Source organism: Nocardia huaxiensis (assembly GCF_013744875.1).
Classification (GTDB): Bacteria; Actinomycetota; Actinomycetes; order Mycobacteriales; family Mycobacteriaceae; genus Nocardia; species Nocardia huaxiensis.
On the sequence record NZ_CP059399.1, the window covers coordinates 5,105,396 to 5,336,081 of the forward strand.

195 protein-coding genes, 2 tRNA genes and 1 pseudogene (2 of these 198 cut by a window edge) are annotated in these 230,686 nt (G+C 68.0%); 114 read left to right on the forward strand and 84 right to left on the reverse strand.

The window, feature by feature from the left end; all coding sequences use genetic code 11:
- A protein-coding gene (locus H0264_RS23015; protein WP_181579464.1) for a 1-acyl-sn-glycerol-3-phosphate acyltransferase crosses the window boundary here: on the reverse strand, window positions 1-3 show its beginning. 873 nt of this gene lie to the left of the window's left edge; only the first 3 of its 876 coding nucleotides appear in the window; its start codon is at window positions 1-3; its stop codon lies off the left edge, out of view.
- Between the two features lie 63 nt (window positions 4-66).
- Between H0264_RS23015 and H0264_RS23020 the strand changes: the two genes are divergently transcribed.
- The gene (locus H0264_RS23020) at window positions 67-1,452 is read left to right on the forward strand and encodes an FAD-dependent oxidoreductase (RefSeq protein WP_181579465.1); all 1,386 of its coding nucleotides are present in this window, start codon (window positions 67-69) and stop codon (window positions 1,450-1,452) included.
- Here the strand turns inward: H0264_RS23020 and H0264_RS23025 are convergent.
- Both H0264_RS23025 and H0264_RS23030 read right to left on the reverse strand, forming a co-directional pair.
- On the reverse strand, window positions 1,434-1,967 hold the full coding sequence (locus H0264_RS23025; RefSeq protein ID WP_181579466.1) for a dihydrofolate reductase family protein: 534 nt from the start codon (window positions 1,965-1,967) through the stop codon (window positions 1,434-1,436). The two genes, H0264_RS23020 and H0264_RS23025, sit on opposite strands and share 19 nt — an antisense overlap.
- A 1-nt stretch (window position 1,968) precedes the next feature.
- Window positions 1,969-2,892: a helix-turn-helix domain-containing protein gene (locus H0264_RS23030; protein ID WP_231085574.1), complete on the reverse strand. Its 924-nt coding sequence runs from the start codon at window positions 2,890-2,892 to the stop codon at window positions 1,969-1,971.
- Between the two features lie 125 nt (window positions 2,893-3,017).
- On the opposite strand from H0264_RS23030, the gene H0264_RS23035 reads away from it, so the two are divergent.
- A complete protein-coding gene (locus tag H0264_RS23035) occupies window positions 3,018-3,767 on the forward strand; it encodes an MBL fold metallo-hydrolase (protein WP_181579467.1) in 750 nt (249 codons plus the stop codon).
- A gap of 36 nt (window positions 3,768-3,803) precedes the next feature.
- Here the strand turns inward: H0264_RS23035 and H0264_RS23040 are convergent, their stop codons facing one another.
- Window positions 3,804-4,319 (reverse strand): L,D-transpeptidase, encoded by a 516-nt coding sequence (locus H0264_RS23040; RefSeq protein WP_181579468.1) that lies wholly within the window; start codon window positions 4,317-4,319, stop codon window positions 3,804-3,806.
- 221 nt (window positions 4,320-4,540) lie between these two features.
- On the opposite strand from H0264_RS23040, the gene H0264_RS23045 reads away from it, so the two are divergent.
- A complete protein-coding gene (locus tag H0264_RS23045; protein WP_181579469.1) occupies window positions 4,541-4,978 on the forward strand; it encodes a hypothetical protein in 438 nt (145 codons plus the stop codon).
- A gap of 48 nt (window positions 4,979-5,026) precedes the next feature.
- Window positions 5,027-5,494, forward strand: a complete 468-nt coding sequence (locus H0264_RS23050) for a nitroreductase/quinone reductase family protein (RefSeq protein WP_181579470.1) — start codon at window positions 5,027-5,029, stop codon at window positions 5,492-5,494.
- On the opposite strand, the gene H0264_RS23055 is transcribed toward H0264_RS23050, so the two are convergent.
- On the reverse strand, window positions 5,451-5,981 hold the full coding sequence (locus tag H0264_RS23055) for a hypothetical protein (RefSeq protein WP_181579471.1): 531 nt from the start codon (window positions 5,979-5,981) through the stop codon (window positions 5,451-5,453). The genes H0264_RS23050 and H0264_RS23055 overlap by 44 nt on opposite strands.
- A gap of 153 nt (window positions 5,982-6,134) precedes the next feature.
- Between H0264_RS23055 and H0264_RS23060 the strand changes: the two genes are divergently transcribed.
- The 8 genes from H0264_RS23060 to H0264_RS23095 all read left to right on the forward strand — a co-directional run bounded on the left by H0264_RS23060 (window position 6,135) and on the right by H0264_RS23095 (window position 13,228).
- The gene (locus H0264_RS23060) at window positions 6,135-7,301 is read left to right on the forward strand and encodes a sensor histidine kinase (protein WP_181579472.1); all 1,167 of its coding nucleotides are present in this window, start codon (window positions 6,135-6,137) and stop codon (window positions 7,299-7,301) included.
- Window positions 7,298-7,957 carry a response regulator transcription factor gene (locus H0264_RS23065; RefSeq protein WP_181579473.1) on the forward strand — a complete coding sequence of 220 codons (660 nt, stop codon included), beginning with the start codon at window positions 7,298-7,300 and terminating at the stop codon, window positions 7,955-7,957. The genes H0264_RS23060 and H0264_RS23065 overlap by 4 nt, the downstream gene beginning before the upstream one ends.
- 126 nt (window positions 7,958-8,083) lie before the next feature.
- Window positions 8,084-8,638, forward strand: coding sequence for a DUF6817 domain-containing protein (locus H0264_RS23070; RefSeq protein ID WP_181579474.1), 555 nt, complete (start codon window positions 8,084-8,086; stop codon window positions 8,636-8,638).
- Between the two features lie 3 nt (window positions 8,639-8,641).
- Entirely contained in the window at window positions 8,642-9,373 is a 732-nt protein-coding gene (locus tag H0264_RS23075; protein WP_231085569.1) for an alpha/beta fold hydrolase, read from the forward strand.
- A gap of 82 nt (window positions 9,374-9,455) precedes the next feature.
- On the forward strand, window positions 9,456-10,469 hold the full coding sequence (locus tag H0264_RS23080) for a hypothetical protein (protein ID WP_181579475.1): 1,014 nt from the start codon (window positions 9,456-9,458) through the stop codon (window positions 10,467-10,469).
- A 97-nt stretch (window positions 10,470-10,566) separates the two neighbouring features.
- Window positions 10,567-11,541: a 4Fe-4S binding protein gene (locus H0264_RS23085; RefSeq protein ID WP_181579476.1), complete on the forward strand. Its 975-nt coding sequence runs from the start codon at window positions 10,567-10,569 to the stop codon at window positions 11,539-11,541.
- Window positions 11,538-12,635, forward strand: coding sequence for a 4Fe-4S binding protein (locus H0264_RS23090; protein WP_181579477.1), 1,098 nt, complete (start codon window positions 11,538-11,540; stop codon window positions 12,633-12,635). The genes H0264_RS23085 and H0264_RS23090 overlap by 4 nt, the downstream gene beginning before the upstream one ends.
- Entirely contained in the window at window positions 12,632-13,228 is a 597-nt protein-coding gene (locus tag H0264_RS23095; protein WP_181579478.1) for a cupin domain-containing protein, read from the forward strand. Before H0264_RS23090 ends, H0264_RS23095 begins: the two co-directional genes overlap by 4 nt.
- A gap of 13 nt (window positions 13,229-13,241) precedes the next feature.
- On the opposite strand, the gene H0264_RS23100 is transcribed toward H0264_RS23095, so the two are convergent.
- The 3 genes from H0264_RS23100 to H0264_RS23110 form a co-directional block, all read right to left on the reverse strand.
- Window positions 13,242-14,090 carry a M23 family metallopeptidase gene (locus H0264_RS23100; RefSeq protein ID WP_181579479.1) on the reverse strand — a complete coding sequence of 283 codons (849 nt, stop codon included), beginning with the start codon at window positions 14,088-14,090 and terminating at the stop codon, window positions 13,242-13,244.
- A gap of 154 nt (window positions 14,091-14,244) precedes the next feature.
- Window positions 14,245-14,628: a hypothetical protein gene (locus H0264_RS23105; RefSeq protein WP_181579480.1), complete on the reverse strand. Its 384-nt coding sequence runs from the start codon at window positions 14,626-14,628 to the stop codon at window positions 14,245-14,247.
- A 34-nt stretch (window positions 14,629-14,662) separates the two neighbouring features.
- Entirely contained in the window at window positions 14,663-15,772 is a 1,110-nt protein-coding gene (locus H0264_RS23110) for a serine hydrolase domain-containing protein (protein WP_276313985.1), read from the reverse strand.
- A 201-nt stretch (window positions 15,773-15,973) separates the two neighbouring features.
- On the opposite strand from H0264_RS23110, the gene H0264_RS23115 reads away from it, so the two are divergent.
- Both H0264_RS23115 and mug read left to right on the forward strand, forming a co-directional pair.
- Window positions 15,974-16,852 carry a sigma-70 family RNA polymerase sigma factor gene (locus H0264_RS23115; protein ID WP_181579481.1) on the forward strand — a complete coding sequence of 293 codons (879 nt, stop codon included), beginning with the start codon at window positions 15,974-15,976 and terminating at the stop codon, window positions 16,850-16,852.
- Between the two features lie 21 nt (window positions 16,853-16,873).
- Window positions 16,874-17,437 (forward strand): G/U mismatch-specific DNA glycosylase, encoded by a 564-nt coding sequence (gene mug / locus H0264_RS23120; protein ID WP_181579482.1) that lies wholly within the window; start codon window positions 16,874-16,876, stop codon window positions 17,435-17,437.
- A 4-nt stretch (window positions 17,438-17,441) separates the two neighbouring features.
- Here the strand turns inward: mug and H0264_RS23125 are convergent, their stop codons facing one another.
- The gene (locus tag H0264_RS23125; RefSeq protein ID WP_181579483.1) at window positions 17,442-18,731 is read right to left on the reverse strand and encodes a DUF2786 domain-containing protein; all 1,290 of its coding nucleotides are present in this window, start codon (window positions 18,729-18,731) and stop codon (window positions 17,442-17,444) included.
- A gap of 124 nt (window positions 18,732-18,855) precedes the next feature.
- Here H0264_RS23125 and H0264_RS23130 point away from each other — a divergent pair, with 124 nt between their 5' ends.
- On the forward strand, window positions 18,856-20,010 hold the full coding sequence (locus H0264_RS23130; protein ID WP_181579484.1) for a serine hydrolase domain-containing protein: 1,155 nt from the start codon (window positions 18,856-18,858) through the stop codon (window positions 20,008-20,010).
- On the opposite strand, the gene H0264_RS23135 is transcribed toward H0264_RS23130, so the two are convergent.
- A complete protein-coding gene (locus H0264_RS23135; RefSeq protein ID WP_181579485.1) occupies window positions 20,011-28,278 on the reverse strand; it encodes a non-ribosomal peptide synthetase in 8,268 nt (2,755 codons plus the stop codon).
- Window positions 28,278-45,215, reverse strand: coding sequence for a non-ribosomal peptide synthetase (locus H0264_RS23140; protein ID WP_181579486.1), 16,938 nt, complete (start codon window positions 45,213-45,215; stop codon window positions 28,278-28,280). Before H0264_RS23140 ends, H0264_RS23135 begins: the two co-directional genes overlap by 1 nt.
- Window positions 45,216-45,523: 308 nt before the next feature.
- On the opposite strand from H0264_RS23140, the gene H0264_RS23145 reads away from it, so the two are divergent.
- The 5 genes from H0264_RS23145 to H0264_RS23165 all read left to right on the forward strand — a co-directional run bounded on the left by H0264_RS23145 (window position 45,524) and on the right by H0264_RS23165 (window position 51,914).
- Entirely contained in the window at window positions 45,524-47,185 is a 1,662-nt protein-coding gene (locus H0264_RS23145) for a long-chain-fatty-acid--CoA ligase (protein WP_181579487.1), read from the forward strand.
- Window positions 47,182-49,281, forward strand: coding sequence for an acyl-CoA dehydrogenase family protein (locus H0264_RS23150; protein ID WP_181579488.1), 2,100 nt, complete (start codon window positions 47,182-47,184; stop codon window positions 49,279-49,281). Before H0264_RS23145 ends, H0264_RS23150 begins: the two co-directional genes overlap by 4 nt.
- A 3-nt stretch (window positions 49,282-49,284) precedes the next feature.
- A complete protein-coding gene (locus tag H0264_RS23155) occupies window positions 49,285-49,542 on the forward strand; it encodes an acyl carrier protein (RefSeq protein ID WP_181579489.1) in 258 nt (85 codons plus the stop codon).
- A gap of 45 nt (window positions 49,543-49,587) precedes the next feature.
- On the forward strand, window positions 49,588-50,628 hold the full coding sequence (locus tag H0264_RS23160) for a helix-turn-helix transcriptional regulator (RefSeq protein WP_181579490.1): 1,041 nt from the start codon (window positions 49,588-49,590) through the stop codon (window positions 50,626-50,628).
- Between the two features lie 77 nt (window positions 50,629-50,705).
- Window positions 50,706-51,914 (forward strand): cytochrome P450, encoded by a 1,209-nt coding sequence (locus H0264_RS23165; RefSeq protein ID WP_181579491.1) that lies wholly within the window; start codon window positions 50,706-50,708, stop codon window positions 51,912-51,914.
- Here H0264_RS23165 and H0264_RS23170 read toward each other — a convergent pair.
- Together H0264_RS23170 and soxR are read right to left on the reverse strand one after the other, a co-directional pair.
- Entirely contained in the window at window positions 51,883-52,818 is a 936-nt protein-coding gene (locus H0264_RS23170; protein WP_220139820.1) for a CPBP family intramembrane glutamic endopeptidase, read from the reverse strand. The two genes, H0264_RS23165 and H0264_RS23170, sit on opposite strands and share 32 nt — an antisense overlap.
- A gap of 70 nt (window positions 52,819-52,888) precedes the next feature.
- A complete protein-coding gene (soxR, locus tag H0264_RS23175) occupies window positions 52,889-53,353 on the reverse strand; it encodes a redox-sensitive transcriptional activator SoxR (protein ID WP_181579492.1) in 465 nt (154 codons plus the stop codon).
- A 49-nt stretch (window positions 53,354-53,402) separates the two neighbouring features.
- Here soxR and H0264_RS23180 point away from each other — a divergent pair, with 49 nt between their 5' ends.
- The 3 genes from H0264_RS23180 to H0264_RS23190 all read left to right on the forward strand — a co-directional run bounded on the left by H0264_RS23180 (window position 53,403) and on the right by H0264_RS23190 (window position 56,812).
- Window positions 53,403-54,839: an MFS transporter gene (locus tag H0264_RS23180; RefSeq protein WP_244975918.1), complete on the forward strand. Its 1,437-nt coding sequence runs from the start codon at window positions 53,403-53,405 to the stop codon at window positions 54,837-54,839.
- 55 nt (window positions 54,840-54,894) lie between these two features.
- Complete coding sequence (locus H0264_RS23185; protein ID WP_181579494.1) at window positions 54,895-56,163, forward strand: saccharopine dehydrogenase family protein; 1,269 nt, start codon at window positions 54,895-54,897, stop codon at window positions 56,161-56,163.
- A 148-nt stretch (window positions 56,164-56,311) separates the two neighbouring features.
- Complete coding sequence (locus H0264_RS23190; protein WP_244975919.1) at window positions 56,312-56,812, forward strand: hypothetical protein; 501 nt, start codon at window positions 56,312-56,314, stop codon at window positions 56,810-56,812.
- A 263-nt stretch (window positions 56,813-57,075) separates the two neighbouring features.
- Here H0264_RS23190 and H0264_RS23195 read toward each other — a convergent pair whose 3' ends face one another.
- Both H0264_RS23195 and H0264_RS23200 read right to left on the reverse strand, forming a co-directional pair.
- The gene (locus tag H0264_RS23195) at window positions 57,076-58,845 is read right to left on the reverse strand and encodes an acyl-CoA dehydrogenase (RefSeq protein ID WP_181579495.1); all 1,770 of its coding nucleotides are present in this window, start codon (window positions 58,843-58,845) and stop codon (window positions 57,076-57,078) included.
- 117 nt (window positions 58,846-58,962) lie between these two features.
- Window positions 58,963-60,219, reverse strand: coding sequence for a cytochrome P450 (locus H0264_RS23200; protein WP_231085556.1), 1,257 nt, complete (start codon window positions 60,217-60,219; stop codon window positions 58,963-58,965).
- Between the two features lie 467 nt (window positions 60,220-60,686).
- Here H0264_RS23200 and H0264_RS23205 point away from each other — a divergent pair, with 467 nt between their 5' ends.
- Window positions 60,687-61,946 (forward strand): cytochrome P450, encoded by a 1,260-nt coding sequence (locus tag H0264_RS23205; RefSeq protein WP_231085555.1) that lies wholly within the window; start codon window positions 60,687-60,689, stop codon window positions 61,944-61,946.
- 55 nt (window positions 61,947-62,001) lie between these two features.
- Here H0264_RS23205 and H0264_RS23210 read toward each other — a convergent pair whose 3' ends face one another.
- Complete coding sequence (locus H0264_RS23210; protein WP_181579496.1) at window positions 62,002-64,626, reverse strand: DUF4132 domain-containing protein; 2,625 nt, start codon at window positions 64,624-64,626, stop codon at window positions 62,002-62,004.
- 229 nt (window positions 64,627-64,855) lie between these two features.
- Between H0264_RS23210 and H0264_RS23215 the strand changes: the two genes are divergently transcribed.
- From H0264_RS23215 to H0264_RS23230, 4 genes are all read left to right on the forward strand, one after another.
- Window positions 64,856-65,305 (forward strand): helix-turn-helix domain-containing protein, encoded by a 450-nt coding sequence (locus H0264_RS23215; protein WP_181579497.1) that lies wholly within the window; start codon window positions 64,856-64,858, stop codon window positions 65,303-65,305.
- Window positions 65,306-65,479: 174 nt separating this feature from the next.
- Window positions 65,480-65,635, forward strand: coding sequence for a lariocidin/triculamin family lasso peptide core domain (locus H0264_RS23220; protein ID WP_181579498.1), 156 nt, complete (start codon window positions 65,480-65,482; stop codon window positions 65,633-65,635).
- A 54-nt stretch (window positions 65,636-65,689) separates the two neighbouring features.
- Entirely contained in the window at window positions 65,690-66,961 is a 1,272-nt protein-coding gene (locus tag H0264_RS23225) for an asparagine synthase-related protein (protein ID WP_181579499.1), read from the forward strand.
- 16 nt (window positions 66,962-66,977) lie between these two features.
- Window positions 66,978-68,732, forward strand: a complete 1,755-nt coding sequence (locus tag H0264_RS23230) for an ABC transporter ATP-binding protein (protein WP_181579500.1) — start codon at window positions 66,978-66,980, stop codon at window positions 68,730-68,732.
- A 15-nt stretch (window positions 68,733-68,747) separates the two neighbouring features.
- On the opposite strand, the gene H0264_RS23235 is transcribed toward H0264_RS23230, so the two are convergent.
- Window positions 68,748-68,832, reverse strand: a tRNA-Leu gene (locus tag H0264_RS23235).
- A 69-nt stretch (window positions 68,833-68,901) separates the two neighbouring features.
- Complete coding sequence (locus H0264_RS23240) at window positions 68,902-69,213, reverse strand: hypothetical protein (RefSeq protein ID WP_231085551.1); 312 nt, start codon at window positions 69,211-69,213, stop codon at window positions 68,902-68,904.
- Between the two features lie 173 nt (window positions 69,214-69,386).
- Between H0264_RS23240 and H0264_RS23245 the strand changes: the two genes are divergently transcribed.
- The gene (locus H0264_RS23245; protein ID WP_181579501.1) at window positions 69,387-71,675 is read left to right on the forward strand and encodes an ATP-binding cassette domain-containing protein; all 2,289 of its coding nucleotides are present in this window, start codon (window positions 69,387-69,389) and stop codon (window positions 71,673-71,675) included.
- Here the strand turns inward: H0264_RS23245 and H0264_RS23250 are convergent.
- From H0264_RS23250 to H0264_RS23265, 4 genes are all read right to left on the reverse strand, one after another.
- Window positions 71,663-72,385 carry a hypothetical protein gene (locus H0264_RS23250; protein WP_181579502.1) on the reverse strand — a complete coding sequence of 241 codons (723 nt, stop codon included), beginning with the start codon at window positions 72,383-72,385 and terminating at the stop codon, window positions 71,663-71,665. The genes H0264_RS23245 and H0264_RS23250 overlap by 13 nt on opposite strands.
- A 3-nt stretch (window positions 72,386-72,388) precedes the next feature.
- Complete coding sequence (locus H0264_RS23255; protein ID WP_181579503.1) at window positions 72,389-72,883, reverse strand: phosphoglycerate mutase family protein; 495 nt, start codon at window positions 72,881-72,883, stop codon at window positions 72,389-72,391.
- A 67-nt stretch (window positions 72,884-72,950) separates the two neighbouring features.
- The gene (locus tag H0264_RS23260) at window positions 72,951-73,757 is read right to left on the reverse strand and encodes an SDR family oxidoreductase (protein ID WP_181579504.1); all 807 of its coding nucleotides are present in this window, start codon (window positions 73,755-73,757) and stop codon (window positions 72,951-72,953) included.
- Between the two features lie 134 nt (window positions 73,758-73,891).
- Window positions 73,892-74,758, reverse strand: coding sequence for a tetratricopeptide repeat protein (locus H0264_RS23265; RefSeq protein ID WP_181579505.1), 867 nt, complete (start codon window positions 74,756-74,758; stop codon window positions 73,892-73,894).
- Window positions 74,759-75,008: 250 nt separating this feature from the next.
- Here H0264_RS23265 and mihF point away from each other — a divergent pair, with 250 nt between their 5' ends.
- The 3 genes from mihF (at window position 75,009) to H0264_RS23280 (ending at window position 76,275) form a co-directional block, all read left to right on the forward strand.
- Entirely contained in the window at window positions 75,009-75,323 is a 315-nt protein-coding gene (gene mihF / locus H0264_RS23270) for an integration host factor, actinobacterial type (protein WP_181579506.1), read from the forward strand.
- A gap of 137 nt (window positions 75,324-75,460) precedes the next feature.
- Window positions 75,461-75,545, forward strand: a tRNA-Leu gene (locus H0264_RS23275).
- A 94-nt stretch (window positions 75,546-75,639) separates the two neighbouring features.
- Window positions 75,640-76,275 (forward strand): Uma2 family endonuclease, encoded by a 636-nt coding sequence (locus H0264_RS23280; protein ID WP_181579507.1) that lies wholly within the window; start codon window positions 75,640-75,642, stop codon window positions 76,273-76,275.
- Between the two features lie 77 nt (window positions 76,276-76,352).
- Here the strand turns inward: H0264_RS23280 and H0264_RS23285 are convergent, their stop codons facing one another.
- Window positions 76,353-76,529 carry a hypothetical protein gene (locus H0264_RS23285; protein WP_181579508.1) on the reverse strand — a complete coding sequence of 59 codons (177 nt, stop codon included), beginning with the start codon at window positions 76,527-76,529 and terminating at the stop codon, window positions 76,353-76,355.
- A 38-nt stretch (window positions 76,530-76,567) separates the two neighbouring features.
- Here H0264_RS23285 and H0264_RS39350 point away from each other — a divergent pair, with 38 nt between their 5' ends.
- Genes H0264_RS39350 through H0264_RS23300 form a run of 3 tightly spaced genes read left to right on the forward strand, consistent with a single transcriptional unit; the run spans window position 76,568 to window position 77,894 of the window.
- The gene (locus H0264_RS39350) at window positions 76,568-77,392 is read left to right on the forward strand and encodes a Scr1 family TA system antitoxin-like transcriptional regulator (protein WP_420831984.1); all 825 of its coding nucleotides are present in this window, start codon (window positions 76,568-76,570) and stop codon (window positions 77,390-77,392) included.
- 17 nt (window positions 77,393-77,409) lie between these two features.
- Window positions 77,410-77,673: an Rpn family recombination-promoting nuclease/putative transposase gene (locus tag H0264_RS23295; RefSeq protein ID WP_181579510.1), complete on the forward strand. Its 264-nt coding sequence runs from the start codon at window positions 77,410-77,412 to the stop codon at window positions 77,671-77,673.
- Window positions 77,670-77,894, forward strand: coding sequence for a hypothetical protein (locus H0264_RS23300; protein WP_181579511.1), 225 nt, complete (start codon window positions 77,670-77,672; stop codon window positions 77,892-77,894). The genes H0264_RS23295 and H0264_RS23300 overlap by 4 nt, the downstream gene beginning before the upstream one ends.
- A gap of 123 nt (window positions 77,895-78,017) precedes the next feature.
- Here the strand turns inward: H0264_RS23300 and H0264_RS23305 are convergent, their stop codons facing one another.
- Window positions 78,018-78,584, reverse strand: coding sequence for a TetR/AcrR family transcriptional regulator (locus tag H0264_RS23305; RefSeq protein ID WP_181579512.1), 567 nt, complete (start codon window positions 78,582-78,584; stop codon window positions 78,018-78,020).
- A 125-nt stretch (window positions 78,585-78,709) separates the two neighbouring features.
- Between H0264_RS23305 and H0264_RS23310 the strand changes: the two genes are divergently transcribed.
- Window positions 78,710-79,195 carry a DUF4383 domain-containing protein gene (locus H0264_RS23310; protein WP_181579513.1) on the forward strand — a complete coding sequence of 162 codons (486 nt, stop codon included), beginning with the start codon at window positions 78,710-78,712 and terminating at the stop codon, window positions 79,193-79,195.
- Window positions 79,196-79,222: 27 nt separating this feature from the next.
- Here H0264_RS23310 and H0264_RS23315 read toward each other — a convergent pair whose 3' ends face one another.
- A complete protein-coding gene (locus tag H0264_RS23315; protein WP_181579514.1) occupies window positions 79,223-79,891 on the reverse strand; it encodes a TetR/AcrR family transcriptional regulator in 669 nt (222 codons plus the stop codon).
- A 117-nt stretch (window positions 79,892-80,008) separates the two neighbouring features.
- Here H0264_RS23315 and H0264_RS23320 point away from each other — a divergent pair, with 117 nt between their 5' ends.
- From H0264_RS23320 to H0264_RS23335, 4 genes are all read left to right on the forward strand, one after another.
- Window positions 80,009-80,548 (forward strand): dihydrofolate reductase family protein, encoded by a 540-nt coding sequence (locus H0264_RS23320; RefSeq protein ID WP_181579515.1) that lies wholly within the window; start codon window positions 80,009-80,011, stop codon window positions 80,546-80,548.
- Window positions 80,549-81,116: 568 nt separating this feature from the next.
- A complete protein-coding gene (locus H0264_RS23325) occupies window positions 81,117-82,910 on the forward strand; it encodes a hypothetical protein (RefSeq protein ID WP_244975920.1) in 1,794 nt (597 codons plus the stop codon).
- On the forward strand, window positions 82,907-84,721 hold the full coding sequence (locus H0264_RS23330; protein WP_181579516.1) for a hypothetical protein: 1,815 nt from the start codon (window positions 82,907-82,909) through the stop codon (window positions 84,719-84,721). The genes H0264_RS23325 and H0264_RS23330 overlap by 4 nt, the downstream gene beginning before the upstream one ends.
- Window positions 84,722-84,892: 171 nt before the next feature.
- Window positions 84,893-86,299: a serine hydrolase domain-containing protein gene (locus H0264_RS23335; RefSeq protein WP_181579517.1), complete on the forward strand. Its 1,407-nt coding sequence runs from the start codon at window positions 84,893-84,895 to the stop codon at window positions 86,297-86,299.
- 18 nt (window positions 86,300-86,317) lie between these two features.
- Here H0264_RS23335 and H0264_RS23340 read toward each other — a convergent pair whose 3' ends face one another.
- The 6 genes from H0264_RS23340 to H0264_RS23365 form a co-directional block, all read right to left on the reverse strand.
- On the reverse strand, window positions 86,318-87,451 hold the full coding sequence (locus H0264_RS23340) for an NAD(P)-binding domain-containing protein (protein WP_181579518.1): 1,134 nt from the start codon (window positions 87,449-87,451) through the stop codon (window positions 86,318-86,320).
- Window positions 87,452-87,464: 13 nt separating this feature from the next.
- Window positions 87,465-89,168: a right-handed parallel beta-helix repeat-containing protein gene (locus H0264_RS23345; protein ID WP_181579519.1), complete on the reverse strand. Its 1,704-nt coding sequence runs from the start codon at window positions 89,166-89,168 to the stop codon at window positions 87,465-87,467.
- 17 nt (window positions 89,169-89,185) lie between these two features.
- Window positions 89,186-90,355 (reverse strand): FG-GAP repeat domain-containing protein, encoded by a 1,170-nt coding sequence (locus tag H0264_RS23350; RefSeq protein WP_181579520.1) that lies wholly within the window; start codon window positions 90,353-90,355, stop codon window positions 89,186-89,188.
- Window positions 90,356-90,650: 295 nt separating this feature from the next.
- Entirely contained in the window at window positions 90,651-91,361 is a 711-nt protein-coding gene (locus H0264_RS23355) for a TetR/AcrR family transcriptional regulator (RefSeq protein WP_220139821.1), read from the reverse strand.
- A gap of 104 nt (window positions 91,362-91,465) precedes the next feature.
- Window positions 91,466-92,332, reverse strand: coding sequence for an MBL fold metallo-hydrolase (locus H0264_RS23360; RefSeq protein ID WP_181579521.1), 867 nt, complete (start codon window positions 92,330-92,332; stop codon window positions 91,466-91,468).
- Between the two features lie 31 nt (window positions 92,333-92,363).
- Complete coding sequence (locus H0264_RS23365; protein ID WP_181579522.1) at window positions 92,364-92,747, reverse strand: hypothetical protein; 384 nt, start codon at window positions 92,745-92,747, stop codon at window positions 92,364-92,366.
- Between the two features lie 193 nt (window positions 92,748-92,940).
- On the opposite strand from H0264_RS23365, the gene H0264_RS23370 reads away from it, so the two are divergent.
- The gene (locus tag H0264_RS23370; protein ID WP_181585771.1) at window positions 92,941-93,318 is read left to right on the forward strand and encodes a winged helix-turn-helix transcriptional regulator; all 378 of its coding nucleotides are present in this window, start codon (window positions 92,941-92,943) and stop codon (window positions 93,316-93,318) included.
- A 45-nt stretch (window positions 93,319-93,363) separates the two neighbouring features.
- Here the strand turns inward: H0264_RS23370 and H0264_RS23375 are convergent, their stop codons facing one another.
- The 4 genes from H0264_RS23375 to H0264_RS23390 all read right to left on the reverse strand — a co-directional run bounded on the left by H0264_RS23375 (window position 93,364) and on the right by H0264_RS23390 (window position 96,861).
- On the reverse strand, window positions 93,364-94,365 hold the full coding sequence (locus H0264_RS23375) for a YdcF family protein (RefSeq protein ID WP_181579523.1): 1,002 nt from the start codon (window positions 94,363-94,365) through the stop codon (window positions 93,364-93,366).
- A 144-nt stretch (window positions 94,366-94,509) separates the two neighbouring features.
- Complete coding sequence (locus H0264_RS23380) at window positions 94,510-95,013, reverse strand: hypothetical protein (RefSeq protein WP_181579524.1); 504 nt, start codon at window positions 95,011-95,013, stop codon at window positions 94,510-94,512.
- A gap of 175 nt (window positions 95,014-95,188) precedes the next feature.
- Window positions 95,189-96,403 carry a serine hydrolase domain-containing protein gene (locus H0264_RS23385; RefSeq protein ID WP_181579525.1) on the reverse strand — a complete coding sequence of 405 codons (1,215 nt, stop codon included), beginning with the start codon at window positions 96,401-96,403 and terminating at the stop codon, window positions 95,189-95,191.
- Between the two features lie 104 nt (window positions 96,404-96,507).
- Window positions 96,508-96,861 carry a hypothetical protein gene (locus tag H0264_RS23390; RefSeq protein ID WP_181579526.1) on the reverse strand — a complete coding sequence of 118 codons (354 nt, stop codon included), beginning with the start codon at window positions 96,859-96,861 and terminating at the stop codon, window positions 96,508-96,510.
- Window positions 96,862-97,078: 217 nt separating this feature from the next.
- On the opposite strand from H0264_RS23390, the gene trpM reads away from it, so the two are divergent.
- The 5 genes from trpM (at window position 97,079) to H0264_RS23410 (ending at window position 101,005) form a co-directional block, all read left to right on the forward strand.
- Window positions 97,079-97,243 carry a tryptophan biosynthesis modulator TrpM gene (gene trpM, locus H0264_RS39355; RefSeq protein WP_369125101.1) on the forward strand — a complete coding sequence of 55 codons (165 nt, stop codon included), beginning with the start codon at window positions 97,079-97,081 and terminating at the stop codon, window positions 97,241-97,243.
- A 115-nt stretch (window positions 97,244-97,358) separates the two neighbouring features.
- The gene (gene trpB, locus H0264_RS23395; RefSeq protein WP_181579527.1) at window positions 97,359-98,609 is read left to right on the forward strand and encodes a tryptophan synthase subunit beta; all 1,251 of its coding nucleotides are present in this window, start codon (window positions 97,359-97,361) and stop codon (window positions 98,607-98,609) included.
- Window positions 98,606-99,415, forward strand: coding sequence for a tryptophan synthase subunit alpha (gene trpA, locus H0264_RS23400; RefSeq protein WP_181579528.1), 810 nt, complete (start codon window positions 98,606-98,608; stop codon window positions 99,413-99,415). Before trpB ends, trpA begins: the two co-directional genes overlap by 4 nt.
- Before the next feature lie 505 nt (window positions 99,416-99,920).
- Window positions 99,921-100,796 carry a helix-turn-helix domain-containing protein gene (locus H0264_RS23405; RefSeq protein ID WP_181579529.1) on the forward strand — a complete coding sequence of 292 codons (876 nt, stop codon included), beginning with the start codon at window positions 99,921-99,923 and terminating at the stop codon, window positions 100,794-100,796.
- Window positions 100,793-101,005, forward strand: a complete 213-nt coding sequence (locus tag H0264_RS23410; RefSeq protein WP_181579530.1) for a DUF397 domain-containing protein — start codon at window positions 100,793-100,795, stop codon at window positions 101,003-101,005. The genes H0264_RS23405 and H0264_RS23410 overlap by 4 nt, the downstream gene beginning before the upstream one ends.
- A gap of 1 nt (window position 101,006) precedes the next feature.
- Here the strand turns inward: H0264_RS23410 and H0264_RS23415 are convergent, their stop codons facing one another.
- Window positions 101,007-101,501, reverse strand: coding sequence for a DUF6326 family protein (locus tag H0264_RS23415; protein ID WP_181579531.1), 495 nt, complete (start codon window positions 101,499-101,501; stop codon window positions 101,007-101,009).
- 159 nt (window positions 101,502-101,660) lie between these two features.
- Here H0264_RS23415 and H0264_RS23420 point away from each other — a divergent pair, with 159 nt between their 5' ends.
- The 5 genes from H0264_RS23420 to H0264_RS23440 all read left to right on the forward strand — a co-directional run bounded on the left by H0264_RS23420 (window position 101,661) and on the right by H0264_RS23440 (window position 107,537).
- Window positions 101,661-102,800, forward strand: coding sequence for a sensor histidine kinase (locus tag H0264_RS23420; RefSeq protein WP_181579532.1), 1,140 nt, complete (start codon window positions 101,661-101,663; stop codon window positions 102,798-102,800).
- Window positions 102,797-103,453 (forward strand): response regulator, encoded by a 657-nt coding sequence (locus tag H0264_RS23425; protein ID WP_181579533.1) that lies wholly within the window; start codon window positions 102,797-102,799, stop codon window positions 103,451-103,453. Before H0264_RS23420 ends, H0264_RS23425 begins: the two co-directional genes overlap by 4 nt.
- 142 nt (window positions 103,454-103,595) lie before the next feature.
- Window positions 103,596-104,252 (forward strand): response regulator, encoded by a 657-nt coding sequence (locus H0264_RS23430; RefSeq protein ID WP_231085531.1) that lies wholly within the window; start codon window positions 103,596-103,598, stop codon window positions 104,250-104,252.
- Window positions 104,249-105,343, forward strand: a complete 1,095-nt coding sequence (locus H0264_RS23435; RefSeq protein ID WP_244975922.1) for a sensor histidine kinase — start codon at window positions 104,249-104,251, stop codon at window positions 105,341-105,343. Before H0264_RS23430 ends, H0264_RS23435 begins: the two co-directional genes overlap by 4 nt.
- Window positions 105,344-105,776: 433 nt before the next feature.
- Entirely contained in the window at window positions 105,777-107,537 is a 1,761-nt protein-coding gene (locus H0264_RS23440; RefSeq protein WP_181579536.1) for an ABC transporter ATP-binding protein, read from the forward strand.
- 100 nt (window positions 107,538-107,637) lie between these two features.
- Here the strand turns inward: H0264_RS23440 and H0264_RS23445 are convergent, their stop codons facing one another.
- The 4 genes from H0264_RS23445 to H0264_RS23460 all read right to left on the reverse strand — a co-directional run bounded on the left by H0264_RS23445 (window position 107,638) and on the right by H0264_RS23460 (window position 111,750).
- Window positions 107,638-108,306: an MspA family porin gene (locus H0264_RS23445; protein WP_181579537.1), complete on the reverse strand. Its 669-nt coding sequence runs from the start codon at window positions 108,304-108,306 to the stop codon at window positions 107,638-107,640.
- A gap of 61 nt (window positions 108,307-108,367) precedes the next feature.
- Window positions 108,368-109,036 carry an MspA family porin gene (locus tag H0264_RS23450; protein ID WP_181579538.1) on the reverse strand — a complete coding sequence of 223 codons (669 nt, stop codon included), beginning with the start codon at window positions 109,034-109,036 and terminating at the stop codon, window positions 108,368-108,370.
- A gap of 192 nt (window positions 109,037-109,228) precedes the next feature.
- Complete coding sequence (locus H0264_RS23455) at window positions 109,229-110,449, reverse strand: DUF418 domain-containing protein (protein WP_181579539.1); 1,221 nt, start codon at window positions 110,447-110,449, stop codon at window positions 109,229-109,231.
- Between the two features lie 98 nt (window positions 110,450-110,547).
- Window positions 110,548-111,750 carry a DUF418 domain-containing protein gene (locus H0264_RS23460; RefSeq protein ID WP_181579540.1) on the reverse strand — a complete coding sequence of 401 codons (1,203 nt, stop codon included), beginning with the start codon at window positions 111,748-111,750 and terminating at the stop codon, window positions 110,548-110,550.
- Window positions 111,751-112,022: 272 nt separating this feature from the next.
- On the opposite strand from H0264_RS23460, the gene H0264_RS23465 reads away from it, so the two are divergent.
- The 4 genes from H0264_RS23465 (at window position 112,023) to H0264_RS23480 (ending at window position 114,981) form a co-directional block, all read left to right on the forward strand.
- A complete protein-coding gene (locus H0264_RS23465) occupies window positions 112,023-112,247 on the forward strand; it encodes a hypothetical protein (RefSeq protein WP_181579541.1) in 225 nt (74 codons plus the stop codon).
- Window positions 112,248-112,383: 136 nt separating this feature from the next.
- Window positions 112,384-113,094, forward strand: coding sequence for a response regulator (locus tag H0264_RS23470; protein WP_181579542.1), 711 nt, complete (start codon window positions 112,384-112,386; stop codon window positions 113,092-113,094).
- Window positions 113,094-114,185: a sensor histidine kinase gene (locus tag H0264_RS23475; RefSeq protein WP_181579543.1), complete on the forward strand. Its 1,092-nt coding sequence runs from the start codon at window positions 113,094-113,096 to the stop codon at window positions 114,183-114,185. Before H0264_RS23470 ends, H0264_RS23475 begins: the two co-directional genes overlap by 1 nt.
- A 166-nt stretch (window positions 114,186-114,351) precedes the next feature.
- Window positions 114,352-114,981 carry an MspA family porin gene (locus H0264_RS23480; RefSeq protein ID WP_244975923.1) on the forward strand — a complete coding sequence of 210 codons (630 nt, stop codon included), beginning with the start codon at window positions 114,352-114,354 and terminating at the stop codon, window positions 114,979-114,981.
- Between the two features lie 61 nt (window positions 114,982-115,042).
- Here the strand turns inward: H0264_RS23480 and H0264_RS23485 are convergent, their stop codons facing one another.
- Complete coding sequence (locus H0264_RS23485; protein ID WP_181579544.1) at window positions 115,043-115,801, reverse strand: histidine phosphatase family protein; 759 nt, start codon at window positions 115,799-115,801, stop codon at window positions 115,043-115,045.
- Window positions 115,802-116,062: 261 nt separating this feature from the next.
- Between H0264_RS23485 and H0264_RS23490 the strand changes: the two genes are divergently transcribed.
- Window positions 116,063-116,764 (forward strand): HalD/BesD family halogenase, encoded by a 702-nt coding sequence (locus H0264_RS23490; RefSeq protein ID WP_181579545.1) that lies wholly within the window; start codon window positions 116,063-116,065, stop codon window positions 116,762-116,764.
- 462 nt (window positions 116,765-117,226) lie between these two features.
- Here H0264_RS23490 and H0264_RS23495 read toward each other — a convergent pair whose 3' ends face one another.
- Window positions 117,227-118,633, reverse strand: coding sequence for a pyridoxal phosphate-dependent decarboxylase family protein (locus H0264_RS23495; RefSeq protein WP_220139824.1), 1,407 nt, complete (start codon window positions 118,631-118,633; stop codon window positions 117,227-117,229).
- A gap of 327 nt (window positions 118,634-118,960) precedes the next feature.
- On the opposite strand from H0264_RS23495, the gene H0264_RS23500 reads away from it, so the two are divergent.
- Window positions 118,961-119,845, forward strand: coding sequence for an SPFH domain-containing protein (locus H0264_RS23500; RefSeq protein ID WP_220139825.1), 885 nt, complete (start codon window positions 118,961-118,963; stop codon window positions 119,843-119,845).
- 105 nt (window positions 119,846-119,950) lie between these two features.
- Here the strand turns inward: H0264_RS23500 and H0264_RS23505 are convergent, their stop codons facing one another.
- Both H0264_RS23505 and H0264_RS23510 read right to left on the reverse strand, forming a co-directional pair.
- Window positions 119,951-120,292, reverse strand: coding sequence for a PQQ-binding-like beta-propeller repeat protein (locus H0264_RS23505; protein ID WP_181579547.1), 342 nt, complete (start codon window positions 120,290-120,292; stop codon window positions 119,951-119,953).
- A 46-nt stretch (window positions 120,293-120,338) separates the two neighbouring features.
- The gene (locus H0264_RS23510; protein WP_181579548.1) at window positions 120,339-120,677 is read right to left on the reverse strand and encodes a hypothetical protein; all 339 of its coding nucleotides are present in this window, start codon (window positions 120,675-120,677) and stop codon (window positions 120,339-120,341) included.
- Window positions 120,678-121,180: 503 nt separating this feature from the next.
- Here H0264_RS23510 and H0264_RS23515 point away from each other — a divergent pair.
- The 3 genes from H0264_RS23515 (at window position 121,181) to H0264_RS23525 (ending at window position 127,060) form a co-directional block, all read left to right on the forward strand.
- Window positions 121,181-122,920 (forward strand): N-acyl-D-amino-acid deacylase family protein, encoded by a 1,740-nt coding sequence (locus H0264_RS23515; RefSeq protein WP_181585774.1) that lies wholly within the window; start codon window positions 121,181-121,183, stop codon window positions 122,918-122,920.
- Window positions 122,921-122,989: 69 nt separating this feature from the next.
- Window positions 122,990-126,292, forward strand: a complete 3,303-nt coding sequence (locus H0264_RS23520) for an ATP-binding protein (protein ID WP_181579549.1) — start codon at window positions 122,990-122,992, stop codon at window positions 126,290-126,292.
- Window positions 126,293-126,412: 120 nt separating this feature from the next.
- Complete coding sequence (locus tag H0264_RS23525) at window positions 126,413-127,060, forward strand: MBL fold metallo-hydrolase (protein ID WP_181579550.1); 648 nt, start codon at window positions 126,413-126,415, stop codon at window positions 127,058-127,060.
- 79 nt (window positions 127,061-127,139) lie between these two features.
- Here H0264_RS23525 and H0264_RS23530 read toward each other — a convergent pair whose 3' ends face one another.
- From H0264_RS23530 to H0264_RS23540, 3 genes are all read right to left on the reverse strand, one after another.
- Window positions 127,140-127,709, reverse strand: coding sequence for a hypothetical protein (locus tag H0264_RS23530; protein ID WP_181579551.1), 570 nt, complete (start codon window positions 127,707-127,709; stop codon window positions 127,140-127,142).
- A gap of 10 nt (window positions 127,710-127,719) precedes the next feature.
- Window positions 127,720-128,721 (reverse strand): fascin domain-containing protein, encoded by a 1,002-nt coding sequence (locus tag H0264_RS23535; RefSeq protein WP_181579552.1) that lies wholly within the window; start codon window positions 128,719-128,721, stop codon window positions 127,720-127,722.
- A gap of 147 nt (window positions 128,722-128,868) precedes the next feature.
- Window positions 128,869-130,110, reverse strand: a complete 1,242-nt coding sequence (locus tag H0264_RS23540; RefSeq protein WP_181579553.1) for a cytochrome P450 — start codon at window positions 130,108-130,110, stop codon at window positions 128,869-128,871.
- Between the two features lie 240 nt (window positions 130,111-130,350).
- Here H0264_RS23540 and H0264_RS23545 point away from each other — a divergent pair, with 240 nt between their 5' ends.
- Complete coding sequence (locus H0264_RS23545) at window positions 130,351-130,917, forward strand: TetR/AcrR family transcriptional regulator (RefSeq protein WP_181585775.1); 567 nt, start codon at window positions 130,351-130,353, stop codon at window positions 130,915-130,917.
- Between the two features lie 8 nt (window positions 130,918-130,925).
- On the opposite strand, the gene H0264_RS23550 is transcribed toward H0264_RS23545, so the two are convergent.
- The gene (locus H0264_RS23550) at window positions 130,926-131,606 is read right to left on the reverse strand and encodes a TetR/AcrR family transcriptional regulator C-terminal domain-containing protein (protein WP_181579554.1); all 681 of its coding nucleotides are present in this window, start codon (window positions 131,604-131,606) and stop codon (window positions 130,926-130,928) included.
- Window positions 131,607-131,713: 107 nt separating this feature from the next.
- On the opposite strand from H0264_RS23550, the gene H0264_RS23555 reads away from it, so the two are divergent.
- Genes H0264_RS23555 through H0264_RS23565 form a run of 3 tightly spaced genes read left to right on the forward strand, consistent with a single transcriptional unit; the run spans window position 131,714 to window position 133,935 of the window.
- A complete protein-coding gene (locus tag H0264_RS23555) occupies window positions 131,714-132,202 on the forward strand; it encodes a nitroreductase family deazaflavin-dependent oxidoreductase (RefSeq protein WP_181579555.1) in 489 nt (162 codons plus the stop codon).
- Between the two features lie 6 nt (window positions 132,203-132,208).
- Entirely contained in the window at window positions 132,209-133,177 is a 969-nt protein-coding gene (locus tag H0264_RS23560) for an ATP-binding cassette domain-containing protein (RefSeq protein ID WP_181579556.1), read from the forward strand.
- Window positions 133,174-133,935, forward strand: a complete 762-nt coding sequence (locus H0264_RS23565) for an ABC transporter permease (RefSeq protein WP_181579557.1) — start codon at window positions 133,174-133,176, stop codon at window positions 133,933-133,935. The genes H0264_RS23560 and H0264_RS23565 overlap by 4 nt, the downstream gene beginning before the upstream one ends.
- A 49-nt stretch (window positions 133,936-133,984) precedes the next feature.
- Here H0264_RS23565 and H0264_RS23570 read toward each other — a convergent pair whose 3' ends face one another.
- Window positions 133,985-134,356 (reverse strand): hypothetical protein, encoded by a 372-nt coding sequence (locus H0264_RS23570; RefSeq protein WP_181579558.1) that lies wholly within the window; start codon window positions 134,354-134,356, stop codon window positions 133,985-133,987.
- Between the two features lie 171 nt (window positions 134,357-134,527).
- Here H0264_RS23570 and H0264_RS23575 point away from each other — a divergent pair, with 171 nt between their 5' ends.
- Entirely contained in the window at window positions 134,528-134,857 is a 330-nt protein-coding gene (locus H0264_RS23575; protein WP_181579559.1) for an ArsR/SmtB family transcription factor, read from the forward strand.
- Here the strand turns inward: H0264_RS23575 and H0264_RS23580 are convergent.
- Window positions 134,854-136,419: an FAD-dependent monooxygenase gene (locus tag H0264_RS23580; protein WP_181579560.1), complete on the reverse strand. Its 1,566-nt coding sequence runs from the start codon at window positions 136,417-136,419 to the stop codon at window positions 134,854-134,856. The genes H0264_RS23575 and H0264_RS23580 overlap by 4 nt on opposite strands.
- A gap of 124 nt (window positions 136,420-136,543) precedes the next feature.
- The gene (locus tag H0264_RS23585; protein ID WP_181579561.1) at window positions 136,544-137,113 is read right to left on the reverse strand and encodes an NUDIX hydrolase; all 570 of its coding nucleotides are present in this window, start codon (window positions 137,111-137,113) and stop codon (window positions 136,544-136,546) included.
- A gap of 51 nt (window positions 137,114-137,164) precedes the next feature.
- On the opposite strand from H0264_RS23585, the gene H0264_RS23590 reads away from it, so the two are divergent.
- From H0264_RS23590 to H0264_RS23600, 3 genes are all read left to right on the forward strand, one after another.
- Window positions 137,165-137,338: a hypothetical protein gene (locus H0264_RS23590; protein WP_181579562.1), complete on the forward strand. Its 174-nt coding sequence runs from the start codon at window positions 137,165-137,167 to the stop codon at window positions 137,336-137,338.
- Between the two features lie 58 nt (window positions 137,339-137,396).
- Window positions 137,397-138,410 (forward strand): YdcF family protein, encoded by a 1,014-nt coding sequence (locus H0264_RS23595; protein ID WP_181579563.1) that lies wholly within the window; start codon window positions 137,397-137,399, stop codon window positions 138,408-138,410.
- A 141-nt stretch (window positions 138,411-138,551) separates the two neighbouring features.
- Window positions 138,552-139,982, forward strand: coding sequence for an amino acid permease (locus H0264_RS23600; RefSeq protein WP_181579564.1), 1,431 nt, complete (start codon window positions 138,552-138,554; stop codon window positions 139,980-139,982).
- Here H0264_RS23600 and H0264_RS23605 read toward each other — a convergent pair.
- Window positions 139,909-140,835, reverse strand: coding sequence for an EamA family transporter (locus H0264_RS23605; RefSeq protein WP_181579565.1), 927 nt, complete (start codon window positions 140,833-140,835; stop codon window positions 139,909-139,911). The two genes, H0264_RS23600 and H0264_RS23605, sit on opposite strands and share 74 nt — an antisense overlap.
- Before the next feature lie 251 nt (window positions 140,836-141,086).
- Between H0264_RS23605 and H0264_RS23610 the strand changes: the two genes are divergently transcribed.
- Window positions 141,087-141,596, forward strand: a complete 510-nt coding sequence (locus H0264_RS23610) for an Lrp/AsnC family transcriptional regulator (RefSeq protein WP_181579566.1) — start codon at window positions 141,087-141,089, stop codon at window positions 141,594-141,596.
- Between the two features lie 44 nt (window positions 141,597-141,640).
- On the opposite strand, the gene ald is transcribed toward H0264_RS23610, so the two are convergent.
- Complete coding sequence (gene ald, locus H0264_RS23615; RefSeq protein WP_181579567.1) at window positions 141,641-142,747, reverse strand: alanine dehydrogenase; 1,107 nt, start codon at window positions 142,745-142,747, stop codon at window positions 141,641-141,643.
- A 183-nt stretch (window positions 142,748-142,930) separates the two neighbouring features.
- On the opposite strand from ald, the gene H0264_RS23620 reads away from it, so the two are divergent.
- Entirely contained in the window at window positions 142,931-143,191 is a 261-nt protein-coding gene (locus H0264_RS23620) for a hypothetical protein (RefSeq protein ID WP_181579568.1), read from the forward strand.
- On the forward strand, window positions 143,191-144,306 hold the full coding sequence (locus tag H0264_RS23625) for a hypothetical protein (protein WP_181579569.1): 1,116 nt from the start codon (window positions 143,191-143,193) through the stop codon (window positions 144,304-144,306). The genes H0264_RS23620 and H0264_RS23625 overlap by 1 nt, the downstream gene beginning before the upstream one ends.
- A gap of 13 nt (window positions 144,307-144,319) precedes the next feature.
- On the opposite strand, the gene H0264_RS23630 is transcribed toward H0264_RS23625, so the two are convergent.
- Entirely contained in the window at window positions 144,320-144,625 is a 306-nt protein-coding gene (locus H0264_RS23630; protein ID WP_181579570.1) for a hypothetical protein, read from the reverse strand.
- 340 nt (window positions 144,626-144,965) lie between these two features.
- Here H0264_RS23630 and H0264_RS23635 point away from each other — a divergent pair, with 340 nt between their 5' ends.
- A complete protein-coding gene (locus H0264_RS23635; RefSeq protein ID WP_181579571.1) occupies window positions 144,966-145,877 on the forward strand; it encodes a helix-turn-helix domain-containing protein in 912 nt (303 codons plus the stop codon).
- 4 nt (window positions 145,878-145,881) lie between these two features.
- Window positions 145,882-146,076 (forward strand): DUF397 domain-containing protein, encoded by a 195-nt coding sequence (locus tag H0264_RS23640; protein ID WP_338040160.1) that lies wholly within the window; start codon window positions 145,882-145,884, stop codon window positions 146,074-146,076.
- 59 nt (window positions 146,077-146,135) lie between these two features.
- Here H0264_RS23640 and H0264_RS23645 read toward each other — a convergent pair whose 3' ends face one another.
- On the reverse strand, window positions 146,136-147,266 hold the full coding sequence (locus H0264_RS23645; RefSeq protein WP_181579573.1) for a glycosyltransferase: 1,131 nt from the start codon (window positions 147,264-147,266) through the stop codon (window positions 146,136-146,138).
- A 234-nt stretch (window positions 147,267-147,500) separates the two neighbouring features.
- On the opposite strand from H0264_RS23645, the gene H0264_RS23650 reads away from it, so the two are divergent.
- Together H0264_RS23650 and H0264_RS23655 are read left to right on the forward strand one after the other, a co-directional pair.
- Window positions 147,501-147,722, forward strand: coding sequence for a hypothetical protein (locus H0264_RS23650; RefSeq protein ID WP_181579574.1), 222 nt, complete (start codon window positions 147,501-147,503; stop codon window positions 147,720-147,722).
- 5 nt (window positions 147,723-147,727) lie between these two features.
- The gene (locus H0264_RS23655; RefSeq protein WP_181579575.1) at window positions 147,728-148,951 is read left to right on the forward strand and encodes a hypothetical protein; all 1,224 of its coding nucleotides are present in this window, start codon (window positions 147,728-147,730) and stop codon (window positions 148,949-148,951) included.
- Window positions 148,952-149,012: 61 nt separating this feature from the next.
- On the opposite strand, the gene H0264_RS23660 is transcribed toward H0264_RS23655, so the two are convergent.
- Window positions 149,013-149,873 carry an NAD(P)-dependent oxidoreductase gene (locus H0264_RS23660; protein ID WP_181585776.1) on the reverse strand — a complete coding sequence of 287 codons (861 nt, stop codon included), beginning with the start codon at window positions 149,871-149,873 and terminating at the stop codon, window positions 149,013-149,015.
- Between the two features lie 649 nt (window positions 149,874-150,522).
- On the opposite strand from H0264_RS23660, the gene H0264_RS23665 reads away from it, so the two are divergent.
- The gene (locus H0264_RS23665) at window positions 150,523-151,731 is read left to right on the forward strand and encodes an FAD-dependent oxidoreductase (RefSeq protein WP_220139826.1); all 1,209 of its coding nucleotides are present in this window, start codon (window positions 150,523-150,525) and stop codon (window positions 151,729-151,731) included.
- Window positions 151,732-151,777: 46 nt separating this feature from the next.
- On the opposite strand, the gene H0264_RS23670 is transcribed toward H0264_RS23665, so the two are convergent.
- Window positions 151,778-155,437, reverse strand: coding sequence for a hypothetical protein (locus H0264_RS23670; protein ID WP_181579576.1), 3,660 nt, complete (start codon window positions 155,435-155,437; stop codon window positions 151,778-151,780).
- Window positions 155,438-155,446: 9 nt separating this feature from the next.
- Window positions 155,447-160,165: a hypothetical protein gene (locus H0264_RS23675; protein WP_181579577.1), complete on the reverse strand. Its 4,719-nt coding sequence runs from the start codon at window positions 160,163-160,165 to the stop codon at window positions 155,447-155,449.
- Window positions 160,166-160,307: 142 nt separating this feature from the next.
- Here H0264_RS23675 and H0264_RS23680 point away from each other — a divergent pair, with 142 nt between their 5' ends.
- Window positions 160,308-161,231: an IclR family transcriptional regulator gene (locus H0264_RS23680; protein WP_181579578.1), complete on the forward strand. Its 924-nt coding sequence runs from the start codon at window positions 160,308-160,310 to the stop codon at window positions 161,229-161,231.
- A 165-nt stretch (window positions 161,232-161,396) separates the two neighbouring features.
- Entirely contained in the window at window positions 161,397-161,756 is a 360-nt protein-coding gene (locus H0264_RS23685) for a winged helix-turn-helix transcriptional regulator (RefSeq protein WP_276514509.1), read from the forward strand.
- 300 nt (window positions 161,757-162,056) lie between these two features.
- Here the strand turns inward: H0264_RS23685 and H0264_RS23690 are convergent, their stop codons facing one another.
- Complete coding sequence (locus H0264_RS23690; RefSeq protein WP_181579579.1) at window positions 162,057-163,103, reverse strand: LURP-one-related family protein; 1,047 nt, start codon at window positions 163,101-163,103, stop codon at window positions 162,057-162,059.
- Between the two features lie 178 nt (window positions 163,104-163,281).
- On the opposite strand from H0264_RS23690, the gene H0264_RS23695 reads away from it, so the two are divergent.
- From H0264_RS23695 to H0264_RS23705, 3 genes are all read left to right on the forward strand, one after another.
- Window positions 163,282-164,499 carry a hypothetical protein gene (locus H0264_RS23695; RefSeq protein ID WP_181579580.1) on the forward strand — a complete coding sequence of 406 codons (1,218 nt, stop codon included), beginning with the start codon at window positions 163,282-163,284 and terminating at the stop codon, window positions 164,497-164,499.
- 126 nt (window positions 164,500-164,625) lie between these two features.
- Entirely contained in the window at window positions 164,626-165,975 is a 1,350-nt protein-coding gene (locus H0264_RS23700; RefSeq protein ID WP_181579581.1) for a M20/M25/M40 family metallo-hydrolase, read from the forward strand.
- Between the two features lie 18 nt (window positions 165,976-165,993).
- Window positions 165,994-166,521: a YbhB/YbcL family Raf kinase inhibitor-like protein gene (locus H0264_RS23705; protein ID WP_181579582.1), complete on the forward strand. Its 528-nt coding sequence runs from the start codon at window positions 165,994-165,996 to the stop codon at window positions 166,519-166,521.
- A 4-nt stretch (window positions 166,522-166,525) separates the two neighbouring features.
- On the opposite strand, the gene H0264_RS23710 is transcribed toward H0264_RS23705, so the two are convergent.
- Both H0264_RS23710 and H0264_RS23715 read right to left on the reverse strand, forming a co-directional pair.
- A complete protein-coding gene (locus H0264_RS23710) occupies window positions 166,526-167,836 on the reverse strand; it encodes a GDSL-type esterase/lipase family protein (protein ID WP_231085493.1) in 1,311 nt (436 codons plus the stop codon).
- 169 nt (window positions 167,837-168,005) lie between these two features.
- On the reverse strand, window positions 168,006-168,563 hold the full coding sequence (locus tag H0264_RS23715; protein ID WP_181579583.1) for a TetR/AcrR family transcriptional regulator: 558 nt from the start codon (window positions 168,561-168,563) through the stop codon (window positions 168,006-168,008).
- Between the two features lie 119 nt (window positions 168,564-168,682).
- On the opposite strand from H0264_RS23715, the gene H0264_RS23720 reads away from it, so the two are divergent.
- Window positions 168,683-169,987 (forward strand): phthiocerol/phthiodiolone dimycocerosyl transferase family protein, encoded by a 1,305-nt coding sequence (locus H0264_RS23720; protein WP_181579584.1) that lies wholly within the window; start codon window positions 168,683-168,685, stop codon window positions 169,985-169,987.
- Between the two features lie 59 nt (window positions 169,988-170,046).
- Here the strand turns inward: H0264_RS23720 and H0264_RS23725 are convergent, their stop codons facing one another.
- Window positions 170,047-171,876, reverse strand: coding sequence for an AMP-dependent synthetase/ligase (locus H0264_RS23725; protein WP_181579585.1), 1,830 nt, complete (start codon window positions 171,874-171,876; stop codon window positions 170,047-170,049).
- A 390-nt stretch (window positions 171,877-172,266) separates the two neighbouring features.
- Here H0264_RS23725 and H0264_RS23730 point away from each other — a divergent pair, with 390 nt between their 5' ends.
- On the forward strand, window positions 172,267-173,058 hold the full coding sequence (locus H0264_RS23730) for a GTP cyclohydrolase II (RefSeq protein WP_231085491.1): 792 nt from the start codon (window positions 172,267-172,269) through the stop codon (window positions 173,056-173,058).
- Here H0264_RS23730 and H0264_RS23735 read toward each other — a convergent pair.
- The 3 genes from H0264_RS23735 to H0264_RS23745 form a co-directional block, all read right to left on the reverse strand.
- Window positions 173,046-173,924 carry a GTP cyclohydrolase II gene (locus tag H0264_RS23735; protein WP_181579586.1) on the reverse strand — a complete coding sequence of 293 codons (879 nt, stop codon included), beginning with the start codon at window positions 173,922-173,924 and terminating at the stop codon, window positions 173,046-173,048. The genes H0264_RS23730 and H0264_RS23735 overlap by 13 nt on opposite strands.
- 183 nt (window positions 173,925-174,107) lie before the next feature.
- On the reverse strand, window positions 174,108-175,082 hold the full coding sequence (locus H0264_RS23740) for a GTP cyclohydrolase II (RefSeq protein ID WP_231086960.1): 975 nt from the start codon (window positions 175,080-175,082) through the stop codon (window positions 174,108-174,110).
- A 123-nt stretch (window positions 175,083-175,205) separates the two neighbouring features.
- Window positions 175,206-176,675 (reverse strand): carbohydrate kinase family protein, encoded by a 1,470-nt coding sequence (locus H0264_RS23745; protein ID WP_220139827.1) that lies wholly within the window; start codon window positions 176,673-176,675, stop codon window positions 175,206-175,208.
- A 469-nt stretch (window positions 176,676-177,144) separates the two neighbouring features.
- Here H0264_RS23745 and H0264_RS23750 point away from each other — a divergent pair, with 469 nt between their 5' ends.
- The gene (locus H0264_RS23750; RefSeq protein WP_181579589.1) at window positions 177,145-177,423 is read left to right on the forward strand and encodes a hypothetical protein; all 279 of its coding nucleotides are present in this window, start codon (window positions 177,145-177,147) and stop codon (window positions 177,421-177,423) included.
- Between the two features lie 237 nt (window positions 177,424-177,660).
- Complete coding sequence (locus tag H0264_RS23755) at window positions 177,661-178,077, forward strand: hypothetical protein (protein ID WP_181579590.1); 417 nt, start codon at window positions 177,661-177,663, stop codon at window positions 178,075-178,077.
- Window positions 178,078-178,096: 19 nt separating this feature from the next.
- On the opposite strand, the gene H0264_RS23760 is transcribed toward H0264_RS23755, so the two are convergent.
- From H0264_RS23760 to H0264_RS23775, 4 genes are all read right to left on the reverse strand, one after another.
- Window positions 178,097-179,557 carry a carbohydrate kinase family protein gene (locus H0264_RS23760; protein WP_181579591.1) on the reverse strand — a complete coding sequence of 487 codons (1,461 nt, stop codon included), beginning with the start codon at window positions 179,555-179,557 and terminating at the stop codon, window positions 178,097-178,099.
- 78 nt (window positions 179,558-179,635) lie between these two features.
- Complete coding sequence (locus tag H0264_RS23765; RefSeq protein ID WP_181585781.1) at window positions 179,636-180,715, reverse strand: quinone-dependent dihydroorotate dehydrogenase; 1,080 nt, start codon at window positions 180,713-180,715, stop codon at window positions 179,636-179,638.
- Between the two features lie 35 nt (window positions 180,716-180,750).
- On the reverse strand, window positions 180,751-181,020 hold the full coding sequence (locus H0264_RS23770) for a DUF5703 family protein (protein WP_181579592.1): 270 nt from the start codon (window positions 181,018-181,020) through the stop codon (window positions 180,751-180,753).
- On the reverse strand, window positions 181,020-182,030 hold the full coding sequence (locus H0264_RS23775) for a YncE family protein (RefSeq protein ID WP_181579593.1): 1,011 nt from the start codon (window positions 182,028-182,030) through the stop codon (window positions 181,020-181,022). The genes H0264_RS23770 and H0264_RS23775 overlap by 1 nt, the downstream gene beginning before the upstream one ends.
- Before the next feature lie 207 nt (window positions 182,031-182,237).
- Between H0264_RS23775 and H0264_RS23780 the strand changes: the two genes are divergently transcribed.
- From H0264_RS23780 to H0264_RS23790, 3 genes are all read left to right on the forward strand, one after another.
- On the forward strand, window positions 182,238-182,606 hold the full coding sequence (locus H0264_RS23780) for a hypothetical protein (RefSeq protein ID WP_181579594.1): 369 nt from the start codon (window positions 182,238-182,240) through the stop codon (window positions 182,604-182,606).
- Window positions 182,607-182,861: 255 nt separating this feature from the next.
- The gene (locus tag H0264_RS23785) at window positions 182,862-183,404 is read left to right on the forward strand and encodes a WKL family lipoprotein (RefSeq protein WP_181579595.1); all 543 of its coding nucleotides are present in this window, start codon (window positions 182,862-182,864) and stop codon (window positions 183,402-183,404) included.
- Complete coding sequence (locus tag H0264_RS23790; protein ID WP_181579596.1) at window positions 183,404-185,509, forward strand: MMPL family transporter; 2,106 nt, start codon at window positions 183,404-183,406, stop codon at window positions 185,507-185,509. The genes H0264_RS23785 and H0264_RS23790 overlap by 1 nt, the downstream gene beginning before the upstream one ends.
- 13 nt (window positions 185,510-185,522) lie before the next feature.
- Here the strand turns inward: H0264_RS23790 and H0264_RS23795 are convergent, their stop codons facing one another.
- The 4 genes from H0264_RS23795 to H0264_RS23810 all read right to left on the reverse strand — a co-directional run bounded on the left by H0264_RS23795 (window position 185,523) and on the right by H0264_RS23810 (window position 189,629).
- Window positions 185,523-186,368, reverse strand: coding sequence for a heme ABC transporter ATP-binding protein (locus H0264_RS23795; RefSeq protein ID WP_181579597.1), 846 nt, complete (start codon window positions 186,366-186,368; stop codon window positions 185,523-185,525).
- Window positions 186,365-187,456 (reverse strand): FecCD family ABC transporter permease, encoded by a 1,092-nt coding sequence (locus H0264_RS23800; protein ID WP_181585782.1) that lies wholly within the window; start codon window positions 187,454-187,456, stop codon window positions 186,365-186,367. The genes H0264_RS23795 and H0264_RS23800 overlap by 4 nt, the downstream gene beginning before the upstream one ends.
- Window positions 187,457-187,500: 44 nt before the next feature.
- Window positions 187,501-188,541 carry a heme/hemin ABC transporter substrate-binding protein gene (locus H0264_RS23805; protein WP_181579598.1) on the reverse strand — a complete coding sequence of 347 codons (1,041 nt, stop codon included), beginning with the start codon at window positions 188,539-188,541 and terminating at the stop codon, window positions 187,501-187,503.
- Between the two features lie 128 nt (window positions 188,542-188,669).
- The gene (locus H0264_RS23810) at window positions 188,670-189,629 is read right to left on the reverse strand and encodes an aldo/keto reductase (protein WP_181585783.1); all 960 of its coding nucleotides are present in this window, start codon (window positions 189,627-189,629) and stop codon (window positions 188,670-188,672) included.
- A gap of 305 nt (window positions 189,630-189,934) precedes the next feature.
- On the opposite strand from H0264_RS23810, the gene H0264_RS23815 reads away from it, so the two are divergent.
- From H0264_RS23815 to mshC, 5 genes are all read left to right on the forward strand, one after another.
- A complete protein-coding gene (locus tag H0264_RS23815) occupies window positions 189,935-190,870 on the forward strand; it encodes an undecaprenyl-diphosphate phosphatase (RefSeq protein WP_181585784.1) in 936 nt (311 codons plus the stop codon).
- A gap of 16 nt (window positions 190,871-190,886) precedes the next feature.
- A complete protein-coding gene (locus H0264_RS23820) occupies window positions 190,887-191,621 on the forward strand; it encodes a histidine phosphatase family protein (protein ID WP_181579599.1) in 735 nt (244 codons plus the stop codon).
- A gap of 30 nt (window positions 191,622-191,651) precedes the next feature.
- The gene (locus H0264_RS23825) at window positions 191,652-192,236 is read left to right on the forward strand and encodes a DUF3090 domain-containing protein (RefSeq protein ID WP_181579600.1); all 585 of its coding nucleotides are present in this window, start codon (window positions 191,652-191,654) and stop codon (window positions 192,234-192,236) included.
- Between the two features lie 3 nt (window positions 192,237-192,239).
- Window positions 192,240-193,019, forward strand: a complete 780-nt coding sequence (locus H0264_RS23830) for an SCO1664 family protein (RefSeq protein ID WP_276514510.1) — start codon at window positions 192,240-192,242, stop codon at window positions 193,017-193,019.
- Window positions 193,020-193,194: 175 nt separating this feature from the next.
- Window positions 193,195-194,433 carry a cysteine--1-D-myo-inosityl 2-amino-2-deoxy-alpha-D-glucopyranoside ligase gene (mshC, locus tag H0264_RS23835; protein ID WP_181579601.1) on the forward strand — a complete coding sequence of 413 codons (1,239 nt, stop codon included), beginning with the start codon at window positions 193,195-193,197 and terminating at the stop codon, window positions 194,431-194,433.
- A gap of 154 nt (window positions 194,434-194,587) precedes the next feature.
- Here the strand turns inward: mshC and H0264_RS23840 are convergent, their stop codons facing one another.
- Window positions 194,588-196,738 (reverse strand): alpha/beta fold hydrolase, encoded by a 2,151-nt coding sequence (locus H0264_RS23840; protein WP_181579602.1) that lies wholly within the window; start codon window positions 196,736-196,738, stop codon window positions 194,588-194,590.
- Entirely contained in the window at window positions 196,735-197,814 is a 1,080-nt protein-coding gene (locus H0264_RS23845) for a class I SAM-dependent methyltransferase (protein WP_181579603.1), read from the reverse strand. Before H0264_RS23845 ends, H0264_RS23840 begins: the two co-directional genes overlap by 4 nt.
- 260 nt (window positions 197,815-198,074) lie before the next feature.
- Between H0264_RS23845 and H0264_RS23850 the strand changes: the two genes are divergently transcribed.
- The 3 genes from H0264_RS23850 (at window position 198,075) to H0264_RS23860 (ending at window position 202,569) form a co-directional block, all read left to right on the forward strand.
- Window positions 198,075-198,656, forward strand: coding sequence for a TetR/AcrR family transcriptional regulator (locus H0264_RS23850; RefSeq protein ID WP_181579604.1), 582 nt, complete (start codon window positions 198,075-198,077; stop codon window positions 198,654-198,656).
- A 113-nt stretch (window positions 198,657-198,769) separates the two neighbouring features.
- The gene (locus H0264_RS23855; protein WP_181579605.1) at window positions 198,770-201,889 is read left to right on the forward strand and encodes a helix-turn-helix transcriptional regulator; all 3,120 of its coding nucleotides are present in this window, start codon (window positions 198,770-198,772) and stop codon (window positions 201,887-201,889) included.
- A 113-nt stretch (window positions 201,890-202,002) separates the two neighbouring features.
- A complete protein-coding gene (locus H0264_RS23860) occupies window positions 202,003-202,569 on the forward strand; it encodes an adenylate kinase family protein (protein WP_181579606.1) in 567 nt (188 codons plus the stop codon).
- Window positions 202,570-202,605: 36 nt separating this feature from the next.
- On the opposite strand, the gene H0264_RS23865 is transcribed toward H0264_RS23860, so the two are convergent.
- Window positions 202,606-202,986, reverse strand: coding sequence for a MerR family transcriptional regulator (locus tag H0264_RS23865; protein WP_181579607.1), 381 nt, complete (start codon window positions 202,984-202,986; stop codon window positions 202,606-202,608).
- A 50-nt stretch (window positions 202,987-203,036) separates the two neighbouring features.
- Here H0264_RS23865 and H0264_RS23870 point away from each other — a divergent pair, with 50 nt between their 5' ends.
- From H0264_RS23870 to H0264_RS23885, 4 genes are all read left to right on the forward strand, one after another.
- Complete coding sequence (locus tag H0264_RS23870) at window positions 203,037-204,134, forward strand: alkene reductase (RefSeq protein ID WP_181579608.1); 1,098 nt, start codon at window positions 203,037-203,039, stop codon at window positions 204,132-204,134.
- A gap of 185 nt (window positions 204,135-204,319) precedes the next feature.
- Window positions 204,320-207,271: a type II toxin-antitoxin system Rv0910 family toxin gene (locus tag H0264_RS23875; protein WP_181585786.1), complete on the forward strand. Its 2,952-nt coding sequence runs from the start codon at window positions 204,320-204,322 to the stop codon at window positions 207,269-207,271.
- 142 nt (window positions 207,272-207,413) lie between these two features.
- On the forward strand, window positions 207,414-208,313 hold the full coding sequence (locus H0264_RS23880; RefSeq protein ID WP_181579609.1) for an alpha/beta fold hydrolase: 900 nt from the start codon (window positions 207,414-207,416) through the stop codon (window positions 208,311-208,313).
- 655 nt (window positions 208,314-208,968) lie between these two features.
- On the forward strand, window positions 208,969-209,313 hold the full coding sequence (locus tag H0264_RS23885; protein WP_181579275.1) for a hypothetical protein: 345 nt from the start codon (window positions 208,969-208,971) through the stop codon (window positions 209,311-209,313).
- A gap of 325 nt (window positions 209,314-209,638) precedes the next feature.
- Here the strand turns inward: H0264_RS23885 and H0264_RS23890 are convergent, their stop codons facing one another.
- The 3 genes from H0264_RS23890 to fadD11 form a co-directional block, all read right to left on the reverse strand.
- Complete coding sequence (locus H0264_RS23890; protein ID WP_181579610.1) at window positions 209,639-210,301, reverse strand: enoyl-CoA hydratase-related protein; 663 nt, start codon at window positions 210,299-210,301, stop codon at window positions 209,639-209,641.
- A 21-nt stretch (window positions 210,302-210,322) separates the two neighbouring features.
- Window positions 210,323-210,922: a TetR family transcriptional regulator gene (locus H0264_RS23895; RefSeq protein ID WP_181579611.1), complete on the reverse strand. Its 600-nt coding sequence runs from the start codon at window positions 210,920-210,922 to the stop codon at window positions 210,323-210,325.
- Between the two features lie 141 nt (window positions 210,923-211,063).
- Entirely contained in the window at window positions 211,064-212,875 is a 1,812-nt protein-coding gene (fadD11, locus tag H0264_RS23900) for a fatty acid--CoA ligase FadD11 (RefSeq protein ID WP_181579612.1), read from the reverse strand.
- 243 nt (window positions 212,876-213,118) lie between these two features.
- On the opposite strand from fadD11, the gene H0264_RS23905 reads away from it, so the two are divergent.
- The 4 genes from H0264_RS23905 (at window position 213,119) to H0264_RS23920 (ending at window position 217,533) form a co-directional block, all read left to right on the forward strand.
- Window positions 213,119-214,456 (forward strand): MFS transporter, encoded by a 1,338-nt coding sequence (locus tag H0264_RS23905; protein WP_181585787.1) that lies wholly within the window; start codon window positions 213,119-213,121, stop codon window positions 214,454-214,456.
- Between the two features lie 81 nt (window positions 214,457-214,537).
- The gene (locus tag H0264_RS23910) at window positions 214,538-215,197 is read left to right on the forward strand and encodes a response regulator transcription factor (RefSeq protein ID WP_181579613.1); all 660 of its coding nucleotides are present in this window, start codon (window positions 214,538-214,540) and stop codon (window positions 215,195-215,197) included.
- Entirely contained in the window at window positions 215,198-216,592 is a 1,395-nt protein-coding gene (locus H0264_RS39065; RefSeq protein ID WP_181579614.1) for a sensor histidine kinase, read from the forward strand.
- Entirely contained in the window at window positions 216,589-217,533 is a 945-nt protein-coding gene (locus tag H0264_RS23920) for a TAXI family TRAP transporter solute-binding subunit (protein ID WP_181579615.1), read from the forward strand. The genes H0264_RS39065 and H0264_RS23920 overlap by 4 nt, the downstream gene beginning before the upstream one ends.
- Before the next feature lie 79 nt (window positions 217,534-217,612).
- Here H0264_RS23920 and H0264_RS23925 read toward each other — a convergent pair whose 3' ends face one another.
- Window positions 217,613-217,993 carry a VOC family protein gene (locus H0264_RS23925; protein WP_181579616.1) on the reverse strand — a complete coding sequence of 127 codons (381 nt, stop codon included), beginning with the start codon at window positions 217,991-217,993 and terminating at the stop codon, window positions 217,613-217,615.
- Between the two features lie 539 nt (window positions 217,994-218,532).
- Here H0264_RS23925 and H0264_RS39360 point away from each other — a divergent pair.
- Window positions 218,533-218,940, forward strand: coding sequence for an endonuclease VII domain-containing protein (locus tag H0264_RS39360; RefSeq protein WP_420832105.1), 408 nt, complete (start codon window positions 218,533-218,535; stop codon window positions 218,938-218,940).
- Window positions 218,941-219,215: 275 nt separating this feature from the next.
- Here the strand turns inward: H0264_RS39360 and H0264_RS23935 are convergent.
- Window positions 219,216-219,758 (reverse strand): annotated as a pseudogene (locus H0264_RS23935) (FAD-dependent monooxygenase); the annotation flags it as partial.
- Between the two features lie 133 nt (window positions 219,759-219,891).
- Between H0264_RS23935 and H0264_RS23940 the strand changes: the two are divergent.
- Together H0264_RS23940 and H0264_RS23945 are read left to right on the forward strand one after the other, a co-directional pair.
- Window positions 219,892-220,725: a cytochrome P450 gene (locus H0264_RS23940; protein WP_181579619.1), complete on the forward strand. Its 834-nt coding sequence runs from the start codon at window positions 219,892-219,894 to the stop codon at window positions 220,723-220,725.
- 164 nt (window positions 220,726-220,889) lie between these two features.
- Entirely contained in the window at window positions 220,890-221,486 is a 597-nt protein-coding gene (locus H0264_RS23945) for an SMI1/KNR4 family protein (protein WP_181579620.1), read from the forward strand.
- Window positions 221,487-221,495: 9 nt separating this feature from the next.
- On the opposite strand, the gene H0264_RS23950 is transcribed toward H0264_RS23945, so the two are convergent.
- The 3 genes from H0264_RS23950 to H0264_RS23960 all read right to left on the reverse strand — a co-directional run bounded on the left by H0264_RS23950 (window position 221,496) and on the right by H0264_RS23960 (window position 224,799).
- On the reverse strand, window positions 221,496-221,924 hold the full coding sequence (locus H0264_RS23950) for a CBS domain-containing protein (protein ID WP_181579621.1): 429 nt from the start codon (window positions 221,922-221,924) through the stop codon (window positions 221,496-221,498).
- Window positions 221,925-222,014: 90 nt separating this feature from the next.
- Window positions 222,015-223,391, reverse strand: a complete 1,377-nt coding sequence (locus H0264_RS23955; protein WP_181579622.1) for a dihydrolipoyl dehydrogenase family protein — start codon at window positions 223,389-223,391, stop codon at window positions 222,015-222,017.
- A gap of 112 nt (window positions 223,392-223,503) precedes the next feature.
- The gene (locus tag H0264_RS23960) at window positions 223,504-224,799 is read right to left on the reverse strand and encodes an FHA domain-containing protein (RefSeq protein ID WP_181579623.1); all 1,296 of its coding nucleotides are present in this window, start codon (window positions 224,797-224,799) and stop codon (window positions 223,504-223,506) included.
- Between the two features lie 333 nt (window positions 224,800-225,132).
- On the opposite strand from H0264_RS23960, the gene H0264_RS23965 reads away from it, so the two are divergent.
- From H0264_RS23965 to nuoF, 7 genes are all read left to right on the forward strand, one after another.
- Complete coding sequence (locus tag H0264_RS23965) at window positions 225,133-225,552, forward strand: Rv3143 family two-component system response regulator (protein WP_181579624.1); 420 nt, start codon at window positions 225,133-225,135, stop codon at window positions 225,550-225,552.
- Window positions 225,553-225,863: 311 nt separating this feature from the next.
- The gene (locus H0264_RS23970) at window positions 225,864-226,244 is read left to right on the forward strand and encodes an NADH-quinone oxidoreductase subunit A (protein ID WP_181579625.1); all 381 of its coding nucleotides are present in this window, start codon (window positions 225,864-225,866) and stop codon (window positions 226,242-226,244) included.
- Window positions 226,245-226,318: 74 nt separating this feature from the next.
- Complete coding sequence (locus H0264_RS23975; RefSeq protein ID WP_181579626.1) at window positions 226,319-226,873, forward strand: NuoB/complex I 20 kDa subunit family protein; 555 nt, start codon at window positions 226,319-226,321, stop codon at window positions 226,871-226,873.
- Window positions 226,870-227,682, forward strand: a complete 813-nt coding sequence (locus tag H0264_RS23980; RefSeq protein WP_181579627.1) for an NADH-quinone oxidoreductase subunit C — start codon at window positions 226,870-226,872, stop codon at window positions 227,680-227,682. Before H0264_RS23975 ends, H0264_RS23980 begins: the two co-directional genes overlap by 4 nt.
- Window positions 227,682-229,004, forward strand: coding sequence for an NADH dehydrogenase (quinone) subunit D (gene nuoD, locus H0264_RS23985; protein ID WP_181579628.1), 1,323 nt, complete (start codon window positions 227,682-227,684; stop codon window positions 229,002-229,004). The genes H0264_RS23980 and nuoD overlap by 1 nt, the downstream gene beginning before the upstream one ends.
- Entirely contained in the window at window positions 229,001-229,693 is a 693-nt protein-coding gene (nuoE, locus tag H0264_RS23990) for an NADH-quinone oxidoreductase subunit NuoE (RefSeq protein ID WP_181579629.1), read from the forward strand. Before nuoD ends, nuoE begins: the two co-directional genes overlap by 4 nt.
- Window positions 229,690-230,686, forward strand: partial view of an NADH-quinone oxidoreductase subunit NuoF gene (gene nuoF / locus H0264_RS23995; RefSeq protein ID WP_181579630.1) — the 5' portion only. 341 nt of this gene lie beyond the right edge of the window; 997 of the gene's 1,338 nt are visible here — the first part of the coding sequence; the start codon lies at window positions 229,690-229,692; the stop codon falls past the right edge of the window. The genes nuoE and nuoF overlap by 4 nt, the downstream gene beginning before the upstream one ends.

Consider the following 230,686-nt stretch of genomic DNA (forward strand, 5'->3'; position numbering starts at 1 on the left):
CATGGCTCACGCCATACCCGGCCTGCGTGCGGCCACACGCGGGCCGCGCGTCGTAACGTGGGCCGCATGACCGAACGCGTGGTGATCATCGGAGCGGATGCGACCGGAATGGCGGCGGCGTCACAGGCGCGCAGGCTGAGAAACGCCGCGGAACTCGAGATCGTGGTGTTCGAACGCGGGCACTTCACCTCGTATTCGGCGTGCGGCATTCCGTACTGGGTGGGTGGCCACGTGGACTCCCGCGACGATCTCATCGCGCGCACGCCGGAGGAACACCGGGCCCGCGACATCGATCTGCGCTTGCGCACCGAGGTGGCGGAGATCGATATCGACGGGCGGCGGGTGCGGGCGCGGGATCTGGAGACCGGCGACGAATCCTGGTGGGACTACGACAAACTCGTCTTCGGCACCGGAGCGACGCCGATCCGGCCGCCGCTGCCGGGCATCGACGCGGCCGGCGTGCACGGGGTGCAGACCCTCGATGACGGGCAGGCCCTCATCGACAGCCTGAACTCGATTCCCGGCCGCCGCGCGGTCGTGGTGGGCGCGGGCTACATCGGCGTCGAGATGGCCGAAGCCCTGATCAATCGCGGCTACGAGGTCACCATGGTGACCCGCAGCCCGCAGCCCATGTCGACGCTGGATCCGGATATGGGTGAGCTCATCCGGAAAGCCATGGAGGGCATGGGGATTCAGGTCGTCACCGACGCCGAGGTGACCGCCATCCGCACCGGCGCGGACGGGCGGGCGAATGCGGTCGCCACCGCGGACGCCGAATACCCCGCCGACATAGTGGTTCTCGGCATCGGCGTGCGCCCCGCCACCGAGTTGGCCCGCGCCGCCGGTCTGCCGCTCGGCCCGCACGACGGGCTGCTGACCGACCTCGCCATGCGGGTGCGCGGCCACGAGAACATCTGGGCGGGAGGCGATTGCGTCGAGGTCCTCGATCTCGTCTCCGGATCCCTGCGCCACATTCCGCTGGGCACGCACGCCAACAAGCACGGCCAGATCATCGGCTCCGGCGTGGGCGGCGACTATGCCACCTTCCCGGGCGTCGTGGGCACCGCGGTCAGCAAGGTGTGCGATCTCGAGGTCGCCCGGACCGGTCTGCTGGAGCAGGACGCGCGCGCCGTCGGCCTCCAGTACGTCACCGTGGTCATCGAATCCACCAGCCGCTCCGGCTATTACCCCGGCGCGGCCCCCATGGCGGTGAAGATGCTCGCCGAGCGCCGCAGCGGGCGGCTGCTCGGCGTGCAGATCGTGGGCCGGGAGGGCGCGGGCAAGCGCATCGATGTCGCCGCCGTCGCCCTCACCGCCCGCATGACCGTCGAGCAGATGGTCGCCCTCGATCTCGGCTACGCGCCGCCGTTCTCACCGGTGTGGGATCCGGTGCTGGTGGCCGCCCGCAAAGCGGTCGGCGTGGTGCGACGGGATCAGCGCACGACCGAGTAACGGACACAGGCGAAGTCGCCATTGTGGGCGACCTCTTCGGTCTTCAGTTCGAGGTGGCGCGGGAGCAGCGGTGCGCCCGCGCCCAGGGTGACCGGCGCGATGGACACGACGATCTCGTCCAGCAGGCCGTGGTCGGCGAACTGGCCGACCAGCTCGCCGCCACCCATGAGCCAGATGTCCTTGCCGCCGGCGGCTTCGGCCATCTGCTTGTGCACCACATCCACCGGATCGGCGGTCAGGCGGACGTCGCGGTTGTCGGTGAACTCGGGGAACTCGCGATGAGTGAAGACCCAGCTGGGCATGGTGAAAGGCCAAGGGCCCTTGTCATGGTCGATGACCCACCGGTACGTGCTCGCGCCCATGGCGATGGCGCCCACATTGGCGGTGAAGTGGTTGAGGCCGAGCGGGCCGTCCGGATCGGAGTGCCGCGACAGCAGCCAGTCGAGGTTGTGATCGGCCGTGGCGAGGAAGCCGTCCAGGCTGACGGCGGTGTGGAAGACGGTCTTGAAGGTCATGTCAGTTCCTCTTACGTAGCCAGTCGATGGGATCACCGGCGCCGAGTTCGATTGCGGTGCCGGGGTATTCGGTGTGCAGCCAGTAGCGGACGAGATGTCTGCGATGCGCGGAGTAACTCAGCACATGTGCGATGACGCTGCCGAGCACGAAGCTCTCGGGCGGATCACACAGGGCGTCGATGAGGGTGTCGTCCCAGCCGCCGCGCTGGTCGATCTCCCGGATGGTGTCGAGCCAGCGCGCGGTCACCCGGTCGTGGCGGCGCACCAGATCGTCGATGGCGCCGGATTGCGCGCCCGGCAGGTCCTCGCCGTCGATGGCGGCGAGCCACACTTCCTTCGATTCGATCAGGTGCTCCAGCACCGTGGCGATGGATTCCTCCGTGCCACGGAAGGTCTCGACCGTGAAATCCGGAATCCGGACGCGACGGTACTGCTCCTCGCTGAGTTTGCTTGCTGCGCTCAGCAGTTCGCGGGTGTCCTCGATATCGTGGTGCACCAGCAGGGTGGTGGGATCCATCCCGGTCTTTCCTTTCGGTGCGTTCTCCACCCACAGCGACATGGGCGGATGAAAGTGGATGCCATTGCCTGCCGATAGCCAGCGGCGGCGTCTGTCCCGCGTGGTGGCGCTGGGCGGATGCCCGAACGCCCTGCTGAACGCGCGGCTGAAACCCTCCACCGAGTCGTATCCGGCCGCGAACGCCACCTCGGTCACCGACTCACCGGTCGACAATTCCCAGGCCGCGCGTTCCAGCAGGACACGCCGCTTGAGTGCGACCGGTGACTCACCGGTGCCGCGCGAGAACTGCCGGGTGAAATGGAAGGGGGACACGTACGCGTCCGCCGCCATCTCATCGAGGCTGGTGTTCTCCTCGCGTAGTACGGCATCGAGGAGTTCTCGCAGCCGATCTCGTCCGTTCTTGGGCACACGAACAGTTTGCCAAGTGCGCTGCCGGGCTCGCTTGACGGTTCTTGCTCACTGCCCGCGTGATGCGCGGATGATGCTCCGGGCCATAGAGTCGGGAAAACTCGCAACGGGAGGCAAGGCTCGAGATGCGCATCGAACAGGTATCGGACTCGGTGTACGCGGTCCGCGGCACGAACGTGAACTGGGCTCTGGTGAGCGACGGTTCGGGGGTGACCGTGATCGACGCCGGCTATCCGGCCGACTCCGGAGATCTGCTGAAGTCGGTGCGCGAGATCGGGCATCAGCTCTCGGATGTGGCCGCGGTGCTGCTCACCCACGCGCACCTCGATCACATGGGCGGGATTCCGGCCCTGGTCGAGGCGACGGGCGTGCCGGTGTACACCGGTGCGGCCGAGGTTCCGCACGCGCGACGGGAATTCCTCCAGCAGATCACGCCGCTGGAGATGGTGCAGCAGCTCGGCAGCCTGCGCGGGGCGCGATGGGTGTTCCAGACGCTGCGCGCGGTGACCTGGCATATCGGAATGAAGATTCCGTCGGCCACCTCCACCGACGCGCAAACCCTCGCCCAGCTGCCCGGCGGGCTGGTGGCCATCCCGACGCCGGGGCACACCGTCGGGCACACCTCGTTCCTGATGCCCGCCGAGGGCGTGCTGTTCAGTGGCGACACCCTGGTCAGCGGGCATCCCATCGCCCCGCACGCGGGACCGCAGGTGCTGCCGACCGTGTTCAACCACGACGAGCAGGCCACCCGCGCGGCCGCGCGGTCACTGGCGGCCTACGACGCCGAGGTGCTCGTGCCCGGACACGGCGACCCGGTGCGCGAGAAGGTGTCGGTGCTGGCGAATTCGCTCCTGCAGGACCGTGACTCGCACTGACCGCACACCCGCTCGCGGAAGGTCAAGCGGTGCGGATCAATTCACGACCTGCACGATATCGCCCGGATTCAGGTGATAGAAGGTGCGTTCGGCGCCCACCGGGGTCATGCGGATGCAGCCGTGCGACTGTTCCTCGGTGGGACCGATGTGGGTGGCGATATCGCCATTGAAGAACACGGCCCACTTCATGGGCACGTGATGCAGGGTGCTCCAGTGGTCCTCGCGTTTGAACGCGACCCGGAAGGTGCCGGGCGGCGTCTCGTACCCGGGCCGGCCGTGCGACATGACATCCGGGCCGTAGGTGACCTTGCCGTCCTCCATCAGCCACATCTCATTGGTGGACAGCCGCAGGCAGAGCCGGGTTTCTGCGGAACAGGGGGCGAACACCGGCACCGCCGGGCTCGGAATCAGCGGGGGTACGCCCGGAATATCGGGACCGCCCGGCCAGAGTGGGTCGGCCTGCGCCGGAATCGCGGTGAGGATTCCGGCTACCGCCAGACCGGCCACCGCCGCCCACCGTGCCAACCCGCGACGTGCATGTTTGCTGCCCATGACGCATCCAGCCTCTCGCATCGGCACAGGCTCGGATCGCCGAGTCGCATGCCACCAATCGAAGGGAACCGTCGGTTTCGCCACACTCCGGAGACAATCAATGATACTGTCCGCCACGGTTTTCCGCGCTCAATCCGGCATCGCGTCGGATTCCGGGGCGGGCCTGCGGTGTTGAGCCGGCGATAATCCGGCTGTTAGCGGGGTCGATCATGGTTCGGGTCATGATTTCTCGTGCGATGGCAGTGATCGGATTCAGCGTGTCGGTGGCGGCGGCCGCGGTGACAGGAGCGGCGGGCGGCGCCGGAGCGGATTCGGCGGTGCACTGGCAGAAGTGGCAGACACCCAGCGGGAACATCGCGTGCAAGAACCTGAACGAAGGGGTCATCTGCGAGATTCGCGAATACAGTTTCGCCGCGCCGGAATGGACCGGGACCCAGTGCCGGGGCAAGAACCTCGGCGTGCGGCTGACGGCGAACGATCGCGAGGTCATCTGCCTGATGGACACCCTGTTCGAACCGAATCTGCCCGTGCTGCAGTACAACCAATTCTGGCTGAGCACCGACAACAGCACCGAATGCCTGCCGAGTGCGGCCGAGCTGCGGTGCAGTCGCGGTGCGCACGCGTTCACCCTGTCCAAGGAGCAATACCGGATCGGGTGACCGGCGGGCGTGACATGATGGCCTCGGGTCGAGTCGAAAGGCCACGTCATGTCGCGTGAATCCCGCCGCACACCCTTCCTGCCGCCGCGCTGGTTCATTCACTTCTTCTGGCGGGCGCATCGCGCGCTGTATGGGGTCACGCGCGGCCGGATCGGGTTGTCGCGCCCCAAGGATCGGACGCACTGGGGGACCATGCGGCTCACCACCGTCGGACGCCGGAGCGGGCGGGAACGCAGTGTCATGCTCGGCTACTTCGAGGACGGGCCGAATCTGGTCACCCTCGCCATGAACGGGTGGGGTGCGGGTGAACCGGCCTGGTGGCTCAACCTGCAGGCGCAGCCTTCAGCGACGGTGGAGGTCTCGGGGAGTCGCACGCAGGGGGTGCGCGGGCGGGCCGCTTCGGGCGAGGAGCGGGTGCGGCTGTGGGAGCGGTGGCGCGAGATCGACCGGGATCTCGACGCGTACGCGGCGCTCAGGCCGGCCGAGACGGCTGTCGTGATTCTGGAACCGCGCTGAGCGCCAGCGCGCGATGACATTGCAGGGCGGCCAGCACCGCGAACCCGGCCGCCAGGCCGGCGGCGGCGATCCTGAGGTACTGGCCGGTCACGAATTCTGTTGCGGCTCGATCGATTTCGTCGGCGGTGTGCTGGGCTCTGTCGTCGAACAGGATCGAGGCGCGGGGCCACAGGTAGAGGATCGACAGCAGGAACTGGCCGCTCAGCAGTGCGGCCAGTGAACAACCCAGCCAGCGGCGGCCGATCCGATACCGGAGCGCGGCTGCGAGCGCGATGAGTGCGGACAGGGTCATGACACCGCCGAGTGGGCGCATGACATCGCCCACTGCGATCACGCTCATGAACTGCTCGGTCAGCACCAGCGATTCGGGGATGTCGCGGAAGATGTTCGGATAGAGCAGCCAGGTTTCGGCCACGGTCGCCGAGAATACGAAGAAGGCGACCGTGGCGTAGCCGCCGAGAATGATCGCGGGGATTCGATACGTCATGGGTGGGACGGTAGTGCGGCCCGTTCGGTCGGACATCCGGCTGTGAGCAGCGGTGATGTCGTAGCTGGGGGACTGGGGAGTACGTCGGGAAGCGACGGGCGCCATCGCCTTCGGCAGCATGCCGCCTCCGGAACGGCTTCGTATCATGGCGCTATGGCGGCGCGCGGGCGAGGGCTGGGCGGGATCGGATCCCGGCCAGCGGATCTGCTGCTGGGTGGGGTGCTCGCCGCGGCCATCGCCCTGATCATCGCGCTCGGGCAGGGCGGGCATCGGAGCCCGGATGTGTTCGCGTATCTGTTCGCGGCCGGGTTCGGGGCATCGATGCTGGTGCGCAGGCGATTTCCGGTGCTCGTCGTGGTCGTGACGGTGGCGGGCATCTTCGGCTATTACGCCCTGCGGTACCCGCCCATCGGGGTGGCGGTGCCGCTGGCGGGGGCGCTGTTCGCCGCCGCTGACGCGGGCCAGATGTGGTGGGCCGTGGGAGCGGCCGCGCTCGTTTACGCTGTGGCGCTCTGGTATCGGCTCAACGACGGTGAATCGGCCGCCTATCTCGTTGGCTACGAGGGTGTTTCGAACGTCGCCTTGATCGTGACCGCCCTGGCCCTGGGTTTCGCGGTGCGGTCGCGGCGGTTGCGGACGCTGGAGCAGGCCGAAATCGGCCGTCTCACAAGCGAACAGGTGGCCCGGCAGGCCGAACTGCGGTTGCGGACCGAACGGGAGCGCTTGTCGCGAGATCTGCACGATACGGTCGGGCATCTCATGGCCTTGATCTCGGTGCAGGCCGGGGTGGCGGCCGAGGCGATCGGGCGCGACGATGCCGCCGTGCGCACGGCCGTGGGACATATCCGCGACACCAGCCGACGGTCGCTGCGGGACGTGCGGGCCATGGTCCGAATGCTGCGTGACGAAGGCGTGGATGCGCGAAAAGTATTGCGCCTGGCCGAAGTTCCCGCGCTGGCGGCCGACACTCGCGGGGCCGGGGTCGCGGTGACGTTCGAGCCCGGATCCGCTCTCGAGCGCGAACTTCCGCCGCAGGTGGACGCCACCGCGTACCGGCTGGTGCAGGAGGCGCTGACCAATGTGGTCCGGCATGCGCACGCCACCGAGGCGCGGGTCGTCGCCGACATCGCGGACGGCGCGCTGCACCTGGCCGTGATCGACAATGGCAGAGCGGAACCCGGTTCGAACGGGGACTGCGGCCATGGCCTGGCCGGAATGCGGGAGCGGGTCCGGCTATTGGGCGGCACGCTCACCACGGGGCCCGCCGGGACATCGGGCTTTGCTGTCAGAGCGCGTATTCCGCTCGAGGCGGTCCAATGATTCGCATCGTGGTCGTGGACGACCAGGAGCTGGTTCGGACCGGTCTGCGCACCCTGGCCGAACACGACGGCGATATCGCGGTCGTCGCGGAGGCCGACAATGGCGCGAACGGTCTTGCGGTCGTACGGCATTCGATACCCGATGTGGTGCTCATGGACATCCGCATGCCGGGGGTCGACGGGATCGAGGCCACCCGGCAGATCGTCGGTGATCCCGCGCTCCAGGACGTTCGTGTGGTGATGCTGACGACCTTCGACGAGGACGAGGACATTCTCGGTGCGATTCGGGCGGGCGCGTCCGGATATCTGCTCAAAGATCTGAGCCCGCAACAACTCCGGACCGCCATCCGGACGGTCGCCCACGGTGACGCGCTGCTCGCGCCCGCGGTCACGCGCACACTGCTGGATCGGGTGGCCCGGGAATCCGGTGGCGTCCGGCCCGAGCTCATCGCCGATCTCACCCCGCGCGAACGCCAGGTGCTGACCCGAGTCGGTTTGGGGGAGAACAACTCCGAGATCGGCGCCAGCCTGCACATCAGCCCGGCGACCGCCCGGACCTACGTCAGCCGGTTACTGGGCACCTTGCGGGCGCGCGATCGGGCGCAGCTGGTCGTGCTCGCCTATGAATCCGGTCTCGTCCGGCCGGGCGGGGATTGACCCGGTCACCGGATAGCGCGGAAGATCAGGGTGGGCCCACTGGCGGCAACCTGTCCCGCTGCTCCGCATTCCGAATGTCGCGGAGCCCCCGGACGGGTGTCGACCATACTCCGAGAGGAACCCGGCATGTCCCGAACCCGAACCAGTTCTGTCGACCGCGAACAGATCGACACCTTCCTGCGCGAGCACGGCGCGGACCGCATCCCGCATCCTGGCGGCACCCTGCTGGCGCATCTGCATCGAGTCGCCGACCTGTTGCGGGAGTGGGGTGCCGACCTCGATGTGCAATACGCGGGACTGTGTCACGCCGTGTACGGCACTGACGGTTTCGATCGAGCACTGCTCGATATCACCGAACGCGAGACAGTGGTCGAATTGCTCGGCGCGCGAGCCGAATCGATCATCTACTGCTACAGCAGCTGCGACAGAGGCGCGGTGTACCCGCGCCTGGGGACCGGGCCGCGGGTCTTCACCGATCGTTTCACCGGCCGCGAATTCGAGCCCGCCGACGACACCCTGCGCGCGTTCCTGGAGATCACCGTCGCGAACGAACTCGACGTCATGACCCACAATGCCGAGCTGGCCGTGCAGCATGGGGCCGCGCTGTACGAACTGTTCGGCCGCGTCCGCGACCAGCTCTCGGACGCCGCATGGCAGGCGTGCCGAAAGCAGTTGGGGTAAGCCGTGGAGACGCTCACGATTCACCGGGCCGGGCAGGGCCCGGCGGTGATGCTCGTGCACGGTGGCGCCGGACCGACGACGACCTGGCGTGGGCTGGAATCGCTGGCCGCGCGCTGGACGCTGCTGTACGTCTACCGGCGCGGCTTCGGCGCGGGTCCGCTGCCGCCGCACGGTCACCAGGACTTCGAGGTCGACGCGGACGATCTCGAAGTCCTCTGCAAGGAGTATCGGCCGCACGTGGTCGCGCACTCCTACGGCGTGCTCGGCACCCTCCTCGCGACTGCCCGGGTGCCCGAATGCGTGCGCTCGCTGACCCTGATCGAACCGCCCCTGTACTTCCTGGCCCCCGATGACCCCGACGTCGCACGACTGCAACAGGTGGGGGATGCGGTGCTCACCGAGGGGCTCGCCACGGATCCGGCGATACTGCGCGAATTCCTCACCCTCTCCGGAGCGCCTGCCGCCGGACCCGGCGGGGCATCCGAGGCCGCGGTGCGCCGTGCGCTGGGTGGCCGCCTGCCCGGCGAGGCCCGCCCGGACCTGAAGATTGTGCGTGCGGCCGGAATTCCCGCGCTGGTCGCGTCCGGCGGACACCATCCCGCCCTGGAACGCATCTGCGACCGGCTCGCCGCCGAACTCGCAGCGCAGCGGCTGCTCGCGCGCGGTGCGGGTCATTTCGTCCCGGCGGCACCGGGTTTCGCGGCCGCGCTCGAGGAGTTCCTCGGCACCCGGTGACGCGACGGCGGCCTTATGCTGTGCGACGAGGCCGCTCGGGAGTTCCGATCCGCCTGTGCGTCAAGGAGATCAGGAGACATCGATGTCACCGGGTAACGGTCGGCCGGAGGACCTGTGGTCGCAGGTCACCGACGTGTTCGAACCGATCGCGGACGACTACGAACCGCCCCGCGCCGGACGCGCGCCGGCGCGGGGACGGTCGCAGGGGCAGCGCTACGCGCTGATCGGCCTGGTGGTGGCCGTCGTGCTGGCGCTGGGCGTCGGCGCGTTCCTCACCGCCCGCCACTTCATCGGACCGGTCGATCCCGAAACCACTGCGCGGCAGACGGTTACCGAGACCACCACCCCCGCCGCGGTGACCACCACCCCGTCCGGACCGACCACGCCGCCGGCCGCCGGCGCCGCACTATCCTCGGTGCTCGCCTGGATCAAGGCCGGCACCCCGGTAGACGCCGCCAACTTCCACACCGCGACCAGCGGCAACACCGTCAACGATCTCGGATCGGCGGTAGCCTTCACCAGCCCGTCCGGCAAGATCCGCTGCATGACCCCCACCGCGGGCACCAGCGTCCGGCAGGGCCTGACCTGCATGGCCGACCTCGACAACCCGCCCTCCCGCCCGGCGAACGCCCGCGGCAACTGGGTCCCCGGCTGGATCGACTTCCCCGGCGCCACCCTCGGCGTCGGCCACGTCCAAGGCGACCCCGGCCCCTTCCTGCTGGGCGACGGCCCCACCCTGAACTACGGCAGCCGCCTCACCTTCGACAACTACGACTGCCGCATGGACAAGGCCGGCCTGTTCTGCCTCAACCAATCCGAAAGCTCCGCAATGCAACTCAGCAGCGCGGGCCCCACCCCCTTCGGCTGCCTGTCGGAATACACCTCCACCGAATACGGCCTCTGGTACTCCTGCAACACCCCCGTCCCCACGACCACCACGAAATCCACCCGCAGCGAACAACCCACCACCACCGCGGTCGCCGCGGTCGTGGGCCAGCCCTGCACGAAGGAAGGTCAGCGCGGTCGCGCCGCCAATGGCACGGCCCTGATCTGCGAGGCAGCCGGCGGCTCCGGTCTGCGCTGGTTCGTCGAGTAGCCGGGCACGCTGTCCGGCCCGGCATCCGACGGGCGAATTTCGCAGGGGCCGATGAATTTTCGGGACGCGAACCGTCTGTAGTCGTGGAGGTGCCGGTATGAGCGGAATCGTGGATGCGGCGGAGCTTCGGGAACTGTGTCTGGCGGCGGGGGCCGATGATGTCGGCTTCGCTGCGCTGGAGACGCCTGGGCTGGAGGGGGAGGTGGAGTATGTGCGGGAGGCGCTGCCCAGCACGCGGTCATTGATCGCGGTGTGTGTGCGGGTGGGGCGGGAGAACTTTCGGAGCCGGGCTGCCAGCAGTGTGAATACCGAGATCGATACGGCCATCCCGGTGCTGGATCGGATCGGGCACAAGATCAGTATTGCGCTGCAGGACCGGGGGTTTCGGGCGTTGTATCCGTCGGTGACGTTTCCGGTGGAGGCGCAGCGGCTGCCGAGCCGGGGGTGGACTGTGTCGCACAAGCCGGTGGCGGTGGCCGCGGGGTTGGGGCACATGGGGATTCATCGGTGTGTGATTCATCCGCGGTTCGGGAGCTTCATCGGGCTGGGGACCGTGTTGACCGAGGCGGTGATCACGCCGTATTCCCAACCGCTGGAGTGGAATCCGTGTTTGGGGTGCTATCTGTGTGTGGCCGCCTGTCCGGTGGGGGCGATCCACAATGACGGGAGTTTCGACTTCAACAGCTGCTATGCGCATACCTACAACCAGTTCGTGAACAACTTCGCGGACTGGGTCGAAACCATGGCGGACAGTGCGGATCTTGACGACTACAACGCGCGGATGAGTCCTCGGGAGACCACGCAGCAGTCGCGGCGGCAGTATCGGTCCGGGTACTGCGTGGCAGTGTGCCCGGCCGGGTCGGAGGTCATCGGGCCGTATCTGGATGATCGGAAGAAGCATCTGCAGCAGGTGTTGCGACCACTACAGCGCAAGCCGGAGAACGTATACGTGAGTCCGGGCTCCAATGCGGAAAACCATGTGCAGAAGATGTTCCGGGCGAAGACCGTGCGGCATGTGGACAGCGGGATCATGCCGCCGGACGGCATCGACGCGGCTCCGGAGGCGCGATGAACGACAGTGAGCGGCTGTGGAATCGGCTGCATGTGCCGGTGGAACGCGGGTCGGCCCAGCGGCCCCATCCCACCGTCGAGGCCGCGCGGAGACGAGCCACGGCGGAACCCGTTGCGCTCGACGCCGATTGGCTGCGGGAGCTGTGCCTGCGCGAGGGGCTCGATGATGTGGGGTTCGTGGCTGTGTCCACGCCCGGTCTGGAAGAGGAGCGGGACTATGTGCTCGAAGCCCTGCCGGGGACCCGCTCGCTGATCGGATTCTGTCTGCGGACCAGTCGCGACAATCTGCAGAGCCGGTCCATCAGCGCGGCCAATCGTGATGTCGCGACCACGCAGGAACTGGGGCATGAGGCGGCGCGGCGGATCTGCCTGGAACTGCAGCGGCACGGGGTGCGGGCGCTGTATCCGGCGGCCGGGTTTCCCGCCGAGATCCATCGCTTCCCCAATCGCAGCTGGGTGGTGTCGCACAAGCTGGTGGCGGTCGCGGCCGGGCTGGGCCGGATGGGATTGCATCGCAATGTGATTCACCCGAGGTTCGGCACCTTCATCACCCTCGGCACGATTCTGCTGGATCGTGAGATCACCGCGTACTCGCAGCCGGTCGCCTCGAATCCGTGTATCGACTGCGGGCTGTGCGTCACCACCTGTCCGGTGGGCGCCATTCACGCCGACGGCGGATTCGACTTCGATGCCTGCTACACCCACAACAACCACCATGAACTGTCGAATTTCGCGGGCTGGGTGGAGGAGGTGGTCGACAGTGCCGATGCCGCCGACTATCGGCGGCGGGTCACCCCGACCGAGACGCTGGCGATCTGGCAGAGCCTGTCGTTCGAACCGCAGTTCCGGGCCGGATACTGTGTCGCGGTGTGCCCGGCGGGCAGCGATGTGCTCGGCCGCTACCTCGACGATCCGCAGGGACATGCGCGCGATGTGGTGCAGCCGCTCATGCGCAAACCGGAGTACGTCTACGTCGACCCGGATTCCGCGGCGGCGGAGCATGTGCGGAAGCGATTTCCGCACAAGACGATTCGACCGGCACGTCAGGTGACAGTGCCCGAACCCGAGATCGATCCCCGGCCGGAGCGGCAATGACGACCACCAGCGAACTGCGACGCGATCTGCCCATCTTCGAGATCTACACCGGAGCGAACGGGGATCGGATCGAACTGCATCCGTGGTTCTTCGTGGCGGGGAAGCAGTACCTGGGGCTGACCCGAATCCTGCCGCCCGGCACCGGAAAAGGGCCCGCGCACGTGCACACCGGCATCACCCAGTACTCGTTCCTGCTCGCGGGTCCGTCGGCGCGGTACCGGCGCGGCCTGCGCGCGGGCACCCTGAAAACCGGTGACGCTCTGGTCATTCCGCCGGGTGCGGCGCACGTCGATCCGTACAACGACACCGATGAGCCGGTCGTCGTGCGGACGGTCTATACGCCGGGCCCGGTGTGGCTCATGTCCTACGGCAAGACCCTCGGCCAGGCCGTGCGCGATGGAAACGTCAACGCCCAGCACGAATTACGTCCAGCGCACCTGCTGTTGATGCTCGGCACACCGGGTTCGGTGACCTTCGCCGCGAGAGTTCCCCTCGCACTCCAGCGTCGGGTCATGCTCCCGCTGGCCACCCGGATCGCCCGCCGCCGCGGCTACGCACCGGCTGCGGGCCTGCGCGGGCACATCTTCCGGTGAACCCGCTCGCCGGTCAGACGTCGGCTCCCCAATGCTGCTCCAGGAGAACGCCTCTGCTGGCCAGCCAGGCCATCGGATCGACCTTCTGCCCGGCCGGATTCCAGATTTCGAGATGCAGGTGCGGGCCGGTGGACCAGCCGCGATTGCCCACTGTCGCAATCACTTCACCGGCCTGCACATACTGTCCCGGCGCCACATAGAAGTCGTTGACGTGACCGTAGACGGCGATGGTCCCGTCGTCCTGCTGCACCCGCACCCACTGCCCGAACCCGGACGCGGGCCCGGCGTCGATCACCGTGCCGCTGAACGCCGATCGGATGGGTGTGCCGAGTGCGTCGGCGATATCGACGCCGTAGTGGAACGACCCCCAGCGGGCGCCGAACTCGGAACTGATCTCGCCACCCACCGGCATCACGACCGGCGGTGCGACCGGGGCCGGGGCCGCGGGCTGCACCACGGGCGCGAGCGTCTCTTGCAGATTCTTCAGCGCCTGCTCCGCCTGCGCGAGCGGACCCGCGATCTCCGCGGGCAGCCCGGCCAATCCGAACGGCGCCGCCACCGGCGCGGGCGAATCCACCACGGGCGCAGCCTCTTCGACGACCTCCGTCACCGGCTCGACGTCGGTCTCGGCACTACTGTCCTGGCCATCGGACGGCAGCGGCGCGGCATAGGCGACGGCGGGCGTGAGCTGAGCGGTGGCGGCCAGCAGCGCGCCGGTGGCCACCGCCGTCCCCGCGACCGCCCGCACGCGCGGGGCGACAGCGGATTTCGCGCGATGGGAGTACGAGCGCGGCTCGGATTCGGCATCACCGAGGAGTTCGTGAACGGACAGGGAACCGGAGGTCGGTCGATGAAGCGGCACGGCGTGTCCTAGCGTTCGGTCGGCGCTCCCTGCCTCCACCTCTGCGGCTGCGGTAACGATCGGGCCTACGCCGGTGTGGAGACAGTACTCCTCGAACCGCCCTCCGCGTGACAGTTCTGAAATCTTCGATCTTCAGTCTGTCCGGCGGCCGTGCTCAGGAGGCGTCGAGGACGCTCGCGGGCACACCGTAGGGAAGGAACCGGACCCGCCGACGCTCATCGGTATTGTCGCGGTGGGCGCGCAAGGCCTCGAGCTCGTTCGGGAAGACCTGATCGACCCGGGCGGTGCCATCGTCGTCCACGGTGTAGATGGCCCATACGCCGCTGCCGGTTTCGCCGGTGGTCTCGGCCTCCGGTTTCGGTGCGCGCGGGCGCTCGGGCTGGACGAACTGGCCCACCAGGGACGCCAGCGTGTTGATGGCCGAACGGTCGAGGTACTGCCCGGCCTTCCCGAAGAGCTCGCGGAATTCGTCGCCGGCCTCCCGCATCGCGCGCTCGAAATCTTCCGGGTCGATCCCGAAGGGCCCGTTGGTTGCCATGGGCAAACTCCTGCAAACTGATTCGACGGTGTGTTCACCAGTCTCCCCGCGCGACCGGGAGTTCGCCACGTGCGACCCGATGCAGCGCGGCGGCCAGGCGGGCGTTCTCGGGGGCGGTGAAGGCGAAGGCGGCCCGGCGGCGGGTGTAGCCGTAGGTGAGGGTGGTGTGCGGATCGGCGAAACCGTCGGAGCCCGCGGAGCCGGTGTGACCGAAGGCCCGAACGCCGAGGAAGCGGTGGACGAGGGCCTTGGCCTCGAAACCCAGGGCGTAGGGGGCATTGTCGCCACGGACGAGATCGGTTCCGGTGGAATGGATTCGGGTGATGGTGTCGATCGTTTCGGGGGTCAGCAGCGGTGGGCGTCCGTCGAACCCGGTGATTGCCGCCGCGTACATGGCCGCCAGACCGCGTGCGCTGCCGACGCCACCGCCGGAAGCTTGGCCGGTGCGGCGCACCCGGGTGTCGTTGGGGATCGTCATGACGTCGGCCGGGGTGAACCCCGGGGCGGAAAGATTGTAGGCGATCCCCGGAATGCTCTGCGGGGCAGGAGAATTCGCGGCGAAGGCCGATTCCGTCTCGGCGGTGGACCGCCAGGGGAGGATCGGCAGATAGCGGTGATCCAGCTGTTCGGGCAGGCCCAGATACACATCCAGGTCGTACGGCGCGCGAATACGCTGCTCGAACAGGTGCTGAATGGTGCTGCCGGTGATGGCGCGCACCACTTCGCCGACGATCGCGTAGGTGACGAATCCGCCGTAGCCCTGCGAGAGACCCGGCGCGAAGACCGGACGCCGGCCCGCCAGGCGCTCGGCGATGATCCGGTCGTCGGCGAGCTCGGCCATCGTGAACCCGTCCTCCGCGCCGATGACGCCGGAGCGGTGGGTGAGCACCTCGCGAACAGTGATGTGCCGCTTGCCCGCGGCCGCGAACGCGGGCCAGAAGTCGGCGACCGGGCGATCGATGTCGAGCACCCCGTCCTGGATCAGCAGGGCCACCACCAAACCCGCGGCGCCCTTGGTGGAGCTGTGCAGCCCGGTGAGCGTCGTGCCGGTGACCTCGGCCCCGGCCCACAGATCCACCACCAGCCGCCCCCGCACATACGCGGCGAGCTGCGCGCCGGATTCGCCGTTCTCCTCGGCCAGCACGGCGGCGAATTCCGTTCACACATCCTCGAATCCGTCGGCGACGGTGCCGTTCACGTCGATCGTGGTCACAGCGGTGTTCCTCTCTCGTATGGGGATGGTGTTCCGCTGCTCTGACGTACGGCGGCGAGAAAACGTGACCGGGTCACACTCGCGGGTCCGGAATCGTCATACCTGCGGACATCTCGATCGAGGAGGTTTTTCGTGCACGATGACCGGTACCTGGCCGAGCGGTTCGAAGCGCACCGCACGCATCTGCGCGCGGTCGCCCACCGCATGCTGGGCTCGCTCACCGACGCCGACGACGCCGTGCAGGAGGCATGGCTGCGGCTGGCCCGCACCGACTCCGGCGAGATCGGCAATCTGGGCGGCTGGCTCACCACCGTGGTCGGGCGGGTCTGTCTGGACATGCTGCGCTCGCGCAAGGTCCGCCACGAGCAGCCCCTGGAGGACGGGCAGCTGCCCGATCCGATCGTCGCCCCCGAGTCCACCACGGACCCGGAACAGCAAGCGCTGCTGGCGGATTCGATCGGCCTGGGCTTGCTCATCGTGCTCGAATCGCTCAGCCCGGCCGAGCGGCTGGCCTTCGTCCTGCACGATATGTTCGCCATGCCCTACGAGCAGATCGCGCCCATTGTGGACCGCACCCCGCAGACCGCGCGGAAACTGGCCAGCCAGGCCCGTCGCCGCGTCCAGGGTGACGTGCCGCCGCCACGACCCGACCGCACCCGGCAGCGCCGCGTCGTGGACGCCTTCCTGGCCGCGGCCCGCGAGGGCGATTTCGAGGCGCTGCTGACGATCCTCGATCCGGAGGTGGTGCTGCGCGCCGACTCCGGAACCCTGCGGCTGATTCGCGGCGCGGACGCGGTCGCGGGCATGGCGGCCACCTTCCAGCGCATGGCCACGCTGTGCTGGGTGCACCCGGCCGTGGTCAACGGCACGGCGGGCCTGGTGAATACCCTTGACGGCGACCCGTTCTCGATCATGAGCTTCGTCATCGCCGATGACCGGATCACCGCCATCGAGATCTTCTCCGACCGCGCTCGCCTGAGCCGATTCGACCTGGCCGCGGTTGTCGGGTGAGCCCCGGGGCAGACTGGGGGCATGGGTTCTGGTTCGACGGCTCGGCCTTCGCCCGCGGATCTGGCTGCGGCGCAGGACCGGACGATACCCGATGTGATCGGGCCGGGATTGCGGGTGCTGTTCTGCGGCATCAACCCGGGGTTGTACTCCGGTGCGACGGGCCGGCATTTCGCGCGACCGGGCAACCGGTTCTGGCCGGCTCTGCACCGTTCCGGATTCACGCCCCGCCAGTTGCGGGCCGAGGAGCAGGAGGAACTGCTCGGCCTGGGGCTCGGAATCACCAATGTCGTGGCGCGCACCACCGCCAAGGCCGACGAGTTGAGCGCGGCGGAACTGCGGGCCGGCGGGCGTGAACTCGTCGACCGGGTGGACCGGTATCGGCCGCGCGTGCTGGCCGTGCTCGGCATCGGCGCCTACCGGACCGCCTTCGGCAGGCCGAAGGCCACCATCGGTCCGCAGCCCGAGCGCATCGGCGACACCGCGCTGTGGGTGCTGCCCAATCCCAGCGGGCTCAATGCGCACTACACGCTCGACGCACTGGCCGCGGAATTCCGCGTACTGCGCGCGGCGGTCGCTGACGGCTGACGGATCAGTGCAGGTGCGCGCGATCCGCGGCGGCGCGTCCGGCATCCCAGCCCTCGGCGCTGCGAATGCTGATGCCGCGGTTGCGCGAGTGCGGGAACAGGGTGTCGAAGGCGTTGTCGACCGCGACCTGGTGGGAGGCCAGCACCGGCAGCAGCTGTTCGGGCTCAGGGGATTCGGCGATGGCCGCGGCGGTGGCCGCCTCGAGGCGTTCGCCGATGCGGGTGGCATAGGCGACCAGGAACGCCTTGCGGAACATCCGGGCTTCGTCGCCGCGGGTTTCCCGGTTGGCGATCATCGCCCGGGTGGCCTGCACCAGCAGCGACGTGGACAGTAGCGCGATCGCGTCCAGATCGGCGTCGTCCCCGACAATGGTGACGAATCCCCAGGCGGAGGCGAAGATGGCGCGACTGCGGTTGGCGCGGGCGACCACATCGATCAGCAGCGCCTTCGCATCCGTATAGGGCGTGTCGAGCCAGATCCGGTGCGCGCCGGGCAGATCCAGCGTCGTGGTCGCGGCCTCCAGCAGCGCGCGATCGAGTGCGTACTTGGTGATCAGCTCCTGCGCCTTGGCCGAAAGCGCTTCGGCCTCTTCGGGATACGAAGTCGACTCGGCCTTGGCCAGCAGGCCGCGGACCCGCCCCAGCGTCTTCTCGTCGACCTGATGGTGCGCCACGGGATGTGCCGGGGCGGTGCCGGGCAGCGGTCTGATGAGCTCGAGCTTCGGCAGCACAAGCAGCAGCGCGAGGGCCTCGATGACGGTGGCGAGGGCTTCCTCGGTGGTCAGCAGATGCTTCGACGCCCACTGGGCCAGATGCGGTGTCGGCTGCGACCACCAGATGTCCGCGGCGAGTTCATCCAGCTGCGCGAGCCAGGTCTGGTCGACGGTGGCGGGCGGGAACGGCCGGGCGTAGGCGGCAATCCTGTCGATGAGATAGCCGACGGCGAAGGCATCGGTCCGGCGCTGCGCGATCTGGTGGATATCGGCGGGCAGCCAGCCATTGCCGAAGGTGGCTTCGACAATCCGTGTGCTCGCCGCGTCGGCGGCCCGCGGCACCTCGTCGAGGGACAGTGTGGCGAGCTGGGCCGCACAGCGCTGGGCGACAGCCGAATCGCCACGCGGAGTCTTGCCGCGCGCGCCCTGTTGCGCCGACTCCAGCGCCGCCCTCGCGACGGCCGCGGTGATCTCATCCAGGGTCGGTGGTGGCGCGCCGGGCGCACCGAGGCGCTCCCAGTAGCCGGAGTCGCCCTGCGCGGCGCGCTTGGCGGCCCGGTGTTTGCGATTCGGCTTACCCATGATCACCGACCATATTTCACTCCCGGCCCAGGGCCGGGCCGAGGGTATCGCTCGGGGAATTCCCGGGGTGCGGGCGCGACCTGCGGGCGATGTGCGATGTGGACAGGCCGTGCGAGCCTGCGGTATGACTTCGATGTTGAGGGCTCGGCGAATGCTGGTGGGCGTGGTGGCGCTGGCGGGCGCGCTCACCGCATGCAGCTCGGGAGCGGATGTGACCGAACGCCAAATCATTTCCGACGCCGGCCGCGCCGAAGTACGGCGGGCCTTGGACGACGTGGTCGCGGCCGGGTACGCGGGTGTGCAGGTGGTGGTGACCGAGCACGGCCGGAACTGGACCGCGTCGGCGGGCACCGCGAATATCGAGACCGGCGCGGGCTTCCCCGAGGACGCCCGGGTGCGGATAGGCAGCAATACCAAGCCCTTCGTCGCCACGGCGATCCTGCAACTGGTCTCCGAAGGCAAGGTCGACCTGGATGCCCCCGTCGACCGGTATCTGCCCGGGGTGATCCAGGGCGACGGCATCGACGGCACCCGGATCGCGGTGCGAAACATCCTGCAGCACACCAGCGGACTGCCCGAGTACCTGGAACTGCCGGAGCTGAACTTCGACGATGTGGACACGGCGCTGCGGCAGCGCTTCGATGCCGCCGCGATGGTCCGCAATGCCGTCTCCACCATGCCGGGCCATTTCCCGCCCGGGGAGAAGGCCGAATACAGCAATACCAACTATCTGGTCGCCGGCCTGCTGATCGAGAAGGTCACCGGCAATCCCTACGGTGACGAGCTCACGCGCCGGATCAGCGAACCGCTCGGCCTGCACGCCACCTATGTGCCCGCCTGGGACGAGACCGATCTGCGCACGCCGCACCCACAGGGCTACGAGGTGATCGACGGCGTGCGCACCGATATCACGCGTTTCCCCACCTCGCTCGCGGGCCCGGCCGGAGCCATGGTGTCCACCGGTGCTGAACTGAACCGCTTCTTCACCGCGCTGCTGTCCGGAAAGCTGCTGCCTCCAGCGCAATTGGCGCAGATGCAGCGGGACACCCGCCCGCTCAGCAACCGCCCGGCGGGGATCGACTACGGGCTCGGGCTGGCCGAACTCGCCGTACCGTGCGCGAAAGAGGTCTGGGGCCATGGCGGTTCGATTCCCGGCTTCAAAACCTTCAACGGCGTCACCGCCGATGGACGCGCGGTGAGCGTGGTCGCCAACGAGCGCACCGCGGACGACACCACGGTGCAGCACGTCTTCGATACGGCGGTGTGCGCCGCGAGCTGATCACTCGGACAGGATCGCGCCGATCACCGCCAGGGCCGCGTCGCCGGTCATCTCCCAGTGCGTGGCCGGCACCGGGTGGGTGCGGACGGCCCCGTCCACCACGGGCTGCCAGGATCGAGAACCATGGTGCGGTACCGATGCGCCGGCCGCGGCGAAGTAGACGAGGTCACCTTCGAAGACCGCGCCGGTGTAGTCGCCCGCCAATCGCATCGATTGCTGTGTTGCGGTGAGGATTCGGTCGATTCTGTCGCGCGGCATGGATGCGAACAGTGGTGATCCCTCGAGGAGTTCCGCCAGCTGCGCCCAGTCCAGCTCGGCATGGTCACCGACCGCTCCCGGACCGAGCATGCCGTGCAGCACCTCGGCCGAGACGGTCGCGACCGCCGGGGGACCGTCGGGTGCGGCTGCCGGGTGCACGCTGTCCATGAGCGCCAGCAGCGCCACCTTCTCGCCCTCGGCCTGCAGTCGTGTCGCAATGGCGTGGGCGAGAATGCCGCCCAGCGACCAGCCGAGCAGATGGTAGGGGCCGCTGCGCTGGACCGACCGCATCTCCTCGACATAGCGCCCGGCCCACGCGGCGATGGAATCGGGCAGGTCCTCGCCCGCGAGGGCGGGCGATTGCAGGCCGTAGATCGGGCGATCGTCGCGCAGGTGCGTGGACAGGCGGGCGAACGACCAGGCCAGGCCGCCCACGGGGTGAATGCAGAACAGGGGTTCGGCCGTGCCCGCCGTGCGCAGCGGCAAGAGCACCCGGAAGGCGTCGGCGCCGCCTGGCGCGCCGGATCGCAGCACCGAATCGATCAGTGCGGCAAAGCTTTCCACCCGCGGATGCGCGAACAGCTCGGCGACGCGCAGTTCGACACCCCAGGACCGCTGCACCTGGTTGATCACCTGCACCGCCAGCAGGGAATGCCCGCCGAGGGCGAAGAAGTCGTCGTCCAGGCCGATCCGGTCGAGCTGAAGGACCTCGCCGAAGATCCGCGCCACCGCCTGCTCGAATACCGTTGCGGGTTCCCGGAATTCGCCGCTGAGCAGGACCGGTTCCGGGAGCGCTTCGCGGTCGAGCTTGCCATTGGCGGTCAGGGTGAAGGACTCGACCGGCACGATGGCCGCCGGAACCAGGTAGTCGGGGAGCTGCTCGCCGAGGTGGCGGCGCAGGCTCGCCACCCGGTCCAGCAGGCCCGGATCATTGGTGTAGGTGATGGCGGATGAATCCGCCGCCCCGCGATGGACATCGGTCAGGATCTCCGCGTCGCCGTCGAGGTAGACGATCTCGAACCTCCCTGCCTCCGGGGACCAGGTCGGTACCGCAGTGTAGCCGAATTCCGCTCCCAGCGCACACATCTGCTCGGGGGTCGTGGCCTCTGCGTCCGCAATCTCGGCCAGGGCGTCGGTGACCTGATCGAGCCGTCCGATGGCCGCATGAACAGCGACGTCCGGCAGGATCAGGGCGTGCGGGATGCCGGTCACCCGGACACCGCGTGGGCGGTCCGCACCCAATAGCGCTGCCACCGAGTCGATTCCGGCATAGCGTGCCGATTCCACCCCGGCGAGTGACCGGGCCGCCACGGGGGCCTTGCGCAGCACCGCTTCATAACGGTACCGGGTCAGCTCATTGTCCGCGCCGGCGTGTTTGAGCTGGATATCGACCGCGCCGATGCCGGGCAGCTCCCGCGCGAGCGCGGCGAAGAACTCGGGTGCGACCAGAAGTTCCCGCTCCGCCAGCACATCTCGCCGCACCAGCGGACCGAGCCGGGACATCGAGTTCTCGCCGCCGGAGCGCGCGAGCTGCACGCCGGTGGCGAACGGCCCGAGCAGGGCCTGATTGCGGATATCGCCGAGGAACAGCGCGCCGCCGGGAACGAGCAGCCGCAACGCCTTCTCGATGACGTCGATGAGGTAGGCGGCGCTGGGGAAGTACTGCGCCACCGAATTCAGGACGACCGTGTCGAAATGGCCGGGCGGCAGGCCATCGATCACATCGGCCGGTTGCGCGCGCAGGCGCACGCGCTCGGTCCAGGGCTGACCGAGCTGCGCCAGCTGCGCGCCCAGCACCTCGATGGTGGCGGCGGAAAGGTCTGTGCCCCAATATTCTTCGCACTCCGGCCCGAGCTGGGACAGCAGCAGTCCCGAGCCCACGCCCAGTTCGAGGATGCGGCTCGGGCGCAGCGCGCGAATCCGCTCCACGGTCACCTCGCGCCACTGCCGAATCTGGTCCAGGGGCAGCTCGGCACCGGTGTAGCTGCTGTTCCAGCCGCTGAAGTCGGATCCGAACCCGCTGTCCGGCAGCCGATCCGCGTCCTCGCGCCCGTAGTGGTCGTCGTACATGGTGCGCCAGTGGTCGACGATATCGGCCGCACCGGCGTCGGCGGCATCCGTCCGAACCGCCGGATCGAACCGCACATACGCGACGAGTTGTTCGATGCCCCCGGTTTCCGAGCCCGCGCGGGCCAGCACGGCCGCCTCCGCCACGGCGGGATGCGCCCGCACCACGGACTCGACCTCCCCGGGTTCGATGCGGAAGCCGCGAATCTTGACCTGATCGTCTGTGCGACCGAGGAATTCGAGCACCCCGGCGCGATTCCACCGGCCGCGATCACCGGTGCGGTACAGCCGCCGCCCGCTGCCGAACGGGTCGGCGACGAAGCGCGCGGCCGTGACGCCCGGACGCCGGTGATAGCCCCGGGTGACCTGCACGCCCGCCACGTACAGCTCACCGGGCACCCCCGCCGGGACCGGACGAAGGGAGGAATCCAGCAGGTACACAGCGCTTCCCGGCAAGGCGGTGCCGATCGGCACCGTGCCGTCGGCGGCGGCCTCGCGCACCTCGTATTCGGTCACCATGACGGTGGTCTCGGCCGGGCCGTAGCCGTCGACGACGCGGACGGCGGGTTGCCGGGCCAGCAATCGCCGCACCAGCGCCTGCGGCAGACTGTCGCCGCCGAGGGTGAGCTGGGCGAGCACACCGAGATCGCGGCCGGGCGTGGATTCCAGATGGTCGAGCAGCGCCGAGAGCAGCGGCGGGGTCAGGAATGCCTTGGTGACACCGGCCTGCGGGATCAGCCGGGCCAATTCCGTGACGTCGGAACGTTGTTCGCCGGCCAGCACCAAGGTCGCGCCGCCCGCCAGGGCGGGCCACAGCTCGTACACCGAGGCGTCGAAGGAGATGGAGGAGTGCACGAGGACGCGGTCGCGCGGGGTGATGGGCCAGCCCTGGGTGAGCAGGTTCGCGAGGTTACGGTGGCTCACCGCAACACCTTTGGGCGTCCCGGTCGATCCCGAGGTGTAGATGAGATACGCCAGATCATCCAGGCCGGGCGCACGCCCGGACCGCTGTCCGGCGCCGGGCGCGGCCGGCTCGTCGAGAAATATCACGGGCGCGGAGTGCGGCGGCAGCAGCGGCGCTGTCGCGCGATCGGTCAGGACCGCGATCGGGTCCGCATCGGCGAGCATGAAGCTCACGCGCTCGGCCGGATAGTGCGGATCCACCGGCACGTACGCGCCACCCGCCCGCATGACGCCCAGCGCGGCGATGACGAAATCCACCGATCGCGGCAGGACGACGGCCACGACCGCGTCGGGCCCGATGCCTGTGCGGCCCAATGCCTCCGCGATACCGGCGGCCCGCCGATCCAGCTCCGCATAGGTCAGCTCACCCGCTGGGGAGGCCACGGCGATCGCGTCGGGAGTCCGGTGCGCCCAGCCCGCTACCGCTGCCACGAGGGTGGTGTCCGAGGCGGCGTGCCGCGAGCCGGCGGTCGCCTCGGCCAGGCGTGCGTGCTCGGCGGCGTCGAGCAGGTCCAGCGCGTCGATCCGCAGCGTGGGTTCGGCGGTGACCGCCGCGAGCAGGCGTAGATATCGATCGACGGTGGCGGCGACGGTCGCCTCCTCGAACAGGTCCGTCGCGTACTCGACGAATCCGTTCCACTCGGCGGCGGCGGGATCGTCGGCGATATTGAACGCCAGGTCGAAACGGGCGGCACCGGTGGTCACCGGCATCGCGGACAGTTCAGCGCCCGGCACCGCGACATCGGGCAGGGCGGTGTTCTGGAACGCCAGGCCCACCTGGAACAGCGGATGATGCGCGGTGCTGCGGGCCGGATTGAGCATCTCGACCAGCAGCTCGAACGGCGCGTCCTGATTCTCGTAGGCGGCCAGGGCTTTCGACCGCACCTGTGCCAGATGGTCGGCGAAACCGCCCACCGGATCGATCCGCACCCGCAGCACCCAGGTATTGACGAAGAAGCCGACGAGATCGTGCAAAGCCTCATCGGTCCGGTTCGCGATCGGCACCCCGATCGTAATATCGTGCCCGGCACCGAGTTTCGCCATGAGCACGGCCAAACCCGTTTGCAGCACCATGGCCGGCGTGGTGCCGGTCCCGGCCGCCAGCCGTTCGACGGCGGCCCGCAGGTGCGAGCCCACGGTGAAGGTGAGGATCTCACCGGCATAGCTCGCCGCCTGCGGACGCGGACGATCGGAGGGCAGGGCGGCCAGATCGGGAAGATCCGCCAATTCCGCACGCCAGTAGTCGAATTGACGCTGCAGCAGCGGTGCCGGATCTTTTTCGGTGCCCAGTTGCGCACGCTGCCACAGGGTGTAATCCGCGTACTGGACCGCGAGGGGTTCCCAGTCCGGTGCGGCTCCGGCCACCCGGGCGCGGTAAGCCTCGGTCAAATCGCGCACCAGCGGCGCCAGCGACCACCCGTCGCCCGCGATATGGTGCGTCACCCAGACCACCACGTACTCCCGCGCCCCGCCGCGCAGGATCGCGGCCCGCATGGGAATCTCGGTGGCCAACTCGAAGGGCTGGCGCGCGAGCCCGGTCACCAGCGCGGCGAGCTCGGGCTCGGTGCCGAAATCGGCTGTCCGCAACGGTATCTCGACCTCGTCCGCGGGGCGCACGACCTGCACCGGTGAGCCGTCCACCTCCGCGAACACGGTGCGCAGGCTTTCGTGCCGGGCCACCACATCGCCGATGGCCGCCGCCAGCGCGGCGGGGTCGACGCTGCCGGTGAGCCGGACCACCATCGGCATGTTGTAGGTCGCCGACGGCCCTTCGAAGCGATGCACGAACCACAGTCGCCGCTGACTGAACGACAGGGGCACCGCCGCCGGTCGCGCCATCGGGCGCACCGGTTCCCGCGCCGCGCCGCCATCGTCGAGACGAACCGCCAGTTCGCGGACCGTCGGCGCGTCGAAGACGGTGCGGATCGGCACCTCCACGCCCATCCGGGAACGAATCCGGGTGATCAGCCGGGTCGCGAGCAGGGAATGCCCACCGAGAGCGAAGAATCCGTCGTCGATACCGACCCGCTCGACGGACAGTACCTCGGCGAACAATCCGGCCAGTACCCGCTCACGCTCGTCGCGCGGAGCCAGATACGCGGTGCCCGCATCGAACTCCGGCACCGGCAGCGCCGTGCGATCCAATTTCCCGTTCGGGGTCAATGGGAAGGCGTCGAGGACCAGCAGCGCGGCGGGCACCATGTAGTCCGGCAACCGCCGCGCCAGCCAGCGCCGCACCGCACCCACATCCAGCCCGGCGGCGGGATCGCCGGGCACCAGGTAGCCGATCAGCCTGCCCTCGGCCGCCCGCGCCAGCACCTCCGCCTGCGCCACACCCGGATGCGCGGCCAGGGCCGCCCGCACTTCGCCGAGTTCGATCCGGAAGCCGCGGATCTTCACCTGATCGTCTGCGCGGCCGAGGTATTCGAGCACACCCGTCGCAGTCCAGCGCACGAGATCACCCGTGCGGTACATGCGCCCCGCGCCGACGCGATCGAACGGATCGGCCACGAACCGGGACGCGGTGAGCCCCGGGCGATTCCGGTAGCCGCGCGTGACATGCGCACCCGCCGCATACAGTTCGCCGGTGACGCCGATCGGAACCGGGTGCAGACGTCCATCCAGGACGTACACGCGGGTATTGGGCAGTGGCGCACCGATCGGCACCGCCGCTGCGCCCGAGTCGGCGTCCGCCTCGGCCGCGGTGACGAAAACTGTTGTCTCCGTGGGGCCGTACCCGTTGCGCACCCGCGCGTCGGGAGCCGCCTCCGTCAAGGCTCGCACGGTGGCCACCGGCAGTTCCGAGCCGCCCACGACCAGTGTGCGCAGCGAGACGAGCGGCCGGTCGGGCAGTGCCGCCGCATGCTCGACGAGGGCATCGAGCAGCAGCGGCGTGCAGGCCATGCGCCGCACCCGATGCTCGCGAATGAGCCGGGCGACCTCGCCGACATCGGTGCGGTGCGCCCTGGCCAGCACCAGCGTCCCGCCCGACGCCAAGGTCGTCCAGTGCTCCCAGGTGGAGATGTCGAACGATACGGAGGTTTGTGCGAGAACCGGCGTCCCCGCCTCGAGTTCCGACTCTCCGGCGACGAGATGCACGATATTGCGGTGGTCGACGGCAACGCCTTTCGGTGTCCCGGTCGACCCCGAGGTGTAGATCACCCAGGCCAGATGTCGCGGGCGCAGCGGGGTGATCCGGTCGGCATCGGTCGGATCCGGACCGTCGTCTGCCCCGAGTTCCTCGACCGTCAGCACCCGGGCGGTGGTCGCGGGCAGCGCGGGCGCGGTCGTGTGATCGGTGAGCACCGCCGCGGGGGCCGCGTCGGCGAAGAGCACCGCCAGGCGTTGCGTGGGCTGGGTCGGGTCGATCGGCAGGTAGGCGGCCCCGGCCTTGAGGGCGCCGAGCATGGCGACGATCAGTTCCGCCGACCGCTCGGTGGCGACCGCGACCACGTCATCGGGCCCCACGCCGTACGAGATCAGTTTTCGTGCAACAGCATTGGCGCGTGCGTTCAGCTCCCGATAGGTCAATCGCGTATCACCGGCGAGCAGGGCCGCGGTTTCGGGCACCCGCCGAACCCGGTCCTCGAACAACCGCACGAGCGTCGTCTCGGGCACCGGCAGCGCGGTCCGATTCCAGTCCAGCAGCACCCGCTGCTGTTCGCCGGGGACGAACACATCGACCGCACCCACCGCGACCGCCGGGTCGGCGGCAATGGCCGTCAACACTCGCAGGTATCGCTCGACAATCGTCCGCACCGTCGCGCGATCGAACAGGTCGGTGGCGAATTCGACGAATCCCGTCCACCCCGGTTCCGGGCCGTCGGTGACGGTGAACCCCAGATCGAACCGCGACACCCCCGTGGTGAGCGAGAGCGGTTCGATGCTCCCCTCCGGCAGGGCGATATCGGGTAATGCATTGTTCTGGAAGGTGAACGCGACCTGGAACAGCGGATGGTGGGCCGCCGACCGATCCGGATTGAGCAGCTCCACCAGCCGCTCGAACGGCGCGTCCTGATGGGTGTAGGCGGCCAGCGCCTTGCCCCGCACCTGACCGAGCAGATCGACGAACGGCTGCTCCGGGGTGATGGCCAGGCGCAGCACCCAGGTATTGACGAAGAACCCGACCAGCTCGTGCAGCTCTTCGTCGGTCCGGCCCGCAATCGGGATGCCGATCGGGATGTCGTGTCCCGCACCGATATCGGCCAGCAGCACCCCCAGGGCCGCCTGCAGCGCCATGGCCGGTGTGCAGCGGGTGGCCAGCGCGAGTTCGGTGATCGCGGTCCGGGTTTCGGCGTCGATGCTGAACGGCACCGTGTCGCCCCGGAAGCTCGCCGACGCCGGCCGGGGGCGATCGGTGGGCAGGTCGGTCAGTGCGGGCAGCCCCGCCAGTTCGCCGCGCCAGTAGTCGAACTGTTCGGCCAGCAGGCTGCCGGGGTCGTCCGGGTCGCCGAGTAGATCCCGCTGCCACAGAGCGTAATCCGCGTACTGCACGGGCAGCGGCGGCCAGTCCGGTGCGGACCCGCGCACCCGCGCGGAGTAGGCGGTGACCAGATCCCGCACCAGCGGCGCGATCGACCAGCCGTCGGCGGCGATGTGGTGCATGAGCAACAACAGGACGTACTCGTCGTGCCCGCAGCGGAAGATGGTGGCCCGCACGGGAATTTCGGTGGCCAGATCGAATGGATGCCGGGCAGCCTGCCTGAGTGCGGCCGGGAGGTCCGGGGCATCGATATCGGCGATGTGCACCGGTACCCGGGCCTGATCCAGCACGAGTTGCGCTGGGACACCGTCGGTCTCGGTGAAGACCGTGCGCAGGCTCTCGTGCCGGTCCACGACATCGGCAATGGCCCGGCGCAGCGCCGGAACCCGCACCGCGCCCGTGAGCCGCACGGCGACCGGCACATTGTAGGTCGCCGAGGGGCCCTCGAAACAGTGCACGAACCACAGCCGCTGCTGGGCATACGACAAGGGGATCATCACGCCTCCCGATTCCTGTTCATGCGGCGCAGCGCGGGCCGCTGCCGCGCCCTGCTCGCCGCCGCGCATCGCTGCGCGACCTCGGCCACCGTGGGGCCCTCGAAGATTTCCCGCACCGGAAGCTCGGCGCCGAGCTCGGTGCGGATCCGGCTGACCAGCCGGGTGGCCAGGAGTGAATGGCCGCCCAGCACGAAGAAGTCGTCGTCGACGCCGACCCGGTCCACGCCGAGGATCTCGGCGAACAACCCGGCCAGCAGCCGCTCCCGGTCATCGCGCGGCTCGCGATAGGCCACGCCCGCACCGGGTTCCGGTTCCGGCAGTGCGTGGCGGTCGAGCTTGCCGTTGGCGAGCACGGGCAGGGCGTCGAGTACGACGATCGCCGCGGGCACCAGGTATTGCGGGAGCCGGCCGAGCAGGAAGCGGCGCAGCTGCGCCGCTTCGGTCCCCTCGGCCCAGGACGGCGTCACCACATAGGCGACCAGCTGCGGCCCGGCCGAACCCGAGGCGCGGGCCAGCACCACGGCCTGCGTGACCGCGGGGTGGGTGGCCAGCACGGCTTCGATCTCACCCGGCTCGATGCGCAGACCGCGGATCTTCACCTGGTCGTCGGCGCGGCCGAGGAACTCGAGCGTGCCGTCGCGGGTCCAGCGCGCCAGATCGCCGCTGCGATACAGCCGCCCGCCCGTGCCGGTGAACGGGTTCGCGACGAAATGCGCGGCCGTCAGGCCGGGCTTGCCCCAGTAGCCCTGTGCCACACCCGATCCGCCGATGTACAGCTCGCCCGTGACGCCGAGGGGCGCCCGGCGCATCCGCTCGTCCAGGACGTAGAGAGCGGTGCCGGTGGCAGGCGAACCCAGTGGCGGCACACCGGAATTCACGGTGAGCGGCCCCGACAGCGTCGCGGTGACGGTGGTTTCGGTGGGACCGTAGGCATTGAGCAGCACCTGCCGCGCCGCGAACCGGTCCACGACCTCGACGGGGCACGGTTCACCACCCACGATCACGGTGGCGTCGGCGGGCAACTGCCCGGGCAGCATCGCCAGGGCCGAGGGGGTCACATTGAGGTAATCGACCCGGTGCCGTGCCACGAAGTCGGTGAATCCCGGTCCGGGCAGGGCCTGTTCGTCATCGGGCACCACCGCGGTCGCACCGGTGAGCAGCGCGGTCCACAGGTTCACCACCGAGACGTCGAACGACAGCGCGGCCCACTGGAGAATCCGGCTGTGCGCGGTGACACCGGCCCGCGCGACATGTGCGGCCACCGTATCCGGGATACCGGCATGGGTGACCGCGACGCCCTTGGGTCTGCCGGTGGTTCCCGAGGTGTACAGCACGTACGCGACCTGCCGGGGGTCGGGGAAGGGCAGACGGACGATCGGGCGGTGCGCGAGATCCGGTGCGGTCACGTCGAGCACGGGGTGATCGGGTGCCAGTGCGCGCATGCGCTCCAGCAGCGCGGCGGTAGTGAGCACCGCTGTGGCGCCGGAATCGGTGAGCAGCAGGCGAATTCGCTCGTCGGGATGGCCCGGATCGATCGGCACGTATGCCGCGCCGGACTGGAGCACCGCGACCACGGCGGTCACCGCGTCGGCGGTGCGGGGGAGTGCGATCGCCACCACGGCGCCGGCGCTGATGCCCGCCTCGGCCAGTGCGCCGGCCAGTCGAGCCGCTGCTTCGTCCAGCTCGCGATAGGACCATTCCCGGTCGTCGGCGAGCACCGCCGTTGCCTCCGGCGTCTGCCGCACCCGGTCCGCGAACAGCTCCGGAAGCGAAGGGCACGAAGGGGTTTCGCGTCCGGCGGTGGTATTGCCGAGGTGATCGAGCACCGCGTATTCCCGTGCGTCGAGCACGTCCACGCACACCAGCGGACGCGCGGGCTCGGCGCAGGCCGTGGCCAGCACCCGCAGGTACTTGTCGATCAGTGCGGCCACGCTGGATCGGTCGAACAGGTCCGTCGCGTACTCGACCGACCCGTGCCACGGCGCACCGGTCGGTGCGTCGAAGATGTCGAAGGCCAGATCGAATCGGGCGGCGGCGATCTCCAATGGCACCGGATCGACGCGGACACCCGATATGTCGAAGCTGGGCGCCAGGGTGTTGTGGAAGGCCAGCGACACCTGGAACAACGGGTGGTGCGCGGGCGAGCGCACCGGGTCCAGTAGCTCCACCAGCAATTCGAACGGTGCGTCCTGATGGGTGTAGGCGGCCAGCGCCTTACCGCGCACCTGCGCCAGCAACTCGGTGAACGATTCGCGCCGGTCGATCGCGACCCGCAGCACCCAGGTGTTGACGAAGAAGCCGACCAGGTCGTCGAGTGCCTCGTCGGTGCGCCCGGCGATCGGGGAGCCGATCGAAATATCGTCTCCCGCACCGATTTCGGCGAGCAGCACGGCCAGGCCGGCCTGCAGCACCATGGCGGGCGTGGCGCCCGAATCCCGGGCCACCCGCTCGATCGCGGTGCGCAGCGGTGCGTCGATGGTCAAGCCGACCCGGTCGCCGCGGTAGCTCGCGACCGGCGGACGCGGCCGATCGGTGGGCAGCCGCAGCAGTTCCGGGAGCCCTTCGAGTTCCTTTCGCCAGTAATCGAATTGGGTGCTGAGGCGACTGCCGGGATCGTCGGCCGAGCCCAGCAGCTCGTGCTGCCAGATCGCGTAGTCGCTGTAGCGCACCGGCAGCGGCGTCCACTCCGGAGCGCCGTCGCCGCTGCGAGCGGCATAGGCGCGCAGGAGATCCCGCACCAGCGGAGTGGCCGACCAGCCGTCGGCGGCGATGTGGTGGATCACCAGCGCCACGACATAGGACTGCGGCCCGCCGCGCACGATCAGAGCGCGCACCGGAATCTCGTTCGCCAGGTCGAACCGGTGGGCGGCGAATTCGGTGAGCACCGTGGCCATTTCGTCCTCGGTGCCGACCGGGACGAGCGACAGCGGCACCTCGGCGCGGCTCATCGGCAGTACCCGCTGGATCGGCGCGCCATCGACCTCCTCGAACACCGTCCGCAGCGTCTCGTGCCGCTCCACCACATCGGTGAGCGCGCCGCGCAGCGCCTCCACCTGCACCGGACCGGTCAACCGGACAGCCATGGGCAGGTTGTAGGTCGCCGACGGTCCTTGGAACCGCTGGATGAACCAGAGCCGGCGCTGCCCGTGCGACAGCGGGCGCGGCGCGGTGCGCGCGGCCGGGCGCAGCGGGGGCCGCACGGCGTCGCCGGAGTCCAGCCGCTCGGCCAGTGCGGCCACCGTGCGGGCCTCGAACACCGTCTGGATCGGAACCTCCACGCCGAGCTCGGCGCGCATGCGGCTGACCAATCGGGTGGCGAGCAGCGAATGCCCGCCCAGAGCGAAGAAGTCGTCGTCGATGCCGACCGGGTCCGCGCCGAGCAGCTGCTGGAACAGACCCGCCAGCACCTGCTCGGGCGCGGTGCGCGGAGCCCGGAAGCGCACGCCCGCGGTGAATTCCGGTTCCGGAAGCGCGAGCCGGTCCAGTTTGCCGCTCGGAGTGGTGGGGAATCGCGGCAGCACGAGCACGGCCGCGGGCACCATGAACTCGGGCACCCGCTCGGCGGCGAAACGGCGCAACTGCTCCGGCTCAGGAGCGGGCATGGTGGCATCGGGGACCACGTAGCCGATGAGCCGCGGGCCGCCCGCGCCGTCGCGGACCACCGCCACCGCGGCGCTCACGCCCGGATGCGCCAGCAGCGCCGCTTCGACCTCCTCGAGTTCCACCCGGAAACCCCGGATCTTGACCTGATGGTCGGCGCGGCCCGCGTAGTCGAGTTCCCACGCGCCCGCCACGCCGGGCACGAGCCGGCCGAGGTCGCCGGTGCGGTACATGCGCCGTCCGGGCACGAACGGATCGGCCACGAAACGCTCCGCGGTCCGGCCCGGATCGCGGTGGTAGCCGCGGGCCAGTTGGCAACCGCTGACATAGATTTCACCGATCGCGCCCGGCGCGGTGCGCGACAGGTCGGTATCGAGCAGGTACACCCCGGCTCCGGGCACCGGCCGGCCGAGCGGGATGCGCTGGGTGTCGGCCACCTCGGTCATCAGAACATCGCCGGCGACCTCGGACGAACCGTAGGAGTTCACCACCGTCGCCCACGGCGACACCCGGCGCAGCGCGGAGACGGTGGCCGCGTCCAGGGCCTCGCCGCTGGTGATCCAGCGCCGCAGGCGACGTAGCCGCTCGGGCGCGGAATCGGCCAGCGCCGCGGCGAAACTCGGGACCGCCAGGAACTGGTCGGCGCGATGCGCGCGGATGAGTTCGGCCAGTGCGACACCGTCCTTCGCCTCGCGATCGTCGGCCACGACGACCCGGGCGCCGGCGATCAGTCCGCCGAGCAGTTCGGTGGTGCCGTCGATGAAGCTTGCCGAACTCTTGGCCACCCGGATCTGCCCGTCCCACCGTTCGGCGGCCCAGGCGAGGCGATTGGCCAGTGCCGCATGGGTGCCCGCGACACCCTTGGGCGTACCGGTGGATCCGGAGGTGTACACCAGATACGACAGCGAGCCCGGCAGCGGCGGCGCGAGTTCACCGGCCGGGGTCGTCGGCAGATCCTCCAGGCACGCCAGCGGTGTGGTGACCGCGGGCAGGCGCTGTGCGGTCGCGCGATCGGTCAGCAGTATCACCGGCCGGGCGTGGCCGATCATGAACTCGATGCGGTCGGGCGGATAGGACGGGTCGAGGGGCAGGTAGGCGCTGCCGGCGTACAGCACGGCGAGCAGTGCGATCGGAAGCTCCGCCGAACGGGGCAGTGCGACAGCGACGATCGCATCGCGCCCGGCCCCGCGTGCGGCCAGCGCCCCGGCGAGGGTGCGCGCGCGATCGGCCACCTCGCCGTAGGTCAGCTGGGTGGTGCCGGAGACCAGCGCGACCGCGTCGGGGGTGCGGCGCACCTGCTCCTCGAACAGGCTCACCACGGTGGTCTCCGCGCTGGTCGCCGGGGCGAGACCGTCCCAATCCGTGTGCAGGCGTTGCAGTTCCGCGTCCTCGAGGAGATTCACCGCCGACAGCGCCAGTCCGGGATCGGTCGTGACGCGGCGCAGCAGGGTCAGATAGCGATCGACGAGCGCCCGCACGGTATCGGCGTCGAACAGGTCGGTGGCGTATTCGACATAGCCGTGCCACTGCTCGGGATCGTCGATGATGTTGAACCACAAATCGAAACGCGCCGTGCCGGTGGCCACCGGCAGCAGGGTGACCGCCGCACCCGGGAATCCGATATCCGGGACGGCATTGTTCTGGAAGGCGAACGACACCTGGAACAGCGGATTGTAGGCCGCCGACCGGACCGGATTGAGCAGCTCCACCATGCGCTCGAACGGGGCATCCTGATTGGCGTAGGCCGCCAGCGCCTTCCGGCGCACCTGCGCGAGCACCGCCGCGAAGGAGTCGTCCGGCGCGAGGCCGACGCGCAGAATCCAGGTATTGACGAAGAAGCCGACCAGCTCGTCCAGCGCCGCGTCCGTGCGGCCCGCGATCGGCGAGCCGATCGGAATATCGCGGCCCGCACCGAGTTTCGACAGCAGGACCGCCAGCGCCGCCTGCAGCACCATGGCGGGCGTCGCCCCGGAGTGCTCGGCCAGCGCGCGCACGGCCGCCCGCAGGTCGGCGTCGATCGTGAGTTCCAGGGTGTCGCCGCGATGGCTGGCCACCGGCGGCCGCGGCCGGTCCGTGGGCAGCGCGAGCAGGTCGGGGAGCCCGGTCAGTTCATTGCGCCAGTAGTCGAGCTGCCGGGCCAGCAGGCTCGTGGCATCGTTCTCGGCGCCGAGCAGCTCCTGCTGCCACAGGGTGTAATCCACATACTGCACCGGCAATTCGGGCAGCGGGGTGGCCTGGCCCGCCAATCGCGCGGCATACGCGTCGACGAGATCACGCACCAGCGGACCGAACGACCAGCCGTCACCGGCGATGTGATGCATCAGCAGCACCAGTGTGGTCTCGGTGTCGCCGCGCCGGAAGATGCTCGCGCGCAAGGGAATCTCGTGCGCGAGATCGAAGGGGTGGCGGACCGCCGCGGCCACGGCGGCCGCGGGATCGCCGACCTCGGCCACCTGCACCGGTACCTCCACACCGGCTGCCGGTAGCACCAGCTGAACCGGAATGCCGTCCGTCTCACCGAATATCGTGCGCAGGCTCTCGTGCCGGCAGACCACATCCTGCACGGCCCCGGCCAATGCGCCGGGGTCGACCGAGCCGGTCAGGCGCACCACCATCGGCATGTTGTAGGTGGCCGACGGCCCCTCGAAGCGGTGGATGAACCACAGCCGGCGCTGCGCGAACGACAGCGGGACGGCCGCCGGTCGCGGCACGGGCCGCAAGGGGATTCGCACCAGCGCGGTGTCATCGAGCCGTTCGGCGAGCTCGCGCACCGTGGTGGCCTCGAACACCGTCCGGATCGGCACCTCGACGCCCAGCGCCGAGCGAATCCGGCTCACCAGGCGCGTGGCCAGCAGGGAATGTCCGCCGAGCGCGAAGAACCCGTCGTCGATACCGACCCGATCCAGGCCGAGCACCTCGGCGAACAGTTCTGTCAGCGTTCGCTCGCGGTCGGTGCGCGGCGCGAGGTAGGCCGCGCCCGCCTCGAAGTCCGGTGCGGGCAGCGCCGCCCGATCGAGCTTGCCATTGGGCGTCAGAGGGAATCGGTCCACGACCACGATGGCGGCGGGAACCATGAACTCGGGCAGCCGCTCGGCCACGAAACGCCGCACCTGCGCGAGCCGTTCCACCGCACCGGGGTCACTGGCGTAGGCGCCGGGGGAGCGGTCGGCCGTCCCGGCGAACAGATCGCCCAGGCATACGGTGTCGGCGTCGGGGCCGGTGAAGACCACGTCCATGGCCCCCGGCACGGTGGACCAGGTGACCAGCGCGGTGTACCCGCACCGCGCGGCCAGGGCGTGCAGCTCTTCGGGGGTCAGGGCGTCCGGTGTCGAAGCCGCTGCGGCGGAACGGATCTCGGCGAGATCGGCCGCGGTGTCCAGTGCGCGTGCGGCGGCCACGTCCGGTGCGAGACCGGCGTGCGGGACGGCCGCGAAACGCACAGTCTCCGGCCGGACTTCGGTGAGATGGCGCTCCATTGCCGTATGGCCGGAGTAGTCGATCCGCTCGACCCCGGCCAGGGAGCGCACCGCGACCGGACCCTTGCGGAGCACGACTTCGTAGCGGTAGCAGGTCAATTCATTGATCGAGGCCCCGCGCTTGAGGCGGATGTCGACCGCGGCGATGTCCGCGCTCCGCTGGGCCAGCGCCGTGAAGAACTCCGGGGCGAGCAGAAGCTCCTTGTCCACCAGCATGTCCCGGCGCAGCAGGGCACGCAACGCGTCGAGATCCGAAGGCGCGGTGGGATCCTGCAAGCGCACGCCGGTGACGAACTCGCGCAGCAGCGCGTGATTGCGGATATCGCCGAGATACAGGCTGCCGCCGGGTTTCAGCAGGCGCATGGCCTGATCGATGACATCGACCAGATACGCGGCATTGGGGAAGTACTGGACCACGGAGTTCACCACGATGGTGTCGAAGTGGTTCTCCGGCAGCCCCTCGGTCTCGTCGGCGGCCCGCACCAGCAGTTCCACCCGATCCGCCCAGTCCCCGGCGCCGGCCAGCCGCCGCCGCAGGTTGGCGATGGTCGCTCCGGAAAAGTCCGTGCCCCAGTAGGTTTCGCATTCGGGGGCGAGCCGGGCCAGCAGCAGTCCGGAGCCGACGCCGATCTCGAGCACCCGGCGGGGCGCGAGGGCGCGAATCCGGTCCACGACCGCCGACTGCCACTCCAGCATCTGTGCGAGCGGAATCGGCTCTCCGGTATAGCTGCTGTTCCAGCCGCTGAAATCGGAGCCCAGCGCGAGCTCGCCCTGATCCGGGACATAGACCTCGGAGCCGGTGTAGAGATCGTCGTAGACCTGATGCCACTGCGCGACCAGATCGGCGTCGGGTTCGGCCTCGCGCCGCAGGGCCGCTTCCGGGTCGAAGACCACGTAGCCGACGAGCTGTTTCCCCGCATCGGCGGCCGTGCCGGTCCGGGCCACCACGGCGGCCTGCGCGACCGCCGGATGCGCGCGCAGCACCGCTTCGACCTCGCCCGGTTCGATCCGGAAGCCGCGCACCTTCACCTGATCGTCGACCCGGCCGACGTACTCGATGGCCCCGGCGGCCGTCCAGCGCACCAGATCACCGGAGCGATACATGCGGCTTCCCCTGTCCCCGAAGGGATTCGCGACGAAGCGGCCGGCTGTCAGGCCGGGCCGCCCGCGGTAGCCGCGGGTCACGCCGTCGCCGCTGATCCACAGCTCCCCGACGACACCCACCGGCACCGGTCGCAGGCCCTGGTCGAGCACGAAGACGCGCACATTGCCCAGGGGCATACCGATCGGCACGTCGTCGTCATGGCCGTGCCCGGGGTGCGGGTAGCTGGTGGCGAAGGTGGTCGTTTCGGTCGGGCCATAGACGTGCACCAGCCGTGTCCGTGGTGCGGCGGTCACCGCGCGCCCGAAGATCCGCGCCGAGACGCCCTCACCGCCGGTCCATACTTCCCGCAGTGCGGCAAGGGTTTCCGGGGACTGCTCGACCAGCATGTTGAACAGCACGGTGGTCAGGAACAGGGCGGTGACCCGGTGGGTGCGCACCTGCTCGGCGATGGTGTCGATTCCGGTGCGCCCGGGCGGCGCGACGACGACCGTGCCGCCGCGAACCAGCGGAACCCAGATTTCGTAGGTGGAGGCATCGAAGGACACCGAGGACTGCATGAGCACCCGGTGATGCGCGTCCGACCATGCCGTTCCCGCAACGAGATTCACGATATTGCGGTGGCTGACGGCGACCGCCTTGGGCAGACCGGTGGAGCCGGAGGTGTAGACGAGATAGGCCAGATGCTGCGGGCGCGTGCCGGACGAAGCGGGAGCCGCGGCGGTGTCCGCGGATTCCGCATCGAGGAGAACGCGTGGAATCCGGTTGCCGGGCAGTACATCCGGAGTGTCGGTGACGGCGTCGGTGAGGATCAGCACGGGCCGGGCATCGGCGAGGATGTAGCCGTTGCGGTCACTCGGATACGCCGGATCGATGGCCAGATAGCAGCCGCCCGCCTTGAGCACCGCGAGCAGCGCGACGATCAGCTCGGGCGAGCGCGGCAGCGCCACCGCCGCGACGGTGTCCGGGCCGAGACCGTGGGCCATCAGGCGCGCGGCCAGCGTCTCGGCCCGCTGGTCCAGCTCGCGATAAGTCAGCCGCCGCGTGCCGGATTCGAGGGCGACGGCATCCGGGGTCCGGCGCACCTGCCGGGCGAACAGCTCTGGCACGGTCACCGCCGGCACGGCCGAACCGCCCGCATTCCAGTCGATGAGCATGCGCTCGCGCTCGGCGTCGTCGAGCAGTTCGATACCGCCGACCCGCGTCCTCGGTTCGGCCAGCACCTGATCGAGCACGCGATGGAATCGGGCGATCAACTGCTCGACGGTCGCGCGGTCGAACAGATCGGTGGCGTATTCGACGAACCCGGCGTAGCCGCCCGAATCATCCAGGGCGTCACCGAGACTGAAGAACAGATCGAAGCGCGCGGTGCCGGTCGGCGCCGGCAGCACCTCCACCTCGAGTTCGGGGAACGGCGAGGCGGGCAGTGCGGTGTTCTGCAGGGCGAACGCCACCTGGAACAGTGAATGGTGCGCGGTGGACCGCAGCGGATTGAGCAGTTCCACCAGCCGCTCGAACGGCGCGTCCTGATGGGCGTAGGCGGCCAGCGCCTTGTCCCGGACCCCGGCGAGCACCTCCTCGAAACCGGCGTCGGCCGTCACCCGCGCGCGCAGCACCCAGGTGTTGACGAAGAAGCCCACCAGTTCGTCGAGGGCGGCGTCGGTGCGCCCGGCGATCGGCGCGCCGATCGGAATATCTTGTCCGGCCCCGAGTTTGAACAGCAGCACGGCCAGCACCGACTGCAACACCATGGACGGGGTGGTCCCGGTGTCGCGGGCCAGCTCGTGGATCGCGCGCCGCTGCCGGGCATCCAGGTGCAGGGGCGCGAGATCGCCACGGTAGCTGGCGATCTGGGGCCGGGACCGGTCGGCGGGCAGGGTGATGAGTTCGGGCAGATCATGCAGTTCGGCCCGCCAGTAGGCGATCTGACGTGCCAGCAGACTGTCCGGATCGTCCTCGGATCCGAGCAATTGCTGTTGCCACAGTGTGTAATCGGCGTACTGCACGGGCAGGGGCCGCCAGTCCGGCGCGCCGTCGGCGCAGCGCGCGCGGTAGGCGCGGCCGAGATCGCCGATGAGCGGCGCGAACGACCAGCCGTCACCGGCGATGTGATGGACGAGCAGCATCAGGACGTGCTCGTCGCCGCCGGATCGCAGCAGGGTGGCGCGGATCGGGAGTTCTGCGGACAGATCGAAGCGGTAGCGCGCGCTATCGGCAAGCGCGGCAGCGAGATCGGCGGCATCGTGTACCGGGATGCGGACCGGCGCCGCTTCCGGGCCCAGCACGACCTGCACCGCCGAACCGTCGATCTCGCGGAACACGGTGCGCAGGCTCTCGTGCCGCGCGATCACATCGGCCAGGGCTCGGCCGAGCGCGTCCACGTGCAGCGTGCCCCGCAGCCGCACGGCGATGGCCATGTTGTAGGTGGCCGAAGCGCCCTCGTAGCGGTGGATGAACCACAGGCGCTGCTGCGCATACGACAGCGGGAGCCGATCCGGGCGGCGCATCGGCCGCAGGTCGGGCCGGGCCGCGGCCTCGCCGTGCAAGCGCTGGGCCAGCCCGGCCACGGTGGGTGCGTCGAAGACCGCGCGAATGGGCACCTCGACGTGCAGCGCGTCGCGGATCGCGCTGACCAGGCGGGTGGCCAGCAGCGAATGCCCGCCCAGGGCGAAGAAGTCGTCCTCGGTCCCGACCCGTTCGACGCCCAGCAGCTTCTCGAACAGGCCCGCGAGCACCCGCTCCCGCTCGGTACGGGGCGCACGATAATCTCCGGTGGCGAACTGCGGTTCCGGCAGCGCGGATCGGTCCAGCTTGCCATTGGGGGTCAGCGGCAACCGGTCCAGCGCCACGATGGCGGCGGGAACCATGAAGGCGGGCAGGCGTTCCGCGAGGCGCTGCCGCACCCGGGCCACGTCCACCGGACCGGCCGAGGTGATGTAGCCCAGCAGTCCCGCGCCGCCGGGCCGCACGGTCACCACGGCCTGGGCCACCTCGGGGTCGGCGGCCAATGCGGCCTGCACCTCACCGATTTCGATGCGGTAGCCGCGAATCTTGACCTGATCGTCGGCGCGGCCCAGATAGTGCAGCACGCCGTCGGCCCGCCTGCGCACCACATCGCCGGTGCGGTACATGCGCCCGCCGTCGACCGGATCGGCGAGGAATCTGGTCGCGGTCAGTCCCGCGCGGCCGAAGTATCCGCGCCCGACCTGGCCGCCGGCCACATACAGTTCACCGGGCACCCCGATCGGCACCGGGCGCAGCCGCGAATCCAGCACGTGCACACGCACATTCGGCAGCGGCAGGCCGATCGGCACCGGGCCGGACACCGGCTCGCCGGTGGTGGTGAACGCGGTCACCACCACGGTGGTCTCGGTCGGGCCGTAACCGTTGACGAGCCGCAGGCCCGGCGCGTGGGCGCGGGCGCGGTCGACGAGGTCACCGGTGAACGGCTCACCCATGAGCACGAGTTGATCCGGGGCGGGCGCGGTGTCGCCGGTGAGCTCGGCGAAGGCCGAGGGGACGGTGCTGAGGATGCCGCCGGTCAGGGGTGTGTGCTCGAGAACGGCGAGCACGTCGTCGAGGATTTCCACGCAGCCGCCCGCGGCGAGCGTGCCGAAGATCTCGAAGACCGAGACGTCGAAGGCGGTTGACGTGGTGGCCCGCATCGGCCCGGAATCCGGCTGTCCCGCCAGGGATTTCGCGGCCAGCACGTGATGCGCCAGGTTCGCATGGCTGATGGCCACACCCTTGGGGACGCCCGTCGATCCGGAGGTGTAGATGAGATAGGCGAGGTTGTGCGGTCGCGGCGGGACCGGAGCGGCGCCGGTCTCGAGGTGTTCGAGGTGTGCGAGCAGCAGGGTGGGCGCCTCGCAGTCGGGCAGGCTCGACGCCGTACGGTCGTCGGTGAGGACCGCGACCGGGTCGGCGTCGGTGAGCATGAACGCCAGGCGTTCTCGCGGATAGCCCGGATCGATCGGGAGGTAGGCCGCGCCCGCGCGCAGAACGGCCAGCAGGGCCACCACGAGGTCGGCCGTGCGCGGCAGCGCGACCGCGACGATCCGCTCCGGGCCGGCACCGTGCGCGGCCAGAGCGCGTGCGACGGCATTCGCGCGACGGTCCAGCTCACGGTAGGTCAGCCGGGTCTGTCCCGAGACGACCGCGGTCGCGTCGGGGGAGCGCCGCACCTGCTCGGTGAGCCGATCCAGCAGTGTCCGTTGCGGATCGACGGTGAGTGCCGGTCCGCTGCCGAGTGCGCGCAATTGCCGCAGCTGCGCGGCGTCGACCAGGGGGAACCCGTCGAGTGGCCGATCCGGAGCCGCGGTCACGGCGGTCAGCAGTCTCAGGTAGCGGTCGACGAGCGTGATGACCGTCGTGCGATCGAAAAGATCCGTCGCGTACTCGACGAAACCGTCCCACGGCTGCTCTGCCGGACTGTCGATAATATTGAAGCCCAAGTCGATTCGCGCCGTCCCGGTGGTGACCGGCATCGGCGTGGCCGCGATCCCCGGCAGCGTCAGCGTCGGCGTCGCGGTGTTCTGGAATGCGAGGCCCACCTGGAACAGTGGGTGATGGGTCGTCGAGCGGCGCGGTGCCAGCAGCTCCACCAGCCGCTCGAACGGCAGGTCCTGATGGGCGTACGCCGCGAGGGCTTTGCCGCGCACCTGGGCGAGCAGCTCGGCGAAGGTGCAGCCCGGCGTCACCCGGACCCGCAGTACCCAGGTATTGACCAGACAGCCCACAAGCTCCTCGAGTGCCGCGTCGGTACGGCCCGCGATCGGCGACCCGATCGGAATATCGTGGCCCGCACCATGTTCGGACAGCAGGACGGCCAGCGCCGCCTGCAACACCATGGCCGGTGTGGCCCCCGACCGGGCGGCCATTTGCTGCACGGCCTGCCGGGTTCCGGCGGCAATGGTGACCGGCACGGTGTCGCCGCGGTAACTGGCCACCGGCGGGCGCGCCCGATCGGCGGGCAGGGTGATCAGCTCCGGGAGCTCGGCGAGTTCGTCGCGCCAGTAGGCGAATTGGCGTGCCAGCAGGCTGTTCGGATCGTCGGCCGCACCGAGGAGTTCGTCCTGCCACAGGGTGTAGTCGGCGTACTGGATCGGCACGGGATTCCACTGCGGTGCGGCGCCGTGCGCTCGTGCGGCGTAGCTCTCGGCGAGATCGCGCAGCAAGGGGGCCAATGACCAACCGTCGCAGGCGATGTGGTGGATCACCAGGACCAGAGTGTGGTCGCGGTCCGAACGCCGGAGCAGGGTGGCAGACAGCGGGGAATCCGACTCGGGATCCACGGGGCTCGCGGACAGCTCCGCCGCCGCCCGCTCCAGCGCCGCATCCGACTCGACGGTGCGGATCTCGACCGGCACCGGCGCGGGCTCGGCGACGAATTGCTCGGGCACACCGTCGGATTCGACGATGCGGGTGCGCAGCGCCTCGTGCCGGGCCACGGTGTCGGTGAGCGCGGCGGTCAGCGCCGCGGTATCGAGCTCGCCGACCAGACGGACGGCGGTCGGCACATTGTAGATCGCCGACGGTCCGGCCAGCCGGTGCACGAACCACAGGCGGCGTTGCGCGAACGAAGCGGGGATCCGCTCCGGTCTGGGCATCGGGCGGGGGACCGGCCGGACGGGCATCGCGGTGTCGCAGGCGCGGGCCAGGGTGGCGACCGTGGGCGCGTCGAACACGGCGCGAATCGACAGTTCGATACTCCATTCGGCCCGCAACCGACCGACCAGACGCGTTGCCAGCAGCGAGTTTCCGCCCAGGGCGAAGAAGTCGTCGTCGATGCCCACCCGGTCCGCGCCGAGCAGCACGGCGAACAGCTCGGCCAGCGCCGCCTCTCGCTCCGACCCGGGCGCCCGATACTGGGTTCCGGCGTCGAAGGCCGGGCTCGGCAGGGCCGCGCGGTCCAGCTTTCCATTGACGGTCAGCGGGAACCGCGGCACGACCGTCACCGCCGCGGGCACCATGTAGTCCGGAACCCGGCCGGCCAGCCAGCGCCGGATCCGTGCACCGTCGAGCTCCGCCCCGTCGGCCGCGACGATATATCCGAGCAGTTGCCGATCACCGGAATGCGGTGCGGGCCGGGTGATCACGGTGGCCTGCGCGACATCCGGATGGCCCGCGAGGGCGGCGCGCACCTCGTCCGGCTCGATCCGGAATCCCCGGATCTTGACCTGGTCGTCGGCGCGGCCCAGATACTCGAGCGCGCCGAAACCATTGCGCCGGGCCACATCTCCGGTGCGATACATCCGCGCGCCGGGGTCGGACGCGAAGGGGTCGGCGACGAATCGCGTCGCGGTGAGGCCGGGCTTACCGCGATAACCGCGCGTGACCTGCGAGCCCGACACATAGAGTTCCCCGGCGACGCCGGCGGGTACCGGGCGCAACCAGGCATCCAGCACATGCAGGCGCAGATCCCCGATCGGCTCACCGATGGGGCTGCGCCCCAGCGCCCGGTTCTCCTCGGTCAGTGCGAGTTTCGTCGTGTGCACGGTGGTCTCGGTGATGCCGTACATATTGACGATCAGGGGATCGGAGTCCGGGTCGTCCGAATACCAGTTCTCGAGCCGTGCGGTGTCCACCGCCTCCCCGCCCAGCACCACCGCCCGCAGCCGTGACCTGCGCTCGGGCCCGGCGGCCCGCGCGGCCGCGAGTTCGTAGAAGGCCGAAGGTGTTTGGCTGAGAATCGTCACGCCCTGATCAGTGACCACACGCCACAGCGCATCGGGTGAGCGCACCGTGTCGGGCGCGACGGCGACCACGGTGCCGCCGTGCACCAGCGCACCCCAGATCTCCCACACCGAGAAATCGAAGGCGTGCGAATGGCACCACGCCCACACGTCCTCGGGGCCAGGCCGGAAATCCGGAGCCGTCGCGGCGAAGAGTGCCGCGACATTGCGGTGGGTGACGAGCACACCCTTCGGCCTGCCGGTCGATCCGGAGGTGTAGATGAGGTAGGCCCCGTGTCCGGCCGACAGCGCTGCGTCGCGCTCGACCGGATTGTCCACGCGGGGAACGCATTCGGCGACATCGACCGTCGGTCCGGCGAAGCTGGTCAACTGCTGCCCGGTCTCGGCGTCGGTGATCAGCACCCGCGGTGCGGCATCGGCCAGCTGGTAGGCCACCCGGTCACCGGGGTAGGCCGGATCGATCGGCAGATAGGCGCCGCCCGCCTTCAGCACACCCAGCAGCGCCACGATCAGGTCGAGGGAGCGTGGAAGCGCCACCGCCACCACGGTTTCCGGGCCGACACCGTGGGCAGACAGGCGCTCGGCCACGCCATTGGCGCGTGCGTCGAGGTCGCGATAGGTCAGCACGGTAGCGCCGAGACGGGCCGCGATCCGATCCGGAGCGGTCCGGGCATGGCGTTCGACCGCGGCGACGATCAGCGGTTCGGTTCCGGGTTCACCGGTGGGAGGCGTGTTCGACGCGGCGACCACCACGATAGGTGCGACATCCACTGTGCCGATGGCGGTTTCGAGGTCGGTGGCGGCGGCATCGAGATGTCTGGACACCGACTCGAGATACCCGGCGAGATCGTCGGGACCGTAGTGCGCCGGGTCGGCGGTGAGCCGGATCGCGCCCGCCTCCAGGGTGTCCCTGTCGTGATCGATGTGCAGTGCGAGCGGTTCGCTGTCACCGGCCGAGACCATGTGGAACTCGACCGCCGCACCGTCGAGCCGGGGACCGGGGTACTGCCCGATATTCACCGTCGGGCCGAAGACGGGGGCGGATTCGCCTGCCCCGGACCGCAATCGCGCGATGGCGGGCAGGCCGAAGCGTCCGTGCCGCAGGCAGCCGAACATGGTGGACTGCACCTGCTTACCGAGTTCGGCGAAACTCGCAGCACCGTCGAGCCGCACCGGAATCGGCACCAGATCCGCCAGCAGGGCCGGAGTGCCACGCAGTGCGCCGGAGCGATTGGACACCGGGATCTGCAACCACACCGTGCGCTGTCCGGTGTAGCGTCCGGCCACCGCGGCCGCGACGCCGATGAGCACGAACGACAACCCGATGCCGTGCCGGCGCGCCTGCCGCTCCAGACCTGCCAGGGTGTCCGGGCCGAGTTCGCCGCGCAGCCGCAACCGGTTCGAATCACGGTGGGGGCCAGGGTTTCCCGGCAGTGCGGTGGGTGTCTCGAAGCGGCCGATCCAGTCGCCCCAGAACTCGGCGTCCCGGGCGCGGTCACCCTCGCGGTACCGCCGATCCGCTGCCACCAGCTCACCGAGGCGCGCGAACCCGCTGGGCTCCGGCGACCTGCCCGAGGTCAGCGCGGCGTAGATGTCGAGCACCCGCTGGAACCACAGCGTCACCCCGCCACCGTCGATCACCAGGTGGTGAAAGCACATCGCCAGGAAATACCGATCCTCGGCGATACGCAGGATGGCCACGCGAAAGAGCGTGTCCCGCACCAGATCGAAGGCGCGGTCGCACTCGTCCCGCAGATAGGCCAGCGCCGCTTCCACCGGATCGGCCGTGTTCCGCAGGTCCACCACGACCGGTGTGGCCGAGGCGGTTTCGCGCGCAGTGAGCAGGGGCCCGTCGGCGCCCGGCACGATGTGCACGCTGAGTGACTCGGTCTCCGCGACTGCCTTAGCCACCGAGTCACTCAGCGCGTCCGATGCTACAGCATCGTGGATGTCCAAGTAACTCACAATATTTCGGGCGGTCGCGGAGGCGATCTCCTGCGCCATCCAGAGCTCGGCCTGCGCCGAGGTCGGCTCGTACACGCCAGCGCCGTCGATCGACCGCATTCCAGAACCTCACAAGCAGCGAATTGACACGGTGATTCGTCCGAACCGGCCGGGAAGTCCGCCGATCGAGCGAATCCGCGGCGCCGGACGGAATCTTCGGAGACATCGTCATCGGTTGGTGCGGCGCCACACGAGATCGGCGCCGCATCGCCGCGGGCCGCCAGGCTAACACGACCGGAGCACGCATGCGCACATCCGAAAACCCCGGGAGGCAAGAAGATTCGCCAATTGTTTGCGGTAAGTGAACGTTGGACGATTCCAGTCGGCCCGCTGTACATTGGCCCCGTCGACAGGGTCAAAGGGGCGCGATGAGTAGTTTCACGGATCGGCTGTTAGCGACAGGGCAGCAGTCGAAGGCAGCATTCATTTCTTCGAGTGGTGCGCGGGTGTTCACCAGCAAGACGTGGATCGATGTCCACGCGGAGGCGCGCGGGGCCGCGGCGGTGCTGCGCGAGCGGGGCATCGGCCCCGGGCAGGTGGTGGCCGTGCTGGCCGGATCGCCCGCCGAGGTCGCGCCGATCGTGCAGGCGATCTGGCTGCGCGGAGCCGCCGTCACCATGCTTCACCAGCCAACTCCCCGAACGGATCTGGTCGAGTGGATGGCCGGGACGGTGCGTACCATCGCCATGATCCAGGCGGGTCTGGTGGTCGTCGGCGCACCGTTCGAGGCGGCGTCCGCGCACCTGAGCGCGGCGGGCGTCAGCCATGTCGCGACCGCCGAATTGGTCGCCGGCGGTGGCGATCCGGAGGCCGGTGATTCCTGTATCCGGCACGGCGCGGAACATGATTTGGCACTGCTGCAATTGACGAGCGGTTCAACAGGAATTCCCAAGGCAATTCCCATTACCCACGAATCGCTGTATCAGAACTTGCGGAATACTGAACCGTTGCTTGATACCGGGCGGGCCGACACGGTAATGGTCAGCTGGCTTCCGCTGTTTCACGATATGGGCATGGTCGGATTTCTCAGTTCATCGATGACACTGGGCTATTCCTTGGTCAAGGCGACGCCGTCGGATTTCATGTCGGCACCCCGGGTCTGGGCCGAAATGCTGTCCGACCATGCCGGAACGCATACGGCCGCGCCCAATTTCGCCTACGACATTCTCGCCCGCACCCTGCAACGCGCCGAGGACGGCGCCTACGACCTCTCGTCGGTGCGCTGCATGCTCAATGGCGCCGAACCGGTGAGCCCGGCGACCATGCACCGGGTCGGCGCCGAAGGCCGCCGCTTCGGGCTCCCGGCCGGTGCGGGTTCACCATGCTATGGCATGGCTGAGGCGACCCTGGTCGTCTCGTGCAGCGCTCCCGGGCGCGGCACGGTGGTCGATCGCATCGACCCGGACGCCCTGGAGAACTCGCGGCGCGCGGTGCCCGACGCGACACCCGGAAATAGGGCGCTGCCCACCCTGGGCCGGATCATCGACGGCATCGAAGCGAAAATTGTGGGGGCACAGGGCAAGACGCTCGGCGTCCGGGAAGTCGGCGACCTTCATCTGCGCGGGGTATCGATTACGAAGAACTACATCACCGTCGACGGCATCCAGCCGGCGCTCGATAATGCGGGCTGGCTCGACACCGGCGATCGCGCGTATTTCACCGAGGACGGCCAACTGGTCGTGTGCGGTCGCAGCAAGGACCTCATCATCATCGGCGGCCGCAATATCTTTCCCACCGATATCGAACGCTCGCTGAGCACCCTGCCCACCGCCCGCGCGGGCGGCATCGCAGCGGTGCCCATCCAAAAAGACAATGGCGCAGAAGGATTCGCGGTGCTGCTGGAATCGGCCGACCATTCCGACAGCGCCGCGCGCACCGCCCTGGAGAACGCCGCGCGCGAGCGCGTCATCGCGACGATCGACGCGCGGCCCCTGCTGGTCATGGTGCTGCCGCCGGGAGCGCTGCCGAAAACCTCCTCGGGCAAGATCCGCCGCCTCGAGGCCGCCAAGCTCGTGCCGGAGCTGCTGTGATCACCGAAGGCGAGACCATGCCGCACACCCCACTCGACGCCGACGAAACCCTCGACGCCGCACGCAGATTCCGCGATCAGCTCGAAACCCGCGGCGTGGGCGCGGTGGTCGCGGGCGTGTTCGCCGAGTTTCGGCGGGCGATCAGCGAACAGCTGCTGGGCGCGACCGCCAACGCCACCGTCGCCCTGGATGCCGAACTCACCGGCGGGCTCTTCGGCACCACCGTCACGGCGGCCCTCAGCGAGCGGACCGGGCGACGCCGGGTGAGCGGTCACGCGCACCGGATTCCCGGGACGCCCGACTGCGAGGCTATCCACCTGGCCGTCACCGATGCCGAACGCACCACCCTGATCACCATCGGCACCGATGAGCCCGGTCTCCGGCTGACCCCGGTGGAAACCGGCGGTCTCGCCGAATTCCCGCTCATGGATGCGGTATTCGACAACTGCGGCTACACCGAGGGCCCGGCCTTCGAAGCGAACCGCCGACCGGAGTGGCTGACCGCCCTCATCGACCACACCCGCCTCGTGCTGTGCGGGGTGGCGCTGGACTGTGTGGACCGCATGGTGCGCGAAACCCTGGATCACAGCGTGCGCCGGCCGATGGGCGGCGCCCGGCTCATCGATCAGCAGGCCGTCCGGCATCGGCTCGGCGATATCGCGGGGCGGCGGCAGGTGCTCGACACCGTCGCCCGGCGGCGGCCCGGGCCGGTCTCGGCCGCGCACCTCGCGCTGCTCACCACCGCCCTGCTGCCCGAAGCGATGAACGACTGCGCGCAGTTCCACGGTGGCCGCGGAATTCTGTGGCAGTACCCGATCGCCGCGCACTACCACCGGGCGCTCGGGCTCACCGCGCTCATCGGCAGACGGGATCTGCTTGTGCGCCAGATTGTTTCGGAGCGCTACGCCGAACCCGACAGCACCTGCGACCCCGAACTCGAGCAGTTCCGCGCCTATGTGCGCGGATTCGTCGACACCGAGATCGCCCCGGACCATCGCGAGTGGGAGGACGACGGTGAACTGCCCCGTTCGGTGTTCGAGGGCCTCGCCCGCGCCGGACTGACCGGCATCATGATTCCGGCCGAATTCGGCGGGGCCGGAGCGACGCTGCGGCACACGCAGGTGCTCACCGAGGAGTTCCTGCGCTACCCGACCATGTCGGTGCTCACCAGCCTGGCCGTGCAGTCGCACACCGTGCTGCCGCTGCTGGCGAAGCTGGGCACCCCCGAGCAGCGCACGCGGTACCTGACCCCGTCCCTGGCGGGCGAGCTCATCTCGGGCATCGCCATCACCGATCCGGCGGGGGGATCGGATCTGGTGCGCTCAGTCCAGCTCACCGCCCGCCGCGACGGCGACGACTGGATTCTGGACGGCGAGAAGCTCTTGATCACCAACAGCCCGATCGCCGACTTCCTCGTGGTGCTGGCCCGCACGGACCCGGCCCGCGGACCCCTCGGCATGACGCTGTTCGTCGTGGACACCACCACACCCGGCTTCGAGGTCGCGGCCACCCTGGACAAGGCGGCCCTGCGGTCCTCGCCGACCGGCTGGTTGCGATTCACCGACTGCCGCGTGCCCGATGCTGCCGTACTCGGCGCGGTCGGCGACGGCTACCGGCAGGTTTCGGCCATGCTCGCCCAGGAGCGACTGCTCGCCGCGGCCTGTTCGGCGGCGATTGCCCGCCAATGCCTTTCGACCGCCTGGCGACTGCACGGCAACCGACTGTCGGCGGTGCCGGACTCGGCCGCTGAGGATCTCGCGCAGACCGCCGTCGTGTCGGCCTTCGTCAGCGACCTGGTGGCACGCCACCGCACCGGCGACCTCGACGACGGCGAAGTCGCACTGGCGAAATACACCGCCCCCGACCTCGCCCAGCGCGTGATCCGCCACTGCGCCGCCCTCACCGACGGCGGCGCGTTCCCCGACGACGACTACCTCACCGCGTCCCACGCCGACATCCGAGTCCCGGCGCTCGGGGCCGGCAGCTCGGAAACCATGCGCGAGATGTACACCGCCCGGCTGCTCGTCGGCCGCGGCCTGCGCACCCCCCACCCCACGCCCGAATTCGATGCGGGCCCGCAACACAGAAGGAACTGAACCATGGAAACCGACAACAAATCCGAAGCGGCCCTGCGCGTCCTCCGCGAGGCCCTCGACAGCATGCTCAGCCCCCAGGAACGCCAGCAAATCGACCTCAGCGCAATCGATCCGGACACCTCCCTGCGCTCCCTACCCCTGGACTCGATGACCATGATCGAACTGCTGGACCGCCTCAACAGCGCGTTCGCCTCGAACCTGCAACCCGACCACCTCTACACCTCCACGACGGTGGGGGACGTCATCCGCGCGATGGACTGACGAACGCGGCTGGCCGCCGCCGGTTCCGGCTGCGACACTTGATCTGTGACCAGTCGCGTTCGCGAACGCACACTCGAACGGTTGGTTCGGGTGGCGGCGGCCGATCTCGGGACGGCCGAGCTGATCGACGAGGCCGGGGCCCTGCTGGCCGCGGCGCTACCCCACGATGCGGGGTGCTGGCACACCACGGACCCCGGCAGCATGATCGAAACCGGCTATCGGGCGCACCATATGCCGCCCCCGGATGCGGCGGTGGCCCGATTCGCCTATCTGCCCGACGACTACAACTCCTTCGCCCGGCTGGCCGCCGGGAGGCCGCACAGCGGTGTGCTCAGCGAGCTCACCGGCGGGCAGCTCAGTCGCAGCGTTCGATATCGAGAACTACTGCGTCCCAACAACATCACCGGTGAACTACGCATCGCGTTGCTCGCCGGCGGCGACTGCTGGGGCAATGTCTCGCTGTTTCGGGAGTCCCCGCGCGACTTCACCCCGGACGAACGAGACTTCGCCGACCAGCTCTCCGGTGTGCTCGGCGGCGGGCTGCGCCAGGCCGGGGTGCGGGCGCGGTGCGCACCGGACAGCGAAACCCGGTGGCCGGGCGTGCTCGTACTCGACGGGGCGGGGGAGATCGCGACCATGTCCGAGCCCGCCCGCTCGTGGCTGGCCGAACTCGGTGCGCGCGAAGGCGAGGCGCTGCCGTTCGCACTGATCGCCCTGGCCGAGCGAGCCCGGACCGACCGCGACGCCTGGGCGCGGGTGCGGGCCGACGGCGGCCGCTGGATCTCGCTGCACGCCTCCGCCACCGGCGACCAGGTGGCATTCGTGCTGCAGGAGGCCCATCCTGGCGCCATCGCGCCGCTGCTGTACGCGGCGTTCGCCTTCACCACCCGGGAACGTGAGATCGCCGACCTCGTCGTCCAAGGCTGCAGCACCGCTGCGATCGCCGAACGACTGTTCATCTCACCATTGACCGTCCAAACCGATCTGACCTCGATCTTCGCCAAGACCGGCCGGCGCAGCAGGCGACAGCTCACCGGGCTTCTCACCGGTGCTCCGGACGCCGGAAATACGAGAAATCTGGGATAGGCCACGGCACCCGCGTTTCGTAGCGTCGCAGGGACAGGTCCGCAGTGGGCGGGTCCACGGGTGGGAGGCCGAGTCCGATGACTGTAGAAGCGAATACCAGCGGCGGCGTCGCCGTATTGAACGTGCTCGATCCGGCCTTCCGGCCGGACTCGCCGGAGGTGATCGCCGCCCGCGCCGCGAACTGGTACGCCCGCACGCCGATCGGCTTCGCGATCCTGCGGCATCGGCAGGCCGTCGACTTCCTGGCCGACCGGCGGTTCCGCTGGGGCGGAGTCGAATCCCTTGCCGCACAGGGCATTACCGGTGGTCCGGCGGTCGAATGGATCGGATCGGTGCTGCCGAGCATCGAGGGAGCCGACCACGCACGCCTGCGGCGGCTGGTGAGCCGGGCATTCACCCGCGCGGCGGTGGACCGGCTGCGGCCGGTCATGCGCGCGGTCGCCGAGGAGCTGGCCGAACCGCTCGCGCGGGCCGGGGAATGCGAGTTCATGTCCGCCTTCGCCGACCGGTACCCCGCGCGAATCCTGGCCGAGCTGCTGGGCATTCCGCCCGAACAGCGCGAGAATTTCCGCCGCCTGCCCCAGGAGATCGGGCTGATCTTCACCGTCTCGGCGGCCGCGCATCTGGATCGCATCGAGACCGCCATCCACACCCTGAACGACGGCATCGACGCACTGCTGGAACAGCGCCGCCGCACACCCGGCGACGACCTGCTCACCGAACTCCTCGCCGCCGAGGACGCGGGCGACCGGCTGTCGCCCGTCGAACTGCGAAATATGGTGAGCGCGCTGCTCTTCGCCGGTCAGGACACCACCCGCCAACAGCTCGGACTGGCCGTGCAGCTGTTCGCGGACCATCTCGGCCAGTGGCGCATGCTGGCCGCTGATCCCGCCCTCGCGCCGCGCGCGGTCGAGGAAATCATGCGGGTCGCCCCGGGCGTCAACACCATCTGGCGGGTCTGCGACGAGACCGTCGACTTCGAAGACCTCACCATTCCGGCGGGCAGCTTCGTCAATATCCTCTCCAATGCCGCGCATACCGACCCCGCCGCCTTCGGAGAGGCCGAATTCGACATCACCGCAGCACGATCCGCCGCCCAGCTCACCTTCGGCGGCGGCATCCACTACTGCCTCGGCGCACCCCTGGCCCGCGCCGAAATCGCCGAAGCCCTGCCGATTCTGGCCCGTACGCTGCCGCATCCCGTCGCGGCCGGGCCCGCGCTGCCCGGCCCCACCCTCGGCCCCACCGGACCGCTCACCCTGCCGCTGCGGTTCCTCGCACCGTGACGGGACGGCGCAAATCCGGCCCGCCGAACGGATCGTCTTCCGCAGGTCCACGGCGTCGCCGGGGGAGCCCGCCCGGCCGTAGCCGGCCGGTGGCGACGATCCAGGCCGCCACGACACCGAGCGGCACGGCCATCACGACGGTGACCATGGTGTCTCCCAGCTGCTCGGCGAGCAGCAGGCCGACGAGCAGTGAGAGCACCATATTGTTCCCGGCGTGGGCGAGGCTCGCCGCCCAGATGGTGCGGGCGCGCAGGTACAGCCAGGCCAGAATGACTTCCTGGAACAGGAACGACAGGGTCCAGATCGCCAGGCCCGCAACAATATTGCCGAAGTGGATGTAGCCGAGAAGGGCCAGCGGATAGTGCCAGAGGGCCCACACCAGCCCGGTGGCCGTCACCGATGCCAGCGGGCGGTCGGGGAACAATCGCAGGCGCAGGTATCCGGTCCAGCCGAACTCCTCGCCCCAGTAGACCGGTGTCAGCACGACCACCACCACGAGTAGCGCGGGGACGGTCACGGCCAGTGGCGGCCACGAATCCGGCTCGGAGGCAGCCGAATCCGGCCGCCACAGTCCCATCGCCGCGGCCACACCCACGCTGGCGGCGACGAGCAGCAGCGGACCCCACCACGCCAGCAGATAGGTACGCCAACTCGCCCGCCACCGCGGCGCGAGCCCGGCATCGGCGAAACCCTCGCCCGTCACCCAGCGCCGGACGACCACCGCCGCAACGGCCGGGGCGAACGCCATCGGCAACTGCACCACCGGATTGATCACCGACCAGCCGCACCACACGATCGCCACCGCCAACCACAGCCACGACGCCCCGAACGCGATCGCCAGAAACACCGCCACCCCGAGCGGATTCGCGATGACGCTGTGCCGCTGTTCTTCTCGACCATTCATACCAGCCGATTCCAGCGGATCGGGGCCGTACGAGCAGCGGTGCGGGCACCCGAATCCGGGGTGTGGGGGACTACACCGCCCCGGTGCCGGGGTCCAGCAGGATCCGCGGGCCGGAACCCTCCGCGGCGAGGGCGTCGCTCGGGTTCAGCAGGTAGCAGCGGCGCAGGGACAGGCAGCCGCAGCCGATGCACCCGGTGAGTTCCCGCTGCAGGTGCTCGATTTCGCGGCGGCGCGCCTCGAGATGGTCGCTCCAGCGCCGGGAGATGCGATCCCAATCGCGTTTGCCGGGCATGCGGTCCTCGGGCAGGGTCGCGAAGACCTCCGCGACCTCCGCCAGCGGAATGCCCAGACGCTTGGCGAACAGGATCAGCGAGAGCCGGCGCAGCACATGGCGGGGATAGCGGCGCTGATTGCCCGCGGTGCGGGTGGAGGCGATCAGACCCTGGTCCTCGTAGAAGCGGACCGCGGAGGTCGCGACGCCCGCACGGTGGGCGAGTTCGCCGATGGTCAGCAGATCGGTCGGTGCCTGTCCCATGCCGTCCATCTTGACTTCAACAGAACTTGAAGTTCTAGCGTGTCGAGCTGTGACTGTTCCCTCATCGAAATCCTCAGCGGCGCAGGCCGATGTGACCGCCGCCGGTACCGGCGACGCCACGGGCAGCTGGTCCGAGCTGTTCGCGCCGCGACACGCGGCGGCCGTGTCGATCCTGGCCGGCGGCGTCGCGCTCTACGCCATGAACCTGTACTTCACCGCGGCGCTCATGCCCTCGATCGTCGACGACATCGGCGGCGAACGGTACTACGCGTGGGTGGCCACCGGATTCCTCATGGCCGCCGTCATCGCCTCCATGCTGGTCAGCCGATTCCTCGGCGCATGGGGTGCGGCCACGGCCTACCTCACCGGATTCCTGGTGTTCGCGGCGGGCGCGGGCATCAACGCGGTGAGCCCCACCATGGAGGTGCTCATCGTGGGGCGCGTGATCCAGGGCTTCGGTGGCGGACTGCTCGCCGGGCTCGGCTACGCCGTCATCAGAACGGCACTGCCGCAACGGCTCTGGGGTCGCGCGGCCGGACTCGTCTCCGCCATGTGGGGCGTGGGGACGCTGATCGGACCCGCGCTGGGCGGGGTCTTCGCCGAACTCGGGGCCTGGCGGTGGGCCTACGGGTTACTGCTCGGCATCGCGCTGGTGCTGGCCGCCCTCACCCGGCGGGCCCTGCCGCGCGGCGGCACCACGGCCGAACGAACGCCCGTCCCCGTGCTCGGACTGGTTTCGCTGACGCTGGCAGCGGCCGCGTTCAGCGTCAGTTCCGCTGTGGCGCCCGGTATTTCGACAGCCATCGCGCTGGCGGCGGGCATCGTCCTCCTGGCCGCGTTCCTGACGATCGAGGTGCGCGCAACGGTGAGCGTGCTGCCGAAATTCACCTACACCCGCGGAAACTCCCTCAAATGGGTCTACCTCACCGTGGCCGCCCTGTGCGCGGGCGTGATGGTGGAGAACTTCGTGCCGCTGTTCGGCCAGCGGCTGGGTGGTCTGAGCCCCGTCGTGGCGGGCCTGCTCGGTGCGGCCCTGTCCGTGGGCTGGGTTGTCGCCCAGGTCTTCAGCGTCAACCTGGGACCCGGCCACGCCCGCCGCGCCATCCGGACATCCCCGTTGCTGCTCACCGCCGGACTGGCCGCCTATGGCCTGCTGCAGACCGGCCGAGCCCCCGGCATCGTCGTAATGCTGTGGGCAGCAGTGCTTTTCCTCGCCGGAATGGGCATCGGCCTGGCCTTCCCGCACCTGAGCGTCGCAGCCATGAGCAGCACGGCCGACCCCGCCGAAGGCGCGAAAGCCGCGGCGGCCCTCAACACCACCCAGCTCATCGCCTACGCCGTATCCTCCGCCCTCGCGGGCACCCTCATGCGCCTGGGCGACACCTCGCCGGTCTCCTCGGCGCGCTTCATGATCCTGGGCGTCGCCGTGCTCACCGCCGCGGGCATGGCCACCGCACTGCTCGCCACGCGCCGCGCGGGACGTTAGGCTCAAGGCGTCTCAGACAATCTGCGCTGCTGGGGTTTCGAGGATGGGTGACACGATGACAGGCACACAGGACCGGGAACTCGATATCGTCGTCTTCGGGGCGACCGGATTCACCGGCGGGCTCACCACCGAATACCTGGCCGAACACGCCCCCGCCGGACTGCGCGTCGGCCTGGCCGGACGCAACCCGGCCAAGCTGGCCGAGGTCCGAACGCGCCTCGGTGGCCGGGCAGGCGCGTGGCCCCTCCTCGTCGCCGACACCACCGACCCGGAATCCCTTGCGGCCCTGGCCCGCCGGACCAAGGTCGTGATCACCACCGTCGGCCCCTACACCGAATACGGGATGCCGCTGGTCCAGGCCTGCGTGGAAGCCGGCACCGATTACTGCGACCTCACCGGCGAACCGCAGTTCGCGCGCCGCAGCGCCGACGCCTTCCACAAGCAGGCCACCGACACCGGCGCCCGCATCGTGCACAGCTGCGGATTCGATTCCATCCCTTCGGATTTGAGCGTGCACGCCCTCTACGAGCAGGCCGTCGCCGACGGCGCGGGCGAGCTCACCGACACCACCCTGGTGCTGCGCTCGCTGTTCGGCGGCGCCAGCGGCGGCACCCTGGCCTCCGGATTCGCCGCCGCCCGGGAAATGACCATCGACCCCGATGTCGCGCGCATCATGGCCGACCCCTACGCATTGAGCCCGCAGCGCGCCCAGGAACCCGAGCGCGGAGCCGTGCGCGACGGCCACGCCACCCGCGCCTCGGCGATCGACCCGTCACTGCGCCGCGGCTGGGCCACCACCTTCTTCATGGGCCCCTACAACACGCGAATCGTGCGGCGCAGCAACGCTATGCGCGACTGGGCCTACGGCCGCGAATTCCGCTACCGGGAAATGCAGCTGCTGCCGCTGGGCCCGTTGTCCCCGGTCGTCTCGACCGCGGTCGCCACCGGCATCAACGTCACCCTGGGCCTGCTGCCCGCGCTGCGTCTGGTCCCCACCTCAGTCGTCGACCTGGCCCGCCGTCTGATGCCCCTGCGCCCCGGCATGGGACCGACCCGCGCCATGCGCGAACGCGGCTTCTTCCGGCTCGAAACCTTCACCACCACAACGACCGGACGCCGCTACAGCGTGCGCTTCGCCATGCAGGGCGACCCGGGTTACGCCGCCACCTCCTGCATGCTCGGCGAATCCGGCATCACCCTGGCACTCGGCGCGGGCCTGTCCCCGCACGGCGGCGTCCTCACCCCCGCGGTGGCCATGGGCACCGCCCTCACCGAACGACTGCGTGCCGCCGGAGCGACCATAGAAATCCTCAGGACGCCATGACGGGACCGGCCGAAGGGGAGTCGCGCGCAGGCAATCTTCGGGAGTAGTTGTCGCACTGGGAGTTTCCAGCGTTAGCGACTGCGATGCCCCCAAAAGTGGGGTTGATTGCTTGCGCTAATGATCGCTGGCCCGCCGCCGACGCACAGGCATGAGCACAACACACAGCCCCGCCCGCACGTCGTCGATGCTCCTGCGCGCCGGCCTGGTCGCCGCCTCGGCCGCGGCCGCCCTGGTCGGCGTCACCGTCCCCGCCACCGCCCTCCCCAGTGATCAGGCCACCATCTTCTCCACCACGGTCACGCGCATTCCCGGCCCCAGCTGCGCCGCCATCATCAACGCCACGGTCGTACCCCAGCAGCAGTCCGGCCAGTTCGGCATCCGAGTCCGCATCACCCAGGACGGCGAATTCTGCAGCCGGTACCGCGTAGCCGTGCGCTGGCGCAACCTCGACACCGGATACAGCGACGGCCAGTCCCACCAGGTCAACGAGCGCGGCGAGATCCAACAGGCCCCCGACGGCGTCATCACCGGCTTCGGCATGGCCCCGGGCGCCGGTCGCGTGGAAGCGTCGATCGTCACCCTGTACGACGACGGCTCGCAGCGAGAGCTCGAACACATCAGCGGCACAGCGAGTTTCACCCTCGGCTGACCGCTCCACCCGGTCTCGCCCGCCCGTACGGCCCTCGCACCAGCGCGAAGGTGTACCTGATCGCGAATCGTGCGGTACCGAAGCGTGGTAGAGCCGGCAGCGAATCCGGTAGCCGAGACGGCGGCAGATGGCACAGCCGCGCGCCGAAGCCCGAGTGCGGCGTTCCCGCTCCTTGCCCGCCCTCATGTCAACCATCGTGCGGCAGCGGCGGTTCGGTCGCCGCTGCCGCGTATCCACTACTTATCCGCCGCTTACCGGCCCGGTCAGGCGCCCGCGGCCTGGCAGCGGGCGTTCCAGGCGGTGGGCAGGTCGTCGGAAAGCACTGGTGCGCCGAGGACTGCATCGTCGAAGCCGAATGCGTCCAACAGGTTCGGGACGTAGTCGGCGAGGGTGGCGATGGCTTGGCGGAGCTGCTGTTGGATCGTGCGGATCGCGTCGATGTCGAGCAGGTGATGGGTGAGGTACCAGGTGGCGTGCTGGTTGAGGTAGGTCAGGGCGAACACGTCACGGACAGCGGCGATTTCGGGGTGGTGGGGAGCGATCTGGTGGAGCAGTTGCAGGGCCTCCTCGGCACAGTAGGCTTCGGCGAGGGCGAGGGCGTCGGGGATGATCGCCAGCCGGGACTCGAGCTCGGGTGAGGTCAGGTAGTGCTGGGCCTCCCGCACGATCGTGAGCGTGCGGGCATTGAACAGCGCCATGCGGTCGCCGAGGTCGGCCGGGTCGTGGATACCGGCCTCGGGCGGCTGCTTCCCGGCGAGGTGTTTGGCCAGGACGCGGCCGGCCACGGAACCCAGGACGTGGCAGTCGCCCTCACCGGTGATGGCGGCATGGCAGACACCGATGTAGTCGGCGACGCGGTTGGCGCTGAACATGCCCTGGGCGGCCATTTTCAAGCGGCTGTTGGTAACCGTCTGCAGGGCGTGCGGCTGAATGTAGTGCTTGGCCAGCATGACCGAGACGACGGTGTCGCGCTCGGTGAGATCGCTGCCCGCCAGTGAGGTCTTGACCGCATTGCCGTAGATCGTGCGGGCAATGGTCCCGGCCAGGTCGGTGAGCAGCGTGTCGCGCACGTGCGGGATCTCGGCCATGAGCGGGGTGTCGACGGGGGTGAGCGGCACGGTCCGCTTGGCGGCGTAGCGCAGTGCGATATAGAGGGACGCGCGGGCGGTGGCGTTCAGACAGGACGAGAGAGCAAGCCGGCCGACGGTGAGCTGGCTGATGGCCGAGGCGAATCCGCGCCTGCGGCTGCTCTCGTCCTTCCACGTCAGCACGCCGTCGTCGTCGATGGTGGCCAGATCATTGCTCAGCCAGGCATCGCGTTCGACCCGCAGGCCGTCGAAGGCGATGACCGAGTTGTCCATGATCACCAGCGGCTGGTGGTCGAGCTGGGTGATGCTCACCCCCGGTGCGGGTTCGCCGTCGGTGCCGCGTAGTCGTGCCGTGAACAGGTGCACCCCTTGATCGACACCGGCCGAGTCGATGAAGCGGGCGCCGACGACACAGACCCGCGACACCGGAATGCCCACGCTGGGCATGAATTTGCGTGCCCGCGGGTTGGGAGTGTTGATCACGAACCCGTCGCCGTCCCAGGTCGCGGTGGTCTGCATGAACTGGATATTGGAGCCGCAGCCGTACTCGGTCAGCAGCATGACGCCGATGGCGGCGCCGTCATCGAGATCGTGCAGATACGGTGCGGCGGAATCGGAATCGGTGAGGGTGGCCAGGCTGCCGGAGGCCAGGTTGTAGTGGCCGGAGATCAGCGGGATGAGATCGGTCGCCAGCACCGCCGACCAGTCGAACACCGCGAACAGCGCGGGCAGATCGGTCGCGATGTCACGCGTGCTGCCGATCTCCTTGACCAGGTACCGCAAATGGTCGTAGGCGTTCTGCCGCCGCTGTTCCTGGCTCTGCTTCTCGGTGACGAAGTAGTCCGGGTTGGTCAGTACCTGCTGTAACTTCTGGTGAAAGTCGTTGCTGCCGTGGCGAAGTACGTCTGCCAGCGATGTTTCCCGGGGGTACCCGTGCGTATCCATTACCGCCTCCTACTCATTGGCGAACCCGCCGAAGGGATGCTCGGCGAGTGTTGATTGTGTTGTCACGGAAGAGGTCTCGTAGCCGATGGGTGACGGCCGACGAGTGTCGCTGGTGTCCTACAGCGCGGGAAACGCGTGCGGAGCGGGCCGGAAAACCACGGGCAACTCCGTCAGCGCGCGATGGAACGGGCCGGGGCGCCAAACCAGATCCGATTCGGCGACAGCCAGTTTCACCTCCGGGAGGAAATCCAGAAGCTGATCGATGACATCCTGTGCGAGCAGGACCCCGTACGGCCGCGCATGCGCGGGACACGCGTGATCGCCGGAGCTGAACGCCAGGTTCCACCCGTTGTCGAGGGAATTGCCCGGCGCCAGTTCCGGATCGGTATTGCAGGCAGCCATGCTGATCACCACCGGCTGATGCGCGGGCAACCACACGCCGTCGACCAGCGTGGGCTGCCGCGGATAGGTGATGCAGTAGTTCGCCATCGGCGGGTCGGTGGCCAGCCGCTCGTCGAGGGCATTCCTGGTCGGCAGCGACATTCCGTGCTCGGTGCTGGTGAAGCGCGGGTCGGTCATGATCAGAAGCAAGGTGTTGGCGATCAGGTTCACCGGCGGTTCGACACCCGCGGCGAACAACAGCACGAGCTGATGCACCATCTCCTCGTCGGTGAGGCCGGCCGGATGCTGGACCAGGCGCGTGACGACATCGTCCGCGGGCTGCTCGCGCTTGAGCGCCGTCAGATCGAGCAGGGCCTCGCCCATCTGCGCGTTCACCGTCGCGGTGTCCACACCGTCGAACATGGCTGCGCTGGCGGCCGCGACCCGGGCTCCGATCTCCGGTGGGCAGCCGAGGATCTGGCAGAACACCGAGAAGACCATCGGCAGGGCGTACTGGCTCAGCAGATCGGCATGCCCGTCCTCGCAGAACGCGTTGACCACGTCGACGGCCGAATGTTCCACCATCGAGCGCACCGCGTTCAGGTTGATCCCGGCCAGAGCGTCGGTCAATGTTCTGCGGTAGCGGGCATGTTCGGCGCCGCTGGTGCGAATCGCATTGGGCCGGTACTCGATCATCGGCATGATCGGGATCCCAGGCGGCGCGGTCCGCTGCCAGATGCTCGGATCGGCCGGAAAGTGACTGGAGTCGTTGAGAATACGCACCGCGGTCGCGTATTTGATCACCAACGTGGCGGGCACCCCGGGCCAGATGTCGACCGGCACCAGCGACCCGTAGGACGTGCGCATACGACGGTAGTGCCCGTGTGGATCCGCGGCGAATTCCGCACTGTACAGGGGGATTCGAGGACCGATCTCCTCGATCGACGAAATCGAGCTGGAGCTGGCACCCTGACGCGCGTCGTGCGGATACACCTTTGTCTCCTTGAAATCGGCTGCGGCAGAATGTTACCCAAGACATAGCGGTATGTGCGCTCCGGAGGTGAACGCTGACCGGGTAGCGGCCGATAACCGCTGCTGCGCAACCCTTCCGGTGAGTCGGACGCTCGCTGCCGCTCGATGACGTCGGGCGAATCGCAGGCCAACCCGCTCTCCGGGTCCGCGCTGTGCGATCTCGGCCATGCGGGGTGCACAATCCGAGATCGCGGAGTACTCTCATCCCGTGACCGAATTGCGTTACAGCAAACCAGTTTTGGGGCTCGTGTACGCTACCGGCAAATCGGGTGGAGGGGTGTGCCCGCTCAGGGGCGGGCATGGATCTGGCAACCGCGCTCGATGAGCGTTTGCCATGAAGCAGCCAACCACCCCTGAACGGCACATTTGGTGAAAGATTCCGCTGCCCCGCAGCGTTCGTGCCCTCACCACATCCGGGAGCCCCGTTCATGACGTCCGCCGCACCCTCCGACACCGCACCTGCGGAAACGCGCGTGCACGACAACCGAACCCGAGAGACGGCCGGCGGGATGCCGCACGCTCCGGCCTTCCCCGCCGACCCCCGCCGGGCCTACGACGACCTGCGCCGCCTGCACCCCTCCCTGGTCACTGTGGAAGTGGCGGAGGGAATTCCGGCGACCCTGGTCATCGGCTACCGGGCGGCGCTGCGGATCCTCAGCGATCCCGACCACTTCCCGTCCGACCCGCGCGCCTGGCAATCCGCCGCGCCCGCGCGCCGCCCCATCCTGCCGATCCTGGAATGGTTCCTGATCGACACCGAAACCAGCAGGCCGCAGCATCTTTCGTCCCGCGCCGCGCACACCGCCGGACTGAACGCCATCGACCTGCATCACCTGCGGCGCGTCGTCGAATCCACCGCGGTCGTGCTGATCAACAACTTCTGCGAAGCCGGCGCCGCGGATCTGCTCACCCAGTACGCCATCCCACTCACCGTGCACGTGATCAACACCCTGCTCGGGCTGCCCCCGGACATCAGCGACCGCATGATCACCGCCATGGCCGAACTGCGTGAGCCCGCCGCCGCCACGCCCCCGGAGCTGCACCACCAGCACCTGCGCGGCGCGATCACCGAAGTGGTGGCCGCCAAACGCGCCAGACCGGCCGGCGACCTGATCTCCGCGCTGACCACCCACCCCGCCGGTCTGACCGATGCCGAGATCACCGCACAGATCGAGGTGTCCTACGCCCGCGGCACCGAGCCCACCTGGAACCTCATCGCGAACACACTGCTGCTCATGATGACCGACCAGCGCTTCCACGGCCTGTTCATCAGCGGCTCCCTCTCCACCCGCGACGCCATCGACGAGGTCCTGTTCACCGACCCGCCCCTGGCCGGCTCCTGCGCGCGCTTCCCACGCCAACCCCAGGTCATCGACGGCGTGCTGTTACCCGCCGACCATCCCGTGATCATCAGCTCCACCGCCGGCAACAACGACCCCGAACTCGGCGGACACCGAGTCGGCAACCGCGCACACCTCGCCTGGGGCGCCGGCCCGCACTCCTGCCCGGCCCAATCAACGGTCCTGCTGATCGTCCAGGAAGCCCTCGACCAACTCCTCGACGCCCTCCCCGACATCCAACTGGCCATCCCCGCCGACCGAATCCGCTGGCGCCCCGGCGCTTTCCACCGCGCACCAGAAGCGGTGCCGGTCACCTTCCCGCCCGCCCCGCCCCTGTCGATTCCGTAGCGAATCGTGCCCTTCTCCGGCGTCGACCGGGGCGGTGCGCGCCTTCCCGGTGCGCTCAGCCGGCGCGAAGTGCCTCCAATTCGCGAACCAGCTCCGAGGCGGTGACGGGATCGAGGGCGTTCGGATCGGTGTCGATCAGGTCGACGCCTGTGACGATGTGGGCCGAATACCGCATCAGATCGCGCCATTCGAGGCTCGGCGAAATCCGCAGCTGGATGGAACCGCCGGTGCGCAGCGGCCGCACCATGCGGTCGATGGCGCCGTCGGAGGATGCTCGTATCCACCCTCGGTGCGCCAGTGCCAGCAACCGGCCCGGTGAGGTTTCGAGACCATGGTATTCGCTCAGGTCCGTCGCGAACGAGGAGGAGTCCGGTGTCCAGAATGTCCGGTCGAGCTGTGAAAACGGCTGCAGCACGGCGTATTCCGTGAAGATCGTCGCCCACCCGGCGACGGCGGCGCCCAGCTGCAGCGGATGGGCGATGCCGATCTCGGCGTCGTCGGCTAGGTCGAGAACATCGTCCTCGACGTCGGCGAAGGTGAGATCTTCCGCGATTCGGAAGGACTGTCGCAGGGTGCCGTCGCTGCCGTAGGCGCCCCACACCAGTCGCCGGGCGAGCTGGCGCAGCATCGGATGGTCGACGAACAGCTCGCGGTGCGCGAGCGGCGACCAGCGCCGACTCTCGACCATGGCCTGCTCCAGGCGGCGAATCTGTTCCCGGGCAACCTTCTTCGCGCCCACACGCAATGCGGTGAACTGATCATAGGAGGCGGTGGCGACGGCCCGGTCGTCCTGCGCGGTGGGTTTGGGCAGAGTCTTGCGGCGCGGGCCCGCGGCCCAGGATCCGTCGGCTGCGCGGCGGCCGTCGAAGACAACGGGTTCGAGGCGTTCATCGAGATCGATGACGAACCCGCGCGATCCGTAGTCAAGGATGAGCCGGCCATCCTTGCCCAGACCGAAACTCGGGATCGCGCGATCGGCCAGTTCGTCCGTCGTCAGGTGGCGCTGCTCGGCGACGGCATCGAGCTTGGCGCGCACGGCCTTCCGGAATCCGCGCTGTCTCGTGCGCGAGGCGATGTCGCGCAGGTGCCCGAGCGCTGCCGGTGTGCCGATATCGGCCAGCACGTCGAGACCGGTGACCGCACGGGCCGCCGCCGACTGCCGCGGCCATTGCAGGATCAGCGGGACCAGCAGCCGCGCGGCCTCGTCGTCACCGAACAAGCCCACAGCGCGCAATGTCCAGATTCCGCCCGCCGGGTATTCGGCGAACACCCAGGACTGGAACAGGCCCCAGGCGAAGCCGGCCAGCGACATCGGATCGAGAAAGGCCGAAAGCTGCTCGATCGCGGTGGGATCCGGGTTGCGTCTGGCCAGCACAGCGCACACGACTTCCACGGCCGACGGTGGCAGGGCTCGCGCGGTATCGCTCGTCAGCAATGGCGGTAACACCGGCAGCAGCAACCAGGGCGGCACCGCTGCCGGTTTCCGGCGCGGCCGCAACAACTCCGGCAACTCCGCCGATTCGACAATCGGCGGATCGGGTAGCCGCACACCGAATTCCGCCGCCAGGTCCGGGTGCTGCCAGGCATGTATCCGCAGTAGCGTGTCCACCGCCGAAGACCGCACGGCCTCGGTCGACAACAACCGCATGCGCCGGCGCGGGAAACGGTGTGCCGCGGCCATCGCCGCCGTCGGAACTCCGTATCGGTCCAGGTTTTGCAGCAGCAGCCGGAACGCTTCGTCGGTGGGCAGATGCGACAGAATGTCGGCCAAGTCGCACGTTCGCTCCCGCGTCCAGTGGGTGACGTGATCCACGAAGCCCACGGCGGCAATCGTTTCCGCCGCCGCGGGGCCGACGCGAGAGGCCACGCCAAGGTATTCCGCCGTGGTCACACCAGCACGATTACCGGGCCGCAAACCCGCGATGAAGGCTTTCAGCTGGGGCGCGGTCGTGACGGCTGTAGCGAGGAGCGCGTACAGGGTGTGAACCCAGTAGTCGTCGGCCACCGGTGCGCCGATATCGGCAGTGACCCAGGACTGTTCGGTCGGAGCCAGGTAGCTCGAGGCTATGCGGACCGGCAGTGTCCCGGTGGCCGAGCGTATTTCGCCGAGCCGCGCGACAGCGTCGCGGTAGTCGTCGTCGGTGGCGGCGACCAGGTGCTCGCGTGCCCGCTGCAAGGCCGCCATCGAATAGAAGTGGTAGAAGTGCCGGCCGACCGACCACGGTGTCAGGTCGTACCCGCGGCCACCCGGTACGTCGCGGTACGAGCGAGTCATCGTGGTCGCGATGAGTGCGGCCTCGGCGGCGAACACCACACCGTGCCGGGCCACCCACGCGTCGACCGTCATGGACCAGAAGTCGGCCCTGCCGGTACGCCCTCGGCACTCGGTCACGACCGCCAGCGCAGCCGCCCCGAGCGGCGTCGCCGATGCCGAACCGGCCAACGCGGCCGTCCCCGACTCGACCGAGGCCGTCGGCCATGAGGCCGCCAGCGCATGATGCAACGAATCCCGTTCGGCCGCAATCACAGTGTCATACAGTTCGACGGCGCTCGGATCGGGCGTGAAGGGTCGATACGGTGGAAACCCGCGCACCGGAAGCGCCACCCCACGCCAGGCCGCGGGAACCTCCCAGACCTCCTCGTCGAGATCGCCACGCTCATGCACAGTCCTACTGGCCACCGGTCCCCCTCGGGTTCTACGAAACTCCCGGTATTCAAGCAAACGAGACCGACACCCGACCCAGCCGAATAGGTTGATCGGCCGATGCCGGGGATCTCTCGCGGGGCCAGTGTGGGTGGGGACCGGTACCGGCCCGATCCGATAGGGGTGCAATGATTCTCGCCGCCGGGCGGCCCGTCGGACGGCTCGCGCTCGACCGGCGGCCGGGGGACCTGTTGTGAGCAGGCGTATGAGCGATTTGACGCCGCATGCTTCCGCGCGGCACAGATTCGGCGCGGAGGTGCGCAGGCGACGGATTCAGCGGGGGATGTCGCAGGCCGAGTTGGGGCGCAGGATTCTGCACAGTGCTTCGACGGTCGCCAAAGTCGAGACCGCGCAGCGGTGGCCGAGCCGGGACTTCGCCGAGCACAGCGATTCGGTTCTCGAGACCGGCGGGGAACTCGTGCGGCTGTGGCATCAGGCGCAGCTGGAGCGCACCGGTCAGCAGGCCGGTCCGCCGCGGTCGGGGGTGGAGCGGCATCTGGTGGAGAACCATCCGGAGATCGAACCGTTCACCGAGCTGCTGTCCAGGCTGGTCGTGATCTGGATGGACCTGCGCGGCACCGAAACCTGGCCCGGCGTCCGGGCTCTGATCATCGCCCGGCTCGATGCTGCCCTGTGCTTCGAGCCGGAGTATTAACAGGAATTCGAAAAGGTCCAAATCGTGTACAGCACTGCGTTTTTGGACAGAGATCGCTGTCCGTTTCGGGATATTGCAGCGGGCCGGTGAGCCACGTTGAATCGATTGCGGAAGCGAAATCCGTTCACTTCCTGCGAAAGTCCGCACAATTGATTGCACGAATTGGAGACAGAAATGGCGAAGAAGAGCTGCCCCGGCGACGGCTGCTACGGCAAGGGCGTCAAGGGTGAGGATGACGGCGGGGAATTCAACCCTGAATTCTGGCAGCCGGACACCATCCGGATCCTGCTCGAGGATCTCGACCGAATGCTGGCCTGCGCCAGCGTGTAACAAGATCGGGTAGGCGGTCCGCAGGGCCGTCGCCCCCGAATCGGGAGCAGTAGCGTGTCGAAGGACAGAATTTCTCGGAGCAGGCTGGCGCTGTGGTTCGCCTGGCCGGCGATCACGGGCGAATTCGGCCCGGCCGAACCATTCGAGAACGGTAGGGACCTGGTGATCGAGCCGCCATGGCCCGAGCCGGACGATTCGATCCACGACCTTCGTGGAGAATTCATCCAGTCTGTCCGGCGCGCGGTCGGGGACAGTGCGGGAATCGCCGTGCAATTGTCCGGCGGGCTCGATTCCCTCGCTGTTCTCGCCACGGTGATCGCGGAATTCGGTGCGGAACGCCGCATTTCCGCGATCACGATCGAGATGATCGATGACCGCGGGCGATCGAACGTGCCGATCGTCACCGGCCTGCTCGAGGCGCTCGCGGCACCCTGCGAGCTGTACACCGCCGACCTGGCGCGCACACCCGCCGGACGGCCGGAATGGGATGCGGCGGGGCCTCGGCTCGACGCGCTGCCCGAAGCCAACCGGGTGGCCGTCGAGCTGGCGCACGCCGCCGGTGCCACGGTGCTGCTCAGTGGTGACGGCGCGGACGAACTGCTCGGCAGCCCGCAGTTTCTGACGCCCGACCTCTTCGGCAGGGGAGAAGGGCGGCATCTGCCGCGCTACTGGGGAGGCCACCGGGGACAACACCATTCGGTCGCCACGCTCGAATTGCTCGCGCTCGCAGCGGATCAGATGTCCCCGCGCCGCCGCGCCATGCTCTATCTCGCGTGCGCGTGGCCCGACCTGTGCACGCGAAGAACGCACGAATTCCTGACCGCCGGCTACCGCGGTGCGGTCGACGAGTGGACAACCGCCTGGGTCCGCTCCCTGATCGACCTGCACGCGACGAATCATGCCGCATTCGGCCCGATGGAAGCCTGGAGCGACCTCTATCCACATCAGCGTTTGCGGACGCCGGGACTCATTCCCAAGCGCGACCCCTTTCTCGATCCGGAATTCGTAGAGCGAGCGATGCGGCTGCCATTGCGGCGCCGGTACGACCCCGCCTGCCCGCACCGCTACTGGCGCCGAAAGTCCCAGGTACTCAAACTCATTCCGGCGCGGCTCCGGCCGTCCCTGCCGACGACCAAACAGATATTCAGTCGCGCGATCCTGAACCGCATCGACAGACCATTCGTCGCCGAGAACCTGATCGAGAGCGGCATCCTCGAACCGGATCACTCCAAGCGCGCATCGAACGCCCTGATCGCATTGCGCGTCATGGAAGTCGAACAGTGGCTGACCGAAGCCCTGGAGCGCGGTTACCGCGTCACCGACTGAATCCACGAGGAGAACAATGCCCCCGATATCGGATCGCGGCGGGATCGGCCTGCGCCGCATGCTCTTCTGGGCACGAGGAGATCGCCGGCGCTTCCTCGCGGCGGCGTCCTGCGCACTGCTCGGCGCCGCCTGCGGACTGATCCAGCCCATCATCGTCACCAGAACCGTCGAACGCGCTGCGGCCCATGCCACGATCGTGCTGCCACTCGCGCTGCTCACCGCGCTGTTCCTGCTCCAGGCCGCGCTCAAAGCCTATTCGACCTACACCTTGGATCAGGCCGGCGAGAGCATCGTCCTGCGGCTGCGCGGCCGGCTGATCGATCACCTACTGCGCCTTCATATTTCGGTCTTCGGCGAACAACGGGTGGGTGACCTCATCTCGCGCGCCACGACGGACACCACGCTGCTGCGGGACGCGATCGCGTACCAGGCCGTCGGAGCGGTCGTCAATTGCGTCGTCGTCGTGGGCGGCGTGACCATGATGGTCGTCCTCGATCCGCTGCTCGCCGCTGTCGTGCTCGTCGTGGTGGTCACCTCGATGAGCGTGGTCGGATCCGTGCTCCCGCGCATCCGGCACTGCGTCGAGGCCGCGCAGGACGCGATCGGCCACCTCGCCTCGGAATTGGAGCGCGTCCTCAGCGGCATTCGCACGGTGCGGATCCACAATCGGGAACCCCGGGAATCGGAATCATTGCGGCGCACCGCACAGCGCATCTACGACCACAATCTGCGGGCCGCCCGGGTGGGAGCCGTGGTGTCGCCGGCCCTCGATCTGGGCGCGCGGGGATCTTTCATCCTGGTGATCATCGTCGGCCTGGCCCGGGTGTCCTCGGGCGCGATGACGATCGGCGATCTGGTCGCCTTCCTGCTGTACGTGGGCTATGTTTCCGGCCCGGCGTCGGGGCTGCTCGACATCGCCCGCGCGGTGCAGACCGGTCTGGCGGCGCTGCGGCGCGTCGAGGGGATACTCGTACTCCCGGCCGAGCGGGATGGCGAGCGTGAGGATTCGCCCGAAACCGGCCGAAATGGCTTGGTGGTGCAGGACATCCGGTTCCGCTATGGCGACCGCACGATCCTCGAGGATGTGTCGATCCGGTTGCCGCACAACAGCTATACCGCCCTGGTCGGCCCGTCCGGCGCCGGGAAATCGACCATGGTCGATCTGCTGACGCGCTTCCGCGAGCCGGAGGCCGGCGAAATACTGCTCGACGGCCGCAGCGCGGCCCGCGGCTACACCCTGGCGCAATGGCGGGCCAAGGTCGGGCTGGTCGACCAGGGCAACAGCCTGATGTACGGCACGCTCCGAGAGAACATCACCTACGGCGTCGACACGGTCGACGAGACGGCACTGCACCAGGTCATCGACATCACCGGCCTGACTTCGATGCTCGACCGCCTGCCCGACGGGCTCGACACGCAGCTCGGCGAACACGGCGCCGCGCTCTCCGGCGGCGAGCAACAGCGAGTCGCCATAGCCCGCGCATTGCTCACGCGCCCCGAGATCCTGATCCTCGACGAGCCGACGTCGCACCTGGACGCCGCCAACGAAGCCCTCCTCGTGCGAACCCTGCGCCGGATCTCGGCCCACTGCATCGTGCTGGTGATCGCGCACCGGCCGGCAACGGTCCGGCACGCCGATCGAGTGGCCGTCCTGGACGAGAGCAGAATCGCCGCCCTCGGCGACTACGAAGAAGTCCGACATCTCTTGGGGCCCAATACATCCCCATTGCCCAACGGTCGGCGTGAACGCTCCCGAGCCGAAATCCGCTGAGGTCTGTACCGAAAGTGTCCGGAGGGGGACTTGAACCCCCACGCCCTAATACGGGCACTAGCACCTCAAGCTAGCGCGTCTGCCATTCCGCCACCCGGACCGGTGATGCCCGATTACCTTAGCGGAGGGGTCGCTGGGAGGGAAATCGGGCTGGGGGCTGGGGGTTTCGCTACTTGATGATGCCGGTCTGGTTGAAGGACTTGAGGGGTTTGTCGGCGTTGGCGGGGAGCTGGCAGAGGCCGTTGACCGAGAGGATCGTGAAATCGACTGCGGTGCCCGCGGGTTCGGCGTCGGAGCCGGATTCCTGCTTGATGAACTTGGTGATGGTCATGCGCCTGTCGTCGGCACCCTGGTTGAGGTATTCGGAGCAGGTGGTGTCGCCGCCCTTGTTGAGGGCGCGGGCGACATCGGTGCAGCCGGAGATCAGAGTGACGGTGAAAGCCGCGGCGGCCACGGGGGCCATCCAGCGCAGGATCGGCATGTGGGGTCCTTCGGGTGCGGGCGGCGGGGGAGGGAGTGCCGCGATCGACCGCAACTGTAGAGGGCCGCCATCGCTCGGCAATCCTGGCTCAACCCTGAGATCGTGGTGAATTGATGTGAGTTGCATCACAATTCACCGCACGTTTCGGGGGGTATTGATGGCATGGTGGGGGCATGTCTGTTGCCTTCGGCGAAACCATTCGAGTGCTCGGTGCTCGCGAGCACAACCTTCGCAACATTTCCGTCGAGATCCCCAAGAACAAAATCACCGTGTTCACGGGGGTGTCGGGGTCGGGGAAGTCGTCCATCGTGTTCGACACCATCGCCGTGGAATCGCAGCGGCAGCTGTACGCCACCTTTCCCGCGTTCATTCTGAACTTTCTGCCGCGGTATGAGCGGCCGCATGCCGAGGCCATCGAGAATCTGACCGCGCCGGTGATCATCGACCAGCAGCCGGTGGGCGGCGGGCCGCGGTCGACGGTCGGGACCATGACCGACATCTACTCCATGATCCGGGCCATGTTCGCGCGGTTCGGTTCGCCGTCAACGGGATTGGTGTACGACTACTCGTTCAACACGCCGCAGGGCATGTGCCCGGCGTGCGACGGGCTCGGGGTGGCGGTCCACGTCGATCCCGACAAACTCGTGGATCGATCGAAATCGCTGAACGAAGGCGCGATTCTGTTGCCCGGATATGCGGTGGGCAGCGGAGATTGGCAGCTGTACGGGAATTCGGGGCGCTTCGACCCGGACAAGAAGCTCGCCGACTACACCGATGCGGAATGGCATGATCTGCTGCACGGCACCGGCGGCAAAGTGGAACTGACTTTCGCCAAGGGGAGCTGGAAGGCCAATTACGAAGGGCTGGCGGACAAATTCACGCGGTCACGGGTGAAACGCGATACCTCGGGGCTGTCGGAGAAGACGCGGGAGCAGATTCAGAAGTTCCTCACCGAGGGGATCTGCACGGCCTGCAATGGTGCACGGCTCAACGAACAGGCCCTCGCCACGAAGATCAATGGACGCAATATCGCCGAGTGGACGGCCCTGCAGATCACCGATCTGCTGGAGGTGCTGGGGGAGATCACCGATCCGGCCGCGCTCGGGCTGGCCGAGGCCACCAGGATCGCGCTCGGACGGGTCGCCGATATCGGGCTCGGGTACCTGAGCCTGGACCGGGCCACCTCGACGCTGTCCGGCGGTGAAGGGCAGCGGCTGAAGATGATCAAGCATTTGGGCAGCACGCTGGTGGGGATGACCTACATCTTCGACGAGCCCAGCGTCGGCCTGCACCCGCGCGATGTCGGGCGGCTCAACCGGATGCTGGAAGCCCTGCGCGACAAGGGCAATACGGTGCTCGTGGTCGAACACGATCCGGATGTCATCCAGATCGCCGACCACATCGTGGATGTCGGGCCGCGCGCCGGAGTACACGGCGGCGAGGTGGTGTTCACCGGCAGCTTCGGCGAGCTCTGTCAGGCAGACACTTTGACCGGGCAGGGCCTGCGGCGCAGCTTCACGGTCAAAGAGGCATTCCGTGCCGGAACGGGCGAGCTGCGCGTGGACAATGCCATCGCACACAACCTCAAGGACGTGTCGGTCGGCATCCCGACCGGCATCCTCACCGCCGTCACCGGCGTCGCGGGCTCGGGCAAATCCAGTCTCATCCGCGACGAATTCCTGTCCCGCTACCCGGATTCCGTCTTCGTCGACCAATCGGCAATCGCTGCCAGTTCGCGCTCCACGCCGGCCACCTACCTCGGGCTCATGGACGGCATCCGCAAACTCTTCGCCAAGGAGACCGGCAAACCGGCGGGCCTGTTCAGCTTCAACTCCGACGGCGCGTGCAAGGAATGCGAGGGCCGCGGCGTCATCATCACCGAGGTCGCCTACATGGACCCGGTCACCACCCACTGCGAATCCTGTGACGGCCGGCGCTTCTCCGATGAGGTGCTCGCACTCACCCTGCGCGGCAAGTCGATTGCCGACGTGCTGGAGATGTCGGCGGAGGAAGCCGTCGAGTTCTTCCCGGAAAGGGCATTGAATGCCAAGTTGCGCACCATGATCGAAGTCGGCCTCGACTACCTCAGCCTCGGCCAGGCCATGAGCACCCTCTCCGGCGGCGAACGCCAGCGCATCAAACTCGCCACCCAACTGCAGAACACCGGCAGCGTCTACGTCCTCGACGAACCCACCACCGGCCTGCACATGTCCGACGTCGACACCCTGCTGACCCTCATGGACCGCCTCGTCGAACGCGGCAACACCGTCATCGTCATCGAACACAACCTCGACGTGGTCGCCCACGCCGACTGGGTCATCGACCTCGGCCCCGACGGCGGCAAGAACGGCGGCGAGATCGTCTTCACCGGCACCCCCGCCGAACTCCTCGCCGATCGGGACTCACTGACGGGTGAATACCTGCGGCGGTACAAGAACGGCTCGGGCCTTCACCAAAAATAGGAGACGACGCCGAGCCCCCGCTCGCGGGCGAGCATCATCACCGTGCCCCAGTCCCTCATCAGGTCGGTGAAGGTCTCGAACTCCCGCATGCGGGGTTCGTATTCGTAACGCAGGTGCGGGTCGATGTACGGGTGCAGATCGTCCAGGCGGGGCGATAACCGCGTCCACACGTCGGCCAGAACCTCGGCGGCGGCGGGCGAGTAGGACGAGATCAGCGGCTCCTCCTGGATGACCGCTGTGGCGGGGCTCCACTGCTGTGCCGCAGCAGGATCGGTCGTCACCAACCGTTCACAGACGCCGTCGAGAAATGTTTGTGCGTCCTGCATGAATGGTTCGTCGAAGTTGTCGTCGTACTCGTGGGGGGCGGGGCATACCTGATGCGTGCAGGCTCCGTGCGAGTACGCCGATCGGCCGAGGTACCAGCAGCAATCCCGAGTTCGGCTCCATACGGATTCGAACTCCCGGAGCCAGTTGTAGCCGTCGGCGCGGAAGTCGTACTTCGCGATCCAGCCGTCGACGTGCCACCGCAATCGATCAGGGTCGGTCTCGCGCCACTGCACGGCCTGTGAGTTCATCAGGAGTTGGTCGGCCGCAAAGTAGTCGAAGCGGTCCTGTGGCCGCCGCGGCTGCGGGAGAGTCGGGCGAATCAATTCGATCTCCCGTGCGAAGCGCGGCCAGTCGGCGATATAGACGGCCAGGTACAGGCCCATGGTTCACCTTCCTGGAAGGGGGAGCCGGCGGATTTCGCAGAAGCGGGGGATGAATCGGTCCGTTTCCGGCACGCCGGTCAGGCGGCACAGTGCGGCGATGAGCAATCCGTGTGTGATCCAGATGGTTTCGCGGGGCGGGTCGGCCAGCACGGCCTCCGCCGCCGCGAGCGCCGTGGCGGAGAGCCTGCGCTCATCGATCATGCGCCGCACGGTCTGCCGGTCGGAGGTCTGGTCGACCTCGTTCAACGCCGGGTATTCCGTCATTGTCACCAATCCGGCGGCCAGCGCGGTCTCGCGTGTGCGCGCCATTCCTGAGACCGCCACCTCGATTGCTGCGCAATCGATTCCGTGTTCCTGTCGCAGGGTCTGCCCCATCAGGGCGGCCTGTTGCCGGCCGAACTCCATCAGCCTCGCGTCCGCCGCGCCGAACGCGGGCGTACCGAGATTGTGCCGATTATTGGCCTCGGAAAGCCCATGCCGTACAACGAGAACCGCCATGCCGCATCTTGACACGCGAATGCCTGACGAATCGACAGGATTTCGCGGCGTCGGCGAGGCGCCCCGATCAGTCGGGGGTGCGCGCGCCGATCTCGTCCGCGTGCGCGATCCGGCCCACGATCAGGCGGTTGAGCCAGGCGGGCGAGAAGGACATGGCGGTGTTGAGGACCTTGGTCTGCAAGCCCACGAGGACGTGCGGCTGTGCCAGAGTCCGCTTGTGCGACACCGTATTCCACACTTCGGCGGCGACATCCTCCGGGCTGATGTGCACGCCCAGCGTCTGCGCGCTCTTCGAGCCCCGATTCACCTCGTTCATCATGGCGGTGGAGACGAACAGCGGGAGTACGTCGTGGACCGCGACGTCCAGGTCCCGCCATTCCAGATCGAGCGCTTCGGTGAGACTGCGCACCGCCGCCTTGGACGCGCCGTAGGCGGCCAGGCCCGGTTGACCGTAGAGCGCCGAGGCGGAGGCCATGTTCACGACATGACTGCCCGGGGTGCGACGCAGATGCGGCAGGGCGGCATGGCAGCCATTGAGCACGCCCTTCACGTTCACATCGATGATGCGATGCTGATCGGTCAGCGGGATCTCCCCGAACGCGCCGGAGGCGAGAATGCCCGCATTGTTCACCAGCGCATCCAATCGTCCTGTGCGGCTGGTGAATTCGGCCAGCGCCGGGGTCCACTGCCCGGGATCGGTGACATCGAGGCGTCCCGCGATCGCGCGTTCACCGAGACTGTTCGCGACGGCTTCGGCGGCGGGCAGATCGATGTCGTACACGCCGACAGCCCATCCTTCGGCGGCAAATCGCTCGGCGATGGCGCGGCCGATGCCCGCACCCGCCCCGGTGATGAAAACTGCGCGCGGCGTCATTGCTCGCTCCTTCGGTCCCTGGTCGACAACTCATCGTCTCCGATGAAGCAAACCGCTTCAGCTCGGGGATGCGAACCTGTGCGGTGGCGGCGACGCCGAGAGTCAAGGATTCGGCCGGAGGTGCCGCGAAACCCTCAGCCGCCGTGGGCCGAACGGCTCAGCAGCGCGGCATTCGCTTCCGATTCCGCCGCCGAGGCCGCGCGCCACACCCGCGCCTCGCTGGTGTGGCCGCGACGGTCCAGGACCGCGGCCAGCCCCGCCATCGCACGCACGTCACCGTGGTCGGCGGCGGTGCGCCACCAGTATTCGGCATCGGCCAGCTCGCCCTGCCGGAAGCGCACCACCGCGAGGTCGTAGGCCGCGCCGAGATGCCCGAAACCCGCTGCCTGCGACCATAATTGGCAAGCCTGCGTCATATCCCCGCGATTGTGCATGGCCACGCCGAGGTCGTAGAGCGCGTCCCGATAGCGGCTGGCATCCGGATCCGGCTCCGGCGCCACTGGAGTGAGCGCGGTGCTCACCTCGACCACCAGCTCCCCGAAATCCGCCGGCCCGATCCCGGTGCTGCAGTGCAGCACCGTGCACGTGCGTTCGCGCGTGATGAGCATCCCGTAGTTGCCCGCCCAGGAGACCACCGCCTCCGATTCGTCCACCCACACCGGGGTCAGCGTGATGGCGGCGTCGGGTCCGGCCGGGCACACCTGTAGGTCGATGCCGCCGGACATGGCATCGCTCCACACATCGACACCGCGCATGCGCCGTCCGCCGAACGACACGTGCCCGCCGTCCACGGCCAGCCCGATGCCGATCCCGCGCACGCTCGCCGGGGGCGCGGCCGTTCGCAGCCGCAGCGAGACCGTGGTGGGGGAGATGCCCACGACCATCGAGTGCATCGGATACACCTTGGCCCCGTTCCAGGTCACGGGTTCGGCGCTGTCGTACCGGTCGGCGAGGGTGATCTCCGCTTCCGGCCACTCGACGTACTGATACCGCCCCGTCATCTGCCCCGCCTTTTCCGGTGCCACGTGTCGTTTGCGGCCCACCGTAGTCCTCTCGGCGGCCGGTGAACCCCGTATTTGCCAGGTGTTTCGCCCAGCAAACATCTGGTCGTCCGACCTGCGTCAAGCGGCCTTCCGGGCCCGGTAGCTCGACCTATCCGGCAGGTCCGGCCGGTGTGTCGTACCGGATGTCGGCTCGGTGTCATGTTGAATGACGCCGAACTACCAGCGAACGAGTGAAAGGTAAGGACATATGGCTCTGCCCACCATGACCCCCGAACAACGCTCCGAGGCGCTGGCCAAGGCCGCCGCGGTGCGCAAGGCCCGCTCGGAATTGATCGCGCAGGTCAAGAAGGGTTCGGTCTCTCTGGCCGAGGTTCTCAAGCGGGCTGACAAGGAAGACCTGGTCAAGAAGACGAAGGTGGCCGCAGTCATCAAGGCGCTTCCGGGCATCGGCCCTGTCAAGGCGGCCAAGCTGATGGACGAGGCGGAGATCCCCGCCGACCGCCGCATCGGCGGCCTGGGTTCCCGGCAGCGCGCCGCGCTGCTGGAGGCGTTGACCCACTGACGCCGGGGGGTCGCCGGCCGGGCCGAATCAGAGCCCGGCGGCAACCTTCCCCGTCACGATGTCGCTCAGCAAACGCGCCCGAAACGGGCCGATTTGGTCCACACGGTGTCATCCGATAACCTTGCTGAGCACCACCGGTCCGGGTGGCGGAATGGCAGACGCGCTAGCTTGAGGTGCTAGTGCCCGTATTAGGGCGTGGGGGTTCAAGTCCCCCTCCGGACACAACAGGGCGTGAATCTCTTTCCAGTAGAAGGAGATTCACGCTTTTCTTATATGCTCGACCGAGTAGTTGTTCCGCATACCGAAGGACCCCGCCGTGTCGGAAGCGTTCGACTGGTCTTCGCCCAAGACTTACAGCCAGGTCGTCGACATCGACGACTACCTGGCCATGCCGGAAGACCTCTCCCGCACCGTTGAGGTCAAAGACGGGATGATCGTCTTCTGCGAGTCGCCCTCACCCAATCACAACGCCATCTCCCGCAACATCGAACGCGCCCTCGCCGACGGCGAGATGAAGCGGGCTGTGCGGGAGCCGTGTCTTCGAGTCAACCGCGACATCGACATGCTGGTGTCGGAGGTCCCGTTCCACTACAAGCGACCCGACGCGATCGTCTATCGCTGTATAGACGAGCCACGTTCACGCTGGAAGACCAAACCCGTCATCGCCGATACGATTCTGGTGGTCGAGGTGGTGTCACCGACGACCGTCACGGCCGACACCATCGACAAACGTGCCGAGTATGCCCGCTACGGCATTCAGCACTACTGGATTGTCCGTATGGCGAACGACGACGGTCCGGCGATTTCCATCGAAATGCTCGCACTCGATTCCGACGGTCGATATGCCTCCAACGGGTTCCGCAATCGCACCGACCACCTCACCGCGATCGACACCATCACACCATTCCCGATCGTCCTCAGCTGGGAACAGCTCGACGAGGGAATCGACTGACTTAGGAGGCTCGGGTTTACGTCCCCGGGCGCCGGACACTTTGGAAGAGCCTCTCTTGAATTCAAGGGAGGCTCTTTTCACTGTGTCTCCGGTCGGCCCGCGTGAGTCTCGGTGCTCATCTGCTCGAGGTACTCGGCGGCGCCGCGGATGCGCGGGCATGGTGGGGTGCAGGTTGCGTGGAGTTTCACGATGCCTTGTGCTCGGCGGACACCGTCGACGTAGGAGTCTTCGCAGTAGTCGTTGATCCAGTTCATGGGGCTCCCTCGAATCGTCGGGTGGGCCACGCTGCCCGATGTCGCCCTCTGTGCCATCGGCCGACGCGTCCCGCTGCGGGTACGTAGAGGCACCCTTGCCCGTCGATGTGGGTGAGTCGGAGAAACCGGGCGTCACCTCCTCGGGAAGTTCCGACATATCCCCATATGGACAGCGCGGTGAGTGTTGTTACGAGTGCGATCAGTGCAGGGAGGCCAACGGGTTCACCATTGCCGCTGCCGCCAAGCTTGTGGATCTTTCGGCTTCGGCACTACAGCGGGTCGAGGCGGGACAGACGCAGAAGGTGCGTAAACAGGACGTGCGTGCGCTCTGCGAGGTGTATGGCGTCGGCGCCGAGGAGCTCGGTGCCGCAACAGATTTGGCGACTCTGGCCCGTACTCAGAGTTGGTACCACGCGTATGGGGGCCTGTACTCCGAGGCGTTCAACATGTACACCGGACTCGAAGCTGCGGCACGACGTCTTGTCACCTATCACGAGCACATTCCCGGGCTGTTGCAGACCGCGGACTACGCGCGAGCGGTGATCAGTGCCTTTCCAGGTTTCACCGGTGCCGCCGACGTCGATCGGCGGGTCGAGCATCGAATGCGACGCCAGGCCATCGTCACTCGCAAGACGCACCCCGTCGCCTTGGAGGTGTTGCTCCACGAGTCCGCGTTGCGGCGGGTGATCCGCCCGCCTTTCACTCTGAGCTACCCGATCAACAGCACGCTCCCAGCGAGGTGTAGGGGTTCAAGTCTCCCTCCGGACACTGTGGAAAGAGCCTCTCCCGAATTCAGGAGAGGCTCTTTCTCTTGCGCCTCCGGTCATTTCGCGCGGGTTCTCTGCGTGTCGCAGAGGATTTGAGAGTACGTTGCCAGCTCGTGGCCGACTCTCCGTCGAATCCGCATGACGCCTATTTCAGGCAGGTGCTATTCCAACCGGTCAACGCCGTGGGTGAGTTGCGGGCGGTGCTGCCGGAAGCGGTTGCGGTGCGGGTGGATTGGGATGGGCTGGACTTGCAGCCGGGAAGTTACGTGCCCGAGGAGCTGCAGTCGAGGTTCAGCGATGTGTTGGTGAAACCAGCGGTGCTGATCTGGGGCCTGTTGTCGACGAATTGGGTCCCCAGGCCAAGGAGGTCATCGTGACGATCGCGGATCAGCTGCGAGCCGAAGGTGAGGCGCGAGGTGAGGCGCGGGGTGAGGCGCGGGCGCGGATCGAGATGGTGCTCGAGCTTCTTGCCACGAAGTTCGGGCCGTTGCCGGCGTGGGTTTCGAGTCTCGTTCGGGGCGGGGACGCGGAGCAGCTGCGGATCTGGGCAGGGCGGGTGATCCGGGCCGAGAGGCTCGACGACGTGTTTCAGCGGTAAAGCACCACCCGCTGCCGCCAGCGTCGATCGGCGGGTCGAGCATCGAATGCGACGGCAGGCCATTCGTCGCCCGCAAGACACACTCCGTCGCCTTGGAGGTGTTGCCGCCGTTGGAGCTGGGTGTCAGTTCGTTCGTGTGAGTGCGTGTTCCAAGGCTGCGGCCACCTGGTCGAGGGGCTCGGTGGTGTCTTCGGCGCGGCACAGGACGAGAGCGCCTTCCATTCCGGCGATGAGCAGGGTGGCCAGGTTGGTGGCGGTGTCGTCGTCGAAGCCGTTGCGTTGCAGGCATTCCCGGAACGGGGTGCGCCAGCGGCGGAAGATGTCGCGGGTCAGAGTGTGTAGCGCGGGTTCGTCCGGTCCCGCGCCGAGGGTGATGGCGGCGACGGTGCAGCCGGGGGGCTGCTCGCCGCCGGTCATGACGAACTTGGTGGCGGCGAGGATGGCGTGCATGGCCGGTACCGGGTCCTGGGTCGCGCAGACCGCGGCGATGGCCGGGGAGACCATGCTGTCGACGGAGGCGAGGACCTCGGTGGCGACCTCGGCCTTTCCGCCGGGGAAGTGGTGGTAGATGACGCCGCGGTTGGCTCCGGCGGCTTCGGCGATCTCCCGGATGCCGGTCCCGGCGTAACCGCGGCCCCGGAACAGCAGGGCGGCCTGGGCGATCATGCGCTGGCGTGTATCGCGTGCCACGGGTGCGTGCCTCTCCCAACCTTGACTATGTCGATCGGCATAGACGATACTCGCCGCATTCTATGTCGATCGACATAGTGGGACGCGGTGACCAGCAGGCCGCCGCGCAGGGAAGGAATAGTCCGATGGTCAGCTCTGTACGTGCCGCGGTGCCGCGTTATCTCGCCCAGGTGTGGCGTTCCCCGGGACAGATCCTGCTGCTGGTCCTGTCGGTGTGGTTCGTCAGCAACGGCCCCGTCGCGTTCGCGATGAACCCGAGCTTGTCCTTCGGTGCCCGCATGCATTCGTGCACGGTCATGGTGTTCGGGTTCATTCCGGTCACCGTCAATGGGTGGCACGCGCTGTTCCACTTCGTCACCGGCATCGCCGGACTGTTCGCCGCCCGCACCGCGCGTTCGGCATTGTGGTACGGAATCGGTTGCGGCTGGTTCTATCTCATTGCCGCCGGACTGGGTCTGGCCGGTGGCGACAACGTGCTCGGGTTCATGGCCGTGGACACCTTCGGCAACTGGATTCACGCCGCCGAGGGCGGACTGGCTCTCACTGCGGCGGCCCTGACCACCGCCGTCACTCCGGCACCGCTGGCACGCCACAACCCCCGCCTGAAGTAGGAGCAGTGCCAGTCGGGGCCGTACGTCTCAGCTGCCTGCCGCGGCGGTCGGTGGGCGGTAGGCGGCGAGGAACACTTCGACGCCGGCATCGGCGTAGTGATCCAATTCGGCGTCGCTGAAACGGGTTTCGTCACCGCAGAACATCACCTTGTTGACCGGAACGGACACGACCAGCCAGGTGAAGTGATTCGCCGCCAACTCCGGCTCGCGGGTCTGCAGCAGGCCGCGTTCGGTGAGCTGGGCGAAGCATGACGCCAGCATTGCGTGGACCCGTTCGGGACCGGCCTCGAAATAGGCGCGGCCCAGCTGAGGGAACCGGCCGGCTTCGGCGATGACCAAGCGCCGGACCCGCAGTTGGGCGGGCCGGGTCAGCAGGTGGACGAATCGGTGGGCGACCGTACGCAGTGTGGTCTCGACGTCGTCGGTGGTGGCGAGCTCGCCGATGGCTTCGCGGAAGACCTGGTCGATCCCGCCGAGGCGGTCGAACACGATCTGCTCGAACAGCTGGTCCTTGCTGCCGAATCGCTTGTAGATCGTCTGTTTGGACGAGCCGGCGACTTTGGCGATCTCGTCGGTCTTCGCGCCGAGGTAGCCGTCGCGCAGGAAGACCTCCATCGCGGCTTCCATGATCCGGCGGCGTGCTTGTTCGGCGGCGCTGCCCGCCACGAGATCGGGCGCGGTATCGGCCGGGGTCATCGAGCCTCCTGATGTCGAATTCGCGGATCTGTTGACACCTTCCCGAGGGTACCGTACCGTTCAGTTCACCCGGAACCGTACTGTACGGTACACCCTCATTCGAGTCGAGGACCCGCTATGCGCAAGATCATTTCCAGCCTGTTCGTCTCCGCCGACGGCGTCGCCGAAGCCCCCGAAGCCTGGCACTTCCCCTACTTCAACGACGAGATGGGCGCCGCGATCGGTGCGGGCATGGGCGCCTCCGATGCGATGCTGCTCGGCCGTGTCCAGTACGAGGAGTTCGCCGCACACTGGCCCACCAGCGACGACGAGTTCGCCGGCTTCATGAACAATCAGAAGAAATACGTCGTCACCACCACCCTCGTCGAGGCCACCTGGAACAACACCGAGATCATCACCGGCGACATCGAGGCCGAGCTGACCGCGCTGAAAGCCTCCGCGGGCGGTGACATCGCCATCACCGGCAGCCTCACCCTCGTGCAGTCCCTGCTCCGCGCCGGACTGCTCGACCAGCTCCAACTGTTCGTCCACCCCGTCGTGCTGGGCAAGGGCGCCCGCTGGTTCGACAAGCTCGACGACACGGTCGGCCTGGAACTGGCCTCGGCCGAGGTGTTCAGCACCGGTGTCATCAACCAGATCTACACCCCGGCGAAATAGCCTCCACCACAACCGAACCCAGTCAGGGGCGCAAGAGGGCCGGTGCCCGGGCAACACATCTCAGGCAACGAGAACCGGGCAGCGATCTCGTCCAGGGGCCGCCAGGACGGCGGGGCCGTTGGTGTCCAGGTGCGCGCGGGCGCGGTCGGCGCGCGGACTGGCGAGTCGCACCAGCCACGGTAGCCGCTCATGCCCTGGACTTTTGTCGACGAAGAATCTCTCGAATTCTTGAATGTCTATACGAACCGGAGTCCAGCGCTACTGTAATCCGCGTGCATTGATATTTTCTGACAATTGGACGCGAATGCGAATCGGACCGGCGTGCGCGGTGTAAACCGTGCGATCGTTCGGCTCGCCGCGGTCGTTATGTCAGCGTCCAGCGGTGTGTGTTCGCCATCACATGGCCGATCTCGGTGGTCGTCCATCGGTGATCGGTCGAGGAAAAATGGGCCGGGTGCTGCCGGGAATTGACGGGTGAGCTAACCCCCGGCATATGCACAAAAGGGTTGCACAAAATACGTTTGATTGACATGCCGTACCCCCGCTGATTTTTGACAGTATCCCGTCCATGAGAAAGAAGCGGTGGGCGCAAAGTGGCGCCCTCTCTCGCTGCCGACCGCGGCCGCGCAGCTATCGCCTGGTGCTCGCCCTGTCGGTCGCGCTGTGTGCGGCGATGCTCGGCGACCCCGCCATCGGGCACTCCGATCCGGAACCGGTCAGCGCGGCGACCGACCGGCAGGAGCAGACGCTGTGGACGCGCGACGGCATCGTGGTGTCCCACGTGAGTTACCTGCTGCCGCTGCCGGCGAGCGCCGCACCGCATCCGGCGGCCTGCGACCGGGTCGGATATCTGCGGTATCGCCCGGCTGACGGGCCCGCTGATTCCGCTCGGGCCGACCACATCGTGGTGCAGGAACAGGGGCTCGGCGGCGGCGCGGTGAACTCGGACAGCGTGGCCGCCAATACGGTGCGGTCGGCGCGGTCGATGGGGCAGCACATCGAGTTCTGGGCGCTGTCGCGCCGAAGTGCCTGCCTGGATGAGACATTCGGGTTCGACTACGCGCTGCGCAGCGGCGACTATCTGGACGCGGTCGACTACTACTTCAACGGCAAGGTGCTCGACGGGCAGCGATTCGACGGATTCAAGTCCAATGATCAGCTGGCGGTCCTGGACGCCATGGGCATGGAACGCGTGCTGTGGGATCAGCTCGAGGTCATGCGCTACGAGGTCCCGGAACGGGCTGTGCGGCAACAGAAGTACGTGTGCACCGGGATCTCGCTGGGCGGACTGGTCACCGGGTTCTTCGCGGACTGGGATTTCGGGGCGGCGGGCTTCGGGGCGGACCAGTGTGCCGCGTTCGCCGCGCAGGACAGCATGGCCTCCTCGGATCCGGTAGCGCTGCAGAGCATTCCGGTTCTGCGGGAGATCGCCGACGCCGTGGTCACCCCACTCGACGGGGTCTTCCAAACCGGGTTCCGTGCGGGTGTGCTGCCGCGCACCTTCGGGCCGGTCCCGGTACTCGGGACGAGAACGTTCTTCCTGCTGCGGTTGGCGGGACTGGCCGCGCACCTGGATCCCGACGGCGAGAGCAGGCTGCTCGCGCATCTGCCCCACGACCTCGAACTCGACGCCACACTGAACTTCCTGGCCGCACCGACCTGGTCCGGGTTCGCGACGAATGGGGCCGACGGGTCCGGCAGCATCCGCGACTTCCGATTCACCAATACGGCGCTGCTGGGCATGCTGATCGACAACAACTCCGTGAACTTCACGCTGTTCCAGCAGGGCGTCGGCGCACTCGATGGCGGACCGGTGATGGCCAAGTCGTTCCCGACTCCCGGTGAGGTGGCGCAGATTCCGCTGTTCGGCTCGTTCCTGCGCATGAGCGCGGGCACCCAGCAGCGCGTGTTCCCCACCGACCGGAACGCCCTCTACACCTGGCGCAACTACGACAATGTGCGCGGAATCCCTTTCACCGCACCGAATCACGAGGTCGCCGACATCCGCGACGCGGCGCGCCAACTCGCCACCGGCGCCCCGTACGCCTATTGGGAGACCTACTTCCCGCTGCGTCTGGTGATCGATATCGCCGCGGGTTACGGCGGATCCCGCACCGGCGAACTGGCGGCATTGCGCGGCCGGTCGCTGGCCCGCACGAAGCCCTACTTCGTCGCCTTCGCCGGAGACAGCATGGTGCAGACCGGTATCGGGACGTTCTTCCCCGCCCCGGCCACCGCACAGGTGGTCACGCTGCCGGGCTACAACCACATCGACACGATCGGCGCGGCCGCGGTGCAGAACGACGGGCAGCCCGACTACAGCGGTCATCAGCTGGCTCTGTTCGTGAGGAGCCTGGGATGAGAAGGGCCGCACGTACTTTCGTGCTCGTGCTGGCCGTGCTGTGCGGGTCGGCGGTGCTGGCCGTCCCCGCGCCGGCGGCCCCGGCCCTCGGCGGGCCCGATCGCGTGGAGACCCAGCCGCTCACCGGTGATCCGGGCCTGGGCGACGATATCGAGGCCACCGTGGTGCGCCTGCACTATCCCAGCCCGTTCTCGACGATGGCGCATCCGGAAGCGTGCGACTGGATCAGCTTCATCCGCTACCGCGCCAAGCACGGTCCCGCCGACAGCGCCGACGCCGATGCGGTGTTCAGTGTGCAGCCGGGCACCTACTCCGGTGCGGCGAGCATGAATATCCAAGCGCCGCAGGTGATTCGGAAGGCCGCCGAGAAGGGCAAGTTCGTCGAGTACATCTCCCTGGAGCGCCGCGCCAACTGTGCCGAGGACCGCACCGGCTGGGACGCCGCCCAGCGCGCCGGGGACTACCGGGTGGCCGCGGACTACTACTTCCGGGGCGGGCAGGTCGAGGGTCGCACCTACCGCTATCAGGGTTCGCAGGATCTCGCCTTCCTCGGCGAGTATGGCCTGGCGCTGACCCTCGACGACTGGCGCGTGGTGATCGAGCATCTGCTGCCCGATCCGGCGCAGCGCACCAAGAGTTTCTGCGGCGGTCACTCGCTGGGTGCGTTCCTCACCGGCCCGATGATGGCCTGGAACTTCGCCGGGGACCCCGGCGTCTCCGACGCGTCCGGGTTCAATCTGTGCGGCGGCGGCATCGTCCCGGAGGACGGTTTCGCCATGACCGATCCGGCGGGTCTGTCCGGCACCGGTCTTATCGACCAATTCGCTTCGGCCGCAGGCGGTCTGCTCAAGAACGCGGTCAACCTGCTGTTACAGAACGGCCTGGGCACCGCGCAGTGGCCGGTGCTGTCCGCCTCCGAGATCATGAACGCCTACCAGCTTGCCGGTATGGCCGCCGACCAGGACCCGAACGGTGACAGTGAGCTCGCCGCCCTGGTCCCGGCGGATCTGCGCGCCGAGCCGTGGATGCGCCTGATGTACGGCAAGGACTACCTGGACCTGTTCACCGGCGCGAACCTGCCCCGCGACTACAAGCTGACCAACACCTCGGCCCTGGGCATGCTCTTCGACCAGAACTCCGCCGAATACGTCATGCAGGCCGGACTGGGCTTCTACGACTGCGCGACCACCGGCAAAACGTATCCGGTTCCGAATGGCCTGGCCTCGGTCCCGATCCTGGGTCCGACCCTGTTCATCATTCCGCTGCGAGTCGGCTACGGCCAGAACTACGTCCCCACCGACCACAACACCCGCTGCGGCTGGCGCAATTACGACCAGGTCTGGCCGAGCAGTATCGACGGACCGGACCTCGGGCGCGGCACACCCACCGACAGCGACCATGAGGTCACCGACATCCGCCAGTTCGCCCACGCCATGAATCCCGGCTGGCAGCCCGTCGACTTCTTCGAGCAGTACACCCCGCTGCGCCTGATCACCGACATGATCTTCGCCATGGGCCTGGGCCGCGACGGCGACCTGTCGAATATGCAGTACCGCACCGGCGGCATCCTGAATTTCCTGCTGCACGGCGACCGCTGGCAGTCCACCCCCGCCGGCCGCCGCAACCTCACCCTCCTCGCGGGTGACTCGCCGTTGCAGAACGCCGGATACGCGGGACTGCTGCCCTACAACGCGAAACTCATTGCGGGATACCGTCACTACGACATCGTCACCGCCGCCGAAACCCAGAACAGCGGCGTCCCCGAGTTGGCCAGCACCTATATCGCCAACTTCCTGATCGCCCCCGCGTAACCCCACGCGCGGAGGGAAGCAGGAGCCGCCCGGACTTCCTCCCGGGCGGCTCCTGCACTGCGGAGGCGTCGAGATCCACATCCGTTGGGACTTCGCCCTTTTCGATGACGGGCCAAGGCTCTCGGAACACCTGCCGAAAAGGAGCATTCAATGGCTGCGAAGTTCACTGCGATGAGACGAACAGTGGTGATCGCCGCGGTCGCCGCGACCCTGGCGGGCGTCGCACCCGAGGTGGTCGGTGACGCCGAGCCCCTCGGCGCGCCCGCGAGCCCCGACGACAAACGCTGCGCCGAGCCCGTCTCGAACACGGTCACCGACCGCGAGGATCCCGAAGCGGCCGGCTTCGATCCGGCGGCGTTGAGTGCCGCAATGGATTTCGGCGCCGCCCGGGGCGCCATCGCCCTGCAGGTGTATCGGCACGGCTGTCTGATCAGCGATCGCAGCACTGCCCGGAATGTGCCGATGCCGCTGGCCAGTGGGACGAAGGGCATTCTCGCGTGTGCGGTCGGGCGCGCGATCACGTTGGGCCACTTCGGACTCGACGACCCGATCGGGAACTTCTTTCCCGATGCCGACCCCGCGCATGCCGCGATCACCGTGCGGCAGATCCTGACCCAAACCACGGGTCTGCACTTCGGCTGGACCAACGACTTGGCCGGTTATGGCGTCGATCCGGTGCGTCAGAGCCTGAACCTGCCGATCGAACACACTCCGGGCACGAAGTTCCAATACGCGCAGGGCGTGCTGACCGTGCTCGCGAAGATCGTCGAAATCACCAGCGGGCTCGACTTCCAGGACTTCGTGCAACGCGAACTGATGGGGCCGCTGGGTATCGAGCGCCAGCACTGGCTGTGGTTGCGAGATCGTGCCGGGAACACCGTGGTGTCGGGTGGGCTGGCCATGCGCCCGGACGATTTCGCGCGGTACGGCCGGCTCATGCTGCAGAACGGCGTGTGGCAGGGCCGAACCCTCCTCGACCCCGACTTTGTGCGCCAGGCCGCCGCACCCACGGCCGCGAACGGCGGCTACGGCTTTCTGCTGTGGACCAATGTCGGTGACACGCACTGGGGTTCGTTTCCCGGTCCGCGGGCGCGCGTCCACGAACACCCGATCCTGCCGGGGTCTCCCCGCGACGCCTTCGCGTTCTCCGGTGCGCTGGGTCAGCTCGCGGTCGTCATCCCCAGCCTCGACATGGTGATCGTCCGGCATGGAATCCCGGTCCGAATCAACCCGCGCGACCTCAGCGCGAACCTCACCGGGACCGGCAATCCCGACAATCAAGAACTCGTCCGCCGGATCACCGCCGCGGTGACCGATGTTCCCCCCGCCACGCCCGACGACCCGTACCGCTACGACGACAGCACCGGACCGGTGGTCAGCAGCATCGAGGACCTCACCTATTGGGCCGATGCCGGGAACCTGGTCGGCACGTTGCTCGGCACGGGAGCCTATGCCGGAGACTGCAATATCGTCTCCTGCGACGGCTCGCTGATATCGACCGATGTTTTCAACTGGTTCATCGACGCGGCCGGTCAACTCGCGCTGGTTGCGGGCGGGCTCGGCAACGGCCCACGCTGAACCACCCTTCGGCGCGGATCAGGTGTGAGCGTCTTCGCCCGACCATGTCCACACCGCGCGAATCGGTCCGTCGAGCAGGCTGCGGCCCAGCGCGGTGAGTTCGAATTCGGGTGCGGGCGTTGTGGTTCCGCTGCCGCGACGGACGACCAGTCCCTGTGCCACGAGGCGGCCCAGGGTGCCGGTGAGCGCCGTGTCGCTGATGCCGGGCAACTCGTGCTTGATCGCGGCCCGGCGGCGCGCGCCATTGTCGAGCGCCGTCAGAGCGGAAAGGTCCCATCGGCGGGTGAGCACGCCTCGCACGGTGCGGAGCAGGGAATCGACGCTACTCCGGTCTGTTTCGTCGAGGGTCGCCGATTCGTTCCTTCGGTCCGTGAGTTGGGCTTTCAAACGTGCCGAGGGTTGCCATCGGGCGGCGAGGCCGTCGACATCGGTCCAGGTGCGCATTGCCGTCGGGGAGCGCCGCTGCGGTACGGCCAGTTTCAGTGCTCGCTTGAGCCCGGCCCGGTCGAGATCGCCCATATAGGCGGGTGTTCCGGGTTGCTGCCGCCAGGATGTCGCCAATCCGCCCGCATCCACGGGATCGAATCCGAGATCGTCGACCAGGTGCATGATGACGTGCTTCTCCGGGTCTTCGGGCCCCGCCACGGGTACCGCGATGCGCCCGCTGCTGCGTGGGCGACGCCCGGCGCGTTCCAGGGCGAAGGGATGGAGAGTATTGAAGGCCTTGAAGGTGCGTCTGGCCAGGGTGGCCGCGACCCACATGGTGTCGGCGACGTCGGCGTCGAGTCCGGCCAGCGGGCCGTCGCGTTCCGGGCGGTAGTTCCCCGCGTCGATTACCGAAGGCCCGTCGGGGTCGCGGAAAACGGTGCGGGCCAATGCCGGGATCGCGCGGTAGGGCACGGCCAGAAAGATCAGGTCGACCTCGTGGGCCAGCTCTTCGGCGCTGGTCGCGACGACCCCGGGCTCGCCGGCGAACTCGCCGGCGAGGGCCGAGGGGGTTCCGGAGTTGGCGATCCGGGTCGGGTAGCGTGCGCGGGCCAGCTTGCGTGCGAGGGTGCCGCCTACGGCCCCCGCCCCGAGCACGCCGATGCGGGGGCGAGGACTGCCGAGTGCGCGCGGAGGTTGTCCACGCCGGCCAGACGCGTCCGACATCGATGGCTTCCGGTCAGCAGTTCGGTCGCGGCGGTGCGGTCAGCTGCGCACCCGTATCCATGCCGGCCCGGGTGAACGTGCCGGATTGTGTTCCCCACCAATTGTTTCCGGCGCTGACCGGGATGCCGGTGATGTCGACGCCGTCGCTGGAGGCCACACAGTTGCCTCCGGTGCTGCCGAGCGCGCCGCCGCCGAAGTCGACGACGGGCTCGGCGATGGTTCCGTCGCTACTGGCGCGGATCGCCGCGCCGGCGGCGCCGGTGATGGTGCTGTTCTCCATCCGGCCGTGCAGGGTGGCGAGATTGCCGACATTGAGGATATTGAGGCCGTTGGCCGCGGCACCGGCGATCGTGGTGTCGCGGATGTCGAAGCTCATGCGCGCCCGCGCGGGCTGCGGCCCGTCGGGGACGTAGGTGACGACGGCGAGCCCATCGGCCGAGCAGTCGCGCAGGTCGCTGTTCCGCACGGTCAGCTCGGTGGCCGAGTCTCGGCCGAATCCGGTGGTGACCAGGCAGCTGCCGAGGTTGGCCGGCACGATCGGGTTGAGCATCGCGGCGGGAAAGTGCGACCGCGACGCCCGGACGCCGTCGAGGGTCAGCGCATGTGCGGCGGCGTCGGGGCTGAGGTTGTAGCTTTCGATCACATCGCCGGTGACATCGTCGAAACTGCTGTCGGTCACGATGACCTCGCTGGTGGGTGAGCCGCTGGTGGTGACGTATTCCAGCCCGTTGGCCGAGAAATTTCCGCTGCCGTGGCGGAAGGTGTTGCGGTCGATCCGCACGCTCATGTGCGAGCGGTCGACCGGGTTGATGAACACGCCTTCACTGTCGGCGAACAGATTCGTCGGCTGGTTACCGGCCAGGGCGATGCCGGTCTGCGTATTGCCGGTCAAGGTCGCGGTGAGCGAGGAGTCGTCCTTGCTCTGCAAGCCCATGGCCAGCACGGACAGTTTGGCCAGGCCGATATTGATATTGCTCACCGTATTGTCGGACAGTTCGGCGGTGACGACGCTGGAACCGAAGGTGCGCACATCGATACCGTCGCCGCACCCGGTGTCGTGTACCCGGTTCGCGGTGATCCGCGCGCTGCCCGACGATCCGGGGTAGTCGAGCATGACCGCCGCGAAACCATTGTTGAGGATGACGAAATCGGGCAGTTTCGGCAGTGTCTTCCGGACGGCGATCGCGGCCGGAATCTGGAACGGCCCGATCATGAAGCCGTCGTGGCAGAGCCGATTGGTGCCGGAGATGTCATTGCCCTCGACCACGACATCGGTGGCGTCGAGACCGTAGATACCGGCCCGCGTCGCGCCGTCGAGGACGAGGTTGCGGACTGCGGTTCCCGGCGCGAGTCGGACCACGTCACCGGCGATATTCGTGGTGTTGGTCAAGCGCGGCGACGGTGCGCCCGGTGGCAGGGCGGTGACCGGCGCGCCGCCGCCGATCAACTGCTGCCCCGGTTTGAGAACGATCCCGCCGTCCAGTGGCGGCAGGTCGGCGGGGGCGGGGTCGATGATGATGATGTCGCCGGGACCGGACACACGTTCGACCGTGCCGAGGGAATCGAACGGCCGCTCCGCGGATCCGTCACCGGCTCCCGCCCCGGCCCGGACATGCCAGGTGCCGGGTTCGGCGGGTTGGGCTGCGACGGTGGACCATCCCGGCACCAGAAGCGAGAGCGTGACGGTTGCGGTCGTGACGAAAGTGCTTGTGCGCATGGGGATTTCTTTCCGGTCTAGTGCGGAGTCGTGTTCAGGTAGACCGTCATGACTCCGACCCTGGGCACGGCGATGTCGAGCCGGCCGTCGCGGTTGAAGTCGGCCAGCACCGGGGTCTGGGCGAGCGGGGGTCCCGGGAGTTCCAGGACCTGGGTGGGCTGGTCGGTGCCGTTGCCGAGGTAGATGCGCATGGGGCTGAGCACTTCCAGGACACGGCTGGCGACGAAGTCCTCCCGGCCGTCGTTGTTGAGATCGCCGACGGCGCCGGCCACCGGCCCGACACCGAGGTAGCGGTTGCTCGAGGGCAGCAGGCCGGTGCTGAATCCGCCCTTGCCGTCGGCGAGAGCGCTGGTGAGCGAGAAGCTGAACGAGCCCAGCGACAGCACGTCGTCATACGGATCGTCGTCGAGTTTGATGGCCTGGACGTCCTCGGGGATCAATCCGCTGAGCAGCACGGTGCCCGATACGGTGAACCGCCCGTGCCCGTCGCCGCGCAGTGCGATGACCGTGCCCAGGGCCGAGTCGAGCACATAGAAATCCTGGTTCGCGTCGCCGTCCAGATCGGCCAGGGTGGTCGTGCCGATGACGGTCGAGGGCATCGGGCTGATCGGGCCGCCGGTGAAATGGCCGAGGCCGTCGTTGAGCAGGGTCCGCATGGACAGGATGCCCGCCGAGGCGACGTCGAGATCGCCGTCATTGTCGACGTCGGCCAGTACCGCCTGCAACTGCCCGGCAAGCAGCAGCGGGTAGAGGTCCGGTCCGCGGAAGGTGCCGTCGCCGTTGCCGAAGAACACGAAGATGTTGAACTCGCCGGTCGCGACGATGTCCTGATTGCCGTCATGGTTGAGATCACCGGCGGCGACCGCCTGGGCGCTCGGCGCGCCGAGAATCAGTCGCGGCCACTGGAATTGGCCGGTCCCGTCGTTGAGGAACAGGTTCAAGCCGATGTCGACGCCCCAGTCGCGGGCTTCCACCAGATCGGGTGCGCCGTCGTTGTTGAAGTCGGCCGCGACCATATTGACCGCCGCGGGCCCCGGGCCCGCCACGTCGAAGGACGGAATGATCTGCGGGGCAGCGAAAGTCGGCACGACCGACGGCTGCGGGTCGGCGGTCGCGGGTGGGGGCTGCATCCATCCGGCAGCCACTGTCACGATGCCCGCTGCCGCGAGCCCAACCGAACGTTTCATGGGGTTGTGCCTCTCCCTCGCCCGCGCGCCTCGTTGCGTGCGTGGCCATGGCGCACAGCGACATTCGCCGAGGTGGGGGTCCCCGCCGTGGGTGGCGGCAAGTAAAGTACTCCGGAGTATGTCATTATGCGGTACGTCACTATAGCGAGGATCTCTCGACTTGGATAGATGTAACTTCCAGACACACTTTGAGGGTCGGGTATAGCCTGGCGAATTTTCGGCGATCGGGCATCCGGCCGGGCCGGAACCCGGACCGTCGTCGGTCAGCGCCCACCTGCCGGCGGGCGTCCGCCTGTCATTGGGAGATGCCCAGCCCCGCGGCGATCCAGGCGCGCAGTCGCGGCACCAATCCGACGAGATCGGGCGTGCGCTCGGTGTCGAGGGCGTCGGAGGCCAGCTGCCGCACGGCATAGACCAGCCCCAGGTACACCTCCAGCGGGTGCTCGGCAACGTGCGCCGGGTCGCGCTGGACCAGCGCCAGGTGCTCGGACCGGATCAACTCGGCGAAGCGGCGCAACGCGATCCGGCGCTGTTCCCGCCCGAAGCGGCCCTCGTTGTACAGCTCCAGCTGGAACGCGCGAGCGACCACCGGATCCTGCTGCAACGTCTGCAGATAGGCGAGCAGCGGCGCCGTGACGTCGCGAGGCTCGTGAGCACCGGCCAGGTATTCGGTCATACGCTGCAGGAGAACCTCGACGAACCGGGCGTAGGCGGTCTTCGCGCACTGGTCGAGGGAGTCGAAGCAATCGTAGAACGCGGTCTTGGAGGTGCCGGATCGAGCGGTGACGTCGCTGACCCGCAGCTTGGCGAAGCCATGGGCCGCGACCAGCTCGGTGAACGCGATGAGGAACCGCTCGCGCTGCGCGGCCAGCACGGTATCGCGGTCGAGCCGGTGCGGTCCTCGCGGCAAACGCCCGGGCTGAGTGAAGAACACGCCGTCGACGATGGTGTCGATCGGTTCGGAAGCCTTGTCCGCGGCACTCACCCGAATCGCTCTCTCGCCCACGCTGCCCTCTCTCTGGAGAACACATCGTAAGCGACGCGACGGCATCACCGAGCGCAGGCAACTCGCTCGAGTCATCGAGGCCGTCCAGCCGGGGACTTCGACTGTCAGCCCGCCGCTCTGGCGCCGATGAGCTGATGGGCCGTCAACCATACGGTCGCCGGGTTGAGGTGATCGGGATAGCGGGCGAGCATGGTTTCGTAGAACTCGATGGGGCTGGGCTCGCCGGTCAGCAGGCGTTGGGCATCGAGCAGGTATCGACGTGTGTGATCGAGGATTGCCGGGGTGTCGGGGAGTTCTCTGTTCTTGTGGCCGACCACTACGGCGCGCGGCTGCAGGGCCGCCACGATATCGATTGCGCGCAGCCAGGATTCGAGACCGCCGTCCGCGGCTTCGGCGAGCATTTGGTGGACTCCGTTATAGGCCACGTCGCCCGCGACGACCAGGCCGATGGAGGGCACGTGCAGCACTGTCGACTCGTCTCCGTCGCTGTGTCCCACCTCGATGGCGTGCAGCCGCTGCCCTTCCAGTTCGATGCCGTCGGTGGGCACCGGTTGGGCGATCACGGGAGTGTCGGGTAGCTGGCCCGGAAATCTCTTGTCCCAGAACTGTTCACGCGTCGCACCCGTCTGTTCGTGCATGACCCCGATGGTGCCTTCGGTCGCGTACACCGCTGTCCCTGGGAATCGGTCCGCCAGTGTGGGTGCGCCGAACCAGTGGTCGCCGTGCCCGTGGGTGATGTAGATGGCGGTCAATCGTTTTCCGGACTTTTCGATCCAATCGCCGATGCGCTGGATCTGGTCGAGGGTGAAGGGTGGATCGACCAGCACGGCGTCTCGTGTGCCGCTGATGAGTGTGGTCGCCAGTGGCGACCAGACTCTGGGGGAGCCGTCCGGTAGTGGACCACCGGCGACCGTGGTGAAGTCGGAGATGTAGGTGTCGTAGCTGAGCTGGGTGGTGACGGGGGCATTCATTGGGATCTCCTTGCTCGGAGGACCTGCATGATTACTGGTCGGCGGCCAGCGCGCCGACTCCTGCCAGTACCGCCGATACCGCGACGGTGGTCGTCAAGACGGTGGTGCGCGGCCCGAATTCGCCGCGGCGCCCCGCCGCCAGGAACGCGGCGGCGTCGACGGCGTCCATCAGGATGTTCACGCCGAGGAAGGCTTTCGGGGCGGTGAACCATCGGGGATTGGCCAATCCGGCGGCCAGCGCGGCATTGCGGATGGCGAACATCCGTCCCATCGCAATCGCCGGCGTCCCTTCGGATTTCATTCCGAAGGCCCGTGCGACCACGCGGGGCGTGAACAAGAAGCTGGTGGCGACCAGGATCCGGCCGGCGATGAGCGCTTTCAAAGGCAGCGTGTGCGGAGCGAGCGATGTCGGCATTTCGGCCTCCTCGAGGGGTGGCGAGCGATGACTTTCTCGTATTGCTATACGTTCAGAAGTGGCTATTCATTTACTAGTGAAGATTGTGTGATCTGAATCTTTGGCCGCTGGTCCGTCGGGCGCGCGGCCGCCGGTTCCCGACCACGGCAACTACCCTCACCTCGAACAGGCGGGAAGGACGCTCGGCGTGAATATGACCGATACCGGCGGTGAACCCGCAGTGCCGGGGATCGATGCCTACTGTCCGTACTACGCGGCGGCCATGGAACTGCTGAGCCGCCGCTGGGCCGGCTCGGTACTGCGCGCGCTGATCACCGGCAGTATGCGGTTCCGTGATCTGGCCACCGCCATCCCCGGCATCACCGACCGGATGCTCTCGCAACGGCTCAAGGACCTGGAAGCCGCCGGACTCGTCGACCGCATCGTCCATCCCCGCACGCCGGTGCAGATCGAATACCGGCTCACCGACAAGGGGCTCGCACTCGGCGGTGTGCTGCTACACCTCAACCAGTGGGCTCTGGACTGGATCACGCTGCCGGACAAGCCATCCCGCGACCCTGATCGGTCCTGACCTCGGCTCGCCGCGGTGCCGCCCCGGCTGGATACCGATGCCTCGTCATGATCGGTGGGCAGCGAGTGCCGCGAGGGGTGGTAGGGCCGCGAGTGTCAGGCATATCAGGGTGTTGGTCCATTTGTGTTCGACCAGGACGGCGGCGTACTCGCGCAGGATGGCGCTGGGCATGTAGTAGAAGGCGGTGGGGGAGCCGACGACGGTGGCGTTCAGGCCCAGCCGGCGGGCCAGCATGCCGGTGCGCAGGGTGTGGAAGTTGCTGGTGACCAAGACGATCGGGCCCTCTTCCCGATGCTGGGCCAGCAGTTCGCGGGTGTAGAGCAGGTTTTCGCGGGTGCTGCGGGAGCGGTCCTCACGCAGAATTGCCGCGGGTGGGATCCCCTTGGCGATGAGGTAGTCGGCCATGGCGTCGGCCTCCGACAGCGCCTCGTCGGACCCTTTGCCGCCACTGGTGACCAGCATCGGAGTGCGGCCCCCGGCTGTCTCGGCGGTGTACACCTGCAGCGCGCGGTCCAGCCGAGCCGCCAGCAGCGGTGGCACCCGGGTGCCGACCAACCCGGAACCGTGCACCACGATGGCAGCCATTCCGATGCGGTACGGCCAGTGCAGGTAGACATAGGCGTAGAGCAGAAACGCCACCAGCACGAAACCCAGGTAGCACTCGACCAGTATGATCGACCCGAAAAGGGCTGTGACCCAGGCATTTTCGAGTGCGAAAGCCGCGATGAACAGTGCATAGGGTGACAGCAGTGCCAGGCCGAGCCCGAAGGACAGCAGGTTGGCCGGCCGCCGGCCCTCGCGCCGCCACATCTGCACCCCGTTGACCATCAGCAATCCGGCCAGCGCCAGCAGCAACAACGGTGACGTGACGATCAGCAGATACACGACCAACGACAGCGGACTCTCGCGGTCGATGTCCAGCACACCGAGCGTCAGGAAGATCAAGGCGATCAGCAGCACGACCCCGTTGCCGAATCGCCTGGGCTCGCGGTACATCCGCAGCGTGAACCAGCCCAGCAGTACACCACCCACCACGATGGCAAACATTTGACCATCCTTTGTCGTCGGGCCGTCGGCGCCGCCTCAGCCGAGTGGCTGATTCGTCGACGGGAGGTTCGGCCGAGATGCTGCCGCCGGCGGGCGGCGTTCTCATCGCCTGCCGACGGCAGCTGTCGTTGTCACCGTTGCCGGTCAGTGGATCACATCCGGAACGGCATTCGGGTTGACCGCGCCGACCGCCGCGCCCACGCCCGCGCCGACTCCCGCGCCGAGACCGGCTCCGATCACCACGGGAACAGCCTCACCGGCGACGAAGCCGAGCCCCGCGCCGGTCAGGCCGCCCAGGACGGCACCGGCGGGCAGTGTGACCGGTGCGGCGACCCCGCCGGTCGCCAAGCCCAGACCGCCACCCGCGGCGGTGCCCAGTCCCGTGCCGATCGCGCCGCCGCCGATGCCGCCCGCGATGCCTGCGGGCAGGCCGACCACTCCACCGGCGACAGCGCCGATGCCCGCGCCGATGCCGGCGCCCACGACCGCGCCGCTGGCGACCGGGTTGGCGGGAGGGGTGGGGCCATCGATGGACTGGATAGAGGTGTCACCAACGGGCGCCTCGGCATTCGCTGTTCCCGCGCCCGCCAGAGCGAGGGCGGCAGGGATTGCCGCGGCAACGGCTCCGGCACAAACCTTTGCAATCATCTTGTTCATCATCGAAGGGCTCCATTCCGTAATGACGTTGTCGTCGTGGTGAATTCGGTATCCATTGGCCTCGCGGCCGACATGCGGTCCATGTGCGTCCGCGTCCGCGTCCGTCTTTCCGGACCGGGAGGGGACCTCGAAAGGTGTTGCGCCGGTGCAGTTGTGCGTACGGGCATCAGAGCCACACCGGCGTGCACAGGGCGCGGAAGGCGTCGACGGTTTCCTCTTCGTGCTGCGCCAGGCCGTGGTCGCTGAGCTTGACGATGACGGTCCGGGTGGGCGGGTGAATGTAGAGGTATTGGCCGTGCACGCCGACCGCGGAGAAGTCCTCGCCGGTGCCGCCCTCGGGATGCCACCACTGTGCGGAATAGGGCGCCGAGATGCCGGGGGAGAACTCCACCGGTCGCGGTGCCGGGGTGCGGATGCGTTTGATCCACGCCTCGGGCAGCACCCGGGTGTCGCCGGCCATGCCGTCGTCGAGGACGCATTGGCCGATCTTGGCCAGGTCGCGGGCGGTGGCGTTGACGCCGATGAACGCCTTTTCCCGGCCGCCGTCGCGATCGAGGCTCCAACTAGCGGGATCCTGGGCCCCGACCGGTTCCCAGATCTGTGCGCCCAGCAGTTCCGAGAGCGAGGCGCCTTCGGCGGTGGCGACGGCGGTCGCGAGCAACTGGGTGTCGATGCTGCGGTATTCGCCGGTGCTGCCGGGCGGATGCGCCAGTTGGCGGTGCTCACGCAGGAATCGGTCCAGGTCGGTGGTGATGGTCATGTGGGCGGTGCCGGTCAAGGGTTTGAGCGGGCTGTCGTTCTCGGGCACGTCGATGCCGGAGACCATGTCGAGCAGGTCGGCGATGGTGACCGTGTCATAGTCGGTGTCCGAACGCAGCTGGGGCAGCACGTCCACCAGCAGATCGCTCTCGTGCAGCGTGCCGTGCTCGATGGCGAGCCCGGCCAGCAGCGACACCAGCGACTTCGACACCGAATACGCCCAATGCGGTGTGGCGGGCCCGAAACCGTCGCGGTACCACTCGCGCACCATGTTTCCGTCGCGGATGATCACGAAACAGTTGGTGTGCGTGCGGCGCAGGAAGTCCTCGACCGGTATGTCGGTCCCCTTCCACGGCACTGTTTCGGGCAGCGCCGCATCGGCGACCGGGAACGGCCGCGGGTGCGAGGAGGCGGCGATGTCTCTGCGGGGGAACACTTTTGCCCGTCGTGAGGGCGGGGTGAGCAGCCATCGGGCCATCACGTGCGGGGCTGCCACGCCCAGGGCGGACGCGGCGGCGTAGGCCCCGCCCACGAACACCGGAACCCCCACCGCCGCCGTGGCCAGGACGGCGGAAACCGCACTCCGCCTGTGTGATTCGATCCTGGAACGCTGGGAAACCATCACTACTCCTCGGGGTCGACTCGATCCCAGGCATGCCGGGCACGCCTGGCCTGGGGAACACTGCGATCAGACAAGGGAAGTGGCCGAACGTGAATTCGGTTGTGCTACAGCGAGATAATGAGCAGCACCAGACCGACGGCGACAGCGGCGATCCCGGCGAGGATGAGCCAGCGCAGCCAGCGCGGCTTGCCGGCCAGCCACGCCATCGCTGTGTCGAACCACGCGCTCACCGCGGCGTGCGCGCGAGCTGCCCAGGCGAACTGCATTGCCAGCAGCCGCAGTCCGATCAACAGCAGCGGCACACCGAGTTCGGGCGCCACCGCCAGCAACACGAGCCCCGCCAGCGCGGCGACGCTGCCACCGGCCGCCGCCGCCACCCGTATCCACAGTGGACGCCGCTGCTGCGCTACCACCTCGTGCGGGACGCTCTGGACGAGTGATTGCCGAACCGTAGCCATCACGACCTCCGGAAGAAGGGGAAGTGGATCTCGCTTGCCGGTGGAACGTCCGGCGCTCTGAAGGCGACCGCGCCTGGCATGCCGTTGAAGCGGCTGGCCTGCGCTGACATGATCATCCTAACCGCAAACCGTCCAGACGGTACAGTGACGTGGGGCACAGCCGACCCCGGCTAGCGCCCCGAGATCACGGGCGCTGGTGACTGGTAGCGTTGGCGGCGTGTCCATCGCTGTCCGTCTTGCTCCTGGTTGCCGCCCACGCGGCTGCCGCGCGCCTGCACGGCGGGTACACGGACGGCGGGTGCGATGGGTGATCGGCTCCGAGCCCGGTCAGGTCAATGGGATGCGATGGCTTTGCGCGCCGCGCATCGTGCGGGGTAACTGAAGGGGTGTTCCCGGGCCGATAGGGGCCGGGTTCCTCGCTGCGCGGGTACGCGTTCTCGTGACCTTTACCAGCCATCGCACCGGAACGGAGGTTCCGGCTCAGGAGCATGTCGACAATGACCAGCAAGTACTTCATCCCTGCCGTGGACAGGCAGAACCCAAGCGCCGAAGGGTATTTCGGCGACTTCGGCGGGAAATTCATTCCCGAGGCGCTCGTGTCCGCCGTGGAGGATGTCGCCGAGGAATACCGCAAGGCCATCCGCGATCCGGAATTCGAGGCCGAGCTCGGGCGGCTGCTCGAGCATTACGCGGGGCGGCCCACGGCATTGACCGAGGCGTCCAGGTTCGCCGAAAAGGCAGGTGGTGCAAGGATTTTCCTCAAGCGGGAGGATCTGAACCACACCGGCTCGCACAAGATCAACAATGTGCTCGGTCAAGCGTTGCTGACCAAGCGGATGGGCAAGCCGCGGGTCATCGCGGAGACCGGAGCGGGCTCACACGGGGTGGCCACCGCCACGGCGTGCGCCCTGTTCGGGCTCGAATGTGTCGTCTACATGGGTGAAGTCGACATGGAGCGGCAAGCGCTCAATGTGGCCCGCATGAAAATGCTGGGGGCGCAGGTTGTTCCGGTCACCTCCGGGTCGCGCACCCTCAAGGACGCCATCAACGAGACGTTCCGCGACTGGGTGGCGAATGTGGACAACACGCACTACATCTTCGGGACGGTCGCGGGACCGCATCCGTTTCCCGCCATGATCCGTGATTTTCAGCGTGTTATCGGTGTCGAGGCCCGCCGGCAGTTCCTCGAGCGCACGGGGCGGCTGCCGGACGCGGCTGTCGCGTGTGTCGGCGGCGGATCGAATGCGATCGGGCTGTTCCACGCCTTCCTCGACGATGCGCAGGTGCGGCTCATCGGGTGCGAAGCCGCGGGACACGGGATCGAGACCGGACAGCACGCAGCGTCGCTGTCGGCCGGTGAGCCCGGCATTCTGCACGGCTCCCGGTCCTATGTTCTGCAGAACGAGGAGGGGCAGATCGCCGAGGCGTGCTCGATCTCGGCAGGACTGGACTATCCGGGGATCGGGCCCGAACACGCGTTCTTGCACGACAGCGGCCGGGCTGAGTACCGCCCGGTCACCGATGACGCTGCGATGCAGGCGTTTCGGCTGCTGTCGATGACCGAGGGCATCATTCCCGCGATCGAGAGCGCGCATGCCTTGGCCGGAGCGCTCGACCTCGGCCGGGAGCTCGGACCGGACGCCCTGATCCTGGTGAATCTGTCCGGCCGCGGCGACAAGGACATGGACACCGCGATCAGCTATTTCGGTACGGACCGGGAGACGAGCGTTTCGGAGGCACACCGGTGAGCGGAAACATCCAGTTGCTGAACGAGACCCTGGCGGCGTCCAAGCGAGACGGCCGCCCGGCGCTCATCGCCTATCTGCCTGCCGGATTCCCCACCGTCGACGCGGGCATCGCCACCATGAAAGCGGTCCTCGACGCCGGCGCCGATATCCTCGAAGTGGGCCTGCCGCACAGCGATCCGGTCCTGGACGGCCCCGTTGTTCAGACCGCCGCCGACATCGCACTCCGCGGCGGTACCCGGATCGCGGAGGTGCTGCGCACGGTCGCCGAGGCGCACCGGGCCACCGGCAAACCCGTGCTGGTGATGACGTACTGGAACCCGGTCTCGCGCTACGGGATCGAACGATTCGCCTCCGAGCTCGCCGAGGCCGGCGCCGCCGGCTGCATCCTGCCCGATCTGCCCGTCCAGGAATCCGCCCGGTGGCGCGAACAAGCCGCCCTCCACGATCTGGCCACCGTGTTCGTGGTCGCACCGAGCACCGGCAACGAGCGACTCCACGAAATCGCCGCAGCCAGTACAGGATTCGTCTATGCCTCGGCCCTGATGGGCGTCACCGGCACCGGCGGATCGATCGGCGACGCCGCCCGGTCCCTGGTCGAACGCACCCGGGCGGCAACCGATCTACCGGTCTGCGTGGGCATCGGGATCACGACCGCGGCGCGGGCGGCGGCGGTCGCAGGTTTCGCCGACGGTGTCATCGTGGGCTCGGCTCTCGTGAAGGCCGTGCTCGATGCCCCCGATGTGCCGACTGCCCTCAGCGCCATCCGCACCCTGACGAGCTCGCTCGCAACCGCGATCCGGAACTGAGCACCGAGCGGCAGGCGGATTGGTCGTATCTCCCCTCCGGAGACTGCGCAAGAGCCTCCCTTGCTGTCAAGGGAGGCTCTTGTCATCGCTCTTCTGGTCGCCCCGCGAGATTCTCGGCGCTCATCTGCTCGAGATGCTCGACGGCCGCGAGTATGCGCGGGCACGGGGGAGTGCAAGACGCGTGAAGTTTGAGGATGCCCTCGGCTCGGCGCACTCCCTCGACACACGAATCTTCGCAATAGTCATTGATCCAGCTCATGAAGTCCCTCGAATCGTCTCGCGGGCCACGCCGCCCGATACCGGTAAGAGCAATCAATGCCCATGTCGCCCAACGTATTGCGCATCCTGTTGCGCTTGCCGGTGGTGCTGGGTGATGGGCTACCTCTGGTCTACTCCCGTTCGATAACGGTTGGAAGTTTCAAGCTGACGAAATCAGGGCGAAAGTGCCAGACTTTCAAGACGGGTACTTCCAGAATTCGGTCTCTCTGTAAGTGAGGCAAAGCAATTGGCTGGATCGACTCTTTCGAGCAGGGCTCTCGGGCGACTGCTGGCTCAGTACCGCAAGCGCGCAGGACTGACGGTGTATGCCGCCGCTCAGATCGTGGAGACCTCGATACAGACAATGGGCCGGGTGGAGGATGGGGTGAAATCCAAAGTGCCCCAACTGTGGATCAACGCCCTCTCGGACGCCTATCGGGTGACCAGCGACGAGCGGCGCGTCATGATCGGTCTCGCGCAGGAGCTTGCGTCGGCCCAGAAGAATTGGTGGCGTCCGTATTCCGATGGGTTGAAGTTGGGGTTCGACTACTACATCGGGTTGGAGGAAGCCGCGCGCAAACTTCTCGTGTGGAAGGTGGCAGTCGTGCCGGGGCTGCTCCAAACTCCCGAGTATCGCCGCGCAGTCGAATGGATCGAGACGCCAGCCTTGCCTGCCGAACAGGTCGAGCGGCGCGTGGAGGTCGCCCTGCTTCGGCAGGAACGGCTGAAGGACAGCAACTTCGAAGTCGACGTGGTGCTGTCGGAGATGGTTCTCCGAGACCAGCTCGGCGGCCGCGGCGTGATGGCCAGTCAGCTCCGCAAACTCGCCGATCTCGCTGAGCAGCCCAACGTTTCGATTCGAGTCGTGCCTTTCGACGCACCGGCGCATCTCGGCAGCCTGGTCGGATCCTTTGTCCTGCTGGAGTTTCCCCGGCTTCCGGCGACCGGATTGCAGGAGCCGCCGGTGGTGTACGTGGAGGAGTACGCGGGTGATCTCTACATGGAGCGCGAACACGAAGTGGTGCGCTATCGAGATGCGTTCTGCGAGATCAGCCGGGTAGCGTTGCATCCCGAACCGAGCAGGCAACTCCTGCTGTCGGCAGCCGAGGAGTATGACCAGTGAACATCGACCTGACCGGAGCCCGGTGGTTCAAGAGCAGCCGTAGCCACGGCGGGGGTGAGTGCGTGGAAGCGGCGCATCTGAGTGGGGGACATGTCGGCGTGCGCGACTCGAAGCTCGGAAGCTCCGGTCCTGTATTGGTTTTCGATGGCGAGGTGTGGGATCACTTCACCGAGGCGTTGAGGCTTGGGAAGTTCGACCGGAAGGGCTAGGTCAGAACCGTGGGGGCCGTTGCGCGCGAACGGTTTCACGGTCCGGGCCGGTCGCCACGGTCGCCGAAGGTGCGGTGCGGGGCCAGGTCCAGGCGCACCGCAGGATGAGGGCGAGCAGGACCAATTCCAGCACGATGCCGAGGCCGTAGAAGAACAGCCAGGACGCACCCGCGATATTGAATACCGTGACGGGGACGTAGAGCGAAGCCGCGATCAGGTTCGCGATGCGGTTCACCCTGGCGGGCAGCGTCATCGACAGCACGATCATGAAGACCGGGACGGCCATGAGGGTCAGTGCCGTGGTCGAAAAGGTCTGGGAGAGAGCGAATTCGAAGACCTTGCCGGCGAGGATGTCTTCGACGACGCCGGGGGTGAAGAAGTTGAGAATGTCGACATAGGCATACAGGAACATGAAGCTCGTCCATGCCGCGGCGAGCTTGGCTCGCACGGGGATCGGCTGGTCTTCCAGTGTGGTGGCGGGTTGAGATGTTCTCATCATGGGCTCCGTTGGGGTGTGGATCGGCAGGTCAACGATCGCTGAGCCCGGCGGCGGGCACACCGGCCCGGAGGCCGGAGTTCGCCTGGCCGATGGCATGATCCCGCTCTCGTACTTTCGGCTGGTACGCCGAGACGCGCCGATCCCTAGGATGAAGCCGTGGTCACTGTCCGGCGCTCCCTCTGGCATGAGCCGCGGCCTGCTGACGCCCCACCCATCGGTCGTCTCGATTGGCTGCTGGCAGGTGTGTTCGCGGTCGCCGTTTCGGTCGAGGGCATTGTTCGGCCGGGCCTGGGCTGGCGGCCCCTGGTGGTGGTGCTGGCCCTGGCGGTGGTGCCCGCCCTACTCTGGCGGCGGGGCCGGCCGCTGCCGGCCGTCCTGGTCGGGTGGGGCGTCGCCGGGTTGCTCTCGGTCCTCCAGTTGGCCACGCACGCCGGGGATCTCGGCCTCCACTCCATGTTGGCCGTCCTGATCCTGCTCTACTCGCTGGTGCGGTGGGGTTCGGGACAGGAGATCGTCGTGGGTACGGCGTTCGTGACAGTCGTTGTGGCACTGGGGATGTACGCCGCCTCCGCGGGCTGGGGCGACGTGTTCGGCGGCAGCGTCCTGCTGCTGTTGCTCGTCGCACTCGCGGCGGTGTTCCGCTACCGCGCGGATCTCTGGCATCGCCAACAGCGCGAGATCCGCAATCAGGAGCGGGTGGCGCTGGCGCGCGAGCTGCATGACATTGTGGCCCACCATGTTTCGGCCATCGCGGTGCAGGCGCAGGCCGGTCGCGTGGTCGCCGGCCTGCAGCCCGAGAAGGCCGCCGAGGTCCTGGCCGCGATCGAGTCCGAAGCGTCGCGCACCCTGGCCGAGATGAGATCGATGGTGCGGGTGCTGCGTGCGGAGGAAGCCGTCGCCTATGCACCGCCGCCGGGGGTCGCGGACCTGCCTGCGCTGGCGTGCGCCGATGCGAGGCCCACCGTCGAGGTTTCGCTGAACGGTTCGCTGACCCGGCTGGCAGGACCCGTGGACGCCGCGCTCTACCGGCTCACCCAGGAGTCGCTGACCAACGCCGTCCGGCACGCCCGGAGCGCAACCCGCGTCCGGATCGAGGTGCGCCGGGAGGGCGACGCCGTCAGGCTGCGTGTCAGCGACGACGGGCAGATCGAGCCGGGGCCGGTCCCGGAGCCCGGGTTCGGTCTGCTGGGCATGGCCGAACGCGCCCAGCTCCTGGGCGGATCGCTCGCCGCGGGGCCGGGGCCCGAGGGCGGGTGGGTGGTCGAGGCAGTGTTGCCGGTGGAGGTGCCGGCATGAGCATCCGTGTCGTCGTGGCCGACGATCAGGACCTGGTCCGGACCGGGCTGGTGATGATCCTCGGCGCGCAACCCGGCCTCGAGGTCGTAGGGGAGGCGGCCGACGGGCTCACGGCGCTCGAGCTGGCGACCCGGCTGCGTCCCGATGTCCTCCTGGCCGACATCCGGATGCCCGGACTCGACGGCGTCGAGCTGACGCGACGCCTGGCCGGGCCGGGCGTAACGGACCCGATGGCGGTCGTCGTCATCACCACCTTCGACCTCGACGAATACATCCTCGGCGCACTGCGCGCCGGCGCCCGCGGCTTCCTGCTCAAAGACGCCGGGCCGGAGCTGCTCGTGCAGGCCATCCACGCGGCGGCCAACGGAGACGCGCTGATCGCCCCCAACATCACCCGCCGGCTGCTGGCGACCTTCGCCAACCAGACACCGGAGGTGCCGGTCCAGCCCATAGACCCGCTCACCGAGCGCGAGGAGCAGGTGCTCACCCTGGTGGCCCGGGGCCGCACCAACACCGAGATCGCCGCCGAGCTCTTCATCGGCCTGAGCACGGTCAAGACCCACGTCGCAGCACTGATGACCAAGCTCGGCGCACGCAACCGCGTCGAGATCGCGATGTGGGCATACGACACCAGACGCGTGAAAGCCCTTTAGGTGTAATGACTTTGCGATCGCGCGGCTCGGCGCGGAGTGGTGGCCGAGGGGATTGGTGTTCGCGCGGTACCGTCGTGCGTGGTTCAGCGTGTGACAGGTAGATCAGGGCGACAGTGAAGCGGGTCATTGCATGATTCGAGTGGTGATCGTCGATGACGAAGCATTGGTGCGTTCCGGGTTCGAGCTCATCCTCGGGGCGGCACCCGATATCGAGGTGGTCGCGACGAGTTCGGGTGGCGCGGCGGTCGAGGTGATCGGTGAACAGCGTCCGGATGTGGTGCTGCTGGATATCCGGATGCCCGATGTCGACGGGCTGACGGTGCTGCGCGAAGTCCGCGCGATGGCCGAGCCGCCGGCGGTGGCGATGCTGACCACCTTCGACACCGATGAGTACATCGTCACGGCGCTGCGGTCGGGTGCCGCCGGATTTCTGCTGAAGGACACCGAACCAGACCAGCTGGCCCAGTTGGTTCGCACGCTGGCCGCCGGGGGAGTAGTTATGTCGCCCAAGGCGGCGGCGACCCTGCTGCACGGTGATTCCGCCCTGAGCCGGATGGCGGCCACCGACGCGGAGGTCGCGCGCGTGCACACTCTGACGCCGCGGGAACGCGATGTGCTGGTGCTGCTCGCCGAGGGACTGTCGAATGTCGAGATCGGGCAGCGCCTGTTCTTGAGTGTCGGGACGGTCAAGGACCATGTCAGCGCGATCCTGACCAAGTTGCGGGTGGGCAGCCGGGTGCAGGCGGCGCTGGTGGCGCAGCGCGCCGGGCTGCTGACCGGCCGCCGCGAGGATCGATGATGCCTCGGACCCGTCCGCCGACGTGGGTCGTCGATGTCGCACTGATGGCGCTCGCGGCGCTGGACGCCGGCTGGGCGACCGCGGAGTTGGGGCACCAGGAGCGAACCGCGGCCGTGATCGCCTGTGCCGCATTGCTTTTCCGGCGACGATGGCCATTGGCGGCGTTCGCGCTGACCCTGCCCGCGATCGCGCTGACCGAGCTGCTGGTGGCTCCGGCCGTCGCCCTGTACACGCTGGGCAGGCGGACGCGGAATCGTTGGCTGCTGGCCGGTTGCGCGATCGTCGCGGCAGTCGTCGTCATGGCCTCGGGGCCCTTCGACAGCGACATCCCGCGCACCCACCTGGTGGTCCAGGGCGTGTACGCGGCCGCGTGGGCGGCCGCGCCGATTCTGTTCGGCCAATTGGTCCGTGCGCGTGACGAACTCGCCCAGCGATTGGTGGAGATCGAGGAGGTGCGCGACCACGAACGCCGGCTGCACGCGCAAGCGGTGCTGGCGCGAGAGCGAGCCCAGATCGGGCGGGAAATGCACGATGTGGTCTCCCATCAGGTCAGCCTCATCGCGGTCCGCGCGGGTGCGCTGATGGTCGCGGCGCCCGATTCCGATACCCGGGACGCGGCCCGGATGATCCGGGAACTGAGCGTCACCACGCTCGACGAACTGCGTCACATGGTGACGTTGTTACGGGCCTCCGGAAGCCGGACCACGGAACTGACTCCGCAGCCGACCCTGGCGGATCTGCAGGCACTGATCGAATCCAGCGGCATCCCGGTCGAATTCGATGGCGCCCTGCCCGCCGATGTCACCGGCGCCGCGCAGCGCACGATCTACCGCACAGTCCAAGAATCGCTGACCAATGTGCGCAAACACGCGCCGGGCGCCACCGCTGCGGTCCGGCTGTGGTCGGACCCGGATCGGTTCGGCGTGGTCGTCACGAATTCGCCGCCCACTCGCACCGCGCTGGCACTGCCCGGATCGGGACACGGGCTCATCGGGCTGGCCGAGCGCGCGGAGCTGCTGAACGGCCAATTGCTCAGCGGCAGCACCGGCGAGGGCGGGTTCCGCGTCGAATTGCGGTTGCCCCGGTCCTGAGTGTTCGCCCGCCTTTCCCGCCACCGGGCGGGGTGGCGACCGCCGATCGGCGGATTGGCCCAGGCCGCCTGGCTCCGCAGAATGGAAGTCGCCGGGCAGATCCGGAAGATCGCGAAAACCGTTTCAGGTAGCGGTATTTCATCGATCGACGGGTGCAGCGCACCGTGCCGCCGCAGATGTGCGCACCCGGCGCCACCGACATGGTGGTGAGCGCGTCCGACCACCGGACGCCGGAGACGGCGGGCACCCGCGGGGGACCCCTCACTCGCGGGTGCCCGTCCCGGCCCGCACCGGGCGTTATCGTTCCCGGTGCGCGGTGCGTCCGCCGACCGGGCGGGCGCTCCCCGCCGACCGGCTGAATCGTGCCCGCCGCATGGCTGGGTGTTTGCTGCGGGGGCGGGAATTCGATGATCCGGTATCTACCGTCGAAGCCATGAAGAAATCGCCGCCGCGTTTCGCGCGGCTTCGCCTGCTGTGGTCGTTCGTCGTGCCGCACCGTCGCGCGCTCGCGATCGGGCTGGTGCTCGGCGTGCTGAGTGCCGCCGCGGGCCTGGCCACGCCCATGATCACCAAGTGGGTGCTGGACTCGGGGGGGTCCGGCGCCTCGCTGGTGACGCCGGTGGGAACGCTGCTGGCGTTGTCGGTTTTCAGCGCGATGGTGCTGTGCCTGGAGTGGATTCTGCTGGGCACGGTCGGGGAGCGGGTGGTGCTCACCGCCCGGAAGTCGATGGTGCGCCGATACTTTCACGCGACGATCGGTGCGCTGAACCGCCGGCCGGTGGGTGAGCTGGTCACCCGGGTCACCTCGGACACGGTGCTGCTGCACGAGGCCGCGTCCACCAGCCTGATCGGCTTGGTCAACGGCGTGATCATGCTGGTCGGCACGCTGGTGCTGATGGCCGTGCTGGACGTGGCCCTGTTCGGCGCGACGGTCGCGGCGGTGACGGTGGTGGGTGCGCTGTTCCTGCTGTTGATGCCGGGTGTGGCCGCCGAACGCCAACTGGCGCAACAGCGTTTGGGTCTGGTCGGCGGCGCGCTGGAAGGGGCGCTGCACGCGATCCGCACGGTGAAGGCCGCACGCGCCGAGCAACGCCAGTCCGAGCGCATCATCGCCGATGCCGAGGCGTCGACCGAGCACGCGCTGCGGGCGGTGCGTCGTGAGGCGATAGCCTCGGGAATCACCTGGGCGGGTGTGGAAGTGGCGATCGTGGTGATCCTCGCCTTCGGCGCCTGGCGGGTGGGACAGGGCACGCTGGCCCTGTCCAGCCTGATCGCCTTCCTGCTCTACGCCTTCGCGCTGATCGAGCCGGTCACCGGGCTGGGGCAGCACGTGCTGACGCTGCAGCGCGGGGTCGCGGCGGCGGGCCGCATCCGCGAGGTCGAACAGCTCGAACTCGAAACCGACAGCGCCACAACGCCAGACGCGAACGCAACCGGGTCCACCCTGGGACCGGTGCTCGAATTGCGCGGTGTCACAGCGGGTTACGGAGACCGGGAGGAATCCGCCGTGCGCGACATCGATCTGGTCATCCCACGTCAGGGGCACACGGCGATCGTGGGCCCGTCGGGTTCGGGCAAGTCGACGCTGTTGTCGCTGATCATGCGTTTCCTCGAACCCCGCCACGGCACACTGCTGCTCGACGGGCGGCCGTACGCCGAGCACGGTCATGCGGGGGTGCGGGCGCGGCTGGCCTACGTGGAACAGGACACGCCGGTGGTGCCGGGAACCATCCGGGACAATCTGGTCTACTCCTGTCCCGACGCGTCGGATGACGAACTGATCCAGGCGATTTGGGAGACCCGGCTGGAGGAGGTGATCGCCGCGCAGGAGCACGGCCTGGATACGCCGCTGAGTTCGTCGTCGATCTCCAGCGGGCAGCGTCAGCGCATCGCCGTCGCGCGGGCGCTGCTGGGCTCGCCCGACGTGCTGCTGCTGGATGAGGCCACCGCGCACGCCGATGGCATCACCGAGGCGGCCATCCACGAGTGCATCCGCAAGCGGGCCCGGGTGAGTGCGGTGATCACTGTCGCGCACCGGCTTTCGACGGTTGTGGACGCCGACCACATCGTGGTCCTCGAGGACGGTCGTATCCGCGCCCAGGGTTCGCACGCCGAACTGGTGGAATCCGATGAGCTGTACCGCGAACTCGTGAGCGCGCTGCGCATCGACGAACGGGCCGGAGCGCGGAATTGAAGTAGCGGTGGGCACCCGTGCGGGAATGGGGGATGTACACGGGTGCCCACCGCATCCGGCGGCGGCGCGGCCGCCGGGGTCCATGGCCGTCGTGGTGGTGTCAGCCCAGGCTGAACGGTTGACCCCACAGGGTCACAACGGAATTGACGGTCGCGGTCGAAACCTTCACGCGGACGAAAGCGCGCGCCTGGGCGTAGCCGGCGCAGCCGTTGACGCCGATCGTGGAGTCGGCCCAGGTGACGCTGCCGCTGGTGCCCTTGAACTTATTGCGGACCTGGTGTGATTCCTTGCCGTAGTCGTCGGCTTCTTCCAGGTCGAGCAGATACATGGCGCCGGCCTGCCCCGGGCCGAGGGAGAGGTTGCCGCCGGCGGTGCCGCCGATCTCCGGCTTCTTGCCCTCCCAGTCGGTCTTGCCGCTGACGCCGCCGGACACGCCGCCGCCATTGATGGCGACCTGGCAGCCCACGACGTAACCGGGATAGATCTTGCCGCCCTCGGCATTCGGGCCGGACAGCGTGACCTGCGCGGAAGCCGATACCCAGGCATTGCGGTGCAGCGGGGTCGCGCCCATGGAGCCGCTGAGGGTGGCGGATTCGCCGACCAGGCGGACGGTGACCACGGTCCCGTCGGACAACGTCTGGGTGAGCTCTCCGCCGGGCAGCGGGATGAAGGTGTCGGCATTGGCGGCGCCGGTGGAGAGCAGGCCGAGGGCGGCGGTGGTGGCGAGGCCGGCGCCGGCGATCCGGGCCGCGATATCGCGAATACTCATGAGAAAGTCCTCTATGGGTTGAATACGCTTGTGCGAGAGAAGAATCGGTCCCGACAGAACGTCAGCCGATGCTGAACGGCTGCCCGTAGAGGGAGGTCTTGGAGTAGTTGTCGCCGATGATCTCGACCACGGCGTACGAGCGCGCCTGCGCGTATCCCGCGCAGCCCTGAACCTGGAGTTCGGCGTCGCGGTACTCGACGGAGTACACGCCGGCCTTCAGGATGTCCTTGCCCTCGACTCCCACGAAGGCGACCTGGCCCGGGCCGAGCTTGAGGCCGATCGATCCGCCGGCGCTCACCCCGGAGGTATTGATGCCACCCGACACACCGGCGGAAATCGCGTCCTCGCCGATGCTGACCTGGCAACCGACGATATAGCCGACGGTGAGACGCGATGCGCCGTGCGTCGAGGAATTGTTGCTACCCGGTCGGTTCGCGGGACCATTGTTGGGTCCGGTGGTGCCCGCCGGCGTCACAGCGACATCCGCGGTCACCACGCCCGACAGCCAGGCCACCCGGCCGGCGCCGTTGGCCGCCAGCGATGGTGAGATCGTCGCGCTCTCCTGGGTGCGGGTGATCTTCACGCCGGGGCCGAGCCGCTCGCCGTCCGGCAGCGGCACGAAGGTATCGGCCTGTGCCGCACCGGTGGCGGACAAACCCAGTGCCACCGTGACCGCGGCACCGAGCCCGGCAGCTCGCACCCCGCGGTGGCCTACGCGAAAGTTGTTCATTTCTACCCTCATCAGATGCTGAAGCGGTGCGAGCGACCCGCACCGCTGGGACGGATCACCACCCCGCCCGGAGGAGCTGGGGTGGTGATCGCAGCGAGCGTAGGCAGGGGCCATTCGCACCGGACATCCCCTGACTGGCTGGAACAACCCGTCTTCCGGCGGGTTCGCCCCGCTACCCGGATCGGCGCGACCTCATCGGATGTACTTCGCGGGCTTGGTGGCCGCGTTGAGCAGATACTCCAGCGGTCCACGCCGGAAGAAGCGGGACCAGATCGTGGCGAAAACCATTGCGCCCAGGACGAATACGAGCAGCGGCAGCCAGGATCGCTGCGGTTCGCCCAGGCCGGGCACGGGCATCGGCACGAACGACTGTGCGACGAAGTGACCGACGTAGGCGGTCAGGGACATGCTGCCCACGGCGATGAGCGGCGTCGCCAGGCGGCGCAGCCGCGGCAGGTACTGCATCGCCGCCGTCGCGCCGACGATCACGAGGATCGCGACTCCGAGGCTGCCGATGATGTCGAAGGTGGTGCCGCTGTGCGGCCCGGCGACCAAGAGCGAGGAGGCCGACCCGCCGGGACCGAACGATCCGCTGCCCGAGGCCGGCGGCTCGGCTTCCGCCATGCTCGCCAGCGCGCCCGGACCGGCAAGCAGCCGGGACAGCCCGTATCCGAGCACGGTGAGGCCGGCGCCGAGCGCGGCCACCCGCGCCTGCACCGCACCTGCGGCCAGATCCAGGCGGGCCAGCGCCATACCGGCGATCACGAACGGCATCCACGTGAGCGTCGGGTACATGCCGGTGAGCAGCAGATCGAGAATGCCCACGCCACTGAGCTTTTCGAGTGGGTCGTAAGCGTCGACGGCCCGCTGCACCGGCTCGGTCAGCAGTGGGCGCAGGACGAATGCCAGCTGCGGCGTGATCAACACGAGCGTGGCCGCGATGAGCGCGAGCGCCTTGGCGCTCAGCCGGACCAGCGGGATCGCCAGCAGGAAGTAGACGCCGTAGAAGGCGAGGATCACCACATCCCCGTAGGCCATTGCCATTCCGGTGCCGAGTGCGATGAGGATCAGGGCGCGGATGGCGATGCGGGCCTTGGCTTGTCGGCCTGCTCGCCCGGTCTTCGGCTGTCGGCGGCCCGCGATCAGCATCAGCGAGAACCCGGCGAGGGTGGCGAACAGGATCGAGGAGCGGCCGTCGGTCAGATACCGAACCCAGCTGCCGACACCGCTGGTGGCGGATAGCGGAGGGCCGATGTGCACGGTGTACATCCCGAACACGGCGAGCGCCCGGGCCAGATCGATCCCGACCAGTCGTCCTGTCGATGGACTGGGCACGGCAGGTGCGGCATGCTTGGGCCCGGTTCCGGGTTTGGGAGGTGAGGTCTCCTGCGGCGGCGGCTGTATCGCGGTCATACCGCCAATCTCGCTGTTTCAGCAGGTGGCAGACCATCCGGCAGATTTCGGTTTCCGCCCCGCCGATCGGCGGTCATCACCCGGCGAACGGCGGAGCGTCAGACGGCCGACGCGCTGCCTCCGCCGGTCGGCGGGGCGGGTTTACGCCAGGCCGGAACCGCCAGATTCGTCGCGGCGCGCAATACCCATTCGACCGGGCCGTAGGCGTGACCGCGCAACCATCGAGCGCTGAACCAGACCTGGGCGGCGAATGTCGTCGTGGCGATCGCGACGATGGCCGCGGGCGGGACCTTGCCCGCCAGTCCCAGACCGTATCCGGAGTAGATGAGCATGCACACCACCGACTGCCCGATGTAGTTGGACGCCGCCATCCGCCCCGCCGGGGCCAAGCGGGCCACGGAATCGGCGTAGCGAGAACGGGTCAGCCAGATCAGGCCCGCGATATAGCTCAGCGTCAGGAAGGGGTTGACCAGCCCCTGCAGCGTCGGCCAGAGCGTGGGCGGCGCGATCTCGAGCACCGAGCAGGCGCAGGTCACCAGCGAAACCGGTGCGGCCACAAGGAGTCCCAGCGCCAGAGCGCGAGGTGTCCAGCGGTGCAGCAACTCCCGATCCTGGAAGATCCGCCGCTTGCCCGCCGCGAGACCGATCAGGAACATGCCCAGCGCGGGCACGCCCTGGAATTGCCAGATCTGCATCATCGCCTGCGGGGCCGCGTTCACCTGTGCGGCAAGGGTTTCGGTGAAACTTCCGGTGAAGCCGGGACCGAAGGACGGCAGCGTCATCGCGCCGCCCAGCACGAGCGGCAGCACCTGATATCCGGCGTACAGCAGCAGTCCGGCGATGAGGGCGGTGCGGGCGCGAATTCCACGCAGCAGCACCAGGATCAGGCACAATGCGGCGTACAGCGTGAGGATGTCGCCGAGCCACAAGAACATCACATGCGCCAGGCCGATGGCGAACAAGGCGAGGCTGCGACGCAGCAACCGCGGCACCGGCGCCACCGCGGCCCGTTCGGCGGAAGCCATTTGCAGGGTGAACGAGTACCCGAACAGGAACGCGAACAGCAGATAGAACTTGCCGTCGAAGAACGCGTACTCCAGACCGGAGACCACGCGATCCATGATGCCGCCGCGCTCGGGTGGCGCCACACCGTCGCCCGCCGCCGGAGCGAACATCGCCGACACGACGAGGGTGTTGACCACGACGATTCCGAACAGGGCAAACCCGCGCAGGATGTCGAGCTCATCGATGCGCCGGGCGGCGCTGGGTAAGGAAACCGGCGAATCTGTCCTGTCCGGCATGACTTCTCGTCCCTTCGAATCGGATGCGGCGGGCCCGGGTGACAACGGAAGTCGCCGACTCGCCCGCGATGGCTCCCGGCGACGGTAGGGGCGGCCGCGGCGTCGGCACCATCCGCCGACAGACCGAATACAGCCCGTCGAGCGGATGCCTGCCGGGCCACGGGTATTCAGCCGACCGGCTGGAGACCTCGGCCCCGTGGGCGACGCGGCCACCGATATCCCGCGAATACGGTCGAGACCCTGATCGACACGGAATTCCTGGAGGTAGTCCAATGATGAAGAAACGCTTGCTCGGTGCGCTGGTGGTCGGCGTCGGCCTCACCGCGGCCACGGTCGGCTCGGCCACGCCGGCCTCGGCCTGGCCGGATGCGCCGCACATCGGCGATGCGTGCCATGATCCGGGCGCACGCGACGAAGACCCCTGGGGCACTTCGATCGTGTGCGTCGATCCCGATCCCAATGACCACAGCGCCGACCTGTTCTGGGCGCACGGCTGATCGGAGTTCGCAGCCGGACGGGGTGATTCCCGCCAGGTGGCGGATGGTCGCCCCGCCGGCGAGGACCTAGCGTCGTCACGATGAGCGAGAAGAACGCTGTGCCAGGGCGCACACCGGCGGCGCGAGTGAACCACCCATGCCGAACGAAGTGAGAGACGAGCCCGCAGCGCAGCCTGCCGTCGTCCGCGTGGTGATCGTCGATGACGAGGCGCTGGTGCGTTCCGGGTTCGAGCTCATCCTCGGCGCCGCACCCGATATCGAGGTGGTCGGGACGAGTTGCGGTGGCGGAGCGGTCGAACTGATTGCCGAGCAGCGCCCGGATGTGGTGTTGCTCGATATCCGCATGCCCGATGTCGATGGGCTGACGGTGCTCCGGGAAGTGCGGGCGCTGGCAGCACCGCCCGAGGTGGCGATGCTGACGACGTTCGACACCGACGAGTACATTGTCACGGCGCTGCGGTCCGGTGCGGCGGGATTCCTGCTGAAGGACACCGAACCGGACCAGTTGGCCCAGCTGGTGCGCACCTTGGCGGCCGGCGGGGTGGTGATGTCGCCGAAGGCGGCGGCCACGCTGCTGCACCGCGATTCCGAGTTGGGACGGATGGCGGCCGGTGATGCCGAGGTCGCGCGCGTCAAGACCCTGTCGGATCGGGAGCGCGAGGTGTTGGTGCAACTGGCCGCGGGTCTGTCCAATGCCGAGATCGGCCAGCGCATCTATTTGAGCGTGGGCACGGTGAAGGATCACGTCAGCGCGATTCTGACCAAGCTGCAGGTGGGCAGCCGGGTGCAGGCCGCACTGGTCGCGCAGCGTGCCGGGTTGCTCGCCGGGCAGCGCGAGGATCGTTGATGGCGCGGGTCCGGCCGCCGCGATGGATCGTCGACGTGCTGGCGGTCGCGGTCGCGGCGGCGGATGCCGTGTTCGGAGCCGTGTATGTCGACCGCAGCGAGTTGGTGTTCGCGGTGATCGCCTGTGCCGCACTGCTTGTACGACGCCGGTGGCCGGTGGCGGTGTTCGCGCTGACCTTGCCGACGGCGCTGACCGGGCTCATTGTCGCCCCCGCCGTCGCCCTGTACACGGTGGGCCGACTGCGCCGGGAGCGGTCGGTGGTTTTCGGGTGCGCCGGCGCGGTCGCGGCGGTGTCGGCCGCCGCGTCCTTCTGGCCGCCGGATTTCGGTTCGCACGCCGATGCGATGGTCTACGTCGCATTCACCGCGGCATGGGCCGCCGCGCCGGTCCTGTTCGGTCTGCTCATGCGCACCCGGGACGAGCTCGCCCGGCGGCTGGTAGAGATCGAGGAGGCCCGTGACCACGAACGCAATCTGCACGCGCAGGCGGTGCTGGCGCGCGAACGCGCGCAGATCGGCCGCGAGATGCACGATGTGGTCTCCCATCAGGTCAGCCTGATCGCCGTGCGTGCCGGGGCCCTGGCTGTCGCGGCTCCCGATCAGGAGACCCGGGAGGCCGCGCGGACGATTCGGGGATTGAGCGTCGCGACGCTCGACGAATTGCGAAGCCTGGTAACGCTGTTGCGGGCCTCCGGCGGCCAGGCCACGGCGCTCACACCCCAGCCGACCCTGGCGGATCTGACGACGCTGATCGATTCGAGCGGTATCGCGGTGGAGTTCGCGGGGACGCTGCCCGACGACGTTTCCGGTGCGGGTCAGCGTGCGGTCTACCGAACGGTACAAGAGGCTCTGACCAACGTCCGCAAGCACGCGCCCGGCGCCACCGCCGAGGTATGTCTGTGGTCGGACGCGGAGCGATTCGGAGTGGTCGTCACCAACGCGCCGCCGACTCGCGGCGCACTGGCGCTGCCGGGGTCCGGGCACGGTCTCATCGGATTGGCCGAACGCGCCGAGTTGCTGAACGGTCAAATGTTCAGCGGCCCAACCGAAGTGGGCGGCTTTCGGGTCGAACTGCGGCTGCCCCGAACCTAGCGCCGGCGAGTCGGCGGGGTGCGCATCCAGCCGCCGGGCGGGCGTGCACCGTCACTCGGCGGATTCCCGCGACAGCGCGAGCGCAACAGAATCGAATACAGCCGCCCCTCAGCGGTTGCTCGCGCCGCGTGCGAGGCGAAATTCTGTCGAAAGTGAACGGATCGAAGTGGCGACAATTGCACGAACATCGCAGGTCTGCACGGGGACCCTGCTGGTCGCGTTGGTGATGGGCGCCGGAACCGCCGCCGCCGAGGCGGTCACCGACAGGTCCCGCCAGACGGTGACCGACGACGGCTGGACCCTGACGATCACCAAATCCGGTGAGAACCTCGACCGCTGGCCCAGTCTGGCCGGATCTCCGGTCAGCCGTGAGGGTTTCGTCTCGCTGAAGGCCACCGCCGAGATCACTGGCAACAGCGGGCAGCGCCCGACGACCGGCACGATCATCCTGGGCTACCAGATCGGTTGTGCGGTGGACGTTTCCAGTGGTGCCGTGCTGGGTGTCGGGGCCACACTCGGTGCGAGCGTGGGAGTCTCGTTCACGAAACCCCCGGGTGTGACGGCCTCGGTGACACCGACCATTGCCGTCACGATCAAACCGGGCACCATCGAGACCATCACTCTCGGCACCAAACCCCTGACGGAATCCCGGGGTTCGATCACCGCCGAACAGGTTCAAGTGAAGGTGGACGCCTGTGCCGGCCCGGTCAGCCTGCGCTCGTTCGCCACCGCGGCGATTTCCACCCCGACCGCCGACAACAACATCACCGTTTACGGTGACGCCCAGCAACTCTGAAAGACGACCGCGCCCCGGTGTCACCGATCGTGTCGGTGCCACCGGGGCGCGGAAGGGTGAATCAGCCGATGTCCGGGTGGCCGACCCACTCGGTGATCGTCCAGCCCTTCTGCGGGCTGCCCTTGAGTACGACGCGGCCGCCGTTGCGCATCGGATCGGTGCCGAGCTTGCTCTTGTCGGCGTTGTCGGCGTTCATCATCGACCAGAACATGATGGTGCCGCCGTGCGAGAAGATCACCGGGTTGGCGCAGCCGCGGCGCTGCACATCGAGCAGTGCCTGATCGACGCGGCCGTCGAACTCATTGCCGTCGATGGAGCCGGGAATCCGTGCGCTCAGGTCACCGGAGAGCCACTTGATCGGCGCCTGGAGGTACCCGGACATCGCCTGGGACTCCGGGGTGCCCTCGTACTGGCCCGCCTCGATCTCCCGGAAGCCGGCCTGAATGTTGAGGCTCAGGTCCTTTTTGGCGACGGTCGGCGCCGCGGTCTGCTCGGTGCGGACCATGGTGGACGCGAAGGCGCAGTCGAACTTCTTGTCGGCCAGCTGGACAGCCAGATTGTCCGCCTGTGTCCGGCCGCGCGCGGTCAGGTCGGGTCCGGGCACCTTGGTGTCGATCAGGCCGGAGGTGTTACCGGTGGACTCGGCGTGGCGCACCAGGGTGATGACCATTTCGCCGGCGCCGATACCGGCGCTGCTGCCGGAGCTGCCCCCCGAGCTTCCGGAACCGGTATCGGCGGACACGACGCCGGTGGTGGCGGCTGTGGCCGCGACCGCGGTCGCCATCACCGCAAGGGATAGGCGAATGGATCGAATTCGCATGGGTGGGAATGCCTTTCATTGTGGGTAACGCCACTTCAGGTCTGCCGGAGAACCGAAGGCCGACGTGTCGCGTCTCACAGAAGCAGCTCTGCGCTCTGAGCGACTACGCGGTATCCCATTCATCGGGATGCCGTGCCCACCGGACCGCGCGCGGGCGAAACCACCGGATTGTGCGGCATCGTGCCGCGCGGGGCGCTCGCCGTATGTCACAGTGGGCTGACGATGCTCGGACCGGCGATCACGGCAGAGGGTGTGCTCGGCATGCGAATTTCGTTGGCCTACAACCAGACTCCCACTGCCGGAGCGGCGGTCCGCGCCGCGTTGCGCGACAGGTTCGCGATCGAGGGGTACGCCCCGTTGCCGGAGCTGTTCGACGCCGCCTCGCTGGCCGGGCTGGACAGCGAACTCACTCGGCTGGAGCTGGCGTGCACGCGCCGTGATTTCCGCATGGCGTGCATGGATGGGTCACCGCGCCACATGACCACACTGGGCGGTCAGGCCATCGCCACCGGCTCGGCGCTGATCCCTCGCCTGTACGACGACCCGTCCCTGCGGGAATTGCTGTGCGCGATCACCGGACTCGAACTGATCGCCGTGCCCGATCCACTCGAACGGCATGTACTCAATATCCTGCACCGCCCCGGTGACACCCACGGAGCGCACATCGACGACTATCCGATCGCGCTCGTGGTCTTCCTCGAAGCGCCGCCCGGCCCGCCGGACGGCGGGCTGCTCGAGTACCTGTCCGACAGCACCGATCTGCGCCGATTCGCCATGGGGCAAACGCGTTTCGCGTATCACCGGCGAGGAGATGCCTACCTGCTGCGCAGCGATACCACCGCTCATCGGGTAACCCCGTTGCGCCGCTCGGGGATTCGAAGGGTCGCCCTCAACTTCGCCTACACCACTGAAGAATTCACCCCCGTCCGCACCTCGTCGGCTGCCCGGCTCTACGGCCGGTGACGGTATCGGCCCCGAATTTGGTCAACTGTTCATTTTCGGCGGCGGAGGCTGTCGATTCCAGTGCGAAAGTCCTCTTTTCGGAGGCTGGAATGCCCTTGTGCTCGAAAGATATTCATGATCTATGCAGGTCAAAAGCCTGGGGTGAAACTGGATTCGGGCAAAAGGAACATTTCCATTCGGGGGCAATATTGTGGCTAACTTTGATTGGTGGCATAGTCAACCAACGAGGCGGGTTGAGCCCCCGCCTCTCTCGGAAAAGCGTGTCGCCGAACAGAATTCGCCCAATTCCCTGAGTTCGGCGACACGCCCACGAGCAGGATTCCCTGCTGAGCGAATCCTCGGCTCCGAATCCGCACCCTATGGTACGCGGCCGAATGCCTGTTCTGTGCGGATCTCACGAACCGGGTCGGGCCGTGCGGGGAGCGGGTATTCGAGGGCGTCCGGAACGGCCGCCCGGGGTATTCACCTCGGCATCGGCACGCTGCTCGCCGGCGCGGAGGTGTGTGCGTCTTCGAGTTCTGTTGCGCTGGTGAGGATTTCCTCCAGGAGAGTGTCGATGTGCTCGGGACCGGTGCGGTGGTTGCAGATGCAGGCGCGCAGGACGGTGTCGCCTTCGTGGTCGACGGTGGCGAGGTAGGCGCGGCCGCGGGCCTGGACCGTCTCGGCGAGAGCGGTGTGGGAGCCGATGCCGCGCACGCGGAAGCAGACGACCGGCAGCGGTCCGCAGGCCAGCAATTCCAGTCGCGGTTCGGCGGTGATGCGGTCGCGCAGGTAGCCGGCCATGCGGTCGTAGTGTTCGAGCAGCGCGATGACTCCGCTGCGGCCGAGCTGGTGCAGCGTCGCCCACAAGGCGAAGGCGCGGGTACCGGGGCGGGTCAGCTCGAAGGTGTATTCCGACATCCACGGCAGGTTCTCGTCGCTGTCGAGATAGGAGGCGCGGAAACCGAACGCCGCGCGTAGCCGCTGCGGATCGGTGACCAGCGCCGCCCCGCAGCCCACCGGCACCGACAGCGTCTTGTGCGGATCGACTGTCAGGGAATCGATCTCGGCGATGCCGTCGTAGGCCGGGGCCCAGCCCGGCACCTGGATGCCGAGCCCACCCCAGGCGCCGTCGGCGTGATGCCACATGCCGTGCTCACGGCACACCGCGGTGATCGGCGCCGGGGTGTCGACCGCGCCGGTGGGAGTGCTGCCGAGATTGGACACCACGCAGAACGGCAGCAGCCCGGCCGCGCGGTCGGCCCGTACCGCCGCGGCCAGCGCCTCGACATCCATGCACCGGTCGGGCGTGGTGGCGATGACCCGCACCCGCGCGCGGGGGATGCCGATCACCGCGGCGGCCTTGGCGACCGACATGTGCGCCTGCACGCCGCAGTAGGCGACCAGACGGCCATGTGCCGCATCGTATTCCGGGCCGTCGAGCGCCTGGTGCCGTTGCAGGAACCAGTGCCGCGCGGCCGCCAGGCACAGCAGGTTGGCCATCGATCCACCGCTGGTGAGGACGCCGCCGGTGGATTCGGCCATGCCCGCCAGCCGAGCCAGATCGGCGATCACTCCGCGTTCGAGGTCCATCAGCGCGTGCTCGCCCATGCCGCAGGTGGCGTTGATCGCGGTGGCCAGCAGTTCGGCGATGACCCCGGCCGGTGACGGCGGGGAGTTGATCCAGGCGAAGAACGCCGGATGCCCGTTGCCCGTCGGATAGGGCGCGAGCGACTGCTCCGCGAAGTCGAGCACCCCGAACAGCTCCCCGCCCGGTTCGGCCAGCCCACCGGACCCCAGACGCCGCCGCAGTTCTGCGGGCAGCCGGCGGGTCACCGGCCCCTGCTCCAGCCGATCGAGGTACTCGGCCACCCACTGCGCACTCGACACCAATTCATCGCGAAAGGCTCGCGGATGCACCCTCAACACCGAATCACGATCGGCGACCGACCGTGCGGACCCGCTCTCCTCAACCCCAGCCCAAGCCCCTGACACCATTGTCGTGCTCACACCCTTTGTTCGGAGTTGCCTGCTCAGGACATCGGAATCGTAGGGGCAGGTCCGGACTCTCAGCCGGTACGGCGCGAACTCCCCGACAACAATTTGATCTTGGCCGCCGGTTGCTCCGGGTGGAAGGGGGCGATGCGCGCCGGGCCGATATTCGGGGCAGTCCGAAATCGGTTGGTGGACAGCCTATTCTGATCACACACTGTCGGCATGAGGCGGATGCGTTGGTGGGCGCCGATGCTGGGCGTGCTGTTGCTGATCGGCGTGATATCGGCAACCGGCTGTTCGGTGGCGCCGAATCCTGATCAGTCGGGGCTGGAGTACGACGCGGGACCTTTCAGCGCGACCACGTTCTCCAATTGTGTCGCGCCGGGCAGCCGGGAGTATCACGGACCGGGAGATCAGGTCTATCTCTACCCGGCGGGGCAGCGGACCTTCGAATTCGCCGACCATGAGGATGCGGAAATCGGCAAGGCCACCGTGGTGTCCAAGGACGACCTGGAACTCCAGGTGACGGGCCTGGTGACCTTCAGTCTCAATATCGAGTGCGGCACCTTGCGGCAGTTCCACGAACGCATCGGCATCAAATACGAGGCATACGAATACGACGGATGGGTGCGGATGCTGCGCGATTACATCGGCCATCCGCTGGAGCGGGCTCTCGACGACGCCACGAAGGCGTACGCCTGGCGTGATCTGTACACGAGCGCCGAGACCAAGGGCCAGTGGGAACGCGCGGTCGGCGAACTGACTGCGAAATACATTGCCGAGCAAGGCGGAGAGGCGTTCTTCTGCAGCCCGGTCTACACCCCCGGCACCGGCGGCGATTGCGGCGATCCGCAGCTGACCATTCAGCAACCGGTCCCGCCGGAATCGGTCCGGGCGGCTTTGACCGATACGCAGCGCGCCATCGAGGCGACGCGCGCCCAGGGCGAGGAGAACGTCCGGGTGAACACCGAGCTGGAGGCGATCCGGCGTCTGGTGGAAGTGCTCGGCCCCGACGGTTACGTGCTGTATCAGGCCATCAAGGACGGCAAGGTGCAGGTGGTCCCCGTTCCCAATGGCGGCGGCGTCAATATCACTCCGGGCGGCTGATGCGCCCGAGCTCCGGCCCGACTGTCGATGGCTTCGACAGTGCACCCAGGGGTGGCGCGCTCGGTCATCGATGGCCGCCGCCAACTTCTTGACACTTCCCGTCGGTCAGGATGAGCGCCAGTCCGTGCTCAGGTGCAGGATACTGCCCAGTTCGGTGCCGAGGATCAGCCCGCCGGAAGCCGCGGTGACCGAGGCCAGCGGTTCGCCGTTGTGCACGTCGCAGGTGCTTCCGGCGGTGGGATCGATGCGCACCAAGCGTCCCGAAGCGCTTGCGGCGTAGAGCATTCCGTCAGGACAAGGCCCCAGCCGGGAATCGGGGCCGGTGGGACTGTCGCCGTGGTTCACGTACAGCATCCTGTCCGGCCCCGTGTGGATGGCGGCGGGGAACGGCAGCAGCACAACGGCTGTCAGCTCACCGGCCGGGTTGTAGCGTTCCCGCCGCAGCACCACCGCAGGGTGAGCGGTCGCGGCCGACCCGGCCGCCGGTCGCGCGCTACCAGCCGAAGGTGACGACCTCCCATCGCTGCAAGGTGCCGGGCGTATCGCAGTGCGCCCAGGACTGCTGGGCACCCCACACCACCGGGCCGCGGCGTTCGTAGGTGGCCCAGCTGCTGCCGAAGTATCCCCACCAATGGCGGCACTGAATCTTCACCTGATGCCAGCCGAACCAGTAGCACGTCGAATACGCCGCGCTGTTGTTCACCGGATACGCGGCGCATTCCGGGCCCCACCACGGTTGCGCCTGCGCGGGCGCGGCGCCCAGCGCGACCCCTGAGCCGAGCAGCGTGGCTGCCGCGGCGCTCACCAGCATCCGCTTGCCGAACGACTTCATGACGACCTCCATCAGCGTGGGGCTCGAAGCCCCCAACCCTGATAGGCCCACGCACAATTCGAAACTCAGCAGTGCGCTGCGTTCAGCGAACCGCTCTTACATGACTTACGTCACAATCGAGCGCGCTGTCGTTACACGCTGGGCCGGCCGCTACTTCCGATTGCGGTATTCGGCGATTTCGCGTGCGCGGAAGTCCATATTGTTGCGGTCGTGGAAGAACGCGAACACTCCCACCGTCGCAATGCCCGCGAGAATGAGCGTTGTCATGAGGTACCGCCCTTCGTCGTTCGGAAGAAATAGGGATCTTCGGCAAGATTAGGATTCCGCATCGCGGCCCGGCAATGCGATGGGATCGACGGCACAGTCGGTGGTGGCGTGCTCACCTCGGCGGCCGAATGTGATCTGCGCCTACTCCTCGGCGTGTCTTCGGCCTGTGACAGTGGCTGAAGTCGTTCGTGCAGTTGCCTATTGACTGTGCTGGGCGGCCGGGATGCACTGGGATGGTGAGCTACGACACGATCATCAAGGGTGGCCGTTGGTTCGACGGCACCGGCGCCGCCTCGGCTGTCCGGCATCTCGGGTTGCGGGGTGATCGCGTCGTCACGGTGACCGCGCAGCCGCTGGACGAGTCCGGTTGCTCGAATGTGGTCGATGCCGAGGGTAAATGGGTGATGCCCGGCATGATCGACATTCACACGCATTACGACGTGGAAGTATTGAAAGCGCCGGCGTTGACCGAATCCGTGCGCCACGGGATCACCACGGTGCTGCTGGGGTCGTGCTCACTGTCGACCGTGCACGTGGACGCCACCGCGGCGGGGGATCTGTTCGGGCGGGTCGAGGCCATTCCGCGCCGGCATGTGATGGAAGCGGTCGCGCAGAAGACCTGGCGTTGCGCGCATGAATACGTGGCGGCCCTCGAGGATCTGCCGCTCGGGCCGAATGTGGCCGCGCTGCTGGGGCATTCGGATATTCGCACGGCGCTGATGGGTTTGGACCGGGCCACCCGCAAGCGGGTGCGTCCGACCGCGGCGGAGCAGGCCGCGATGGAGGCGGCGCTGCACGAGGCGCTCGACGCGGGTTTCGTGGGCATGTCGGCGCAGCAGCTGCTGTTCGACAAGCTCGACGGCGAGGTCGCCCGCTCGCGCACGCTGCCGTCCACCTACGCCCGGGCGCGCGAACGCCGCCGCCTGAATGCCATTCTGCGACAGCGTGATCGCGTGTTGCAGGCCGGTCCCGACGTCACCTCGCCGCGCAGTATCGCCGCCATGACGCTGAGCAGCGCCGCCGTGTTCCGCCGCCGGCTGAAGACCACTCTGCTGTCGGCCGCGGACCTCAAAGCCAATCCGTTCCTGGTCCATCTCATGGGCCCGATCGCCCGGCTGGTGAACGCGCTGGGCGGTGACTTCCGCTGGCAGCATCTCCCGGTGCCGTTCGAGGTCTACGCCGACGGCATCGACCTGGTCATTTTCGAGGAGCTGGGAGCCGGTGCGGCCGCGCTGCACCTGTCCGATCAGGTGGAGCGCAATGCCCTGATGCAGGACGAAGCCTTCCGCAGGCGTTTTCGCAAGGAGTACGACGCCCGCTTCGGCATGCGCGTGTGGCATCGCGATTTCTTCGACGCCGAGATCGTGGCCTGCCCGGACGACACGGTGATCGGCAAGACGTTCGGCCAGGTCGGTGTGGACCGGGGCGGCCTGCATCCGGTCGACGCCTTCCTCGATCTGGTGGTGGAGCACGGCACGAAATTGCGCTGGCGCACCACGATCTCCAATCACCGCCCCCGTTTCCTCGACAAGCTCAGCGCCAGTCCCGCTGTGCAGCTGGGTTTCTCGGACGCCGGCGCGCACCTGCGCAATATGGCCTTCTACAACTTCGGCCTGCGTTTCCTGCAGCGGGTGCACCGGGCCGAGCAATCCGGCCGCCCGTTCCTCTCGCTCGAGCAGGCGGTGCACCGCATGACCGGTGAGCTGGCCGACTGGTACGGCCTGGACGCGGGCCACCTGCGCGAAGGCGACCGCGCGGACCTGATCGTCGTCGATCCCGCCCACCTCGACGATTCTCTCGACGCCTACGCCGAGGAACCGATCCCGGTGTACGACAACCTGTCTCGCATGGTGAACCGCAATGACGCCGCCGTCTCGGCCGTGTTCATCGGCGGCGACCGCGTCTTCGGCGACGGCGAACCCGCTGACATTCTCGGCACCCGCCGCACCGGCCGATTCCTTCGCGCGACGAACTGACAACGGCCAGGGGCGCGGCCCGGCGATAGGCTGCGAGGGAGGCAGCCGCGAGGAGGGCGCGTGTCGGGCATGGCACCGATCGGTCGGGAGCACGCGGAATCGGTGCTGCGCGAAGAACTCCGGCGCACCGTCTCCAGCCACGGCGGGCTGGTCCTGGTCACCGGCGAAGCGGGCATCGGCAAGACCGCGCTGCTCACCCACGTCGTGTCGGAGTTCCAGGCGGAGGCGCTGGTCCTCACCGGCACCGCCTGGTCCGGCGACGGGGTTCCCGGGTACTGGCCGTGGGTGCAGATTCTGCGTGGTCTGCGCACCGCCTGCTGTCCGGAGGAATGGGACGGCATCGTCTCCGGTGCGGGTGCGGCACTGATGTTGCTCATCGACCCCTCGGGTGCGGCGGATTCCGGGGTGGCGGGCGTGCTTCCGGTGGCGCGGGGCGAATCGCGACCGGTGCTGTCGCATCCGGCGAATGCGCCGCAGGCCGGCGGCGATCAACTCTTCGGCATCGGTGACGCGGTGACCACCGCGCTGGTGTCAGCGGCGCGGAGACGGCCGCTCGTCGTGGTCATCGACGACCTGCACCGGGCGGATGCGGAATCGATCCGCCTGCTGACCTTCGTGGCCCGCCACTCCTGGTTCGAACGCATAGCCCTGCTGGCGGCGCTGCGCGACACCGATCTGCACAGCGAAAACGAGCTGCTGCGAACAGCTTTCGCCGAGCTGTGGTCGACGGCGCGCACGATCGAGCTGGCCGGGCTGCCCGCCGCCGACATCGCCGCGCTGGCCGCCCGCGCGACCGGTCGCACCGTCCCCGCCGATATCGCCGCCCGGATGACCGCCCTCACCGGCGGCAACCCATTCCTGGCGGAGCAGACCGCGCGGCTGTGGCACAGCGGCAGCCCCATGGAGACCTTGACCCCGGGTGTCCGCGAGACCCTCGAGGCGCGGCTCGCGCCACTGCCGGGACAGGTGGTGGATGTACTGACCACGGCCGCCTTCTCCGGCCGGGAGTTCGGAATCGCGGTGCTGCAGGCGGCCTTCGAGGCGGGCGGGCCGTCGGCGGCCGAGGTCCCCGGCGCGCTGACGGTGGCCGAGCGCGCCCGATTGATACAGCGTCCGGACGAGGCACGGGCCGTGTTCGTCCACGATCTGGTGCGCGAGACCCTCATGGCCCGGGTCGACGGTTCCGAGGCCCGGTCCCGGCACGAGGCGCTGATCGTGGCGTTGGAGCGTGTGCCCCGCGAGGTTTCGCGGGCCACCCCGGGGGATTTGGCGCACCACGCCTACGCGGCGAGCGACGACGCGACCGATGATCGGGCCTTGGGGTACCTGCTCGCCGCCGCGAACGACGCGTGTGGCCGGATGGCGCCGGGAGAGGTCGCGCAGCATCTGGCGCGTGCGCTCACCGTGTTCCCGGTGGACCAGCCGGCGCGTCGGGCAGAGCTGGAACTGGATCTGGCGGCTGCCTGGCACAGTGCGGGTGACCTGCCGGGCGCCCGCCGCGTCTACGCGGACGTGATCCGTTCGGCGCGTGCACGATCGGACGCGGAGCTGTTCGCCCGTGCCGCGCTGGGCCTGCACGAACTGGGCATGCCGGACCCCGAAGGCGCGGCCGCGCAAGAGATCGAGCTGATCGACGCGGCGCATGCGCTGTACATCGCACAGCGATCGGCCGCGGACCCGCTGGCCGTTCGCCTGCTGGCAGCCGCCGCCCGAGTCCGCGTGCACACCGGATCATCGAGGCGCACAACGGATTCCATGGCCACCGCCGAGACCATGAGTGCCGACGCGCTCCGCCTGGCCCGCCGATCGGGCGACGGGCACGCCCTGGGATTGAGCCTGGTGGCGCGCCACGATGCCATCTGGCGGCCGGGCACCGCGGCCGAACGGCTCGCCCTCGCCGACGAGATTCACGCGCTGGGGGAGCGGTCCGAAGACGACGACCTGCGCGGGCAAGGTTTCGTGCTGCGAATCGCCGCCCTGCTCGAATTGGGCGACCCGCGAACGCATCTCGAACAGGCCGCCTTCACCGCCTTCGCCGACCGGTCGCGCCTGCCCCGCCCCCGCTTCATGGCCCGCTCCCGCGCCGCCGCCCTCGCCGTGCTCGCCGGCCGCTTCGACGAGGCGGCCCAGGCCATGGACAGCGCCTACGCCCTGGGTGAGCGCATCGGCGAAGTGGACCGTCTCCCACTCTGGTTGGAGCAGCGCTGGGCGCTCGCCCTCACCGCCCGGACCGCCGCCACCGACATCCACGCCAGGTACCGGGAACTGGGCGGCGCCTACCCGATCGTGCCCCGCCTCATCGAAGCCGCCCGCCTCCTCGACCCCGAAGGACCGCTCTTCGGCGCCGGCGACGACAGCGCTGTCACCGCCGGCGGACCCGACCGGAGCAGTGGTGACCCCGTCGACGTCGAGGCCCGATTCGCCACGGTGCGAGGCGGTTTCGACGAGGTGCGCGCCCTGCTGGAAACCTATCCGCGGCACTTCCACGCGGGGCCGCTGGTCGCTCTCGCGTACGCCGCGATCGTGCTGGACGAGCCCGAACCGCGCAAGATCGCCTGGGATGCGCTGTGGCCGCTGCGGGGATTGTGGGCCGTGGTGGCGGGAGGGGGTGCGGTGTACGGGCCGTACTCGTACTGGCTGGGGCGGCTGATGGCCGCGCAGGACCCCGTGGCCGCGACGACGGAATTGGAGTCCGCCGTCGCCGCTGCCCGCCGCCTGCGCGCGGCCCCCTGGGTGGCAGCCGCTGAAAGAGCTTCGGCCCGAATGCATTCCGGTGGACCTCGGGGCGAGGCGCTGCGGGACCATGCGGCGATGGAGCCGTCGGGTGCGGTCTTCCGGCTCGCCGACGGCGTGTGGACGCTGCGCTTCGGCGGCCGGACCCTGCATCTGCCCGCTGCCAAGGGGCTGCGTGATCTGCATACGCTCGTGTCGCATCCGGGGCAGGAGATCTCCGCGCTCGAGCTCGCCGGTGGTCCCGGCGCTGCCGAGGTGGTGCGGGGCGCGCGCAGGCTCGGTGCGGACACGGTGCTCGATGAGCGCGCCAAGGCCGAGTACCGTCGCCGGCTCACCCACCTCGACGCCGAAATCGAGCGCGCGCGTGAACTGTTCGATGACGGTCGGGCCGCCGCGGCCGACGCCGAACGTGCGGCGCTGCTCGACGAACTGCGTCGTGCGGCGGGCTTGGGTGGCCGCACCCGTCTGCTCGGTGATGACGCCGAACGCGCCCGCAAAACCGTCTCCGCCCGCATCCGGGATTCCCTGCGCCGCATCGAACGCGGCCATCCGGCCCTCGGCGAGCATCTGCGCGCCTGCGTGGCCCTGGGCGTCGTCTGCCGTTACGAGCCGCAACGCGACATCCGCTGGACGGTCTGAGCCGGGCCGCGGAATCGCGATCGGCATCCAGCGGCGCGGATCCAGCAATGCTGGATCCGTTCTCGCGCCTTACCGATAACGGGCCGCCCATACCGGCGACCCACGCGAGAGGAGCCGACCATGCGACAGATCGCCCCCGACCTCTGGGTCACCGACGCCCAGAACCCCGCTCCCGGCCTGTACACCCACGCCTACCTGTGGACCCGCCCGGACGGCAATATTCTCTTCTACAACACCACCCTCCCCGCGGAGATCGACCACATCGCCGAATTGGGCGGCGCCGCCCACCAATACCTGAGCCACCAGGACGAAATCACCTCCACCCTGGCCACGCTCGCCGAACGCTTCGGCACGAAACTCCACATCCATGCCGTCGAAACACCCCTGGTCACGGCGACCACCGTCGACGACGCCTTCACCGGCCGTCACACCGGAGTCGGCGGCCTCGAAGTCATCCCGGCCCCCGGCCACACTCCCGGCAGCACCGTCTACCTGGCCGAAATCTCCGGCCGCCGTTACCTTTTCACCGGCGACACCATCCTGCGCGGCGAGCAGGGTGATTGGTGGGCCGGCTACCTGGAGGGCTACAGCGACCGGGACGCCCTGCTCGCCAGCCTCGATCTGCTGGCGACCCTGACCCCGCAGGTGATCCTGTCCAGCGCGGTCATGGACGGCACCGACTACACCGACCTCGGTGATCGCCCGTGGGCCGACGCGGTCGAGGAGGCACGCCGGGCCCTGCGCAACGGCGCGGCCATCGTCCCGTGATCGGCCCGCGGATATCGGCGCGGGCTCGCCCTGTCTCACGGCGAGCTCGCGTCCGTTCGGCCGCAGTCGTATTCGATGGTCAGGCGGGCGGGGCGGTCGTATTGCGGGCCAGTTCCGACAGTTCGGCGAGGAAGTCCGCGGCGGGTACGGGTTTGCCTTCCTTTCCGATGGGGGAGGGCTCGAGCGGCGCCAGCAGGTCCTCGGCCGGCGAGTGCAGCCACAGCGCCATCAGGTAGAGGGCGGGGATGCGCAGCAGACGCAGCTCGTATCCCTTCTTCTCCAGCTGCGGGAGTTTGCGGAGGGTCTTGACCGCCTTGTCGGTGCCGACCCCGAACGGGCCCTCGGTGAACTGCGCAACCTCCTGGGAACCGTCGGGAGCCTGGACGGTTTCGGCGCTCGCGATGATCTGGCTGCCATCGGTCACCAGGTAGCGCCAGCCGACCGGCCGGGCGCGGTCGAGGCCGGCGTTCGCAGCCAGGTCGTCGAGCCCCATGGTGAAAACCTCATGGGGCGTGGACAGTTCGAGCCGGTTCCGGGGGGTGGCTTCGAGTGCCCGGGTGGAGAACTTCCCGCTGTCGGCGAAGGCGTGCAGACGTCGCGTCACCGCGCCGGGGACATCGGCGGGCGGCTCGGGCAGATGCAGTGGCATGACGGGGTCCTCAGCGCTTGGTCTTGTAGGAATGGGTCCAGGTGCCCGAACCCTGGTAGGCATTGCGGTAGGAGGCGTCGGTGACATCCGAATCGCCGTACCACGGGTCGGCGACGCTGACGTACTCGACGCCATCGGCCACGAACCGCGCGCGCAGCACCATGAAGTGCCCGCCGCCACCGGCCCATCCGACCCGGGTGCCGACCGGTAGGGCATGGGTCAGTTCGGTGGCGAGCTGGAGGGTGGTCATGGGCCCCATGATCTGGTTGTAGTGCCCGACCCGCTGCAACGCTCGATCCAGCCACCACGGTTGATTGCACGGGTACACCGATCCCGCGCCACCGCAGCAGTCGGAGCGGCCGACCTCGGCATCGACCACCGCGCACTGCGTCCACTGCGATGCGGGGTTGTAGAAGAGTTCGACGCTGGCCGCCGTTGCGGCCCAGCACCATTGGGTCTGCTGCTGGTGCTGCATCCGGAAGTCCAGGCGTTGATCGGCCGGCTCGAGCAAGAACTTCTCGTGGACGCCGCCGTCGGCGGCGAACTGGCAGTTGACCGTTCCGCCGCCGCTGCCGCTGAACGCGGTGACGCCGGTGCCGTTCAAGCGCAGGTACACCTTGGGGAAGGCGATCGACTCGAGCGAGAACGATCCGTCCGGTTGCGGGCCGGCGTGGAACTTCTCGTACGGCCCCGGCCCGCCGGAACCGTACTGGCAGTTGACCGTTCCGCCGCCGGAGGTGGTCTGCGTGGTCACCCCGCTGCCATCCATCCGCAGATAGACCTTCGGGAACGCCACGGACTCGAAGGCGTGGGAACCGTCGGACTGCGGCCGGACCCGGAACTGCTCGTAGGACCCGGCCGTGTACTGGCAGTTGACCAGGCCGCCTCCGTAATCGGCGGGGCTGCTGACCCCCGAACCGTCCAAGCGCAGGTAGACGTTCGCGAAGGCCGTCGATCGCAGGGTGATCGGAGTCTCGCCCAGACTGGCGAGGTCGGCTGCTGACAGTGGCATGATGCGCCTTCTTCCGTCCCGGTGGGATGGGTTCAGTGTCGGCAGCCGCGCCGCCGGGCAGGAAGGGTCTTTGGTCCCGAATCGATCGCGTGTCCAGCAAGCGGTAGGCAACGAAACCGGTTGGGATGCAAGGTAACTCGTGATCGTCTACGGGGCCGTGATGCGCAGTGGGAGCGTCCTGTGCCTGCGCACGAACAGGCTCGGCACCCACTGCGGCTCCCGATCGGGATCGAGGGCGATGCCGGTGCTGCGCTCGAGCAGGGCGGCGATGGCCGCGTGTGCCTCGACCTTGGCCAGCGCCGACCCCAGGCAGAAGTGCGCGCCCTTGCCGAAGGCGAGTTGCGTTCGGGCGCTGCCTCTTTCGAGGTCGAAGGTATCGGGATCGGGGTGGGCGGCGGGGTCGCGGTTGGCCGCACCCCACAGCAGCAGGAGATGGCTGCCCGCGGGCAGGGATAGTCCGCCCAGGTCGGTATCGCGGGTGACGTGGCGGTGGTGGGCGCGGAAGGGGGACTCCAGGCGGAGGGTCTCCTCCAGGAATGCGCCCAGCAGGTGGGGCTGTTCGCGCAGGCGGTGTTGGAGGGCGGCGTCGGTCGCCAGAATCCTTGCGGCACTGGCGATCAGGCCCGCGGTCGATTCACCGCCGGCGCCGACCAGCTGCACCAGGATGAGCACGGCGACCTCGTGGGTGAGTGTTCCGGTCGCGCAGGCCCGGCCCAGGACCGCGAGCAGGTCGGTGCCCGAATCCAGCTGTGCCGCATCGGCTCTCGCCTCGGTGAGACGCTCGTGCAGGTAGCCGGTGAGTTCGGCGGCGGAGGTGAGCAGCGGGAGCAGCCGTTCCTCGGACACCACGCCGCCGAGCATTTCGGTGCTGTCGTAGGCCCAGCGCAGCAGTTGCGGCACATCCGCGGCGGGCAGGCCGATGAGGGCGGCCACCACGGCCAGGGGCAGTTGGTCGGCCATTGCGGTGGCCCAGTCGATCCGCCCGTCGCGCAGTTCCCGCGACCACAGCCGGTCCACCAGGTCGCCGACGACCGGGCCGATGTCGCGAATCCGCTTGGCCAGCACCGAGGAGACGAGTCTGCGATGCGTCCGGTGGGCGGGGTCGTCGGCGGTGGCCAGCACGTGCAGGGCCTGCCCGCCGTGGTCCATGTCGAAGGTGGCGGCGCGGCCGTCGGGCTGCCGGACCAGCGTGGCGGTCAGATGCGAGGAGAAATCCTCGGTGCGGGCACACGCCTCGGTCACCAGTTCCCAGGACGAGACCAGATAGAACTCGGTGCCCGGCACGCGATGGACCGGTGAATGCTCGCGCAGCGTCCGGTACATCGGATACGGGTCCTCCAGATACGCCGGACCGAAAATGTCGATACCGTCCGCCGACCTCGGTGTCATCGCCGCCTCCGCTGGTTGGAACTCAATGGTGGGCGCAACGGTGGACGCCGCTGAAATGGTTGTCAACGAGCGTCTCTCAATGAGATCCGGCCACCTCGGCGGGCTGGAGAGTTCTCGATCTTCCGAACCGCTTGCTCACTTGAAAGCGTGTGGTCATCCGACTGCCTGCGTCTCGACATCCGTGCGACAGCTCAGGCAATATGTCTCGCGTCGAGATGGCTGAAGGACAGGCAGGTGCCCATGGCGTCGAACCCGCGCGTCGACTGGCTCGCCGGTGGCGACCGGAGAACGGTGGCGCGCAAGCGCATCGAGACGGCCGCCGTCGAACTGTTCCTCGAGCGCGGCGTGGAGCGCGTCAGCATCGAAGACGTGGCCGCCCGGGTAGGTTGCTCGCGGGCCACCCTCTACCGTCACATAGGCGGCAAGACCGAGCTGGTTCGCGCCGTCATGACCACCTCCGCGGCGACGGTCGCGGCGCGCGTGAGCGCCGAGGTCGCCGCCCTCTACGGCTCCCGTCGCGCGGTGGAGGCCATCCTCGCCTCGGTGTCCGCCATCCGCGCCGATCCCGCTCTCTCGCAATGGCTCACCAATGTCCGCTCCGGCGGCGCCGACGAATACCTTTCCACCGCACCGGAACTCGGACGCATCGCCCTCACCGTCACCGGTCTGCCACCCGATGCCGCCACCGCCCAGTGGATCGTCCGCATCGTCCTCGCCCTGCTTGCCTGGCCCCTGCCCGACGCCGCCGCCGAACGAGAAATGATCGAACGCTTCGTCGCCCCCACCCTCGCCCCGCGACCGGCCTGATCTACCGCTCAGTGGGTGACGCGCAGGCGCTCGAGTCCATCGAGGATGAGGTCCAGACCGAACTCGAATTCGGTCTGATCGTCACACCAGCCCAGGGCGGGGGAGGCCGCGTCGTGCGGGTCCTCGGCGATCATGCCCGCGATATGCGGGAAGCGATCGGCCATGGCGGCCAGCGCCGCACTCGCCTCGTCGTCGGACTGATCGGCCGGCGGCCCGAACAGTTCCTGGGTGAAGCCCAGCGCCCGGCTGCCAAGTGCGTGCATGGCGTGGTGGGCGAGATCGTAGGAGAACCCGCCGCGGCGCAGAATGCCGATCACCGCGTCGAAGTAGGCGATGATCGACAGCGTCATCGGCGAGCGGGTGCCGATCAGCGCCGGCGCCCACGGGTGCCCGAGCAGGATGCGGCGCGCGGTCAGAATCCTTTGGCGCAGTACCGGTTTCCAGTCCTCGGGTGATTCGAAGGCGATCGGTTCGACGGCCAGGTTGATGGCGTCCAGCACCACTTCGACCATGCCGTCGAGCAGTTCGGCCTTGTTCTTGACGTGGTAGTACAGCGACATGGCCTCGACTCCGAGGTCGGTGGCGATATTGCGCATGGTGACCGCGTCGGCCCCGTCCCGGTCGGCGCGGTCGACGGCGGCGTGCAGGATCTGCTCCCGGCTCAGGCGAGGACGGTGATCGGTGACCATGACCTGCAATTTACCGTACGTCGTAAGTTTTCCCGGTCTTGACAGCCTTACGTTGTAATGCTTCCCTTACGTCATAAGACTTACAACGTAAGGGTAGGTGATCGATCGTGTGGATCTGGATCGCGGTAATCGCGGGGACCCCGGTGGGATTGGCTCTGGTGTGGTTCCTCTTCCTGATCGTGGTGATGCGCACCGGCTATGCGCCGGGGCTGGCCGTGGTGCGTCGTTTCAACCGGCGTGTCACCAATCGCCAGGTGCTGAAGACGGCCGGTGGCGCGGGTGCGTCGGCCTCGGTCATCCGGCATATCGGCAGGTCCAGCGGCAAGAGCTACGAGACGCCGGTCGGCGTCACCGAGGCCGGGGAGAACTTCCTGATTTCCCTGCCCTACGGGACCACGCCGGACTGGCTCAAGAACGTGCGGGCGGCCGGAACCGCCGAAATCGTGCACGGCGGCATCGTGTTTCGCGCCAGTGCGCCGGAGCTGGTCGATGCCGCCTCGGTGGCGCGCTACCAGTCTCGGCAGGAACGTCTGGGGCAGTGGATCTTCGGCGTCGATCAGGTCCTGCGGTTGCGCGTCGCGCCGGTGGGGCGGTGAAAGGCCATGTCCCCGTATGCTATTCAGGCCGAGGGTCTGTGTAAGCGGTTCGGCGCGGCCGTCGCGGTCGACGGTGTGGACCTGATCGTCCCGCAGGGCGGCGTCTACGGTTTTCTCGGACCCAACGGTGCGGGCAAGACCACCACCATCCGCATGCTCGCCACCCTCATCCGGCCCACCGCGGGCCGGGCGCTCATCTTCGGCCGCGATGTCGTCACCGAGACCGCGGCCGTGCGCGCCCGCATCAGCCTGACCGGCCAGTACGCCTCGGTCGACGAGGATCTCACCGGAATGGAGAACCTGGTGCTGATGGCGCGGCTGCTCGGCTATCGGCGGCGCGCCGCCGCGGACCGGGCACGAGAACTCTTGTCCGCCTTCGATCTCGAAGCGGCGGCCGAGCGGCAGGCCAAACGCTATTCCGGCGGCATGCGCCGTCGGCTGGATATCGCGGCGAGCATCGTGGCCACACCGGATCTGCTGTTCCTCGACGAACCGACCACCGGCCTGGACCCGCGCAGCCGCGCACAGGTGTGGGATGTCGTGCGCGGACTCACCGAGGGCGGTACCACCGTGTTGCTGACCACCCAGTACCTCGAGGAGGCCGACCGGCTGGCGGACCGGCTCGCGGTCATCGACCACGGCCGCGTCATCGCCGAGGGCACGACCACCGAACTCAAGGAATCCCTCGGCGCGGGCGCTGTCCATGTGCGCCTGCGGGATCCGGCCCGGCGTGCGGAGGCGCGGCGGCTACTGGCCCGGGTGCTCGCCGTGCCCGTGCACGACGGCGAGGACCCCCTGCTGCTCACCGCGGCGGTGGCCGATCCCGGATGCGCGGGCGCGGCGCTGACCGAGCTCACCCGCGCCGGAATCGAGGTCGGCGAATTCGCGGTCGGCCCACGCAGTCTCGACGACGTGTTCCTCACCCTGACCGGCCACCAGCCCGAACCCGATGTCCCCGAGGAGATTCCGGCATGAGCACCGCACCCACCACGGCCGCGCTCACCTTCGCCTGGCGGGCGGTGCTGCGCATCAAGCATGTGCCCGACCAGCTCTCGGACGTAACCGTGTTCCCACTGCTGATGCTGGTCATGTTCACCTACCTGTTCGGCGGGGCCCTCGCGGGCTCCACCGGCGGCTACCTGCAGTCGGTGCTGCCCGGCATACTCGTCATGACCGTCATCATGACCACGCAATCCACCGCCGTCGCCCTCAATGCCGATATCACCAAGGGCGTGTTCGACCGCTTCCGCTCCCTGCCGATCTGGCAGCCCGCCCCACTGGTCGGCGCACTGCTGGCCGATCTGGCCCGCTACGCCATCGCGGCGACGGTGGTCACGAGTGCCGGTGCGCTGCTGGGCTTTCGGCCCGACGCCGGGCTCACCGGACTGCTCGCCGGCATCGGCCTGGTGCTGCTGTTCGCCTGGAGCCTGTCGTGGGTGTGGACCAGCCTGGCCCTGGCGGCGCGCACACCGGAGTCGGTGGTGTTCCTGGCCATTCTCGTGACATTCCCGCTGAGTTTCGTCAGCAATATCTTCGTCGATCCCGCCACCCTGCCCGGATGGCTGCGGGGCTTCGTCGATGTCAATCCGGTATCCCATTTGGTCAGCGCGGTACGCGGATTGATGCACGGGCAGCCGGTCGCCGGCGAACTCGGCTGGGTAATGCTGACCTGCGCGGTATTGGTCGCGCTATTCGGTCCCGTCACCATGCGCCTGTATCGGCGCGAACGCTGACATTGCGGCTGTGGGATACGAAACCCATTGCGGGGCTTGCGCCGCCGGTTCAGACTTCGAGATTCTCCTCGATATCCTTGAGCCGGTGGCGCGCCAGGGCGAGATTGCCGCGGGACCGGTCGAGGGCCAGGTAGAGGAACAGGCCGCGACGGCGGCGGCCACGCGTGGGGCGGATGAGGTGGTACTGACCGCCCAGGGTGATCAGGATGTCCTCGATCTCGTCGGCCAGGCCGAGCTGTTCCATGGTGCGCATCTTGGCCCGTACCACCTCGGTATTGCCGGCCGCCGCGATGTCCAGGTCGAAGCTCTTCGAACCGCCGAGCCCACCGAGCGGCATGCCGCTGGTGTAGTCGACGACCGCGGCGCCGAGCGCGCCGTCCACCATCATCATGTCCTTCAATGAAACGTCCATGTCCGCCATGGCTTTTCCTCTCTGTCCCGCCGTTTCGGCGTCGCGTGCGCAGACACTACTCGCGTGTGCGGGAATCGATACCGAATTGATGAAGGATTCCAGAAGGTCTGCAATTTCCAACTTCTGCAATCTGATTGGATCGAGACAGGTCCGCGACCGCGACCTCTAGACTGCGCAATCATGCCGGGATTGCAGAGACCGCTCTATCAAATGAAGGCCGAGTTCTTCAAAATACTCGGCCACCCGGTACGAATTCGCGTGCTCGAACTGCTCAGCGAACGGGAGCGCGCGGTCTCGGAAATGATCACCGAGATCGGGGTCGAGGCCGCGAATCTGTCTCAGCAGCTGTCGATTCTGCGGCGCGCGGGTCTGGTCACCGCACGCCGCGAAGGACTCTCGGTGACCTATGAGCTCACCTCGCCGCAGGTCGCCCAGCTGCTGGCCACTGCGCGGGCGATACTCACCGGTGTGGCGGCCGGTCAGGTCGAAATGCTCGAACAGCTCACCTAATCCAGGCCGGTGACCGCCTCGAGGGCTCGGCGCAGCGTCGAGGCGGGGGCATGGTCACGCCAGCGGGCGGCAATGTGATCGTCGGGGCGGACCAGCAGCGCGCCGTGCGGGCCGAGGCCGCACCGTTCGGCCTGCGCGGGGGACAGCGGCTCGATTCGTAGCGGCCACGGACCTGTTTCCTGGTGCCAGGCAATGGGATCGGGGGTGAAGAGGGTGAACCACTCGCCGCAGGCATCGAGGGTGGAACGGTCGGGCGTGAGCCACAGGTGCGGCATGCGGTGCCCGGGTGCGGCGACGGGGGCCGCGTGGTCCGGCTGCACCACCGCCGCGGCGGACTCGCCCGGGTGCGCGGGGGAGTCCTCGGGGAGTACCGCCACGGATTCGTAGGTGACGCCGAGAATCAGGTCCAGCTGGTCGAAAAACCGTTCGGACCACGGTATCTCGACCTGGCATCCGGCCGTGGCGGCCCGGGTCCGCCGTTCTCGATGCCGCCGCTGCACCTCGATCGCCCGCTGCGTATTGGCCACCGCCTGCGCGAGCGTGCGCTCGGCGACCGGATGCCGTTCCGGCTCATAGCTTTCCAGCAGCCGCGGCGACGCCCACCCGCGCAGCACGCCCGCCAGCTTCCAGCACAGGTTGTGCACGTCGGCCAGGCCCGCGTTCATGCCCATGCCGCCGAACACCGGCACGGCGTGCGCGGCGTCACCGGCGAGCAGGATCGCGCCCCGCGCGAGGTGCTGGGCGACAAAGGCATTCATCACCCAGTGCTGTAACCGCAGCACTTCGACCTGCACCTCGGGTCCGGGGCCGAGGGCCTGTGTCACCAGTCCGGCCCAATCGGTGCTCGAGGGATCCTCGGGGGTGGGCACGAACCACGTCCAGCCGCCTTCGGGATACATCGGCCCGAGCGCGCCATTGCCGGTGAAGTACACCCCGGCCGGTTGATCGGCACACCAGCGATGCAGGTCGGCGTCGAAAACCACGCTGGTGAACCGGCCCAGCGCACCGGGCCCCGTGGTGCCGATGCCGAGCTGCTGGCGCACAGTGGAATTCGCGCCGTCGGCGGCCACCACATAGCGTGCGCGCACGCGGGTCCGGCTGTGGCCCCGATGATCCGCGAGCACCGCCGCGACCCCGTCCGCCTCCTCGGACAGCTCGACCAGTTCGGTCCAGAACCGGACGGGCGCGGCGGCCGCGCCGAGCAGGGTCGGCTCCAGCCGGTCCTGCGAGGTGACCACGCCGAGCGCGGGGCTCGCCGGAATCGGCGCATTGATCCCCACCATGCCCGCGGTGGCGAAATCGGTGTCCCGCAATGTGTCCCGGAACCGGATGCGCCCGAACTCCGGCGGGAACGCCTGTGCGGTGACCTGCCGGTCGATGCCGAGGCGCCGGAAGATCTCCATGGAGCGCACATTCACCAGCCGCGACCGTGGAAACGGCGACAGCCCATCATGTTTCTCCACCAGCAGCGCCCGCACGCCCCAGCGTTCCAGCAGCGCTCGCGCGGTGAGCCCCACCGGCCCGCCGCCGACGATCAGTACCTCGACATCCGCCACCGACATGACGAACTCCCACCCGTTCGGCACAGCACAGTTCGAATCCGGCCCCGGCCCCAGCATCCCACGTCCGATCCCGCGGGCGAAGCGGTTCGCTCGATGTTCACCTGCCCCGCCGGGACGGCGCGCTCTACCGGACCGGAGTGGCGAGCGCGCAATCCAGTTTGGCGAGGAAGCGGGGTAGGTGCGGATCGGATTCGGGGAGGTCGGGGGCGTCGAGATCCCACCACCGCCCGTCCTCGAACTCCGACTGGTCCAGCGCATAGGGCGCGGTCCGGTCGCCCCGGATCACATGCCACAGCGAAATGTCCACGTGTGGCTCCGGAAACGGGACATCGGTGACGGTGACGAACAGCGGTTTCTCGCCGACCACATCGAATGCCGCAACGATGCCCAGCTCTTCCCGCGCCTCCCGCGCGGCGGCGGTGAACGGATGCTCGCCCGGATCCACATGCCCGCCCGGCGGCAGATACCGGCCCGCCTTGCGATGCATGCCGAGGTAGATCCCGCGCGTGCCGGGATCCACCAGCACCACGTACACCACCAAATGCGGTGAGGGAGTGACGGGTTGGACGCGCCGGAAGATGTCGTCGGTGGAGCCGAGCCAGGCGAGCGTGTGCTCGATATGGCCCTGCTCGATCTCATCCCACGGTGTGACGGCGGTGACCAGATCCACGACGGCGGCGGTGGCGGGCTGCATGGCGATGCACCCTAGTCGCCGGGTCCGACAGGTCGAACTATGGTGGAGGCCATGGGTGTGATCGGCGAGCTGTTCCCCGGCAAGAAGCTCGAGGACGAGAGCGGGCAGAGCGGCGACGGCCAGAGCCACCGGCCGCGGGTCGCGATCGATCTCGACGCCGGGGTCATCCGGCTGTCGGGGACGGCCCCGAAGGCCACCGAGCTGGAGTCCGGCGACACGGACTGAAAGGCCCTCCGGCGTGCCGGAGCGGACGGGGCGCTCGAGCGGCCGATACGGTTGCTGAATGTTCGCCCTTCTGCTCGGCATTGCCCTGCTCGGCCTGTTCGCGCTGCGCGTCCATCGCGAACCCCGCCGCTTCGGCAATGGCATCCTGCTGCTGATCGCCTTGGCGTTCACCGTGATCGGACTGCTGGACACCGATGGCAGCAGTGCGCTGTCGTTCATGGTGTTCGTGGTGATCGTGCTGTCGCCCCTGCTGGTGCTGGTGCTCGCGGGTTTGCTGATCGCCAATGGCGTGCAGATGGTGCGCCGCGAAGGGCGGCGGGTGGCCAACCTGCTGTCGTTCGGGCTCGGCGTGGCGCTGGTCGCGCCGTACGTGCTGCTGGTGGTGACGCTGCTGATCGGCCGGACCTGGTTCGTCGCCGCCATGGCCTCGATCACCCTCATGGTCAGCTATATCGGCTTCCTGCTGCTGGCCTTTCTGCTGTATTCCACTGTCTACCTTCGTCTCCCGTACCGGCGGGGGATGGGCGCGATCGTGGTGCACGGGTCCGGCTTGATCGGTGCGCGCGTTCCGCCGCTGCTGGCGAGCCGATTGGATCGGGCGCTCGACGTCTATTCGGCCGAGGTCGCCTCCGGCAACCGGCCACTGCTGGTCACCAGCGGCGGCAAGGGTTCGGACGAGGCGCTGGCCGAAGCCGACGCCATGGCCGGCTACCTGATCGACAAGGGCCTGCCCGGCGACGCCATCCTGCGCGAGGACCGCTCGACCACGACTCGTGAAAACCTGCTCTACACCAGACAGTTGCTCGCCGAGCGCGGCATCGACGCGCGAATGGTGCTGGTCACCAGCAACTTTCACGCGCTGCGCACGGCCATCCTGGCCCGGCAGCTGGGGCTGGACGCGGATGTGGCCGGCGCACCCACCGCCCTCTACTACCTGCCCAGCGCCATCCTGCGAGAGTTCGCCGGAATCCTGGTCGAGCACAAATGGGTGAACGCGTTCGTGTGCCTGCTGCTCGGATCCCTGCCGTGGCTGGCGCTGGCGGCGGTGCCCGCCGATCCCGTCTGGCACTGACTCGCCCCGGCAACGATTTGGAATCGGGTCCGCCGATTCATCGGATGAAACGGGCGTGCCGGACCGTATGGTGTGAGCCTGCCCGATTGCGGCCCGCGTTCCTGCGACGGGGCAGGGCGCGGTGCACCGGAAGGACACCGCATGTCGTTCGCCGAACTGCGCGGCCAGATGCTGCGCCGCAAACCCCTCACCGAGGTCGAGACCGATACACCCGCCGATGAACGCCTGGCCCGGCACCTGGGCCTGTGGCAGCTGACCGCCATCGGGGTCGGCGGCATCATCGGCGCGGGCATCTTCTCCCTGGCCGGGTCGGTCGCCAACAAGACCACCGGGCCCGCCGTGCTCATCTCGTTCCTCATCGCCGGTGTGGCCAGCGCCTGCGCGGCACTGTGCTACGCCGAATTCGCGGGCATGGTGCCCAAGGCCGGATCCGCCTACACCTACGGCTATGTGTCGCTGGGAGAGCTGGCGGGCTGGTTCATCGGCTGGGATCTGCTGCTCGAGTACATCGCGGTCGCGGCGGTGGTCGCCATCGGCGTATCCGGATACTTCAACTTCCTGGTCGAACAGATCGGATTCAGCCTGCCGCAATGGATGCTCGGCGCGCCCGGGACCGGCGAGGGGCATCGGGTCGACGTGTTCGCGGTGGTGTTCTGCCTCGGCACCGCGTGGGTGCTCTCGCGCGGCATCAAGAGCGTGGGCCGGTTCGAGACGGTGTTCGTGGGCATCAAGGTCGCGCTGGTGCTGCTGATCATCGGTCTGGGTGTGTTCCACATCGACAGCGCCAACTACAGCCCGTACTTCCCCTACGGTTCGGCGGCGGTGTGGACCGGCGCGGCCACGGTGTTCTTCGCCGTCTTCGGCTACGACGCCATGAGCACCGCCGCCGAGGAGTCCACCGAGGCGAAAAAGCAACTGCCCAAAGCGATTCTGTACTCACTGGCCATCGCCATGGTGTTGTACGTGCTGGCGACGCTGGTGCTCACCGGCATGCAGAAGTACACCGAGATCAGCCCGACGAGCGGATTCTCCACCGCGTTCAAATCCGTGGGGATGCCCGGCATCGCCAATGTGATCGCGGTGGGCGCGATCGTCGGCATCATCACCGTGGTGCTCACCTTCATGCTCGGGGTCACCCGGGTCTGGTACGCCATGAGCCGGGACGGGCTGCTGCCGGAGTGGTTCGCCAAAACCCATCCGCAGCGCAGGGTTCCGACCCGGGTCACCTGGATCGTGGGCGTCGCGTCGGCGGTGCTGGCCGGGCTGCTGCCCATCAATACCGTGGCCGAGCTGACCAATATCGGCATTCTCATGGCGTTCATCGTGGTGAGCGTGTCGGTGATCGTGCTGCGCTACACCCGGCCCGACGAACCGCGCGAATTCCGGCTGCCGCTCATGCCGGTGGTGCCGATCGTCGGGATCGGGTTCTCGATCTACCTGATCTGGTCGCTGCCGTGGGAGACCTGGGCGCGGTTCGCGGCCTGGCTGCTGCTCGGGCTCATCGTGTACTTCGGGTACTCGCGCCGGCATTCGCGGCTGGAACAACCCGGCGCGGAGATCGCCGGGCGGTGAGGACGGCCAGCGCCGCCGCGAGAACCGCCATGCCGCACCAGGATACGAGCGAGAGCCGCTCACCGACGACGGCCACACCCAGGATCGCCGCCACGGCGGGCTCGGCCAGGGTGAGGGTGGTCGCGGCGGCAACGCTGGTGTGGCGCAAGCCGTATCCGAACAGGCGGTAGGCCAGGAAGGTGGTGAACACCGCCAGGTGCAGGGCCACCGCCGCACCGCGCGGCGTCGTCAGCCAGGCGGTGCCGGTGGCGAGCACCACCGGGAGAACCAGCAGCGCGGCGAGACCGAACATCGCGCCCATCACGCGGTCGGAGGCATGGCCGTCCGAGATGAGCCTGCTGCCGACCCAGGAGTAGACGGCATAGGTGAATCCGCCGCAGACCGCGAGCGCCGCACCCAGCGGGTCGACGGCGTGCCCGGAATCGGAGCCCGGATCGAGAATCATGACGGCGCAACCGATCACGGCGAGCGCGGTGGCGAGCACCCAGCGGGCGGTGGGTCTGCCGTGTCCGGTCAGCCACGCCAGCAGGCCCGCGAATACCGGTGCCGCGCCGAGCGCGAGGACGGTGGCGGCGGCAACCCCGGTGCGCGCCACCGCCGGATAGAACGTGATCGGGTATCCGGCCACCGCGCAGGCTCCGAGAAGTAGCAGCCATCGTTGGGATCCGGTGTAGCGCAGTCGCTTACCGCGCGCGGTGGCGTAGAGGAGCAGTCCGCCCAGAGCCAGACCGGCGCAACCGGTTGCGGCAGCGGGTGTTCCGGCGGGCGCGAAGGATGCCGCGGTCCCCGTGGTGCCCCACAGGACGGCGGCGGCGAGAATGGGTGCGGGCGTGGTGAGATGTTGATTCGGCACAGTCGTGGACTCCGTCGTCGAATTCCAGGGAGGAAGGAATCGGAACGGGCGCACGACGAAAAACGGGCTGTCCCAATGGATCAGCCGGGTGGTGAGACGAATGTCGGCCGGTGCGCCCGATCAGGCGGCCGGCGGCGGCGTGACAGCGTGCCAGTAGATATCCACGGGTCGAGAATAGCCCGCATGCGCTGTGTCGAATATTCGGATCGGTATCCGATCACGAGGTGAAGAATCTTCGATAGAGTGCCACTGTGAAGAAGGTTCCTTCGCCAGCGGTCCCGGTGGCGGTGCCCCGGCCGCGTGCCCCGATCGACGATATCGACCGGCTGCTGCTCGACGAGCTCGCCCGCGACGGGCGGATGACGAACAATGCGCTCGCCGCCGCGGCGGGCATCGCGCCCTCGACGTGTCTGGGGCGAGTGCGCGCGCTGGTCGAGCGCGGCGTGATCCGCGGCTTCCACGCCGATATCGATCCGGCCGCCCTCGGCCGCGACCTCCAGGCCATGATCGCGGTGCGCGTGCACTCCGAGGCGCGCGGCCACCTGGCCGCCTTCGGTGATCAGATGGCGGCGCTGCCCGAGGTGGAGAACGTCTACTTCATCGCCGGGGCCGACGACTACCTCATCCATGTCGCCACCGCGAATTCCGACGAGCTGCGCCGCTTCGTGGTCGAGCATCTGAGCGCGCATCGGGCGGTCGCCTCCACCGAGACCATCCTGATCTTCGAGCACGTGCGGCCCGGCGGGCACCGGACGAACTGAGTGCCGGGCCGCCGCTCGAGGGGACCGCGGCGGCCCGGCCGGAATCAGGCCGCCAGGCTGTGCGCCGCGTAACCGTGCGCTGCCGCGACAGATTCCGACAGCAGCACCCCGTCATGGGTGCTCAGCCCCGCCGCCAGGCCCGCATCGTCGGCCACCGCGGCCCGCCAGCCCTTGTCGGCCAGGGCCAGCGCATAGGGGAGGGTGGCATTGGTGAGCGCCACCGTCGACGTATTCGGCACCGCGCCAGGCATATTCGCCACACAGTAGAAGATCGAATCGTGCACCCGGTAGGTCGGATCGGCGTGCGTGGTCGGACGCGAATCGGCGAAGCAGCCGCCCTGATCGATGGCGATGTCGACCAGCACCGAACCCGGTTTCATCTGCGCCACCAGCTCGTTCGACACCAGGGTGGGGGCCTTCGCGCCCGGTACCAGCACCGCGCCGATCACCATATCGGCCTCGCGCACCAGGTTCTCCAGCTCGAGCCGATTGGACATGACCGTGCGCACCTGGCCGTGATACAGATCGTCGATCTCGCGCAGGCGGGCGATATTCAGATCCAGCACAGTGACATCGGCGTGCATGCCGTGCGCGACCGCGATCGCATTGCGGCCGGAGACACCCGCGCCGATCACCACCACCTTGGCGGGCCGCACACCCGGAACCCCACCCATGAGCACGCCGCGGCCGCCACCGCTGCGCATGAGGTGATACGACCCGGCCTGCGGGGCCAGCCGCCCGGCGACCTCGCTCATCGGGGCCAGCAGCGGCAGGGAACCGTCACGGGCGGTGACGGTTTCGTAGGCGATCGAGGTGATGCCGGAGTTCAGCAGGGCGTCGGTGCACTCCTTGGACGCGGCCAGATGCAGGTAGGTGAACAGCACCTGACCCGAGCGCATGCGCGAATACTCCTCGGCGACCGGCTCTTTCACCTTCAGCACCAGATCGGCGGTGCCCCACACCTCGTCGGCGGTGCCCAGCACCCGCGCACCGGCGACGCTGTACGCGCCGTCCTCGAACGCGGAACCCAGGCCCGCGCCCGCTTCGATGAAAACCTCGTGTCCACGCGACACCAGCTCGTGTACGCCGGCCGGCGTACACGCCACCCGGTACTCGTGGTTCTTCACCTCGCGGGGAATTCCGATCTTCATTGCAGCCTTCCTGAACGTCGTTCCGTCGGAAACGGCGACCACCGCCGCCAATGCGATGAGTATGAAGAATCTGCGAGATCATCTCCATATTGCTGAAGATGATTCTCTAATTGGCGACTGTGCTGGTCATATCATCGGTTTCATGGGCGTTGTGGCCTGGCTCACCGAAGCATCTTCGGATCTGTGAGGTCACCACGCGGCCGGCCGCCACAGCGTGGTGATCTGTGCGGCGCGGGCCTGATGCAGGGGGTCGGTGCGATCGCGGGCGCGCTGATGTCGGGGGTGCGGGTCGAGGTGATCGAGGACCCGCAACCCAGCCTGCTCGGCAGCCGGGGGTGTGCCGTCGCGCACTACGCCCTCAGTGAAATGAGCGCGCGCCGAACAGGATTCGCGACGACAATGGCGGCGACGATCATGTCGCTGACCGCGCCGGGAGGGTGCTGATGGAAGACGTGCTGCTGACCCCGCCGGATGCGGCCGAGGTGCGTTTGCTCGCACGCGGTGTGGCCGCCGCCGCGCGCGGCGAGGACGGACTCACCCCCTTGCAGGAGCTGCTGATCCCGGCCCTGTTCCTGTCCATGACCGGGCATCCGGTCGAACTGGCGGAGCTGACACCGATTTCGGCGGCGGAGTTCGGCACGGGACTGGCCCGGCGCAACCGCATCTTCCGCGAACGCATCGTGCAGACCATGCTGCTGTCGGCGCTGGTGGTGCGCCCGCTGCCCGCCGCCACCGCCGCCCGGCTGCGCGAATTCGCCGACGCCCTGGCCGTCGACGACGACATGATCGCCGTCGCCCAGAAATACGCCGACGGCGCGGTCGACCTGGCCGCCGTCGACTTCTCCCGCAACGGCTACCTCGGCGGCCTCGACGCGATCCGCTTGAGCGCCTTGCACACCGACGACCTGGACAGCTCCTGGAGCGCCGTCGTCGACGACCCGGCCCTCGCCGCCCGCTGGGCCGAACTGCGCGACCTGCCCGTCGGCACCCTCGGCCGCGGCGTCGCCGACTTCTACCGCGACCGCGGCTTCGTCAGCCCCGGCCTCCCCGGCTCCGCCCCGCCGCTACTCGCCCAGCACGACTGGGTCCACGTCCTGGCCGGCTACGGCACCACCCTGGAAAACGAGATCGAAGTCTTCGCCTTCATGGCCCGCGCCAATGACGACCCCCGGGCCTTCAGCCTGCTCGCCATGGTCATCTCCCTCTTCGAAACCGGCTACCTCCGTTCCGGCGCAGGGCTGTTCGAAGCCAACGAAGGCCACCTGCGCACCTCCGGAATGGCCGGTCGCCTCGGCGACGCCATGCGCCGCGGCGCCCTCACCCGGGGCAGCCACGACTTCCTCGACCTGGACTGGTTCACCCTCGCCGACCGGCCGATCACCTTGGTACGCAACGAAATCGGCCTCGTCCCCAAATCCGGATCGGCCATCACCGCAGGCTCCGTCGGCCCCTGGCAGCCCGGCGGAATCACCCCCTACCAATTGAATTCGGCAAAGACCGCCGCCGAAACCGAAGGCCGCCCCTACAGCCCGTGGCAGCCCGACCCATCGCGCGACTGATCGGCCCGCACCGTCAATTCACGTGCACGGTACTGCTCCTGATGACATCCTCGACCGGTCGCGCTCCGCTCCCGGACCACGTCGGCTCGATTCCATCGAAGATCGCGTCGAGGATGTCGGCCCGATCGAGCGTCGCCGGAATCCGATGCGACGCACGCGCACTCACAATCACCGCATGCAACACGGCCGCATAGACCCGCGACCGAGGCACCGTCAACCGCCACCCGCACAGCTCCCGCTCCCGAAGCCGCGCCTCCACCGTCTCGAGCACATCCGCAATAACCTGCACCTCGACCAGATCCGGATCATCGCATGGCATGACGACCCCCGAAAAACACTGTCCCGGAACCGAACACCGACCTCCGCAACCGTTCGACCCAGGACTTCCGCACTCTTGCCGACCCCGCGCCCTGCGGTCTCTCCGCCTCGATGCGATCGATAATCGCCTGCACCGACCAAGGATTGCTGTGCGACATCGTTCCTACCTCCCTGCCGTCGTGGTGAATTCAGCACACCACCAGCAGCGCACCGGATACAGTTGATTCGGTTTCCCAGAAGCAAGTCGTGCAAGCCGCCAGGATCTGATTCGCAAACGCGCAGAACCCCACCCGATTTCGCTGCCCGATCGACCCGATTTCACATTGTGATGGGACGACATCATGACCAGTGCGCACGAGGACGACACTGAGTTCAATCCGAGTTCAACACTCCCGCGCCGCCAGCTCGGCCGGTTCCTCCGGGAATGGCGGGAGGCGAACGGCTTCACCCTCGGTGTTGCCGCGAAACTGGTAGATCTATCGCAATCCGCCCTGCAACGGATCGAAGCCGGCCAGACCCAGAAGGTGCGCAAACAAGACGTACGCGCCCTTTGCGAGGTCTACGGAGTCGGCGAGGCCGACACCGCCGCGGCCATGGACCTGGCGGCATTGGCGAGAGCCCACGGCTGGTACCACGCCTACGGTGGGTTGTACTCGGACGCGTTCAACATGTACGTGGGACTGGAAGCTGCCGCTCGCCGTTTGGTCACTTATCACGAGCACATTCCCGGCCTGCTGCAGACCGCCGACTATGCTCGCGCCGTCATCAGCGCGTTTCCCGGATTCACCAGTCCCAGCGACGTCAACCGCCGCATCGAACTTCGAATGAAGCGTCAGGCTCTGATCACGCGGAGAACCAATCCTGTTGTGCTGGAAGTGCTCCTGCACGAATCAGCCTTGCATCGACTGGTCGGCGACAGGCGCATCATGGCAGCGCAGTTGCGGCATCTCGCCGAGGTGTCGAAGCTGCCGAATGTCTCGGTGCGCCTGCACCCCTACGCTGCGGGATTGACCTGGGGGATTCCGCGAGGATCCTTCACGATCCTCGATTTCGGCGTCGAAGCCGGACCTATCGAGCCCCCCATCGTGTACATCGAAGGCGGCCCGACTCAGGACGTGTACTTGGAAAAGCCCGATGACGTGCGGATCTATAGTGAATATGCTTCGGCAATCCGCAGTGCCGCGCTGGAGGACAAGCAGACCCGGGAGTTGGTTCGTCGGGTCACGAAGGAGTTCGAATATGACCAGCACTGACCTGATGTCCGCAGACTGGTTCAAGAGCAGCTACAGCGGCGCTCAAGGTGACTGCGTCGAGGTCGCATGGCTCCCGAAAGGTTGTGTCGGAGTACGGGATTCGAAGGATTCTGCCGGTGGCGCCCTGGTCTTCGCGCCGTGCGAGTGGGCGGCCTTCACGGCTGGCGTCAGGGCGGGACGGTTCACGCGTCCCGCCTGAGTGTGTGGCCGTCGCTGTTGAACCGCAACATCATTGGCGCTGCCGCAGCGCAAAGGTCTTCAAGCTGAGCCGAGTAGGTCCAGCATGCCCGCCACCGCTGCGGGCCAGGTGAATTCCTCGGCGCGGCTGCGGGCTGCGCGGCGGCGTTCGGCGGTGGGGCGGGCCAGGACCTCGGTGACGGCTTCGGCGAAGGCGCGGGGATGGTCGGCGGCTACTGCGCCGCAGTCGGCGGTGACGATGTCGGCGAGGGCGGAGGAGCGGCTCGCCACCACGGGGGTGCCTGCGGCGAGGGCTTCGAGGGCGGCGAGGCCGAAGGTTTCGTGTGGGCCGGGCGCGAGGGACACGTCTGCGGTGGCGAGCAGCGTAGCCAGTTCGGTTCGGTCGTCGATGAATCCGGTGAAATGCACGCTGGGCATTCCGTCATGGAGCGGCGGGATGGTGCGGGCGCGGCGTTCGAGGGCCTCGCGCCGGGGTCCGTCACCCGCCACGACGAGCCGCGCGCCGACGCCCTCGCGGCGAAGCGCGCCGACCGCTTCGATACTGCGATCGGCCCGCTTCTCCACCGACAATCGCCCGCAGTGCACCAGCAGTGGGTAGTCGTCGGCGGCCAGATCGGTGCGTAACCGCCGGTCGTGCCTATCGGGCCGGAACATATCCAGGTCGACCCCGAGCGGGACGAGCTCGACGTTCGGCACATCGATCCGCTCGAACTCCTCCCGCGCGAATTGCGTTGTGCACACGACGATGTCGTAGTTCTCCGCGGTTCGCCGATTGGCGGCGTCGGCGGCCCGCCGCGCCGCCGCCCCCGGCAGCACCTGCCCCAGCAGCCGATCCAGCCGCTCATGCGAGATCATCACGCTCGCTATCCCGCGTGCCCGTGCCCACCGCCCGAACCCTCGCAAGGTCAGCCGATCCGACACCTCCATCGCATCCGGCCGCAACCCCTTCACCACATCCGCCACCCGCCGCGGATCCGCCGCCCGATAACCCCCGGTCCACGGAATGGGCAACGCGGGCACCGTAATCCGCACCACCCCGGATTCCAGCACCACTTCGCTCCGCCGCCGCCCCGGCACGATCAGCACCACCTCATGCCCCGCCCCCACATATCCGGCCCCCAGATGATGCAGTGCGGTGCGCAGCCCCCCGGAGCGCGGACCATAGAAGTTAGCCAGCTGTACTATGCGCACCCCGCCGATCGTTGCAGCACAACGGGTTACCAGCAGCCTCCGCACCGCCAACACCGAGTGAACTCCCGCCGAAGAACCGGCGTCACCGCCCTGCGAGGCCGCGCGCCAACCGAACTGAGGGCGGGCGATGCCTGTTCAGCGGTGCGCGACGAGCGAACGTTTGTGGACACGGCGGATGTGTGATCAAGTGGGGGCCGGAGGCGTGATTCCGGCCATCCGGGGAAGGGGAGAGGTATGAGTGCGAGAAGTGAGCTGGAGCGGGAACTGGGTGGGCCCGTGGCCGCGCTCGAAATGATGTCGGAGCGGGAGATCGCGGATCTGCTGGGGATGTTCCGGGAAGCCCAGCGGACCGAGGCGGCGGCCATGGTGGAGGCGGTGGACAAGACGGTCGGCGCATTGCCCTGGCCATTGAGCACGGCGGCCAAGAAGATCATGTTCGGGAACAAGCTGGGGTAGGGGCCATGAGCGATTTGGTGACCCGGGCGCAGGTGACCCTGCTGTCGCGGACGCTGCACGTATCCGAGGACAAGCTGGCGCACCTGGAGAAGCTGGGTGCGGCGAACCTGCACGAGTTGCAGGAGCGGATGGCGAAAGCGATCTTCGCGCAACATAACTCGACGTTCTCGCGGTTGACGCTGCTGGTGCCGGTCATTCCGCTGAGCATCTCGATTCCGCTGGTGCAGCGGATGGTCCCGGCCGTCATGGCGGGGCGCGCGGCGGGAGCCATCGGAGTCGACCATCCCAAGAAGGCCGCCGAGGCGGTGGGCATGCTGAAGCCTTCGTACGCGGCCGACGCCGCCCCGTACATGGACCCGCACGCGGTCGGCCAGCTGGCCGACGTCGCGCCGGCCGAACCGGTCATGGGGATCATCAACGAGATCCTGCGGCGGCGCGACTACGTCACCGCCGGACCGTTCCTCGGTTACGCCACACCGGAATTGGTGCGTGCGGTGGAGGACAGCGTGCACGACGACGAGGGGCTCATCCTCGCCGCGTCATACGCCTACTCGGGGGAGAACATCAGCGTCATCATCCGGCATCTGCTGGCGGGCACCGGGAAACGGATCCCGAGGCTTGTGCAGACCATCATTCAGGGGTCGACGGAACTTCGGCTGGCCGCACTGTCGGTGTTCGCGCGCTGCGACGCCGATGTCATCGTCGCCATCGGCGACATCCTGTTCGAGGTCGGCACACCCGAGGAAATCGCCGACCTCATCTCGGCGTTCATCGCCGACGGCGCGGTGCCGGAGAGCATGCGGTTCGTCGGGCAGCTGAGCCCCTCGGCCCTGGACGAGCTCGCCGCCAACCCGATCGCCGCCGACGCGGAATCCGTACACGCCATCGTGGCCGCGGTCGCGGACAGTACCGAACCGGCCGTCTGGCGCGGGTTGCTGGAACTGGCCGTGCGCACCGAACCCGCGGTGACGCGGCGCATCAGCGGACAGATCTCGCACGCCGAGGCCGAGACGCTGACCGGGCTCCCACAGGTGCTCGACGCCGGCGACCTGTGGCCGCGACTGCTCGAGCTGCTCGCCGCCGCCGAAGCCGACGCTCAATCGCGCATCGGTGCGGCGTGGGCGGCGCTGCCGGATTCCGAACGCCCCGAACTCGACAGCCGCATCGCAGAACTGGGACTGTCGGCGCAACTGGAATCGCTGCGCAACACCGTGCGAATCGCCAACTGACGCAGCGGATCCCGGCGCAGGCAACGCGCCGGGATCCGCTCGGTCTATTGCGGGCTCACGCTCAGCGCAATTCCTCGATGGTGCGCTCGAATGCCATCGCCCCGTGTCCATTCCGCACCTGCCGATCGATGAGCTCCGCCACCGGCGCCACCAGATCCGTCGCCACCCCGGCATCGCGCGACGCCCGCACAATCGCATCGAAGGCGGCCTTCTGGAACTCCAGATGCTGCACCTGCGCCCGATAGTCACCCGAATCGATAACCCGCGCGTATTCCGGCAGCCCCTGCGCCATGGCCGTCACCCAGGGCACCGCGCGCCGCGCGAATTCCTGCGCGCTCACCCCCGCCGAACCCACCATGGCCGCACCGTGGAAGAACCCGGCGAACATCAAATACATCGCCGACAGCAGCGAAAAGTCATACAGTGCGGCGACTCCCGCATCCTCGCCCAGGAACTCCGCAGCACCGAGCAATTCCAGCACGCCCTGGTGCTCATCGAACACTGCCCGTGCCCCGCTGTAGAGAATCGACGACGCCTGGGTCCCGATCATGGGCGGAATCGCCATAATCCCACCATCGAGAAACTCGATCCCGTGCGAGGCCGCCCACACCGCGAACTCCCGCGACTCTTCAGGGGTCGTACTGGTCAGGTTGATCAACTGCTTCCCGCGCAGCTCCGCGACAACGGGATCGAGCGTCTCATGCACCGACTTGTGGTCCAGCAGAACGGAAATCACCACCCCACTCCCGCGCACCGCTTCCACGACCGACCCCGCCCCCACAGCTCCGGCCGCCACCAACTCGCCATCGCGCCCCGCCGTCCGATTCCACACGGTCGTCGCCACGCCGCCCTTCACCAGCGCCGCAGCCAGCGCCCGCCCCATCGCGCCCAGCCCGAGCACACTCACCTGGTTGTTCGTCATTGTGGGACAACTCCTTCGAATCAGTTCGCTGAATGTTCGGCGCGCGCTGAATTCGAGATTGCCTGCGTGGCAACCGCCCCACAAGTACGCACTATTCTCTCGGATACTGACCCAAAGGTTAGTGTCCAGCGCAGAAGCCGAAATCGATTCGAACCCAATATGGTTGAACACGGCGATGTCGGTCGCGATGCGCGACCCCAAACAATCTGGGGCCCTGGGAACACGTCGGATCGGGACTGTGCGGGCCTGCAGCTCCCGTAGTCTTCGCGGCCATGAGAAATGTATGCGTTTCAGTATTCGTTGTTGCGGGGGTTCTGCTCGCGTCCGCGACTGCCACCGCCTCAACCGGCAGCCTGGGCACGGGAAGTGCCTTGGATTCCGGTAGCTCGAACCTCCTCACCCCCGGTCCCGATGGAGCCGACTCCGGTTCCGGGGTGCTCGATCTCGTCGGAGACTGGTGGCACTCGCTGTTCAATCACTGCCCCGGGCCGGTGTGCTGAACCGACCTCGATGCGCATGGCTCAGGGCGCCCGCCGTAGTCGTGCGTCAACCGATGGTTGACGATAGGCCATACGTCAACTACTAGTTGACGTATGGCGATGGCTCGTGAGTGGCTCTCGCCGACAGCACATCGAATCGAGGAGTCGCAATGGAAGCCTTCGAAAGCGCTGCGCGCCGGCATGCCGAGTCACCGGGCAGGCGGGCGATGGTCGTCGGTGCGGGTATCGCCGGTTTGGCCACCGCGCTGCGATTGCGTCAGCAGGGCTGGGACGTCGTCGTGATCGAACGCGCGCCGAGTCGCCGCAGCAGCGGTTACCTGGTGAACCTGCACGGACCCGGCTATGACGCCGCCGAACGACTCGGGCTGCTGCCGGCGCTGAACCCGCGCGACATCGGATTCTTCACCTCGGTGCTCGTCCACCCCGACGGCAGGGAGAAACTCCGGATCCCCGCCGCTGTCACCGAAGCCGCTGTCGGGGACCGGGCTTTGAGCTTGTTCCGCGGCGATCTGGAGTCGGCCCTGTACGAGGCCGTCGCCGAATTCGCCGATATCCGTTTCGGCACCACGGTGCGAGCCATCACCCAAACCCCCGAACAGGTCGAAGTCACCCTCAGCGACGACACCCGCCTCCGCACCGAACTCCTCATCGGCGCCGACGGCGTCCACTCCCAGGTCCGCGAGCTCGTATTCGGTCCCGAGACAGAGTATTTCGTGGACCTGGGCCATATGGTCGGCGCATTCCCGCTGGCGAAACCGCCCGCCCACATGCCCGACGGTATAGGCGCCACATATATCGGTCGCGGACGCACAGCCGCAGTGATGAACCTCGGACCGGAAAGATCCTCAGCGTTCTTCGCCTACCGCTGCCCCGACCCCCACACCGATCTCACCCTCGGCGCCGCACCCGCCCTCGCACGAGCCTTCGGTGACCTAGGCGGCGGTGCCGTCGACGCCCTCGCCCAGCTCGACGCCGACCCCGGCACCGCCTACTTCGACTCGGTCGGCCAGATCGTCATGGACCGCTGGAGCCAGGGCCGAGTAGTCCTCCTCGGCGACGCGGCCTGGTGCGTAACAGTTTTCGCCGGCTACGGCGCCGCCCTCGCCCTCGACGGCGCCGACCGCCTCGGCACCGCCCTTGCAGCACACGCCGACGACATCCCCACCGCCCTCAGCACCTGGGAGACGACCTTGCGGCCTGAGGTGAAGAAGCGACAGGCACTGGCGCGGAGGGGAATCAGCCAATTCGCCCCGCCAACACGGACCCACGTATGGGCAGCCGAACTTATGCTCCGAGCAATCCAACTCCCCGGCATCAGCAGCCTGGTCCGCCGCTCCATCCAACGCGCCAACAACTAGACGGCCGATGCGTTCCGGACCTGCCTACCCGCGCCGACGTGGGCTACTACGGTGCCGGAACACAACATCCTCGGTTCAGCGGAGACAGTGGCGAGGTCCGCACGATACGCACCGCACCCAGATCTCCGCCCAGCGGATCCGCATAGGTTCCGTTGGGCTCTGGTAGAAGTTCGACGGCGAGCACGCTCAGGGGTGAATCATAGGGTATGCCCACGCGTTTCAGGGCGTCCGCGACCTCGGCGGCGGACCAGCTGGCCTCGCCTTCGGCGAACAGCGGTATCGACTGCATTTGTGTGCGGAGCGGCCGCAGTTGATGGAGATCGATCTGAATATTGCGTTTGGTGCCGCCGTCGGCCTGGGTGACGCGCGCATAGAGCACGATCCAGATCACGGTATTCGGCGTGGTGGGCTGTACTCGGTGCAAGCCTCTGTACGGCAACGCGTACGGCGCCCTGACTCGAATGGCGCCATCCGGTTCCGCGATGACGGAACACGGCAGTTCCGGAGCCGGATGCTGAACACCGTCCAGCACCAGTGATTCACCGAACCGCCCCTGCGCCGTCGACCACAGCGGGTTGTCCGCGGGTCCGCGGTCGTGGCCGACGCGTATCTCATATGTGTAGAACGAGAACAGTTCGGGCGAGCCGGGATCGACATTCGGCGGTAACGGCACGAGGTAGTGACGGACGCTGGTCTTGCTGGGCTCCAGACGCTGCATGGTCGACAGTCCGGAGAGGTCTTGGACCTGACCGGGGGTCACCACTCGGACCAATTCGGGATCGAGTGGGGTGCCGGTGATTTCCACGGGATTGGCGACCGGTTCCGTGCCGGGCAGCAGCATGGGATCCGGCGTGCTCGTCAGCGGCCGGACGAAATAGGCATCTCTCGGATCGGCGGGCGCTTCGGCGAACTCTACCCAAAGACGTTTGATCCGTGAGGAAGTCGCCGCGTAGTCGGCGTCACGCTCATACGGTGTCAGGGCGATGCCAGCCGCGACCACCCGCGGGATCTGCCGCGGCGGCGCGACGATCGGCAGTCTGGACGTCACCGCCCGCGCAACCCCTTCCCCTCCTTCGAAGCGCAGGAACGCCCGATAGGTGACCTCCATTTCGTGAGGGAACCCGTCCGGACCCAGCCTCGGAGGCAGTGCGTCGAGGAAGATCATTCGGGTATGGGCGCGGTTCGGGCGCTTACCGGACTGGGTATTGATGGCATCCATCATCTCTATGACCCCGACATCCACGGTTTCGCTCACGGCGCCCACCGCATCGGGGAGACCGACCGTTCGCGTCACGACCAGTGAGGGCGATCCCGCGCCGCGCCACGTCCAATCCCGGTCGATCACAACCTGTATCGCATTGATCCACTGCCCGGCCAGCTCCGCCGGGTGCGTGAACTCGATACTCGACAGGTCCGGTGCGAGGTGATGAGTCAGCCCCGCACAGCCGAAGAGGATGCGCTCGCCGGGCGGCCCCGTGACGAGCGGGCCGTCGGCGCTCAGGTCCAGAGCTCCGGCCAACCTGCCGAGAAGCGCACCGGTCGGCTCGGACTGCGGCGCCACGCCATTGACGACGGCACCGAATCCCATCCGGTCGACGGGCGGATCCGATCGCAGGAATACCGACCGCAATTCGCTCGACGACGCCAAGGGCCGAAGCGCGTCGGCCTCGGCGATGGCCGGGGCCACCGCGTGCAGGTCGATCAACTGCGCGGTTCCGTATCGCGCCTGTTCACTGCCGAAGTAGTTCATATCGTTCCGGCCGAGCGCTCGGACCTCCACCCGAATATCCCGCGAAGTGACCAATGTCAGTGGCCCCGTGGGGTTTCCCTCGGCGCCGAGCTGGGGTGAGATGTCGAGTCCTCGATAGTCGGCGGCATGCCGCCAGTCCAGTACGAGATCGATCGGTTGAGCGGCATCATCGGGGAAGCGGCGTGTCGTCCGGTACCACTCGACAAAGCCGTCCGCGTCCGCCTGTGGATCGAATCGTGGTGTGCGAAGCAGCACTCGAATTCGGAGATACACGGTGTCCGGGTCCTCGATGGTCGGAGCGATCGCCGTCCCGGGCGGGGCGCTGTCATTGGCCGCGATCTGCGCCAGCAGCCGTGGCCGGACGGCGGCGCCGGCGGCGAAAACCGCTTCCGGATAACCGATTCGGGGCCGCCGGATCCGCAGCGCGCGAACGGTGCCGTCGGGTTCAGGTGTCACCGTGTCCAGTTCCACCGCGGTCGGAGTTCTGTGCCGCTTCATGTGCACCACGGCGATCGGCGCGTCACCGGGCCGCTCCGGCGCCGAGGTCACAGCCGGACCGCCTCCGGTGGCATCGGCCATGCGCACCCGGAATTCGTAGCGGCGCCCGTACCGCGGCTCGACGGCGTCCGCACCCACGGGGACCGCGGAATCCGGTTGCCCGGGTGGGGCATTCATAAGTCGCCGATCATCGGCGGTCGACATGACCAGCGATCGGCCGCGCCATTTCAGGAACCACGCGGGCAGCCACAGCTGACCGCTGTGCTCGGTCGGCACCACCTCCGCCCAGCGTTGTTCCACAGCGACACCGAGATCGACGCCCACGGCCAGCGGCGCTTGGACGGTCGACAGCGACGTCCACGCCTGACTGCCCTGCGGGCGCACATCGACGCGGTATCCGCGTACCCCGCGCGGTGCGAGCACCGGATCCTCACCATCGGGCGGGGCCCCGAGCGCCCGGTTCTGCCCCTCCAGAACGTCCTCGTCGTCCCAGGCCAAGTGGATTCCCTCGTCACGGATGGGCGGCGGTCCGGAGCCGTCCTCGTCGAGGTGGTCCGCGCCGATCGGCTGGCGCGCATGCACGATCTTGGCGAATCCGTCGTCGAAGCGGTTCGCCTCGATCATCACCTTGTCGAAGTTGCCGAGCGCGCCCGCCGCCGCGGCATCATCGGACACCGGAATCACCACGGGGGTGAAGAGCTGTCGAGCTCGATCGACCAGCAGGGCGGGAACACGGGTGGCGAACGCGCGCAAAAACGTGGGCGTCGTGGCGGCTCGAGCGGCGAAATCGCCGCCGTCCGCCAATTCGACCCAGAGCCAGCCGCCGCGTACCAGGCGAGGTGCGGCGTCGAGTGGAATCTCGAGATCGGCGATGAGCCCCAGCGCCTCCGCCAGTCGTGGCCGGCGCAGGGCGAAGGCGATCGCCTCACCCCAGCCGATGATCCGCGGCGTTGACGGTGGCGGAGGATCCGGCGGGCATTTCATCAGACAGTGATACGAGTTGTCGATCACGGCCAAGGACGTGCGCGGCCGCACGAAGGGGAAGGACTGTCTATAGCTGCGCGGCAGGTACTTTCGCAACTGCTTGCTCTGGTCTCGGTCCTGCGGAGCGAATGTATCCGCGGCCGGGCCATCGGGAATCTCGAGGACTTGTTTGATCGCGGTGAAGATCGGGCGCGCGTGCGGATGCGTGAGCGTGGGTGTGACGCCCGCTGGATCGGGTAGCACGGTGATCTGGTCGACCAGGGTGCGCTGCGGCAGTGCGTCGATGGAGTCGGAGATGTGCACTGCGAACGCCAAACCCGCATCGGCGAAGGCGGGATCCTGGGGAACCGCTGATCCGAGCGGTTCGAGCGGATTTCCGGTCGGCGCGATGAGCAGACGGATCGACAAGTTGCGGGACCGGTGGTCCCATCGCTGGAGATAGGGCACGAGCGTGAGTTTGTGGGGTGTAATCATGATGAATTCCTAGGAGAGTTTCATGGTGTCGCTGACCTCGTAGGTCGCGCTGATCGAGAGGACGAGGAAGATGTCGACCTCGAGCGCGACCGATCCGAAGAAGTCGCAGTTGACGTCGCCAGTGACGGTGTCCTTGTATGCCAGCCCCATGAGTTCGCCACGGACTGTCACCTCGGTGACAACGAGGTTGACCCCAGCCTCGAGTACGACCAGCCCACCGAACTTGGTTTGGTCGGTGATGGCGTCGTACTGCAATGCGATACCGGCCGCGTTGAAGGCGTAGGCAGCGAAGGGGCCGATTTTCGCCTCGATGCCGAGACCTGCGTACAGCGCCAACTCGAGTTCCTCGGTCGTGACGCTGCTCGACACCGAGCTGATGGTGAATTTGATCCGGCCACCGACAATCAGGAATATCGTGGCCACACCAACGCTGTACAGCGGGACCCGGCCTTCGAGCTGTGCGCCGAGCTCCGCGGACGACTTGGGTGCGAGGGACGCGTGATCGATCCCGGACTTCGTGCCGAGCCATAGTTCCAGCTCGACTCCGGTGCCAGGCGGCCGAGCCGCTGTCGAGAACGGATCCGGAAAGCGGAACCGCCCCCCGGTTTCGACCTTCACCTCGTGTTTCGCATTGGTCGCCGCAAGATCGATCGGGCCATGCGTACCCCGCTGCCCGAATAGCGGGATGTAGCGCAGAATGTCCTCGATAGATTGCAGCAGTAGCGATTTCATCTCCGCGACCTGCGGTCGCTGATCGGTCGATCCGACAATGCGCAGTTCGACTCCGGTGACCTTGTCGAGTCCGCTGATATCCGACCAGACCCGCAGGCCGGTGAAGTCCGCCTCCCAGCGGTCCTCATGCAATTCCAGGCGCATGGTCGCGCCGTCGTAGACCACCGTGGAACCGTGACCAGCGCTCCCCGACAGACGCAGGGGTATCGGATGCCCGGTAATCGACACAGGTGCCGACAGCGCGAGCTTGCCGGTGGAAGGAATCGTGAAATGTACTGTTCCCGGGGCGATTTCAATGGTGTTCGCAGGGGGAGGGAAGGCGCCCTTGGAGGTCGACCGTGCGAGGATATCGGCCAGTGCGGGCCGGTGGCCGCTCTCGATCCGCCGGGAACCTGTCGGCACGAAGGGCCTGGGAAACAGGAACGCGTGCGTCGGGGTCGCCTGCAGCAGCGCGTAGTCATTCGCGGGGGAGGCCGGGACGAACAGATCGGTGGCATCGGCGAACCGATAGTCTCCGGGTGTTCCGGTCAGCGGCGGCTCGTTGATCACACTGTTGTTACTTGTCGGATAGGCGATCGGGTACCGCCGAATAACTGGAACGCCACGGCTTTCCGCGACCGGCACGGCCTCGCCGCCGTTCTGGGGCACATTCTTCGCGGGACGCACAACCACCGACCACGCGCCGGTCTTCGGCAGTGCGGGCGTGCCCCGGACGGTCGCGACGAACACCGGTGCGGCCCCATTCATCGCGAGTCCGACCTCGATTCGCTGCGCGCGGAACGACAGACCGCTGCCGCCCAGGTCCAACCAGGTGTCGACGGGTCCGCCGATAGGGCCCTGAGCGGTGATCAAATCCCGAAGCGCAGCCGAATTCGCCGGTGTGCGAGTGGGTTCGGATTGCAGATAGCCGAGCATGCCGATAGCCGGAACGCGTCCCCGGGCGCCGTCGAGTGCCGCATCGGCATCGAAGTAGTACGGGATCAGTTTGGCGGAACCGTGCGCGAATACCGCGCCCGGCGCGGGCCGGATATTGCGGACATTGAACAGGCCGCGGAACAGACCGGCGTCGAAGGCGTAGGGCGCGACCACGATGTCGCTGATATTCCTGTCGAGGTACCGGTAGTCGAACAGTCCGGGGGTGAATGCCTGCCATCCGCTGTCCCGGCGAATCACGCCACCGCCGGGCCGCCGTTCGATGGTGACGGACCGGGTTACGCGCACGCCCCACGGATGCAGCACACTGTTGACCTTGATGATTTCGAGGGCCGTACGGCCGTTCATGAGCTGAAACTGCACCTTGGCGGTCTCCGCGTAGGCGGCGAAGGGGTCGTTCCAGTCGCTGAAATTCGAGCCGCCGTAACCCGACACATCGATTCGGGTGACCGGGACGCGCGGATTTGTCGTCATATCGTTGTTGAAAACGGCTTCGACGCTGCCGAGAGGCTGTTTCGTCTCACCGAGTACCGAGATCCCGAGTTCGACCCCCGTTGCCAGGTCCACTCCATTGCGCAGCTGATGCATCCGGCCCGCGAATGTGGGCGAGACGCCGCCGGTGTCCGGCCGTCCGCCTTCGGCCCGCGCGGTGACCTGGATGCCGCCGACCGATCTCTCCTCGGGGAATTCGGGCCGATTCAGCTCGTACAGATCCGCTTGCGGGCTCGCAAGCCCTAACGGCCGCAACCGAATTGCGCTGACCAGCCCGAATGGGAACGTGGTGCGTATGCCGACCGGGGAGCCTTCGGCGTAGGCATCGAACGTGCCCCGCAGGGCATCGGCGGGAATTATCGGTACGAGTTTCGCCGAACGAGTACCGATTTGGGTCGCGCCGCCGTCGGTTGCCGAAGCCAGGGGTGTCGGAAACCACCCCTGGTTCGGGATGTCCTGATCGATGTCCAGCGTGCGCACCGGCTCCCACTGCACCTGCGGAAGGGCCATCACGCGCATGCCGGTGACCTGAGCGTGCACGTCCAGACCGGATACCGTGCCGGCCCGCGTGGACTGTTCCAGGTCGACGCCTACTCCCACACCGAGCAGATCCTGGTTCGTCGACACATCGAGCAGCAGCAGGTTGGGCGGTGGCCCGAACACCTCGATCAACTCGTGGTCGAGGGCGCGGGAAATCTCGGCATCGAACGCCTTGGATTCCTCGAGCCGATGGCGCAGCCCCTGGTCCGCGTCGTCGCGGGCCTGCTTCCATTGCTCGCGGGCCGCTCGATCCAGCGCCAAGCGTCCCTGTTCGACCTGGGTGGCGCCCACGTCGGGATCGCCTTCGATCGCTCTCGCCGGGTGGGGTTCACCCGGCGAGGCGTCGCGCGGGGCGATCGCGAGGGACGCACCCAGATTGCCGTTGAACGAGACCAGGGCCGCGCCGGGCGACAGCCAGGACACGCGTGCGAGGAGACTGCCCGTCGGTGCTTCTACCCACGGTCGGCGATCGATGAAGCAATTGGAGACGTAGGGGTCGGGCAAGGTCGGCGCCCACGCGAGTACGCCGAAGCTCAAAAGGGCCTCGCCGCTGTCTATTTCGGTCCGGGCGGTCAGCGCTCCGCGCACCACCACGAACTTCGGCATGCCGGTCCACACCAGCGCATTGCGCAGCGCGAGTTGATATTTCAAACGCTGATCGGTGACGAGCGCACCGAGGGACGCGGTGGTCACGTCGCCGAACCGGTGCAGCAGCAGCGTGCCGAGCGCGGTCGGGGTGGGCACCGGCACGCCGGCGGTTGTGACCGGCCGGTCGAGTGTCACCGCCGCTCGACCTCGCACCATCAGGTAGTCGCCGTCCGCGATGTCACTGCGGTACAGCAGGGTGAATGCGGCATCGTAGCTCTGTTCCCAGAACAATCGCTCGGCGCTGCCGGTGATCTCCCAGAGCCGGTAGCGATGGGTAACGGCGGGCGATTGCGGCGCAACGTCTTCGGCCATGATGGTCACCCCGGAGGGGGAGATTCCGATCCAGGCCGACGCGAGATCGTGTGGCGTCCGATCGTTTTCATACCAGGCGGCGGTCAGACGGCGCACCGACAGGTACCACTGGCCCGCGCGGGCCGCCTCGCCGAGAACGGACGGATTCGATGGCAGCACGACCGGCAGCCCGAACCCGGCACGGCGGACACGTCCGGTTCCGGCAAAGCGCACCACCTGGTCATCGATCGGGTCGGCGTCGAATTGCCTCGGCTCCAGTTCGTATTCGAGTACCAGGGTCCACAGTCCCGAGATGTAGGCCCAGTCATATGCGGAGCGATGGAAGGTGAATTCCTGGCCCCAAGCCGAAGCGGAACCTTCCGCCCCATGCGATGTGAGCGAACCGGAGTCGAAGGTGAGGGTCAGCGATACGGGTGGGCGGATCTCCGCCGCGGCATGGGTGGATCCCTGTTCGGTACGGTTGGCCTCGTCCACGGCTGGCTCGAGCGCCAGTTCTCCCGCGATCGGCGCGGTGAGGTCGACGATGGTCAGGTCACCGCTGTCCGTGACCGTGGCGCTGTCGGCCAGGCGCAGCGACCCGCGCACGACTCTGATACCGACGAACCCTCCGGCCGGCACCGCGGGATCGATCAGATCACCACGGATCCATACCGTTCCGCCGTCGATGTCGATGGCGGTCCCTTGGTCGACATACGGCGGACCCGCGTTCGTGAGGAGCAGGGCCGGAAGGTTCGCCCCCACCTCGCGCACCTCTGTACGTCTGCCCGAAAGAAACACGTCGAACCAGACTTCGGATCCGTCGAGGGTATGTAGTGGTCCCAGGCGCTCGGTCGGGATGAGTCCGCTGAGACCGTCGGTCATGAACCCGCGCAATAGGACTGACGGTCCGTCTCGTCTCGCGACGATCAGTGGGTCGCCGTGTTCGCCGGCGACCTCGATCGCCGTGAGGTCCTCTCGTTCACAGGCGTCGACCGCTGCGCCCATCAGGGTGCGCAGTCGGCTCCAGCCGGGAAGGGTCTCGCTATCGGTGATGTCGAAGGTGAGGTGCGCCAAGGGGTCGGCATGCTCCATGCCGCTCTCCGTTTCGTCCTCCCCGAGCACCGAATCGGACCGGTACCAGCATGAGGCACGGCACGCGCCGACGCATCTCGTCCGTGCCATTGAGTGGCACACCAAAACTGGGAGGCTCGGCGGGCCGCCGCCTTGTTAGGCTATGGCGGGTACCGGGGGAGAAACGATGCTTGATGATCACACGGTTATCGGCCGGACGGTCGCCATTCTGGATGTCGTCACACGATCCAATGGCCCGGTGACGCTCGCGGAGTTGACGCGCCGTACCCGGCTACCCAAATCCACGGTGCGCCGAATCGCCAATACCCTCGCCGAGCATCAGATGCTGACCAGTGCGCCCGATGGATACCTCGCGGGCGGTCGATTGATCGATCACATGATGGGCGCGGCCGATAGCGTCCGCCAGCCGTTGATCGTTCAGCCCTATCTGCAGGAGTTGCACCAGCGTTCACGCGGGGAACTCGCTTGGTTCGCCACCGTCGAGAATGACGAACTCATGCTCACCACAGCCGTTTTCGATCGGTCGTTCGGTACGGTAGTCAAACGAAGGTGCTGGCCGACCCTGAGCCACCTGGGCTCGAGTATCGTGCTCACCGCGTCCGGCCGCCTGCAGGTTGCCCACAACCCTGAGCAGGCCGATCGCGTGCTGAGCTCGGAAATCCGTCCGCTGACCAAATACTCTGTCACCGACCGTCGAAAACACCGGGCCCTGCTGGATCGAACCCGCGACACCGGAGTCGCCACCGAGGCCGAGCAGGTGCTGCTCGGCTGGAGTTGCTCGGCCGCCGCCGTCCGCGACGCACACGGCAGAATGGTCGCGGCTTTGGGCCTGATCGGTCGCACCGGCGACACCGCCCGCAGCCTGGCCGGCCAGGTCCTCAAACTAGCCGGGCAACTCGCGGTCGACCTCCGCGAACCCGACACGCACAGCACCGTGCGCGGATTGGTTCCAAACCCGCCATGGTCAAGTCTTCGCGACCATGACCGCGCCGAATCGGTTGTGGGCAGCGGACCTCACTGGGCACCCCATCACATGCAGGGCCGGATGGCGAATCAATTCCCGTAGCGGTGTCCACGATCGTCGGCGTGTTGCTGATGATCGCCTCTTGGGTTCGGTTTGGGGCACCGGGATTACGGCCCTTCTACTGTCCCGCCTCGACCTCGCTGCGACTGGGCTCGAGCATGAGCACAGTACATTGAAAGCGATGTGTCGAGGTAGGAGGTTCGAGCAGTGAGCGCCAAGAGATCCGGGCCGTACTTCTGCGGCATCGACGCGGCCATGGATGTGGTCGGCGGGAAATGGAAGGTTCTCATTCTGTGGGAGCTCGAGGAGTACGGCACGCGCCGTTTCGGTGAACTGCGCCGCGCCCTGCCGGGGGTTTCGGAGAAGATGCTGAACCAGCACTTGCGCGAGCTGGCGGAGGACGAGATCGTCCACCGTGAGATCTTCCCGGAAATCCCACCGCGCGTGGAGTATTCGCTCACCCTGGAGGGCAAGGCGCTCAATGCCGCACTCGGTCCGCTGGGGGAGTGGGGCAAGCGCCGCATGGAACGCATCGGCGCGGACAAGGTCGTCCTCGATATCGCCTGAGCGGCAGCGAGATTACGCGGAACCCAGCCGGCGTTCCAGTGGCCGCCGCCGAGGTCGTAGCGGTGCAGGACGCCGGAGATCCGCTCGAAGACGGCCGTCGCGCCGTCACGGGTGGACAGCAGGTCGGCGGCGGTCTCATTCATGGAAACGACTGTGCGCGGCCGAGATCACCCGGCGCTTGCACGGGCTTACGCCGTACTTGCGCCGGGTGAGGCGGGCACTCCCGGGTAGTGAGCATCTCGGGAGCAGTCGTCGCGCGTACCCTCCGTCCGCGCGAAGTCCGATCAGGGGGAAGGCCGATCAGCCCCAGCCGCGCGAATCCTGTTTCAGCGCCGTATCGATCGCCAGGCCCGAGGCCACCACCATCGACAGCAGCGGCTGCGGCAGCGGGCGGTGGATCTGCACGACATAGTTGTCGGCGGTCGTGAACAGGGTCTTCAGCACGCCCTCGAAGGTCTTGGTGATGCGCGCGACCTCCTGATCGGTGTGATCGTGAATGGCGAAATTCCAGGCGCGCCAGTTCTCGCCGCGGATGCCGCCGATCTTCTGGCCGCCCACCACGAACGAGAAGTTGATCTTGCCGATCATATTGTCCTGAATGATCTCGCCGACCGGTCGGCCCGCGCCGTCCTCGAGCAGGAACCTGGACTTGAAGACCTTGGCCGGGCGGGTGATGCGCAGCTGGGTCTGACCGTAGGCGTCACGCAGCTCGAGCTTGTGGGTCATGAACTGGTCGTAACTGGTCAGGAAGCGCGCGGCCTTCTTCAACGCGCTCTGCCCGACCTGCACCACCGCGCCGATCTGCCGACCGTGCTGATCGAAGACGCCGTACTCGTTCGACATCTCGATGAGCTTGACCTTCTGGTTCACCACCAGCACCGGCTCGGTGAACAGCGTGCCACCGCCGGCCTGCGTGGGCGCGACCCCGGCCTGCTGCTGCACCTGACGCTGAATATCGGCCGGATTATCCGCCGCGCCGATCTCCAATTCCCAAGCGCTGGCGTCACCGCGATGCTGCCCGTACTGCGGCTGACCGTAACCCTGCTGCGGTGCGAACTGCTGACCGTGCCCCTGCTGAGCGAAAGCCGGCTGCCCCTGCTGCTGCGGCGCGAACTGCTGCCCCTGCGGGTGCTGCTGCTGCGGTTGCTGCCCGTACTGCTGCTGCGGTTGCTGCTGCGCGTGCACCGGCTGCTGTTGTGCATGCTGCTGCGGTTGTGCGGTTTGCTGTTCCTGCGGCTGTGCCGATTGCTGTTGCTGCTGCGTGTGTTCGGTCCATTGCGACCCGTCCCACCAGCGCAGCAGTGGGGAACCTGGACGTTCGGGATACCAACCCGGTGGATGACTCATGGCCGCATCCTAACGGCCGTTGTGAGTATGCACTGAATGCACTTTTTGTCGCATTAGCGCCTCTATGATGGGCGATCGAACCAGGGGTGACCGGCGCTCGACGTCCGGGGAAACGGGGAAGTATGTCTGCCGCAGTCGAATTCACCGCAACCAGAATCGACCGGCCCCGGTTGCGACCATGACGGATCTGGTGACGAGAGCCCAGCTCGTCCTGCTCGCCCGCACCCTGCACGTCCCCTTCGAACGCGTCGCTCACCTGGAGAAGCTGGGCGCACAGCGCTTGCACGAACTGCAACAAAGCATTTCGGGCAAACTCTTCGACCAGCACGCTCCCGTCTTCGAGCGCATCAGCTCGCTGGTCCCGATCATTCCGCTCGGCATCTCCCTGCCCATCGTGCAGCGCGTGGTCCCACCCACCATGACCGGCCGGGCCGCCGGCGCGGTCGGCGTCCTGCATCGCAAGAAGGCCGTGGACGCCCTCACCCGCCTCACCGTCGCCTATGCCGCGGACTGCGCCCCGTATCTGGACCCGCGCACCGTCGGCCAGCTCGCCGACGACGCCCCGCCCGCCCCGGTCATCGAGATCGTCAACGAACTGCTGCGCCGCCGCGACTACATCACCGCCGGACCGTTCCTGGCCTACGCCACACCGGAATTGATCCGCGCCGTGGAGGATGGCGTCCCCGACGACGAGGGCCTGATCCGCTCGGCCGCCTACGCCTACTCCGGCGAGCACATCAGCGCCATCGTGCGGCAGCTGGTCGACGGCGACAGTGACCGCATTCCGCGGCTGCTGCGCACGGTGATCGACGGGTCCAAAGAGCTTCGGCTGGCGGCACTCTCGGTGTTCGCCCGCTGCACCCCCGACGTCATCTCCGATGTCGGCGCCATCCTGTTCGCCACGGCGCCGCCCTCGGCCATCGCGGATCTGATCACCACCTACCTCGGTGCGGGCGCCACCGCGGACCTGCTGCGCTTCCTGGGCCGGCTCAGCCCGCCCAGCCTCACCCGGCTCGCCCTCAACCCCGTCACCGGCGATATCGCCGAGGACCTCGTCGCCGCCGTGGACGGCAGCAGCGACATCGCCCTGTGGCGCGGTGTGCTGGAACCGCTCGCCCGCACCCCCGAAGGCGTGCGCCGCCGCGCGGGAGCCCGTCTGGCCCAGCTCGATACCTCCACGGTGATCATGCTGCCCGCCATCGCCCAGGCCGCCCGCCTGTGGGGTCCGCTGCTGTGGATCCTGGCCGCCACCGATGTCGACATCCAAGCCCGCTTCGGCGAGGTGTGGGCCGCCCACACCCGCCTCGACCCCGACGTCCTCGAACGCCGCATCGCCGATCAGCGCCTGGACTCCCTGCTCGCGACACTGACTGCAACATTGCGCATCCTGCGCTGACGCACGACGGGAAGTGTTGCGCCACGGCTGGTCCCAACCGACGCCGGCGCAGCCCACCAGCGGCGGCGCGCTCCCGCCCGGACGGCGCTCGCCCGGCCCGCACCGGCGTAGTGGTAGACAAGTGACGTGTCCGAAACTGGCGAACTCAGCACCTCCCGCGCCGTATCGGAAGTCGTCGACCTGGTCAGCGCGCTGATCCGGTTCGACACCTCCAATACCGGCGAACTGGAAACCACCAAGGGCGAACGCGAATGCGCGCAGTGGGTGGCCGAACAGCTGCAGCAGGCGGGGTACGAGACCGAATACGTGGAATCCGGCGCGCCCGGCCGCGGCAATGTGTTCGCGCGCCTGAAGGGCGCCGACTCCAGCCGCGGCGCGCTCATGATGCACGGACATCTGGACGTGGTGCCCGCCGAGGCCGGCGACTGGAGCGTGCACCCGTTCTCCGGCGCGCTGCAGGACGGCTACGTGTGGGGCCGCGGCGCCATCGACATGAAGGACATGGTCGGCATGATGCTGGCCATCGCCCGGCAGTTCAAGATCGAAGGCACCGTTCCGCCACGTGACATCGTGTGGGCCTTCCTCGCCGACGAGGAGAACGGCGGGCGCTGGGGATCACAGTGGCTGGTGGAGAACCGGCCCGACCTGTTCGACGGCATCACCGAGGCCGTCGGCGAGGTCGGCGGCTTCTCGCTCACCGTGCCCCGGCCCGACGGCACCGAACGCCGCCTGTACCTGGTGGAGACCGCCGAGAAGGGGCTGGGCTGGATGCGCTTGCGCGCCAAGGCCCGGGCCGGGCACGGCTCCTTCCTGCACGAGGACAATGCCGTCACCATCCTCGCGCAGGCGGTGGCGCGCTTGGGAACCCACACCTTCCCGCTCGTCGTCTCGGACTCGGTGGCCGAATTCCTGAAGGCGGTCGCCGAGGAATCCGGGCTCGAATTCGATCCCGCCAGTCCGGATATCGAAGGCCAGCTCGCCAAACTCGGCACCATCTCCCGCATTATCGGCGCCACCCTGCGGGATACCGCCAACCCGACCATGCTGCGCGCCGGGTACAAGGCGAACGTCATCCCGCAGACCGCCGAAGCCGTCGTGGACTGCCGCGTGGTGCCCGGCCGCCAGGCCGCCTTCGAACGCGAAGTCGACGAGCTCATCGGCCCCGACGTGGAACGCGAGTGGATCACCAAACTCGACTCGTACGAAACCACTTTCGACGGTCACCTGGTCGACGCCATGAACGACGCCATCCTCGCCCACGACCCGCAGGGCCGCACCGTGCCCTATATGCTCTCCGGTGGCACCGACGCTAAAGCCTTCGCGCGCTTGGGAATTCGCTGCTTCGGCTTCGCGCCGCTGCAACTGCCGCCCGACCTCGACTTCAGCGCCCTGTTCCACGGCGTGGACGAACGCGTCCCGGTGGCATCGCTCGAATTCGGCACCCGGGTGCTGGAACACTTCCTCCTGAACAGCTGACGACGAAAGGACGGCCCCGTGCCCGACTACAATTACAACCCGTACGCGGCACTGCCGCAGCTGCCGGAGTTCACGCTGACCTCCGCCGACATCAGCGACGGCAAGCCGCTGGCGCAGGATCAGGTCAGCGCGCTGTCGGTGACTCCGGGACGCGACATCTCGCCGCAGCTGTCCTGGAGCGGATTCCCTGAGGGCACCAAGAGTTTCGCCGTCACCGTGTACGACCCGGACGCCCCGACCGCGTCGGGCTTCTGGCACTGGGTGGTCGCCAACATTCCGGTCACCACCACCTCGCTGGAGACCGGCGGCAGCGTCAGCCTGCCCGCGGGTGCGGTCACCCTGCGCAATGACGCCGGGAAGAACGAGTACACCGGCGCGTTCCCACCCGCCGGACACGGAGCGCACCGCTACTTCGTGGTCGTGCACGCGGTCGGCGTAGAGCGGCTCGAGGTCGACGAGAACGCCTCGCCCGCCTACCTGGGCTTCAACCTGTTCCTCAATGCCATCGGGCGCGCGACGCTGATCGGCACCTACGAGGAGAAGTAGTCGCTCACCGGCACAGGCCGTGGAAGATGCCGAGATCGATGGCATCGGCCATGGCCTGATAGCCGGCCGCGTTCGGGTGCACCCAATCCGGTCCGGCATAGCGGGGGTCGAGCACATCCGGATAGGCCGGATAGCGCAGTGCGGCATCGAGATCGACGACGGTGTCGGACAGCTGTTGCGCGCGGATCCACGCATTGACGCGGACGCGGGTGGCGTTCGCGTTCGGCAGGGTGAGAACACCATTGGCGAGAGCATTGCTCGACGGCAGGATCGTGGCCAGATGCACGCGCAGACCGGCCGCGTGCAGGCGGTCGATCAGCGCGGTGAGACCGGCGACGACCTCCTCGAAGCTCGCGCCGATCGGGATGCCGAGATCGTTGATGCCTTCCAGGATGATCACATCGGTGACCGCGGCCTGATCGATCACATCCTGTTGCACTCGCCGCACGGCGGCGTCCGCGAACCAGGGGACGAATCCGTCACGGCCGATACGGTTTCCGGAGATGCCGGCATTGAGCACGGTGAACGGCAGGCCCGCGGCATCGAAGCGGCGCTGCAGGAAATCGGGGTAGCGGACATTGCGGTCGACCACGCTCGGTTCCTGCGGGATGCCCAGGGCGGTACCGGCCACATAGCCGTCGGTAATGGAGTCGCCGAACGCGACGACCGTCGCCACCTCCGCCGGGGCCAGCACATCGATGCCGGAGACGAACGGCGCGGTCGTGGTGGCCAGACTCAGTTGCGCGCCTTGCGGATCCGCGGCCGCGTCACCCGCGAAGGGCGGGCTGTAGTAGCTGGTCGCCATGGCGGTGAAATGCTCGGTGGGCAGCACCGCCTGGCCCGGCGCGTACACGCTCACCGCCAGGGGTTGCCATGCCGCGAAAGGCAATTCGACCGGATCGCTGACCACATCGCGCCACGCGCCGATCGTCACGCCTGGGTTGCCGTCGAAGGTCACCTCGCGCAGGGAGTCCGGGTGCACCGCCGCACCGGCGGCCTGGAGTGCGACGGTGACGTGCGCGAGATCCACCGGGACGGGCCGGGTGCGGTTCGTGAGATGGACGCGCAAGACCGAACCGCCGCGGTGCGGGGTGATGATCAGCCGGTACGTCTGATCCGACACCGGCAGCTGTGGGCGGATCGAGGCATCCACGATGCCGAAGGAATCCGACGGCGCGGCCATCCAGCTGCCGGCCCATCGTGTGCCGGTGCAGTCCGCGGCCGGTGGGGGAGTAGCCCCCGCGGTGAGGAAGACCGATCCGGTCAAGGTCAGCGCGACACCCGCCATCGCGGCCAACCGCTTCTTCGCTGCCACCCTCGACCTGCCAATCCTCCAGCGACGCAAGCAATCACGTCACGGTAGGTGAAATGAGAGAGTTTCGGACTGGAAATCTCGAAAAATGCAGAACATACTCACACGTAGATATGCGCATCTACGCATGTGTGGTCTCGTGTGTCGCCCGGGCGTCCCATGTCGGTGGAAATCAGGCTTGGTGGGTGCCGATGAGGTCGGCCAGGGCGCGCAAACCGCCGCTGAGCTGATCGGGGGAGGGTGTCCGTGCCGGATCGATGAGCGCCTGGATGAGCAGGCCGCCGATCAGCGTCTGCAGTACCGCGCCGATCCGGGGATCGTTGTGCCCGAGCGATTCCGAGAGCCCCTCGCGTGCGCGCTGCTGTGCCGCACCGATTTCCGTGCCCAGCTCGGGGGAGTGCAGCGCCTGCGAGATGCTCTCGGCATTCGCCGTCCATAGCGCGCGATCCTGCGCGAAGGAGTCGAGGAGCTTGTGCCAGAAGGTGTTCAGACGTTCGGCTGCGTCCAGGCCGGTGTCCTCGGGGAGTGATTCCAGGATGCGGCTCACCGCCTCGCCGCTGGATTCCAGCATGGCCTGGTTGAGGAGCTGATCCCGCGAGCCGAAGTGGTAGTTGATCGCGGCCAGATTGGTGCCGGAGGCGGCGACGATATCGCGCACGGTGGTGCGCGCCAGGCCGCGTTCGGCCAGGCATTGCTTGGCGCCGGCCAGCAGGTCTTCTCGGGTTCCCACGCCGGTCAGCGTAGCAGGAGACTCAAACATACGTTTCAAACACTCGTTTGTGACAGTTGTTTGAAACATGTGTATGGTCGGCCTCGACAGGCTCTCTCGCACGGAAGCATGGACAGCACATGACAACGCAACGCGCTCTTTCCCCCTTCGAGACCGGGTACTTCGGCACCGGCGCCCGGCTGGGCAGCGTGCCCCTCGGCGGCATGCCGCTCTACATCGGCAGCACGGTGCGCGGCGAGATCGACCCCGCGCTCCTGCGGGAGGCTCTGGCCGAACTGGCCGCCGGGCACGCCCTGCTGCGCGCGCATCTCGTCAGCGACGCCGACGGAGCCTTGCGCTTCGAACTCACTCCAGGCTTCCGCCCGGCGCTCGAGGTCGCGGCCGGCGGCGAAGCGGCCTATCGGGCCCTGGTCAACAGCGAACAGGACTGGCACGACGGGCTTTTCAAGGCGATCGTGCTGCGCGAGGAAGAGCGCACACAGATCGTGCTCATCCTGCACCACGGCATCAGCGATGGCCGCTCGGCCTTCGCGCTGCTCGACGAGCTGTGGCGGCGCTACAGCGCACACCTCGCCGGATCTCCACTGCCGCCGCATGATTCCGACACCGAACTGGTCGACGGCGTCGATGCTCAGTTGCGGCAGGTGGTGTCCGACGCCGAGGTGGCGGCGTTCGTCGCGCAGATCCGCGAGGCCGCGTTCGGCATGGATCCGGCCGCGGCTCCGCGCCCGCTGCCGCCGGCCGGCAATCCGGACCCGCTCGGGCGATTCGCGCTGCGACGCATCGAACTGAGTGCGGGGGAGACCGCGGCCTTCGTGAGTGCGGCACGGGCACACGGCGTCTCGGTGAACAGCCTGCTCGCCGGCGCGGCCACGCTGGCGGTGCGCACGCAGTTCGGTGATATCGGCCCGGTGCCGATGATGTGCGGGCACGCGGTGGATCTGCGACCGGAACTGGTTGCGCCGCTGCCCGATTCCACCGTGCTGAACTGCGCGGCCGGGGCGGGGACACCGCTGCTGGTGGATATCGGATCCGATCCCATCGAACTTGCTCAGCAGGTTGCGGCCGGGATGCGCGAGGCGCTCGCCATGCGCTTCCCCGCCCTGTTCATGCGGGCCGCGCAGGGGGCCCTCGACCCGGTGGCCCCGGCGGTCTTCGCCGCGCAACCGACCATCGCCTTGTCGAATATCGGCCGTGTGCCGGAGCATTCACTGCCCCCGAGGCTCGAACTGCTCCGGGATGATGTCTTCGCGATGGTCCCGGGCATGCCGCCGAAGATGACCGTCTTCACCGTCGGCGACCGGCTCACCATCCAGGTCGAATACGACACCGCCGACCACGGTCACGTGCAGATGGGCGTGGTGGCCGCCGCCATGCGCTCCCAGGTGCTGCGCCTGTGCGAACCGGCCCGGCAGCGTGTCTGATGGCGGAAACGACTGTGGCCCTGAACCATTCCGGTCCAGGGCTACAGTGCGGGAGCCGATCAGGACATGTTGATCACATTGTCCGGAGCAGGCGTGGTGTAGAGCGCGGCGATCTCGGCCGCGTACTTGGTGGTGATCGGGTTGCGCTTGAGCTTGAGGGTCGGGGTCAGCTCGTCGCCGCCCGGCTCCCAGCCCTGGTCGAGGATCACGAACCGCTTGATCTGCTCCACTCGCGACAGCTTCGCATTGGCGGCCGCGACCGCGCCCTTGATCTCCTCGATGATCTCCGGCTTGGTGGCGAGAGTCTTCAGATCCGCGTCCGGCGCGCCCAGCGCCTTGGCCCGCACCGCGGCGGTGTCGGGATCCAGCACCACCAGCGCCGAGATGAACGGCTTGGCGTCACCGATGGCCACCACCTGACCGACCAGCGAGGACGCCGCCTTCACCGAGTTCTCGATATTGGTGGGAGACAGGTTCTTTCCCGCCTCGTTGATGATGAGTTCCTTCTTGCGGTCCACGATGGTGACGTAGCCGTCGCCGTCGATGGTGGCCACGTCGCCGGTGTGCAGCCAGCCGTCGGCGTCGATGGCCTCGGCGGTCTTGTCCGGCATCTTGCGGTAGCCGCGGGTGACGATATCGCCCTTGAGCAGCAGCTCGCCGTCCTCACCGAGCCGAATCTCCACGCCCTGCATGGGAATTCCCACCGTGCCCGGGCGCGGCTTGTCGATCGGGGTGTAGGTGCCCACGCCGGAGGTCTCCGACATGCCCCACACCTCGGTGACCTTGAACCCGAGCCCGAGCATGTACTCGAGGGTCTCCGGCGGAATGGCCGCCGCGCCCGAGGCCGCGACCTTCAACTCGTCGAAGCCCAAGGCGTGCCGCAACTTCGACAGCACCAGCGCGTCGGCCAGCTTGTGCTGCACATCGAGCAGCGCACCGCGGCCGTTGCCGGCCAGGTCCGCGCGGGCGGCGTTGACGCCGACGCCGATGGCCCAGTTGGCGAGCGCCTTCTTCACGCCGCTGGCCTCGGTGGCCAGCTTGGCGTCGATGCCCGCCTTGATCTTCTGCCACACACGCGGCACACCGAAGAACGCGGTCGGGCGCGCATCCGGCAGGGCGGCGGCGATCTCACGCGGGTCGGGCACGGTGGTCATCTGCACGCCGGTGAACAGGTTGGCGCAGTGTCCCGAAATGCGGTCGGCCACATGGGCGGCCGGCAGATACGACACCGAACGGTCGTCGATCCCGACCACCAGCGGCCCGTTGACCAGGCCCACGATCTGCGCGACCACATTCTTGTGGGTCAGCTCCACACCCTTCGACGGGCCGGTGGTGCCCGAGGTGTAGATGAGCGTCGCGACATCGTCCGGCTTGACGGCCTGCCAGGCGGCATCGAAGTCGAAGTCGGCCTTGGGCGCGGCCTCCACCTCGGCGAGGGTGATGGTCCCCTCCGCGCTGCCCTCGACCAGCACGATGTGCTCGAGCTCCACGCCCGCGCCCCGCACCGCGTCCAGGAATACCGGTTCGGTGATCACCACCTTGTTCTCCGCATTGGTGAACAGATGGTTGATCTGCTCGGCGGAACTGGTGTTGTAGATCGAGAACGGCGTCGCACCCAGGTGTAGCGCCGCGGTGTCCACAAGATTGAACTCCGGCCGGTTGGTCAACATGATCCCAACCGTGTCCCCGTGCCCGATCCCCAGCCCGGCGAGCCCGGCCGCGATCACGCGCACCCGCTCCCCGTACTCGCGCCAGGTGATCTCCTGCGAGCCCCCCACCGTCCGAATCGCCACCTGCTCGGGCCGCAGCGTCAAGGTCTCCTGAAACGCCTCCGGCACCGTGAAGACCGTTTTGCCCGATTTGTGCGTATAGCCGATGTCTGTCGTCATAACCCTTTTCCGATTGCCTCTCGCTTGCACGCACCACACGCGCACCCATCCCAACCTGCGCGAACCCCGGCGACCGAGAGAACGACCAACCCGAACCACGCGATGGCCGCGCGCCCACTGTGGCGCGGCTCACTCATCGTAGACACAAACCCCCGACTGTGTCGCGGCCTACCTTTAACTTGCCATTACGATTGCGGCCCGCAGTCCTTTCACACCGGGCCTTCCGCTTGCACGGCACAGGTTCTGTCCACCACCAACCGAACATCGTCGGATGAGGACCACCGTTCTCCCCTTGTCCTGACCGTCGGTTTCGCGCAATAGCCGACACGCATCACCATTTCGGGTTGCTGATCGCGCGCCTGCCTACCGATAGATGTAGCTTGTCCTCCCGTGCAGCCGAGAGAGCCGAGCGGTTCCGCCGCAGGCAAGTCTGGTGGCCTCGAACCGCCGATATTCGCGTACGCCGAACACCAACTCACACGCAAGGGTGTCGACATGCGTGTGCGGGTAGCGGAGTTGCCGGGTGGCTCCAGCGTCGGTTCTGTCCTGCTCTTCGGCGAGCTGCAGGCCGATCCTCTGGTGCGGATGCATTCTCGTTGCTTGTACGGCGACGCGCTGCGCAGTGAAGATTGCGACTGCGGACCTGAATTGGACCTTTCGCTGGATCGGATTCAAGCGGAGGGCGGTGGCGTACTGATCTATTTGGAGCAGGAAGGACGTGGCGCCGGTCTGCTGACGAAGGCCAAAGGATTGCGCCTGAGCCAGACGCGTGGGTGGGACACCTACAAGGCATACCGATCGCTCGGATTCCCCGCCGATCTCCGCAGTTATGAACCCGCCGCGTTCTTTCTGCGCTTCGAGCTCGGACTCGGCCGGATTCGCCTGCTCACCAACAGTCCGAACAAGGTAGCGGCGCTGCGCTGCGCGGGAATCGAGGTCACGCCGGTCACGGTGCATACCGAGCCGCAGACGGAACGGGCCCGAAAGTATCTGTCCGACAAGCAAATTCTGCAGAATCATGACCTTCCGCCCTTACTGCGGACACTGCCCTCGGCAACAACGGCTCAGCACGAGCCGGTCATGAGCATCAGTCCGGTCGGGGTTGTCAGCCGCACAGTGGTGCAGACAGCGACACGGATCATCAAGAGGCTGCGAGCACTTGTCGACGGCTACAACTCGTAGGGGTGAATGTGGCGCAGCAGCCAATGGGTGTAGATCACCACAGGAAACCGGATGCTGTCGTGAACCATCAGGGCGAAGAAGAGCAGGATCATGCTCAGCGCGAAGAGGCCGGGGTGTGCGTTCGTGTAGGCGAGCGTCCCGACGCCTACGCACGCTGCTGACATCGACCAGCGCACCAGTGACTCGAGTGTCCACCGTCGGGGGGATGGAAGCGTGTGGTTACGGCGAAGCCGCTTCGCCTCGAGGTACTCGAATGCCATCGCGCTTCTCGGCCGTGTCGGCAGGGCAATGGGCTCGACAGCGAGGCCGGAAGCGGAGATCGCTTCGATTTTCGCGGGGTTGTTGGTGAGAAGTCGAATCGAACGTAATCCGAGTCGGTCCTTCAGGAACGGGCCGACGGTCTCGTAACACCGCGCGTCATGTTCATGTCCCAGCTGCTCGTAGGCGGAGAAGGTGTCGAGGGCCGTATTTTGCTGTGTCAACCGAAGGCCCTCGGCCTTGACTATCAGGCCGGCACCGCGGCCCTCCTGCTCGAGGTAGACCAGAATTCCAGCACCACTCGCTCGCATCGTGGCGATCGACCGTTGGAGCTCGGGGCCGCAGTCGCAGTCGTCGGAGCCCAGCACATCGCCGTACAGACACCTGGAATGGATGCGGACGAACGGGTGCCGTCTGAATTCGGCGTCGCCGAAGATCACTACGTGGCCGCTGTTGTCGGGTAAAGGGACGCAACGCATGTCAATCTTGTGGCGCAATCGCGTCAGTGAATGGCGGGTCCGTTCCAACTCGACCCAATCGAAGGTGTCATCGAGGCGCCGGGGTGTGTCCGCCCCTTCCTTCTGGGCCGGACGCGGTGCACGAGACATGGCTGACTCACTTCCAGGCGCGGTGGGTTTGGAGATGGCTACACGAAGGCCGAGCAGTGCAGCGGGAGCTTCTTCATTGGAGAGATGCCGACCGGAGATTACACACCGGGCCGCGAGTGCGATGGTTTTTTCGCGTAAGGATCTACAGACCGCACGGGGCGGTCCAGCGAAAGTGGTTGGGGCTCATGACTGCTCTGCTTTTCGCGCACGGCGATCCGCCCGCCGGATATCGCGCCGAGCCAAGTACCAGGTGCTGACCGGATGTCCGCGCCGCAGCCACATGCGCTCCACGACCAGTGGTGCGATGGCGGCGATAGCCATGGCGCACACTGCATCTCGGGCGAACCACCAGATCGCCAGCCCGGACACCAGTCCCGCGGAGCCGATCGCGATCCATTTGTACCCGGTCATCCAGGTCCAAACCGCCGAGGGCAAGAGTCCGTGATCCGGTGACCAGCCGTCGCTCCCGTAGCTGCGACCGCTGCGCTTGGATTCCAGATAGTTGGCTGCGCCGTCGCTCTTGGGCTTGGTCCACAACCGAACCGGACTCACCTGGAACCCGCGCTCGATGAATGCTTGCTCCTTCCGGGGGTTGTTCGACATCAAGTGCACCCGATGCAGTGGGAGTGTTGCGAGTATGTCGAGCGCCGCACGGTAGTCGCGGGAGTCGTAGGGGAGCCCCATTGCCGCATAGCTGGCGTAGGAATCGACCTGCTCACGCTGGCTGTGAGCGTAGCCATGGGCTTTCGCCAGCAGTCCCGCGCCACGGCCTTCTTGGTGGAGGTAGACGAGCACTCCCGCGCCTACCTGGAAGATCAGGTCCAGGGCGAGTCGCAGCTCGGCATCGCAGTCACAGGAGTCCGAGCCCAGCACCTCGCCGTAAAAGCATTGAGAGTGGATCCGAACCAGGCATCCGCGAACATCGTCTATGCGGCGTGAGCGTTTCGGGTCGTCGAACACGAGAATGTGCCCGCCGTTTTTTTCGTCCCGCACAGTTGCGATCTGCATGCGCAGGGTGCGTCTGTTGCGGGTGAAATCGTGTACTGCGTCCGGCACGAAGACGGGAGCCGGCTGCTCGGGTGTTGCATCCGACGCGATGGCCGATGTCGGCTGCCCCGTGCCGTCCGTGTGGGCCGAGGGGAGCGACGTGATGGTCATGCGCACGTTCTTTCGGTCGGGCGCACGAAGTCGGCGCGGTCCGGATCGACGTCATTCTCGAGAAAGACTTCACAGCACGCTCGGTGGGGCGACGAGTAGTGTCGCAGATCACAATCCGGTGGTCTACAGGCGGGATTGTGTCAGTGCCGCTTTTTCGATCTGACCGGCTGAAGGCATCGCCGCCGACACGCCAGCCGTGGGCGGTCGCGCGGCCACGGCGGCCATGGCCCAGGCGAAATCGTCGGCGCCTGCTTCGCTGCCCAGGGTCACGAGACGCTGGGTGAGAGCGGCGGAGAACGCCGATGCCGCACCTGCCGAGCCGAGGACTTCGGGTGGAGTGATCTCGGCTTCGGTAGCCCACCCGTCGAAGCGGCGTACCGCACATCTGGTGTCGTCGATGGAGCAGACCGCCCGGACGCCGTTCCCGCCGTCGATGAGCCACTCGATCACGTCGGCAACCGAGTCCGTAGCACGTAGGCCACGCAGGTCGTTCGAGGAGCCGACCAGGTAATCAACCGCGGACAGATGTCGTTGCAGCGAATCGGAGACCTCGCGCGGCGGTGAGATGTTCACAATCAGCCAAGGTGCTGCTGCCTGCGAATTCTTCAGCTCGCCAACATATTTCAGAAGCTGCTCGATGACCTCCTGCGGTTGTTCGAACGTCAACACCACCGCTTTGGAATCAGCGATGGCGCGACGATTGACCGGGCTGTCCAGATCGACCGGTACCACCTTCCGGGAAGCGATATAGGCCGGCTCGCTGTTCGGGGTGAGCAGTCCGGTTGTGACGGGGGTACGTGTCTCCCGTACATCGAGCAGGCTCGTGTCCACCCGCTGGTCCATGAGATGTCCTTGGATGCTGCGGCCCTCTTCGTCGTTGCCGATTACGGCCAGCAGTCGTGCGTCCAGACCCAGGCGGGCAAGGGCGACTGCGCGATTGAGGCCCTTCCCACCGGGATGGCGGCTGATGTCACCCCAAACGCTGGTGCCGGGCCGGGGTATCAGTTCGATCCGGTGCAGCTGATCGACGACTGCGTCGCCGACAATCGTGACCGTGTCGCGGGCGGTCGGAATGGACACTCTCCCGGACACCAGAAGTTCGGCGAGCGTGTTCAGCGCTTTGGCCTCCCTGGAGTCACGCAGGGTTCGCACCGTTGCGGGCGGTGGAACGTCGATCACGTGCAGAGCGGTGTGCAGTTGCCGCCAGCGGAGCTCCAGGTAGCTGCGTCGGCTGCTGAGCTTGATGGCGTAGAGCTTGGTGAGGTCGATACCTGCGGGGGCGGTGCCGTCGAACATTCGCAAGCACAGGGCCGCATCGGCGATCAGGCGGTCGGTAGGTGGAAGATGCTGGGCGGCAAGGCGAATCACCGCTTCGACGGATTGCTCGATGGTTGGGGGTGCACTGCCCGTATCCGACGCGTCGATCTGGCTCAGATGAAAGTAGCGGCGGACAATGCTGAGTTGCTCGAGCCTTCCTATATCGATCTCCGTGCTGCGCAGGCGATCCGCGCTGAGCCCGTTGCGGGTGCGCAGGTGGATGAGTATTTCGCGCACGGGAGCCGCGGCGTCGTCGAGCGGCTTGGTGGCGGGCACGACACTGCGGGGAGCGGGGTTTCTCATCATTCGCTTCAATGATACCGCCCGGCCATGTTTAGCTACCTGGAAAAACGTCAATTCCCTTGAGGCCTCGGCAAATGCCGAGGCGTGGCGGCAAATGCCCCATACTGGGATTGGCGAAACATCGCCCCCACCAGACGGTTCGGGAGGTCCTGGTGCAGGGAGTGGTTTTCCTGATTCGGCGGTTACGACGAGGCCGGCGCGTGGCACCACGGTGCGAGGTCGAACGCGACTCGGACATCGCGGCGTTCTAGGTGGGCGGATTCGTCCGCCCGAAGATCCGCAGCGAATCCACACACTGTCGTCGTACCGTTCGAAATGCGTCACGAAATCGTTGGTGGTAAACGACAACACCGGCTGGTCAGGCTCACGATCGGCCGGCGCGAGGCGTTCCCGGAAACTCCGCTCGCCCGCGGCGACGACACCCTCATCATCGGGAGACGTCGTGATCTACGAGAGCAACAGATCGATCACCAGCAGCATCACCTTCGAATGGGCCGACTGTCTGCCTGGCCGGGAGGAACCGGCCTGGGAACTGAGCTGGCGGCCGGAACCGCTGCTGACGCGTGAACAAGCGAGGGCCGCAATGGAACTCACCGAATGGTGCAGTGGGGGTGCGGAGCCTGGGAAGCGGGCCGAGGAGATCGCCGCGGAATTGGGGACGACGGTGCAGCACGTGATGGCGGTCTTGCACCAGCGGATGCTCGAAAGGGGGAGACCGTGACGATCGGAGCCGCGGAATTGGGCATAGCGGTGGGAGGGGCGACGTCGGTACCGCAAGGGCGAAGACTGTAAGGAGAAATTCCGGCAAACCGGATGGTGTGCGGAATTTCGATGAAATACCGACCGATTGGCATTCGATGTGGGTAGCAATACTCGGCGCGGGCGACCGCCGGCGTCAGCAACAAGGTACGGGTGAGCAGGGACCCTGCCGCACGTGGGATAGGCCCGAGGAGGACCAGTGACCATCGAATTCAGCACGCGGGCAATGACCAGCGACATCACCCCCGAGTATGCGGTCCGGGCGCACGGGTACGGGGAGCCGGTGTGGCGGTTGACCTGGTTGCCCGAACACCGGCTCACTCGGGAGCAAGCTCACGCGGGAATGGAATTGGACGAGATTCTGTCCGATCCGACAATCGTCTACGACGACGACGCTCATTCCCGCGCTGCGGATCGCGCGGCTCGGCTGGGAATTCTGGTCGAGCATGCGGTGATCATGTTGGCGCAGCGGATGGCCGATCGGATGGACCGTGACGGCACGGCCTCCGGGTCCGACTCGGGCCCGGAATGGCCGGAACCTTCGCAGCCCGAATGGCCGGTTGCCCAGCAGACCCCCGCGATCTCCGGCGCGCGATCCCAACACCTGTGGGCCTGACCGGAAGCAGCCGCGCCGCTCAACGGCGAGTCGTGCGCAGCTGCTCGATCTCCGTGACGGAGGGCATGCCGGCCGCGATCGGCCCTGCACCGCGCTGTGCCGCCATTGCTGCTGCAGCCCAGGCGAAGTCGTCATCGGTGACCGTGCGCTCCGACGTGACCAGTCGATAGATGAGCGCGGCGGTGAATGCCGACGACGAGCCAGGGTAACCGGCCGTCGTATCCGAGAACTGAGGCACTGACTGTTGGTGGCCGCTCCTTCGCACAGTGCAGCCGTGCCTGTCGATCATGCACACCGCTGCGACGCCGAGATCCACCAATCGCCCAGCGGATTCATCAGCCGAACTATCCGCCCAGAGGCCAGCTATCTCGTCGGTGGTGCCGACCACGTAATGGACGCTCTGCATGCGCTCGTACAGGAGTCGGGGAAGTTGCGCAGGAGGAGACGGATTGAGGATGACCCACGGCGGCTCGTCGGACGAACGCGCAATGTCGATGGCGTGGGCTGCGATCTCAATCGGCTGTTCGAACGTCACCACGACAGCATCCGATGACCGGATTGCATGAGTAACGGCGCCGGATTCGAGGTCGGCAGCTTGGAACCGTATTCGGTCCTGCTTGTAGGCTACGCCTGCCATTTCCCCGTGCGGCGTCATGAGCACCGTGGCCACTGGTGTTCGAGCACCTTCAATTGTGGTGATCAAGCTGGTGTCGACGCCCTCATGGCTGAGGTATTGCACAACCATCTCACCATCGGAATCGGCTCCTACCGCGGCGATCAGGCGCGCGTCGAGATTCAAGCGGGACAAAGCCACCGCGCGATTGAGCCCCTTGCCTCCGGGATGACGCTGAAAATCACCCCACACCGAGGAACCGGGCTGAGGAATCTGCTCCACGATGTTCACGTGATCCATGGCTGCGTCACCCACGACCGTGACAGTGGCCCGCCCCTCGCCGAATGGCACCATTCCGGAGACCAGCAGCTGGGCGAGCGCGGTGAACGCTTGTATCTCGTGCGCTCCTCCTCGCAGGGTTCGCGCGGTGGGGGCGGATACGACTGTCTCGCAACGGATCGCCTCGTGCAGCGGTTGCCAGTGCAGCATCAGATATCGACGCCGCGTCGCGAGTTGTGCGCTGTAGAGCTGATCCAGGTCGATGCCCGATGGTGGATCTGCGCGGAACAATTCGAGGCGCAACTCCGCGTCCACAATCAATCGATCCGTCGGCGCCAATTGCTGGGTGGCGAGCTGGATCACATCGCGCGCAGCGTCTTCGGGCGTTGTTGCGTACATCTGCGCATAGCGCCGCACCGTGCTGAGCACTGTCAGAGCGTGGGCGTCGATCTCGCTGTGGCGCAGTTGATCCGAGCTGAGCCCGGCGCGTGTGCGCAACATGGTGAGAACGCCGCGCACAGCGACGACACTCGGATCGAGTGCCGAGCCGACATACCCGAGTGTGCGGGAATCGTTGCGTGGTGACATGCGCATCGAACATTACTGCCCGCCGACATGCGTCAGCGAGCAGTTGCTCGAAATCTATTGCAGGGAACCGCAGTCGGTTCAGGTGCGCGCGGTGTGGCCCGCGCCGACCGCCTCGGACAGGTTCGAATAACCGTTCTCGCGCAGCTTGGCCGCGAGACCGTCGTGGATGCGCTTGGCCCAGAACGGGCCGCCGTAGATGAAGCCGGTGAAGCCTTGCAGCAGAGACGCTCCGGCGAGGATGCGCTCCCACGCCTGGTCGGCGGTTTCGATGCCGCCCACCGAGATGAGGACCAGACGGTCGCCCACGCGGGCGTAGAGGCGGCGCAGGACCTCGAGGGAGCGGTCCGCGACGGGCGGACCGGACAGACCGCCGGCGCCGATCGCCTCGACCTCCGCGGCAGGGGTCGACAGGCCGTCGCGGCGAATCGTGGTGTTGGTGGCCACGATTCCGGCCAGGCCCAGCTCCACCGCCAGGTCGGCGACGGCGTCGATGTCCTCGTCGGACAGGTCGGGGGCGATCTTCACCAGCACCGGCACCGACACCTTGTCGAGCACGGCCTGCAGCAGCGGACGCAGCGACGCCACGGCTTGCAGGTCACGCAGACCGGGGGTGTTGGGGGAGCTGACATTGACGATCATGAAGTCGGCCAGGGGACCGAGCAGACGGGCGCTGGTGGCGTAATCGGCTGCGGCGTCGGCGGGTTCGACCACCTTCGTCTTGCCGATATTGGCGCCGATGGGGATGCCGCCGGGGGAGCGCCGGGCCAGGTGGGCGGCCGCGGCCGCCGCACCGTGGTTGTTGAAACCCATGCGGTTGATCAGGGCGCGATCCGCGGGGAGACGGAACAGGCGCGGGCCCGGATTGCCGGGCTGCGCCTGCGCGGTGACGGTGCCGATTTCGGCGTAGCCGAAGCCGAGCGGGCCCCACGTGTCGGCGCCTTCGGCGTTCTTGTCGAAACCGGCGGCCAGGCCCAGCGGCGCGGGGAAGTCCACGCCGAAGACCCGGGTCCGCAGGATCGGATCGTCGACGACCAGCATTTTGCCGGTCAACGCGCGCCCGAATCCGAAGCGGGTGGCCAGTTTCATGGCACCGAAAGCCAAGTGATGGATACGCTCCGGAGGGAGCAGGAACATCACTTTCAACAGCAGGGCATACAAGCGCTCGACAGCGCCGTCTTTGAGGGCCATGCGGGTTACATCACCGCCTCGGGTGTCGGGGACAGCAGGGCGCTCTTGCGGCGGCGTAGCAACACCCGACGGCTCCCGTCGGTGTAGGCACGCACCCGCGATAGTTCCCAGCCGCCGTATTCGGCTTGGATCGCGAGCCGCATGGAGGCGGTGACGCGATTCATTTCTCGGGGTAGTCGTAGGGGGACGTATTCCCATTCGTCATCGGCGGCTTCCTCTTCCCAGCTCGCCGGTAATGTGCGCGTCGCGTGCGCTGAACGTGAGGCCCGAGCCATCACTGCCCTCTCTTCCGCTGGTCCGCGGCGATCCGCTGCAGACCGTCGCCGGTCGCGGACCCCACGAACATGTCACCGGTGCGGCTGTCGATGGTCACCGAATTCGGCTGGCGTACCGTCGGGTACCGCCCCACCTCTACCGGTATACCCGTCGACAGGTCGTAGCCGACGACTTCGTTACTGCCGGTCAGCGTCACCCACACGGTCTCGGACCGCTGATCGTAGGCGAGTGCGTAGGGCGAAGAGCCTACCGGGAAACGCTGGTGCAGGACCAATGGATCAGCGGTGTAGACCAGCAGTTCCCCGCCCGCGGTGTCGAGGACGATGCGGCGGCCGAAGTGGTCGCCGATCATATTGACCGCGCCGTCACCGGCCCGCAGCGACAGCCCGAGCCGATCGTCGGCGAGGTTCAGCTCGCTGATGAGAGTCTGGCGGCGGTCCAGCACCACTACCTGTTCATCGGACGCGTCGACCACATCGGCCGAGACCAGACCCGAAATGGTCTGCTGCAGAGCGCCGTTGGCGTCCACCAGCAGCACCTTGCCGTCTCCGAGCCCGACCACCAGGCCGTCCCCGCGGAGCGCGACCGAGCGCACCTCGCCGTCCACGGTCACGACGGTGGTCTTCCCGGTGGCCGCGTCGATGCGCAGGACCTGGCCGGGCACGCCGACGAGAAACTCACCGGGTTTGCCGAGAGCCAGCGCGGTCGCAGTCGCACCGAGGGGCACGGTGCGCATAGATTTCGCGGCCAGGTCCTCCAGGTACAGATCGGGGGTGTCGGTCAGGACCTTGCCCAGGATCCCCGTCGAGGGTTCGGCCAGCAGGAGCCGAACGGGGGAGCTCGGGATGATCTCGCCCGTCGGCGTCACCGAAGCCGCCGGAGCGACGGCGGGGGAGGGGGGTTCGATGGTCGGCTTGCCGGAGGCGTCGTCGGTGGACGAACATCCGGCCAGCAGGGTCACCACGGTCGCGCCCGCGAGGGCCGAGCGGATCCAGCCGCGACGGCGCATGCAGCGAACTCCTTACCTGCCGACGAAATCATGCGTGCTCCCTAATCTGACCATGCCGACCTGCGGGGCCCGGCACGCGGGGGTGCCGGTGTCGGCACGTCCCCTACGGGGTATACCCAGCCGTATGACGTGACATGCGCGTTCGCTGCCGGTGTCGGAGGCAGCGGTTACGGTGGACAGTGAACACAGACCTTTCTGGGAGTTTCGTTGGTAATCGACCACACCTCGGGCTTCACCGTCGAAGACGTGACCGTGGGTCGTTACGCGCACGGGTTCGGGACCACCGGAGACGGGCGCTCTTTCGCCTTCCGCACCGTCAGATCGACCCTGAGGCTCGAGATCTACCGCCCTGATCTGGACAGCGACGTGCCGGCCCCCGAAGACGTGGTCGCCGTCGCGGAAGCCCCGGTCACCGATATCGATCTGGATGACGAGCGCAGTGTGATCGCGCTGGTGCGCGACCTGGTTCCGCAAGCGGAAGCGGTGGCCGCCGCGCCTGCGCCCCCGGTCGCGGGGCGGGAAGTCACCGTGCGAGCGCTGCTGGGCCGCCTGGGTGCGGTCATCGACGGGATGTAGGACCGGCCGGGTACGGAATCGGGTCGGTGCCGTACATGATCCTTCGATCAAAAGCATATCTATACGTCGATATGCGCATCTAACTATGTATTTCGTCCTTCAACACTCTCACGTACCGCACCCCTCACCTCAAAACCCGCAAAGGAGGGGAGGGGCCCGGCCGACCACCCGTGTGTCGCTTACCAGTTGGGGTGTTCGTCCGAACCCGTGCCAAACTAACGGCAAGCAACCGCAGTTCGAACCACGAGGATGTTCATGGCATTGCGACGACCGGCCGGCTCCGCGTTGATTCTCGCCGTACTCGCCGCGGCGGCGACCGCCTGCGGTGGCAGCGGTTCGGGTGACGACGCCTCTGTGGATGCGGCCCGTTCCTCGGCCTATGCCGCTCTGAGCTCCTCCTCGGCCGCCGCGGCCGCGAGCAGCAGCGTCGCCAAGCCCCCGCTCCCGACGGCCGCCGAACTCGATGCGCAGATCAAGGCGGCGCTGGATCCGAACCTGCCCGATTCCGAGCGCACCGCGCTGATCGAGGACGGTGAGGCGTTCAAGGACGCCATTCCGGACATGTACAAAGCGCTGCAGGACAATCCGAAGGCCGTCTACGGCGTGAAGGATCCGGTGTTCGACAACCATGACGGCACGCTGACCGCGACGCTGAGCCTGGACAAGGACGGCTCGGGCACGAATGTCCGCACCACCGTGGTGCATTTCGTGTCCAAGGATGGTCGCTGGAAGATCTCGCGCACCGATCTGTGCGGCATTCTGCGCTCGGCCGATTACCGCACGGCGGCCTGCGGCTGATGCTCGAAACCGGATCCCTACGGTGGGGGCGTTTCATCCACCGGAACCGGTACCTGGTGTTCGCGGTATTCGCCCTGGCGGTGCTGGGGTCCGGCTACTACGGCCGGGATCTGGGTGATCATCTGACCCAGGAGGGCTGGTTCGACGAGTCCAGCGAGTCGGTGGCGGCCTCGGAGCTGGCCGACTCCACGTTCGGGCGCGATACCGACGGTGATCTGATCGTCCTCTACACCGCTCCGCAGGGCTCGACCCTGGACGATCCGGCCGTGCACGCGGCGGTGGCGGCGGATCTGAATCGATTGCGCGGCAAGCATTCCGATCGGATTCTGCGCATCGATTCGTATTGGGACGGTTCGATGCTGGACAGCCAGTTCGTGGATGCGAGCCACACGCACGCGTTCGCCTCGATCGGTCTGCGTGGTGACGGCGGCACCAACACGGTGAACAACTACATGGCGATCAAGAACGAATTCGGTGCGGGTGCGGCGGGTTCGGGGCCGGGCGGCACGACGGTGCAGTTGGCGGGCATGCAGCCGGTGGTGGAGGGCATCAATACCGGGATGCAGAACGATATCCAGCGTGCGGAGTTGATCGCGCTGCCGATCGTGGCGATTCTGCTGTATTTCGTGTTCGGTGGGGTGATCGGTGCGTTGCTGCCGGTGTTGATCGGCGGGATGACGATTCTGGGGACGCAGGGCATCATGCGGATGCTCACCGATCATCTGCAGGTGAATGTGTTCGCCAGTGCCGTGGTCACTTTGGTGAGTTTGGGTTTGGCGATCGATTACGGGTTGTTCGCGGTGACGCGGTTCCGGGAGGAGCTGGCGGCCGGGCGCAGTGTGGAGGAGGCGACGGCGCGCACGATCGCGACGGCGGGCCGGACGGTGTTGTTCTCGGCGGCGATCATCGCGGTGAGCCTGGGTGCGTTGTTCATCTATCCGAACGGGGTGCTGCGGTCGGTGCCGTTGGGCGGTATCAGTTCGGTGCTGCTGGCGGCGGTGTTGTCGGTGACGGCGTTGCCGGCGGTGTTGTCGATCGTGGGGCGGCGGATCGATTTTCTGGGCTGGCATCGGCTGGCCAGCATTCGCACGGCCGAGCAGATCGATGCCGGGTTCTTTTCGCGGCTGGCGGTTTTCGCGATGCGGAAGCCGTGGCTGGTGATCGTGCCGGTGGTGGCTGGTTTGCTGTTGCTGATTCTGCCGTTCCGGGCGATCGAGTTCGGTGGGTTGAGTGAGCGGTATCTGGCGTCGGACAATCCGGCGCGGGTGGCGCAGCAGGACTTCGATCGGCTGTTTCCGAGTTTCCGGACCGAGCCGTTGAAGCTGGTGGTGCGGGGCGGTAATGCGCAGCAGCTCAGTGATATCCGGCATGAGGCGATGCAATCGACGGCGGGTTTCATGACGGGTCCGTTCGATCCGGTGGCGCCCACCAAAGACGGTGTGACGGTGCTGGCGTCGGGATTGGTCGACAAGCGGGACGCCGACACGGTGATGGCGCGGTTGCGGGCGATCCCGGATCCGGCGGGTGTCGAGGTGATGGTGGCGGGTGTGCCCGCGCTGGAACGAGACAGCATCCAGGGTCTGATCAAGGGGCTCCCATTGCTGGCGGCGATTCTGATCGTGGCCGCGTTGGCGTTGATGTACGCGGCGTTCCGGTCGATTGTGCTGGCGCTCAAGGCGGTGGTGATGAGCGCGTTGAGTTTGGGTGCGACGCTGGGGATTCTGACCTGGATTTTCGTGGAGGGGCACGGGGCGGAGCTGTTCGATTTCACGCCGGGGCCGTTGATGTTCGCGGTGCTGGTGTTGATCGTGACGGTGTTGTTCGGTCTGTCCACCGATTACGAGGTGTTTCTGCAGTCGCGGATGGCGGAGGCGCGCGCGGATGGCGCGGATGCGCCGGAGGCGATTCGGTACGGGATCGCGCACACCGGTGGGGTGATCACCTCGGCGGCATTGATTCTGATCGTGGTGACGGGGGCGTTCGGGTTCTCGGATCTGGTGCTGATGAAGTACATCGCGTACGGGATGATCGCGGCCTTGGTGTTGGATGCCACGGTGATTCGCATGTTGTTGACGCCGGCGGTGCTGAAACTGGTGTGGCGCTGAGCTGATCGGTTCGCTATCCGCGGACCGGTAGGACGAGCTGTGCGCCGGTGACCGGGTGGTCGAATACCTCGACGGGATGCCGGTAGACGCGGCTGAGCAGCTCGGTGGTGAGGATTTCGCGGGGTGGTCCGTCGGCGGCGATGGCTCCGGCTTCGAGGACGGCGACGCGGTCGGCGTAGGCGGCGGCGATCCCGAGGTCGTGTAGCACGACGACGACGGCGGCGCCTTTGGTGGCGCGGTCGCGGGCCAGGGTGAGGACCTGTTCCTGATGTCCGAGATCGAGTGCGGCGGTGGGTTCGTCGAGCAGCAGGGTGGCGGTGTCTTGGGCGAGGACGCGGGCGAGTGCCACGCGTGCGCGTTCGCCGCCGGACAGGGCGGGGAATGGGCGTGCGGCGAGGTGGGTGACGTCGGTGGCGGTCATGGCGGCCGCGATCTGCTGGTCGTCGTGGTCCTGGCGGTTGGTGCGGGCCCAGGGGGCGCGTCCCATGGCGACGACTTCGCGTGCGGTGAACGGGAATCCGACCGTGTGTGATTGTGGGAGGACGGCGCGGCGGCGTGCCATGTCGAGGGGTGTCCACTGGTCGAGCGGGGTGCCGTCGAGTTCGACTGTGCCGTCGGCGAGGTCGAGTTCTCCGGCCAGGGCGGCCAGGAGCGTGGATTTTCCGGCGCCGTTGGGTCCGACGAGGGCGATGATCTGCCCGGCGCGCACTTCGAAGTCGATTCCGTCGAGGATGCGTCGGCCGTTGCCGCGTTCGACGGCGACGGCTCGTGCTCGCAGTGTGGCGGTGCCTGCCGGGGGTGTTTCGGGTAGTGCGTGTTCGCGGGTGAACAGGGTGGTGAGGCTGCGTTTGGTGGTCATGCCCAGCCTCCCGAGCTGGCGCGGGTGCGGCGCAGCAGCCAGAAGAAGAACGGTCCGCCGACCAGTGAGGTGAGCATGCCCAGCGGCAGGTCGGCATTGTCGACCAGGGAGCGGGCGCCGATGTCGGCGGCGAGTAGGACGATGGCGCCGAGGATGGCCGAGAGGGGGATCAGTACCCGGTGTGCGGGTCCGACGAGCATGCGTACCAGGTGCGGCACGATGAGGCCGACGAACAGGATGACGCCGGTGAATGCGACACCGGCGGTGGCGAGTACGGCGACGACGACGATGACGTTGCGTCGCAGGCGTTCCACGTCGACGCCGAGATGCCGGGCTGCGGATTCGCCGAGGGCCAGCAGATCCAGCTTCGCGGACATGAGCACTGCGGCCGCGACCCCGATCAGGGCCAGCGGTGCGACCACGTACACCGACTGCCAAGTTGCGCCGTTGAGGCTGCCCAACTGCCAGAACACGATCTGATCGCGTGCGGCCGGGGAGGCGGTGAACAGCAGGAACGAGAGCAGTCCCGCAGTGAATGCATTGATGGCGACACCGGTGAGCACGAGTGTCACCACTTCGGTGCGCCCGTTGGATCGCGCGAGCACGTACACCAGCAGTGTGGTCCCGAGTCCGGCGATGAAGGCGCCGGCTGCCACCGACCAGGCGGCGGCGAACGCGCCTCCGAACACGATGACCGTGCCCGCTCCGACTGCCGCACCCGCTGATACGCCGATAACTCCGGGTTCGGCGAGGGGATTGGCGAACACTCCCTGCAATAGTGCACCGGCTGTCGCGAGCGCGGCTCCGACGAGCATGGCGAGTACGACGCGCGGGAATCGTACTTCCCACAGCGTCACGTATCCGGCGGGGTGCTGTGGCATGGGTCCCCAGTCGAGTCCGATCTTGTGGAAGATGCTGCCCGCGACTTCGGCGAAGCTGGTCGGTACCTGTCCGATGCCGGCCGACAGCATGGCCAGCAGCACCAGTGTTATGAGTGCGCCGCCGAAGATCAGTGCTGTGCGTGAGGCGCGGCGTGCATCGCGTGCGGGTTCGGGGTCGACGGCGTCTGCCGAGATCTCGTGGGGCATGGCCGAATCGACGGTGTGCTCGGTGGCCGGTTTGCCGGTTTCGCTCATGCGGCGGGTGTGCCGTAGACGGCTTTGGTGAGGGCGGCGAGTACGCGGCCGGTGTTGGGGCCGAAGGACAGCAGCACGGTGTCGGCCATGTCGACCACACGCCGGTTCTTGCCGGCGGGGGTCTGGGCGATGCCGGGGATTTTCTCCACGCCGTCGACGCCGCCGACGGAGTCGAGGCCGTCGGTCATGACGAGGATGACGTCGGGTGCGGCGGCGATCATGGCTTCGCTGGTGATGGGCAGGAAGTCTTTGGTGATGCCGGAGGCGGTGCCCGCGTCGACGCCGCCGATGGCGGTGATGAGGGTGTCGGCGCCGGAGCCGGGTCCGGCGATCATGGTGATGGCGCTGGAGCGCAGGTACAGGAAGGCGATGCGCGGCGGATTGGTTTGCTGCGGTACGGCTTCGACGGCGGCGGTGATTTCGTCGCGGGTGCGCTGTGCGAGCGCTTTGCCCGCGTCGGCCACGCCGAGGGCGGCGCCGACGGCTTCGATCTGCGGGGCGACGGTGTCGATGGTGCGTTGTGAATCGAAGTAGACGGTGGTGATGCCGAGGGCTTTCAGCTGGTCGCGCAGTGCCGGTGTGGCGGTGGTGGTGTCGGTGAGCAGGATCGAGGGTCGCAGTGCCGCAACGGATTCCACGCTCATGGTGCCGTTGCCGCTGCTGACGGTCGGTACGTCCTGCACTGCGGGGAACGCAGCGGAGTTGGATTTGCCGACCAGTTTGGATCCGAGTCCGAGCGCGTACACGGTCTGCGCGAGTGTCCCGTATCTGTCCACGGCGACAATGCGGCTGGCGTCGGTGACGGTCACGTCGGAGCCGTCGTAGGACTTCACGGTGACCGGCAGCGTCTGCGCGGGTTCCGGTCCGATGGGCGTCGGGTTGAGGTCGCCGACCGATGCGGTGCTCGGCCCGGTCCGCCCCTCAGTTGCCGATTGGTTGCTCGTGCAGGCGGCGCTGCCGGCGACCAGGCTCGTACCCAACAGCACGAGCAGCAGGTGCCGAAGTGGGGCTTTTCGGGTGCGCACGCGGAACCTCATGCAGGTAAGGCTAGCCTCCTCGATCGCGGGGAAAGCAACCCGCCTGGGCGCGGCCCCGCCCCCGATCCCGGGGTCGGACAGCGATTGCCGGTTCCTGCCGGCCGCGCCGGGTCGGGTCGGGTCGGTGCTCATTCGGTGCGGGCGCTCACATCCCCGAGCGCCGCGGCGATGGCGCGTGGCAGTTCGAGGGTTTCGGCGGCCAGGATTCCGGTGAGCTGCCCGATATCGCGGGCCCCGACGAGCAGGCTGGCCACGCCGGGCTGGTCGCGAATCCAGGCCAGTGCCACCGCAAGTGGGGAGGTGCCCAGTCCGTCGGCGGCGGTGACGACCGCGTCCACCACCCGGATCGCGTGATCGTCGAGGCGGGCGATGATCTCGGCGGCGGTGGCCTCGTCGGCGCCGCGTGAGTCGGCGGGCACCCCGTCACGGTATTTGCCGGTGAGAATGCCCCCGGCCAGGGGTGCGGTGGCGATGACGCCGATGCCGTGATGCTGTGCGGCGGGCACGAATTCGTGTTCGACCCCGCGGGCCAGCAGCGAGTAGGGGGTTTGTGCGGCGGTCAGCGGCGCGGCGGCGGCGAGGGTCGCCAGTTGCCAGCCGTCGTAGCCGCGCGCGCCGGCGTAGCGGACGCGTCCGGTGCGCACCGCCCAGGTGAGGGTGTCGGCGATCTCCTCGAGGGGTGTGTGCGGGTCCCAGGCCGCCACCGTCCACAGATCCAGGTGGTCGGTGCCCAGGATGGCCAGGCTCTGGTCGAGCTGGCGCATCATGGTGCGCCGGGAGGCGTCCACGGTCCAGCGAGTGGCGGGCATGGGTCCGGCGGCGGGGTCGGTGAGAACCGGTGTGTGCCCGGCGGTTCCGCTGAGCACGAGTTCTTCTCGCCCGATTTCGCGCACGAGTTCGCCGAGAATGCGCTGGGCGGCGCCGTCACCGTAGGCGGGGGAGGTGTCGACGAGGGTGCCGCCGGCTTCCACGAAGGCTTCCAGCTGTGCTGCCGCATCGTCGGCATCGGTTTCCCTGCCCCAGGTGTGGGTGGCCAGCCCGAGGCGGGAGACCCGTAGTCCGCTGCGTCCGACCGTCCGCTGTTCCATCACCGCGCTTGCACTTCCGTCACACCGGCCAGCCTAAGCGCACATGTCCCTTCTGCCGCGCCAAGGCGACCCGGATTGTTGTCCCGAGCGTGTCTGTGACCGGCCGGATGAGTCGATCTTGCTGGGGCGAATCCCGCTGTCGCGCTGATCCACCGGACCGCCGCTCGCGTTTGCGGCGCAGCCTGTAGGGTCGCTGCGGTGTTCGGGGCGTGCCCGCGGGGCACCGGCCGGGCATCGCCGTCGTTGGGCGAATTGTCCAGCGGCAGCCGACGATTCGGATTTGGAGGGTGTGTGTGGGCGAGGCGATGACGTGGGTGCAGGCCGTGGTGCTGGGCCTGGTGCAGGGCTTGACGGAGTTTCTGCCGATTTCGTCGTCGGCGCATATGCGCATCGTGTCGGCGGTGTTCTTCGGTGACGACGCGGGCGCGTCGTTCACCGCGGTCACCCAGCTGGGCACCGAGGCCGCGGTGCTGGTGTATTTCGCCAAGGACATCTGGCGCATCCTGCAGGCGTGGTTCGGGGTGAACTGGGAGAAGATCAACGGCCGCGCGAAACAGCCGGTGCCGCTGCATGATGCGCCCACCACGGTGCTGCCCGTCTACGACCCGAGCATTCCCGGCGGGTACGCGCTGGACGCGGATGCGCAGCGGCAGCTGGACTACCGCATCGGCTGGTATGTGATCATCGCCACCATCCCGATCGGTGTGCTCGGATTTCTGTTCAAGGACGAAATCCGTACCGGCGCAAGGAATCTGTGGCTGGTGTCGACCATGTTGATCGTGTTCGCGCTGGTGATCGCCGCCGGTGAGTACTACGGCCGCAAGCAGCGCCCGATCGAGCAGCTGACCACCCGCGACGGCCTGATCATGGGTTTCGCGCAATGCCTGGCCCTCATCCCGGGCGTGTCGCGTTCGGGTGCGACGTCGACGGCCGGCTTGTTCCTGGGCCTGACTCGTGAGGCGGCCGTGCGGTTCTCGTTCCTGCTCGCGATCCCCGCGGTGCTGGCCTCGGGCCTGTTCAGCCTCCCCGATGCCTTCGAACCCGCCGGTGAGGGCCTCAACGCCTCGGGTCCGCAGATCTTCGTGGCCACGGTGATCTCGTTCGTGGTCGGCTACGCGTCGGTGGCGTGGCTGCTGAAGTTCGTCGCCAAACACTCCCTCGACTGGTTCGTCGGCTACCGCATCATCCTCGGCCTGACGGTGATGGCGCTGCTGGCGACCGGCGTCGTGTCGGCAACGTAGCCAGTAGGCTGTCACGGTGACGGTGATCCTGTTGCGGCACGGCGTGTCCACGTCGAACACTGCCCGCACCCTGGCCGGCCGCAGCGCGGGCGTCGAGTTGACCGACCGTGGCCGCGAGCAGGCGAATGCGCTGGTTCAGCGGCTCGGGTCGCTGCCCGTCGAACACATCGTGTGCTCGCCGCTGCTGCGCTGCCAGCGCACCGTCGCACCCCTGGCCGACAAACTCGGATTGGAAGCCGAACCCGAGGAACGGCTGCTCGAGGTCGACTACGGCGACTGGACCGGGCGCCCGCTGGCCGAGCTGGTGAACGAGCCGCTGTGGAAGGTCGTGCAGCGGCATGCCTCGGGTGCGGTGTTCCCGGGCGGAGAAGGCTTGGCGCAGGTGCAGTTTCGGGCCGTGGCCGCCATCCGCGACTACGATCGGCGCTTCGCCGAGCAGCACGGCGGGGATGTGCTGTGGGTGGCGTGCACGCACGGCGACGTGATCAAGTCGATCATCGCCGACGCCTACGGCATCCATTTGGACGGCTTCCAGCGCATCGTGGTCGAACCCGCCTCGATCAGCGTCATCCGCTACACCCCCACCGCCCCGTACGTGTGGCGGGTGAACGACACCGGCTCGGATCTGTCGAGTCTGGCGGCGATTTCGCCGCAGTCGGGCAGCGAGGCCCGATCGGGGCCGGTTCCCGGCGGGGAAACGGGAAACACCGGGAGTACGGATAATGGGGTTGCGGGACGCCCCGATTCATAAGTGTCGTTGAGTAGCTGTCAGGAGGTGCAGATGAGCCGAGCCATTCACATTTTCCGCACCCCCGATCGTTTCGTCGCCGGCACTGTCGGCGAGCCGGGCGACCGCGCCTTCTACCTGCAGGCCGTGCAGGAACCGCGCGTGGTGAGCGTGCTGCTGGAAAAGCAGCAGGTCAAGGTGCTGGCCGATCGGATGGGTCTTCTGCTGGACGAAGTGGCGCGCCGCTTCGGAACCGAAGTGCCGCCACCGGCGCCCGATGTGGCCGACGTGGCGCCGCTGCAAACGCCCGTCGACGCCGAATTCCGGGTCGGCACCATGGGTTTGGGCTGGGACGCCGACGCGGGCGCGGTGGTGGTGGAATTGCTGGCCATCACCGAAACCGAGGTCGACGAATCGGTGGTGCTCGACGACACCGAGGAGGGACCCGACGCGGTGCGCGTGTTCCTGACCCCGGTGCAGGCGCGGGAGTTCGCGCTACGGTCGGCGCGGGTGATCGCGGCCGGACGGCCGCCGTGCCCGCTGTGCGGGGAACCCTTGTCGGCCAAGGGACACATGTGTGTGCGCACCAACGGCTACAAGCGCGGCGACATCTTCGGCGCGACCGGCGTCGAGGAGTAGATCGTGGACGACCCGCTACGCACCGGTGCGATGACGGTGATCGGGCAGGTCACCACCGCCAGCAATGCCACGCTGGTGTGCGAGATCGGCGACGGCGACGCCCCGCTGCGGGTGGTGTACAAGCCGGTGCGCGGTGAACGACCCCTGTGGGACTTCCCCGACGGCACCCTCGCCGGCCGGGAAGTGGCGGCGTATCTGGTGTCGGAAGCGTTGGGGTGGGGCGTGATTCCCGAAACCGTGCTGCGTGACGGGCCGTTCGGGCCCGGCATGGTGCAACGCTGGATCGACGGGCCCGACGACCGGGTGGGACCGGACCCGGTGGACCTGTGCCCGGTCGGGGAGATTCCCGACGGCTACCGCGAAGTGCTGCGCGCCCTGGACCCGTCGGGGCAGCCGGTATCGCTGGTGCACTCCGAAGAATCCGGGCTGTACCGGATGGCGGTGCTGGATGTGCTGATCAACAATGCCGACCGCAAGGGCGGGCACGCCCTGGCCGGGGCCGGCGGGCGCCTCTACGGGGTCGATCACGGCATCAGCCTGCACGCCGAGCCGAAACTGCGCACCGTGCTGTGGGGGTGGGCGGGGGAACCGGTCGAGGACGAATTGCTCACCGACATCAAGGTTTTGGTGAAAGCCCTGCCGGGCGAACTCGGTGCGCGGCTGCGCGAGTTGATCACCGGCACCGAAATCGAGGCCCTGGCGGCGCGGGCGCAGGCGCTGTTGCACGAACCGGTCATGCCGGTGCCGAACTCCTCGCGCCCCATTCCGTGGCCCGCGTTCTGACCGTGTCCCCGGTCGCGGTGTCGGCGAAAACGTTGCCACCATCATGATTTCAACCATTGACGTTTCAGCATCAGTGGTTAAGGTCCAGGTCGGGACCGGTGTGCGCGGCGGGCTCCGCATACCGCTGAGCGGGGGCGCGCACGATCGCGGTCGATCGCCCAGTTAACCTCGAATCATGCAGTCCTGGTCCGATACCGCTGTCCCGACCGTTCCCGGATCCGGACCAGCGTTGCGCCTGTTCGACACCGCCGACAAGCAGGTCCGCCCGGTCACCCCCGGCCCGACCGCCACCATGTACGTCTGCGGCATCACCCCCTACGACGCCACCCACCTCGGGCACGCCGCCACCTACCTGACCTTCGATCTGGTCAACCGGCTCTGGCGCGACGCCGGCCACGACGTGCACTACGTGCAGAACACCACCGACGTCGACGACCCGCTGTTCGAACGCGCGCACCGCGACGGCATCGACTGGCGGGAGCTGGGCACCCGCGAGATCAACCTGTTCCGGGAGGACATGGCCGCGCTGCGCGTCATCCCGCCGCGCGACTACATCGGGGCCATCGAATCGGTGCAGGAAGTGGTCGAACTGGTCGACAAACTCCTGGTCACCGGTGCCGCGTACGTCGTCGACGACGCCGAATACCCCGACATCTACTTCCGTCACGACGCCACCGAACAGTTCGGCTACGAATCCGGCTACGACCGGGCCACCATGGACCGGTTCTTCGCCGAACGCGGCGGCGACCCGGACCGCAAGGGCAAACGCGACCCCATCGACCCGCTGCTGTGGCGGGTGGAGCGTCCCGGTGAACCGTCGTGGCCGGCGCCGTTCGGTGCGGGCCGCCCCGGCTGGCACATCGAGTGTGCGGCCATCGCGCTCAATCGCATCGGCACCGAATTCGATATTCAGGGCGGCGGCAGCGACCTGATCTACCCGCATCACGAATACTCCGCCGCGCACGCCGAAGCCCTGGTCAAGGGCCGCCGCTTCGCCCGCCACTACGTGCACGCCGGACTCATCGGCCTCGACGGCGAGAAAATGTCGAAGTCGCGCGGCAACCTGGTGTTCGTGTCGAAGCTGCGTCGCGCCGGCACCGACCCGGCCGCCATCCGCCTGGGCCTGTTCTCCGGCCACTACCGCGCCGACCGCGAATGGTCCGATACGGTTCTCACCGAAGCCCTGTCGCGCCTGGACCGGTGGCGTTCGGCCACCGCGCTGACCTCCGGCCCGGACGCCACCGACACCGTCGCACGCCTGCGCCGGCACCTGGCCGACGACCTGGACACGCCCAAAGCGATTGCGGCCGTGGACAGCTGGGCCCAGCAGGCCCTCGGCTACGGCGGCCCGGACACCGCCGCGCCGGGCCTGATCCGCGACGCCGTCGACGCCCTGTTCGGCATCCAGCTCTGAATCCCCACCGCGCGCAAGACCTCCCGTAACGGGGAGAGCCCGCGCGGTGCGGGTGAGTGGGGGCTCCGGTCGCCGGCGAAGCCCCCACCCGCATCGGTTTCGCGACCGGTCTCCCGGCCGGGGCAGCGGCCGGAAGACGATGCGGGACCGACGTTTACAGCAGTTCGGCGAGCATCGCGGCCGCGACGGCGGCACCGTCGCCGCCGATCGGCAGATAGGCGGGCTGGATGGTGAGTTCCTTGCGTATCGCCTCGGCCAGGGCTGCCGGGTCGGCGGCGGTCTGGTAGTCGAGGCAGCGACCGGCGTGGTGGCGGTCCAGGCGGTGGCGGACGTGGCGTTGCTGTTCGAAATGGTGGAGCAGCGGGATATAGAGGAACGGGACCTGGCGGGCGGTGAGTTCCATGCAGGTGGTCAGCCCGCCCTGCACGATCGCCAGATCGCAGGCCGCCAGATACCGGTAGAGGTCGGGCAGGAAACCGTGCACCTCGACACCGTCCACCCGCGGCAGTGCCTCGGCCTGGATGCGCGGGCCCGCGACGAGCACGAAACGCAGGTCCGGGTCGGTGGCGCGCACCAGCGGCACGGCGTCCAGGACCCGGCGCAGCAGATGCTGCCCCACACCGGAGCCGCCGACGGTGACCACGCAGACGCGTTCGCGCGCACCGTAACCGAACTCGGCGCGCAGCTGGTCGCGGTCGAGGGCGTCGGGGTCGAATCCGGTGATGTAGCCGCTGAAGTCGAAATGCTGCTCGGTCCAGTCGCGGATGGCGGGCAGGCCGGGGCCGAAAGTGTCCGGCACGATGTCGTCCGGATCGCCGACGAACACCGACCGGTCACGTAAACGTCGATAGCGGGCCCGCTGGGTGAGCATTTCCAGGTTGTAGTCGGCGGTCAGCGCGGCCTCCTCGGTCCCGCCGTCGGGCAGCGGCAGCCAGCCGACGAAATCGGTGAGCCAGGCATAGGAGAAGCGTTTGAGCTCGGGATTCTCGTGCAGGAAATGGTCGACCTCCCAGGCTTCGTCGGCGATCACCAGGTCGTAGTGCCGCTCGGCGACCAGATCGGCGAAGACCATGAAATTGGCGACCAGGGTTTCGTCCATGCGGCGGATCGCGTGAAACGCGTGCAGATCATGTTCGGCGGCTTCGTATTCGATGCGCGCGGATTCGCTGGCCAGCCACTGCGAGGCCGGATGAATGCGTTCACCGTGCCGGGCCAGCACCGTGGTGACCGGATGCTGAGCCAGCCACTCGATCTCGAGATCCGGGCGCTGTGCACGTAAGGCGGCGGCGATGGCCACATCGCGGCGAGCATGGCCGAGTCCGATCGGGGAGGACAGGTAGAGCGCGCGGGGTGCACGGCGGGCGGCGCGCGTCCAGGTGCGCCGGCGCGGACGCGGTTGCACGCGGTCGACGAAATCGCGGATGAGCCCGTTCACCAGCACCGGATCGCGCATGGGGGGTGCGTGCCCGCCGCCGTGCACGCGCACCAGATCCGCGCCGGTGAGCTCGGCCAGCCGTTCGGCCACCGCGGGCGGCACCACCGCGTCCTCGTCACCGACGATCACCAGCACCGGGCATTGCACTGCGCGGCACAGGGTTTCGACCTGCTCACGGCTCACCGGTGCGACCTGTGCGCCGGCATCGGCCTGTGCTGCCTCGCCGAAGCGGCCGTCGGTGGCGTCGGCGACCGCCTGCGCGGTGGTCTGGCGCGCCCAGGCCCGGCAGTCCTCGATCTGCTTGCTCGAATGCGGTTCGCTGAAGATCTGCGCGAAGAAGAATTCGGTGAACTCCTCGAAACCGCCTGCCAGCCAATGACTCCGGTTGAACAAGCCCCACCCGGCCGGTGCGGGGGAGCGCTGCTGCCACAGCCGTGCCCGCGCCGACACCGTGAAATCCAGCGCCGGCCCGGCCGCGACCAGCCCCTGCACCCGCTGCGGATGCAGGGCGGCCACCCGCACACCCCAGGTCGCGCCCGCCGAGAACCCGACCAGCACCGCGGCGCCGGTCGCGGTGGCATCGAGCACCGCGACCGCGTCGGCCACATGCTGCTCGGCGGTGTAGGCGGCCGCACCCACCGGCCGCCCCGACGCGCCGTTGCCGCGCGCGTCGAAGGTCAGCACCCGGAAATGCCGTGCCAGATACGGGATCTGCGCCTTCCAGCAGCGTGAGTGCACGATCGACCAGGTGGGCAGCAACAGCACGGTCACCGGCCCGGACCCGTACTCGGCCCACGCGATCGGCACCCCGTCGCGGTCGGCGACACCGGTACGCACCGGTTCGACGGCCCGCCGGGTCTGCGCGGTCACCGCCGCACTTCCAGCACCATGTGGAACGGTGTGGCCGCCGCGATGCGGCAGTGCCCGAATCCGGCCGCGGTCACCACATCCCGCAACCGCGCGGGACCCGCCTGCGTGCCCAGGGCCGCACCCACCGGCTGCGACAGCGACGACGGCGTGCACAGCAGGGTCGAGAATCCGTAGAAGGCGCGCCCGATCGGATGCAGATTGTCCTCCACCCGATCCCCGGCGGCCGGTTCCACGATCATCCAGGTGCCCTCGGGCGCCAGCGCCTGACGCACCCGCCGCGCCGCACCCACCGGATCACCCATATCGTGCAGGGCGTCGAAGGTGGTCACCAGGTCGTAGCCGTCGCCGGAAAACTCGTGCGCCGCAGCCACTTCGAACCTCGCCTGGGATGCCACCCCGGCGTCGGCGGCGCGGCGGGACGCGGTGCGCACCGACTCCGGATGCGCGTCCGACCCCTGGAAACGTGAGTGCGGGAACGCTTGTGCCATCAGGATCGTCGAGGCCCCGTGCCCGCACCCGATATCGGCCACCCGGGCCCCGCGCCGCAGCGTGTCCACCACACCGTCGAGGGCGGGCAACCAGTCATTCACCAGATGGGCGCGGTAGGCGGGGCGGAAGAACCGCTCACATCCGGAATGCACGTCCGGACCGTGTTCGTGCCAGCCGATCCCGCTGCCGTCGCGGGCGGCCTCCAGCACGCGCGGCCAATCGACGATCGTGCCCACCGCCAGCTGGAACAACCCTGGCAGGAACGCCGGACTGCTCGGATCGGTCAGTGCCACCGCACGTTCGGGCGGCAGCGTGTAGGTGCCCGGACCGGGCTGATAGGTGAGGTACTGTCCGGCGGCCTGCGCATTGAGCCACTCCCGCACATAGTGGGCGTCGGTGCCGGTGGCCTCGGCCAGCTCGACCGCGGTCATCGGGCCCAGCCCGGCCAGGGTCCGGTATAAGCCGAGCTTGTCGCCGAGCACGACCAGCGCCGCGTTCAACGCCGCCCCCACCTCCCCGACAGCGGTCAGAACGAACGACATGAGCTTGTCGGGATCCACCGGAGCCGATTCCACAGTGCTGGTCATCAGGAAACCCTTTGCGGTCGAAGGCAGTTACCCCTTCACCGTCGGGCATCGCGGGCCCCGCTCGCATCAGGGCACCCCCCTGGGTTTCGGTCCGACGCAGCGGCCAGGCGTTGGCGCGCTGGGTCACCTCCTGGACGAGTCCGGCGATGCGTTGCTGGGACAGTGCGCGGAAGAACGCGGTGCATGAGCCCGGTCTCTAACGAGTGTCATATACCTCTCGCGGTAAGCTATAACAACCGTCATAGACAGGGAGTGTGTGCATGGCCGACCAAGCCCCCGCGGCGCGTGAGCGCATGGTGGCCGGCGCCGCCGACATGATCCGCCGCCGCGGCCTCAACGCCACCAGCGTGCGCGAACTGGCCAAACACGCCGCCGCACCCTTGGGTTCGACCTACCACTACTTCCCTGGCGGCAAACAGCAACTCGCCGCCGAAGCCATCACCTACACCGGTGACCACGTCGCCGCCCTGCTGGCCGACTACCTGCGCGCAGGCCCCCTCGACGGACTGCGCTCCTTCCTCATCCTGTGGCGAAAAGTCGTGGAATCCAGCGACTTCCGCGCCGGCTGCCCTGTACTGGCCGTCGCCGTCGAAGACCTGCCCGACAGTGAATCCGCCCCCCATCAGGCCGCGGCCGCCGCCTTCCACCAGTGGACCGAGCTCCTGACAGCCTCCCTGCGCGAACACGGCGCGCCCGCCGGCACCGCCGAAGCCACCGCCACCCTCATCGTGGCCGCCGTCGAAGGCGCCATCGCCATGTGCCGCGCCGAACACAGCACCACCCCGATGGACCGCGTCGCCGGGCAACTCGAATCCCTCGTGCGCGCGGCCACCACCGGCTGACAGCGACCCCGAGTGCCCTTGCGGCCCTGCGGGTTCCGCAACACAGGTCAGGGTGGGTGAATCCCACCCCTGGGTGAGCCGCCGCACCCGCCCCCGATTCCTACACTCGGAACATGCTGGTGGGCCGTGACCGCGAGCAAACAGCGCTCCGACAGACAACGGCCGCGGCGCGCCTGGGCAACGCCGGCGCGCTCGTGGTCACCGGCGACGCGGGCACCGGCAAGACCAGCCTGCTCGAACACGCTGTCGCCGACGCCGATTCCTGCCTGATCCTGCGCGCCTGCGGCATCGAATCCGAACGCGAACTGCCCTTCGCCGGCCTGTCCCAGCTGCTGCGCCCCATCCTCGGGCTCTCCGCACACCTGCCGGCTCGCCAAGCCGCCGCCCTGCACGATGCCCTGTCCATGCCCGCGCCCGCCACCGTGGCCGCGGACCCGATACGGGTCGAGCCCGGCCCGCGCACCATGAATCCGGCCGGTGACCGGCCCGCCGGGCCGCGTCGGCGCGACGGCCGAGGCGACGGTGAAGCCGACCCCGGGCCCGGGGATCGATTCGCGATCGGGGCGGCGACACTCGGTGTGATCTGCCGGGCGGCCGAGGAACGCCCGGTGCTGGTGATCGTGGACGACGCGCACTGGTGGGACGATCCGTCCACCGAGGCCCTGGTGTTCGCGGTGCGCAGACTGTGCGCGGACCCGGTGGCGGTCCTGATCGCCTGCCGCACCGACAGCGAATTCCTGTGCCGGGCTGCCGGAGTGCCGCGACTGGAGTTGCGCGGGCTCGACAGCGCGGCGACCGCGGCGCTGGCCGCGGCCACCCTCGCCGCCGCGGGCACCGGCTGGCCGGTCGGTCCCGACCTGGCCGCGACCCTGCACCGGCTCACCGGCGGCAACCCCTTGGCCATCGTCGAACTGTGCCGGGATCCCGAAGCGCTGGAACAGCATTCACCCACCGCGCCGGTTCCGCTGCCCGCCCGCGCCGCCCGCCCCTACCTCGGTGAGGCCGCCGCACTGGACCCGCCTGCCCGCACCGCGCTGCTGGTGGCGGCCCTCGATGGCGGTGACCTGCACACCATCGCCGCCGCCTGCCTCGCTCTCGGCACCGACCCGGCGCATCTGGCCGCCGGCGAATCGACCCGCCTGGTCCGTCTGAGCCCGCACCACCTCCAATTCCGCCACCCCCTGGCCCGTTCCGCCGTGGTCGAGGCCGCCGGTCCCGCCGAACGCCGCGCCGCCCACCGCAGCCTGGCCGCGGTCACCGACGACCCGGACCGGCGCGCCTGGCATCTGGCCGAAGCCGCCATCGGACCCGACGCACCGGTCGCCGATCAACTCTGCGCCGCCGGTGAACGCGCGGCCGCACGTGGCGCGTACGCGGTGGCGGCCACCGCCTTCGAACGGGCCGCCGCGCTCAGCCCGGGCTGCGCCGACCGTGCCGACCGGCTGCTGCGCGCCGCCGAATCCGCGTGGCGCGCAGGCCGCACCGAACGCGCCCGCCGCCTCGTCGACAGCGTGCACCCCGACGGCCTCACCCCGATACGAGCCATGGGCATCGCCGCGGTGGCCACCGCCATCGCCCTCGACGACGGCGACCCCGCCCGCGTCCGCGACATTGTCGCCACCGCGCTGCGCACCCCACCGTGGCCGTCCCTGTGCGGCTGGGACACACCCCTGCCCGCCGCTTCCGAGCAGCACCCGCCCTTCGCGGACCGGCACCATAACGGGCACAACCGGTCTGCCCGAACAGACTCCGACGGTGGCCGGCCCAGCGAGCCGGGCGCCGTCACCGGCGCGGCAGCCATCCGGCCGCGGGCAGGTAGTGCTGGTCGCAGCCATCCGGGGGCCGAAACCGGCACGGGCGCAGGCGAAGTCGTCGACGCGCCGATCGATGCCGAGGGGGCCGACGCGGCGGTGTCGGTGCTGGGGTCGGCAGTGCTGGCGGGGTTCTATCTGCTCGATGCCGAGACCGAGATGCGGGCGGCGCTGGCATTGGAGCGGGTGCTGGCGTGGGCGTCGCCGCCGACACGGGTGCTGGGGGAGCTGGCGGCGGGGATGGCGCGGATCCTGGCCGGACGCGGCGGGGCCCGCCAGGTGCGGGCCGCGCTGGCCGAGCTGAGCCCCGAGTGGGACCGGGATCCGGCGCGGTTGAGCTGGATGGCGTTGGGGCCGTTGTTTCTTCGCGAATCCAGTGCGGGCGGAGACGGGCGACTGCTGTTGCGGCACGTGGCCGACCGGGTGCGGGCGCAGGCGGCGGTGGGGATGCTGCCGCTGCTGCTGTTCCTGACCGGGCGTGACGAGTCGACGACCGACCGGTGGGCCGATGCGGTGGCCACCTACACCGAGGGAGCGCGGCTGGCCCGGGAGACGGGACGGCCGCTGGAGCTGGCGGGCAATCTGGCGGGCCTGGCGTGCGTGCAGGCCCGGCTCGGGCAGCTGTCGCAGTGCGCGGCGAATGTGGCGGCGGCGCTGGAGATCTGCGAGCCGCGCGGGGTGCACGTGTTCCGGGTGTGGGCCTTGCAGGCGCGCGGGGACGCCGCACTGGCCGGGGACGATCCCGAGACCGCGCGCGCCTGCTGGGAGGAACTGGCGGCGCTGCTGCGCACGCTCGGAGTGCGGGATCCGGATGTGGACCCGGCCCCGGATCTGGTGGAAGTGTATGTGCGCCTGGGCCGCCCGGAAGCGGCCGCACCCGTCGCGGACGCGTTCGCGGCGTCGGCGCGCGCCAAGGGTCAGCCGTGGTCGCTGGCCCGCGCCGAACGCTGCGCGGGGCTGCTCGCCGCCGACCCGCAGATGCCCGCGGCGTTCGAGGCGGCACTGGCCTGGCATGCGCGGACCCCGGATGTGTTCGAGCAGGCCCGCACCCGCCTGGCCTACGGTGCGCGTCTGCGCCGGGCCCGTCGCCGCCGCGACGCCCGCATCCAATTGCGTACGGCTCTCACCGTTTTCGAACAGCTCGGCGCCGAACCCTGGATCCGCCGCTGCACCACCGAACTGCACGCCACCGGCGAAACCGTGCGCCCGCGCGCCAACCCCGCCACCGACCGGCTCACCCCGCAGCAACGCCAGGTCGCGTTGTCGCTGGCGGCGGGCCGCACCACCCGGGAAACCGCGGCCGCACTGTTCCTGAGCCCCAAGACCGTCGAATACCATCTGCGCCACGTGTATATGACGCTGGGCATCAGCAGCCGCGCCGAACTCGCCGCCCACCTGCACCCGCCACCCCACGCAGGCTGACCTGCGCCGCCGCACCGCTCAGCGACCGTGCAGCGAATTCTGTTGGGGATGCGCGGGTTTGGCGGGCATGGGACGCTGAGTGCGTTCCATCGCGCTATTCCGGGGGTTCGGGTATGCGATTGATGATGTCGGGACCGCTCGGATCGGGTGCGGCGGCCCAGCAGGAGCGTGTGGCCGAGCACTGGCGAATACCGGCGATCGATCTGGGTGTCGCGGTGCGCGCGGAGATCGACGCCGACACCGCACTGGGGCGGCGCGCGATCGAATTGTTCGACCGCGGCGCCGAACTCGGTGACGCGCTGCCGGTGGATATGCTGCTCAGCCACCTCGACCGGGTCGCGGCCGAGCAGGGATTCCTGCTGGCCGGGCTGCCGTCGAGCGTGCCGCAGGCCGAACTGCTGACCCGGCGGCTCATGATGCGCGGCACCCCCTTACGTGCGGTGGTGCTGCTCGACGAACCGGCCGAGCAGACCATGGCGCGCGTGGCGGCGCGCGCCGGATTCGACGCCTCGGCCGCCGACGGATTCCGGGAACGGTTCGCGCTGTATGAGTCCACGCAGCGCCCGGTGCTCGAGTTCTATCGCGACCACGCCCGCCAAGGGGGCATCCCCTGCTACACGGTGCCGGTGACCGGCGACGCCGACGAGGTGTTCGCGCGCATCGTCGACGCCCTCGAATAGGAGCACACAGCCCGAACCGGTGTTGTGCCACCGCATTCACGTCCGCGGGTCCGGCGAGTGCGCGCCGGCGGCAGCGGCAATGACCTCGTCGAGTACTTCCCGTGCCCGGTGCAGGTCGGTGATGCAGGCGTCGAGGTGCGCGCGCTGGCGGGACAGTTCGGCCAGCAGGAACGGGGTGGTGTGCGCGTTGGGGGTGCCGTCGCGGTCGTGGGTGCAGGGCAGCAGTTCGGCCATGGTGGCGCTGTGCAATCCGGCGGCGAACATCTGCTGGATCCGGATCACCCGATCCACGGCGGAGTCGGGATAGTCGCGGTGCCCGCCCGGGGTGCGGGTGGCGTGCAGCAGCCCCTGCTGTTCGTAGTAGCGCAGCGAGCGCACGCTGACCCCGGTCCTGTGTGCCAGCTCACCGATCTTCATCGCCGTCTCCTCTTGCAGCTGACATTGATGTCAGGTCCTACCGTTGCCGCATGCTGCTCACCGAATTCCGAAGCGCCACACTGAATCTGCCCAACCGTGTGGTCATGGCGCCGATGACGCGCCTGCGTAGCCACCGGGACGGGTCGCCGACCGCGGAGGTCGCCCGCTACTACACCCAGCGCGCCGAAGCCGGGCTGATCGTCACCGAGGGCATCTGGCCGCACCCCAGCGGGCAGAGCGAAGCATGGGTGCCGGGCCTGCACACCGACGCCCACGAACACGCCTGGCGTCACGTCACCGAATCCGTGCACGCCGCCGGCGGGCGAATCTTCGCCCAGCTCATGCACGGTGGACGCAAAGGCCATCCGGGCGCGCGCATCGACGGCTCGATCCCGGCGGGCCCGTCGGCGGTGATCGATGCGGAACACGTGCACCTCTACGACGACACGAAAGCGGCCCCGATCATTCCCGCGGTGATGTCGCGCACCGACATCGACGCGGCTGTCACGCATTTCGCGGACGCGGCCCGGCGCGCGATCGCCGCGGGGTTCGACGGGGTGGAGTTGCACGGCGCCAACAGCTATCTGCTGCACCAGTTCCTGGCCGACAACACCAACCTGCGCACCGACGAGTACGGGGGCAGCATCGCCAACCGGTTGCGGCTGCCGCTGCGCGTGCTCACCGCGGTCACCGACGCGATCGGCGCGCACCGCACCGGACTGCGCCTGTCGCCGGGCAACCCGCAGTTCGGTATGCGCGAAACCGATCCGGCGCCGCTGTATCGGGCGCTGCTGTCGGAGATCGACGGCGCGGGCCTGGCCTACCTGCATCTGACCGACGACGACGCCTATCCGGCGCTGCGTGATCTGCGGCCGCGCTGGTCGGGCCCGCTGATCGCCAATGTCGGCGAAAACCGGGACCGCACAACCCCTTCGGCGGCCCACGCGGTCCTCGCCGCGGGCCTGGCCGATCTGGTGTCCTTCGGGCGCGCCTTCCTCGCCAACCCCGACCTGGTGCAGCGCATCGCGCACGACCTGCCCCTGGCGCCGGTCCGGGAGGAGGTGCTCTACGGGCGAGAGGGCGTGGGCTACACCGACTATCCGCGCTGGGACGAGCAGCACGACACCGTCTTGCCCCGGTCGGCCTGACCGGCACCACAGCCCGCGGCCCCGGCCGCCGCCACCGGTTGCGGCGGGAACATCTCTGCCGTCCGCCGGTTCACCGCGTGTGTGAGCAGCCAGTTCGATTCTCGACCTCCCGGCACGCCCGCCATGCCGATACGGTGAGAGTCGAACGCTCTCACCCTCAATGAGGAGGTACGACGGTGACCGCGATGCCCGGATTCGACCGGCTGCGCTCGGTGCGCAAACAACTGCGCGCGGGAGGTGAACTGCTGGACGCGGTGCGCAAGGATCCGCGCCTGGTGCGCGAACTGATCGCCGGATTCACCGGGCGCGGCGCCCCCGAACCGATCGCCGACCTCGGCGAGCACACGCCACCGGCGGGGCTGGCGGAGTTCACCCGCACCGCGCACGCCCAGCACGAGGTCCCGGCGGACGCGGACACGGTGTGGGCGTACCTGAGTGACCTGTCCAAGATTCCGGACTGGTTCACCTTCCACGCCGGATGGGGTGGGGAGGCGCCCGGGCAGGCCGAAGCCGGAGTGGAGTTCGCGCAGCACGCCAAATTCATGGGGATACCGGCCGAGCTGCGCTGGCGGGTCGCCGAAGCCGGCGATCAGGGACTGCATTTGCGCGGCACCGGACCGCAGGGGCTGAGCCTCGGGTTCTGGATCACGGTGACCCCCACCGGATCCGGGTCGACGGTCTACATCGATGCCGGCCTGGCGGGCCCGCCGATCGACGGCCCACTGGGCGGGTCGGTGGCACGCAGCCTGGGGGAGGCGCTGCGCGATTCGCTGGCCGCCCTGCCCGCCGCCCTCGCCTCGGCCACCCCGCAGAGCGGGCGGTCGGGACGTAAAGCAGTGCGGCACAAGGCATCCGGTGCGGTGCTCGCGCCGACCACGCCGGTGCTGGTGGGTGTGGGCCAGGTGGTCGAACGCACCCCGGACCCGGCCCGTCCCGATCCCGCGCACCTGGCGGTGCGGGCGCTGCGCGCCGCAGCCGCCGATTCCGGTGCCGGCGAAGCCTTCCTGCGCCGCGCCGACGCGGTGTTCGCGGTCGCCCCGACCTCCTGGCAGTACCGGGACCTGGGTGCGCTGGTGGCGGCCGCGGTCGGCGCGGAGACCGTGGACACCGTGCAGTCGAGCCCGTTCGGTGGCGACGGCGGGCAGCTGGTGCTCAACGAGGCCGCGGCCGCCATCGCCGCCGGCGACTACGACATCGTGCTGGTGACCGGCGCGGAAGCCGGCGCCACCCAGGCCGCCGCGCAACGCGCCGGACTCACCCCCGACTGGCCGGTGCAGGATGCGCACGTGCGCCCGACCCGCACGGTCGGGGTGGACAAACCGGCCAACAATGCCGCCGAGACCGCGGCCGGGCTGCTCGCCCCGATCAATATGTACGCGCTGCTGGAATCGGCCAACCGGCGCCGGCTCGGCAACACCGTCGCCGAGCACGCGCAGACGGTGGCGCGGCTGTGGTCGCGGCTGTCGGCGGTGGCCGCCGACAACCCCGATGCCTGGCAGCCGCAGCAGTTCTCGGCCGAACAGATCGCCACGGTCACCGACGCCAACCGCATGATCTCCGCGCCCTACACCAAACTCGAATGCGCCAACCTGACCGTCGACATGGCCAGCGGCATCATCATGTGCAGCGCCGCGGCCGCCGAAGCCGCCGGCATCCCGCAGGAGCAGTGGGTGTTCCTGCACGCGGGCGCCTCCGGCACCGACGAATGGTTCGTCAGCGAACGCACCGAACTGGCGGCGTCCCCGGCCATCCACGCCCTGGGCGCGGCGGTGTTCGACCACACCGGCATCGGCCCCGACGACCTCACCCACATCGACCTGTACGCGTGCTTCCCGGTCGCGGTGCAGATCGCGGCCCGCGAACTCGGACTGCCCATCGACGACCCCAAGCGCCCGCTGTCGGTGACCGGCGGGCTCACCTTCGGCGGCGGGCCCGGCAACAACTACGGCGGCCACGCGGTCGCGACACTGGTGCGGAAACTGCGCGCCGAACCCGGAACCTTCGGGCTGGCCACCTCTTTGGGCTGGTATGTCACCAAACACGCGCTCGGCGTGTACTCGACGACCCCGCCCGCGGCCGCCTACCGGCATCTCACCCCCGTCATCGAGCACCCGCCCGCCCGACCCGCCCGCACCGGCTACGACGGCCCCGCCGTGGTCGAGGCGTACACGCTGCCCTACGACCGCGACGGCGCGCCCGAGGCGGCGATCCTGTCGCTGATCACCCCCAAGGGGGAGCGAGTCCTGCTGCGCAGCACCGACTCCGGTGTGCTGGACGAGCTCGCCGAACGGGACCTGCTGGGCCTGCCGGTCACTGTCATCGGCGACCGGATCACCGTCGACGGCACGGCGCGTGTCGAGCTGCCCGCCCCGCCCGCTCCGCCGGTGCTGGTGGAACGCCGCGGCCACATCACCATCATCACGCTCAACCGCCCGCACGCCCGCAACGCCATCGACCTGGCGACCGCGCTCGGGCTCGAACGCGCCATCGACGCCTACGAGGCCGACCCGAACGCCCGCATCGCCGTCCTCACCGGCGCCGGCGGCTATTTCAGTGCCGGCATGGACCTCAAAGCCGCTGCGCGCGGGGAGGTTCCGGTCACCGAGAAACGCGGCATCCTCGGCCTGGTCTCCCAGCCGCCGGCCAAACCGCTGATCGCGGCCGTGGAAGGCCCCGCTCTGGCCGGCGGCTGCGAACTGGCGTTGGCCGCAGATCTCATTGTCGCGGCCGAGAATTCGACCTTCGGCATCCCGGAGGTCAAACGCGGCCTGGTCGCCGTCGGCGGCGGTGTGCTGCGTCTGTCACAACGCCTGCCCCGCGCTATCGCCATGGAACTCGCCCTGACCGGCGACCCCATCACCGCCACCCGCGCCGCCGAACTAGGCCTGATCAACCAGGTCAGCGAACCCGGCAAGGCGCTGGAAGCCGCCCTCGCCCTGGCCGAACGAATCGCGGTCAACGCCCCGCTGAGCATCGACGCCTCCAAACAGATCATCGACCAAGCCCCGGACTGGAGCACCGCCGAAGCCTTCACCCGCCAAGGCCAAGTCGCCGCCCCGGCCCTGTCGTCCCAGGACGCAGGGGAGGGCATGCGCGCCTTCGTGGAGAAACGCCCACCGGTCTGGCGCGGCCGCTGACCCGAACGGCCCTGCACTCGGAATGACACCGTTCCGGGCGCAGGGCCCGTTCCCGTTGTGGCCCTGCAGAACAACCGCCCACCACATTGTTATAACGCGTTCTAGAATCGGTGCGGATCATCGCCGACACCGAGGACTGCCCATGCCCGACGCGCCGCCCACCGAAACCCTGCTGACCCTGCGCCGTGACGGACTGACATTGTCGGCGCGGCATTTCGGGGATCGGGGCGCACCACTGGTGATCGTGCTGCACGGCTTCCCGGATACTCCGCACAGTTTCGACGGGCTGATCCCGCACCTGCTCGATGCCGGCTACCAGGTCCTCGCGCCCTGGCTACGCGGCTACACCAGCGAATCCGCCTCCCGCACAGCACGATACGACCTGATGGCGGTCAGCGCCGACATCACCGCCTGGCACAACGCCCTCGGCGCGCCACCGACACACCTGATCGGCCACGACTGGGGTGCGTTCACCGCGATCGTGCTCGCCAAACAGACTCCCGCCCCGTGGTTGTCGCTGACACTGCTGGCCATCCCGCCCTTCGGGGACGGTTTCGCCCCACAACTGCTGCCATTGCTGCCCCGCCAGCTCGTCATGTCCTCCTACATCCCACTCATGCAGGCAGGCTGGTCGCACCGGCTGCTCACCCGCGACCATGCGGCCTTCATACGCGCCCTGTGGCGACGCTGGTCACCCGGCTGGAACTTCACCGACACCGAATTCGCCCCCACCACAGCAGTATTCACCGACCCGACCCGCGCCTGGGCCGCCACCCGCTACTACCGCTCCCTGTTCACCGTGCACCGCTCCGCCACCCGCGAATTCCAGCACCTGCTCATGGCGCCCCAGCCCCCACTGCCCACCCTCGCCCTCTCAGGCCGCCGCGACGGCGCCCTGTCCGCGGACCTGCAACGCCTCGTCGCCGAGCACGCAGGCGTGGCCCACACCCAACTGCCGGACTGCGGCCACTTCCTGCACGCCGAAAACCCGGACGCCGTCGCCGCACACCTGCTGCCACACCTGCACACCGCCACCCCCTGACCCCTGCCCAGGATCGACAAAGACCGGCTGCAACGAACAGGGCCAACCTGCCTGCGCCGCCCGGTGCCCTCGCAACGATAGGGTCGATGCGGTGAAAGATCCTTTCAATGACGCCAGCCACGATTGGGAAGCTGACCCACGTATCCCCGACGGAAGCCCCACGACTTGGGCAGAATTCGCCGACGATGCGCGAGCGGGCGAGACGGTCGACGGCCCCGTGACCGTTGGACCAGTCGGCGCAGAGGGTGCTGTAGATACCGAAGGCGTGATTGTATTGAAAGCCTTCGCAACTGATGACGAGGCCACACTCCCGGACTCAGAGTAGGACGCGGGACCGACAGCCATCCGTCCCGTGTCGCCGTTCACTCCCTCTGATGGCAGTTTCGTGTGCTCGCCCGTCGGGCATCGCTCCGCAGAGTAGGCTGTCGCGTTCCGAGCCCCGGTACTCGATCACGACGACCGGCCGGCGGGAAGTGAAGTTATCGATCACCTTCCACTGTTCGTACAGATCGGTGTGGGGATCGAACTCGATCCACGTGGCAGGCATGCCAACCACTGGTTGGTCTGATGACCGCCTGAGCCCGCAGGCATTTCAGGACGTTGGCCAGGCATCGAAGCCGGTACCCTCCCAACTCCCGCGTAACATCTGGTCATCATGAATGGTCGGGATATCGTCGCTACAGGTTCATGGCTGTATGACAATCTCATCGCCACACCGGTGTTCGTCGTCCGTCTCGACCACGACTTCTGGTACGAGCTGGGCAAGGAAGACGGCACGCTCGACGCGGACGAAGAACCGCTTCTCGATCCGACCGGGCACGCCTACTACGTCTCCTTCAAAGCCCTGCGCGACGAGGCGCCGTTCTGGCCTGACTCCGGACCGCACCATTCGGTTGAGGAGGCACGAAAAGCGGCTGAATCCAGGGTGCCCTGTCCGATCATTTGGCAATCCAGCGAACCGCTTCTCCCGCCGCCTGACACACGTCGCAGCCCGCCCTGACATCGGCAGAAGCGTGCATGTGGCGGTAGATGTGACCTCGGGCGACCGCTTGGGTTCCTGGGGTGTCCCGAGTTCCTTACCGAGGTAGCTGGCGTTGGTTGCTACGCCGTCACATTCGTACCCGTTGCACAGGTGGACCGACTGAACGAGGTCGCCGCTGCGGCCGGTCAACGTACACAATCCCTGCACGCAGGCGGGCACGGTGAAGATCGGCCTGCTCCACAGTGGCGCCGACTCCTGTACCGACGCCCTGAAGGTGGCAACGATCTTCGAACCTGCCATCGGCCGCGACTGGTAAAGGGTTCGGCCGCACCCGGATTCGGTGTCAGACCGTGGGCAGGGTCAGTGCGCTGACCGCGTCGGCGTACATGACGTTCTTGATCGCGCCGATGGTGCCGGGATCCTTGGGGCCCAGACCGGCCAGCAGGCCCACCGCGGTGTCGGTGACGGCCGATTCGGCGGCGACGGCGTCGACGATGTCGTAGGCCAGGGCGTCGGGGCCGCCGAAGCGGCGGCCGGTGGTCATCGAGGCGACCGCGGCCTTCGGGGTGAGCTTGGCCTGGATGATGGCGGCCATGCCCTTGGTGAACGGGATGCGGATATCGGCTTCGGGGAAGCAGAAGTAGCCGCGGTCCTCACGCATGACCCGCACGTCGTGGCCGATGGCCAGCATGGCGCCGGCGCCGAAGGCGTGACCGGGCATGGCGGCGGCGGTCGGCATGGGGAAGGTGAGCAGGCGCGCCAGCAGCGACTGCACCTGTGCCACATACCATTCGGCGCGGTCACCGTGGGCCGAGAGCCAATCCAGGTCCAGGCCGTTGGAGTAGAACTTGCCCGAGGCGGTGGTGACGAGGGCGTGCGCGCCGTCGGCGATCACCGTGTCGAGGAGTTCGGTGATCTCGGCGAGTGAATCGGGGGTGAAACGGTTCTCGGTGTCGCCCAGGTCCAGGACGGCGATCTTGTCGCGGTAGGTGAGGGTGGCGGACATGCGGTGTCCCTTCATCGGTGATTACTGCGGTGGGGGTCCGACCTCGAGCACGGCGCGCACGGCGGCGCGCAGGTGTGCGCGGGCGGTGGGGTTGGTGAGCCGGTCGCGATCCAGCAGGATCGCGGTCGGCAGGTCCACGACACAGGTGGTGAGGGTGTCGAGGGCGGCGGCGTCCTTGCGATCCCACAGGGCCAGCGACAGCCGTTTGAGCATGCCGATCAGTCGCCGGTCGGTGGCGGCGAGATCGGCGGTGAGACCGGCGGGCAGGTCGGTGCCCAGCAGTTCGTCGCGGCGGCCCAGGAACATCAGTTTCGTCGACGCCGGGAAGCGGCGCGCGAACGCGACCGGGGCTTCGGCGGCGGCGACCACGGCCTCGATCCCGTCGCCGGCGCTGGCGTCGACGAGTTCGGCCTGCAGGTCCAGGAATCGTTGCGCGGCGCGAATCCAGGTGCGCGCCAGCAACTCCGAGCGGGAGTGGAAGCTGTGGTAGAGCGCGCCGTTGGACATGCCGGTGGCCGTGGCGACCGCGCGAATGGTCACCGCGGCGGCCCCGGATTCCACCGCGAGGGCCTCGGCGGCGTCGAGGACCGCGTCGAGGTCGTGAATGCGGGGGCGGGGCACAGTCGAACCATAACAGAGCATGTGCTCTGTTATGAAGAGTGGCGTAGGCCACCCGCGTGCGGCGGCCCGGAGCCCGCCGCACGCGAGATGCGCTGGTATGTCACCGGCTGCGCCGAAGAAGCCGTCCGAACCGACGGCTCCCTACGCGGGCGCGTCGACAGCGGCCGGTTCGTGCACGCCCTCGGCGAGCTCGGGGGAGTACATGCGCTCGATCTCGTCGGCGTACTTGTCGGCGATCGGATTGCGCCGCAACTTCATCGTCAACGTGATCTCATCCCCGCCCGGCTCCCAGAACGTGGGCAGAATCGTGAAGCGCTTGATCTGCTCGACTCGCGACAGCCGTGTGTTCCCCGCCGCCACACCCCGCGCGATCTCGGCCACCACGCCCGGATCGGCCGCCAGCGCCTGCGCCGACGCATCAGCCAAACCATGCTGTGCCGCATAGGGTCCCGCCGATTCGGCATCGAGCACGATGAGCGCGGTGTTGTAGGCGCGCCGATCCCCGATGGTGGCCAGCGACCCGATCAACGGCGTCGCCGCCTTGATGGTGTTCTCGATATTGGCCGGCGACATGTTCTTGCCCCCGGAATTGATGATCAACTCCTTCTTGCGGTCCACCACCCGCAGATAACCGTCCGCGTCCTCGGTGATGATGTCACCGGTATGCAGCCAGCCCTCGGCATCGAGCGCCTCGGCGGTCTTGCCCGGCTCCTTGCGATAGTCGCGCATCACCAGCGGCCCGCGCACCAGGAACTCCCCGTCCTCGGCGATACGAGACTCCAAGCCCGGCAACAGTTTCCCCACCGTGCCCAGCCTCGCTTCCTGCGGCGGGGCGACACTGGCCACACACGTCAGCTCCGACATGCCCCACACCTCCGAGATCGGAATCCCGAGCCCGAAGAAGAAGCCGAGCGTCTCCGCTGGAATCGGCGCCGCCCCCGACAACGCCCACTTCAGCTGATCCAACCCGAGTTTGGCGCGCAACTTCGACAACACCAGCTCATCGGCCTTGGCCCACTCCGCGGCCTGCGCCTCATCCAGCGTCGTGCCCGCCAGCTGCGCCGCCGCCTTGCGCCCCGCCACCTCCAACGCCCACGTCAACGCCGCACGCCGCGCCGCATCCGGCTCATTGGCCACCGAGAACTCCACCGCCGCTTTGAGTTTCTCCCACACCCGCGGCACCGCACCCCAGATCGTGGGATGCACGTCGGCCAGCGCCGCCGGCAACTGCGTGCGATCGGGCACCACCGTGATCTGCGTGCCATAGAACTCGTGCAGATACAGCGAAGTCACCCGATCGGCCATATGCGCGGTCGGCAGATACGAGGTGATGCGATCCCCGAACCGCACCGGCATCACTGACGCGTACGCCCGGCATTCGAACGCCAGATTCGCATGCGAGATCTCCACCCCCTTCGGATTGCCCGTCGTGCCCGAGGTGTAGCACAGCGTCACGATGTCGTCCTCGCCCACCGCCCGCCATGTCGCCTTGAAATCGAAATCGCTGCGCGCCAACGACATCAACTGCGCCACACTCAACGTCCCCGGCACCGGCCGATCCACGCACACGATCGTCTTCATCGGCACCCCCGAAGCCCGAATCCGATCCACATACTGCGCCTCGCAGATCACCACCCGATTGCCCGCATTGGTGAACACATACTCCAACTGCTCGGCCGAGAGCGTGTTGTACACCGAAAACGACGTCGCCCCACAGTGCTGCGCCCCCACCTCGAGCGGATAGAACTCCACCCGATTGGCCATCATCAACGCCACCGTGTCACCGCGGCCCACCCCCAACGCCGCCAAACCCCCCGCCACCGCCCGCACCTGCCGCGCATACTCACCCCACGTCAACGCCTGCGCCCCACCCACCGACCGCACCGCCACCGCCCCCGGATCCACCCCGGCGATCGCCTGGAACGCGGCACACGACGTATTCGCTTCACTCATCACAACTCTCGATCCACTCGCCACAGGCTTTCTCAGACGGTAGATCCCAGCTCACCCACCCGTGGCCGTTTCTCGCACATTTCCAGGCACACAGGTTGTCCCACGGGCGCGGCTGCGGCTCGAACGCGACAGTCCTAAGCGAACGTTAGGAAATCGCAAGGAGGGTTCTACGAGTCTGTGTCACGGGCCACAGTAGGTGGCGCACGGGCGCGAAGCGGCGTCCGCGGAAGGAGAAGCGACGTGATGAGAACCCAGGGCACGGGCGAGCGGCGGGTGGTTGCCAACGTGCTGCGCGGCTCGATCGGCAACCTTGTCGAATGGTACGACTGGTATGTCTATGCCGCGTTCAGTGTGTACTTCGCCAAAGCGTTCTTTCCCGACGGGGATCCGACCGCACAATTGCTTTCCACCGCAGCCGTATTCGCTGTCGGGTTCCTCATGCGGCCACTCGGCGGGTGGGCGCTGGGACGGTACGCGGACCGGTTCGGGCGGCGAGCGGCGCTGACACTGTCGGTGAGCGTGATGGCCGCCGGGTCGCTGCTGATCGCGGTCACACCCGGATACGCCACACTCGGGCTGGCGGCACCGGTGACCCTGCTGCTTGCGCGACTGCTGCAAGGACTGTCGGTGGGCGGCGAATACGCCACCAGCGCAACCTATCTGTCCGAAGTCGCCTCGGCGGGCAAACGCGGGTTCTACTCCAGCTTCCAATACGTGACACTGGTGGCCGGACAGCTCACCGCACTCGGCGTGCAGATCGTGCTGCTGCAGTTCCTCAGCTCCGAGCAAATGTACTCGTGGGGCTGGCGGATACCGTTCCTCATCGGGGCCGCCGGAGCGATCGTGGTCATGCTGCTGCGGCGCGGAATGGAGGAATCGGCCTCGTTCCAAGCCGAAGCCGCTGGGACGCAAGCGAAATCGTCGCGCGGCTCGCTGCGGGTGCTGCTGCAGTATCCGCGTGAATGCCTGCTCGTCGTGGGTTTGACCCTCGGCGGGACGGTCGCGTTCTACACCTACACCACCTACATGCAGAAATACATGGTCAATACCGCGGGGATCAGCAAGTCGACCGTCGCGTGGATCAACTTCCTGGCACTGCTGGTGTTCGTGGTACTGCAACCGATCGCCGGAGCACTCTCGGATCGAGTCGGACGGCGCAAGCTGCTGCTGTTCTTCGGAATCACCGGCACCCTCGCGACCGTGCCGCTGATGACCGTACTCGGCGCAACCACCAACCCGGTGACCGCGTTCGCGCTCATGCTCGGCGCACTCGTCATCATCACCGGCTACACCTCGATCAACGCCATCGTGAAAGCCGAACTGTTCCCCACCCGCATCCGCGCACTCGGCGTCGGACTGCCCTACGCACTGACCGTCGCCATCTTCGGCGGCACCGCCGAAATGATCGCCCTCGCCCTCAAGAAAGCCGGACACGAATCGCTGTACTTCTGGTACGTGTCGGCCTGCATCCTGATCTCACTGCTCACCTACGCGTTCATGCGCGAAACCTCCCGCTCGTCCACCATCGACGCCGACACCCAGCCGAGCACATCCGACCCCGTACCGGTCACGGCCCGCTGACCAGCGGGGGACAAGCGCCGACGCCCGGGCGGTACGCTGCCCGGGCACCAGCACACACAGCACACGAAAGAATCGGAAACCATGCGGTTGGCGGTAGTCGAAGACGACGACGGAGTCGGGGACGCACTCGTGGAAGCCTTCGCCGCCCGCGGACACCACAGCGACCGCATGCGCCGCGGCAGCGAAGTCCTCACCACACACCGCGACTACGACGCCATCGTCCTCGACCTCGGACTACCCGACACCGACGGACTCACCGTGCTACGGCAACTACGCGAAGTCACCACCATCCCCGTCGTCATCCTCACCGCCCGCAGCGACGAACGCTCCATCGTGCGCGGCCTACGCAGCGGCGCCGACGACTACGTGATCAAACCACCCCGCATCGCCGAACTGCTCGCCCGCCTCGACAATGTCACCCGCCGCGCCGCCATCACCACCGCCCCGGCCGCACGAATCGTGCACACCGGTGACGTACGCGTCGACCTCGAACGCCGCACCGTCACCGTCGCCGGCACCGAAATACCGCTCACCACCAAAGAATTCGACCTCGTCGAAGCCCTCACCGAACGACCCGGCGCCGCCGTGAGCCGACAACAACTCATGGACCGCATCTGGGGCGACGCCTTCCTCGCCGTCTCCCGCACCCTCGACGTCCACATGACCGGACTGCGCGCCAAACTCGACCGCCCCGGACTCATCACCACCATCCGCGGCTACGGCTACCGCTGGGGCGACTGAATGCGCCGCCGACTCCTGGCCGCACTCACCGCCTTCGCCACCCTCGCCGTCCTGGCCTTCGCGCTACCACTGTGCCTGACCGCGGCCACCAGCCGCACCCAGCAACTCATCAGCGGCCGCACCGGAGACGCCGACCGCTTCGCCGCCCTCGCCGCCACCGCCACCGCCCTCGACGACCGCCGCGCCCTCATCCGCGAAATCGACCGCTACCACGAGCTCTACGGGGAAGCCGTCCTCGTCGTGGACGCCCGCGGCGAACCCGTCGTGAACGCCGGCGTCGACCTCACCGACCCGGCCATCACCGCCGCCGTCAGCGCCGCCCGCCGCAACCAACGCCCCGCCACCCCCGAACGCCTCACGCCCTGGGGACAATCCACGGTGCTCATCGCCCGGCCCATCGGCAGCGACGTCCACGTCGACGGCGCCGTACTCATCGCCGCCTCCACCACCGCCGCCCGCACCGACATCACCCGACTATGGACCGTCGTCGCTGTCGGCGCACTCGCCGCCATGGCCGCCTGCACCGCGCTCGCGCTCCTGCTCGCCCGCTGGGTCCTGCGCCCCCTGGCCGGACTGTCCACCGCCGTCTCCGAACTCACCGCCAGCCTGCCCAGCCCGCACACCCCCGCCACCATGACCCGCCGCCACGGCGGACCACCCGAACTGCGCGCCGTCGCCGAATCCGTCGACACCATGGCCGCCGCCGTCCGCGACTCCGCCGCCGCCCAACGCCGCCTCATCGACGACACCGCCCACGCCATGCGAAACCCCCTCGCCGCCTTGACCATCCGACTCGACTCCCTCGAACCCGCCATCCCCGCCAACGCCGCCGGCACCTTCCACGGCGCCACCCGCGAAGTCGAACGCCTCACCGGACTGCTCGACGGACTGCTCACCCTCGCCGTCGCCGAAGGCCGCGACCTCACCACACCCGACACCTGCGACGCGACACAGATCGCCGACGACCGCATCGACGCCTGGCGCAGCGCCTACGACGACGCCGGCATGACACTGCAGCACCAACCCGCACCCGAGGACCCCGCCGACACCGCCGTCTCCGCCGCAGTCCTCGCCCAGATTCTCGATGTGGCCCTGAGCAATTCGTGCCGCTACGCCGGACCCGGCGCCACCACCCGGCTCGCCGTCACCACCACACCGGGATGGGTCAGCCTCACCGTCACCGACAACGGCACCGGCGTCCCCGCCGACGAACTCGACCGCCTCACCACCCGCTTCTACCGCGGCAGCTCCGCCGACGGCATCGGCGGCTCCGGACTCGGACTACCCATCGCCGCCGCACTCACCAGCGCCCGCCACGGCCACCTCACCCTCACCGCCGTCGAACCACACGGACTGACCGTCACCATCCGCCTACCCGCGGCGGTACCGCGATGAACCCGACACCCGGCAATGCCACGCGACGCAGCAGGTCGTGGTCACGGCGCCAATTCCTCACCCGCACAGCAACCCTCGCGGCCACAGCACCCCTGCTCAGCGCCTGCGGCAGCCCCGGCACCCCACGCACGATCCGCCTGGCGGCGGGGGAGAAGGGCGGCTTCTACCACGCCTTCGCCCAACAACTGGCCCGCACCGCCACCACCGTCCACATCGAACCCCTCACCACCACCGGATCCCTCGACAACCTCGCCCTGCTCGCCCGCGGCGACGCCGACACCGCACTGATCCTCGCCGACTCCCTCGAAGACCACCCCGACCCGCCCCTGGCCATCGGCCGCGTCTACGAGAACTACCTGCAACTCGCCGTCGCCACCGACAGCCCCATCCACGCGGTCGCCGACCTGCGCGGCGCCCGCGTCAACCTCGGCTCCGCCGGCTCCGGCGCCGCCCGCACCGGCGAAAAACTGCTCCGCGCAGCCGATCTCGACCCTGCCACGCTCACCATCACCCACCTGTCCCTCGCCGAAGCGGTCACCGCCCTCACCACCGGAACCATCGACGCGCTGCTGTGGGCGGGCGGCGTCCCCACCCCGGCCCTCGCCCCACCCGGTATCCGCCTCCTCGACCTGGCCGGCCTCACCACCCCGATGCGCAACCGCTTCGGCCACCTCTACGACCCCGTCACCATCCCGGCCGGCACCTATCCGGGCAGTCCCGCCATCAACACCATCGGTGTCGCCAACCTGCTGGTCGCGGCACCCGCGCTCGCCGAGGACGCCACCGCCGCTCTCACCGAAGTCCTGCTCCGCCACGCCGACTCGCTCGTACCCGCCGAAGCCGCGGGCACCCAGTTCCTCGACGCCCGTTCCTTGATCGCCACAGGCAGCGTTCCACTGCATCCCGGCGCCGCACGCGTCTACCGGGCGAATCACGGATGAACTTGCACCCCACCACGATTCGTCACTGTGACGGAATATGGTGGGGGAGAAGGGGAGTGGGGCAGGGGGAGGGGTGACCTCAACCGCTCACGCCAGGGTCCATCGGCAACGTCAGGCAGAACGGATGCCCCGACGGATCGAGCAACACCCGCCACCGGTCCGGCGACGGTTGATACTCCGGCTTCCGCGCACCGAGCGCCAGCGCCGCCGCCTCGGATTCATTCAGATCATTCACAAACAGATCGAGATGCATCTGCTTGGGCACAATACCCTCCGGCCACACCGGCGGCCGATGATCCTGGATCCGTTCGATAGTCAGATACAGGCTCTTTCCCCGCAGAACCACCGCATCGTCGGACTTGTACACGATCTCGAGCTCGAGCAACCGATGATAGAAATCGCCGAGCCCGGCCGGATCGTCACTGTCGAGCGAGATGGCACCCAGTCGCGCTATCGCCATTCCGGATCCGCCGTCCTGGTCGTAGTTTCGAGTTCCACTGCGCCACAACCCTATAGCGAGTCCATCCACGGAGACCACCCCAATACGTCACTGTGACGTATCAACTGTGGGGAACCCGGCCAGGGGAGCGGCACGCGAAAGTGGTTCGACCCGATTCCAGCCCCGATCGGGCCACCGCGTGGAACTGGAAGATTTCCATCGAATCCGAGGTGCTGTGGCGAAACATTCTGGAGCGCCGATCAATTCGTCACATCACACCAACGGCCCGCACGCCGCACCGACGCCGCCCGCGGCAGAGGGGCTCAACAGTGGGTCGTACCGAAAACTGCGCAAAGCATGGAAATCGGTTGTCGCACAAAACCTTCGGCCGCTCCGGTGCACACCGTAAGAATGCCGATAATCCACACTATGTAAACCTGAAGACGTCAAAAATGTCGGTGCCCCCTGGCATACTCCTCGCCATGACGGAGCCGACGCCTAGCGAACTCCTGCTGTGTTCGCCAACGAAAGGTTGTGGTGAGTGGAAGCCCAGATCCCTTATGGCGCAGCCAGGTCCACGCGCACCACTCTGCTACGCCTGCTATCAACGTGCACGGCGAGCACGACAGGGACCAGAGATAGCGCGCCGGGCAAATCTTTGGTCGAAATACCGAATCACCCCTGAGCATTACGACGAATTACGTCACCTCCAGGGCTATCGCTGTGCAATCTGTGGCATCCATGAGTCCGATATCAACACAGCCAAGGTTGGAGGTAGGCCCCGAAAGGACGGGCAGCCCCTGTCGAAAATGCCCTTGGCTGTCGATCATGATCACTCAACGGGCGAAGTCCGCGGTCTACTTTGCCCGTCGTGCAACTTTGGTTTGGGAAAATTCGGAGACGATCCAGGGCGGCTGCTTGCGGCTGTTGACTATCTCAAACTCTACGCTGCCCAGAACGATGACTAGCGCTTGCTTCGATTGCGCAGTTGGAACACCGATCAGCCCAGCACTCCCCTCCCCTGGTGCTGGGCTTTTCCAAAATCCGCCGCGCTAACGTCACAGTGACGGTATCGATGTCGTTGGGGGGAATCTGGCAGACTGCCATCGAATCGTAGAGCCTGGCGCGGTTGGTAGTAGGGCGCATGAACACGACTGCGGCCCGCAGGAGGAACCGCGAGCAGTCGGTTGGCTTGCGCCACGCGGGTACTTCAAGTCGGATGTAGTGGGTCTTGGCTGCACAGGGTGGCGACGGCGAGGTGGGCGCCGATGTGGGTGGTGTACTCGGATTCCGGGCCGAAGACGAGGCGGCGCACCGTGGAGTGCAGGCCGTCTGCTCCGATGATGAGGTCGAAGCGGCGGGGCTGGTTGTGCTCGAAGTCGACGTCTCCGTCGGCCGACATGGCGGTGATCGAATCGCCGAAGAGGTATTCGACATCGGGACGGGTTGCTTCGTAATAGATTTCGCTGAGGTCGTCGCGCATGATCTCGATGTGCCGGTCGGTCTGGGCGCCGAAGATCTTGGCCAGGTCCACTCGAACCGGCCGCCGCGCGCCTTCGCGGTGCAATGTCAGCCGGGTGGTGTCGGTGGCGTGCTGCTCGATCCGCTCGAGGGTTCCCATGCTGGCCGAGATATCCGTGGCCGGCCGATACAGGTCGACCGCGTGCCCGCCGGTTTTGCGTAGCGCCGGTGCGCGTTCCACGACGGTGACGGTGAAGCCGTACCTGGTGAGCCAATATGCCAGTACCGGCCCGGCGATGCTGGCGCCGGAGATGAGTATCCGCATGCGTGGTCTCCTTTAGTGGTGTGCCCTTGTGGGGGCAGGGCTTTCACTGTCGGCGCTGTGCCGGTGTCGCGTCTTGAACGAATATTTCCCGCGGATCGGTCCGTCTTCAGAGTGGCTTGGTGCCGACTATGCGGTGGCGCGGGAGCTGTTCGCGGATGCGCGGGTCAGTGTGGACTATCGTGATCCGGGTTTTCCGCATATTCACGAGGGCATGAAGATGCTCGCCGATGGTCCGCGTTCCATGTTCAATACCGATGGGTCCGAGCATGCCCGGTATCGGCGGATGCTGGCCAAGCCGTTCACGCCCAAGCGGCTCGATATTTTGCGGCCGATGATTCAGCAGCATGTGGATCAACACCTCGATGTGATGCTCGCGGCGGGGAATTCCGCTGATCTGGCCGAGGCGTTCGCGTTGCCGGTGCCTTCGACGGTGATTTGCGAAATGCTGGGTGTCCCCTACGACAAGCATCGGTTCTTCCAGGAGCACACCGAGGTCGGGTTCAGTCTCACCTCCACTCCGGAGGAGAAGCAGCAGTCGATGGTGCTGCTGCTGGGGTTCTTGAACGAGCTGGTCGCCGCGAAGCTCGAGGCGCCCGGTGAGGATGCGCTGTCGGATCTGGCCGAGCATGTCCGGGCCGGTGAGCTGGAGGTGTGGGAGGCGGCGCTGCAGGGTCTGGGCATGCTGGTCGCTGGGCACGAGACGACCGCGAGCATGATCTGTCTGTCGGTGGCGGCCCTGCTGCAGGAGCCCGACAAGCTGGCGTTGGTTCGTGACGCGGTGGAGCCGAAGGTGCTCGGCAATGAGATCGACGAGTTGCTGCGCTACATGAGCATCGTGCATTCCGGGGTGCGTCGTGTCGCGCTGGCCGACATCGAGATCGGTGGTGAGCTCATCCGTGCCGGTGACGGCATCGTCGTCGAACTCCCCACCGCGAACTGGGACCCGAAGGTCTTCGACCACATGTGACGGCTGTGGCCGAAGGCTATGTGCGAGTGCGGTCACCATTCGACCGTGACCGTCGACGGCGAGCCAGGGTGGCGGCGTGAACCCCGCCGCTCCCCCACCCCGGCTCGCTGTTCGATGCGTATCGGTGTGCGGCCAATGTCGGTCGGCGCTGCGAGACTGTGGTGATGACGATGGGTCGTATCCTCGCGTTCTACGAGCAGCACTCCCCCGGTAAGCGGGCGCACTTCCAGTCCCCGGCTACTGCCGCCGATTTCGAGGTCTTTCGCACGGCGTTTGGTGAACCGTTCCCCGTGCAGCTGCTGCCGATCTACAGCGTGTGCAATGGAACCGGTCGTGACGGTGACTTCTTCGGTCATCGGCTGTTGAGTGTCGAGGAGATGATCGACGAGCGGCGGCTGTGGAATTCGATCATCGAGGAGAGTGACGATCCGGACGAGGAGTACCACGACGTCATTGAAAGTGTCTCCCCCACACGGGTGAAGGCGCACTATTGGCATCCGGGGTGGGTGTCGTTCACCGCTGATTGGGGTGGTAATGGGTTCGCGGTGGATTTCGCGCCGGAACCTGCGGGCGTGCCTGGGCAGGTCATCAATTACGGCGCGGATGACGACTGGCGTGGGGTGATCGCGGGATCGGTCGATGAGTTCCTGGGGGTGCTGGTCGGGTATCTCGAGCGCGGAGCGTTCACCGTGGATCCGACGTACGGCACTGTCGATCTCGGGACGGATGGCGCGTGTCTCACGTCGGAGTTGATGCCCTGACGCCGGGATTCACCCGTGGAGGTAGCGGACGAGGTGTTCGCGTTCGGTTTCCAGTTCGGAGATTTGGCTTTTGACTACGTCGCCGATGCTGACTATGCCGATCATGCGGCCGTTGTCGAGGACGGGGAGGTGGCGGATGCGGTGTTCGGTCATGGTGTGGTTGAGGGTGGCTACCTGGTCGGAGGGTGAGCAGGTGTGGACCGCGGCGGTCATGATGGCCGAGACGGGGCGGTCGAGGAGGTCGGCGCCTTCGGTGTGGAGGCGGCGGACTATGTCTCGTTCGGAGACTATGCCGGCTATGAGGGTGTTGTCGGGGGAAACGATGACCGCGCCGACGTTTTGGATGGAGAGCAGTCGTAGCAGGTCGCGCACTGTTGCATCGGGTGCAATGGTGACGACGTCGTTTCCTTTGCGACGCAGGATTTCCGAGATACGCATCTGTCCACCGCCCAACCGCTCGGACCATCGATGTCTATCAGGATGGCGGTTTTCCGAGCGGGTGAACAGCAACGATTCGGCAGTGGATGTCTAAACCGGACCGAGAGCGTCGAGGGCGGATTCGATGGCGCGGTGGAATGTCGGGTAGGCGTAGATCATGTCTCGCAGGGTGCTGGTGGGGACTTCGGCGTGTACGGCGACCACGAGGGCGGACAGGACTTCGCCGCCGTCGGGACCGACGGAGGTGGCGCCGACCAGGACGCCGCGGTCGGTGTCCTCGACGAGTTTGATCAGGCCCTGGTTGCCGGCTTTGTGCAGCCAGCCGCGGGTGGAGTCGGGCAGCTGAGCCAGGCCGGTGCGGATGGTCAGTCCCTGTTCGCGGGCTTGGGCTTCGGTGAGGCCGACCGCGCCGACTTCGGGATCGGTGAAGGTGACATGCGGCATGGCGTGGTATTCGGCGCCGGTGGTGTGCTGGTTGAGGATGTCGGCGACCGCGATGCGCGCCTGGTACATGGAGGTGTGGGTGAAGGCGCCGCGGCCGGTGATGTCGCCGAGCGCCCAGACCTTGTCGGCGGCGCGCAATCGGTCGTCAACGGGGATGGATTTCGCGGACTCGTCCAGGCCGAGGACGCCGATGCCGAGGGCTGCCAGGTCGGTGCGGCGGCCGGTGGCCACCAGCAGGCGGGTGGCGCGCACCTGCTCGCCGTTGTCGAGGTGGACGGTGAAGGTGGCGCCGTCGTGGTCGACGGTTGTCGCGTGGGCGCCGGTGCGCACGGAAATGCCTTCGCTGGTGAAGACTTTCGTGAGCAGTTCGGCGGCTTCGGGTTCGTCGTTGGGCAGCAGGCGGCGGCCGCCGAGCACGGTGACCTGTGCGCCGAAGCGGGCATAGATCTGCGCGAATTCGACGCCGACGGGGCCGCCGCCGAGCACGATCAGCGATGCGGGCACCTCGGTGACGGCGACCGCGTCCCGGTTGGTCCAGAACGGGGTGCCCTCGAGGCCGGGCAGCGGCGGTACCGCCGGGGCGGTACCGGGATTGAGCACGATGGCGCGGGCGGGATGGAAGACGCGCTCGCCGCTGTCGGTGCGCACGGTGACTTCACCGGGGGCGGTGATCGTGCCCCAGCCGCGCACGAACTGTCCGCCCGCCTTCTCGAAGCGTTCCACTGCGGCGCTGTCGTTCCAGTTGTCGGTGATCTCGTCGCGGATGCGTGCGGCGACGATCGTCCAGTCCGGGGTGACCGTGGCCGACCCGGCCAGCTCGTGTACCCGGCGTGCTTCGGCGACCACCCCGGCCGCGCGCACCATCGCTTTGGTGGGAACGCAGGCGTAGTACGGGCATTCGCCGCCCAGTAGCCGCCCGTCCACCCCGATCACCGACAGGCCGGCCTGCGCGAGCCGGGTCGCGGCGTCCTCCCCGCCCGGACCCATCCCGACAACTACGACATCCACGCTTTCGGCAGCCATCGCCGCTCCTTTGTTCGTCCGCAGGTGTCCTCCACGCTAGTGCGCGCCGGGCACGTGGCTGCGACGACCGGGCGGGCTGTCGGTGTGTGCCACTCACAAGCTCGGGGTGGTGTCAGCCCCGGGGGTGCGGGGCTTCGAAGGTGAAGATGCGGCCGCCGACGAGGATCTGAGTCCCGGGTGCGAGTGTGGCGGGATGGCCGGGGACCGCGCGCGTCCAGTCCGCATGCCCTGGCGGGCGCAGGTGCGTGCCGTTGGCGGAGCCGCGATCGAGGACGGTCACATCCCAGTCGACGAGCCGGATTTCGGTGTGCACGCGCGACATTCCGGCGGAGGCGTCGTCGATGCGCACGGCGGTCGCGCCACGGCGCACCTGTTCGGAGCGGTGCGGTTCGCGGCCGATCACGAGGTCGGCATCAAGGGGGTACGCGGTGCCGTCGTCGAGCAGCAGCCGCCCCAGCGGCGGCCGGACACCTGACCGCGCCGCAGTGTTCGAATGGTCGACAGGAATTCCGCATCCGGTGCAAGTGTGCACTCGCGGGTCATTGAGATGCCCTCGCGCGCACAGGAATCCGCGCACGGTAACGGCAGGTCGCGCGGCGGTCTCCGGTGTTGCGGTGGGCGGTCGCGGCATGGGATCTCCGCCGCGCTGCTGCGGCACGAATTGCGCGGGCGTCGACGCGCCGGTCCGCTCCGCTGCGGGGGCACCACGATTCGGTCTGTTCGGACTCCCGGGTGCCGACTGTGCGTCGGGCGCAGGGGTGTTCGGCGGCGCGGACGCCGACGGTGCGGTGGAATGCGGTGTTTCGGGAGCCGAGCGCGCGGCGGGGATTGCAGTTACTGCGGGTGTGCGCGTCGTGCTGGATTGGTGCGGGCTGGACGGGAATTCGATCTTGCCGGGCAGCCACAGGACCGCGCCGCTGCCGGGCATGCGGCCGGAGTGCAGCGACCACACGCCGGGTTCGGGCAGGGTGGTGCGGGGTGTGGTGTCGTCGATGAACAGGGCGGCGGCGCGGTCGGGGGCGGGAAAGACGACGCGGTCGATGCTGAAGCCGGCGTTGCGGCCGTGCAGGATTTCGCGGTGGTCGGTGCCGTCGAGGACGGCGGTGATGCCGCCGTGCAGGAAGATCGCCATGGCGCGGGTGCCGGGGGTGAGGACACCGAATTCGACCGATTCCTCGTCCTCGCGACCCATCAGCCAGGTGGTGGCCAGGCGGGCGAATGTGCGCCCGGTGCGCCGGGTTTCGCGGGAGGAGGATTCGCGCACCAACTCCTCCAGGGTGTCGAGCACCGACACCGCCCGTGAGGCCGCGGTCACCGGACCGGCCTCCCGGTGCGCGACCACCACGACCACTCCGTCCACGCACGCGACCGGATGCTCGCCGGGCACCACCTCCACCCGCCCCCTCATGCGCTCTCCCCCAGTCCTTTCCGCCCTCGGGGCCCGCGGATCGTCGCGCGGGTCGCGGCCCTGGCGTGGCGACCGCGGATTCGATTCGCCGCGCCCGCCCGGGGATCGGAGGCGTGGGCCGCCTCGATCGCGGACGTTCCCGGCTCATGCTTGGGCATGTGCATCGCCCCCCGTTCGGCCGCGCCGGTCTGCGTGCACTGCCCGCATTTGCCGGATGGTACCCGCCGGGGCCGGTGTGGCGCTGGCCGTCGAGGTGTTGGGCGGCAGGCGAATCCGCGGCGCGACCATGCGATCACGCGAAGCTGCCACCTGGAGTCATAGGGAGGACGTACCATGCGGGGCGTGGCCGATGCGAAACGTCCCGCCGCGGTGCGGGTGCTCGTGTACAGCAATGATGCCGATACCCGGAGCCAGGTGATGCTGGCCCTGGGCAGGCGGCCGCACCCGGAGTTGCCGCCGATCGAGTATGTCGAGGTGGCGACGGGGCCGATCGTGGTGGAGCAGGTGGACGACCGGCAGTGGGATCTGCTGATCCTCGATGGTGAGTCCGCGCCCACCGGCGGGCTGGGGTTGGCCAAGCAGCTCAAGGACGAAATCTCGGACTGCCCACCGATTGTCGTGCTCACCGGCCGTCCCGATGATGCGTGGCTGGCGAACTGGTCGCGTGCCGAGGCCGCGGTCTCTCATCCCATCGATCCGATCCGGCTCACCGATGCCGTGCTCGGGGTGCTCCGGAATCGTTCCGCCGCCTGATCTTTCGAGCACCCGTTCACCAGGGCGTTCGCTGCGCGCACGACAATTCGTGATTACGTCTTTTCGGTCATAAAAGACCGTTCCGAATTCGATCAAACGCGTCCGCGAAACGTCCTGTATCTTCTCGGCTGAGTTGTAGTCTGTGCCGTAGCTCACACCGGGCACGGGAGATGCATCATGAAAACGCATCGCTGACATCGTCGTAGCCCCGCACGCGCAGCCCATGCCTCGCGGACGACGAGGGTCTCCCACGCCCGGGGCAGCTGCCGTCCGTAGTGCGTCGTCCAGCTCGCAGGAGGGGTAGTGCTGTTGTGAATATCGAGGTGCCAACCCTCGTCCTCGGTGCGGTAGCCGCCGGGTTCGGGGTCTTCTCCATCATTTTGGCGGCCCTCGTCGGTCCCAAACGCTACAACCGGGCCAAGCTCGAAGCCTACGAATGCGGTATCGAACCCACCCCGCACGCCATTGCGGGCGGACCGGGAAATGCTGCCGGACAACGCTTTCCGGTGAAGTACTACCTCACCGCCATGTTGTTCATCATCTTCGACATCGAGATCGTGTTCCTCTACCCGTGGGCCGTGCACTTCGACGCCCTGGGTGTGTTCGGGCTGGCCGCCATGGCGCTGTTCATCTTCAACGTCTCGGTCGCCTACGCCTACGAGTGGAAACGCGGCGGGCTCAGCTGGGATTGATTGGCGCCAGGGGGAATTCGAAATCTGTCACCCCGCGCTCGCGGGGTCCAGCCGCACAGGAGATGTAGTCCGACATGGGTCTCGAAGAGAAACTGCCCAGCGGGTTCCTGCTGAGCACGGTAGAAGGATTGGCCGGCTATCTGCGCAAGAGTTCGCTGTGGCCGGCCACGTTCGGCCTCGCGTGCTGCGCGATCGAGATGATGGCCACCGGCGGCGGGCGATTCGACATCGCCCGCTTCGGCATGGAGGCGTTCCGCGCCTCCCCGCGCCAGGCCGATCTGATGATCGTGGCGGGCCGGGTCAGCCAGAAGATGGCCCCGGTACTGCGCCAGGTCTACGACCAGATGACCGAACCGAAATGGGTGCTCGCCATGGGCGTGTGCGCCTCCTCGGGCGGCATGTTCAACAACTACGCCATCGTGCAGGGCGTCGACCACGTGGTCCCGGTCGACATCTACCTGCCCGGCTGCCCGCCGCGGCCGGAGATGCTGTTGAACGCGATCCTGAAGCTGCACGAGAAGATTCAGGAATCCCCGCTCGGCGTCAACCGCGCCGAAGCCATCGCCGCCGCCGAGGCCGCCGCGCTCGCCAGCACCCCCACCATTCAGCTGAAGGGGCTGCTGCGATGACCTTCGACGCACCGAGCCGTACCGAAAGTCCCCCGGAGGATGCCGTGAAACCCCACGGTGAATCGAACCAGCCCATCGACCCGAAAGCGTCGGAAAACCAGACGCACACAGTCGAATCCGTGCCGACAGACCAAGCCACGCCCCCCGCCGCGCCCGCCGACGAAGTGATCGGCGTGCGCACCGGCATGTTCGGGGTCTCCGGCACCGGCGACACCTCCGGCTACGGCCGGCTGGTGCGCACCGTCGCCCTGCCCGGCGGCACGCCCCCGCCCTACGGCGGCTACTTCGACGACCTGGTCGCCGACCTGCACGCCGCGCTCGGGGTGCGCTTCCGCGACGCCATCGAGAAGATCGTGGTCTTCCGCGGCGAGCTGACCTTGCACGTGCACCGCGAACACCTGCTCGCGGTCGCGAAAACCTTGCGCGACAACGCCGCCCTGCGGTTCGAGCTGTGCCTGGGCGTGTCCGGGGCGCACTACCCCGAGGACAAGGACCGCGAACTGCACGCGGTGTATCACCTCAACTCCATCACCCACAATCGCCGGTTGCGGGTGGAAGTCGCTGCGCCCGACAGCGATCCGCACATCCCCTCGCTGTACGCGGTCTACCCGACCACGGACTGGCACGAGCGGGAAACCTACGACTTCTTCGGCATCCTGTTCGACGGTCACCCCTCGCTGACCCGGATCGCCATGCCCGACGACTGGCGTGGCCACCCCCAGCGCAAGGACTACCCGCTGGGCGGAATCCCGGTCGAGTACAAGGGCGCGCGCATCCCGCCGCCCGACGAGCGGAGGGCGTACTCCTAATGAACGACACCGACATTCGCGCCGCCGAACAGGCCGCACCGCGCGAGATCACCCTGGCCGGCGGCGACTGGGACGAGCTCACCGCCGCCCTGGACGGGGCCGCCGAGGAACGCATCGTCGTGAACATGGGCCCGCAGCACCCCTCCACGCACGGGGTGCTGCGCCTGATTCTCGAGATCGAGGGCGAAACCGTCACCGAAGCCCGCTGCGGCATCGGCTACCTGCACACCGGCATCGAGAAGAATCTCGAATACCGGTCCTGGGTGCAGGGCACCACCTTCGTCACGCGCATGGACTATCTCTCGCCGTTCTTCAACGAGACCGCCTACTGCCTGGGCGTGGAGAAGCTCCTCGACATCACCGACGCGATTCCCGAGCGCGTCAACGTGATTCGCGTGCTGCTGATGGAACTCAACCGCATCTCCTCGCACCTGGTGGCCCTGGCCACCGGCGGCATGGAGTTGGGCGCGCTGACCCCGATGCTGTTCGGCTTCCGCGAACGCGAACTCATCCTCGACGTGTTCGAGAACATCACCGGCCTGCGCATGAACCACGCCTACATCCGCCCCGGCGGCCTGGCGCAGGATCTGCCCGACGACGCGATCCCCAAGATCCGGGATCTGCTGGCGCTCATGCCGAAACGACTGCGCGACATGGAGTTGCTGCTCAACGAGAACCCCATCTGGAAGGCCCGCACCCGCAATGTCGGGTACCTGGACCTCACCGGCTGCATGGCCCTCGGCATCACCGGCCCCGTGCTGCGCTCCACCGGTCTGCCGCACGACCTGCGCAAGGCCCAGCCCTACTGCGGCTACGAGACCTACGAGTTCGACGTGCAGGTCGACACCGGCTGCGACTGCTACGGGCGCTACCTGATTCGCGTGAACGAGATGAAGGAATCGCTCAAGATCGTCGAACAGTGCCTGGACCGGCTGCGGCCCGGCCCGGTCATGGTGGAGGACCGCAAGATCGCCTGGCCCGCCGACCTGGAACTGGGGCCCGACGGACTCGGCAACTCCCCCAAGCACATCGGCAAGATCATGGGCACCTCCATGGAGGCGCTCATCCACCACTTCAAACTCGTCACCGAGGGCCTGCGCGTCCCGCCCGGCCAGGTGTACACGGCGGTGGAATCCCCGCGCGGGGAACTGGGCGTGCACATGATCAGCGACGGCGGCACCCGCCCGTATCGCGTGCACTACCGCGATCCCTCGTTCACGAATCTGCAAGCGGTGGCGGCAATGTGCGAGGGCGGCATGGTCGCCGACGTCATCGCCGCGGTGGCCAGTATCGATCCGGTGATGGGTGGAGTCGACCGATGACAGAGATCCTGCTCAACCTGACCGTGCGACCCATCCCGTACCCGAGCGAGGTACGCGAGCGGCTGCAAGAGGAAGCCAAGGTCATCATCGGCCGCTACCCGCACTCGCGCTCGGCCCTGCTGCCCCTGTTGCATCTGGTGCAATCGGTGGAGGGGTATGTGTCGGGCACCGGTATCGAATTCTGTGCCGAGCAGCTGGGATTGACCGACGCCGAGGTGACCGCCGTGGCCACCTTCTACTCCATGTACCGGCGCACCCCGACCGGTGACTACCACGTCGGGGTGTGCACCAACACGCTGTGCGCGGTCATGGGCGGCGACCAGATCTTCGCCGAATTGAAGGAGCACCTGGGCATCAAGCACGGGGAGACCACCGCCGACGGCGCGATCACCCTCGAGCACATCGAATGCAACGCCGCCTGCGATTTCGCGCCCGTGGTCATGGTCAACTGGGAATTCCTGGACAACCAGACCCCCGAAAGCGCCAGGGCCCTGGTGGATTCGCTGCGCCGTGGCGAGCAGGTGACCGGTTCACGCAGTGCCATTCCGCTGTGCACCTTCCGCGAGACCGCCCGCATTCTCGCCGGATTCCCCGATCAACGGCCCGGCGCCACCGACGGCCAGGCCGGACCGGCAACCCTTGCCGGATTGCATGCCGCGCAAGAACAGTCGAACGGAGGCGACCGGTGACGCAAACCCTTCCCGCTCCCTCCGGCCTCACCCCGGTGCTGTCCAAGCACTGGGACGACCCGGACTCCTGGACCCTGGCCGCCTACAAAGGCCAGGGCGGATACCGGGCGCTGCCCAAAGCGTTGCGCATGCAACCGGACGAGGTCATCGCCACCGTCAAGGACTCCGGTCTGCGCGGGCGCGGCGGCGCGGGGTTCCCCACCGGCATGAAATGGGGCTTCATCCCGCAGGGCCCCGGCCCGGACGGCATCACCAAGCCGCACTACCTGGTGGTCAACGCCGACGAGTCCGAACCCGGCACCTGCAAAGACATTCCGTTGATGCTGGCCAGCCCGCACACCCTCCTCGAGGGCGTCATCATCGCCGCCTACGCCATCCGCGCCTCACACGCGTTCATCTACGTGCGCGGTGAAGTCGTCCCGGTGCTGCGGCGGCTGCAGGCCGCGGTCGAACAGGCGTATGCCGCAGGCTATCTCGGCCGCAATATCCAAGGCTCCGGTTACAACCTGGACGTGGTCGTGCACGCCGGGGCCGGGGCCTACATCTGCGGTGAGGAAACCGCACTGCTCGACTCCCTCGAAGGCCGGCGCGGCCAGCCGCGCCTGCGCCCGCCGTTCCCCGCCGTCGCCGGGCTCTACGCCTGCCCGACCGTGGTCAACAATGTGGAATCCATCGCCTCCGTGCCGGCGATCATCGTCAACGGCGTCGACTGGTTCCGCGGGTTCGGCACCGAGAAATCCCCGGGCTTCACCCTGTACTCGCTCTCGGGTCACGTGACACGACCCGGCCAGTACGAGGCACCGTTGGGAATCACCTTGCGGGAGTTGCTGACTCACGCCGGCGGGGTCCGCGCGGGCCACACCCTCAAGTTCTGGACGCCGGGCGGCTCCTCCACCCCGATCTTCACCGCCGAACACCTCGACGTCCCCCTCGACTACGAGGGCGTCGCCGCCGCCGGATCCATGCTCGGCACCAAGGCCTTGCAGATCTTCG

Bases quoted from the DNA above. Each gene is read 5' to 3' on its own strand.
- H0264_RS23020 (WP_181579465.1), top strand. From the start codon at position 67: ATGACCGAACGCGTGGTGATCATCGGAGCGGATGCGACCGGAATGGCG.
- H0264_RS23025 (WP_181579466.1), bottom strand. From the start codon at position 1,967: ATGACCTTCAAGACCGTCTTCCACACCGCCGTCAGCCTGGACGGCTTC.
- H0264_RS23035 (WP_181579467.1), top strand. From the start codon at position 3,018: ATGCGCATCGAACAGGTATCGGACTCGGTGTACGCGGTCCGCGGCACG.
- H0264_RS23040 (WP_181579468.1), bottom strand. From the start codon at position 4,319: ATGGGCAGCAAACATGCACGTCGCGGGTTGGCACGGTGGGCGGCGGTG.
- H0264_RS23045 (WP_181579469.1), top strand. From the start codon at position 4,541: ATGATTTCTCGTGCGATGGCAGTGATCGGATTCAGCGTGTCGGTGGCG.
- H0264_RS23050 (WP_181579470.1), top strand. From the start codon at position 5,027: ATGTCGCGTGAATCCCGCCGCACACCCTTCCTGCCGCCGCGCTGGTTC.
- H0264_RS23055 (WP_181579471.1), bottom strand. From the start codon at position 5,981: ATGACGTATCGAATCCCCGCGATCATTCTCGGCGGCTACGCCACGGTC.
- H0264_RS23060 (WP_181579472.1), top strand. From the start codon at position 6,135: ATGGCGGCGCGCGGGCGAGGGCTGGGCGGGATCGGATCCCGGCCAGCG.
- H0264_RS23065 (WP_181579473.1), top strand. From the start codon at position 7,298: ATGATTCGCATCGTGGTCGTGGACGACCAGGAGCTGGTTCGGACCGGT.
- H0264_RS23070 (WP_181579474.1), top strand. From the start codon at position 8,084: ATGTCCCGAACCCGAACCAGTTCTGTCGACCGCGAACAGATCGACACC.
- H0264_RS23080 (WP_181579475.1), top strand. From the start codon at position 9,456: ATGTCACCGGGTAACGGTCGGCCGGAGGACCTGTGGTCGCAGGTCACC.
- H0264_RS23085 (WP_181579476.1), top strand. From the start codon at position 10,567: ATGAGCGGAATCGTGGATGCGGCGGAGCTTCGGGAACTGTGTCTGGCG.
- H0264_RS23090 (WP_181579477.1), top strand. From the start codon at position 11,538: ATGAACGACAGTGAGCGGCTGTGGAATCGGCTGCATGTGCCGGTGGAA.
- H0264_RS23095 (WP_181579478.1), top strand. From the start codon at position 12,632: ATGACGACCACCAGCGAACTGCGACGCGATCTGCCCATCTTCGAGATC.
- H0264_RS23105 (WP_181579480.1), bottom strand. From the start codon at position 14,628: ATGGCAACCAACGGGCCCTTCGGGATCGACCCGGAAGATTTCGAGCGC.
- mug (WP_181579482.1), top strand. From the start codon at position 16,874: ATGGGTTCTGGTTCGACGGCTCGGCCTTCGCCCGCGGATCTGGCTGCG.
- H0264_RS23125 (WP_181579483.1), bottom strand. From the start codon at position 18,731: ATGGGTAAGCCGAATCGCAAACACCGGGCCGCCAAGCGCGCCGCGCAG.
- H0264_RS23130 (WP_181579484.1), top strand. From the start codon at position 18,856: ATGACTTCGATGTTGAGGGCTCGGCGAATGCTGGTGGGCGTGGTGGCG.
- H0264_RS23135 (WP_181579485.1), bottom strand. From the start codon at position 28,278: ATGATCCCCTTGTCGTATGCCCAGCAGCGGCTGTGGTTCGTGCACTGT.
- H0264_RS23140 (WP_181579486.1), bottom strand. From the start codon at position 45,215: ATGCGGTCGATCGACGGCGCTGGCGTGTACGAGCCGACCTCGGCGCAG.
- H0264_RS23145 (WP_181579487.1), top strand. From the start codon at position 45,524: ATGAGTAGTTTCACGGATCGGCTGTTAGCGACAGGGCAGCAGTCGAAG.
- H0264_RS23155 (WP_181579489.1), top strand. From the start codon at position 49,285: ATGGAAACCGACAACAAATCCGAAGCGGCCCTGCGCGTCCTCCGCGAG.
- H0264_RS23165 (WP_181579491.1), top strand. From the start codon at position 50,706: ATGACTGTAGAAGCGAATACCAGCGGCGGCGTCGCCGTATTGAACGTG.
- H0264_RS23170 (WP_220139820.1), bottom strand. From the start codon at position 52,818: ATGAATGGTCGAGAAGAACAGCGGCACAGCGTCATCGCGAATCCGCTC.
- soxR (WP_181579492.1), bottom strand. From the start codon at position 53,353: ATGGGACAGGCACCGACCGATCTGCTGACCATCGGCGAACTCGCCCAC.
- H0264_RS23185 (WP_181579494.1), top strand. From the start codon at position 54,895: ATGACAGGCACACAGGACCGGGAACTCGATATCGTCGTCTTCGGGGCG.
- H0264_RS23190 (WP_244975919.1), top strand. From the start codon at position 56,312: ATGAGCACAACACACAGCCCCGCCCGCACGTCGTCGATGCTCCTGCGC.
- H0264_RS23195 (WP_181579495.1), bottom strand. From the start codon at position 58,845: ATGGATACGCACGGGTACCCCCGGGAAACATCGCTGGCAGACGTACTT.
- H0264_RS23205 (WP_231085555.1), top strand. From the start codon at position 60,687: ATGACGTCCGCCGCACCCTCCGACACCGCACCTGCGGAAACGCGCGTG.
- H0264_RS23215 (WP_181579497.1), top strand. From the start codon at position 64,856: ATGAGCGATTTGACGCCGCATGCTTCCGCGCGGCACAGATTCGGCGCG.
- H0264_RS23220 (WP_181579498.1), top strand. From the start codon at position 65,480: ATGGCGAAGAAGAGCTGCCCCGGCGACGGCTGCTACGGCAAGGGCGTC.
- H0264_RS23230 (WP_181579500.1), top strand. From the start codon at position 66,978: ATGCCCCCGATATCGGATCGCGGCGGGATCGGCCTGCGCCGCATGCTC.
- H0264_RS23240 (WP_231085551.1), bottom strand. From the start codon at position 69,213: ATGCCGATCCTGCGCTGGATGGCCCCCGTGGCCGCCGCGGCTTTCACC.
- H0264_RS23245 (WP_181579501.1), top strand. From the start codon at position 69,387: ATGTCTGTTGCCTTCGGCGAAACCATTCGAGTGCTCGGTGCTCGCGAG.
- H0264_RS23250 (WP_181579502.1), bottom strand. From the start codon at position 72,385: ATGGGCCTGTACCTGGCCGTCTATATCGCCGACTGGCCGCGCTTCGCA.
- H0264_RS23255 (WP_181579503.1), bottom strand. From the start codon at position 72,883: ATGGCGGTTCTCGTTGTACGGCATGGGCTTTCCGAGGCCAATAATCGG.
- H0264_RS23260 (WP_181579504.1), bottom strand. From the start codon at position 73,757: ATGACGCCGCGCGCAGTTTTCATCACCGGGGCGGGTGCGGGCATCGGC.
- H0264_RS23265 (WP_181579505.1), bottom strand. From the start codon at position 74,758: ATGACGGGGCGGTATCAGTACGTCGAGTGGCCGGAAGCGGAGATCACC.
- mihF (WP_181579506.1), top strand. From the start codon at position 75,009: ATGGCTCTGCCCACCATGACCCCCGAACAACGCTCCGAGGCGCTGGCC.
- H0264_RS23285 (WP_181579508.1), bottom strand. From the start codon at position 76,529: ATGAACTGGATCAACGACTACTGCGAAGACTCCTACGTCGACGGTGTC.
- H0264_RS39350 (WP_420831984.1), top strand. From the start codon at position 76,568: ATGTCGCCCTCTGTGCCATCGGCCGACGCGTCCCGCTGCGGGTACGTA.
- H0264_RS23310 (WP_181579513.1), top strand. From the start codon at position 78,710: ATGGTCAGCTCTGTACGTGCCGCGGTGCCGCGTTATCTCGCCCAGGTG.
- H0264_RS23315 (WP_181579514.1), bottom strand. From the start codon at position 79,891: ATGACCCCGGCCGATACCGCGCCCGATCTCGTGGCGGGCAGCGCCGCC.
- H0264_RS23320 (WP_181579515.1), top strand. From the start codon at position 80,009: ATGCGCAAGATCATTTCCAGCCTGTTCGTCTCCGCCGACGGCGTCGCC.
- H0264_RS23325 (WP_244975920.1), top strand. From the start codon at position 81,117: ATGAGAAAGAAGCGGTGGGCGCAAAGTGGCGCCCTCTCTCGCTGCCGA.
- H0264_RS23330 (WP_181579516.1), top strand. From the start codon at position 82,907: ATGAGAAGGGCCGCACGTACTTTCGTGCTCGTGCTGGCCGTGCTGTGC.
- H0264_RS23335 (WP_181579517.1), top strand. From the start codon at position 84,893: ATGAGACGAACAGTGGTGATCGCCGCGGTCGCCGCGACCCTGGCGGGC.
- H0264_RS23340 (WP_181579518.1), bottom strand. From the start codon at position 87,451: ATGTCGGACGCGTCTGGCCGGCGTGGACAACCTCCGCGCGCACTCGGC.
- H0264_RS23345 (WP_181579519.1), bottom strand. From the start codon at position 89,168: ATGCGCACAAGCACTTTCGTCACGACCGCAACCGTCACGCTCTCGCTT.
- H0264_RS23350 (WP_181579520.1), bottom strand. From the start codon at position 90,355: ATGAAACGTTCGGTTGGGCTCGCGGCAGCGGGCATCGTGACAGTGGCT.
- H0264_RS23360 (WP_181579521.1), bottom strand. From the start codon at position 92,332: ATGAATGCCCCCGTCACCACCCAGCTCAGCTACGACACCTACATCTCC.
- H0264_RS23365 (WP_181579522.1), bottom strand. From the start codon at position 92,747: ATGCCGACATCGCTCGCTCCGCACACGCTGCCTTTGAAAGCGCTCATC.
- H0264_RS23370 (WP_181585771.1), top strand. From the start codon at position 92,941: ATGACCGATACCGGCGGTGAACCCGCAGTGCCGGGGATCGATGCCTAC.
- H0264_RS23375 (WP_181579523.1), bottom strand. From the start codon at position 94,365: ATGTTTGCCATCGTGGTGGGTGGTGTACTGCTGGGCTGGTTCACGCTG.
- H0264_RS23380 (WP_181579524.1), bottom strand. From the start codon at position 95,013: ATGATTGCAAAGGTTTGTGCCGGAGCCGTTGCCGCGGCAATCCCTGCC.
- H0264_RS23385 (WP_181579525.1), bottom strand. From the start codon at position 96,403: ATGGTTTCCCAGCGTTCCAGGATCGAATCACACAGGCGGAGTGCGGTT.
- H0264_RS23390 (WP_181579526.1), bottom strand. From the start codon at position 96,861: ATGGCTACGGTTCGGCAATCACTCGTCCAGAGCGTCCCGCACGAGGTG.
- trpB (WP_181579527.1), top strand. From the start codon at position 97,359: ATGACCAGCAAGTACTTCATCCCTGCCGTGGACAGGCAGAACCCAAGC.
- H0264_RS23415 (WP_181579531.1), bottom strand. From the start codon at position 101,501: ATGAGAACATCTCAACCCGCCACCACACTGGAAGACCAGCCGATCCCC.
- H0264_RS23425 (WP_181579533.1), top strand. From the start codon at position 102,797: ATGAGCATCCGTGTCGTCGTGGCCGACGATCAGGACCTGGTCCGGACC.
- H0264_RS23435 (WP_244975922.1), top strand. From the start codon at position 104,249: ATGATGCCTCGGACCCGTCCGCCGACGTGGGTCGTCGATGTCGCACTG.
- H0264_RS23440 (WP_181579536.1), top strand. From the start codon at position 105,777: ATGAAGAAATCGCCGCCGCGTTTCGCGCGGCTTCGCCTGCTGTGGTCG.
- H0264_RS23445 (WP_181579537.1), bottom strand. From the start codon at position 108,306: ATGAGTATTCGCGATATCGCGGCCCGGATCGCCGGCGCCGGCCTCGCC.
- H0264_RS23450 (WP_181579538.1), bottom strand. From the start codon at position 109,036: ATGAACAACTTTCGCGTAGGCCACCGCGGGGTGCGAGCTGCCGGGCTC.
- H0264_RS23455 (WP_181579539.1), bottom strand. From the start codon at position 110,449: ATGACCGCGATACAGCCGCCGCCGCAGGAGACCTCACCTCCCAAACCC.
- H0264_RS23460 (WP_181579540.1), bottom strand. From the start codon at position 111,750: ATGCCGGACAGGACAGATTCGCCGGTTTCCTTACCCAGCGCCGCCCGG.
- H0264_RS23465 (WP_181579541.1), top strand. From the start codon at position 112,023: ATGATGAAGAAACGCTTGCTCGGTGCGCTGGTGGTCGGCGTCGGCCTC.
- H0264_RS23470 (WP_181579542.1), top strand. From the start codon at position 112,384: ATGCCGAACGAAGTGAGAGACGAGCCCGCAGCGCAGCCTGCCGTCGTC.
- H0264_RS23475 (WP_181579543.1), top strand. From the start codon at position 113,094: ATGGCGCGGGTCCGGCCGCCGCGATGGATCGTCGACGTGCTGGCGGTC.
- H0264_RS23485 (WP_181579544.1), bottom strand. From the start codon at position 115,801: ATGCGAATTCGATCCATTCGCCTATCCCTTGCGGTGATGGCGACCGCG.
- H0264_RS23490 (WP_181579545.1), top strand. From the start codon at position 116,063: ATGCGAATTTCGTTGGCCTACAACCAGACTCCCACTGCCGGAGCGGCG.
- H0264_RS23500 (WP_220139825.1), top strand. From the start codon at position 118,961: ATGAGGCGGATGCGTTGGTGGGCGCCGATGCTGGGCGTGCTGTTGCTG.
- H0264_RS23510 (WP_181579548.1), bottom strand. From the start codon at position 120,677: ATGAAGTCGTTCGGCAAGCGGATGCTGGTGAGCGCCGCGGCAGCCACG.
- H0264_RS23520 (WP_181579549.1), top strand. From the start codon at position 122,990: ATGGCACCGATCGGTCGGGAGCACGCGGAATCGGTGCTGCGCGAAGAA.
- H0264_RS23525 (WP_181579550.1), top strand. From the start codon at position 126,413: ATGCGACAGATCGCCCCCGACCTCTGGGTCACCGACGCCCAGAACCCC.
- H0264_RS23530 (WP_181579551.1), bottom strand. From the start codon at position 127,709: ATGCCACTGCATCTGCCCGAGCCGCCCGCCGATGTCCCCGGCGCGGTG.
- H0264_RS23535 (WP_181579552.1), bottom strand. From the start codon at position 128,721: ATGCCACTGTCAGCAGCCGACCTCGCCAGTCTGGGCGAGACTCCGATC.
- H0264_RS23540 (WP_181579553.1), bottom strand. From the start codon at position 130,110: ATGACACCGAGGTCGGCGGACGGTATCGACATTTTCGGTCCGGCGTAT.
- H0264_RS23545 (WP_181585775.1), top strand. From the start codon at position 130,351: ATGGCGTCGAACCCGCGCGTCGACTGGCTCGCCGGTGGCGACCGGAGA.
- H0264_RS23550 (WP_181579554.1), bottom strand. From the start codon at position 131,606: ATGGTCACCGATCACCGTCCTCGCCTGAGCCGGGAGCAGATCCTGCAC.
- H0264_RS23560 (WP_181579556.1), top strand. From the start codon at position 132,209: ATGTCCCCGTATGCTATTCAGGCCGAGGGTCTGTGTAAGCGGTTCGGC.
- H0264_RS23565 (WP_181579557.1), top strand. From the start codon at position 133,174: ATGAGCACCGCACCCACCACGGCCGCGCTCACCTTCGCCTGGCGGGCG.
- H0264_RS23570 (WP_181579558.1), bottom strand. From the start codon at position 134,356: ATGGCGGACATGGACGTTTCATTGAAGGACATGATGATGGTGGACGGC.
- H0264_RS23575 (WP_181579559.1), top strand. From the start codon at position 134,528: ATGCCGGGATTGCAGAGACCGCTCTATCAAATGAAGGCCGAGTTCTTC.
- H0264_RS23580 (WP_181579560.1), bottom strand. From the start codon at position 136,419: ATGTCGGTGGCGGATGTCGAGGTACTGATCGTCGGCGGCGGGCCGGTG.
- H0264_RS23585 (WP_181579561.1), bottom strand. From the start codon at position 137,113: ATGCAGCCCGCCACCGCCGCCGTCGTGGATCTGGTCACCGCCGTCACA.
- H0264_RS23590 (WP_181579562.1), top strand. From the start codon at position 137,165: ATGGGTGTGATCGGCGAGCTGTTCCCCGGCAAGAAGCTCGAGGACGAG.
- H0264_RS23595 (WP_181579563.1), top strand. From the start codon at position 137,397: ATGTTCGCCCTTCTGCTCGGCATTGCCCTGCTCGGCCTGTTCGCGCTG.
- H0264_RS23600 (WP_181579564.1), top strand. From the start codon at position 138,552: ATGTCGTTCGCCGAACTGCGCGGCCAGATGCTGCGCCGCAAACCCCTC.
- ald (WP_181579567.1), bottom strand. From the start codon at position 142,747: ATGAAGATCGGAATTCCCCGCGAGGTGAAGAACCACGAGTACCGGGTG.
- H0264_RS23625 (WP_181579569.1), top strand. From the start codon at position 143,191: ATGGAAGACGTGCTGCTGACCCCGCCGGATGCGGCCGAGGTGCGTTTG.
- H0264_RS23630 (WP_181579570.1), bottom strand. From the start codon at position 144,625: ATGCCATGCGATGATCCGGATCTGGTCGAGGTGCAGGTTATTGCGGAT.
- H0264_RS23635 (WP_181579571.1), top strand. From the start codon at position 144,966: ATGACCAGTGCGCACGAGGACGACACTGAGTTCAATCCGAGTTCAACA.
- H0264_RS23640 (WP_338040160.1), top strand. From the start codon at position 145,882: ATGTCCGCAGACTGGTTCAAGAGCAGCTACAGCGGCGCTCAAGGTGAC.
- H0264_RS23650 (WP_181579574.1), top strand. From the start codon at position 147,501: ATGAGTGCGAGAAGTGAGCTGGAGCGGGAACTGGGTGGGCCCGTGGCC.
- H0264_RS23655 (WP_181579575.1), top strand. From the start codon at position 147,728: ATGAGCGATTTGGTGACCCGGGCGCAGGTGACCCTGCTGTCGCGGACG.
- H0264_RS23660 (WP_181585776.1), bottom strand. From the start codon at position 149,873: ATGACGAACAACCAGGTGAGTGTGCTCGGGCTGGGCGCGATGGGGCGG.
- H0264_RS23665 (WP_220139826.1), top strand. From the start codon at position 150,523: ATGGAAGCCTTCGAAAGCGCTGCGCGCCGGCATGCCGAGTCACCGGGC.
- H0264_RS23670 (WP_181579576.1), bottom strand. From the start codon at position 155,437: ATGATTACACCCCACAAACTCACGCTCGTGCCCTATCTCCAGCGATGG.
- H0264_RS23675 (WP_181579577.1), bottom strand. From the start codon at position 160,165: ATGGAGCATGCCGACCCCTTGGCGCACCTCACCTTCGACATCACCGAT.
- H0264_RS23680 (WP_181579578.1), top strand. From the start codon at position 160,308: ATGGCGGGTACCGGGGGAGAAACGATGCTTGATGATCACACGGTTATC.
- H0264_RS23690 (WP_181579579.1), bottom strand. From the start codon at position 163,103: ATGAGTCATCCACCGGGTTGGTATCCCGAACGTCCAGGTTCCCCACTG.
- H0264_RS23695 (WP_181579580.1), top strand. From the start codon at position 163,282: ATGACGGATCTGGTGACGAGAGCCCAGCTCGTCCTGCTCGCCCGCACC.
- H0264_RS23720 (WP_181579584.1), top strand. From the start codon at position 168,683: ATGACAACGCAACGCGCTCTTTCCCCCTTCGAGACCGGGTACTTCGGC.
- H0264_RS23725 (WP_181579585.1), bottom strand. From the start codon at position 171,876: ATGACGACAGACATCGGCTATACGCACAAATCGGGCAAAACGGTCTTC.
- H0264_RS23735 (WP_181579586.1), bottom strand. From the start codon at position 173,924: ATGTCTCGTGCACCGCGTCCGGCCCAGAAGGAAGGGGCGGACACACCC.
- H0264_RS23740 (WP_231086960.1), bottom strand. From the start codon at position 175,082: ATGACCATCACGTCGCTCCCCTCGGCCCACACGGACGGCACGGGGCAG.
- H0264_RS23760 (WP_181579591.1), bottom strand. From the start codon at position 179,557: ATGTCACCACGCAACGATTCCCGCACACTCGGGTATGTCGGCTCGGCA.
- H0264_RS23770 (WP_181579592.1), bottom strand. From the start codon at position 181,020: ATGGCTCGGGCCTCACGTTCAGCGCACGCGACGCGCACATTACCGGCG.
- H0264_RS23775 (WP_181579593.1), bottom strand. From the start codon at position 182,030: ATGCGCCGTCGCGGCTGGATCCGCTCGGCCCTCGCGGGCGCGACCGTG.
- H0264_RS23785 (WP_181579595.1), top strand. From the start codon at position 182,862: ATGGCATTGCGACGACCGGCCGGCTCCGCGTTGATTCTCGCCGTACTC.
- H0264_RS23790 (WP_181579596.1), top strand. From the start codon at position 183,404: ATGCTCGAAACCGGATCCCTACGGTGGGGGCGTTTCATCCACCGGAAC.
- H0264_RS23795 (WP_181579597.1), bottom strand. From the start codon at position 186,368: ATGACCACCAAACGCAGCCTCACCACCCTGTTCACCCGCGAACACGCA.
- H0264_RS23800 (WP_181585782.1), bottom strand. From the start codon at position 187,456: ATGCCCCACGAGATCTCGGCAGACGCCGTCGACCCCGAACCCGCACGC.
- H0264_RS23805 (WP_181579598.1), bottom strand. From the start codon at position 188,541: ATGAGGTTCCGCGTGCGCACCCGAAAAGCCCCACTTCGGCACCTGCTG.
- H0264_RS23810 (WP_181585783.1), bottom strand. From the start codon at position 189,629: ATGGAACAGCGGACGGTCGGACGCAGCGGACTACGGGTCTCCCGCCTC.
- H0264_RS23815 (WP_181585784.1), top strand. From the start codon at position 189,935: ATGACGTGGGTGCAGGCCGTGGTGCTGGGCCTGGTGCAGGGCTTGACG.
- H0264_RS23825 (WP_181579600.1), top strand. From the start codon at position 191,652: ATGAGCCGAGCCATTCACATTTTCCGCACCCCCGATCGTTTCGTCGCC.
- mshC (WP_181579601.1), top strand. From the start codon at position 193,195: ATGCAGTCCTGGTCCGATACCGCTGTCCCGACCGTTCCCGGATCCGGA.
- H0264_RS23845 (WP_181579603.1), bottom strand. From the start codon at position 197,814: ATGACCAGCACTGTGGAATCGGCTCCGGTGGATCCCGACAAGCTCATG.
- H0264_RS23850 (WP_181579604.1), top strand. From the start codon at position 198,075: ATGGCCGACCAAGCCCCCGCGGCGCGTGAGCGCATGGTGGCCGGCGCC.
- H0264_RS23855 (WP_181579605.1), top strand. From the start codon at position 198,770: ATGCTGGTGGGCCGTGACCGCGAGCAAACAGCGCTCCGACAGACAACG.
- H0264_RS23860 (WP_181579606.1), top strand. From the start codon at position 202,003: ATGCGATTGATGATGTCGGGACCGCTCGGATCGGGTGCGGCGGCCCAG.
- H0264_RS23865 (WP_181579607.1), bottom strand. From the start codon at position 202,986: ATGAAGATCGGTGAGCTGGCACACAGGACCGGGGTCAGCGTGCGCTCG.
- H0264_RS23870 (WP_181579608.1), top strand. From the start codon at position 203,037: ATGCTGCTCACCGAATTCCGAAGCGCCACACTGAATCTGCCCAACCGT.
- H0264_RS23875 (WP_181585786.1), top strand. From the start codon at position 204,320: ATGCCCGGATTCGACCGGCTGCGCTCGGTGCGCAAACAACTGCGCGCG.
- H0264_RS23880 (WP_181579609.1), top strand. From the start codon at position 207,414: ATGCCCGACGCGCCGCCCACCGAAACCCTGCTGACCCTGCGCCGTGAC.
- H0264_RS23885 (WP_181579275.1), top strand. From the start codon at position 208,969: ATGAATGGTCGGGATATCGTCGCTACAGGTTCATGGCTGTATGACAAT.
- H0264_RS23890 (WP_181579610.1), bottom strand. From the start codon at position 210,301: ATGTCCGCCACCCTCACCTACCGCGACAAGATCGCCGTCCTGGACCTG.
- fadD11 (WP_181579612.1), bottom strand. From the start codon at position 212,875: ATGAGTGAAGCGAATACGTCGTGTGCCGCGTTCCAGGCGATCGCCGGG.
- H0264_RS23905 (WP_181585787.1), top strand. From the start codon at position 213,119: ATGAGAACCCAGGGCACGGGCGAGCGGCGGGTGGTTGCCAACGTGCTG.
- H0264_RS23910 (WP_181579613.1), top strand. From the start codon at position 214,538: ATGCGGTTGGCGGTAGTCGAAGACGACGACGGAGTCGGGGACGCACTC.
- H0264_RS39065 (WP_181579614.1), top strand. From the start codon at position 215,198: ATGCGCCGCCGACTCCTGGCCGCACTCACCGCCTTCGCCACCCTCGCC.
- H0264_RS23920 (WP_181579615.1), top strand. From the start codon at position 216,589: ATGAACCCGACACCCGGCAATGCCACGCGACGCAGCAGGTCGTGGTCA.
- H0264_RS23925 (WP_181579616.1), bottom strand. From the start codon at position 217,993: ATGGCGATAGCGCGACTGGGTGCCATCTCGCTCGACAGTGACGATCCG.
- H0264_RS39360 (WP_420832105.1), top strand. From the start codon at position 218,533: ATGGCGCAGCCAGGTCCACGCGCACCACTCTGCTACGCCTGCTATCAA.
- H0264_RS23945 (WP_181579620.1), top strand. From the start codon at position 220,890: ATGACGATGGGTCGTATCCTCGCGTTCTACGAGCAGCACTCCCCCGGT.
- H0264_RS23950 (WP_181579621.1), bottom strand. From the start codon at position 221,924: ATGCGTATCTCGGAAATCCTGCGTCGCAAAGGAAACGACGTCGTCACC.
- H0264_RS23955 (WP_181579622.1), bottom strand. From the start codon at position 223,391: ATGGCTGCCGAAAGCGTGGATGTCGTAGTTGTCGGGATGGGTCCGGGC.
- H0264_RS23960 (WP_181579623.1), bottom strand. From the start codon at position 224,799: ATGAGGGGGCGGGTGGAGGTGGTGCCCGGCGAGCATCCGGTCGCGTGC.
- H0264_RS23965 (WP_181579624.1), top strand. From the start codon at position 225,133: ATGCGGGGCGTGGCCGATGCGAAACGTCCCGCCGCGGTGCGGGTGCTC.
- H0264_RS23975 (WP_181579626.1), top strand. From the start codon at position 226,319: ATGGGTCTCGAAGAGAAACTGCCCAGCGGGTTCCTGCTGAGCACGGTA.
- H0264_RS23980 (WP_181579627.1), top strand. From the start codon at position 226,870: ATGACCTTCGACGCACCGAGCCGTACCGAAAGTCCCCCGGAGGATGCC.
- nuoD (WP_181579628.1), top strand. From the start codon at position 227,682: ATGAACGACACCGACATTCGCGCCGCCGAACAGGCCGCACCGCGCGAG.
- nuoE (WP_181579629.1), top strand. From the start codon at position 229,001: ATGACAGAGATCCTGCTCAACCTGACCGTGCGACCCATCCCGTACCCG.